This window comes from Pseudomonas sp. L7 (assembly GCF_046605565.1).
GTDB lineage: Bacteria > Pseudomonadota > Gammaproteobacteria > Pseudomonadales > Pseudomonadaceae > Aquipseudomonas > Aquipseudomonas wayambapalatensis.
In genome coordinates this window covers 1799618-2030303 of sequence record NZ_CP176784.1, presented here as the reverse complement: position 1 = coordinate 2030303, position 230686 = coordinate 1799618, and the positions used below count along the sequence as shown (strand labels likewise).

Here is a 230686-nt window from a genome sequence, read left to right as displayed (position 1 = left end):
AGGCGCTCGCGGTGCTGCGCCGTCAGGTGGCCGACGGCGCCAGCGACTGGTCACAACGCTGGGACCCGCTGGTCTGAGCGCTGCGTTGCCGCGTTGAGCAGATGACGTTTCAGGCCGGCGATGAGGTCGGTCTGGGTGATCACTCCTACCAGTTGCTCACCGTCCAGCACCGGCAAGCAATGCAACCCGTGCTCGCTGAGCAGCGGCAGCAGTCGCTCCAATGGATGTTCGCTACCTACACTGACCACTTGGCGGCTCATGACCTGTGCCATGCGTGTCGACGGGCGATGGAACAGGGCTCGCCAACTGAAGCGCCCCTGTGCCATCGCCGGGCCGACCAGGTCGCTGAGGCTGACGATACCGACCAGACGCCCGTGCTCCAGCACCGGAAGCGTCTTCAGGTGATGGCTGGCGAGCATCTTCCAGGCCTGTTCCAGGGTCGTGTCCGGCGAGGCGAACTGTACGTCGCGGGACATCACCGCAGCCGCCGTGATCCCGCCCAGGCTGCGCTGCAGGGCGTGCTGCTCGGTGGCCAGGATGATACGTTCGAGCTCATCGCGGGTGACGTCGACGAACTCGCCCAGCTCCTCCAGTGCCAGATCCAGGTCTTCTCCACTGATGCCGACGCGTGCACTGGGCAGTGGATCATGGGTGTGATGCGGGTCTTTGCGCGGTACTGCGCCCTTGGGGTAACGCACGCCGGTCAGGCGATTGTAGAGCACCGCCACCGCCACCAGGATCAACGCGTTGAGCAGCACCGGCTCGAGCAAATGGTCGCCCATTGCTACCAGCCCAGGGTCAGCCAGCACCACGCTGGCCGCCACGCCGCCGCCCGGAGGATGCAGGCAACGCAACCAGCACATCAACAGCAGCGAGCCCCCCAGGGCCGCTGCGGCTACCCAGAGCTCGCTGCCCAGGCCCTGGCGCATCGCCAGCCCGAGGATCCCGGCCAGGGCATAGCTGCCGAGTACCGGCCAGGGCTGCGCCAGTGGGCCGGAATGCACGGCGAACACCAGTACCGCCGAGGCGGCCAGCGGGCCAAGCAGGTGCAAGGCGATGGAGGGGCCGTAGGCCATGCTGCACAGCCATCCGGCGAGGAACAGGCCCAGCAGCGCGCCGACAGCGGCACGCAGCCATTCCCGTAGAGAAGTATTCAAAGGCGCCGGCAACAGGCGCTGCAGACGGTTTTCAGGACGCGAGGCAGGCATCGAATCAGGTGCAATCGTACTGGGTGATTTAAAAAGAAAGCCCAGCCGAGAGGGTCTGGGCCCTGCATTACCAAGGCAATGACAATTGGCTCCGTCCGTGGAGAGATGGAAACCGGAGGGTTCCGTGGTGGGGATTGTGCCGAGCGCACCGTTTTGGTGCCAATTCAAAAAAATGCGTCTGGACTGCAATTTTTTTGCAGGATCTGCTCCTTGATCGATCACTCAAGGGCCGCGAAACCTGTCAGCGCCCCTTGCGTGGTAACTCGATGCTGACGCGCAGCCCGCCCAGCGGGCTCTCGAGCAAGGTGATCCGCCCCTCCCAGGCCTCGACGATATCCCGCACGATCCCCAACCCCAGGCCATGCCCGTCCACCTGCTCGTCGAGCCGCAACCCGCGCTCCAGTACCTGCTCCCGTGCCTCACCGGGAATCCCTGGCCCGTCGTCGTCGACCCATAGCCGGTAACCCTCGGCAGTTGCCTCGATACCCAGGCGCACTTCGCTGTCAGCCCATTTGCAGGCGTTGTCCAGCAGGTTGCCCAGCAGCTCCAGCAAGTCCTCGCGATCCCAGGGCAGCAGCAACCCCGGTGGTACATCACGCGCCAGCAGCAGCCCCTCGCCATGGATCATGCCAAGTGTGCAGAGCAGCCCGGGGAGCTCCGCGTCGCAGTCGAACTGCGCGCCCGGCAAGGCATCACCCGCCAGCCGCGCACGGTTCAATTCGCGGGCCAGGCGCTGCTGGATCTGCTTCAGTTGCTCGCGCAGTTGCGCCTGCACCTCGGGCAGATCGCGCAGGCGTTCGCTCGACGCCAGGCTCAGCAGCACCGCCAGCGGCGTCTTCAGGGCGTGGCCGAGGTTACCCAGCGCATTGCGTGAACGACGCAGGCTGTCTTCAGTGTGCACCAGCAGGTGGTTGACCTGATCCACCAGCGGTTGCAGTTCGCTGGGCACTTGGGCATCGAGCTGGGAGCGCTGCCCCTGTTGCAACTGGGCGATCTGCTGGCGAGCGCGCTCCAGCGGCCGCAGAGAGCGGGTCACGGTGATGCGCTGCAGGATCAGGATCAACAGCAGCGCCAGCACACCCATGCCCAGACCGATCTGCTGCAAGCGCCTGAAACCCTCGCGCACGGGCGAGTAATCCTGAGCGACGCTGATCGAGATATCCTGGCCAAGGCGCCGGTAATCACCCCGATAGGCCAACAGTTGCTGGCCTTCCGGGCCCAGCTCATGGCCATCTTCAAGCCCCGGGCGCGCGAGCTTGGGCATGTCCAGGTCCCACAGCGAGCGGGAGCGCCAGGTGCCCTGGTCGAAATCGATGCGAAAGTAATACCCTGAAAACGGCCGTTGATAGGCCGCCGAGATACGCCGCTCGTCCAGTTGCAGACCGCTGGGGCCCCGGACCAGCGCCACCAGCAGGTTCTCGCTCTCCTTGCGCAACCCGGCTTCGAGATAGCGCTGCAACCCGGCCTCGAACAACCACAGGGTCACCTGCGCCACCGCCACGCCGACCACCACCAGCACGGCCACCAGGCCGAGGCTCAGGCGTGCCTGGATCGACTTCACCCGTTGCTGCTCCCGGCGTAGACATAGCCCTGGCCGCGACGGGTCTCGATCACGCTGCGCCCCAGCTTGCGCCGCAGGTGATTGACGTGCACCTCGAGCACGTTGGAGTCACGCTCGGTTTCCCCGTCGTAAAGATGCTCGGCCAGGTGGCTCTTGGACAGGACCTGCTGCGGGTGCAGCATGAAATAGCGCAGCAGGCGAAACTCGGCGGCGGTCAGCTGCACATCCACCCCCTCGCGCACGACGCACTGGCGCCCTTCGTCCAGGTGCAGGCCCGCCGCCTCCAGGCGCGGCTGATTGGCCAGGCCACGGGCACGGCGCAGCAGGGCCTGGATGCGCAGTTGCAGTTCTTCGGGGTGGAAGGGTTTGGTGAGATAGTCGTCGGCTCCGGCCTTCAGTCCTTCGATGCGTTCGGCCCAGGAACCGCGAGCGGTGAGGATGAGCACGGGGATGGCCAACGCAGCGGCACGCCACTGCGTCAGTACCTCCAACCCCGGCAGACCGGGCAGACCGAGGTCGAGGATGATCAGGTCATAGGGCTCACTCTGCCCCTGGTAGACAGCATCACGACCGTCGGTCAGCCAGTCCACGGCATAGCCCTGGCGTTGCAGGCTGGCGATCAATTCGTCGGCCAGAGGCACATTGTCCTCGACAAGCAACAGGCGCATTCAGTCGTCTTCCTCGTCCTTGATCAAAACGCCGCTACGGGCGTCGTACTTGATTTCACGCACCACACCGGCCGGGGTCAGCAGCTCGACCTCGTACTCGTAACGGCCGTGCTTCTCTTCCAGCTCGGCCTCCAGCAGGCGCGCCCCGGGGTAACGCCCCAGGGCTGCCTCGAGCAGTTGCTCAAGCGGGAGGATGATGCCCTGCTGGCGCAGTTCCAGGGCTTCGTCCTGGTCCAAATCGCGGGCGGTCGCCGGCGAGCAGGCGACCCATAATGCCAGTGCCAGGCAGGGCACCGCTCGCGGCAGCGTGTTCATCAGTTGTCTCGTTCGTCCTTCAGCACTTCACCGGTCTTGGCATCCAGGGCCACGTCCCATTCGACGTTCTGCGCATCGCGCAGTTCGACCTTGTAGATGTAGCGGCCGTATTCGTCTTCAAGCTCCGAGTCGGTGACGGTCGAGCCGGGATGCTTGGCCACGGCGGCGGCCTTGAGTTCATCCAGCGACTTGATGGTCTTGGCATTCACCAGTTTGACCACTTCGTCGGGCTGCACGTCCTTGGCGAAGGCGGCAGTGGCACCGAAGGTCAGGGCGGCGGCGGTGAACAGGGCAGTCAACGTTTTCATAGTGTCTCTCCATCGAGGTGCGTATGTTGTCTACGGGGTTAAGATTAACCACCGGTCCTTAACTCAACCTGAAAACAGCTGGCGACATGATAGCGCCGTTCGCAGCCTCCGAGCGCCTGTCGAACCCCATTTGCCTATAATGCGCACCTGCCCTTCAAGAGACAGCCATGAGCGCCATCCACATCAAGTACCCCGCCCTGACCTTCAAGGCCGGCCGACGCGCCCTGGCACAGATCCGCGAGCGCGGCCTGCGGGCTGTCGATGTCGGGGTACTGCCGGGCGCGGCCGGCGGCCCCAAGCCGCTGGGTATACAGGGCCTGGACCTGGCATTGTTCGGCCAGTTGCTGCCGTCGGCACCGCGGCAGCGCTCGCTGATCGGCGCCTCGATCGGCTCCTGGCGCTTTGCCAGCGCCTGCCTGGACGACCCCGTGGCCGGTCTGCGGCGCCTGGGCGAACTGTACACCGAGCAGGATTTCGCCAAGGGCGTGACCCCTGCGCAGATCAGCCAGAGCTGCCAGCGCATGCTCGACGATCTGCTGCAGGGCCGTGACGACCAGATCCTGGCCAATGCGCACTATCGCCTGAATATCCTGGTGGTGAAGAGCCATGGCCAGCTTGCCCATGATCACCCCGCGCGGCTGGGCATGGGCCTGTCCTCGGTGATTGCCAGCAATCTGCTCGGGCGCTCGCGGCTGGGCCGCCACTTCGAACGCATCATCCTGCATGACAGCCGTAGCGCACCACCGCTGGACGCACTGACCGACTTTCCCTCGCGCTGCCTGCCCCTGGACCTGGGCAACCTGCGCCAGGCGCTGCTCGCGTCGGGCTCGATCCCGATGGTGATGGAGGGCGTGCGCGATATTCCCGGCGCTGGCAACGGCACCTACCGTGACGGCGGCCTGCTGGACTACCACCTCGACCTGCCCTATCAGGGCGACGACCTGGTGCTCTATCCGCACTTCACAGACAAGGTCGTGCCCGGCTGGTTCGACAAAGCCCTGCCCTGGCGTCGCGGCGATGCCACACGCCTGCACAATGTGCTGCTGATGACCCCATCGCCGCATTACCTGGCCGCCCTGCCCTATGGCAAGCTGCCGGACCGCAACGACTTCAAGCGTTTCATGGGGGATGCGCCGACACGCAAGCGCTATTGGTACAAGGCCATCGCCGAAAGCCAGCGCCTGGGCGACGAACTGCTGGAACTGGTCGCCACCGGGCGGCTGCATGAACGGTTGCAAGCCTTGTAGCAAGCATGCTGGTAGACCGCGCGCATTCTTGATTCACACAGAGTTCTGCCAGCGTGGAAATTTTCAAAGATTCCAAGATGGGCTCCCGCCAAAAACCGACAAGTCACGACAGCAGTTAGGCGCCCGCATGGCGCAACTGAGCACAAAACGTGTTATGACCTGGCTGTGCGTGCTGGCATGAACACCTGGCCGCCTCGCCGACGCCGTTCTGCTGATCCAGCTGGGTATCGCCGTCGGCACCTGGGCCGCCACCAGCCACTTCCGGCCGCTGGTCGATGCTCAGCAGGACCAGGTCACCCAGCGCACTACACCTCGCCGGGGTTGTGCGCCCCTCGCCCAGAGATGGTTCCGGCATGCCTCGTCCGATCGCGCCCTTCGCACTGCAACCCGCCGACGTTGTTACGCTTCAAGGTTGGCTGCGAATGAATACGCTGGCGCAGAGCCTTGCGCAGCGGGCTGCAGATGTTGCTTTTGCTCAATGTTGGGGGACGTCCATTGCCATCTGGGGGCAGTTGCAGATCACGACACCGACCGTGTTCAGTGGCCAAAGCGCTATCTGGAGACGGGCACGGAGAGCCAGAGCGACCTGCCGCGCAGCGGCCAGCCTTTGAAGCTGGGCGCTGAGAAGGTGATTGATGTGGACGGGCTCTACCTGAGCCCTCCGGACAACGCCATGGTGCTGTGTGTTGACGAAAAAACTTAGTTCCAAGCACTGGATTCTACCCAGCCAATGCTGCAACTTCGGGCTGGGCAGGCCGAGCGACGACCCCATGATTACAAGCGCCATGGCACGGCGAGCCTGCCGAGTTGGATCTCCATGTGATCCAGGACAACAGTTCAACCCACAAAACCGCAGCGAACAGGGCCTGGCTGGAAAAACATCCACGTTTCAAGCTGCACTTCACGCCGACCAGTGCGTCCTGGCTGAACGCGGTGGAAGGCTGGTTTTCACGGCTGGAGAGACGCGCGCTGTATCGAGGTGTCTTCACCAGTGCACTGATCTGAAAGTCGCGATCCGCCAGTTCATCACTGCTCATAACAAACATTCAGCCAAGTCGTTCAAATGGACAAAAACCGCAGCGGCCACCATCAGCTCGGTACATATGCCAAAGCTGAGCGTGATCAAAAATAAGCTAATGAATTAAGCGCTCAGGACGCTAGCGCGAGAGATGCGGAAACAATCTTTGCGCACATACCCTCCTCCAGAAATCGGCGAGGCTAGGGTCTGTATGAAAAGCCTTGAGACGAAGGTCAGGCAAGGCGAAAACTGCCGAGGAACGGTCCTATTCGCGCTCGACTTTACGGGTTGAAAAGAGCATTCCGACCGGGCTGGCACACCAGGCTGTTTTCAACGCAGCATCACCGAGTATCACGGTTTTCTTACTGCGCCTAGCAACTGCTTGTCCCCCCATAAACCCTGGAGCGACATCCAAAAACCTCCACATTTAAGATGCGTCTTATAGCGCCCGGCCCGCCCTCAGCCTATGACTTAACGGGCACACGTTCTCCGCCCTCCACTAGCGACGATCGATTCCCTTCCTTGAAAAGGCACCTTTATGAGTGGCACGCACACTAAATCACAACATGCGTTTATCGTTAAAACACTTCACGATGCTGAGCAAGAATTAATCAAGCGCGTCATGACATCAATCCATGACGCTGAGTCAGCCGCCAATGCCAAATTCAAAGCCGAGAATATACGATTCGATCATCACTCGCCCGCCAATGCCGAATACTTGATGCTCGTTATTTTCGCATTCCTCTTTGATCGTCTTCATGGCGGCGATCGCGCCGCTGGAAAACTCATATTGAAAATGGAGGCCAATCGCCTGGGAGTAAGCACCGATCTCTCCCAGGACACGATCCAGGAGTAAAACCCCATGACCGCGACAACGTGAGGTAGCCAGGGCCGCTGCGCTGCACTCTGCGGCCGGCGCTGCCCCCCATGGCACAAGTTCCTCGCCAACATTCGCGAGAACGACGCCATCGCCCACGTAGTGCGCTGCTTCGAAGACGAGAACATGATCCACGCCTCCAACAACGTCGATCCCAAGCACGACGCTCAGGAGCCTCCGCTGGCAACGCCTTACGCCGCCATGCTCAGCGTATTCAGGACTGCCCTGATTAGCCTTTCGCCACTCCCGTCACCTGCTTCATACGCTCGCTGGCCGGTGCCGGGCGCCCACAGAAGTACCCCTGCACATGCGAACACCCTTCGGCCACCAGCCTTTCCAGTTGCTCTGCAGACTCTACCCCCTCGGCAGTGATATTGATCATCAGGCTTCTGGCAAGCTCGGTGATCGCGCGGATGATCGACAGGGCCTCGGCACTTTCACACATATCGTTAACGAACGACTTGTCAATCTTGATCCGGTCGAACGGGAAAGCACGCAGGTAACCCAGCGACGAGTAGCCAGTGCCAAAATCGTCGAGGGCAATCCCTACCCCAAGGTCTTTCAGCTCGCGCAGAACCCGCGCATTTTCGTCAGTCTGGCCCAGCAGTACCGACTCGGTAATTTCCAGTTCCAGCCGCTGCGGGGCCAGCCCGGAGTCCGACAGTGCCAGAGCTACAGTGCGTATAAGCCCGGCATTCTTGAATTGCACAGGGGACAAGTTAACCGAGACACTCTCCTGCCCCTCCCAGGTAACAGCCTCCTGACAGGCAAGGTTCAAGGCCCGGGCACCAAGCTCGTGGATGAGCCCGGTCTCCTCGGCTACCGGAATGAAATCCATTGGCATGATCATGCCGCGGCTCGGGTGTTCCCAGCGCATCAGCGCCTCATAGCCAGAAATTGTGTTGCTCTGCAGATCCATGATCGGTTGGTAGTGCAACTGCAACTGCCCCTGGTGCAACGCCTTACGCAGGTCGGTTTCGACCAGGCGGCGCTTGTGCGCGGCGTCATAAAGTCCAACGTTGAAGCATTCATAGCGGTTACGGCCATTTCGTTTGGCTTCGTAGAGGGCCATGTCAGCGTAACTGAGCAGCTGCTCAGCGCTACCATGATCCTCAGGCGCGCAAGCAATACCAATGCTCATGCCGACAGAGAACTGATGACCTTCGATATGGAAAGGCGGCTCGATCACTTCGATCAGACGCTGTGCCGCAGCGCGGGCTGACTCTGAGGAATCCAGTTCCGCAAGGACCACCGCAAACTCATCTCCGCCCAGCCGGGCTAGCGTGTCCGCATCGCGCAGCTCATCGCGCAAGCGCTTGCCCAAGGCTCGCAGCAGCTTGTCGCCGAAGCCATGACCAAACGAGTCGTTGATATTCTTGAAGTTATCGAGGTCCAGGCACAGTATCGCTGTGAGCCTGCCGCTCCCTGCCCCCTGAGCGAGCGCCTTCTCGAGGCGCTCGTTGAACAATGTGCGGTTGGGCAGTCCAGTGAGCGCATCATGGTGAGCCATGTGGTGTATCTGCGCGTGCGCGGCAAGCTCGTCGGTTGCATCCTCGGCAATGAAAAGGACGTAGTCTGCCTGCTTGCCCATGTTCTGACTCAGGAGCGCGCGGCTTCTCAATGTGCGCCAACCGATGGCCGTCTGTACGCGGGTCTCGGCGGCGTAGCCCTTGACCGTGCAGGCCCCCCGCGTCAATTGCTCTTCTAGAAACTCAGCCGCGCCCGGCAATGCACACTCCTGTGGCAACCGCCCCACAAGTTGCGCATTTACCCCGCTGAAAAGCCGATCTGCATGCTTGTTGGCCAACAGCACACGTCGGCTAGCGAGGTCCTGGACGATGACGCAGGCGGGGATATTAGCGATCACAGAGTCGAGAAACTGCGAGAGGTTGCCCATTTCTTGACTGTACTGCTCGGCTAACTGCTTGGCCTGCAGCACTTCCAACTCACTACGATAGCGCTCGGAGATATCCCGGGTGATCTTCGCAAACCCCACCAGTACCCCATCATCGTCCCGTACTGCTTCGATCACGACATGTGCGCGCAGAAAGCTGCCATCTTTGCGTAAACGCCAGCAATTATCCTCGAATCTGCCAAAAAGACGGGCATGTTCAAGATTGGCTGCCGGCACGCCATCAGTGCGATCCGCCTCGGTGAAGAACATCGAATAATGCTTTCCTACCACCTCACTGGCTTCATAACCCTTTGCACGCTGCGCGCCGGGGTTCCAGTTAGCGACCACTCCGTTGGGCAAGAGCAAATAGATCGCGTAGTCCACCACACTTTGCACCAGCAGCCGATACATCACATCAGAACTAGCATCCAGCAACATACAGTACCCCCAGCACAGCGAGAACATTTCCAAAAGCTGGCTTCATAATGGTGTGTGAAAAGGCTTTTAGAGGGCGCTCGCGCGCCCTCCCTGTGACCATCCATGACGAAGTCACGCCGTTCTGGCTTGTCGAACACGACTGTCCGCCCACGGCCCGCACATCGCTGCCGCCGGATGACTGGCTGGGCTTTCTTTGCGCGCGACACCTGTGCGCTTCTGGATGGGTACTGCTGAAGGTTCTCGCAGCATGTCGAGCGTCGGCAGATCCACTTTGAGCAGGCGCGCAGCGGTACTGCCGGCGATCGTCGCGTTGCTCTGGGTGGGTGAAGCGTATGCGAGTTGGCCCGCCAGGTTCATCACCAGACAGTCGCGAGCGTATACGCCCCCCCACAAATGATAAGTTGCAGCAACCAGCCCCCGCAGTCGAAAAGGCAGGCGCCAGCGAGCGCGCAAGGCCGAGCCGAATGGCGCGCCATAACGGTTTAGCGACACCTGCACCATGTCGGCGTCCAGTTCGCCACCCAGTGTGCGCCATTGCTGCAAGCTTCGAATCACCGCAAGATCACCCAAGCAATGCAGCAGACCTGCGTAATAGCAACGCGCTTGGTCTACGTTCAACATGCCCGCCAGGGTGTGGGCGAACTCGGCAACCTGCAGCGACAGGTTCAGAAAATGCTCAGCGTGCCGCGCCAACAGCGGATCGCTCAGGCGCGCGCTACGTTTCAGTTCCAGCCCCATGATCAGGCTCAGACTCTGGGCACTGCCCAGTCTGTTCAATGCCTGCGGCAAGGTCTGCACAGAGCCATCACAGTGTGCTTCCGCACTGTTGGCGGCGGCGATGAGCACTGCGGTTAGCTGCGGGTCCTGGCACAACTGCTGCTCGAGCCTGCCCAAGTCCAGCTCCTGGGCATCTGACGTATTGAGCACGAGCCTACTCACATCGGCAAACAGCGGACCACCATCGGTACTTGCGCGGCGCTGGTCCAGAAAGGCCGATAGGCTGACGCCGGGCTGCACCGCAGGTGTCGAGCAGCCAATCTGCCGGCCGACTTCAAGCAAAAGCCCCTCGAGGCGTATGCGCAAGCTGTCCAGGTTAAGGGGTTTACCCAGGTAAGCGGTGGGACTGTACGGCAGCGCTTCGCGCACGCTGGCAACATCAACATGCTCGCTCATGAGAATGAACGGCAACTGCGGTTTGTCACTATTACCGCGCACATTCCGCAGCAGATCCAGGCCGCTGATACCCGCCAGCTCTCGCCCTGCGATGATCACATCTGGATCCGTCGAAAATGCCGCAAGGGCTTGAGCGCCATCCTCACAAATCTCCAGATGAGCATCGCCGCGAATGCTAAGCAGCATTTGCCGCAGCATATCTCGCACCGAAGGATCGCCTTCTGCGATAAGAATTCGTGGAGCGAGGTCATCTTTAGCGTTCATTGGTAACTCTCAAGTGTCCGAGCACGTCATCCAGTAGTTCAAGACATCCATCAGAAAGTCGCGATGCCTGTTGTCCTGAGTGGAAACCTGCCCTGCACCGAGGGAAGCAGGACCATGCTTGTGCGGGGTAAGCGGCAAGGAAAGCGTGACTGACGCTTTACCTGGCTGGAGGCCTGAAAATGAGGAGCGCGCGGCAAAACTGAATGGCTAGTGGATAGCCTAAGCAAGATGGCCCTTAGGCAACATAAGAAGGATCTTAAACTCCAAAAAAACGAGAATTCCACGAGATAGCGCTGTCAATCACGCGAAGAAACGTTTAAGCATCGTAAGACAGCAGCTTTGCGCACCGGTTCTGCGACGGCGTCCAGATCATGCTTTGAGCCAAGAGCAGCAGCTGAAGAGCGTCGCGGGCTGCGCGACAAATGTGCCTGGATGCCAGGCATGAATCTGAACAGTATGGGTTTAAAGCTTCACGATGCAGGCTACCGCAAGCAGGTGGCGCCAAGATCCTGCCCCTGATGTACATGGTCTACCTGATCTGTTAGGCACCTAGGTGAGCCGATTCACTGCCGTGATGCACGGATGGCACGTTGAGAGTAAAGGCTTCGATGCCCCTGAGCTAACCGCCAGCGCTGCCCAGGGCGCGATGACGAAGCATGTCTGCTTGCATGTCTGATATTCAGACCACGACCGAACCGGTGGTCAGGCAGCGCTACGCCTGCTGCGGATGCCGTGGGCATATCGACCCTGCGCAGCGCTACCAACTGGCGGCTGGCGGCTGGCGGGTCGAAGCTGAGTACCAGGCATATGGAAAAGCCAAAAAGGCCCGGCTCATGGCTCGCACCGAAGAAGCTAGGTCCGGCACCATTTTTTGGCCTGAGGAGGCTCAAATGGCACACACAGAAGGAATTGACCGCCTGCTTCGCCTGCCGGACGTGCTCCGGATCACTGGCATGGGTCGCAACACGGTGTACACACGAATAAAGGAAGGCACCTTCCCAAAACAGGTTAAGATAGGGCCGAAATCCGTTGCTTGGCGCCAGTCTGAATCAACGAATGGATGGCCTCGCTGAACCCCAGCAGCGACCAATCAGTACACTGATCAGTACACCCAGACGCAAGATCAAGCTCAAGCCCTTACCCCACAAGCTTTACAGGTCCACTAGTGGAAATTTTCAAAGAGTTCACCTTCGAGTCCGCTCACCGCCTGCCCAACGTCCCCGAGGGACACAAATGCGGTCGCCTGCACGGCCATTCGTTCAAGGTCGCCCTGCACCTGACTGGCCCGCTCGACCCGCACACCGGCTGGATCCGTGACTTTGCCGAGGTCAAGGCGATCTTCAAGCCGATCTACGAGCGGCTCGACCACAACTACCTGAACGACATTCCCGGCCTGGAAAACCCCACCAGCGAAGTCATCGCCAAGTGGATCTGGGAACAGGTCAAGCCGCTGCTGCCGGAGCTGTCGAAAGTGCGTATCCACGAGACCTGCACCAGCGGTTGCGAATACACCGGCGACTGAACCTGCCAGCGTCTGCACGTGCGAGAGCAGCCTTGTGCTGCTCCCGCACAGGTGCTAACCGATGGCATCGCGTAGAAAGTTCGGGGCGATGTAGCGCTGGTAGTGCGCCTCCGACAACAGGAAGAACTCCCGGTCGATGGCATCGCGCAACTGCGGCAGCTCCCAATCGCGGAACTCCGGCAGCAGGGCCATGCCGTAGGCTTCCAGGTCACGGATCATACGGGCACCGCGGGCGATCAACTGGTAGGCCCAGCAGTATTCGGACTGGTGTGCAAGAAAGCGGATCGAGCGCTGTTCGAGCTGCTCGCGCAAACGGTCTTTGTCGAACACTTCAAGCTTGGCCATCATCACCTGCACCAGCAACTGCTCCAGGCGCAGCCAGACTGCACGCTTCTGCTCCTCGTCATAACCGTTCCAATTGATCACTTCATGGTGAAAGCGCTTGCAGCCACGGCAGACGGTGTCTCCGTAGACAGTTGAGCAAAGGCCGACGCAAGGGGTCTTGATGGACTGATTGGACATGGAAAAACAACGGCTTGGCGGTGGAACACGGCTTCATGTTAGCCCTTTGTCTAACCGGGGTCACTCGTTAAAGTCATCGTCGGCAACTTACCTTCCGTGCTTTTTTGCCGTAGAATCACCCCGCCTTTTCAAGGCAACAATGTCCGTTGGAAGCTGTTTTCAAAGCGTCACGAGCACAGTTCATCCGGTAGAACGGTGTTGGCCCAGGTCATGCCCCCTCGCATGACCCGCGCCAACCCCTCATCAACGCTCCGTTCTACAGGCGTAAAACTTTGAAAGCAGCTTCTGTAAGGATTCTCTGCGACCCTGGCTGGACGGCTCAAAAAGCCGTGATCCGCGCATGGGTGCAGGGAATGCTGGATGAGCGTCCCGGACTCCCTTTAGGGACCACTGATGAGGGTAATAACTGTGCTTGAAGCCTACCGCAAACACATCGAAGAGCGTGCCGCCCTGGGTATCGTGCCCCAGCCGCTGAACGCCGAACAAACTGCAGGCCTGGTCGAGCTGCTGAAAAACCCGCCGGCCGGCGAAGAAGCCTTCCTCGTAGACCTGATCACCAACCGCGTTCCGCCAGGAGTCGACGAAGCTGCCTACGTCAAGGCCGCGTTCCTCTCCGCTGTCGCCAAGGGCGAAGCCAAGTCGCCACTGATCGACCGCAAGCACGCCGTTGAACTGCTGGGCACCATGCAGGGCGGCTACAACATCGAGACGCTGGTCGCGCTGCTGGACGACGCCGAACTGGGCGCCGTCGCGGGCGAACAGCTCAAGCACACCCTGCTGATGTTCGATGCCTTCCACGACGTGGCCGAAAAAGCCAAGGCCGGCAACGTACACGCCAAGGCCGTCCTGGAGTCCTGGGCTGCCGGCGAGTGGTTCACCTCGCGCCCAGCCATCGCCGACAAGTACACCCTGACCGTATTCAAGGTGCCAGGCGAAACTAACACCGATGACCTGTCCCCTGCCCCGGACGCCTGGTCGCGCCCTGACATCCCACTGCACGCCCTGGCCATGCTGAAGATGGCCCGCGACGGCATCGAGCCTTCGCAGCCAGGTTCGGTCGGCCCACTGGCCCAGATCGAAGCGGTCAAGGCCAAGGGCTTCCCGGTTGCCTACGTCGGTGACGTGGTCGGTACCGGCTCCTCGCGTAAATCCGCCACCAACTCGGTGCTGTGGTTCTTCGGCGACGACATCCCGTATGTGCCGAACAAGCGCGCCGGTGGTTTCTGCTTCGGCACCAAGATCGCCCCGATCTTCTACAACACCATGGAAGACGCCGGCGCCCTGCCGATCGAATTCGACTGCACCAACCTGGCCATGGGCGATGTCATCGACGTCTACCCGTTCAAAGGTGAAGTCAAGCGTCACGACAGCGGCGAGCTGGTCACCACCTTCGAACTGAAAACCGAAGTGCTGCTGGACGAAGTCCGCGCCGGCGGCCGTATCCCGCTGATCGTCGGCCGTGGCCTGACCGAAAAAGCCCGTGCCGAACTGGGCCTGGGTGCTTCGGACCTGTTCAAGAAGCCAGAACAGCCTGCCGACACCGGCAAAGGCTTCACCCTGGCACAGAAGATGGTCGGTCGCGCTTGCGGCCTGCCGGAAGGCCAAGGCGTACGCCCGGGTGCCTACTGCGAACCGAAGATGACCACCGTCGGTTCCCAGGACACCACCGGCCCGATGACCCGTGACGAGCTGAAGGACCTGGCATGCCTGGGCTTCTCCGCCGACCTGGTCATGCAGTCGTTCTGCCACACCGCGGCCTACCCGAAACCGATCGACGTCAACACCCACCACACCCTGCCGGATTTCATCCGCACCCGTGGCGGCGTGTCCCTGCGTCCAGGCGACGGCATCATCCACAGCTGGCTGAACCGCATGCTGCTGCCTGACACCGTCGGCACCGGTGGCGACTCGCACACCCGCTTCCCGATCGGCATCTCGTTCCCGGCCGGTTCCGGCCTGGTCGCCTTCGCCGCTGCAACCGGCGTCATGCCGCTGGACATGCCGGAGTCGGTACTGGTGCGCTTCAAGGGCAAGCTGCAACCGGGCATCACCCTGCGTGACCTGGTCCACGCCATCCCTTACTACGCCATCCAGAAGGGCCTGCTGACCGTCGAGAAGAAAGGCAAGAAGAACGCCTTCTCCGGCCGCATCCTGGAAATCGAAGGCCTGGACGAGCTGACCGTCGAGCAGGCGTTCGAGCTGTCCGACGCCTCGGCCGAGCGTTCGGCTGCCGGTTGCACCATCAAGCTGCCGGAAAAGGCCATCGCCGAGTACCTGCAGTCGAACATCACCCTGCTGCGCTGGATGATCAGCGAAGGCTACGGCGACGCTCGCACCATGGAGCGCCGTGCACAAGCGATGGAAGCCTGGCTGGCCAACCCTGAGCTGCTGTCGGCCGACGCCGATGCCGAATACGCCGAGATCATCGAAATCGACCTGGCCGACGTCAAGGAGCCTGTGCTCTGCGCGCCGAACGACCCGGACGACGCCCGCCTGCTGTCGCAGGTACAAGGCGAGAAGATCGACGAAGTGTTCATCGGTTCGTGCATGACCAACATCGGTCACTTCCGCGCTGCCGGCAAGCTGCTGGACAAGGTCAAGGGCGGTATCCCGACCCGTCTGTGGCTGGCGCCGCCAACCAAGATGGACGCCCACCAGCTGACCGAGGAAGGCTACTACGGCATCTACGGCAAGGCTGGCGCGCGCATGGAAATGCCAGGCTGCTCGCTGTGCATGGGTAACCAGGCACGTGTGCAGACCGGTTCGACCGTGGTCTCCACCTCGACCCGTAACTTCCCGAACCGTCTGGGCGATGCCACCAACGTCTACCTGGCGTCGGCGGAGCTGGCTGCAGTCGCATCGATCCTCGGCAAGCTGCCGACCGTCGAAGAGTACCTGCAGTACGCCAAGGATATCGACAGCATGGCTGCCGACGTCTACCGCTACCTGAGCTTCGACCAGATCGCCGAGTTCCGTGAAGCGGCGGCCAACGCCAAGATCCCGGTGGTTCAGGCGTAAGCCGAGCAGTCGGTTGTAAATGAAAAGCCCCGGTAGAAATACCGGGGCTTTTTTCGTGGCTGGGCGATTGTGGAGTGAGTGGAGGCCCTATCGCCAAACCCAGGGTTAGAAGGCGTCGCCAGGCACCCTCACCCACCCTTCCATCAACACCCGCGCACTGCGGCTCATGATGGCCTTGGTCACCGTCCACTGTCCGTCTATCTGCTGCGCCTCGGCGCCCACCCGCAGGGTGCCGGACGGGTGACCGAAACGCACCGCACTGCGTTCGCCGCCACCTGCAGCAAGATTGACCAACGTACCCGGAATCGCTGCAGCCGTGCCGATAGCCACCGCCGCCGTCCCCATCATGGCGTGATGCAGCTTGCCCATCGACAACGCCCGCACCACCAGGTCGATATCGCCAGCCGCCACGGCCTTGCCGCTGGAAGCGGTGTAAGACGTAGCGGGCGCGACGAAAGCGACCTTTGGCGTGTGCTGGCGGCCAGCGGCCTGATCGATGTGCTCGATCAGCCCCATGCGCACCGCACCATGGGCGCGAATGGTCTCGAAACGCGCCAGCGCGGCGGCATCGCCATTGATCGCATCCTGAAGCTCGGTACCGGTGTAACCGATGTCGGCGGCATTGACGAAGATGGTCGGGATGCCGGCATTGATCAGGGTCGCCTTGAACGTGCCGACACCCGGCACCTCGAGGTCGTCAACCAGGTTGCCGGTAGGGAACATCGCCCCACTGCCCTCGCCGTCTTCATCGGCTGCAGGGTCGAGGAACTCCAGTTGCACTTCCGCTGCCGGGAAGGTCACGCCATCGAGCTCGAAGTCGCCGGTTTCCTGCACCTCACCCTCGGTGATCGGCACGTGGGCAACGATGGTCTTGCCGATATTGGCCTGCCAGATGCGCACGGTCGCCATGCCGTTACGCGGAATGCGTGCCGGATCTACCAGGCCACTGGCGATGGCGAACGAACCGACGGCCGCCGACAGGTTGCCGCAGTTGCCGCTCCAGTCGACGAAGGCCTTGTCGATGGCGACCTGGCCGAACAGATAGTCGACATCGTGATCGGCCTTGATGCTTGGCGAAAGAATCACGGTCTTGCTGGTGCTGGAAGTCGCACCGCCCATGCCGTCGATCTGCTTGCCATAGGGGTCGGGGCTGCCGATCACCCGCAACAGCAGGGCATCGCGCGCAGGGCCTGGCACCTGGGCACGCTCGGGGAGGTCTTGCAGGCGGAAGAACACGCCCTTGCTGGTGCCACCACGGATGTAGGTGGCGGGGATTTTCACTTGCGCTACAGATGCCATGAGCACTCATCCTTCAAGGCCCCACACGTCCCCTATGGGAGCGGGCTTGCCCCGCGATGGCGTCAGAACAGACAGCGATATTGCTCCTGCTGACGCAATCGCGGGACAAGCCCGCTCCTACAGGGTAAAGGCGGGGTTCAGGTCATTAGGCCGTCGCTTCGAGGAAGTCCTGGGCAAAGCGCTGCAGCACCCCGCCCGCCTCGTAGATCGACACTTCTTCGGCGGTGTCCAGACGGCAGGTCACCGGCACTTCGACACGCTCGCCATCGCGGCGGGTCACCACCAGCGTCAGGGTTGCGCGCGGCGTGCGCGCACCGACCACATCGTAGGTCTCGCTGCCGTCCAGGCCCAGGGTCACGCGCGTGGTGCCCGGCTGAAACTCCAGCGGCAACACGCCCATGCCGATCAGGTTGGTGCGGTGGATGCGCTCGAAGCCTTCGGCGACGATCGCCTCGACGCCCGCCAAACGCACGCCCTTGGCCGCCCAGTCCCGCGACGAGCCCTGCCCGTAGTCGGCACCGGCGACGATGATCAGCGGCTGCTTACGCGCCATGTAGGTCTCGATCGCTTCCCACATGCGCGTCACCTTGCCTTCGGGCTCGATGCGCGCCAGCGACCCCTGCTTCACGCTGCCGTCTTCCTTGCGCACCATTTCGTTGAACAGCTTGGGGTTGGCGAAGGTCGCCCGCTGCGCGGTGAGGTGGTCGCCGCGGTGGGTGGCGTAGGAGTTGAAGTCCTCCTCCGGTAGGCCCATCTTCGCCAGGTACTCTCCAGCAGCGCTGTCGAGCATGATGGCGTTCGACGGCGACAGGTGGTCGGTGGTGATGTTGTCCGGCAATACCGCCAGCGGACGCATGCCGCGCAGGGTGCGCTCACCGGCCAGGGCGCCTTCCCAGTAAGGGGGGCGACGGATGTAGGTGCTCATCGGGCGCCATTCGTACAGCGGCGCAACCTTCGGCCCCTTGTCTTCCTCGATGGTGAACATCGGGATATACACCTGGCGGAACTGCTCGGGCTTGACCGAGGCACGCACCACTGCGTCGATCTCTTCATCGCTTGGCCAGATATCCTTCAGACGGATCTCCTTGCCGTCGACCACACCGAGCACATCCTTCTCGATATCGAAGCGGATGGTGCCGGCGATGGCGTAGGCCACCACCAGCGGCGGCGACGCCAGGAACGCCTGCTTGGCGTAGGGATGAATGCGCCCGTCGAAGTTACGGTTGCCCGAGAGCACTGCAGTGGCATAAAGATCACGGTCGATGATCTCCTGCTGGATCACCGGGTCCAGTGCGCCAGACATACCGTTGCAGGTGGTGCAGGCGAAGGCAACGATACCGAAGCCCAACTGCTCGAGCTCCTGCTCCAGGCCCGCCTCTTTCAGATACAGCTGCACAGCCTTGGAGCCCGGCGCCAGCGACGACTTGACCCAGGGCTTGCGCACCAGGCCGAGCCGGTTGGCGTTGCGCGCCAGCAGGCCGGCGGCGATGACGTTGCGCGGGTTGCTGGTGTTGGTGCAACTGGTGATGGCGGCGATGATCACTGCACCGTCAGGCATCTGTCCTGGCACTTCTTCCCAAGCCCCTGCAATGCCCTTTGCCGCCAGATCGCTGGTGGCCACGCGGGCGTGGGGGTTGGACGGGCCGGCCATGTTGCGCACTACACTCGACAGGTCGAAAGTCAGCGTGCGCTCGTACTCGGCCTTGGCCAGGCTGTCGGCCCAGAGGCCTGCGACCTTGGCGTAGGTCTCGACCAGTTGCACCTGCTGGTCGTCACGACCGGTCAGGCGCAGGTAGTCGATGGTCTGCTGGTCGATGGCGAACATCGCCGCGGTGGCGCCGTATTCAGGTGCCATGTTGGAAATGGTGGCGCGGTCGCCCAGGGTCAGCGCCCGGGCACCCTCGCCATGGAATTCGAGGTAGGCGCCAACCACTTTCTGCTTGCGCAGGAACTCGGTCAGGGCCAACACCAGGTCGGTGGCGGTGATGTTCGGTGCCAGTCGGCCGGTCAGCTCGACGCCAACGATTTCCGGCAGGCGCATCCACGAGGCGCGACCCAGCATGACGTTCTCGGCCTCAAGGCCACCCACGCCGATGGCGATCACGCCCAGGGCGTCCACATGCGGTGTGTGGCTGTCGGTGCCGACGCAGGTGTCCGGGTAGGCCACGCCGCGATCGCTGTGGATCACCGGCGACATCTTCTCCAGGTTGATCTGGTGCATGATGCCGTTGCCCGGCTGGATCACATCAACGTTCTTGAACGCCTGCTTGGTCCAGTTGATGAAGTGGAAACGGTCTTCGTTGCGTCGGTCTTCGATGGCGCGGTTCTTCTCGAATGCCTGCGGATCGAAGCCGCCGCACTCCACGGCCAGCGAGTGGTCGACGATCAATTGCACCGGCACCACCGGATTGACCTGGGCCGGATCGCCGCCCTTGTCGGCGATGGCATCGCGCAGGCCGGCCAGGTCGACCAGGGCGGTCTGGCCGAGAATGTCGTGACACACCACGCGCGCCGGGAACCAGGGGAAGTCGAGGTCGCGCTTGCGTTCGATCAATTGCCCGAGCGAGGCGTCGAGGGTGGCCGGATCGCAGCGGCGCACAAGGTTTTCGGCGAGCACGCGGGAAGTATAGGGAAGCCCGTCGTAGGCGCCGGGCTTGATCGCCTCGACCGCCGCGCGGGTGTCGAAATAGTCCAGGGTGGTGCCTGGCAGGTTCTTGCGGTATGCGGTGTTCATCATGGAATCAGGCTCGTTCACAGGATTCGGAAGGATTCACCGCCCCTGGGGGAGCGGGCTTGCCCGCGAATGCGTCAGCAGGTGCGAAGCGGTTGCCCGAACGGACGCATTCGCAGGCAAGCCCGCACCCACAGGGGAAACGGGTTGCCTCTCTATATCTATTCAGCGCTTGTCGATCGGCACGAACTGGCGCTGCTCGACGCCGGTGTACTCGGCGCTCGGGCGGATGATGCGGTTGTTGGCACGCTGTTCGAACACGTGCGCCGCCCAGCCGGTCAGGCGCGAGCAGACGAAGATCGGGGTGAACAGCTTGGTCGGGATGCCCATGAAGTGATACGCCGAGGCATGGTAGAAATCGGCGTTGGGGAACAAGCGCTTCTGCTCCCACATGGTCTTGTCGATGGCCTCGGACACCGGGTACAGCACCTTGTCGCCCACTTCGTCAGCCAACTGCTTCGACCAACCCTTGATCACCTCGTTGCGCGGGTCGGACTCTTTGTAGATGGCGTGGCCGAAGCCCATGATCTTGTCCTTGCGCTCAAGCATGCGCAGCAGTTCGGCAGCGGCCTCCTGCGGGCTCTGGAAGCGCTCGATCAGCTCCATCGCCGCCTCGTTGGCGCCGCCGTGCAGCGGGCCGCGCAGCGAGCCGATGGCTGCCGTGACGCAGGAGTAAAGGTCCGACAGGGTCGAGGCACAGACCCGTGCGGTGAAGGTCGAGGCGTTGAATTCGTGCTCGGCGTAGAGGATCAGCGAGACGTTCATCACCTTCACGTGCAGGTCGCTGGGCTTCTTGCCATGCAGCAGGTGCAGGAAGTGGCCACCGAGGGTGTCCTCGTCACTGCTGCAGTCGATACGCACACCGTGGTGGGTGAAGCGGTACCAGTAGCACATCACCGCCGGGAACAGCGCCAGCAGGCGATCGGTCTTGTCGCGCTGGGCGTCGAAGGTCAGCTCCGGCTCCAGGGTACCGAGCACCGAGCAACCGGTGCGCATCACATCCATTGGATGGGCGTCGCGCGGAATACGCTCGAGCACTTCCTTGAGCGCTTGCGGCAGGTCGCGCAGGCCCTTGAGCTTGTGCTTGTAGTCGGCCAGCTCGGACTTGCTCGGCAGTTCACCATAGAGCAGCAGGTAGGCGACTTCCTCGAACTCGGCGCCAGCGGCCAGGTCGCGCACATCGTAGCCACGATAGGTCAGGCCGGCACCGGCCTGGCCGACGGTCGACAGCGCGGTCTGCCCGGCCACCTGGCCACGCAGGCCGGCACCACTGAGTACTTTTGCTTCGGCCATGGTGTTTCTCCTTTCTTGAATTTGTTATGAAGTCGTTCTGGCTAATCTGCAGCGATCGTACCGGCCCTATCGCGGGACAAGCCCGCTCCTACAGAGGACTGCGTGATCCTTGTGGGAGCGGGCTTGCCCCGCGATGGGGCCGACACCGCCGGCATGGCTTACCCTTTCTTCTGCGCAAACAGCGCATCGAGGCTCTGCTCGAACGCGTGATAACCAATGGCATCGTAGAGCTCCATGCGAGTCTGCATGGTGTCGATCACATTCTTTTGAGTACCGTCGCGGCGCAGGGCGGCGTAGACGTTCTCGGCAGCCTTGTTCATGGCGCGGAACGCCGACAGTGGATACAGCACCAGCGATACACCGACCGACGCCAGCTCGTCGGTGGTGTACAGCGGCGTGGCACCGAACTCGGTGATATTGGCCAGGATCGGCGCCTTCACCCGGTCGGCGAAGGTCTTGTACATCTGCAGCTCGGTGATGGCTTCGGGGAAGATCATGTCGGCGCCGGCCTCGACGCACGCCTGGGCACGGTCCAATGCCGCATTCAAGCCTTCCACCGCCAGGGCGTCGGTACGCGCCATGATCACGAAGCTGTCGTCAGTACGCGCATCCACTGCCGCCTTGATACGGTCGACCATCTCCTGCTGCGAGACGATCTCTTTGTTCGGCCGATGACCACAGCGCTTGGCACCGACCTGATCCTCGATGTGAATGGCCGCAGCGCCGAACTTGCTCATCGAGCGCACCGTGCGGGCGACGTTGAACGCCGAGGCACCAAAGCCGGTGTCGACATCCACCAGCAGCGGCAGATCGCACACATCGGTGATCCGGCGGACATCGGTCAGCACGTCGTCCAGCCCACTGATGCCCAGGTCCGGCAGGCCCAGGGAGCCGGCAGCGACACCGCCACCGGACAGGTAGATGGCCTTGAACCCGGCGCGCTTGGCCAGCAGCGCATGGTTGGCGTTGATGGCTCCGACTACCTGCAGCGGATGCTCGGCGGCTACGGCGTCGCGAAAACGCTGACCGGGGGTGCTCTTCACAGTCATGACTCACCTCGTGGGCTGTTGTTGTGGGCGTCCTGGTAGTGACGCTCGATATTGCGCTTGGACGCACCGATATGGCGGCGCATCAGGAGTTCGGCCAGCTCGCCGTCACGGTCGGCGATGGCATCGAGTATGCGGTGGTGTTCGGCGAAGGCCTGGCGCGGACGGTTGGGGGTGGCCGAGAACTGGATGCGATACATGCGCACCAACTGGTACAGCTCGCCGCAGAGCATCTTGACCAGGGTCTGGTTGCCGCTGCCCTGGATGATTCGATAGTGGAAGTCGAAATCGCCTTCCTGCTGGTAGTAGCCAAGCCCAGCCTGGAATGCCGCATCGCGCTCGTGGGTGTCGAGCACCTGGCGCAGTTCGTCGATCTGGGCCACTGTCATGCGCTCAGCGGCCAGCCTGCAGGCCATGCCTTCGAGCGATTCGCGGATTTCGTACAGCTCTATCAGCTCGGCATGGTTGAGCGATACCACCCGCGCACCGACATGCGGCACACGCACCAGCAGGCGCTGACCCTCGAGGCGATGAATGGCCTCGCGCAGCGGGCCGCGGCTGATACCGTAGGTGCGGGCCAGCTCCGGCTCGGAAATCTTGCTGCCCGGGGCGATATCCCCCTTCACGATGGCCGCCTGGATGCGCCGAAAGACATTCTCTGAAAGCGTTTCGGACTCATCTGCAACCGGTGCGAGGGCCTGAGGGGCTTCAAGCATGATTGTCGACACCTTGCAAATTGATAGCGCCAAAACTAGCCAAATGAAGGCGCATAGTCAAAGACAAAAACAACATTGTCGACAATTGTCTAATAACGAACTTACCCCGCACTGTCGCGGTCTCATCGCAGCGCGCTGGCGTCAAGACGTCGGCGTGATAGAATGCCGCGCTTCCCAAGGATTACGGATAGTGTGCCTGTCATCATTTCATGCTGTTGACAGATGAACGAGGCGCTTGCGCCCTGCCCCGAACACAGACAGCACCGCGCCAGGACTATGAGACCCACGTTTTATTCACTGTTGTTCAGCCTCGCCTTGCTGCCGGCGCTTGGCCATGCGGCCGAAAAGACCGTGTACGGCCTGAACGAATACGCCCGCCTGGGCGATCTTGACCTTGAAGTGGCCGCCAAGCTCGACACCGGCGCCAAGACCGCCTCGCTCAGCGCACGCGACATCAAGCGCTTCAAGCGCGATGGCGAAAGCTGGGTGCGCTTCTACCTGGCCATCGACGCCGCCCACAAGCACCCCATCGAACGCCCACTGGCCCGCGTCAGCAAGATCAAGCGGCGTGCCGGTGACTACGACCCGGACGAAGGCAAGGCCTACACCGCCCGCCCGGTGATCGAACTGAACATCTGCATGGGCCAGGCCCTGCGCACCATCGAAGTCAACCTCACCGACCGCAGCGCCTTCCAGTTCCCGCTGCTGATTGGCTCCGAGGCACTCAAGCACTTCGACGCGCTGGTCGACCCCAGCCTCAAATACGCCGCCGGCAAACCTGCCTGTGCCACCGAAGCTCCCAAAGTAGAGTAATTCCGATGCGCTCTCTTACCCTGCACCTGAAAGTCCTGATCACCATCCTGGTGCTGCTGGGCGTGACGGTCACGTGCTACCAGATCTTCATCCTGGGCATCCCGGTGACCGAAGACGAGACCGACGATCTGTGGAACATCGACGCCAAGGTCGAGTTCGTCGCCAGTCCCAAGGACCCGGTGAAGATCCAGATGTTCGTGCCGCCGCTGAACCGCGACTACGTTAGCCTCAACGAGAGCTTCATCTCCAACAACTACGGGGTCAGCGTCAATCGCACCGACGGCAATCGCAAGGTCACCTGGTCGGCTCGCCGCGCCAGTGGCAACCAGACCCTGTACTACCGCCTGGTCCTGACCAAGCGCTACAGCACCGAGAAAGCCAAGATCAAGGGTCCGACCTTCCGTGACAGCCTGGCGGTCGAAGGCCCCGAAAAGATCGCCGCCGAAGCACTGATGGCACCGATTCGCCAACACTCTGCCGACGTCGAGACCTTCGTCAGCGAAACCATCAAGCGTGTCAACAACGCCAACGACGACAACGCCAAGCTGCTGCTGGCCGGCGACAACTCCCCCATGAAGAAAGCCCAGGTCATCGACCTGCTGCTGTCGATCGCCCACGTGCCGATGGAAAAGGTCCATACCATCCGCCTGGTTGCCGACACCCCGCAGAGCCCTGAGCTGTGGCTGCGCAGCTTCAACGGCAACGCCTGGCTGTACTTCAACCCGGAAACCGGCGAGCAAGGCCTGCCCAGTGACCGCCTGCTGTGGTGGACCGGCGATGAAAACCTGATCACCGTCGATGGCGGCAAGAAGGCCACCGTCACCTTCAGCATGAACAACAGCGAGATGAACGCCATCCGCCTGGCCAAGCTGACCGACGAGAACACCGACGCCGACTTCCTCGAATACTCCCTGTACGGCCTGCCGCTGCAAACCCAGCAGACCTTCATGATCATGGTGATGATCCCGATCGGCGTGCTGGTCATCCTCGTACTGCGCAACCTGATCGGCATTCAGACCCTTGGCACCTTCACCCCGGTGCTGATTGCCCTGGCCTTCCGCGAAACGCAGCTAGGCTTCGGCATCGTGCTGTTCACGGTGATCACCGCCCTGGGCCTTTCGCTGCGCTCCTATCTTGAACACCTGAAGCTGCAGATGCTGCCCCGCCTGTCGGTGGTGCTGACCTTCGTCGTGGTGCTGATCGCTGCGATCAGCCTGTTCAGCCACAAGCTGGGCCTGGAGCGCGGGCTGTCGGTGGCGCTGTTCCCGATGGTGATCCTGACCATGACCATCGAGCGCCTGTCGATCACCTGGGAAGAACGTGGCGGCGGCCATGCGATGAAAGTCGCCGTCGGCACCCTGTTCGCAGCCTCGCTGGCGCACCTGCTGATGACCGTGCCGGAAGCCGTGTACTTCGTCTTCACCTTCCCGGCCGTGCTGCTGATCCTGGTGGGCTTCATGCTGGCGATGGGTCGCTATCGCGGCTACCGCCTGACCGAGCTCGTTCGCTTCAAGGCATTCCTGAAGAAGGCTGACGCCTGATGTTCGGACTGATCAAGACGTGGAAAGCCCTGGAGGCCCGGGGCATCATGGGTATCAACCGGCGCAACGCGGACTATGTTCTGAAGTACAACAAACGCCACCTGTACCCGATCGTCGACGACAAGATCATCACCAAGGAGCGCGCACTGGCGGCCGGTATCCATGTGCCGGAGATGTACGGCATCATCGAAACCGAAAAAGAGATCGAAAAGCTCGACGAGATCATCGGCGGGCGTAGCGACTTCGTGATCAAGCCAGCGCAGGGCGCTGGCGGCGATGGCATCCTGGTAGTCGCCGACCGCTTTGAGGACCGTTATCGCACGGTCTCTGGCAAGATCATCAGCCATGAGGAAATCGAGCACCAGATCTCGAGCATTCTCACCGGGCTGTATTCGCTGGGTGGGCACCGCGACCGAGCCCTGATCGAGTACCGCGTCACCCCCGACCAGATCTTCAAGAGCATCAGCTACGAAGGCGTGCCTGACATCCGCATCATCGTGCTGATGGGCTACCCCGTGATGGCCATGCTGCGCCTGCCGACCCGCCAGTCCGGCGGCAAGGCCAACCTGCACCAGGGTGCGATCGGCGTCGGCGTGGACCTCGCCACTGGCGTCACCCTGCGCGGCACCTGGCTGAACCGGATCATCAGCAAACACCCGGACACCACCAACGCAGTGGACGGCGTGCAGCTGCCGAACTGGGACGGCTTCATGAAGCTGGCTGCCAGTTGCTACGAGCTGTGCGGGCTGGGCTACATCGGCGTGGACATGGTGCTAGACCAGGACAAGGGCCCGCTGATCCTGGAGCTCAACGCCCGCCCCGGCCTGAACATCCAGATCGCCAACGACTGCGGCCTGACCCAGCGCACCCACGCCATCGAGGCGCATATCGAGGCGCTGGCCAAGGACGGCATCAGCGAAGATGCCGAGACTCGCGTGCGGGTGGCACAGGGGCTGTTCGGCCACGTCGTCCAGCAATGACTCCAGCACAGGCCGTCCCTGCAGGGGCGGCCTGCTCCAACTGGTGCTAGGCACTTTTCCTACAGCGGCCTACAATCCCCCTCCTTGATTTTCATCGCCGTCCATTCCGATGCCGACCTGTACGCTGCACCCCCTGCCCTACCAGCCCGATCCTGCGCATTACTTCAGCCGCTTGCGCCTGGCCCCCGGCGCCATCCTGCTCGACAGCGCCCGTCCGGTCGCCGAGCGCGGGCGCTTCGACCTGTTCAGTGCCTGGCCGCTGCAACAACTGCAAGCACAGAATGGCGAAAGCGGCGAAAGCTATCTGCAGCGGTTGCGCCAGGCGCTGGCGGGGCTTGGCGAGGCTACGCTGCCCGAGGGCAGCAAACTGCCGTTCGCCGGCGGACTGATCGGCTACCTGAGCTATGACTTCGGCCGGCGCCTGGAGCATCTACCGCACCTGGCGACAGACGACCTCGGCCTGCCCGATGCGCAACTGGGCCTGTACGCCTGGGCTGCCATCACCGACCACCAGCTGCGCACCAGCCAACTGGTGTTCCATCCCGCCTTGCCCAGCAGCGAACGCGAGCGCCTGATCCGCCTGTTCGAGGGCGATGACAGGTCACCCAACGGAACCTTCAAGCTGCTCGCGCCCATGCAGGGCGACCTTCGTGCCGAGCAGTACCACGCGGCCTTCGATCAGGTACAACGCTACATCCACGCCGGAGACTGCTACCAGATCAACCTCACGCAGCGCTTTCGCGCCCCCTGCCAGGGCGATCCGTGGCAGGCGTACCAAGCGCTGCGCAGCGCCTGCCCGACGCCCTTCTCCGGCTTCCAGCAGTTGAGCCCAGACAGCGCACTGCTGAGTTTTTCGCCAGAGCGCTTCATCCGAGTCAATCAGGGCGACGTCGAGACTCGCCCAATCAAAGGCACCCGCCCACGCTCGCCAGACCCGGAGCAAGACCTGCGCAACGCTCGCGAGTTGCAAGCCAGCACCAAGGATCGCTCGGAGAACCTGATGATCGTCGACCTGCTGCGCAACGACATCGGCCGTACCTGCGAGATCGGTTCGGTGAAGGTGCCGGAATTGTTCAGCCTGGAGAGCTACCCCAACGTCCACCACCTGGTCAGCAGCGTCACCGGACGCCTGGCCGTCGGCAAGGATGCATTGGACCTGATCGCCGGCAGTTTCCCCGGCGGCTCGATCACCGGGGCTCCGAAGATCCGCGCCATGCAGATCATCGATGAACTGGAGCCGACACGCCGGGCACTGTACTGCGGGTCGCTGCTATACGTTGACGTGCGCGGCGAGATGGACAGCTCGATCGCCATCCGCAGCCTGCTGATCAAGGATGGCCAGGTCAGTTGCTGGGGCGGTGGCGCCGTGGTGGCTGATTCGGCGTGGGAGGCCGAATACGAGGAGTCGATCGCCAAGGTGCGGGTGTTGATGGAGACCTTGCAGGGCCTATAGCCGATGATTCGCCTGTAGGAGCGGCGGTTCGGCGCCCCGACTTGCCCGCGAAGCAGGCACCCTCTATTCGAGCCCGTCTACCCCGCCATTTTTTGTTACCATCGCCCCATTACGAGCGCACAGCGCCATACACACGATGGAAACCGCCTGATGAGCCAACCCTTCGACGTCGCCGCCCTGGCCGCGACCTATGCCAGCAAGTCCCCGCAGGACATTCTCAAGCTCGCCTTCGAACACTTCGGCGACGACCTGTGGATCTCATTCAGCGGTGCCGAGGACGTGGTGCTGGTAGACATGGCCTGGAAGCTGAACAAGCAAGTCAAGGTGTTCAGCCTCGACACCGGTCGCCTGCACCCGGAAACCTATCGCTTCATCGACCAGGTTCGCGAGCAGTACAACCTGCCAATCGAAATCCTCAGCCCGGATCGCGCCAAGCTCGATCCTTTCGTCAAGGAAAAGGGCCTGTTCAGTTTCTACAAGGATGGCCATGGCGAATGCTGTGGCATCCGCAAGATCGAGCCGCTGCGTCGCAAGCTGGCCACCGTCAGCGCCTGGGCCACCGGCCAGCGCCGCGATCAGAGCCCTGGCACCCGCAGCCAGGTCGCGGCACTGGAGATCGATTCGGCGTTCTCCACGCCCGAACGCACCCTGTACAAGTTCAACCCCCTGGCGCAGATGAGCAGCGCGGAAGTCTGGGGTTATATCCGCATGCTCGAGCTGCCGTACAACAGCCTGCACGAACGCGGCTTCATCAGCATCGGCTGCGAACCCTGCACCCGCCCGGTGCTGCCGAACCAGCACGAGCGTGAAGGACGCTGGTGGTGGGAAGAGTCGACTCAAAAGGAATGCGGGCTGCACGCCGGCAACCTGATCAGCAAGGCCTGAAAACAAACGGGGCAAGCCCGCACCTACACAAAACCTGTAGGAGCGGGCCTGCCCCGCGATAGGCCGCGACGCGGCCCCTGCCTCATGCCAACTCAGTGCACGGGCAGCTCAACCCCTTCGAACAGTTCTTCCAGCTCCTGCTTGTTGTGGCACTGGATCGCCTTGGCCATCACTTCGCGGGTCAGGTGCGGCGCGAACTTCTCGATGAAATCGCACATGAAGCCACGCAGGAAAGTGCCACGGCGGAAGCCGATCTTGGTGATACTGGCTTCGAACAGCTCGCTCGCATCCAGGCACACCAGGTCGCTGTCGAGCTTCGGATCGACCGCCATCTTCGCGACGATGCCCACACCCAGGCCCAGGCGTACATAAGTCTTGATCACATCGGCGTCTGCGGCGGTGAACACCACCTTCGGGGTCAGGCCGCGATGGTTGAACGCTTCGTCGAGCTTGGAACGGCCCGTGAAACCGAACACGTAGGTGACGATGGGGTACTCGGCCACCGCTTCGAGGGTCAGCTTCGGCAGCTTGGTCAGAGGGTGCCCCTGGGGCACCACCACGCAACGATTCCATTTGTAGCACGGCATCATGATCAGGTCGCCGAACAGCTCCAGCGCCTCGGTGGCGATGGCGAAATCGACAGTGCCGTCAGCGGCCATCTCGGCGATCTGCATCGGCGAGCCCTGGTGCATGTGCAGGGATACTTCAGGGTACTGCTTGATGAAGTTGCTGATCACAGGAGGCAAAGCATAGCGGGCCTGGGTGTGGGTGGTCGCGATGGACAGCGTGCCCTTCTTCTCGTTGGAGAACTCCTGGGCGATCTGCTTGATGCTTTCGACCTTGCGCAGGATCTCGCCAGCGGTGGTGATGATGCGCTCGCCCGCCGGGGTGACGCGGGTCAGGTGCTTGCCGCTGCGGGCGAAGACTTCGACGCCCAGTTCGTCCTCGAGGAGACGGATCTGCTTGCTGATCCCGGGCTGAGAGGTGTACAGGCTCTGCGCGGTCGCGGAGACGTTGAGGTCATGGTGCGCTACTTCCCAGATATAGCGCAGTTGTTGAAGCTTCATAGATTCCCCTCGAATCAGCGGTAGGTCACCGGCTGCTGGCAGCGACGATTTATAACTATATTAGTGGTAAGAGAAATAAATCTAGAACTATTTTGTTACACCCCAAGGAAAAGACCTACCGCCAGCTTCAGACTTTCCTACGCCCCAAATGCTGTGCCAACGGCACCATGTACACCGGCACCGGTGACAGTTGCAGCAGCCGTACCGCTGTGCGGCCAATCGGCACATCGACACCCGCGCCCTCGGCATGGCTGCCGAAGATCAACAGGTCGACCGCCAGGCGCTGGGCCTGCTCCAGAATCACCTGCGCAGGATCCCCCTGGCGCACCCGCACGGCCTTGATCACCGCCAGATCGGCCGCCTCGCCCAATTCCTCGCGAAAATTTTCCAGCACCCGCTGCTCGATGTTGGCCATCACCGTGTTGACCCCCTGGGAGTGCAGGCGGTCGAGGGTCTGCTCATCGAGATAACTTTGCAGTAACGACTCGGCGAACTGGCCCATGGGTTCGACGGCGTGGATCACGTACAACTCTGCGTTGAAGGTCCGCGCCAGGGCCAAGGCGTGCTGCATGACGAAGGGCGCGTAGACGCCGAGATCGGTGGCGTACAGCATGGAACGGATCATTCGGCCTCCTCCACTGCCACGGGGGCAGAGCAAGCTACAGCTTAGCAGTGCCGTGGAGAGCCGCTTCGCCGTCCGGCGCAGCGGCCAGCCATACGCTTCAGCCCGCGCAGTTGCGCCGGTCGATGAACGCCAGCGCCTGGTACAGCGCTTCCATCTTCGGCAAGTGGCAACCGGCCTCGCGGGCACGGGCCAGGGGTTCGCCGTAGATCACCTGCAACTCCAGCGGCCGCTGCTGAGCATGATCGTGGTACATGCTCGGCCAGTAGTCAGGCATCTGCTCGGTGACCCGGAACAGGTGCTCGGCATAGCCTTCCGGCAGTGGATGCCCGCAGGCCCGTGCGCCCTCGACCACTTCGGCCATCAGCCCACGAATCAGCGCGCGGCTGTCGGGGTCGCCCATCAGAGGCGTCGTGCTGGCCTGCAGCAACACCGACAGGCCGTTGTACGGCACGTTCCACACCAGCTTCTGCCAGCGCGCCTGAACGAGGTTGTCCATCGGCTGCGAGTCGACCCCCGCAGCGCGGAACAATTCGGCGCCCTCGGCGACAATGGCTGCACCGCGGTCGTCGCTGGGGCCGCTGTGGTAACCCAGGTTGACCGCGCCCAGTGCCTGGTGGCGGATCACCCCGGGCGCTTCGCGGTTCACACAGATAAAGCACAGCCCCCCGAGCAGGTGCATGTCGTCGCGCAACGCGCCACGCAACTGCTCCTCGACGCCCAGGCCATTCTGCAGCAACACCACCTTGGCACCGGGCGCTCCCGCCTGGACGATCAGCGGCGCCAACTCGGCGTTACTGGTGGCCTTGGTGCCGATCAGCAACCAGTCGCACTGCGGCATGTCACTGGCCGAGGCATAGGCCTGGACCTTCATCTGCAGCTCTCCGTGCACGGCGCTGTTCAGGGTCAGCCCCTGCTCATGCACCACGCCATATTCGCTGCGCAGCAGAAAGTGCACGTCAAAACCGCCACGCGCCAGCATCAGCCCATAGAAGCCACCGATGGCACCGCTACCGATGATGCCGATGCGTTTGTTACGAGGATCCATACCGCTCTCCTGTCGAAGCGATGACTGTCTGTCCGATTTTCTTACAGTGAATCAGCCGGTTTGCAATCCTTCACTATACTCAGGCCATGAAGGTCAAATAATCGACACGGAGTCGACGATGTGTGGATTTCTGCCTCACCCTGACGGGATTCCGGTCGAGCTGAATCTTCGCCCGTCTCCCAGCCTGTTCCGTCGGCACCTGCATACCCTGGGGCTTGGCGGCATCGCTTGCAACCATCCGCGTGCCTACCGTCGCGGCACTGCAGTGGAAGTGGTCATTCCTTCATTGGGCGCACAGGCACGCTATGCCGGTTATGTTGCCTGGTGCCAGCGGCTGGATGCTGGCTACCGCGTGGGCATCGCCTTCACCGACGACCAGGCGCTGTTCGGCGCACGCATGGGTGAGCAGGTTTGCCATATTCATCATTACTGCCAACTGCACCAGCAACATGACCTGCAGGGCGAACAGGCGCAGGCGTTGGCACAGCAGTGGATCGCCCAGCACGGCGCCGAATTCTCCGAAGCAGCGCTGCTGGGCGAACACCCCCTGATGTCGCCGCCCTCGGCGAGCCCACTGCGCGATCCTTGTATCGCGATCGGCCTGCAAGGCAGCTCGCGCACGGGCAAGTCACCTTTTCAGCGCTGACAGCCCCCTGCCCATTGTCGCGCCCGATGTAACGCGCTAAGGTTCGGCTCCCCGCTGCGAACAATCTGCTGCTGGGCCGCACGGGGTTTGCTGGCGGCCGGCACCCGTGACCTGACGAGTAACACGATGGCTGATTTACCGATCGATGACCTCAACGTTGCCTCCAACGAGACCCTGATCACCCCCGATCAGCTGAAGAAAGAGATTCCCCTCAGCGCCAAGGCCCTGCAGACCGTGACTGCCGGCCGTGAAGTGGTGCGCAACATCCTCGACGGCAAGGACCATCGCCTGTTCGTCGTGATCGGCCCCTGCTCGATCCACGACATCAAGGCTGCCCACGAGTACGCCGACCGTCTCAAGGTACTGGCCGAAGAAGTCTCCGACACTCTCTATCTGGTCATGCGCGTGTATTTCGAGAAGCCTCGTACCACCGTAGGCTGGAAAGGCTTGATCAACGACCCCTACCTGGATGACTCGTTCAAGATCCAGGACGGCCTGCACATTGGTCGCCAATTGCTGCTGGACCTGGCCGAGAAGGGCCTGCCGACCGCGACCGAAGCCCTCGACCCGATCTCCCCGCAATACCTGCAGGACCTGATCAGCTGGTCGGCCATCGGTGCCCGTACCACCGAATCCCAAACCCACCGTGAAATGGCCTCGGGCCTGTCTTCGGCGGTCGGCTTCAAGAACGGCACCGACGGCGGCCTGACCGTGGCGATCAACGCCCTGCAGTCGGTGTCCAAGCCCCACCGCTTCCTGGGTATCAACCAGGAAGGCGGCGTGTCGATCGTCACCACCAAAGGCAACGCCTACGGCCACGTGGTGCTGCGTGGCGGCAACGGCAAACCCAACTACGATTCGGTCAGCGTTGCCCTGTGCGAACAGGACCTGGCCAAGGCCAAGATCAAGGCCAACATCATGGTCGACTGCAGCCACGCCAACTCCAACAAGGACCCGGCGTTGCAGCCGCTGGTGATGGAGAACGTCGCCAACCAGATTCTGGAAGGCAACCAGTCGATCATCGGCCTGATGGTCGAAAGCCACCTGAACTGGGGCTGCCAGGCCATTCCGAAAAACCTTGAAGACCTGCAATACGGTGTTTCGGTGACCGACGCCTGCATCGATTGGGCCGCTACCGAGAAGAGCCTGCGCAGCATGCACGCCAAGCTCAAGGATGTGCTGCCCAAGCGCCAGCGCGGCTGATACGCACGCAAACGAAAACGCCGGGCAATTGCCCGGCGTTTTCGTTGGTGCGGTGTCGATTCAGGCCTTGGTCGAGTGGCGCTGCTGGCGCTCCATGTAACGCTCGACGTAAGAGCATGATGGAATCACGGTGTAGCCCATTTGTTCGGCGTACTCCAGGGCCTTTTCAGTCAAGGCGGCGGCGATGCCACGACCACGCAGGGCGTTGGGGACGAAGGTGCGATAGATGTCCAGCGTCTGCTTGCCCAGATCCATGTACGTCAGGTAGGCACGATGACCGTCCACGTTGGTCTCGAACTGATGACCGGCCTGGTCATGGTGGATGGTCAGCGCGTCACTCATCACTACTCCTCGCAGGTCTTTTGGCAGACCTTTGCCTTGACCGATGGTTTATCCGGCGGAGGAACCTCAACGCCACTCATGCCCCTTGGACCGTGGTCCATCAGCAATCGTTCGACGCCCGGGACACCCAAATAGTAGGCGTGCAACGCGGGATTGCTCAAGGTGCACATGGCTAAAAATTCCATGCAAGCGGGTTGGGCCGCCGGTGCCGGTCGACACCAAACAGCCCGCCGGATGTTCTACGGGGTAAGACGTTTGAGGACCGTGAAAGTCACCCTTAGTTCAACAAAAAGTTTCCTTGGTACAACCGCTTGCGTCCGATTTGCGGGGTCTTCACACTTTCTTTACAAACCCCGTCACACGCGGCCCGTGGCAACATTTTTTTTGCAGTTCTTGCGCTCTGTCAGTTTACTTACTACAAGTAATGGGTACTATGTACGCCGGCCAGTTTCTCTTTTCCGAGAGATGGCTATTTAATAGAAAGTCCTTGAAGGGGAACACGATGAACAACGTTCTGAAATTCTCTGCTCTGGCTCTGGCCGCAGTTCTGGCTACCGGTTGCAGCAGCGTATCCAAAGAAACCGAAGCTCGTCTGACTGCGACTGAAGACGCAGCAGCTCGCGCTCAAGCCCGTGCCGACGAAGCCTACCGTAAGGCTGACGACGCTCTGGCAGCCGCTCAGAAGGCTCAGCAGACCGCTGACGAAGCCAACGAGCGCGCCCTGCGTATGCTGGACAAAGCCAGCCGCAAGTAATAATCCTCACGGATTGTTATGGAGCCGGCCCACTTGTGGGCCGGTTTTTTTATTGCCCGAAAAAAGACCTCTCTCACCTCGCCTCCCGCCTCCCAAAAAACGAAAAAGCCTGCACGATGGCAGGCCTTTCGGTTCAAGCAGGCAAGGGCTTACTGCAGCTCTGGCGGGATGCTCGACACCATCGGCGCAGCGCCTTGCCCATTGACCGGCACGGCGATCTCGACCGGCATGCCGTCCTCGGCGGCCACCACGTCACGAACCATGTCCCAGTTCATACGCAGGTTGTTGGTCAAGTCTTCACGCTTGAGCAGTGCATTGATGACGGCCGTGTGCTTGTCGACCACCGACGGGTTGCCATGGTCGTCCAACGGCGTGTGTGCCTCGAGATAGACCTTGCCACCACTCACGCCGAACTTGTAAGGCTCGTTGATGATCCGCACCGGGGTGCCCACCGGTACCATCTTGGAGAGCGCCACCACGTTGTTGTTGAGCATGCGGAAGCAGCCGTGGCTGGTGCGCATGCCGATGCCGAACTTCTTGTTCGAACCGTGGATCAGGTAGCCCGGCAGGCCCAGGGTGAACTTGAACGGACCCAGCGGGTTGTCCGGGCCGGCCGGCACGACAGCAGGCAGGATATCGCCATCAGCGGCGTGTTCAGCGCGAATCGAGGCCGGCGGCGTCCAGGTCGGGTTCGGTGTCTTGGCGGTGATCTTGGTGATCGCGATCGGTGAGCCCCAGCCTTCACGGCCGATCCCCAGCGGGAAGGTGTGCACCACGTTCTCGCCTTTCGGGTAGTAGTACAGGCGGTACTCGGCCAGGTTGATGACGATCCCCTCGCGCGGCCCGGGTGGCAGGACGTAACGGGTCGGCAGGATGATCTCGGTGCCAGCCCCCGGCAACCAGGGATCGACGCCCGGGTTCGCGGCGATCATCTCCAGGTAGCCCAGGTCGTTGGCCGTACCGATGTCGGCGAAGGTGTCTTCGTACTTGGCCTTGATCGTCCGGACCTGGCCGACGACGTCTTCGCCGGGCGGTGGCAATGGCAGCTCCAGCGCGACGGCAGGACCGGTCAGCAGCAAGGCGGCCAGGGACAGGCAACGGGTGACGGCGGGAAAGCGCGGCAACATCCGGTAAATCCTTCGAAAGAGGGTTCAAGACATTCGATTGTACACCCGCCCGGATTCAAGCGGGAGGCATCGGCAGGCGTTGCAAGGGTTACAAATGATGAAAGGTGAGCTCAGAGCTCCGGCCACACCGGGCGTGTACCCCGGCGCTGGGCATCGAGGATGGCCCGGCACAGCGGGCACAGGCGTTCGTCGCGATAGACCACGCGCTCGACCGACGACCAGCGCGGCTGCGCCGGCAGCAAGCCGCCACACAAGGTGCGGTCGACCGGAGCACCCAGTTCGAGCTGGCGGGCGGCGAGATGGACACGGACTTCCTGGCAGGCGAACAGGTCGAGCTGCTCGTCGGGCTCGATCAGTTGATAGGCATACAGGGACCAGGCGGGGCGTGGCATCGGTGGCACTCGAAACGGGGGGCGCAACATTAGCCGAAAGCGGCCCCCGATAAAAGCGTCAGAGCAAGGGTTTTATCGTCGGCCAGGCATTCTCCAGCAGGCGCTGCTGGGCGCCTTGGGCCGGATGGATGCCGTCGGCCTGCATCATCTCCGCTACCCCACCTATGCCCTCCAGAAAGAACGGCACCAAGGCCACCTTCTTTTCGTTCGCCAACTGCTCATAGACCTGGGCGAACGCGGTGGTATAGCGCGCGCCATAATTCGGCGGCAGCCGCATCCCGAGCAACACCACCTTGGCGCCGGCCTCACGGGAGCGATCGATCATCGAGGCAAGATTTTGTTGCAATTGTTGTGGAGGTTGCCCACGCAGCCCGTCGTTCCCGCCCAGCTCCAGCACCACCAGATCAGGCTTGTGCGCTGCAAGCAGCGCCGGCAGCCGCGCCTGGCCACCTGCGCTGGTGTCGCCACTGATCGAGGCATTGACCACGCGGTCGGTAAAACCCTCGTCCTTCAGGCGCTTTTCCAGGAGCGTGACCCATCCCTGGCGGGTATCCAGGCCAAAACCGGCGCTGATACTATCGCCGACAACCAGCACCGTTCCCGCCGCCGCGCCCTGGGCCAGGCAACACAGGGCCAGACCGGCACTCAACCACCACATTCGCATCGGATTCTCCATGGGCCCCAGCATTCTCGTTGCGCAGAACCTTAGCAAAGTGGTCCCCAGCGCGGAAGGCGACCTCACCATCCTTCACCCGCTTTCCCTCGACCTTGACCAAGGCGACAGCCTGGCCATCGTCGGTGCATCCGGCTCCGGCAAGTCGACCCTGCTCGGTTTGCTCGCAGGCCTTGACCGCCCCAGCGATGGCAGTGTCGTGCTCGCCGGTCACGACCTCGGCCCCCTCGACGAAGACCAGCGGGCACGGGTGCGTGCCGAACACGTCGGTTTCGTGTTCCAGTCGTTCCAGTTGCTCGACAGCCTCAATGCCCTGGAAAACGTCATGTTGCCCCTGGAGCTGGACGGTCGCCGCGACGCCCGCGAACAGGCCCGCACCCTGCTCGAACGGGTCGGCCTGGGCCAGCGCCTGAGCCACACCCCACGCCAACTGTCCGGCGGCGAGCAGCAACGGGTGGCGATCGCCCGCGCCTTCGCGGCGCACCCGGCAGTGCTGTTCGCCGACGAACCCACCGGCAATCTCGACAGCCATACCGGCGAGCGCATCAGCGACCTGCTGTTCGAGCTCAACAAGGAACGCGGCACTACCTTGGTGCTGGTGACCCATGACGAACGGCTGGCCAAGCGCTGCCGTCGCCTGATCCGCCTGGACGCCGGACGCCTGGTGGCGCCCCTGGAGCCATGATGACCCGCCTGCCGTTCATGCGCCTGTGCGCCCTGGCCATGCGCCAACTGCTGCGTGACGCTCGCGCCAGTGAAGTACGGGTACTGTTCTTCGCGCTCCTGGTGGCCGTCGCCGCCAGCACCGCCATCGGTTACTTCGGCGCCCGCCTCAACGGTGCCATGCAATTGCGGGCCAGCGAATTCCTCGCTGCCGACCTGGTACTGCAGGGTTCCTCCGCTGCCCAGGCGGCGCAGATCGACGCCGGCACTTCGCGCGGCCTGACCCACGCTCGCGTAGTGGAGTTCACCAGCGTGGTAGCCGCCGATGCTGGCATCCAGTTGTCGAGCATCAAGGCCATCGACCCGTCCTACCCGCTGCGCGGCCAACTGCGCAGCGCCGCCACGCCCTATGGCAGCGAAACGCCCGGCGGCGGGCCGGCGCCCGGCGAAGCCTGGGTCGAGGCACGCCTGCTGGCGGCACTGGGGCTGTCACTGGGCGACAGCATCGACGTGGGCATGAAGACCCTGCGCATGACCCGGGTGCTGACCTACGAACCGGATCGCGCCGGCAACTTCTACAGCCTCACCCCGCGAGTGCTGATGAACATCGCCGACCTGGACGCCACCGGCGTGATCCAGCCAGGAAGCCGGGTCACCTATCGCGACCTGTGGCGCGGCGAGCCGGACATCCTCGTGCAGTATCGCCAGGCGGTGGAGAAGGATCTTGCTGCCAACCAGCGGCTGCTCGACACCCGTGATGGCAACCGCCAGATTGGCGGCGCGCTGGGTCGCGCCGAACGCTACCTGAACATGGCCAGCCTGGTGGCGGTACTGCTGGCCGGCGTGGCCGTGGCGCTTTCGGCCAGCCGCTACGCCGCCCGCCGCCTGGACGCCAGCGCCCTGCTGCGCTGCCTGGGGCTGTCACGACACCAGGCGTTGGGCCTGTACTCGCTGCAACTGGCAATGCTGGGGCTGGTGGCGGCACTGGCCGGCGCCCTGCTTGGCTGGCTCGCGCAACTGGGGCTGTTCGCCCTCCTGCAGGGGCTGCTGCCCAGCACCGTGCCACCGGGCGGCATCGCCCCGGCACTGGCCGGCATCGGCACCGGCCTGGTGGCGCTGGCCGGCTTCGCCCTGCCACCGCTCGCCGCACTGGGCCGAGTGCCGCCCCTGCGTGTGCTGCGCCGCGACCTGCTGCCAGTTCCGCCCAGCAGTTGGCTGGTCTATGGCGCCGCATTGTTCGCCCTGGGCCTGATCATGTGGCGCCTGAGCCTCGACCTGCTGCTGACCTTCGCCCTGCTCGGCGGCGGCATGATCGCCGCGCTGCTGCTCGGCGGCCTGCTACTGCTCGGCTTGCGCAGCCTGCGCCGGTTGCTGGTCGGTTCGCCGCTGCCCTGGCGCCTGGGGCTGGGCCAGTTGCTGCGCCATCCGCTGGCAGCCGCCGGCCAGGCGCTGGCCTTCGGCCTGATCCTGCTGGCCATGGCCCTGGTCGCGCTATTGCGCGCCGAGTTGCTGGACAACTGGCAGGCGCAGCTACCCAAGGATGCCCCCAACCACTTCGCCCTGAACATCCTGCCAGACGAGCGCGAACCCTTTGCCCAGCGCCTGCGCGAGGTCAATGCCACCTCGGCGCCGCTGTACCCGGTGATCCCCGGCCGTCTCACCCATATCAACGATCAGCCGGTACAACAGTTGGTGAGCAAGGAGTCCACCGGCGACCGTGCCGTGCAGCGTGACCTGAGCCTGACCTGGGCTGCCGAACTGCCCCAGGGTAATGCCTTGAGCGAAGGCGACTGGTGGCAGACACCACCGCCGGCCGACGGACCACCCGCGGTATCGGTCGAGGCGGAGCTGGCCGCAAGCCTCAAGCTCAAGCTGGGCGATCTGCTGACCTTCGACATTGGCGGCGAGCACCGCCAGGCACGGGTCAGCAGCCTGCGTACGGTGCACTGGGACAGCTTCCAGCCGAACTTCTACATGATCTTCCAGCCCGGCACCTTGCAAGGCCTGCCCGCCACCTACCTGACCAGCTTCTACCTCGCACCGGGGCACGATACCGACGTGGTCGCCCTGTCGCGGGCGTTTCCGGCGGTGACCATCCTCCAGGTCGATGCGCTGCTGGGGCAACTGCGCAGCATCCTCGCCCAGGTCACGTTGGCGGTGGAGTACGTACTGCTGTTCGTGCTCGCGGCAGGCCTTGCGGTGTTGTTCGCCGGCCTGCAGGCCACCCTGGACGAGCGTATCCGCCAAGGCGCGCTACTGCGCGCCCTGGGCGCCGGTCGTGCACTACTGGTCAAGGCCCGGCGCATCGAGTTCGGCCTGCTTGGCGCCGCCAGCGGCCTGCTCGCAGCCCTGGGCTGCGAACTGATCACCTGGGCCCTGTATCGTTACGCCTTCGACCTGCACTGGGCGCCCCACCCCTGGCTGTTGGTGCTGCCACTGTTGGGCGCGATCCTGGTAGGCGGTGCCGGTGTGTTCGGCACCCGCCGCGCACTCAATGCGACACCACTGAGCGTACTGCGCGAGACTTGAGCCGATGGCGCCAGCTCGCCGTGCCCACCAGCACGGTGAGCAGCACCATTGGCGTCCCCACCAGCAAGGCCAGTTGCCTCACGTCCAGATCCGGCCAGTGGCTGGCAACCAGCCCATAGGCCGCACCGCTGGCCATCTGCAGGAAAAAGAACTGCCCGGTGGACAGCCCGATGTCCTGCTGCACACAGCGCAGCAACCCAGCCTGGGTGGCCGGGATCACCATGCCAGTACTCAGCAGGATCGCCATCATCGGCACGACGAAGGCGCCCGCCGTCGGCCCGATCCAATGGACTGCCAGCCACAGGCCGCCCCAGCCGACAGTGCCGATGCCGGCCCCCACAGCCAGGATCTGCGTCAGGTCATGCCTGCGACTCAGGCGCCGGGCCAGGAAACTGCCGGTGACATAACCCAGTGCACAGATCGCAATGAGGGCGCCGTACTCGAACGCACTGAACCCCAGCAATCTCTGGAAGGCGTAGGATGACGAGGACAGGAACGCAAAGTAGCTCATCCAGACCAGGCTGATACAACTCGCGAGAAAGACGAACGCTCCCGTGCCCAGATTGCGCCTGTACACGCGCAGGATCGTGCCCACCGCAACACCCTGCCCCGTGCCCGGCAGGCGAGGCACAAGGCGCCAGAACACGAGCAGCACCAGCAGGTTGAACACCCCCACTAGCCCCAGTATACCGCGCCACCCCACTTGCGGCAGCAGCGCCCCGCCCAGCAGCGGCGCAAGGCACGGCGTGATAGCGATGGCCGAAGCCAGCGTAGTGAGAATGCCCATGCGCTCGTGCTCGGCGAACACCTCGCGCACCACCATGCGTGTCGTTACCGTGCCGACGCAGCCGCCCAGGGCCTGCAGCAGACGGCCAATCATGAACGGAACGAAAGACGTCGCACTGGCCGCAAGCCCTGTGCCGAGCACAGCCAGCAACAGCCCGCCCAACTGCACTGCGCGCGGCCCGTAGCGATCGCTCAAAAGCCCAGCCAGCATCATCGACAGCGCATAGCCGACCATATACATCACCAAGGTGCTCTGTACCTGACCAAGGCCAGACTGCAGCTGCTCGGCCAGTTGTACCGAGGCTGGCACCATGATGCCGAGACCGACCTGCGGTACCACCACCGCACTCAGCAAGGCCACTGACAATCCGGGCCGGTTCATGGCCGCACCCGCAACGCAAAAGACAATCGGACGGGCGAACGCAGCCCCACCGCTCTACACATGGTTCAATGTTCCTTGAATGAAGGTTCGGGACGCCTGAAGGGCACGACGCAAAGGCTCTGCGTCAGGCGATTGAGGTTAGGGGCGGCGCTGCATAAGATGAAGGCCCATTAGGCCTTCCCGGGTATGGACCACTATGGCCAGAGGCAAGCAAGCCATTGCCCTCGACCTCGCCCTGCCGTTCGAACTGTCTGCCGGCAGCGCCACCGGCAAGCACCGGCTGCTGCATGGCTTTCTCCAGGAACTGGTGGTCAGCGGCCATCTGCCACCCGGCACCCTGCTGCCCTCAACACGCACGTTGGCACAGCGCTGGGGCGTAGCGCGCGGCACGCTGGAGGCGGTGTTCGAGCAACTCAAGCTGGAAGGCTTCATCGAGCGTCGCCAGGGCGCGGGCTCGCAGGTCACCCTGCAACTGCCCGATGCCCTGATCGCATCCGGCAACCCGACCGGCCACGCGCCACCAGCGCGGCCGATGCCCGATCCACAGTTGTTGCAAGCGCAGGTCCAAGCGCGCGTCCCCTTCGTCGCGCGCCTGCCCGACCCGAACTTGCTGGAGCAGAATCTTTTCCCGGCACGCCTGGAGGCCCCCGGCCTGCTTGAACGCTTGCCTGCGCAAGGTGACCCACGCCTGCGCCAGGCCATTGCAGCCCATCTGAGACTCTATCGAGGTATCGACTGCGAGGCGGATGACATACTGGTCACCCACGGTATTCGCCACACCCTCGACCTGTTCAGCCGCGTGCTGCCCAGGCACCGGGCGCTCGCCCTCGAGGACCCAGGCTATGCCTGGGCCAGGCGGATTTTCGAACGCTCAGGGCACAGGCTGTTCAGCACGCCACTCGACGAACAGGGCCTGCGCGTCGATACCCTTGCCGACCATGAAACGCTCGGGGCGGTGCACGTGACGCCCGCCCATCAAGCGCCATTGGGCATCTGCATGAGCGTCGAACGCCGCCAGGCCTTGCTCGACTGGGCGCAGGCACAGGACGCGATAGTCATCGAGGACGATTACGACAGCGAGTACAACTATGCGAGTGCACCGCTGCCGGCGATCAAGGCGATCGACCACCATGACCGAGTGCTGTTCTGCGGCAGTTTCAACAAGACCTTGTTCAGCAACCTGCGCCTGGGCTTCGCCGTGGTGCCCCGCCGCCTGCACGCCGAAATGCTGGACACGCTGACGATCTCCGGGCAAGCGCCTGGCGCCCTCGGCCAGCGAGCCCTGGAGCAGATGCTCGGCAACGGCCAGTACGCGCGCCACCTGCGCATTGCCCGGCAGACCTACCAGCAACGCCGCGACCTGCTCATCGACAGGCTGCGCCGGCACACTGACGTGCGAATTGCCGGCGAGCAGTCAGGGCTGCATTTCATCCTCTGGTTGCCCGAAGGCTGCAACGAACAGCAATTCTGCCAACAGGCCCGCGAGCAGGGCCTGATGCTTCAGCCGCTCGGACTGTTCACCCGTGAACATGCCTGGCCTCCAGGCGTACTGGTGGGCTACGCCTCGTTGACCGAGGCGCAGATTGCGCTGGCGGGGGACTCGCTGGGGCGGCTGTACCGGGATGCGCTCACTGGGCGCCGTAGTGGATGCGATTGATGTACCAGGTCGCTTCGCCCGTGGGCGTATGCACCAGCACTTCGTCGCCCTCTTCTTTCTTCAGCAACGCGCGGGCCATGGGTGAGTCGATGGAGATGTAGTCGTTGCGACCGTAGATTTCGTCGTAACCGACGATGCGAAACGTCAGGGTTTCGCCGTCGTCGTTCTCGATCTCGACCCACGCACCGAAGAACACCTTGCCCTCCTGCTCCGGGGAATAGGCGACGACTTTCACATCCTCGAGGCGCTTGCGCAGGTAGCGGACCCGCCGATCGATCTCGCGCAGCAATTTCTTGTTGTACTGGTAATCGGCGTTCTCGCTGCGATCCCCCAGCGACGCGGCCCAGGTCACCTTCTGGGTGATCTCGGGGCGGTAGACGCGCCACAGGTGGTCCAGCTCCTTCTTGAGGGCGTCATGACCTTCGGTGGTGATGATGTTGGTACTCAAACCGCTTGCTCTCCTCGGCACAGCCACAGCAGGCGCCTTGGGCCTGCCGGGTTACCGAGCTTAACCAAAAACAGAAGCCGCCACACCCCGCTCAGCGACGGGTGATCAGGCCCTGGCGCGCGATGCGGGTCAACTGGCCGATGATCTCGCCGGCATCCTCGCCGATCGGGGCCTGGATTACGGCCAGGTCAAAGCGATCGTTGGCGTAATGGGCAAGGTTGCAAGCCGCTTCGGCGAACTGGATGAGGAAGGCGCGGGCCTGGCCCTTGCGGCGCGAGAAGCCGTCGAGGTTACGCAGGAGCGTGGGTTGATGCTGGCCACCGAGCAGGATGCGCGGAGTGCGGGAGGCCTGGTCAACAGGCAGTGGGGTCAGGCAGACACTGGTACGTGGGCAACTCATGGTGGTATCTCTTCGCCTCGCAAATCCCGCTGGGCAGCGGTGGGAGGCGTCACCGAACCAGCGCTTTAGCGGTATTTCGGATCGCCCGGGGGCCTCTCCTGCGCCCCGCAAGTAGCTGTTTAAATCGGCGCAAGCGGTATCGTAGAGCGTCGGACGGCAAGCTGCAAGAGGGCATTCACTTGCAGCTTGCCGCAGGGTGGTTGCAACGAGATGTCAGCGGGCGATCAGACGATCCAGAGACAGGCGCCCCGCCCCTTCGACCAGCACCGCCAGCGTGCCGCCCAACAGTGCCAGGGCGAACTCGTAGCCGTTGTTGGACATGAACAGACCATTGCCGATGTGCACCGAGAAGATCGCCACCACCAGCGTCACGCTCAGCGCCAGCGCCGCCGGGCGGGCCAGCAGGCCGAGCAGCAGTGCCAGGCCGCCGAAGAACTCCGCGCTGCCCGAGAGCAGGGCCATCAGATAGCCAGGGGCCAGGCCAATGCTTTCCATCCATTGACCGGTGCCTTCCAGGCCATGGCCACCGAACAGGCCGAACAGCTTCTGTGAGCCATGCGCCATGAAGATGATGCCGACCAGGATGCGGATGATGCTGAGGCCGAAACCGGCGCGGGTGACGAACAGGGCGTTGAGGGACGGATTCATCGGGTGAGCTTCCTTGAAATGTCAGGTTGGAATGGCCGCCATCTTAATCAAACCAACGAATAAGAAAACCGCAAAAAACCCAACAAACAAATCGAAAAAGTCGATTTATCAGCGTTTCGCAACCCGCTCCAAGGCGCTGCGCTCACGGTTGAATGCCAGGAAGTACTTGTTGACGCTGTTGACGAAGTTCACCGGCCCCATCCCCACCTGCTCCATGGCGATGCGCTCGGTCTGGAAAAACCACTGGTTGCCGTTGAGGCCGCGGCGACGGGCCTCGGCGCGCATGGCCTGGACACGCTCCGGACCGAGGTTGTAGGCGGCGAGAATGAAGGCCATGCGCTCACGCTCATTGAGCTGCGGGCTGGAAAAGAACTTGCGCCGGATCAACGCGAGGTAGCGCGCGCTGGCCTGAACATTGCCATCGACCGTGGCGGTATTGCTCACGCCCACCCGTTGCGCGGCGGCCGGGGTGATCTGCATCAGCCCATGGGCGCCCCCTGTGCCGCGAGCCTTGGGATCGAACGTCGACTCCTTGAACGCCAAGGCCGCCAGATTGAGCCAGTCGATCTGCTGGTCGGCGCCGTGCTTCTGCAACACCGCGCGCAGCGACTCCAGGCGCTGGCGGTCCTGGCGAGCCAACGGATTGTGCACGCGGTACTGGCGTCGATAGATGCGCTCGAAGGCTGCATCCTGGTTGTCCGGCGCACGGTAAACGGCGAGGAAGCGGTCCACGCTGGCCAGCAACTGCTCGGCATCCCTGCGCACATACCAGCGCATGGCCTGAGGCTGGCTCAGGCGCAACTGGGTGTCCAGGCGCAGCTTGGGCATCACCCGCGCCCAGCGTTGGGCGATGGGGCGCTCCACCACGGTCAGGTGATAGATGCCGGCCTGGACCATCTCCAGTACATCCTCGACGGCCAGGGTGGGGTCGACCCACTCGATCTTCACCAGCGGGCGCTTGCGCAGGGCCAGCTGCTGGTTGATCTGCTCGATCACCGCGCCGGCAGCGCTGGCGGTAGTCAGCGCGATGGTGCGCCCGGACAGTTGCTCGACCCGGCTGAAGGCCCGTTCGCCCTTGCGCCCGACCAGCAGCAACGGCACCTGGTCAAGCACCGGTGCACTGACACCGACACCCTGCACCAGCCCCGCATCAAGCAATTCGCCGGGCGCGGCAAGGTCGCCTTCACCGCGCTGCAGGGCACCTATCAGTTGTTCCTTGGCGCGCGGGATGATCTGCAGCGTGATTTCCTGACCATCCGCGACCCGCGCATTGAGAAAATGCTCCAGCGCGCGCAGGCGATAGTATTCGATACCTACCGGTTCGCCCTTGACCTCGCCTGAGCTGTTGCGACTCTGGTTGACCAGCACCCGCAACACCTTGCTCGCACGAATCTGCGCAAGGTCACGACTCTGGCTGGTCGGCACATGCTGCAATGGGCCGGCTTCGCGGGCGATGGCAGGCTCAGCGGCGATCAGCCCGAGCAACAGCAAGGTCGTCAGCAGGGTTCGCAGCATGAAAAGGGTCCAGGAGCGGTTGGCGGAAACCATGCGCCGAGCGCTGCGCATGACAAATGACGGCAAGAGACCATGGCAAACGTTTGAAGTTCTTGGATTTTTTGCGAACTTGCAGATTTTGCTATGCTGGCCGCCCCGCGGCACGAGGTAGCACCATGCAACTGATCGATATCGGCGTCAACCTGACCAACAGCAGCTTTCACGACCAGCAGGCGGCGATCGTCGAACGCGCCCTGGCCGCCGGCGTGGCGCAGATGGTGGTGACCGGCACCAGCCTAGCCGTCAGCGAAGAGGCCCTGGCGCTGTGCCAGCGCCTGGATGAGGCCGGCAAACACCTGTTCAGCACAGCCGGTGTCCACCCTCACGATGCCAGCCATTGGGAAAGTGCCAGCGAATGCACACTGCGCGATCTGCTGGCCCAGCCGCGGGTGCTCGCCGTAGGTGAATGCGGGCTGGACTTCAACCGAGACTTCTCCCCGCGCCCACAGCAGGAACAAGCCCTGGAGGCGCAACTGGCCCTGGCTGTCGAACTGCAGTTGCCGGTCTTCCTGCATGAGCGCGATGCCAGCGAGCGGCTATTGGCAATCCTCAAGCACTACCGCGACCAGTTGCCAGCGGCCGTGGTGCACTGCTTCACCGGCGAGCGCCAGGCGCTGTTCGCCTACCTCGACCTGGACCTGCACATCGGCATCACCGGCTGGATCTGCGACGAGCGACGTGGGACGCACCTGCATCCGCTGGTAGGCAATATTCCCGAAGGCCGGCTGATGCTCGAAAGCGATGCGCCCTACCTGCTGCCGCGCAGCCTGCGGCCAAAACCGAAGAGCGGACGCAACGAACCGGCGTTCCTGCCTGAAGTACTGCGTGAAGTCGCCTTGCATCGGGGCGAAAGCCTCGAACACTGTGCCCGGCACACCACGGCGACAGCCAAGGATTTCTTCAAGCTCCCTTGACGCATGTCATGAAGGCTTCGCGCGCGAGCGGACACAATGATGGCACCTTGCCAATAATGTTTCCGCTCAACTCAGAGAAGACCTACATGGGTGCCTGGCTTAGCAATATTTCCCTGAAGTACAAGTTCTGGGCCGTCAATGCAGTGGCCTTCGTAACCACCTTGCTGCTGGTGCTCTACGCGGTGTACCTGGAGCAGCAGGCTCGCGCCGAGTCGGCCCAGGCGCAAGCCGTCGCCCAGGCCGAACTGCTGGCCGCCTGGCCAGTTGCACAACCCCTTCCCCAACTGCCACAAATGATCCGTTGGCAGGATGGCCAGACCCCGAGCTTTGCCGGCGAGCCCCTCGAGGCCCTGCGTGACGGCCAAGGCTGGGTCGCGTTGCCCGCCGCGTGGCTGCTTGGCGACAATCCGTTGCGCGGTGCCCAGGTGCTGCGCCAGGGCAGTCAGCACATTGCCGTGCTGGCAGCATCGCCAAGCCTGCGTCAGGTATTCATCGACCGCTTCAGCAACTACGCGGTGTGCGTGCTGATTCTCATGCTGGCGATGCTTTGCGCTTCGCAGTTGCTGATCCGTTTCCTGCTCAGCCAGCTCAACACCCTCAAGGATGTGATGCTGCACGTGGAAAGAACCGGCGACCTGTCGGCTCGCGTGCCGCTGGCCTGCGGCGACGAAGTGGGCCAGATGGCCGGGGCCTTCAACGCCATGCAGACGACCTACCACCGCGTGGTCAGCACCGTGGCCGACACTGCTGCCCAACTGGACTCGGGCGCGGCGCGCCTGGCGGCGAGCATGGATGATGTGCGCCACGGCATGATCGGCCAGCAGAGCGAAACCGACCAGGCGGCGACGGCGATCAACGAAATGTCCGCCACCGTGCACCATATCGCCCAGCATGCCGGCGCTACCCGCGACCTGTCGCAAAGCGCCGACAGCCTCGCCGGCAGTGGCCAGGAGGTGGTCAGCCGGGTACAGGACTCGATCGCCGGGCTGTCCAGCGGCGTGCAGCAGACGGCCGAAATGATTCGCCAACTGGCGGACGACAGCCAGAAGATCAACAGCGTGGTCAGCGTGATCCACAGCATCGCCGAACAGACCAACCTGCTGGCCCTCAATGCCGCCATCGAGGCGGCACGCGCCGGCGACCTGGGCCGCGGCTTCGCGGTGGTGGCCGACGAAGTACGCAACCTGGCCAAGCGCGTGCAGAACTCCACCAACGAGATTACCACCATGGTGTCCGCACTTCAGGCAGGCACCCGTGATGCCGTGGAGTACATGCAGGAGAGCTCCTATAAAGCCGACGATTGCGTCAAACAGGCCCGCGAAGCCGGGGACGCACTGGCCGAGATCACCCGCGCGGTGGCGCAGATGCGCGAGAGCAATACACAGATCGCCGTGGCCGCCGAGCAGCAGAGCCAGGTCGCCGAGGAGATGAATCGGGCAGTGGTGAGCATCCGCGACGTTACCGAAGAAACCGTACAGCAGACCGTCGGATCGGCCACTACCAGCAACGCGCTGGCGACCCTCGCCGGCGAGCTGAACAAAGCCATTGGCCAGCTCAAGCTATAGTCCCGATAAACAGCCTCGATTGGCCCCCTGCGGGGGGCCGCACTAAGCTTTGGACATGACCAAGGGGAATCGTCCATGAGCAAACGTCTGCCGAATCTGCCCGCCTGGCAATGGCGCGGCTACCACCATAATCACCGGCACCCGACCAACCTGGTGCTGCACCTGATTGCCGTACCGCTGTTCATCCTTGGTGCCTTGCTGGTGCTTTCGGGCCTGTTCTCGCTTGACATCACCCAGCTTGCCGTAGGCGTGATCGCCCTGATCGCAGGGCTTGGCATGCAGCGCCAGGGCCATCGCCTGGAGGCCGAGCAACCCGAGCCGTTCAGCGATCGGCAGGACGCCTTGAAACGTCTGCTAACCGAACAGTTCATCACATTCCCACGTTTCGTCCTGAGCGGTGGCTGGTGGCGTGCCTGGCGCGAACGCCACAAGCATCGGCCCTGAACACGCGACAGGGCTCAGGCGAACACCGTCACCGTCTGCCGGCTCAAGGCCAACAAGCGGCCGTCCGCCGACCACAAGCGGGCTGCGGCATGCCCATATCCATCACGGGCGTGCTCGGTCTCTACACAGTACTGGTACCAGTCCTGTGTGGTCAGCTCAGGCAATGGCTGGACGAACTCGATGGTCCAGGTCAGGGTGCTGCCTGCGGCAGGCTGCTTTAGATAAGGCATCAGGCTCGGCGGCCAGGCATCGACCAGCGCCAGCAGGTGCGACACTTCGAGCGGCGCCTTCGGCAGGTCGCGCAGGCGCACCCAGCCACCCATCTGGCGCGATGCGTTGCCGGAGAACGGTAGCCCCCCGATCGCCCAGCGCAGTGCTACCTTGCGCATGAACTCAGGCATGACGCCCTTGATGTAGGGCAGCTCCGGCGCCGAGTCCTCCAGAGCCTTGAACGGTGGCGCTGGCTCAGCCGGCACCTCTACCACCGACGAGCGCCCAGCACCGAAGTTGCCCTGCACCAGCGTCACCACCTGCCCATCCTGAATCGCGCGCCCCAGCAGCGTGCTCACTGCCTTGCCCTCACGCAGCACCTCGGCTTCGAAACGAATCGGCACGTCCGGTGCCGCCGGGCCGACGAAACTGATGGCCAACGAACGCACCGGACGTCCGTCGCTGATCTTCTGGCACATCGCCTCATAGACCAGCGCCGCCATCAACCCGCCAAACGAAGCGCGGCCCTGGGCCCAGTCTGCAGGGATACTGACCGCCGCAGGATTGCGGCGCACAGCCTTTAGCAGTTCATCGAAATTCATGGAAGTCCTTGGCCTCTATCGACAACGGGGGTCAAGGCGCATGGTAACCAGCGGGCTGGCGCAGGGCAGCCCGCATATCGGTCATTTACTGGGGTTATCGACGCGACAGAGCCTTGCGCAACGACTCCAAGGTGGCATCGCAGGTGCGCTCGACCTCCTGCAACTCAGTTTCCCAGGCCGCCTTGCACGGCGCCAGGTCGGGATGCTCGCGCAACTGCAGCAACCATTGAACACGATCATGCCAATCGCCCAGGTCCCCTTGCGCCTGCTTGAGCAGCTTCTGAAGCTTCTTCGCCGCGTGGCGCAACTGCGGGTAGGCTTCATCGCCGTAGCGCACCCGCTTGATCAACAGACGCAAGCGATGCCGGTCGTGGGCCGGATCGTCGATGGCCGCTTCCAGCTTGCGCCATTGCTTGCGCAGGCGTTTGTCGATGCGCGTGCCCAAGTCATTCGCAAGGCCTTCGCGTTGCGAAGCACGCAGGAACAGCGGGAACGAATCCAGTATCGCCAGCAGCCGGGTCAACTGCGGGCTGGCAGCCACACTGGCGAACGTCGCCGCCCTGCCCTGCAGGCGCCGCTGCCCGGCCTGCGCATACCCCGCAGAGATCAACTGCGCGGCCAGCACCTCGCGGTCGCGCAAGGGCGTGGTGAGCGTGCCCAGCGATTTCGCGGCATCCTCCAACTGCTCGACACCCGGCAGCTCGCGCAAGGGTCGCAGCAGGCTGCGCAGGCGCCTGACGCTAGTGCGCAGGTCGTGCAAGGCTTCGCTGTCGGTATCGGCGGCCAGGCGTTCCCGGCAGGCCAACAGACGCACCTGCAGGGCCAGGATCTGAACGACTACATGGTCGAGCATGGCGGGCATGTCAGCCTCCTCCGTCAACGGCCTGCACGGGACTCACGGATATAGAACCGCGCTCGCTCGGCTTTGCTGCTGCACCCCTCGAACGCCTCGAACTGCTGCTGGGTCTTGGCGCCGGTCAGCAGCGACAACGCCTTGGAGTAGCTCACGGTACCCGCAAACCCTTCGGCCTTGGCGAGGTCGAGCTCCTTCCAGGCGGCATCCAACTGGGTCGCGCAACTGTCGCGATAGGCCGTCTTGCCCGCACAGCCAGCAAGGGCCAGGGCAATCAGGGGAAGGCAGATCCAGGCTTTCATCAAGTATTACCTCAGGAAGGACAAAACAGTCGCTGTTCGACGGCCGGCAACGTGAAAAGTGCCATGCTCAGCGTAGCCCAGCGCGCAACGACATTGAAGCACGGGCAGCAATGGGTGCATTGTGGGAACACGCGCGAAATGCCTTGGGGGAAAAAGTATGAGCAAGCGTGTCGCACTGGTGCTCGGTTCGGGCGGTGCCCGGGGATATGCGCACATCGGCGTGATCGAGGAGATCGAGCGTCGCGGCTACGAAATCGCCTGCATCGCTGGCTGCTCGATGGGTGCTGTGATTGGTGGCATCTATGCCGCCGGCAAGCTCGACGAGTATCGCCGCTGGATCGAAAGCCTGGATTATCTCGACGTGCTGCGCCTGGTGGATGTGAGCTTTCGCCTGGGCGCCATCCGCGGCGACAAGGTATTTGGGCAAATTCGCAAGATCGTCGGCGAGATCAACATCGAACAATTGCGAATCCCCTATACCGCCGTTGCCACCGACCTGACCAACCAGCAGGAGATCTGGTTCCAGGAAGGCTGCCTGCACCAGGCCATGCGCGCCTCGGCGGCGATCCCCAGCCTGTTCACGCCCGTCATGCAGGGCAACCGCATGCTGGTCGATGGCGGCATTCTCAATCCACTGCCGATCGTCCCAGTGGTGTCCAGCCACTGCGACCTGATCATCGCGGTCAACCTCAACGCCACCAATCAGAAACAGTACCAGTTGCCGGTGATCGAACGCCCGGCGGCGTTCAGGATGCGTTTCGAATCGGTGATCAGTTCGCTGGGGGCACGCATGCCGTTTCGCCGCAAGCCGGCCGAGCAACTGATGCGTATCGAACAGGAAATCGTCGCCGAACGCATGAGCCAGACAAACCCGTGGCTGAGTGAATCCGCCGACCCGGAAAGCCAGCAACCGGCAGCGGCACCGGAGCGCGAAGGCGCCCCGAAGTCGGCGACCGGTTCGTTCATCATCGATAACGTCGGGCCTGCCTCGCTACTCGACCTGATCAACCAAAGCTTCGAGGTGATGCAGACTTCGCTGGCACAGTACAAGATCGCAGGGTATCCACCGGATGTACTGATCAATGTACCGAAACGGGTGTGCCGGTTCTTCGAGTTCTACAAGGCGCCGGAGCTGATTGCCCTGGGACGGGAGATTGCCCGGGATACGCTGGACAGTCATGAGGGGGAGCGGCGATAGCGCTCCTGTAGGCGGTAATCTTTTCGCGGGCAAGTCGGGGCGCCGAACTGCCGCTGCGACTTGCCCGCGAAAAAGACACCGCGCTGCCTGGCACGGGCTACGCCCGTGTTCGCGGGCAAGCCCGCTCCCACAGGGGGTGGGCTGGCCTCTAGATTTTGAACAAGACAGTTGCTCCTGCAGAGTAGATGCCGAAAACGAAACAGGCCGCATAAGCGGCCTGTTTCGTTACGACGACAGCACTCAGTAACGGGTGATGTCGGCGCTGGCTTCAAGTTGCTTGCGGAAGGCTGCAAAGTCCTGCTGGCCGGCGCGCGAAGCGAGGTAGCGACGAATCTGCACCTTCTCCTCGTCAGAGGCGGCAGCACCTTCGTTGACACCCTTGAGCTGCAGTACGACCAGGCTGCCGTCACCCAGGACGACGCTGCCGTAGACCGGCTTGTCCTTGGACTCAGGCTTGGCCATGCGGAACGCGGCCTGCAGTTCGGCCGGGTCGATGCCTTCCTGGCTGCGGGTCACCGCCTCCTGCACCTTCCACTTCTGCCCTTCGTAGTCGGCGCCCTTGGCGATCGACCCATCACGCAGGCCGGCAATCAGCTTGTCCGCCTTGGCCTTGAGCTCGGCGGTCGCCTTCTCCTTGGCCAAGTGTTCGCTGATGTTCTTCGACACGGCTTCCAGCGCCAGTTGCTCCGGCTTGCGGTGCTCTTTCACACGCAGTACCACCACGGTTTCAGGGTCCAGCTCCAGGGCAGCGCTGTTGGCGCCTTCGTCCATCACCTCTTCACTGAACGCCGCCTGGATCACCGAACGGTTGGCGGTGATGCCCTCGCCGCCTTCACGGCCGAACGGTGCCGAAGTCTGTACCTTCAAGCCCAGCTCCTGCGCAGGTTGCGCCAGGTCGGAGGCTTCGAAGGCCGAGTCTTCCAGTTGCTTGGTGACTTCGACGAACTTCTGCTCGACCTGCTGGGTTTTCAGCTCGTGGGTCAGCTTGTCCTTCAGGCTGGCGAAGGTCGGCACTTCAGGTGCCTCGACACCCAGCAGCTTGATCAGGTGGTAGCCGTACTCGGTGCGAACCGGTGCCGACACCTGGTCCTTGTTCAACTTGTACAGGGCATCCTCGAAGGCCGGGTCATAGACACCCGGACCTGCAAAGCCGAGGTCACCGCCATTGGCCGCCGAGCCCGGGTCCTGGGAGAACTCCTTGGCCAACTTGGCGAAGTCCTCGCCCTTGGACAGGCGCTGCTGAATTTCTTCGATGCGGGCCTTGGCCTGGGCGTCGTCGGTCTTGCCGTTGACTTCGATCAGGATGTGCGCAGCGCGGCGCTGCTCCGCGAGGTTGGCGATTTCCTTTTCGTACAGCGCCTTGAGCTCGTCTTCGTTGACCGAAACCTGGTCGAAGAACGCAGCCTTCTTCAGCTCGATGTAATCGATGACCACCTGATCAGGGGTCATGAATTCCTTGGCGTGCTGGTCGTAATGGGCCTTGACCTCTTCATCGCTCACCTTGACCGCAGCCGGGTTGGCCTTGAAGGTCAGCGAAGCGAAATCGCGGGTCTGGTTCTCCAGACGGGCGAAGGCGTCGACTTGCTTGTCGGTAACGAAGCTGCTGCCTGCCAGGCCGGTACGCAGCTGGCCGATGAGCATTTCCTGGGCGAGCATTTCACGGAACTGCATGCGACCGTAGCCCATCTGGCGGATGACGGCGTCAAAGCGCTCGGCGCTGAACTTGCCATCGACCTGGAACTCAGGCGTCTGCAGGATCAACTGATCCAGTGCAGCCTCGGAGAAAGCGAACTTGGCGTCTTCGGCGCCCTGCAACAGCAGCTTGCGATCGATCAGCCCCTTGAGCGCGGCTTCACGCAGCATCTTCTCGTCCAGCATCGCCGGATCGAAATCCTTGCCCAACTGTTGCATCAGCTGGCGGCGCTGCATGTCGACGGCCTGGCTCAGCTCGTTCTGGCTGATGGTCTGGCCATTGACCTTGGCGGCATCCTGGCTGTGGCTGGCGGCCTGGAAGATGGCCTCGAACCCGGTCAGTGCCATCAGCACGACGATGAGGCCAATGATGGTCTTGGCAATCCAACCCTGTGAATTGTCCCTGATATTCTGCAGCATGCGTCCCCCAGAAACGGTCGTACCACTGCATCGACAACCGCGGAGAGTGGGTAGAATCCTGATAAAAGAAAGGCGCATCCGAGGATGCGCCTTTTCTTAGCAAACGTGGCAGGCGGGAACGTTTGCGGCCCCCGCCGCTACGTGCTCGGACCTGGCCAGGCCGGGTCCGGCTGAAAGAGACGACTTAGTTGACGGCGTCTTTCAGGCCTTTGCCAGCTTTGAAGCCTGGAACCTTGGCAGCAGCGATCTTGATCGCCTTGCCGGTTTGTGGGTTACGGCCGGTGCGCTCAGCGCGCTCCTTGACGGAGAAGGTACCAAAGCCAACCAGAACGACGTCGTCGCCTGCTTTCAGGGCACCGGTTACGGAGTCAATTACTGCGTCCAGCGCGCGGCCGGCTACAGCTTTCGGGATGTCAGCAGAAGCGGCGATAGCGTCAATCAGTTCCGACTTGTTCACTCTAAGTCCCCTTATTTCTCTATTGAGTTTGTTTCTAAGTATGTAATGAAAAGCTTATGAAACGATCATTGGGTGGCCTGTTGACACTGGCGTGCCGCTTTATAGCAAGGCCCCGAAAAAGCTGTCAACCAAAGGCCCCAATGAGATACGAACTAGTGCGTGCTAATTCTTTCCTTAGCATCGCTGTCGCGCTTCTCTTCTTTCGCGACAATCTCCGGAGCCACATCTGGCAAGGGCTCCGGGGCGTATTGCAGCGCAATTTGCAGGACCTCGTCAATCCATTTAACCGGTTTGATTTGCAGATCCTGTTTTATATTTTCAGGAATCTCCTTCAGGTCACGCACATTTTCCTCGGGAATGATGACTGTCTTGATCCCGCCGCGGTGCGCCGCAAGCAGTTTTTCCTTCAGCCCACCGATGGCAAGCACCTGGCCGCGCAGGGTGATTTCACCGGTCATCGCCACGTCGGCACGCACCGGAATCTGGGTCAGCGCCGAGACCAGTGCAGTGCACATGCCGATACCGGCACTCGGGCCATCCTTGGGCGTAGCGCCCTCAGGCATGTGGATGTGCACGTCGTGCTTCTCGTGGAAATCGGCAGCGATGCCCAGGCTGCGGGCGCGGCTGCGTACCACGGTCTGCGCGGCGGTGATCGATTCGACCATGACATCGCCGAGCGAGCCGGTCTTGATCAACTGCCCCTTGCCCGGAATCACCACCGCCTCGATGGTCAGCAGTTCACCGCCGACCTGGGTCCAGGCAAGGCCTGTGACCTGGCCGATCTGGTCCTGGGTTTCGGCCAGACCATAACGGAACTTGCGCACACCCAGCAGGTGTTCGAGCTGCTCGCCGGTGACCTTGACCTTCACCTGCTTGTTGCCGGCATGCTCCTTGACCACCTTGCGGCAGACCTTGGCAATCTGGCGCTCCAGGCCACGCACACCGGCCTCTCGAGTGTAGTAGCGGATGATGTCGCGGATCGCGGCGACATCGACTTCCAGCTCTTCCTTCTTGAGGCCGTTGGCCTTGACCTGCTTGGGCACCAGGTACTTGACCGCAATGTTGACCTTCTCGTCCTCGGTGTAGCCCGGCAGACGAATGATCTCCATCCGGTCCAGCAACGCTGGCGGGATGTTCATCGAGTTGGAGGTGCACAGGAACATCACGTCCGAGAGGTCGTAGTCGACTTCCAGGTAGTGATCGTTGAAGTTGTGGTTCTGCTCGGGGTCGAGCACTTCCAGCAGTGCCGAGGCGGGATCGCCGCGCATGTCACTGCCCATCTTGTCGATTTCGTCGAGCAGGAACAGCGGGTTGCGCACCCCGACCTTGGTCATCTTCTGGATCAGGCGCCCCGGCATCGAGCCGATGTAGGTACGGCGGTGGCCACGGATCTCGGCCTCGTCACGCACACCGCCCAATGCCATGCGCACGAACTTGCGGTTGGTGGCGGAGGCGATCGACTCGGCCAGCGACGTCTTGCCCACGCCGGGCGGACCGACCAGGCACAGCACGGGGCCGCGGATCTTCTTCACGCGCTTCTGGACTGCGAGGTACTCGAGGATACGCTCCTTCACCTCTTCCAGGCCGTAGTGGTCGGAATCGAGGATCTCCTCGGCCTTGGCCAGGTCCAGACGCACCTTGCTCTGGGCTTTCCAGGGCACCTGCACCAGCCAGTCGAGGTAAGAGCGTACCACCGTGGCCTCGGCGGACATCGGCGACATCTGCTTGAGCTTGTTCAGCTCGGCCTGGGCCTTGGTCAGGGCATCCTTGGGCAGGCCAGCGGCATCGATACGCTTTTTCAGCTCTTCGACTTCGTTGTGGCCTTCATCACCATCACCGAGCTCCTTCTGAATGGCCTTCATCTGCTCATTCAGGTAGTACTCGCGCTGGCTGCGCTCCATCTGCTTCTTGACCCGGCCACGGATGCGTTTCTCGACCTGCAGCAGGTCGATTTCGGCGTCCAGCAGCGCCAGCACGTGCTCGACACGGGCCGGCAGGTCGATGATCTCGAGGATTTCCTGCTTCTGTTCGATCTTCAGCGCCATGTGCGCAGCCATGGTATCGACCAGGCGCCCCGGCTCTTCGATGCTGTTGAGCGAGGACAGCACTTCGGCAGGCACTTTCTTGCCCAGCTGAACGTACTGTTCGAATTGCGACAGCAGGCTGCGCACGAACACTTCGGACTCGCGCTCAGCCGCCTCGACCTCGTCGATCAGGCTGACTTCGGCGCGAACGTGGCCTTCGACCTCGGTGAAGCGCTCGACCGCACCGCGCTGCTCGCCTTCGACCAGCACCTTGACGGTGCCATCAGGCAGCTTGAGCAGTTGCAGGACGGTAGCAATGGTGCCGACGCGATACAGGGCATCTTCGCCCGGATCGTCGTCGGCCGGGTTCTTCTGGGCCAGCAGGAGGATCTGCTTTTCGCCCGTCATCGCGGCCTCTAGGGCTTCGATGGACTTCTCGCGTCCCACGAACAGCGGGATAACCATGTGCGGATAAACGACGACATCGCGCAATGGCAAAAGAGGCAAGTCGAGGGTGGTCTTCATGATTTCGCCTCTACAGCGGCCTTGGGGCCGGAAACCGGTGGAAATAGTGCTTGGAGCTAATGTGGGGGCAGGTCCGCAAAAATACAAGCCGCTGGCGCCAGAAAAGCAGAAAGGGGCCCATGGGCCCCTTTCTGTTTCAACGTGTCAGGCGTGCGACTCAGGCGTCAGGCACGGCCTTGGCTTGCGGCTCGCTGTTCTCGTAGATCAGCAGCGGCTGCGAAGTACCGTCGATAACGCTCTCGTCGATCACCACCTTGCTGACATCCTTCTGCGAAGGAATCTCGTACATGGTGTCGAGCAGCACGCCTTCGAGGATCGAACGCAGGCCACGGGCGCCGGTCTTGCGCTCCAGAGCCTTGCGAGCAACGGCCTTGAGGGCGTCGCTGCGGAACTCGAGGTCCACGCTTTCCATCTCGAACAGCTTGGCGTATTGCTTGGTCAGGGCGTTCTTCGGCTCGGTGAGAATCTGCATCAAGGCAGCTTCGTCCAGCTCGTCGAGCGTGGCCAGAACCGGCAAGCGACCGACGAATTCCGGAATCAGGCCAAACTTGACCAGATCGTCCGGCTCGACTTCGCGCAGCGACTCACCCACCTTCTTGCCTTCCTGCTTGCTGCGCACTTGCGCGCCGAATCCGATACCACCTTTGGTGGAGCGGTTCTGGATGACCTTCTCGAGACCCGAGAATGCGCCACCGCAGATGAACAGGATGTTACGCGTGTCGACCTGCAGGAACTCCTGCTGCGGGTGCTTGCGGCCACCCTGGGGCGGCACGGAGGCCACGGTGCCCTCGATCAGCTTCAGCAATGCCTGCTGCACGCCTTCGCCCGAAACGTCACGGGTGATGGACGGGTTGTCCGACTTGCGCGAGATCTTGTCGATCTCGTCGATGTAGACGATGCCCATCTGGGCCTTTTCCACATCGTAGTCGCACTTCTGCAACAGCTTCTGAATGATGTTCTCGACGTCCTCACCCACATAACCGGCTTCGGTCAGGGTGGTGGCGTCGGCAATGGTGAACGGCACGTTCAACAGGCGCGCAAGGGTTTCGGCGAGCAGGGTCTTGCCCGAGCCGGTAGGCCCGATCAGGAGGATGTTGCTCTTGCCGAGTTCGACCTCGTCGCCCTTCTTGTCACGCTGGTTCAGGCGCTTGTAGTGGTTGTACACCGCTACGGCAAGCACCTTCTTGGCGCGCTCCTGACCAATGACGTACTGGTCCAGGATGCCGCTGATTTCTTTCGGCGAAGGTAGTTTGTGCGCGTTGCTCTCGGCCTGGGCTTCCTGCACCTCCTCTCGGATGATGTCGTTGCACAGGTCGACGCACTCGTCGCAGATAAATACCGAGGGCCCGGCAATCAATTTGCGCACTTCGTGCTGGCTTTTGCCGCAGAAGGAGCAATAGAGCAATTTGCCGTTGTCCTCGCCGTTACGGGTGTCAGTCATTCGATCGATCCAATCCGGTAGGCTTGCAACACAAGATGAAGGCAATTGCGGGCTTTTTCAAGTCCGCAGGCGGGCCCTTTCGGCGCCCGCCCGCTCTGGCGCCTAGGCTCAGGATACCAGTTGCCGCTTGTCGTAGACCGAGTCGACCAGGCCGTACTCGGCCGCGCGCGAGGCGCTCATGAAGTTGTCACGCTCGGTGTCGCGCTTGATGGTCTCGAGGTCCTGGCCGGTGTGGAAGGCCAGCAGCTCGTTCAGGCGCGCCTTGATGCTGAGGATTTCCTGGGCGTGGATCTCGATGTCGGTCGCCTGGCCCTGGAAGCCGCCCAGCGGCTGGTGAATCATCACGCGCGAGTTCGGCAGGCAGTGACGCTTGCCTGCCGCACCAGCGGCCAGCAGGAAGGCGCCCATGCTGCAGGCCTGGCCGATGCAGATCGTGGAGACGTCCGGCTTGATGAACTGCATGGTGTCGTAGATCGACATGCCTGCGGTGACCGAGCCACCCGGCGAGTTGATGTACAGATGGATATCCTTGTCCGGGTTTTCCGCTTCAAGGAACAGCAGCTGCGCCACAACCAGGTTGGCCATGTAGTCCTCTACAGGACCCACCAGGAAGATCACACGCTCCTTCAACAGGCGCGAGTAGATGTCGTAGGCACGTTCGCCACGGGCGGACTGCTCGATAACCATCGGGACCAGACCGCCTGCGGCCTGGATGTCAGAGCTCTGCTGAATATAAGAATTGCGGGACATGTCCTGCACTCACTCCCAAATAGTCATGGCTTTAATAACGCACAAGCCAGCCCGAAGGCTGGCTTGTGGGGTTTCCTACGAGAGTAGCAAATCACTCAGCTTCGGCAGGAGCCTGTGCTGGCTTGACAGCCTCTTCGTACGAGACCGACTTGTCGGTCACAGTCGCTTTCTGCAGGACAGTATCTACAACTTGCTCTTCCAGCACAACCGAACGGACTTCGTTCAGTTGCTGGTCGTTCTTGTAGTACCAGTTGATGACCTGCTCAGGCTCCTGGTAAGCGGAAGCCATTTCCTCGATCATCTCGCGAACCTTGGCGTCGTCCGGCTTCAGTTCGAACTGCTTGACCACCTCGGCGACGATCAGGCCCAGAACCACGCGGCGCTTGGCTTGCTCTTCGAACAGCTCGGCCGGCAGTTGCTCAGGCTTGATGTTGCCACCGAACTGCTGGACAGCCTGCACGCGCAGACGGTTGACTTCGTTTTCCAGCAGGGCTTTCGGCACGTCGACCGGGTTGGCGGCCAGCAGACCGTCCATGACCTGGTTCTTGACCTTGGCCTTGATGGCCTGGCGCAGTTCACGCTCCATGTTCTTGCGAACTTCGGTGCGGAAGCCTTCCAGGGTGGTTTCCTTGATGCCGAACTGGGCGAAGAAGGCTTCGTTCAGCTCTGGCAGCACAGGTGCGGAAACGCTGTTGACGGTGATGGTGAACTCGGCGGCCTTGTTGGCCAGGTCCAGGTTCTGGTAGTCCTCGGGGAAGGTCACGTTGACAACGCGCTCTTCGCCGGCCTTGGCGCCAACCAGGCCATCTTCGAAGCCTGGGATCATGCGGCCGGAACCCAGCACCAGCTGGGTGCCCTTGGCCGAACCACCGGCGAAGGCCTCACCGTCGATCTTGCCGACGAAGTCGATGTTGACCTGGTCGTCTTTCTCGGCGGCACGCTCGACGGCTTCGAAACGCACGTTCTGCTTGCGCAGCACTTCCAGCATGTTGTCCAGGTCGGCGTCAGCGACGTCGGCGCTCAGGCGCTCGACGTTGATCGACTCGAAGCCGGCAACGGTGAATTCAGGGAAGACTTCGAAGATGGCGACGAACTCGAGGTCCTTGCCTTTCTCGAACGACTTGGGCTCCACAGCCGGGGCGCCAGCCGGGTTCAGCTTCTGCTCGACCACAGCTTCATAGAAGGAGGCCTGGACCAGGTCACCGAAGGCTTCCTGGCGGGCAGCGTCTTCGTAACGCTGACGAATAACGCTCATTGGCACCTTGCCTGGACGGAAGCCCGGGACCTTGGCGCGACGGGCAGTCTGTTGCAGACGCTTGTTGACTTCGTTCTCGACGCGCTCGGCCGGAACGGCGATGGTCATGCGGCGCTCGAGAGCGGAAGTGTTTTCAACAGAAACTTGCATGGATATTCCTCGTTGCACAGACGTTAGCCGGCGATAGCCCGACTCCAGAATCAAGGGCGAATATTCTAGTGACTCACGCACCAGAAGTCACCCCACTCGGGACGACGGACAACCACGCCGGTCGATTTCGTTTACAGGCCGGCGCAAAAATGCGTCAGGCCTCGTTACTCAAGGGCTGCGCACCACTTTGGAGGGCGCACGCCGAAAAAACTTGTCAAACAGTTACAGCTGCAGAGCCGGCCCGTTACTGCGGGTCGATTTCATTGAACTGGCAATACTCTTCCCACGACATGCCCAGCGCCTCGGCCACCTCGCGGTGAGTCCCCAGGCGCATGGCCTGCAATTGCTCCGGGCTTTCGGCGATCAACTGCAGAGCCAGTTCCCAGGGCTCGACACCCTGCTCTTGCGCCGCATCCTCGAACGCCCACTCGACTTGCTGAGCCTGCTCGCGCGCGTCAAGCTCGTGGATCTCCTCGAGCAATTGCGGGTTGGCCTCGCGAAATCGCTGCAGCGCCAACGCCTGGCGCGCTTCTTTGGCAATCATCGGTATTTCCCCTGCCGGTCACCGACCGGTGTTTCAACCGGCTGAAATCTATCAGCTTTTATAGCGTTGCCACCAGAGGGCAAGCCCCTCAATCCTTCAGGCCGACAGGCGCACACGCCAGCGGCCGCTGCCGCCAGCTCGACCAGGCCTGCTGCCAGCCCTGCTCATGGGTCACGCCTAGCATGGAAACCAGCTCAAGACAACGTGCCACTCCCAATTGCCGCGCATAAAACGCTGCAACGCCAGCAGGCACCTGACGATCCTCTGCACCCAGCAGATGGCGCTGGGGAATACGCGCCAGACGCTCCCGATACTGCAAAGGTTCGAGCGACCCTTCCAGCGGCGTCAGCTCACGCATTCGCACCCATTCAGCCGGACTCAGATTGCCGGCCAGAGTCTGGACCTGCCACACATCCTCACGCCGCCCCGCCAGCAACAAGGCAAGCGCGCCACCACCGGAGTAGCCCACCAACTCGAAGCCTTGATTGCCATAACGTGCCCTCAGTTGGTCGAGCGCCTGACCAAGACTGTCCAGCACTTCGGGGGAAAACCGCCGCCCCACCCACAGCGTCGGCGTGCAACCGGACGCCTGAACGAACTGGCAAGGCCGCGCTATATATAAGGAAGGTGTCGGATCCTGCATGGCCAGGTCGACCACCAGAGTCTGCCGCGGCGTAGGGTCCAGACTCGGCTGCGAGGGCGTGACCCAGGCATGGCCGTCACCCTCCAGATAAACCCGTAGCACGTTGGCTGCGGGCATCCGCGCGGGCGCCACGACCAGCAGTGGAAAGCTTTCCAGCGCCAGCACCTGTACCTCACGACCGTACTCGGCAGCCCTGTGCTCCAGCGCTTCGCGCGGCGACTGGCATGCTGCGAGCACAAGAGCACCCACAACAGCCAGTACACCCCTTCCCCACATCGAAATCAGACGAAGCTGAGGTTGTGACGCTGGGCACCATATACCACGCGCGCGGCGGTAATCAGCTGGTGAGGGATCTCGACGTAAGGGACGTCGGAGTTGCTCAGCGCCATGTCGAACAATTGCACCAGCACGGAATTGCGGCGCACCAGGATCACATCAGACCAATCGGTGTTGGTCATGGCCACCGGAATGAAGTCCGAACGCTTCATGAAGCTGCCCAACGCCTCCAGCACGCCCAGGTTCTGCTTGGTGCCATTGGCACTGAAGCAGCAGTCGTTGAGCATCATGATGCCGTCCGGGCCGAGCAGCTCCTGGTAGTACATCATGTCGCGCAGGACGTACTCGTACTGGTGGTTGGCATCCACGTAGACGAAATCGAACTGCTCGATGCCGGTCTGCTCGCGGATCTTGTCGATCGCACCGATGGTTTCGGAGCGAATCACCGTGACCTCGGGCATGTCGACGAACTTTGATACACACTCCTGGTACAAGCGGTCCCAGGTCGCATCGTCGTGCAGCGAGCCACCATAGTAGTACTCGTAGTCGTCCACCGGAGAGACCCAAGGCGGCAACTGATCGAATGGACTGTAAGCCTTGTTCGCCTCCTTGCTCCAACTGTCGGCCAGCACCATGCGCTCTGGCGTCAGTGCTGCGCGCAGCTTGAGGGCGTTCTCGCCACGCAGCACACCGAGCTCGGCAACCACCGGGCGTTTTTCCAGCGCATTGAAAACCGCGCCAACCACGTAATACAGACTATCCCTATGCGTGCTGCAGACTTTCATGTTCGTTCCTTTTATTCGCGGAATCGCATCAACGCCAAACGCCAAGCAAGAATCCGACCAGCCGCCAACACCGAGGCCCAACCCGCATTAACACTGGACTGGGAGGTGATGCCGAATGATGAACACAAAAAATCCCGCCAGCGAAATGACACGGATGCGCCAGAATTCCGCTGCCCTGGGAATTTGCTGCAGACATGAAAAATGCCGCACAAGGCGGCATTTTCAGGAGATTTTCATGCGTTTGACCGACTGACGCGCAGCCTCGGCGTGACCATGAAAGGTCGTCGCATCGCCATTCGAGTGCGGCCATGACCAACTACCAGAAAGCCATCACCCTCGACCTCAGCCAGATCGGCGAGTCGGCTCAGGCCAAGATCAAGCACAAGCTGGCCTTCAAGGCGCCGACCAAGCGCGGCGACCGCAGCGAGAACACCAGCCTTGACACGCCGATGCACGTCAACGCCGATGGCAAGCTCTCCCTGTTCCCCGAAAAGCACGCCAACTCTTTACTTGCGATGAAGCGCCGGTGCACCCGCGCTCCTGATCCCCTATCCCACCCCGCAACCCCAGCGATCGACAAGGAAAGAACGCATGACCATCAGCAAAGAAGCCCTGCAGTACATCGGTGACCTGGCCCTGGCTGGCGCTGGCAAGAGCCTCGCAACCAATACCCCGGTCGCCCTGGCACCGGACAGTTCCACCCTCATCGACCTGGAGAAGTACCAAGCCGGTCGCAGCCGCTTCCGTGGCACCTACACCACCCGCTCCCTGGCCGACTTCGGCGCCTATGTTGTCGAGCGCGCAGCGCCGGACGCCCGCGGCTTCATCGAGCAAGACGCCATGCGCTGCGTTGTGCTGTTCAACATCGGCACACCGGCAACCCCTGGCCATGCCGACGACCGCGCGGTACTCGCTCTGAAGGCGACCGCAGCCTACAGAGCGCTCCAGATGGTGACCGACACCAACCTCAGCCAGGAGCAGCTCAGCAACTGGATCGAGGACTGGAGCCAACACCTGGCCGCAGTGAGCGATGAAGGCGAAAACATGTCGCTGGCCAAGGCCATCGCAGCGGTGCGCACCATCACCGTCAAGGCGCGCTCGGAAAGCGATCACTCGGCCTCAGAGACCAGCGCCAGCCGCAGCGCCTTCGACGCGATCGAGGCCAGCAGCAAGGAAACCCTGCCGGCCTGGCTGCTGGTTCAGCTCACCCCGTATGAAGGCCTGAGCACCCACGAAATCAAGCTGCGCGTCTCGGTGATCACCGGCGGGTCGGCACCGGTGCTGAAACTGCGCTGGGTCGGCGAGGAAACACAGCGAGAGGCGATCGCCCAGGAGTTCAAGGACTACCTGGCAAAGAGCATCCAGGCCTCGGCCAAGCTGGCTCTGGGCACCTTCGACGCGAAGTAATGCAATCAGAGGCCCTGCTCAGCGGGGCCTCGATCCATCCCGCCCCCCCCTAATTCTCAGAATCATGCCGCCCAGGCGAGGACCGCCCGTGTCTGCGTTTCAGAAAAAGAACCCGCTCCACTTCAAAACCCAGTACGGCCTTGGCTTCGATCCGCAAGACGACCAAATCGTGGTCGACTTCTTCTGCGGTGGCGGCGGCGCCGGCACCCGTTACCAGGCCGCTCGCCAGTTCGAAATCCTGGCCACCATTCAACTGCATAACCGGGAAGCGGCGTACTGATGCTCATGCAGGTGCGGATGGTTCAGTCCTTGCCTAGCCGGGACTTGATCTCCTTTAGCGCGGTGGCAACGTCATCAACTGCAAAGCGGATGTCTTCGCCTCGTATCCAAACACCATCAATTTTTCCACCGTCCGGCGGGGATCGAAGATGTCATCAGCCCTTTGAAAATTGCCTTTGAAGTTGCCGAGCCAATCTGAGCATGAGCACCTACAAGCTCGTATGCCCCCACTGCGGTGGCAAGATGCGCATCCGCACCAGCGAAGGCACCCACGTTTTCCTGCGCATTGCCTACCTGCAGCGCGTGAACGAGGCCTGCGGCTGGTCTGTACGGGCCGAACTCACAATGACGCACGAGATGAGTCCCAGCGGCATGCCGAACCCCGCAGTGCAACTACCCGTCGCGCCTGTAGCCATGCGCCGCCAGGCCATGAAGTGCGACACCGATCAACCCGATCTGCTCGACCAACTGGATGAGGCCGTCACCGCATGAACGTCACAGCCCTGCACAGCAACCCCGAAACTGACTATCGCGCGGCGATGCAGCAAGCGGCGGTGGCCTTCCTGTTGCGCCACCGCGGCGAACATCTGACCGGTGATGACCAGGTGCTCAACAACTGCACCCGTTACCTGCCCCAGTCGCTGGAGGTACCGTCCAGCTCGTGCCGCGCATTGCTGAACTGGCGGTCGCTGAATTCGAAGGGCTGACCACCAAGCGGCTGGCCATTCTCGGCGTCCATCCCGGCAGTGGCCTGTTCCGGCCAGTGCTCTGGATGCTCGACACGCACCAACGAAAAAAGGCAGCCTGAATGGCTGCCTTTTTTGTGCCGCTGTTCCCAGTTTGTTCCCAGCGCGCTCCCGAAAAGAGGGCGCGACATGGTGAAACCCTTTAAAAACAGTAGCTTAGATGGTGCGGACGAAGAGACTCGAACTCTTACAGCTTGCGCCGCTGGAACCTAAATCCAGTGTGTCTACCAATTTCACCACGTCCGCGTGATGCACTTAAAACAAAGGCGCCTGATTATACAATCAAGGCGCCTTTGAAGAATATGGGGTGGACGATGGGAATCGAACCCACGACAACTGGAATCACAATCCAGCGCTCTACCAACTGAGCTACGCCCACCATATTGCGGTGTTACGTTACCTACTTGCTTGCCTAAGCTGCCTTATGGCGCACCCGGCAGGACTCGAACCTGCGACCATCCGCTTAGAAGGCGGATGCTCTATCCAGCTGAGCTACGGGCGCATATTCAATCTGCTTTTCGTTACGATTGCAAATCAATTTTCAGCCTTACCGAACGAGCTAGCAAATCCACTCATTCTGCCTGACTTTGCTAACCAGTGCTAGGTTGTGCCCGACAAGTGCGACGAATGTTATAGACGAGCCGAAAGGTCGTCAACACTTTTTTCAAAAAAATTTAAATTATTTAAGGGGTTAGGGGATTTGCCCGACCACGCGCCTTTGCCCTCGGCCCGGCTCGTGCGAGAATGCGCCCTCTTTATTGTTCCCTTCTCGATGGTTAATCACGCGTCTATGACTGCACACCTTATAGATGGCAAGGCGATCGCCGCCAACCTGCGCAAGCAGATCGCCCAACGTGTCGCCGAGCGCCGCCAGCAAGGCCTGCGCACGCCAGGCCTGGCGGTGATCCTGGTCGGCACCGACCCGGCCTCCCAAGTCTACGTTTCGCACAAGCGCAAGGACTGTGAGGAAGTCGGCTTCATCTCCCAGGCGTTCGACCTGCCCAGCGACACCACGCAGCAAGCCCTGACCGATCTGATCGACCGTCTCAACGACGACCCGGCCGTCGATGGCATCCTGCTGCAATTGCCGCTGCCAGCGCATCTGGACGCTTCGCTGCTGCTCGAGCGCATTCGTCCGGACAAGGACGTCGATGGTTTCCACCCCTACAACATCGGTCGCCTGGCCCAGCGTATCCCGCTGCTGCGCCCATGCACCCCGAAGGGCATCGTCACCCTGCTGGAAAGCACCGGGCAAGACCTGTACGGCATGAACGCCGTTATCGTCGGCGCCTCCAACATCGTCGGTCGCCCGATGGCCATGGAACTGCTGCTGGCCGGCTGTACCGTCACCGTCTGCCATCGCTTCACCAAGGACCTGGCCGGCCACGTTGGTCGCGCCGACCTGCTGGTGGTAGCGGCCGGCAAGCCGGGGCTGGTCAAGGGCGAGTGGGTCAAGGAAGGCGCCATCGTCATCGACGTGGGCATCAACCGCCAGGACGACGGCAAGCTGGTGGGCGATGTGGTCTACGAGACCGCCCTGCCCCGCGCCGGCTGGATCACGCCGGTTCCAGGTGGCGTCGGGCCCATGACCCGAGCGTGCCTGCTGGAGAACACCTTGTACGCGGCTGAAGAGCTGCACAAGTAAGCATTCTCGGCGCGCAGCAATGAAAACGGCACCCCAAGGGTGCCGTTTTCATTAAGCGGTTCGGCAACTGATCACTTGCGCGCCTCCTCCCACGACTTGAGCAGCTCGTTGTAGCTGACCGTCTCGCCCTTCGGCTTCTCGTTGGCCAGCTTGGGTTTCGGCGCGCCCGGCTGGTCGAACCAGTACTGCGCATCACGCTCTGGGTTGAGCTTGGGTGCACAGGTGGCCTGGGCGTTGGAACGCTGCAACCGCTCCATCATGCGGTCCTGGTCACGGGCCAGGCCGTCGAGGGCTTCCTGCGGGGTCTTCTCGCCACTTGCCACCTCGGCGATATGACTCCACCACAGCTGCGCCAGGCGCGGGTAGTCAGGCACGTTGGTGCCGGTCGGGGTCCACTGCACCCGGGCCGGGCTGCGATAGAACTCCACCAGCCCACCCAGCTTGGGCGCCATCTCGGTCATGGCCTGGGAGTTGATGTCCGACTCGCGGATCGGCGTAAGACCGACAATGGTCTTCTTCAACGACACGGTTTTCGAGGTCACGAACTGTGCGTACAGCCATGCCGCGAGGCGTTGCTTTTCGGGGGTGGACTTGAAGAAGGTCCAGGAACCGGTGTCCTGGTAACCCAGTTTCATGCCCTCTTCCCAATACGGCCCTTTCGGCGACGGCGCCATGCGCCACTTCGGCGTGCCATCGGCGTTGACCACTGGCAGCCCGGGCTTGACCATATCGGCGGTGAAGGCGGTGTACCAGAAGATCTGCTGAGCGATATTGCCCTGGGCCGGCACCGGGCCGGACTCGGAGAAGGTCATGCCCTGCGCTTCCTTCGGCGCATAGGCGCGCAGCCAGTCCACGTACTTCTGAGTCGCGAACACCGCTGCCGGGCCGTTGGTGTCGCCACCACGGGTGACGCTGGAGCCAACCGGGTGGCAGTCCTCAACGCGAATGCCCCACTCGTCCACCGGCAAGCCATTGGGCAGGCCTTTGTCGCCGCCACCTGCCATGGAGAACCAGGCATCGGTGAAACGCCAGCCGAGCGAAGGGTCTTTCTTGCCATAGTCCATATGGCCGTAGACACGCTTGCCATCGATCTCCTTGACGTCTTCGGTGAAGAACTTGGCAATGTCTTCATAGGCCGACCAGTTCACTGGCACACCCAGCTCGTAGCCGTACTTTTCCTTGAACTTGGCCTTCAGATCAGGGCGCTCGAACCAGTCGGCGCGGAACCAATAAAGGTTGGCGAACTGCTGGTCAGGCAACTGGTAGACCTTGCCGTCTGGCGCGGTGGTGAAGGAAATACCGATAAAGTCTTTCAGGTCGAGCGTAGGCGAGGTGTAGTCCTTGCCTTCGTTGGCCATCAGGTCAGTGATCGACTGCACCTTGCCATAGCGAAAGTGCGTGCCGATCAGGTCGGAATCGTTGACCCAGCCGTCGTAGATGTTCTTGTCCGACTGCATCTGCGTCTGCAGCTTCTCCACCACATCGCCTTCCTGCAACAGGTCGTGGGTGAGCTGGATGCCTGTGATCTCGCTGAATGCCTTGGCCAGTACCTTGGACTCATACTCATGAGTGGTGAGGGTTTCCGACACCACGTTGATCTTCATCCCACGAAACGGCTCGGCGGCCTTGATGAACCACTTGAGTTCCGCTATCTGCTGCTCGGCACTCAGGGTGGAAGGCTTGAACTCGCTGCCGATCCATTTTTTCGCCGCGTCCTCGTACTGATCGGCGCACGCCGTGCCCTGCAGGCCGCCAAGCAGCAGCGCCGCGGCCAGAGTCAAATGTCGCCGCTTGTTGTCGTTATCGAACATTGTAATCTCCCGATTGAAATGATACGCCGCCCCGGGCTAACCCCAGCGCAGCACCACCACGAGCCAGGCCAGCGACAGCAGCGAGGCCACCCACAGCGGCCAGTCGCTGGCGCCGATCACCGCAAGGTGCAGGTAGGCACTGGCCAGCAGGCCGATGAACAACCGGTCGCCACGACTGGTGACGAGCGGCAGAAAACCGCGCCGCTCCACACAGGGGCGACGCAGCTCGAACACAGTCATGCACGACAGCAGCACGCCGACGGCGACAAAGAACAGCGCCGTGGGCAAGGTCCAGGCCATCCACTCCATCCTTGCGCCCTCCTATACCCGGCCCAGGGCAAAGCCCTTGGCCACATGGTTGCGGACAAACCAGATCACCAGCATGCCAGGCAGGATGGTCAGCACCCCGGCGGCCGCCAGCACTCCCCAGTCGATACCCGAGGCCGACACGGTGCGGGTCATCACCGCCGCAATCGGCTTGGCGCTCACCGAGGTCAAGGTTCGCGCCAGCAGCAGCTCGACCCACGAGAACATGAAGCAGAAGAAGGCTGTCACGCCGATCCCGGAGCCGATCAGCGGCACGAAGATCTTCACGAAGAAACGCGGGAAGCTGTAACCATCGATGTAGGCGGTTTCGTCGATCTCTTTTGGCACCCCCGACATGAACCCCTCCAGGATCCACACCGCCAGCGGCACGTTGAACAAGCAGTGGGCCAGGGCCACGGCAATGTGCGTGTCGAACAGGCCGATGGACGAATACAGTTGGAAGAACGGCAGCAGGAACACCGCCGGTGGCGCCATGCGGTTGGTCAGCAGCCAGAAGAACAGGTGGCGATCACCGAGAAAACGATAACGCGAGAACGCATACGCCGCCGGCAAGGCCACCGCCAGAGAGATCACCGTGTTCAGGCACACGTAGTACAACGAGTTGAGGTAGCCGCTGTACCAGCTCGGGTCGGTGAAAATGACCCGATAGTTGTCGAAGGTGAACGCCTGCGGCCACAGGGTCAGCCCGCCAAGGATCTCGGTATTGCTCTTGAACGACATGTTCAACAGCCAGTAGATCGGCACCAGCAGGAAGAAGAAGTACAGCAGCAAAGGCACCGCTTTGCGCAAGGTCATGGCCTACTCCTTGTCGGCGTGGGTCATGGCGGTATAGAACAGCCACGACACCAGCAGGATGATCAGGAAGTACACCAGCGAGAACGCCGCCGCCGGCCCCAGGTCGAACTGCCCGACCGCCATGCGCGTGAGGGTCTGGCTGAGGAACGTGGTGGCATTGCCCGGCCCGCCGCCCGTGAGCACGAAAGGCTCGGTATAGATCATGAAGCTGTCCATGAAGCGCAGCATCACCGCGATCAGCAGCACGCTCTTGAGCTTCGGCAGCTGGATATGGCGAAACACCGCCCAACCCGAGGCGCGGTCGATGCGCGCAGCCTGGTAGTACACGTCGGGAATGGCGCGCAACCCCGAGTAGCACAGCAGCGCTACCAGCGAGGTCCAGTGCCAGACATCCATCACCAGCACCGTGACCCAGGCATCCAGCGGATCGCCCGCATAGTTGTAGCTGACCCCAAGCTTGGCCAAGGTAGCCCCAAGCAGCCCGATATCGGCGCGGCCGAAGATCTGCCAGATGGTGCCGACCACGTTCCACGGGATCAGCAGTGGAATGGCCATGATGATCAGGCACACCGAGGCCATGCGCCCCTTGGTCGGCATGGTCAGGGCGATGGCGATGCCCAGCGGGATCTCGATCAGCAGCACGCAGCCCGAATAGATGAACTGACGCAACAGCGCATCGTGCAATGCGGGGTCTCGCAACACCTGGCGGTACCAGTCGGCACCGACGAAGTAGCGGTTGGAGGCGTCGAAGATGTCCTGCACCGAATAGTTGACCACCGTCATCATCGGCACCACGGCGCTGAAGGCCACCAGCAGGAACACCGGCAGCACCAGCCACCATGCCTTGTTGTTCGGCACCTTGTTCATGGCGCGGCCTCCAGCAGCAGGTCATCGACGTAGAGCATCAGCCACTGCGCCGGCAGGCTGACCCATGCGCGCCCTTCAGGCAGGGGACGGTCCTCACCCATGCGAGCCTTGAGGGTGACGCCCGCCAACTCCAGGGTGAGGATGCGGTAGGTGCCCAGGTCTTCTACATCCAGGACCTGGGCCTCGAAGGCATCATCGATCGGGCGGTCCCAGACCTGCACGAACTCTGGACGAATCCCCACCTGCAAGCGCTCGCCCGCTTGCTCGGCCAGGCGCTCGCGCAGGCCATCCGGCAACGGCAGGTGCAGACCGCCGAAACTCACGCCATCGGCTTCGGCACGCACCTCGATCAGATTCATCCCGGGACTGCCGATGAAGTAGCCCACGAAGGTGTGGCGCGGGCGCTCGAACAATTCGCGCGGGGTGCCGAACTGGACAATGCGCCCACCGTGCATCACCGCGATCTTGTCGGCGAAGGTCGAGGCCTCCAGCTGATCGTGGGTGACATAGATCATGGTGATGTTGAACTGCTCGTGAATCTGCTTGAGCTTGCGCCGCAGCTTCCATTTCAAGTGCGGATCGATCACCGTCAGCGGCTCGTCGAAAAGGATCGCCGACACATCGTCGCGCACCAGGCCGCGGCCCATCGAGACCTTCTGCTTTTCGTCAGCGCTCAGGTTGCGCGCCTTTTTCTTCAGCACCGGCCCCAGGTCGAGCACCTCGGCGATCTCTTCGACGCGCGCCTTCACCCGCCGCTCGTCCAGGCCCTGGTTACGCAGGGGGAAGGCCAGGTTGTCGAACACGCTCATGGTGTCGTACACCACCGGGAACTGGAACACCTGGGCAATGTTGCGCTGCTGCGGCGACAGCGCATTGACCGGCTGACCGTCGAACTGCACCTCTCCCTGGGACGGACTGAGCAGGCCGGAAATGATGTTGAGCAAGGTCGACTTGCCGCAGCCGGAAGGCCCGAGCAAGGCGTAGGCCCCGCCCTGCTCCCAGACGTGCTCGAGCTCGTGCAAGGCATAGTCGGCAGCGCTGGCGGGCTGGCGGCTGTAACTGTGGGCCAGGCGATGCAAGCAGATCTCGGCCATCAGCGGCGCCTCCCCTGGCGCAGGCCAGGGGCCTGTACCAATTGACCGGTGCTGTCGAAGACGAACAGCTTGTGGGTGGGGATGAACACCGGAACCTGGGTGTCCACCTGATATTCGTGCACACCCGGCAGGTGCAGGATCATCCGCCAGTGCTCGTTGCGCACATGCAGGAAGGTCTCCGAGCCGCTGATTTCAGCCAGCTCGACCAGCACGGTCAGCTCGAGGTCGTCGTCATGGGACGGCACCAGGGTGATGTGGCTGGGGCGTACACCGAAGCGGTAGTCGCCATCGGCCAGGGCGCGCAGATCGTCGGTACGGGCGAAGTGCACCGCACCGGCCAGGCTCACCTCGTTGCCCGCGACCCGCCCGCTGACCAGGTTGATCGGCGGCTCCGAGAACAACTCGGCGGCCAGCACGTTGCAGGGTTTGTGATAGACCTCGGCGGTGGGGCCGCTTTGAAGGAGCCGCCCTTCATGAAGGATGGTGGTGGTGCCACCCAGGGCCAAGGCTTCGTTCGGCTCGGTGGTGGCATACACAGCGATGCAGTTGCGCTCGGCGAACAGCGCGCGCAGCTCCTGGCGCAGCCCTTCACGCAGCTTGTAGTCGAGGTTTACCAGCGGCTCGTCGAAGAGGATCAGCGAAGCGTCCTTGACCAACGCACGGGCCATCGCCGTGCGCTGCTGCTGCCCCCCGGAAAGCTCCAGCGGCAGGCGCTGCAGGTAGGCTTCGATGCGCAGCATCTCGGCCGTCTGGTGCACCCGCTGGCGGATCTGCGCCTCCGGCAGGCGCGCCTGGCGCAGCGGTGAGGCGATGTTCTCGAACACGCTGAGGGTGGGGTAATTGATGAACTGCTGGTAGACCATCGACACATTGCGTTCACGCACCGGGCGCCCGGTGACGTCCTCGCCATCCATCAGCACCCGCCCGCTGTCCGGGCGATCCAGGCCGGCCATCAGACGCATCAGGCTGGTCTTGCCAGACAGGGTACGGCCAAGCAGCACGTTGAACGAGCCCGGCTCGAAACGCAGACTGGCCTCGGCGATCCAGGCCTGGTTATCGACGTGGCGGCTGACCTGCTCCAGCACCAGGGTCATGGCGTAGCCTTCTTGTGATTGTTGTCCGCCGAACGGAGCCAGAACCGTGCCAGAAACCGCCGAACGCTCTGGCACCGGCTCTACGCAGCAGCACCCTGTTCGCCTGCGAACACAAATGAACAGTTTCGCTGGACAGTTGAACAATCACGGCATTGACAATGAACAGTTGTGAACGACACTCAAGGGCGGTCGCCGACAACAACAATCACACAGGGACAGGCCCATGGCCGCTGACACCCCGACCCACGCCCACCTGATCCAGGCCTCCTGGGCCCGCTGCCGCGAATACGGCCTGCAACCGCACAGCGCGCCGGATTTCGACTGCCTGACCGGCGCACAACTGAACGAACTGCTCGAGCATCGTCAGGCCCTGCTGCAACTGACCCGCGACGCAGTACTGCCGCAGTACACACACCTGCTGGGCAACTCCAGCTACCTGGTGATGCTCGCCGATGCCGGCGGCTGCCTGCTCGATGCCTGGGGGACGCGGCGCTTCGTCGAGCCGCGCCAGCAGCACGGTTTCACCCCAGGCGCGCACTGGCAGGAACGCGGCGTGGGCACCAATGCGCTGGGCACGGCATTGGCCTGCGGTGAGGCCATCCACGTCGGCCAGGACGAGCATTTCCTGCGCCAGAACCGCTACATGGCCAGCGCCGCCGCGCCCTTGTTCGATGCCGAGCGTCGGCTGGTGGGCGTACTGGATGTCTCAAGCGATGGCTACCTGCCCGTCGCCCAGACCCTCGGCCTGGTGCGCATGATGGGCCAGAGCCTGGAGAATCGCCTGATTCTCGCCGCCCACAGCGACCGGCACGGGCAACTGCTGTTCAATACCGCACCCGACAACCTCGACAGCCCCTGGGCCGGCTTGCTGCTGTTCGACGAGCATGGGCGAGTGCTGGCCGCCAATCATCGCGCCGACAGCCTGCTGGGCCAGGATCCGCGGCAGTGCACGCTCGAACAGCTGTTCCAGACCTCGCTGAAACAGATTCTCGCCCACCCTCAGGAAAGCGCCTTCGCCCTGCAGGTCGCCGGTCGCCACCGTTTCCACTGCCAGTGGCGCGCACCGCATCAACCTGTGCGCAGCACACCCCCGAGCAGCGACCCTCGCGTGAGCAAGGCGCTGGCCCAGGCCGGCCTGCTGCTGGAAAAGGATATTCCAGTGCTGATCCAGGGCGAGACAGGCGTTGGCAAGGAAGTCTTCGTCAATGCCCTGCACCAGGCCAGCAGCCGCGCCGACCAGCCACTGATCGCGGTGAACTGCGCGGCGATCCCGGCAGAACTGGTGGAGTCGGAATTGTTCGGCTACGAGAAAGGCGCCTTCACCGGTGCCCACCACAAAGGCAACACCGGGCTGATCCGCAAGGCTGACGGCGGCATTCTGTTTCTCGACGAAATTGGCGACATGCCCCTGCCAACCCAAGCCCGCCTGTTGCGCGTACTGCAGTCGCGCTGCATCCAGCCGCTGGGCAGCGGTGAGCCGGTGGCGGTGGACATTCGCGTGGTCTCGGCGAGCAACCTGGACCTGGCTGCCGAAGTCCGGGCCGGGCGTTTTCGCCAAGACCTCTACTACCGCATCGCCGGGCTGGCACTGGCACTGCCCCCGCTACGCGAGCGCAGCGATCGGCGGGCGCTGATCGAGCAGGTGCATGCGCGTTACCGCGAACCCGGGCAGGTACAACGCTTGTCGCCGCGGATACTGGCGCTGCTCGAACAGCATCCCTGGCCGGGAAACCTGCGCGAGCTGGTGACCGTGATGCAGGTTGCCCTGGCGTTGGCCGGGCCTGATGCCATCGGCGAGGAGCACCTGCCAGCGGCGTTCCTGGCGGAAGCTGCGACGCTCCTGCCCACACCTGAACCGCCCGACACCGGGCAAGACCTCAACGCCCTGCTGCACGAAGCCAACGGTAATCTTTCATCGGTGGCCCGGGCGCTGGGGATCAGCCGCACGACGCTGTACAAGCGGCTGCGCTCGACGGCCGCAGGCTGAGCGGGCCTGAGCTAGGGCTCCACAGCCGATTCCGCTGCCACATCCACCATTTCAGCTGGAGCCGCTGCCGACTACCTGCCGTTCAGCAGGCTTTTCCCACTGCCGCACCGGAAAATGGACACACAGCCCACCTGTGGATGCGTGCCCAATGCAAACAACAAATACCGTCCTCATGATTCGCCCGGCGCGGTTCGCCTTCAACCCCGACACCGCCCTGAACAACCGTTTCCAGAATGCCCCCCTGGACCCTGACGCGGCCAGCAGCAAAGCCCTCGAAGAGTTCGACGGCTACGTGCAGACCTTGCGCCAGCACGGCGTCGAGGTGCTGGTGGTGCAGGACACGCCCGAACCGCACACCCCAGACTCGATCTTCCCCAACAACTGGTGGAGCAGCCATGCCGATGGCAGCCTGGTGCTCTACCCGATGGAAGGTCACAACCGTCGCCTGGAGCGTGAGAAGGGTGTGCTGCAGGTGATCGAAGAGCGTTTCGCCATCGAGCGCACCATCGACCTGAGCCCACTGGAGCAGCAGAATCTGTTCCTCGAAGGCACCGGCAGCATGGTGCTGGATCGCGAACACCGTATCAGCTACGCCTGCCATTCCGGTCGCACCCACGAACAGGCGCTGCGCCAGTTCGCCGAACGCCTCGGCTACCGCCTGTGCCTGTTCCACGCCCTCGATCGCCAGCAGGCACCGATCTATCACAGCAACGTGATGATGAACGTCGGTCGCACCCTGGCCGTCGCCTGCTTAGACGCCCTGCCCCACGCCGACGAACGCCGCACCCTCGAACATTCCCTGCGCGACACCGGCAAGGAGGTGCTGGCACTAGGTTTCGACCAGTTGGAGGGCTTCGCCGGCAACATGCTCGAAGTGCACGACCGCAGCGGCCGCTCGCTGCTGGTGATGTCGCGCAACGCCTGGCGCTCGCTGGACGCCGGCCAACGCCGCCAGGTCGAGCGCCACAGTCATCCGCTGGTGGTCGACATCGACCACATCGAACGCATTGGCGGTGGCAGCGCACGCTGCATGCTCGCCGAAGTCCACCTTCCCTCGCGCCACTGAGCCCCAAAGGAGCACTCCATGACCCGCTATATCGACGTGCAAGACCTCGCCCGCCTGGTCAACCGCAAGGGCCTGCCCACCTGCCTGGCCGAGATGGCCGAATACATTCGTGGCGACTACCTGCGCTGGCACGATTTCGAGAAGTGCCCGCGCCTGGCCAACCACTCGCCCGATGGCGTGATCGAGCTGATGCCGGTGTCCGACGCCAGCCTGTACGCCTTCAAGTACGTCAACGGCCACCCCAAGAACACTCACAATGGCTTGCTCACCGTGATGGCGTTCGGCGCGCTGGGTGATGTCGACACCGGCGCCCCGGTGCTGCTCAGCGAAATGACCCTGACCACCGCTATTCGCACCGCCGCCACCTCGGCCCTGGCCGCAGGCTACCTGGCACGCAAGGACAGCCGCAGCATGGCGCTGATCGGCAACGGTTCGCAAAGCGAGTTCCAGGCCATCGCCTTCCACACCCTGCTCGGCATCGAAGAGATTCGCCTGTTCGACATCGACCGCGCCGCCTCGCAGAAACTCGCGGCCAACCTGGCCGGCTATCCGACGCTCAAGCTGATCATCGCAGCGTCCGTGGCCGATGCGGTACGCGGTGCAGACATCGTCACCACGGTCACCGCCGACAAGGCCTATGCCACCATTCTCACCCCCGAAATGATCGAGCCGGGCATGCATCTCAACGCCGTGGGCGGCGACTGCCCAGGCAAGACCGAACTGCACCGCGAGATCGTCGAGCGCGCACGGGTGATCGTCGAGTACGAACCGCAGAGCCGCATCGAAGGTGAAATCCAGCAGATGCCGGCGGATTCGCCGACCACCGAATTCTGGCAAGTGGTCGAAGGGATAGCTGCCGGTCGCGAGAACGCCGCGCAGGTGACCCTGTTCGACTCGGTAGGCTTTGCCCTGGAGGATTATTCGGCGCTGCGCTATGTGCTGGATGTGGCCAAGGCGCTGGATATCGGCCAGGACATTGCGCTGGTCCCCGAGCTTGAGAACCCGAAGGACCTGTTCGCTCTGCTGCAACCACAAACCGCGGCGCGCAAGGCCAGCGCAGCATGAGCACTGCGGGGGCTGTGGTGCACAGCCCCCGCAGGCTTCGATCAGTCGCTTGCCACTGCCGCCTGGACGGCACGGGCGAAGCGGTCAGCCACTTCATCGACCTGTTCGGCGCTGATGATCAGTGGCGGCAGGAAACGCACCACCGCGCCATGCCGGCCACCCAGCTCGAGAATCAGGCCGCGCTTGAGGCACTCGCGCTGAACCTTCGGTGCCAGGGTGCGTGACGCGGCTGGGTGACCGAGGGCATCCAGCGCACCGTCCGGATCGATCAACTCGACCCCCAGCATCAAGCCTCGGCCGCGAATATCACCCAAGTGCGGATAGTCACGCTGCAGGTGTTGCAGGTGGCCGCGCAGGCGCTGGCCCATGGTGGCGGCGTGTTCGTCCAGGCGATGCTCCACCAGGTAATTGATCACCGCGGACCCGGCGGCCATGGCCATCTGGTTGCCACGGAAGGTCCCGGCGTGAGCGCCAGGCGCCCAAGTGTCGAGCCAGTCGCGGTAGACCACTACCGCCAGCGGCAGGCTGCCACCAATGGCTTTGGACAGGGTCACCACGTCCGGCACGATACCCGCGTGCTCGAAGGCGAACATCCGCCCGGTGCGGGCGAAGCCGCTCTGGATCTCGTCGACGATCAGCGCTACCCCGGCCTGCTCGGTAATACGGCGCACGCCGCGCAGCCACTCGATATCGGCCGGAATCACACCGCCCTCGCCCTGGACCACCTCAAGAATCACTGCCGCTGGCAGCTGTACCCCGGCCTCCGGGTCGAGCAGCAGGTTTTCCAGGTAATGCAGGTTGGCACGCACCCCCGCCTCGCCGCCCAGGCCGAACGGGCAGCGGTAGTCGTAGGGATAGGGCATGAACTGCACGCCGCTGTTGAGCAACGCACCCAAGGGCTGTTTCGGCCCCAGGCTGCCCATCAGGCTCAGCGCACCCTGAGTCATGCCGTGGTAGGCCCCCTGGAAGGCCAGCACCGTGCTGCGTCCGGTGGCGGTACGCACCAGCTTCAATGCGGCTTCCACCGCGTCGGTGCCGGTTGGCCCACAGAACTGGATCTTCGCCTCGCGACGCAGCGCCTCGGGCAGCACCGCGAACAGGTCCTGAACGAATCGATCCTTGACCGGCGTGGTCAGGTCGAGGGTGTGCAGCGGCAGCTCATCGGCCAGTACACGCTGGATCGCTTCTACCACAACCGGGTGGTTGTGCCCCAGCGCCAGGGTGCCGGCACCGGCGAGGCAGTCGATGAACTGGCGGCCTTCGACGTCCTCGACATGGATACCACGGGCACGCTTGAGCGCCAGCGGAATGCGACGCGGGTAGCTGCGGGCATTGGATTCCTGTTGCTGCTGACGCAACAGCAAGGCTGAATCCTCGAAGTGGTACAGAGATTCCGGCGCAACGGCCGGCAGTGCCTGGGCAAGGCTGGAAGCGGTAGACATCGGCGAACCCTCGCAAGCAAGTAGGAATGCCCGCCACGTCCCTGTAACCGGATGTGTGTCGGGAAGTCATCGCTTGGGAGACGCTTGAGTGGGGTGTGGATTTAGCAGATTCGGGGGCCAATGTGGCATTTCACAGGCGCACCCGCGAAATGCCACATTGGCCGATGATCAGGCCCGAGCCTCCCGCGTCGGCACCTGCAGCCAGACCCGCAGCCCGTCACTGCGGCTGTCGAAACGCAAGCTGCCCGCGCAGCGCTGGACGATCGCCTGGACAATCGCCAAGCCCAGCCCGCTGCCGACACTCTTGCTGTTGCGCCAGAAACGCTCGGTCAGGTGCTTGAGGTCCTCGTCGGCGATACCCGGGCCATGATCGCGAACCAGGAAGCCCACCTGCCCATCGGCCATCTGCACCTCCAGCTCCACCGCCTCGTTGCCGCCATGGCGCAGGGCGTTGTCCAGCAGGTTGCGCAGCGCCGCCACCGCCAAGGGTGCGGGCATACCCAGATAGATGCGGGTGGCCTCTTCAGGCAGACGCACGACGATTCGCCGGTTGTCACCGCCACCGGCATCCTGCACCGCCTGGCGCGCGACTTGTTCGGCACTGCACAGCACGCCATCTTCGAACGACAGGCTGCCCTCGACCCTCGCCAGCATCAGCAACTGCTCCAAGGTCCGGTGCATGCGGTCGGCGCCCTGCTCGGCGTGCTCCAGGGCCTGCTCGCGCACACTACCGTCGGTCATGCGCGCCACTTGCAGGTGGGTCTTGATGGCCGTCAGCGGACTGCGCAGTTCGTGAGCGGCATCATCGGTCAGGCGTCGCTCGCGCTCGATGGTCTGGGCGATACGCAGGAACAGCTGGTTCTGGGTTTCCAGCAAGGGTTGCAGTTCGCTGGGCATGCCCGCCACCTGCAAGGGTTCGACGCTGTCGGCGCGACGCTTGCGCAGGGCGTCACGCATGCGGTTGAGCGGCTCCAGCCCTTTGCCCAGACCAATCCACAGCAGCCCCAGGCTGCCGAGCAAGGCCATCAGCACCGGTGCCGAAGCGGCCAGCAGGATCGACTGGTTGAGCGCCTCGCGTTCCTGATGGCGATCGGCCGTGGTGATCCGCACATCGCCATGGTTGTAGGTGAAGGTGCGCCATGAACTGCCGTCGATCGTCTGGTCACGGAAGCCGCTGCGCTGATCGTCCATGCTGCCATCATGCTTGTGGTTGCTGGCGAGGATCTCGCCGCGCAGGGAGCTGACCTGGCAGGCCATACCGTCCGGCACGCTGAACTGGTCGGCGGCGAAGTGCGCGTCCCGGCCCTTGGCCCCCAGCGGCTGCGGCAACTGGTCGACCAGGCCCGCGACCATCCGCGCCGAGGCCACCAGGCGCTGGTCGAGGGAGAACATCATCTGCTGGCGCAGGTCGCGCAACATCCAGGCCGCCGCCAGGATCCAGATCAGGATGAAGGCACTGCCCAGGATCAGCGACAGACGAACCCGCAGGCTCATGGTGCGGTCTCCTGCGGGGCCTGCGCCGCACCCAGGCGATAACCCAGCCCGCGCACCGTCTCGACGATACTGTTGCCAAGCTTGCGCCGCAGGTGGTGGATATGAACGTTGAGGGCATTGCTCTCGACTTCATCGCTGAAGCCATACACGCAATCCTTGAGCTGTTCGCTGGACAGCACGCGCCCGGGGTTCTGCAGCAAGGCCTGGAGCAATGCCTGTTCGCGCCGGGACAGATCGACCGGACGACCGGCCAGGGTCGCCTCGCAACTGCTGGGGTTATAGACCAAGGGGCCGTGCTCGATGACATTCACCGCGCGCCCGGCCACCCGGCGCAGGAGGGTGTGCAGGCGCGCCGCCAGCTCACGCAGGTCAAAAGGTTTTAGCAGGTAGTCGTCGGCGCCGGCCTGCAGGCCATCGACCCGGTCGGTGACCGCATCACGGGCCGTGAGCACCAGCACGGGCAGCACCTCGCCCTGCTGGCGCAGGCGACGCAGCAGCTTGAGGCCGTCTTCGTCGGGCAACCCCAGGTCGAGGATCATCACATCGAACTGGGCTGCCTGGAGCAGTGCACGTGCCGCCGAGGCGCTGGCGACCCGATCGACTGTCAGGCCCTGGGCCGTGAGGCCGGCGCAGATGCCGCTGGCGATCAGGTCGTCGTCCTCGCAGAGCAGTACGTGCATGGGAAATCTCCGGGTAAGTGGATGCGCAGTGCAACAAAACGGGATTAAGCGCCGATTATGAACCTCACCCCGCGTTTCGTCGCCTGCGCCAGCCGTCGGTTACTCGAGTACCTCGACCGGCATGCCGACTTCAAGTCGCCCGCTGCCATCGACCGCCAGGTTCTGCCCGAACAGCACATCCCCTTCCCGCTCGCGGAAGGTCTTGAGGGTGGTCAACGGCTCCCGGTCGCCACTGCGCTCACCCGTCTGCGGATCGAGGGTGGTGAGGATGCAGCGTACGCTGGGCTTGAGCACCCGCAGGGTCATGTCGCCAATACGGATGCGCTTCCAGCCATCTTCGGCAAACGCCTCGGCACCCTCGACCACCAGGTTGGGGCGAAAACGCAGCATCTGCATTGGCCGGCCGATGCGCCGATTGAGCTCATCGAGCGAGCCCTGGCCGATCAGCAATAAAGGAAAGCCGTCGGGGAAGGCCGCGCGGTCACTGTTGAGCCCATAGCCGCTGGGCAGATAGCGTGCCCGCTGCTGCGGGCAGTGCACCAGGCGTACCGCCTTGCCGAGCATCTGGCTGAGCCACGCCGCGGCCTCGTCGCCGGCGTCGGGCACGCGCAAGGTGTCGCGCCAGATGGTCACGCCGCGCAGGTCGTCATCGGCACCCGGCACCTTGACCCTCAGCGGCGCCTGCCCGGGGGTTTCCAGCAGCAGGCTCTCCCCATCGCCGCAGGTGGCCGTGAGCCGCCCCAATTGCGGCCAGGCGCGCTGGGTAAGGAAGCGCCCGGTATCCTGCTCGACCACCATCCAGCGCCGGTCGCCCGACAGCCCCATGGCATCCACCTTCGACTCGCCCAGGCTCTGCGCCTGACAAGACTTCACCGGATACCGATACAACGCACTCAGAAACATCCCCGCCCGCCTCGTGCCAGTCGAAAAGCCAAGCTTATACCCACCACGCGGCGTGTGCAGGTATCAGACTGCCACGTGATCGAGCGACAGGCGCTCGCGCACCACATCCACCAGGCGGTCCGGCTGGAACTTGGAGAGGAAGTTGTCGCAGCCGACCTTCTTCACCATCGACTCGTTGAAGCTGCCCGACAGCGACGTGTGCAGCACTACGTACAGCCCGCGCAGACGTGGGTCATTGCGGATCTCGGTGGTCAGGCGGTAACCATCCATCTCTGGCATTTCGGCATCGGTGAAGATCATCAGCAGCTTTTCGCAGATGTCTTCGCCGGCATCGGCCCAGCCCTTGAGCATGCGCAGCGCCTTCAGGCCATCACTGGCGATGTGCAGCTTCACACCCAGCTGCGACAAGGTGTCACGCAGCTGGGCCAGGGCCACGCTGGAGTCGTCCACCAGCAGCACTTCACGACCGCGGGCACGGGCCAGTACCGGGTCTTCGAGCTTGTCGCGGGAGACCTTGGCGCTGTAGGGCACGATCTCGGCCAGCACCTTCTCCACGTCGATGATCTCCACCAGTTTCTCGTCGACCTTGGTTATTGCGGTCAGGTAATGCTGGCGGCCGGCGCTGGTGGGCGGCGGCATGATAGCTTCCCAGTTCATGTTGACGATGCGATCGACCCCCCCGACCAGGAAAGCCTGTACCGAGCGATTGTACTCGGTGACGATGATGGTGCTGTCCGGCCCTGGCTGCAGCGGCCGCATGCCGATCGCCTGGGACAGGTCAATCACCGGCAGGGTCTGGCCGCGCAGGTTGACCACGCCACAGACGAAGGTGTGGCGCTGCGGCATCAGGGTCAGCTTGGGCAGTTGCAGCACCTCCTGCACCTTGAACACGTTGATCGCGAACAGCTGTCGCCCCGCCAGGCGGAACATGAGGATTTCCAGGCGGTTCTCGCCTACCAATTGCGTGCGTTGATCTACCGTGTCGAGAATGCCAGCCATTGCGCAACCCCCTGGCTCTGAGCCGGAAAAAGTGGATACATCCGCCCTGTATCGGCACAATCTGCCGGAGCTTGACCCCTGCAGAAAAATGCCCGGGCGGCGATTGATATCACTTTACCATCATGCTTTACTGCTGCCACATCCCTCCCCATCCGCCGCGCTGCGGACGTATCACCGCCACTGAGACCTCATCAGGGAAACCCCTAGGAGCAATCGGGAGCAACCTGATATTCGCAATATCCATTAGCCATTAATGTGACGCCATTCTCACTGCATGAACGGAGTCAGGCTCTTGTCAGCGAACATCTCGGTGTGGCCAACCCCTGCTCCAACCCAGCGTGTTGGAGTTTCATGATGGAACGGGCGCTCTTGAATACCGCGATCCTTCAGGATTTCCTGCTGGATGCGCAGGTCCTGCTGAACGAGTCACAGGAGTGCCTGCAACACCTGGAGCTGATCAGCAACGACGCTGACGCCTGCCATTGCCTGAGCGAAGCCCTCGGCACCCTCGCCCGTCGAGCCGACGCCTCGGGCGTGCTCGAGATCGCCCATTACGCCTCAACCCTGCACCGCTTGCTGGCGCCTGGCTGCACCAGTCGCAACCTGCCGCTGGGCGCGCTACCGGCACTGGCCGACTGCCTGACACTGCTGGCCTGGCAACTGGAACTGGTCGACGCCCGCACCGGACACCTGAACCTGGACAGCAGCGAGCAGCACCTGCTGCTGGTCACCCTGGCCGACGTGCTGGGTCAACCACTCCCCCACGCCTGTGCCCTGTGCGAGGAGAACGAGCGCCACTGCGCGCATGCCCAACTGCTCAACATTCACATCGAGCCCAAGCACACCTACGCCACATCAACTCGTAAAGATTAGCGATGTGGCTCTGCGTAACTCGTCTAACTGGCCAGCCTCAAACACACAACTAGCTGGCAAGTTGTACAAGTTCTGTCTAGTTCCTGCAGCCTCGCCCCGTTAGTTGAATTTGGAAGTTCCTGCCTTTTCAAACGATAATGGCTTATTGCCACTTACCGAGCGCTGCTCCCCACTGTCATGCCTCGGAATTACCTTGATTCCAGGCAACTAACCAGCCGGGACCAAACCAACTCGAAGTGATACCATGCGCGCAAATGAACGAACGCCCAACGGCTCTTCAACGATTACAACAGGGCTCGTTTTTGGTTGAAAGGCAGGACACTCACGATTCTCCAGAGAGATTGGCGACCTGCGCCGGCAATAATTCAGTGGCTTTCCTATCTATGCTCCCACGCTTGAAGATTTCCCTGCGTTGTCGCTCTCGCACCGCCTTGCTGCGTGGGGCGACCGCCGTGCTGTGCGTGGCATCGCTGGTCACCAACCTGGTGCTCTACAGCAACGGGCAACCTTTGTCGGCCGGTGCCCTGGCGCTGCAGCTGGCCGCCCTGCTCGGGGCCGGCTGGCACCTGCGCCGTCGCGCCAGGTCGATCAACCTGCTGCCGGCAGAGCTGGCCGACCGCATGCTCAAGGTCCAGGAAAGCGAGCGTCAGCACCTGAGCCGCGAGCTGCACGATGACATCGGCCAATTGCTCACCGCCGCCAAGCTTCAGCTCGACTGGTTGCAACGTCGGGTGCCTGCACCGCTGCAGGCGCAGTGCGATACCCTGCGCAAGACCCTCGACGACACCCTGGGCAACGTGCGTGACGTCTCGGCGTTGCTCAACCCACGGCAGCTCGCCAGCCTGGGCCTGGAAGCCAGCCTGCGCGCGCACCTGCTGCGCGCCCTCGAGAACAGCGAGGTGCACTGGAGCCTGGAGTGCAACCAGCGCCTGGGCGGCATCTCCGACGAAGTGACCATGGCTGCCTTTCGCATCACCCAAGAAGCGGTCACTAACGTGCTGCGCCATGCCCAGGCGCGCAATTTGCTGATCAGCCTGCAACGCACCCCAGCCGGGTTGCTGCTGTCGATCATCGACGACGGCCAAGGCTTCGTGCCGAACAGCAAACCGGGCGAGGCCGGGCAACGCGGCATGGCCGGCATGCAGGAACGGGCCACCGCCCTGCAAGGCACCCTGAGCGTGACCAGCCAGCCCGGTGCCGGCACCCGGATAGAAGCACTGTTCCCCTGGCCTGCACGCAGCCAGGAACGTGCCAGGACACCCGCCACCGATGATTAGACTGCTGCTGATCGACGACCATTCGCTGATTCGTGCCGGCGTCCGCGCGCTGGTGTCGGATATTCCCGGCTACACCGTGGTCGGTGAAGCCGATGACGGCCAGCACCTGCTGGAGATGGTCCAGCGCCTGGCCCCCGACATCGTCCTGCTGGACATCTCGATGCGCTCGACCAACGGCCTCGACGCCCTGACGCAGTTGCGCGCAAACGGTTGCACCTGCAAGGTGCTGATCCTGTCGATGCACACCGACCCCGACCTGATCATGCGAGCCCTCGAAAGCGGCGCCCACGGCTACCTGCTCAAGGACACCACCGCCAACGAGCTGGAGCACGCCCTGGCCGCCTTGCGCAACGGCGAGCGCTACCTCAGCCCGGCCATCGCCCACACGGTGATCAACCAGGCCCTGCTGCGCGCTCAGGCGAACAAACAGCCAAGCAGCGATCGCCACAACCTCACCGCCCGGCAACTGGAAATCCTGCGCCTGATCGTGCGTGGCAAATCCACCCGCGAGATCGCCGCAGGCTTGGGGCTGTCGATCAAGACCGTTGAAACCCATCGCTCGCAGATCATGAAGCGCCTGCAGATCTACGATGTCGCAGGCCTGGTGCTGTTCGCCGTACGCGAGAAGATCATCAGCCTGGACGACTGAGCAGCGGCGAGTCTGCGGGCAGGTGCACGCGCAGGGCACCCGGCGCCGCCTCGAAACGCAGGCTACCGGCCTGCAACGGCTCTCCGTCCAGGTTGATATCCAAGCCCTCGGCCTGGCCGATCTCGACCCACGGCAGGCGCGCCCGCACGAACAGTTCTTCGCCCGTCAGCAAGTCGCGCAATGCGCCCACCATCGCCTCGGGTGCAGGCAGAATCGCGACCTCCAGCAAGCCGTCATCGGCCAGCGCCTCGGGGCACAGCACGTGGCCGCCGCCCGCCTGGCGACCGTTGCCGATGGCCAACGCCAGCAACTGCCCCTGCCAGTGGAAATCCGGCCCGTGCAGGGCCGCCGATGCGGCCTGCAACTCACTGAAGCGCGACAGCCCGGTGAACAGGTAGGCCGCCCCACCCAGTACCTTCTTCAAGTCTTCGGACGTATGGGCCGTCACCTGGCTGCCAAAGCCACCGGTGGCCATGTTGAGGAACATCTGCTCACCTACCCGCCCCAGGTCGATGGGCCGGGCCGGCACATCCAGCAAGGCCAAGGCGGCGGCCGGCTCCAATGGCACCCCGGCGGCGCGGGCAAAATCGTTGGCAGTGCCCAGCGGCAACAGGGCCAGGCTGGCGTTGGCCTGCGCCTGGGCCATGGCCTCGGCGATATCGCGCAGGGTGCCGTCGCCACCGCCGGCCACCACCTGCGTGTAACCGGCCGCCAGGGCTTCTTCGACCAGGCGCCGGGCATCACCTGCTTCCCAGGTCAGACGCACATCCAGTACCTGCCCACGCTCGCGTCGCACGCCCACGGCGCTGCGCACCTCTTCGTTCATGGCCTGCTTGCCATGCAGGATCAACATCGCCTTGTGCCCGCGCATCCGAGATTCTCCGTATAAGACGCCAACTCCAATCTCGACCACAGGCAACCGGCAATTGCTGCACGGCGGCGCAAAATTCAACCCAGGCCATCATTCGACAAATACTTGGCTACGCTTAAGAGAGCCCCGCCACACAGTCAGATTATTGACCCTTGTGCAGCCCTCACCTGACAGGAGCGGCCATGCGTATTCTCTGGACATTGCCCTATCTGCCCTGGCCCACTACCAGCGGCAGCAAGACCCGCCAGTACCACCTGCTGCGCGAACTGGCACATCACGGCCATCGCATCACCTTGCTGGTGCAGTCCAAGGTGCCACTGTCCGATCCTGCGCGACAGGCCCTCGAACCACTGCTCGAACGCCTGATCGTGTTGCCCCGGCGCCCCGTGCAGAGCCCGCTCAACCTGCTCGCCTCGCCCATCATCGACTACCCCATGCGCGCCATCATCAATGGCCTGGCGCCCTGCCTTCGGCACCGCTTCGAGCAATTGCTGGACGAGCCGTGGGATGTCATCCAGATCGAACACAGCTATGCCTTTCAGCCCTTCGAGAAGGCCCTGCAACGGCGCGGCTTGCCCTACCTGCTCAGCGAACACACCCTCGAGTCAGTGATGGGCGCAGCCTGCCACGATCGCCTGCCCTTGTGGTTGCGCCCGCTCAACGCGTTCGATCGCTGGCGCTACCGGCGCTGGGAGCAGCGCGTGCTGCGCCAGCCCAACGAAGTCGTGGCGGTCAGCCCGCACGACGCCGAGCTGATCGGGCAGATCAGCGGGCGGGCGGTGAACGTGGTGGTCAACGGCGTCGATTGCGATCACTACCAGCATGTGCAACCGGCCCTGCACAGTCAGCGCCTGTTGTTCGTGGGCAATTTCGAATACGGCGCGAACCTGGAAGCCATCGAGTGGGCACTGGAAGACATCCTGCCCCAGGTCTGGCAGAGCAATCCTGCAGTGCGCCTGGCCATCGCCGGGCATGCCCTGCCCGCGCACTGGAAACTGCACTGGAACGACCCACGCATCGAATGGCTTGGCTACCGCCCCGACCTTCGCGAAGTGCAACGGCGCTCGGCACTGTTCTTCGCGCCGCTGCGCTATGCCGGAGGGTCGAAGGTGAAGATTCTCGAAGCGATGGCCGCCGGGCTGCCGGTGATCACCACCAGCAAAGGCGCTTCGGGCCTGGCGGTGAACAATGGCGAACACTACCTGGGCAGTGACGACGGCAGCCAGCTGGCGCTGCTGCTGACCCAATTGCTCAACCAGCCGTGGCGCATGACCCAACTGGGGGAAGCCGGGCGACAGTTCGCCCGGCAGCGCCATGACTGGAGCGTTGCCGCCCAGCAACTGGAGAACGTGCACATGCGCCTGACTCAACTGGCCCCGGCGCAGACCACGCCGCTCGGCGGGATGCTAGCCAAGTAGCTCGCTGAACGGGATGAATGCCACGCTATCGCCCGAGCTCACCGTACTGCCCTCGCGCACCTCGACCAGCCCGTCTGCCCAGGCTGCGCTGCGCAGTACGCCCGAGCTCTGGTTCGAGTAGATGCGTACCTGCCCACCCTCGATCCGCGCGCGCAGGTACTCGCGGCGATTGCCTGGCTTGGGCCAGTCGAAACCAGCCGGCACATCGAAGCGCAGCGGCGTGACCTGCTGGACACCCAGGCGACGCAGCAAGTAGGGACGTGTCAGCAAGGCAAAGGTGACCAAGGTGGACGCCGGGTTACCCGGCAGGCCGATCACCGGCACGCCGCGGAAGTGGCCGAAGGTCAGCGGCTTGCCCGGCTTGATCGCCAGCTTCCACAGTGCCAGCTCGCCAGCTTCGCGCAGAGCCATCCCCAGATAGTCGGCTTCCCCCACCGACACACCGCCAGTAGACAGGATCAGGTCGACATCGCCCAGGTTGGCCAGGCACTGGCGGGTCAACACCAGGTCATCGGCGAGGATGCCCGCATCGATGACTTCGCAGCCCATACGCTGCAGCCAACTGACCAGCAGTCGGCGGTTGCTGTTGTAGATCTGCCCGGGGCCCAGCGGCAACCCCGGCTCGACCAACTCGTCACCGGTCGACAACACCGCGACCCGCACCCGGCGCCGCACCTGAAGCTGGCCGTGGCCCAAGGTGGCGGCAAGGCCCAGTTCGATCGGGCCCAACAACGTGCCGGCAGCCATCACCTGCTCGCCAGCGCGGGTTTCCTGGCCCTTGGGGCGCACGTTCTGTTGCGGCGCCAGCGCCTCGAGAAAACGTACGCGGCCATCGTCCAGCACTTCGGCGTTTTCCTGCATTTCGACACAGTCGGCGCCTTCGGGCAGGGGGGCGCCGGTAAAGATGCGTGCACAGGTGCCTGGCTGCAACCGCTGCGGCGCATGCCCTGCGAAGATGCGCTGGCTGACAGCCAGGGGCTCGCCCTGCCAGTCAGCCAGGCGCAGGGCGTAGCCGTCCATGGCACTGTTGGGCCAAGGCGGCAGGTCGAGCGTGGCGAACAGATCGTTGGCCAGCACCCGCCCTTCGGCATCGGCCAGCGCGACCACCTCGACTTCGTCGATGGGCGCCGCCTCGGCCAGTGCCAACAGGCGCTCGAGGGCCTCTTCCACCGGCATCAACGGCCGGCTCGGCGCCGCCTCAGCCACGGCTGTCACAGGCCTGCGACTGCTTCAGGTGCGCGACGAAATTGCAGGGGCGATGGCGGGCATCGAGCTGCTCGGCGAGGATGCCGTCCCAGCCAGTGCGCACCGCATTGGTCGAGCCGGGCAGGCAGCACACCAGGGTGCCGTTGGCCAGGCCCGCAAGGGCACGCGACTGCACGGTGGAGGTGCCGATGTCCGGCACCGAGATCTGCCGGAACAGCTCGCCGAAGCCATCGACTTGCTTGTCCAACAGGCAAGCGACGGCCTCGGGGGTGCTGTCGCGGCCAGTGAAGCCAGTGCCGCCGGTGATCAGCACCACCTGTACCAGGTCGTCGGCGATCCAGGTGGCGACCTGGGCGCGGATCTTGTAGAGGTCATCCTTGAGCAGCACCCGTTCGGCCAGGCGGTGGCCTGCGGCGCTGAGGCGATCGACGAACATCTGCCCGGAGGTGTCGGTGTCGAAGGTACGGGTGTCGCTGACCGTCAGCACGGCAATGTTCAACGGCACGAAGGGGGTATCTGCCTTGGCTTTCATGGGGGTCCGTCGCAGGGGGAAAGAATGCGCCAGTTATATCACAAGGCAGCCTTGTTCTTGGTCAATGCCCGCTGATTGCCGCTATGCTCGACTATGCGAGGAACTTTGCAAGGACGCCTCGCGTCATAACGTCATCAAGCACCATCGCACTGGAGAAACACGATGATCCAACGGACAATTCCCGCCTTCCTGCTCGCCCTGGGCCTGGCCACCCTCGCCGGTTGCGCTTCGCCAACCGTCATCACCTTGAACGACGGCCGCGAGATTCAGGCCGTGGACAAACCTTCCTACGACGAAGACTCCGGCTTCTACGAATTCGAACAACTCGATGGCAAGCGTACACGCATCAACAAGGATCAGATTCGCACCGTCAAGGAGCTCTGATCTGCACCTCGTTTTGAGCTAACGGCCTTTTAACAACAAGGGCTTGCGTTCAAAAATACGATGCAGTAGGATTTTCGAAATCGGAGTGTAGCGCAGCCAGGTAGCGCGTCTCGTTCGGGACGAGAAGGCCGCAGGTTCGAATCCTGTCTCTCCGACCAGATCCTTCGAAAAGCCCGCCTCAGTGCGGGCTTTTTCGTGTCTGCCTGATCGCGATTCAGGCGCTGCCTGCAGCGAACTGCAGCGCCGCCAACCTGGCATAGAGCGGGTTCTCCTCGACCAGCTGGCGATGACTGCCGACAGCAACCACCTTGCCCTTGTCGATCACCGCAATGCGATCGGCATGCTGCACGGTCGCCAACCTGTGGGCGATCACCAAGGTGGTACGCCCGGCCATCAACTGCGGCAAGGCCTGCTGGATCAGGTGCTCGCTCTGCGCGTCGAGCGCGCTGGTGGCCTCGTCGAGCAACAGCACCGGTGCATCCACCAGCAGCGCCCGGGCAATCGCCAGGCGCTGGCGCTGCCCACCCGACAGACCGATGCCACCCTCGCCCAGCAGCGTCTGGTAGCCCTGGGGCAATTGCTGGATGAATTCGTGAGCATGGGCACTGCGCGCCGCGGCCTCGACCTGGGCGGCACTCGCCTGCGGCCTTCCGTAGCGGATATTCGCCTCGACCGTGCCGCGAAACAGCGCAGGATTCTGCGCCACAAGGGCGAACTGACGACGCAGGTCGTCGGGGTCGAGCGCTGCAATCGGCTGTCCGTCGAGCAGAATACTGCCCGCCTGCGGGTCGTGAAAACGCAGTAGCAGGTCGAACAGCGTCGACTTGCCCGCCCCAGACGGCCCCACCAACGCCACTGTCTGCCCAGGTGCGATGACCAGGCTCAGGCCATCGATGGCCGCCACCGACGGACGTGATGGATAGGCGAAGTGCACATCGCGCAACTCGATCTGCCCGTTGGCCCGCGCGCCCGGCAGTGTCGAAGGCTGCGACGGCGGTACGATCGCGCTGCTTGCCGCGAGCAATTCGGCAATACGCTCGGCGGCCCCGGCAGCCCGCTGCAACTCGCCAATCACTTCGCTCAAGGTGCCCACGGCACTGCCGACGATCAGGCTGTAGAACACGAACGCGGCCAGCTCGCCCCCGGAGATGCGCCCGGCAATCACATCCATGCCGCCCACCCAGAGCATCACTGCCACGGCGCCCAGGACCAGAACGATCACCACGGTGATCAACCAGGCCCGCTGGGCAATGCGCTGGCGCGCCACATCGAAAGCCGCCTCGACGGTGTCGGTGAACAACTGGCGATCGTGAGCCTGATGGTTGTAGGCCTGCACCGTCTTGATCTGCCCCAGTGTTTCGGCGACGTAGCTGCCGACGTCAGCGACCCTGTCCTGGCTCTGGCGTGACAGGCTGCGCACCCGCCGGCCGAACAGCAGGATCGGCGACAGCACCAGCGGCAAGGCCAGCACCACGATACTGGTCAACTTGGGATTGGTGACGAACAGCAACACCACCCCGCCCAGCACCATCAGCGCATTACGCAGGAACATCGACAGCGACGAGCCGATCACCGATTGCAGCAACGTCGTGTCGGCGGTCAGGCGCGACTGGATCTCCGAGCTGCGGTTATCCTCGAAAAACCCCGGATGCAGCCCGATCAAGTGATCGAACACGGCACGGCGAATGTCGGCGACGCAGCGCTCGCCAATCCACGACACCAGGTAGAAGCGGCTGAAGGTTCCAACCGCCAGGGCCAGCACCAGCACCATGAACAGCGCAATCGTCTGGTTGAGCTGGTGCGCAGAACCGGTCATGAACCCCTGGTCCACCAGCAGGCGAATGCCCTGGCCCATGGACAGGGTGATGGCTGCCGTGACGATCAGTGCAAGCAACGCAAGCATGGCCTGCCGGCGGTAGGGACGCACGAATTGCCAGGCCAGGCCCAAGGCGCGGCGCTGGCGGGAGGAAAGCGGATCGGACATGGCACGGACCGGTGAGCGGGAAACCTGCAGACTACCATTCATCTGCCTGGGTGGAACGCCTGCAGCTGCCGAGGGGTCGCAGTTCGGTAGGGCCAGTGGCTATAGCTTATCGGTCTAACCTGTCACTGGAGCTTTACCGCACTTTCTGTTGCACTGTGCCTGTCGTGATGCCGAAGGAGCTGTCACAGGTCAGTCACGGCGAGTGGTTACCCTGAGCTTGCAACCTGATGAGGAGACAGGAAATGAGCTTGCAACATAGCAGCGACACCGTAAAAAGCGCCCAGCCCCCGAAGCCCCAGGTGTGTGGCTCGATCATCGATGCCCAGGGCCGTGAGGTCCCGATCACCGAGCAGATGATCCAGAAGGCCTGCAAGGAGCTCGAGGAGAGCCGGGTGGAGAAAGTCCGCAAGGCTTGAAAGCCAATGAATCCCTTACAACCCGGCGCTTGCGCCGGGTTTTTCGTTTCTGCGCCTTGGGCCGCCTCGCAGAACCAGAACAATCATTTATTTTTTTGTACACGAACTATGCACTAAAGATTTTCCCGTGACGCGCCGAAACAGGATAAATAGCAGATAGCCACTACGCATGCGAAATGGCCCTCCTGCTTTTCACTCCCACGAATGGTTCGTCCCGATGAAGATAAAAAACAAGCTGGTGCTTGCGTTCGTATTGGTGGCTTTCATCCCGGTAGCCCTGGTCGGCGTGATTTCTGTGGTTAACATCCGCGCCGAGGCGGTGGATCAGTTCCTCGACGGCAGCACCCGTGAAATTCGCCAGATCGACGGCAACATGCGTCAGTTCTTCGATGGCACGCTACAAAACGTAGAACAAATGGCGACAGATCCTGTATACACATCAGTGAGTACACTCAAGGATTACACCTCCGCCGACGCTGCCAGCCACCCCCTGCCTGCAGCCACCCAGCAGGTCATCGACGCCTTTGCCCGCTATGGCGCTACCCATCCGGCGGCAGCCATCATCTCCATCGGCCTTGAGGACGGCACCTACGCCAAGTGGCCGGATGACCCGAAGCTGGCCAGCTACGATCCACGCGCGCGTCCTTGGTACAAGGCCGCCATGGCTACTCCGGGCAAGACCGTGCGCACCGCCGCCTACTACTACGACAAGGACGACGTCGCCCTGGTCGGCACCGCGCGCACGCTCAACGATGCCAGCGGCAAGCCCAAGGGCGTGTTCGTGGTCAGCGTGTCGCTGAAGAACCTCACCGAACTGGTCAAGAGCATCAAGCTGGGCAAGAGCGGATATGTGATGCTGATCGAGAACGGCACCGTGCTGGTTGATCCACGCGATGCCAGCCATGGCTTCAAGCAACTGAAGGACCTTGGCGAGCCGTATGCACAACTGGCAGCCACCGAACAAGGATCCACCGAGGTGGTGATCGAGGGGGTGCGCTACATGGCCAATGTCTGGACCTCGCCTGACCTGGGCTGGCGCTTCGTCGGCCTGATCGAGTACAGCGAAGTGATGGGCGCCGCCACCCACATGACCTACCTCACCGCCATCATCGTACTGGTGCTGGCACTGGTCTTCGCCCTGGTTGCAGCCGCGTTCTCGCGGGTCATCGTCAAGCCCATCGGCCAAGTCAGCGCCGGCTTGCAGCAGATCGCCCAGGGCGAAGGCGACCTGCGCCAGGACCTGGTGATCCAGGGCAAGGATGAAACCGCCGAGCTGGCCGGCTGGTTCAACAAGTTCCTCGCGGCGATCCGCCAACTCATCCAGCGCATCGGTGCCGCTTCGGGCAACCTGCACGAAGCATCGCGGGCCAACAGCGAACTGGCCGGCAACATGAACGAAGCCGCAGGGCGCCAGCGTGAAGCCGTGGAACTGGTGTCCACTGCCTTCAACGAGATGGTCGCCACCGCCAACGAAGTCGCACGCTCCTGCAGCAGCGCGGCCGACGCCGCAGAAAACGGCCATCACCGCGTCGCCGAGGGCAAGCAGCAGATCGAGCTGACCACCGACAACGTCAATCGCCTGGGTAGCCGCCTGAGCGAGTCGTCGCAGGCGATGGTCGAGCTCGAGGAAGGCAGCCGCAACATCAACCAGATCCTCGGCACCATCCGCGCCATCGCCGAGCAGACCAACCTGCTGGCACTGAACGCAGCGATCGAGGCCGCCCGCGCGGGCGATCAAGGCCGCGGTTTCGCCGTGGTCGCCGACGAAGTACGGGCCCTGGCCAAGCGTACCGCCGATTCCACCGGCGAGATCGACCAACTGCTCAACACCCTGGGCAACAAGACCCAGGAGGTGTCGCAGAAGATGGAAAGCTGTCTGGACCTGTCGCGGGCCAGCGTGTCTTCGATCGCACGCGCGCGGGACAGCTTCGAGGGCATCCAGCTGTCGGTGAACGAGATCCGCGATCAGAACCTGCAGATCTCGGCAGCCGCCGAAGAGCAGCACAGCGTGGCCGAGGAGATCAACCGGCACATCCAGCAGATCTACGACGAGGCAAGGCTGGTGGAAGGCCTGGCCAGCTCGGCGCAATCGGATTCGGGGAGGTTGTCGCAGTTGTCGGAAGAGCTGAACGGGCTGGTCGGACGCTTCAAGTCCTGACCGTCCTTGTGGGGCGGCGGCCAGGCAGCGCGGTGTCTTTTTCGCGGGTCAACCCGCTCCTGCACACTCAGCAACCGACCGCTCGCTCCTCGGCACACAGGGGCGTGGTCTGGGCGTAGAAGACGCTGGTCAAGGCCCCGACCACGCCCATGATCAGGCAGAACCCCACGCACACCCAGGGGCTCCACGGCATCAGGGCAATCAGCGCCAGGGGCGTTGTACTGGCCCACAGCGCATAGGCCAGGTTGTAAGTGAAGGAGATGCCTGACACGCGGATCTGTGCCGGGAACAGCCCGACCATCACCGAAGGCACCACCCCCACCACGCCACAGGACAACCCGGCCAGCGCATAGGCCGCCCAGGTCAAGCCCCACTGCCCCACCAGGCTGGCGTACAACACGCCGATCCCCAGCGGCAGCAACAGGCTGTAGATCATCACCGCACGCCAGGCACCGATGCGGTCGACCAGCAGCCCCGCCAGTACACAGCCGATATTGAGAAAGACGATGCCTACGCTGCTGAGCGCAAAGGTATGCCCGGCATCGATCCCGAAACGCTGCTGCATGACCGTCGGGGTGATCACCACCAGCACCACCACTGCAGAGGTCAGCACGCACGTCAACAGCGCAGCCGGGATCAGCGAAGCGCGGTGGCCAGTGAGAACAGTGCGCAGCGGAAATGCCACGGGCGGCGTCTGACGCTCACGCAGGGCAAGAAACACCGGCGTCTCGCTCAGCCAACGGCGCAGCCAGACACCGAACACGCCGAACACCCCACCCAGCAGGAAGGGATAACGCCAGGCGAAGTCGAGAATTTCCTGCGGGGTGTAGAGCCGCGCCAGCAAGGTGGCGACCAGCGCTCCAAGCAGGTAACCGAAGGTCAGCCCCGCCTGCAGGAAGCCCAGGGCGTAGCCGCGACGCCCCGGAGGCGCGTGCTCGGCAACGAAGGTCCAGGCGCTGGGCACCTCACCGCCGACCGCGGCGCCCTGAAGGATGCGCAGGGCCAGCAGCAGCAGAGGCGCGGCGTAGCCGATGTCGGCGTAGGTCGGCATCACCCCGATCAACAGGCACGGCAGGGCCATCATCAGGATGCTCAGGCTGAATACGCGCTTGCGCCCGAGATGGTCGGCGAAGTGCGCCATGAGGATGCCGCCCAGAGGGCGTGCCAGGTAACCGGTGACGAAGATCCCGAAGCTCTGCAGCAGGCGCAGCCATTCCGGCATCTGTGGCGGGAAGAACAGCTGGCTCAGGGTCAGGGCGAAGAACACGAAGATGATGAAATCGTAGATCTCCAGCGCGCCGCCAAGGGCCGCAAGGCCCAGGGTACGGTGATCGCCGCGGCTGAAACGAGGCGCGCGGGCGGTATCGATGGCAGTCATTTCTGGGTTCCGCAGATCGGCAAAAGGCAAGAGGATAGCAAATGCCGATGCGTCTCAGCTGGAACGGCTGAAAGCGTTGTGCGAGAAGTTCATCCGCCGCCAGGAATAGCCCGCGCCGCCGGCAAGCCCGGACGGCAGTGCAACCTGCCCCAGCACCTGCGGGGTGTCGATGATCGCCATGAACGATTCCAGTGCCTCGCTATCGGGCACCTTGGGCAGGCTGACACTGACCGCCCGGCGTTCGCTCTGCGCGATGCTCGGCACTTTCAGATGCTGGGAGTGGTACAGCAGCACATGCTGGATCTGCGGGCTGACGCGGCAGAAACGGGCCAGGTCGACGCCTGCATGGCTGCCCAGCTCGATGTTGCCCACCAATAGCTGGAACGGGTGCAATGCACTCTGCACCAGGCGCTGCAGGTCTTCGAAGCTTTCCACCGGGGCGATCCGGTAGTAGCCCAGGCCATTGAGCATGCGCTCCAGTTGCAAGCGCTGGCCGGGATGCTCGTCGGCGATGAGGATGCGCATGGACTTGTTCGGCATGGTCCGGACCCTGGCGGCAAGGTGGTCAGAGACACTGCCAGGCCTTGCTGCGCCTGTGCGGGCAATGACGGGTCTCTGTCTTGATAGTTGTCGGGAACCGACGATAAATCAAGGCGCTGCACAGGGATTTTTCACCCCTGTTCCACGGGCTTTTCACTGCTCCCACTGACGCATGCGCAAGCGACAGTGCTTCATGGCATTGACGATGTGCTTTTCCACCACGCTCTGCGAAACCCCGAGGCGCTCGGCGATCTGCGGATGCGACAGGCCCTCGAGCTTGCGCAGCAGGAAACTCTCGCGGCACGGTGCGCTCAACTCGTCCAGTGCACGCTGAACCAGCTCCAGGCGCTCATCGAGGTGCAGCAGATGGGGCGGTGCCGGGCTATGCCAGCGCTCGTCGTTGTCCAGCACTTCCAGCGGCTCGGACTGGCGCACCGTCTGACGCCGGTGCCGGTCGATCACCAGGTTAAGCGCCGTGCGGTAGAGGAAGGAACGGGGTCGCTCGATCGGCGGGTGACCGCCGCGCTCGAGCAGGCGCAGGCAGGCGTCATGGGCGACATCCTCTGCCGCGTGCCGGCTGCCCAGACGCGAGGAGAGGAAACTCACCAGTTCGCGATAGTAATGTTCCACCACGGCCCTTGCCTCTCCCGTTGGGCAACGTCAATGCGATTGAAAATACGCATCAGTGATATCAGCGTGTCATCTTACAAATTACAACCATTCTCAGCAACACACCCCTCGCCTGCGGCTAAATCCATTTCCCCAGCGTTCGTCTAACTGTGACCTCCGTGCGTGCCCTGAAAGGCGCGACACGCTCCTCATCCCTGGCTGGAAGTCTGCATGAGACGTACATCCACACTCCGTCGCCGCCTCGTTCTCGGCGGCCTGGGCCTGATCGCGCTGGGCAGCCTGCTGGCCTGGAAAGCCCTGCCCTTAGGCACTCTGCCAGTCAGCACCGTACAGGTCACCCGCGGCGACATCGAAAGCAGCGTCACCGCCCTTGGCACCCTGCAACCCCGTCGCTACGTGGATGTCGGCGCCCAGGCGTCCGGGCAGATCCGCAAACTGCACGTGGAAGTTGGCGATGAAGTGCGCAAGGGCCAACTGCTGGTGGAGATCGACCCCTCCACTCAACAGGCACGCCTGGACGCCGGGCGCTACTCGATCGAGAACCTCAAGGCCCAGCTTGCCGAACAGCGCGCCCAATACCTGCTCGCCCAGCAGCAGTTTCAGCGCCAGCACGAGCTGGCCAGTGCAGGCGCCACGCGTCAGGAGGATGTCCAGCAGGCCCAGGCGCAGCTCAAGGTGACCCAGGCACGCATCGACATGTACCAGGCGCAGATCCGCCAGGCCCAGGCCAGCCTGCGCAGCGACGAGGCTGAACTGGGCTACACACGGATCTACGCACCGATGGACGGCACCGTGGTGGCGGTGGACGCACGCGAGGGCCAGACCCTCAACGCCCAGCAGCAGACCCCGCTGATCCTGCGCATTGCCCGGCTGTCGCCGATGACCGTCTGGGCCCAGGTTTCGGAGGCCGACATCGGCCAGGTCAAGCCTGGCATGACGGCCTACTTCACGACACTGGCCGGTGGCAAGCGCCGCTGGACCAGCACCGTGCGCCAGATCCTGCCGATCCCGCCCAAGCCGCTCGACCAGACCAGCCAGGGCGGCGGCAGCCCGGCCAGCGCCAGCAGTGGCACCACCGGCAGCAAGGTGGTGCAGTACACCGTACTGCTGGACGTGGACAACCCTGACGGCGCCCTGATGGCCGAGATGACCACCCAGGTGTTCTTCGTCGCAGGCCAGGCCAGCCAGGTGCTCACCGCACCGTTGGCGGCGCTGGACGACGCGCCCACCGAGGGCATGCGCCTGGCACAGGTCCTGACCCGTAACGGCAAGGTCGTACAGCGCCAGGTACGCACCGGCTTGAGCGATCGCCTGCGGGTGCAGATCCTCGACGGCCTCAGTGAAGGCGAGCAACTGGTCATCGGCGCACCACGCGCCAGCGGAGGCTGAATGAACGCACCGCTGATCGAGCTCGATGACATCCACAAGGTCTACGGCGGCATCGACTCGCCCGAGGTCCAGGTGCTGCGTGGCATCAGCCTGAGCATCCAGCCGGGCGAGTTCGTCGCCATCGTGGGTGCCTCCGGCTCCGGCAAATCCACCCTGATGAATATCCTGGGCTGCCTCGACCGCCCCTCCCGTGGCAGCTATCGCTTCGCTGGCCGTGACGTCGCCGAACTCGACAGCGACGAACTGGCCTGGCTGCGCCGCGAGGCCTTCGGCTTCGTGTTCCAGGGCTATCACCTGATACCCTCAGGCTCGGCCCAGGAGAACGTCGAGATGCCGGCGATCTACGCCGGTACACCTGCAACCGAACGCCATGCCCGCGCCGCCGCGCTGCTCGAACGCCTGGGCCTGGCCAGCCGCACCGGCAACCGCCCCCACCAGCTGTCCGGAGGCCAGCAACAACGGGTGTCGATCGCCCGCGCCCTGATGAATGGCGGCCACATCATTCTCGCCGACGAGCCCACCGGCGCCCTCGACAGCCACAGCGGCGCCGAGGTCATGACCCTGCTGGACGAACTGGCCAGCCAAGGTCATGTGATCATCCTCATCACCCACGACCGTGAGGTGGCGGCGCGGGCGCGGCGGATCATCGAGATCCGCGACGGTGCGATCATCAGCGACTCGGCCGCCAAACGCCCGCCCGCTGCGCCCACTCCCGGCTTGCAGGCCGATGATCTGCGCCAGCGCCTGGACCGCGGCGCCAGCCTGCGCGGCGCCTGGAAAGGCGAGCTGGTCGAATCGCTGCAGGCGGCCTGGCGGGTCATGTGGATCAACCGCTTCCGCACCGCCCTGACCCTGCTCGGCATCGTCATCGGCGTGGCCTCGGTGGTGGTGATGCTCGCCGTCGGCGAAGGCAGCAAGCGCCAGGTGATGGCGCAGATGGCCGCCTTCGGCTCCAACATCCTCTATCTGAGCGGCAAGCACGCCACCTCCCGCGAAGCGGCGGGCCTTGTTTCCCTCGACGACGTCGCCGCCATCGCCGGCCTGCCCCAGGTGCAGCGCATCATGCCGGTGATCGGCGGCGAGCTGATGGTTCGCCACGGCAACAACAACCAGTCGTTCTACGTGGGGGGCAACAACACCGAATTCCCGCACATCCTCAACTGGCCGGTGGTCGAAGGCAGCCTGTTCACCGACGCCGACGAGCGCAGCGGTGCCGCCGTGGCGGTGATTGGCCAGAAGGTCAAGGAAAAGCTCCTGCCTCCCGGCAGCAACCCGCTGGGCCAGTACCTGCTGATCGAGAACGTGCCCTTCCAGATCGTCGGCGTGCTCGCCGCCAAAGGCGCAAGCTCCGGCAACCAGGACAGCGACGAGCGCATCGTGGTGCCCTACTCGGCAGCCTCCATGCGCCTGTTCGGCAAGCACGATCCCGAATACGTGATCATCACCGCCGCCGACTCAAGCCGGGTGTCGGAGACCGAAGCGGCCATCGCCCACCTGATGCGCAAGCGTCACCAGGGCAAGCAGGATTTCGACCTGACCAACGACGCAGCGCTGATCCAGGCCGAGGCGCGCACGCAGAACAGCCTGTCGCTGATGCTCGGCGCGATTGCCGCCATCTCGCTGCTGGTCGGCGGTATCGGGGTGATGAACATCATGCTCATGACCGTGCGTGAACGTACCCGCGAGATCGGTATCCGCATGGCCACGGGTGCTCGTCAGCGCGACATCCTGCGCCAGTTCCTCACCGAGGCGGTGATGCTGTCGATGGTCGGCGGCGTGACCGGTATCGCCCTGGCCCTGACCATCGGAGGCGCCCTGCTGCTGGCCGATATCGCCGTGGCCTTCGCCCTGCCTGCCATCCTCGGCGCCTTTGCCTGCGCCGTGATCACCGGTGTCGTGTTCGGCTTCATGCCGGCGCGCAAAGCCGCCCGACTCGACCCGGTCAAAGCCCTTACCAGCGTGTAGCCCATGACATTGCCAAGCCGCATCAGCCTGCTGACCCTGAGCCTCTGCCTCGCCGCCTGCAACAGCACACCAGCGCCGCAGGCCGACATCACGCCACCGCCCACATGGCAAGGCGCCACCGACTCCCACCAGGCGCTGCCGGACAGCACATGGTGGCAGGCGTTCTCCAGCCGCGAACTGGATCGCCTGATCGAACGCGCCCGCAGCAACAGCCACGACCTGGCTGGCGCCGCCGCGCGGGTGCGCCAGGCCCAGGCCCGCGCCGTGATCGCCGGGGCGCCATTGCTACCCGAACTGCAACTGGGTGTGGATGGCAGCCGCCAGCGCCTGCTGCGCGGCGACGGCAACGACCAGCTCGACGCCACCAGCAGCGAGCGCACCAGCACCGCCTTCGCCACGCGCCTGAGCGCCAGCTACGAAATCGATTTCTGGGGCGGCCGGCGCGCTGCCCGTGACAGTGCATTGCGCAAACTCGACGCCAGCCGCTTCGACCGCCAGACGGTCGAGCTCACGCTGTTCAGCGCCGTTGCCGACAGCTATCTGCAAGGGCTGACACTGGAGGAACAACTGCGTATCGCCCGGCTCAACCTCGATAACGCGCACGATGTCCTGCGCCTGGTCGAAGCCCGCGAACGCTCGGGCTCGGCGACCCGCCTGGAGCTGGCCCAGCAACGCAGCCTGGTCGCCGCCCAGGAGCGCCAGGTGCCGTTGCTGGAGCAACAGTGGCAGGACAATCGCGTCACCCTTGCCACCTTGCTCGGTGATCCGGTGCAGAGCCTGAATACCGGCCAGGAGTCGATCAGCGCCTTGAACTGGCCAGGCATCGGCAGCGGCGTCCCCAGTGCACTGCTCAGTCGCCGCCCGGACATCGCCGCCGCCGAGGCACGCCTGGCGGCAGCCAGCGCCGACGTGCAGGTAGCCAGGGCCGCCATGCTGCCACGAGTGGTGCTCGGTGCCGACCTGGGCAGTGGCGCCAGGACCTTCGCCAACGTGCTCGACAGCCCCTTCTACACCCTCACCACCGCCCTCACCGCCCCCATCTTCGACCGCGGCCGACGCAGCGCCGAGCGTGACCAGGCCAAGGCGCGCCAGGAAGAGTTGCTGGAGGATTACCGCGCGCAGATCATCGCGGGCTTCGCCGACGTGGAAAAGGCGCTCAATGCGATCAACGGCGTCGACCGGCAACGCCAGTGGCAGGATCAGGAAGTGGAACAGGCGCGCATCGCCTTCAGCCTGGCCGAACAGCGCTATGCATCAGGGGCAGAGACGCTGCTGACGGTACTGGAAACGCAGCGCACCCTGTATTTGGCCGAAGACCAGCAGGCGCAGTTGCGCCTGGCCAGGTTGCAGGGGAGCGTGGCGCTGTACAAGGCGCTGGGCGGGGGATGGAGGCTCTGAGGGGAGTCCGTCAGCGCGGGGGGTCTTCTTCGCGGGCAAGTCGCAGCGGCGAACCGCCGCTGCGACTTGCCCGCGAAAAGCACGACTCGGCGTTAATCACGAAAGAATGTTCTTCATCGACAGGTTACGCGCGTACCAAGGCCGACGCGGCACCCGCCGCAGCAGGTCGGCGATGCCGTCCTCTTCGCCGAAGGTGATACGCAGCGCAAGCTTCATCACCTCCACATCCATCTCCACTGTCTTGCCCGGACGAATACCCGGTGTGGTACTGCACCCATGAGTGTCCGGCCCCAGCCAGGGGTCGCCGACTTCCACCCAAGGACCCGGCGCGAACCACTTCACGCCATTGACCTCCAGGCGCCGCACCTGGCCGGGGTGATAGCGTTCATGGGCGCGATACCAGTCTTCGATCCGGTCGTCGATCCAACCATGGAACCCCCAGAACACCGGGTGTACATGGGAAGAAAACGGATCGCCCAGGAAGTCGTTCTCACGGCCGAACCAGCGCCCGGCGAAATCCGACGGGTCGCGCGCAAAGGGCACCGGCGCACTGTTGGACGGGTCCCGGGGCACCGAGGCCCAGCACATGTGCAGCCAGTCGTGCAGGTTCATCTCCACTTCCGAACCAAAGGTGCCCAGGCTCAGCTTCGACAGGTACTGCGGATCCTGGTATTGCGACTCCCAGACCTGGAAGTTGCTGCAGAACGTCTCCCCGGCCTTGATCGCCGACACCCACTGGCCATAGTCGTCGTCGCCCGGCGCTTGCCAGGGCGGCGGCACGCAGCAGCCGTCGTGGTTGTCGTAATAGCGGGCAAAACCCTGCCGGTCGAACTCGACATTGGGCTGTGGCAGCGGAAAGCGCTGCCAGGAGGGCAGGTCCTGCAGGGCGCGTGCGGCAGCGAGCATGTGCCGGTGCATGAACAGAAAGTCCACGCCCGAACCATTGCGGTGCTTGCGCGGCCCACGGGCGTCGCGCTCGTGGTCGCGCGGCCCTGGCTGCCAGCCCAGGCCGCGCAACGCATTACGCTTGTCTTCGGGAATCTTGTGCCACTGATCGCGGGTCGCATGCCAGAGCTGGTGGAACAAACGATGCTCGGGGCTGATGACCCAGGCCTGCATGGCCGGGGTATAGGGCAGGCGCTCACGCGCCTCTGGGAACAGGCGCTTGACGGCAACGAAGCGGCTGTCCGCCACCGGCAAGGTAAGGGGCCGATCAAGGCGCTGCAAGCGGCCGCTGAGGGTGCCGCTGCCGGCGTTGGCGAACTCGCCCCACACCTCGTCGAGGCTGGCTACGCACTCATAGCTCGGCCCACCGTCCTGACTGAGCAGGCGCCAGCGCACCTGGGCAGACGAGGCTCCGACCAGATCGCCCAGCACCCGGTAGGCGGCCGGACCATCAGCTCGCAGGCGCTCGCCGGTATCAACGAAACCACGCAGCCCACGGCCTTTGGTGGCGACGTCGAAGAACACCTCGACGCCCTCGCGCGGCAAGCCCTCGAGGCCGCCATCGGCGCCATCGAAACGGATATCCCAGACACCCCGCAAGTGATCGGCCAGCAGTTGCCCGGCAAGGTCGGCAAGCTCGACGCTGGCCTCACCCGGGGTGACGATGTCGTCTTCAGGGTCGTGGGTCAGCTCCTTGTGCGCATAGTAGGCGGCGGTACCCGCGGCCCCCGCCACTGCCAGGCCTGCGATGAATCCTCGTCGGGAAATGGTCATTGCGCCTCTATCCGTTCCAGCCATGCTGCGGCTTCTATCCAAGCTAGAACGTACGCTGGCGGGCAAAATTTACCGGGGCTAATTCACCACGGCTGGCACTCGTTCCTTCAGAAGACTCCTTGCCAGCAGAGGCTGCCGATGACCTCCTTCCTCTCGCGCCTGATTCGCCCGAACCGGGCCAGCGCTTACCGGATCTTCGATGTCGAGCTCAAGACCATCGTGCCCCTGAGCCCTTCGCTGTGTCGTTTCGTCTTCACCGGCGAAGACATCGGGCAAATGACCACCCTGGCGCCGGACCAGCGCATCAAGCTGTTCTTCCCCTCCCCCGACGGCCAGCCACCACGACTCCCCCAGCACGAGAAATGGCAGCAGGCACGGCGCGACCTCCCGGCGGCGCAGACGCCCCCCATGCGCACCTACACGTTGCGCGCCCTGCGGCGCGCGCAGCATGAGGTGGAGGTGGATTTCGTCCTGCATGGGGTCAATGGCCCCGCCTCGGCCTGGGCGACCCATGCGCGCCCCGGTGATCGGCTGCAGATGGTTGCACCGAACCTTGCCTATGACGGCGACCCCGGCGGTTATGAGTGGAAGCCCCCACGCGAGGCACGGCAGATTCTGCTGGTGGGCGACGAGACTGCACTGCCGGCGATTGCCGGGGCGCTCGAACAGTTGGCCGACACCCGCCCGCACCTGGCGGTCGAAGCCTTCATCGAGGTTCCCCTGGAGCTGGACTGCCTTGACCTGCGCCACGGCCCGGCCACCCGGGTGCACTGGCTGCCCCGCGACGTGCTGGCCTGCGATCACGGCCAAGGCATGCTGCACGCGGTGCGCGAACTGGCCACGCTGCCGAACCCGACAGCGACCCGCAACGCCGAACTCGAGGAGGTCGACATCGACCAGCGCATCCTCTGGGAACTGGCCAGCGACAAGGCCGCGGCCTTTCATGCCTGGATCGCCGGGGAGTCGGCGACGGTGATGGAGATCCGTCGCTACCTGATCAAGGAGCGTGGCCTGGCGCGCGACAGCCTGACGCTGATGGGCTATTGGCGGGCCGGACGCACCCTGGAGTAGCGTCGACCGCTATCGCACCCGCTGTATTCCCGGGCTCACACACCAAAAACGCTGTCGCACATCTGTAAATCGATGTCATGACAGCCGATTCCGCCGTCACCCCGCCGTTAACGACCGAATCCGGTCCCCTGCACCTGTACAAACGACACAAAAAAACCCTCTGCCTCGCGCATCCTGAGCCCGACTCCCGAGTCACGGACAGACCTACGCACTACACCGCCCTACAACCAATAACAACACCCAGGGACTACACCTATGCTCTCCATGCGAAAACGCTTCGGCGTCCTGCTGTTCTCGCTGTGTGCCACTGCCGTCCAGGCCAAGGAATGGACCGAAATCCGCTTCGGCGTCTTCCCCGAATACCCCCCCTTCGAATCCGTCGCCGCCGATGGCAGCCTGCAAGGCTTCGACATCGAGCTGGGCAACGCCATCTGCGCCAAGCTGCAGGTCAAGTGCACCTGGGTGCATAACGAATTCGACGGCATGATCCCGGCGCTACGTGCGCGCAAATTCGACGCCATCATGTCGTCGATGGCCGTCACCCCAGCGCGCCTGAAGCAGATCGACTTCACCGACCGCCTGTTCCTCAGCCCCACCTCGGTGGTGGTGCGCGCGTCCGCCGACTTCGGTGATACCCCCGAATCGCTCAAGGGCAAGCAGGTCGGCGTACTGCAGGGCTCGCTGCAGGAAGCCTATGCCCGCGCCGTGCTGACCCCGCTGGGCGTGCAGGTCAGGGCCTACCAGTCCCAGGACCAGAACTATGCCGACCTGCAGAACGGCCGCCTCGACGCCACCGTGACCGACCGCCTCGAGGCGCAACTGAACTTCCTCTCCAAACCCGAAGGCGCCGACTTCAAGAGCGGCCCGGCGATCAAGGACCCAAGCCTGCCACTGGACATTGCCATGGGCCTGCGCAAGACCGACCCGGAGCTCAAGGCGCTGCTCGACAAGGGCATCGCGGCGATCCACGCCGATGGCACCTATGCCGAAATCCAGAAGAAGTACGTGGGCGACCTGGACATCTACAACGAGTGATCGTCGCTGCCGGCGCTGGCCCCGACCTGCCCGCGACGCAGCCAGCTGCCGACATCGTCGATCCCCAAGCCATCCCGTCGCACGAGACCCTCTCATGAACGACTTGCTTTCTCTGCAAGGCTTCGGCCCGTTGCTGGCCCAAGGCACCTGGATGACCCTGAAGCTGGCATTCCTGTCGTTGCTGCTCAGCCTGCTGCTCGGCCTGGTCGGCGCCAGCGCTAAGCTGTCGCACTCCAAGCTGCTGCGTATCCCGGCCACCCTCTACACCACACTGATCCGCAGCGTCCCGGACCTGGTGCTGATCCTGCTGTTGTTCTACAGCATGCAGATCTGGCTCAACGACCTCACCGAAGCACTGGGTTGGGACTACGTTGAAATCGACCCCTTCGCCGCCGGCGTGCTGACCCTGGGCTTCATCTACGGCGCCTACTTCACCGAGAACTTCCGCGGCGCCATCCTCAGCGTGCCCGTCGGCCAACTGGAGGCAGCCACCGCCTACGGCCTGAGCCGTACCCAGCGCTTTCGCCTGGTGCTGTTCCCGCAACTGATGCGTTTCGCCCTGCCAGGGCTTGGCAACAACTGGCTGGTGTTGCTCAAGTCCACCGCACTGGTGTCGATCATCGGCCTGGCCGACCTGGTCAAGGCCGCGCAGAACGCCGGCAAGACCACCAACGACATGCTGTTCTTCCTGTGCCTGGCCGGGTTGGTCTACCTGCTGATCACCACCCTTTCCAACCGCCTGTTCAAGCACCTTGAGCGGCGCTACAACACCGGCGTGCGGGGACTGGCACGATGATCGAACTCCTTCAGCAATACGGCATCGCCTATCTGTACAACGATGGCAGTGGTCTGTCGGGCCTGGCCATGACGCTGTGGTTGTTCCTGGCAAGCATGGTCCTGGGTTTCGTCCTTTCGCTACCCCTGGCGCTGGCGCGGGTATCGCGCCACAGCTGGCTGCGCGTGCCGGTGCAGGTGTACACCTTCGTGTTCCGCGGCACACCGCTCTATATCCAGTTGCTGATCTGCTACACAGGCCTCTACAGCCTGGAGGTGGTGCGCGAACACGCGCTGCTCGACCAGTTCTTGCGCAACGCACTCAACTGCACCCTGCTGGCGTTCGTGCTCAACACCTGCGCCTACACCGTGGAGATCTTCGCCGGGGCGATTCGCAACCTGCCTGCCGGCGAACTGGAGGCGGCCCAGGCCTATGGCCTGCGCGGCTGGAAGCTGAACCTGTTCCTGGTACTGCCGGCGGCCCTGCGCCGCTCGCTGCCGGCCTACAGCAACGAGCTGATCCTCATGCTGCATGCCACCTCGCTGGCCTTCACTGCCACCGTCGCCGACATCCTCAAGGTGGCGCGCGATGCCAACGCTGCGACCTTCCTGACCTTCCAGGCCTTCGGTGTGGCGGCGCTGCTGTACATGTTGCTGTCCTTCGCCCTGGTCGGCCTGTTCCGACTCGCCGAGCGCCGCTGGATGCGCTTCCTTGATCCCGTACGAGGCTGATCCCATGACCGCCACCGCACTGCCTTTGAACTTCGAACACGCGCCCTCCACCCAGGCCCATACGAGCGCGATCAAGCTCAGCGTCGACGCCCTGCACAAGCACTACGGCGAGCACCAGGTGCTCAAGGGCGTATCGCTGCAGGCCCGCAAGGGCGACGTGATCAGCCTGATCGGCGCCAGTGGCTCGGGCAAGAGCACCTTCCTGCGCTGCATCAACTTCCTCGAACAGCCCGATGCCGGCAGCATCACCCTCGACGGCCAGACCCTGCAGATCCGCCCCGGCACCCGCACGCCGCCACCTGCGCAACTGCAGAACCTGCGCACGCGCCTGGCGATGGTGTTCCAGCATTTCAACCTGTGGAGCCACCTGACCGTGCTGGAAAACATTTGCCTGGCACCGCGCAAGGTGCTGGGCATCAGTGCCGCCGAAGCCCAGGCACGGGCACGCACCTACCTGGACAAGGTCGGCCTGCCCGCGCGCGCCGCCGAGCAGTACCCTGCCTTCCTCTCCGGCGGCCAGCAGCAGCGGGTGGCGATCGCCCGCGCACTGGCCATGGAACCGGAGATCATCCTGTTCGACGAACCGACCTCGGCGCTCGACCCCGAGCTGGTCGGCGAGGTGCTCAAGGTCATACAGACGCTCGCCGAGGAAGGACGTACCATGCTCATGGTCACCCACGAGATGGGCTTTGCCCGTCAGGTGTCCAGCCAGGTGCTGTTCCTGCACCAGGGACTGGTGGAGGAACACGGCAGTGCCGACATCCTCGACCACCCGCAGAGCCCACGCCTGCAACAGTTTCTCTCAAACCGTTTGAAGTGAAGTCACGCCGTATGGATAGCAAGGCCACCCGTTCCCCTGCCAACCCGCCGCTGGACCGCATCGATGAAGCGATCATCGATGTGCTGCGCCACCACGGCAGGATCACCTACGAGAAGCTCTCGACCCTCGTGCACCTGACGCCCAGGCCTTGCCTTGAGCGGGTGCGCAAGCTGGAGCGACGAGGTGTGATCCGCGGCTACGGTGCGATCATCGACCTGCAGCAGGTGTCGCCCGGCCTGTCGCTGTTGGTGCTGGTGGCCTTGTCCAACCAGAGCGGGCGTTCCGCCCAGCGTGCCTTCGAGGCCACCGTGCGGGCCTGCCCGCAGGTCTTTGAATGCCAGCTGATCAGCGGCCATTTCGACTACAGCCTGCGCATGCGCTGCCGCGACATGGAGCACTACCGGGTGCTGACCGAGGCCTGGATGAACGACGACGAACTGCACATCGACAAGCTGGTCGCCCACCCGGAGCTGGCGGCGGTCAAGAGCCTCGCACCACAGGCCTGAAACATCCTTGGGGGCCGCCTGGCGCCCCCTTCGCCTCACCCACCTGCGCTTCACACCCCTTCCCTGCGCTAACCGGCACACCAGAGGCTCCGAGTTCGACTGATCGCCAACTGGTCAGACCGGTAAGTCCAAAAAGCCTTGCCAAGCGCTGAAATTCGCGCTTACATTTACCCCGCACTGGACAAACCGGTAAGACCACAATAATTAAGTCCTGCGCTCTTTCGCCCGCCAGCCCCTGGCGTGCATCGAAGCAGGGACACCGAATCAGAGATCCCTCCCATGCTCAAATGGTGCTCGCGTTCGATCTTCCTCCAAGTTGTCCTGGGCCTTGCCCTGGGCGTTATCTGCGGTCTCAGCTTTCCTGAAGTATCCCTGCAGCTCAAACCCCTCGGTGACGGCTTCATCAAGCTGATCAAGATGCTCATCGGCATCATCGTGTTCTGCGTAGTGGTCAGTGGCATCTCCGGCGCGGGCGACCTGAAGAAGGTCGGGCGCATTGGCCTGAAGTCGGTGATCTACTTCGAAATCCTCACCACCATCGCCCTGGTCATCGGCCTGGTGCTGGCCTTCTCTACCGGCATCGGCCAAGGTGCCAACATCCACCTCGACCAACTCTCCAGCGCCGACGCCGGTGCCCTGGCCGATCGCGGTGCGCACATCCACGGCGCCACGGCGTTCTTCATGGATCTGATCCCGACCTCGGTGATCGGTGCCTTCGCCGACAACAACATCCTCCAGGTCCTGCTGTTCGCCGTGCTGTTCGGCAGTGCGCTGAACCTGGTCGGCGAGTCGGCATCGGGCATCTCGCGCCTGATCAACGAACTGAGCCATGTGATCTTCCGCATCATGGGCATGATCGTGCGCCTGGCGCCGATCGGCGTGTTCGGCGCCATCGCCTTCACCACCAGCAAGTACGGCCTGGAGTCGCTGCAGCACCTGGGCGGACTGGTGGCGCTGTTCTACATCACCTGTGCAGGCTTCGTGCTGCTGATCCTGGGCACGGTGATGCGGGTGTCGGGGCTGAAGTTGATCCCGTTCATCAAGTACCTGCGCGAGGAACTGACCATCGTCCTCGGCACCGCCTCCTCCGACGCCGTACTGCCGCAGGTGATGCGCAAGCTCGAACACCTGGGGATCGGCAGTTCCACCGTGGGGCTGGTGATTCCGACCGGCTATTCGTTCAACCTGGACGGTTTCTCGATCTACCTCACCCTGGCCATCGTGTTCATCGCCAACGCCACCGGCACGCCACTGGCCATGACCGACCTGCTGACCATCCTGCTGGTGTCGCTGGTCACCTCCAAGGGCGCCCATGGCATCCCGGGCTCGGCGCTGGTGATCCTGGCCGCCACCCTGACCGCGGTTCCGGCGATCCCGGTGGTCGGCCTGGTGCTGGTGCTGGCCGTGGACTGGTTCATGGGCATCGGCCGGGCACTGACCAACCTGATCGGCAACTGTGTCGCCACCGTGGCCATCGCCCGCTGGGAGAAGGATATCGACATGCAGCGCGCCAACAACGTGCTGGCCGGCAAGCCTGGCTTCGAACCGATAGCGCGCAAGCAGGGCCAGGCCCATCAGCAGGAATTCTGACCGTGCCAGGGCCGACGTTCAGCGCCGGCCCACAGGCGACAAGACTCAGGTTTCAATCAGGGAGCGAACCGTGATCAGCTCATCGACCGTCGTCAACTCCGTGGTGGAAAAGCTGCGCAAGGCCCTGGCCCGCGGTCAGTGGCGCAGCGGCGAAATGCTGCCCGGCCAGCGCGAGCTGGCCGAACAACTGGGCATCAGCCGCCCCAGCCTGCGCGAAGCGGTGACCGTTCTGGAAACCCTCGGGCTGGTACGCTCGATGCCCGGCAAAGGTGTGCTGGTGCTGGAGGCCGACGCCGCCCTGACACCAGGCACCGAGGGTGTCGGCGCCGCCAGCCTGGCCGATGTGCTGGAGCTGCGCTACACCCTCGAGCCCTTCATCGCCGGGCTGGTCGCGCAATCGGCGGGCAACCAGGACATCGGCCAGTTGCGCCTGACCCTGATGGACCTGCGCGAAGCCGTTGACGCCAGCGACAGCGAGGCAGGCGTGGCCGCCTACATCGCCTTCCACGAAGCGCTGTTCGCGCTGACCACCAACCCGATCTTCCAGAGCGTGGTGCAGCAGACCAGCAACGCGCTCAAGCAGAGCGCGGCGATGCTGCGCGACTCCCCCGAACACCTGGCCGCACGGCTCGAAGAGAACGAGGCCGTGGTGCGCGCCATCCGTGCACGCAACAGCGCCCAGGCCAGCGCCCAGATGCGCAGGCACATCCTCGCCGAAGGCCAGCGCATGGGCATCGAACTGAACATCCCGGACGACCAACCGGACCCGCATCTTTGACGTCAGGAGAGCGACCATGACCGCCTTCGCCCACGCCGACCCGCGCCTGCCCCAGCTGATCAAGACCGGCGAAGGCCGCCTGGGCGCCGAACAGATCTACCCACGCCTGTTCGACGCCATCCTCGAACAGCGCCTGCCCCCTGGCAGCGCCCTGCCCGAGCAGGCGCTGGGCAATGCTTTCGGCGTCAGCCGCACCGTGATCCGCCGGGTGCTCGGGCGTCTGGCCGACCAGCAGGTGGTGGTGCAGCGCCCCAGCCACACCGCACACCTGGCCGCACCCGATCCACAGCAGGCGCGCCAGGTGCTCAGTGCCCGGCGCCTGGCCGAAACCACGCTGATCGGCCTGGCCACCCAGCGCGCGCGCCCGGGGCAGATCCGTCAACTGCGCCAATTGGTGGAGCGCGAACGCCTGCACTACGAGCGTGGCGAGCGCTGCACGGCCATCCGCCTGGGCGGCGAATTCCACCTCAAGCTTGCGCAGATGGCCAACAACGCGCCGCTGGCGCGCTTTCTCAACGGCCTGGTGCCGATGACCTCGCTGATCATCGCCCGCTACGAGTCGCCCTGCTGCGAGCATTGCGCCTGGGAAGAGCACGCGGCAATCATCGACGCGGTGGAAGATGGCGACAGCACCGCGGCGCTTGAGCTGATGCACCAGCACCTGGACCGCCTCGAAGCCAAGCTCGACCTCGATCAGAGCGTGCGCGCGTAACGTTTGCGGTAGTCCGCCGGGGTAACTCCGACATGCCGCACGAAAGCGCGGCGCAGGGTGTCGACATTGGCGAAGCCACACAAGGCCGCCACCTGCTTGGGCGGCTCGCGTCCGCCCTCGAGGCGTTCGCGCGCGGCATTGACCCGTGCCAGTTCCACCCAGGCCGCAGGGGTCATGCCGACATCGGCCTGGAACAGCCGGGCGAAGTGCCGCGGGCTGAGGCCCGCCCGCTGCGCCAGGCTGGCGATGCTGTGATCCTCGGCCGGATTGGCCGCCACATAGCGCTGCAACCCCTGAAGCACCGAGCGACCGACCGGCGAAGAGCCACCCTGGCGGCTGAACTGCAATTGCCCACCCGGACGCTTGAAGTACATCACCAACTGCCCTGCCACCTGCTTGGCGAGTTCTCGCCCCAGGTCTTCCTCCACCAGGCTCAACGCCAGGTCCAGCCCGGACGTCACACCCGCCGCAGTGCGCACCTTGCCGTCATGGACCTGGATCGCATCGGCCTCCACCTGCACCTCGGGATAGCGCTCGGCCAAGACCTCGGCGACCGCCCAGTGCGTGGTGATGCGTCGGCCATCGAGCAGGCCGGCAGCAGCCAGGGCGAAGGCCCCGGTGCAGACCGATCCGTAGCGCCGGCAACTGGCGGCACGCCCACGCAACCAGTCGAGGATACCGCTGCGCAGATGCTGGCTGGCCGCCTGTGGCGTACCGGCGATCAGCAGGGTGTCGATGGGCTCAATGGTGTCGCCGATCCAGCCATCGGGCAGCAGGCGCGCGCCGGACGAACTGACCAGCGGGCCGGGCTCGCAGGCCAGCAGGCGCAGGCGATAGACCTCGCGACCGGCCTGGCGGTTGGCCTCGGCGAAGACATCGAGCGGGCCGCTGGCGTCGAGCAACTGGACACCGGGCATGGCCAGGATGGCGAGGGTCAGTGAGGGCATCTGGAGATCCTGTAGGAGCGCGAAAAGGCTGACAGCGACAGCATAAGACCCCAGCCTGCCCATCGCGCAGGCCATGTCCGTCGCAAACCGACAATGGCAGGATCTGGCGCGTAACGTCAATTGAGGACATACCCCCTCACCGCCACACTGACTCCACCACCAACCACCCCAAGGAGTCACCCATGTCCACCTCCATCGCCGGTATCCAGGTACCCAACAGCGCCATGGCCCGCGAGATCACCGAACTGGTCCGCGACACCGCCTCGCCATTGCTGTTCCACCATTCCAGCCGGGTGTTCTACTTCGCCGCCCTGGCCGGCAAGCGCCTGGGCCTGAAGTTCGACAGCGAACTGCTGTACTGCGGCTGCATGTTCCACGACATGGGCCTGACCCATCAGCACAGCAGCGACTGCTGCCGCTTCGAGGTCGACGGCGCCAACGCCGCCCGCGACTTCCTCAAGGGCCACGGCATCGCCGAACGCGACATCGAGCGGGTCTGGACCGCCATCGCCCTGCACACCACACCGGGTATTCCCGAGTTCATGCACCCGCTGATCGCGCTGGTTACCGCCGGCGTCGAAACCGACGTCCTTGGCCTGCACCATGAAGGGCTGAGCACCGCCGAGCGCGACGCCGTAGTCCAGGCCCATCCCCGTGGCGAGCAGTTCAAGGAAGCGATCATCCAGGCCTTCTACGATGGCATCCGCCACAAGCCGCAGACCACCTTCGGCAACGTCAAGGGCGATGTCATCGCCGACAAGGAACCGGGCTTTCATCCCGGCAACTTCTGCAGCGTGATCCGCCAGTCCTGCTGGCCAAGCTGAGGCCTTGCTGGCCAAGGCTTGCCGGGCGCCTTACCATGCGCCCGGCAAATCACACGCCAGGAGGCCTTATGCAACACACCATCGCCCCAGTCGGCGCAGAACAGTTCGAGCGCCTGACCGAACTGTGGGAAGCGTCGGTGCGGGCGACGCACGATTTTCTTCCCGAAGGCTACATCGAACGCTTGCGCCCGCTGGTACGCGACCAGTACCTGGGCTTCGTCCAACTGCGCGCCGAGTACGATCAACAGGGCCGGATCCGTGGCTTTGCCGGGGTACACGAGGGCAAGTTAGAGATGCTTTTCGTCGACCCGACCTACCGCGGCCAGGGCATCGGCAAGGCCCTGTTGGCCCAGGTCGTCGCCGAAATGGGCGTGCGCGAGGTCGATGTCAACGAACAGAACCCGCAGGCCGTGGGCTTCTACCTCAACCAGGGCTTCGTCCAGACCGGACGCAGCGAAGTCGATGGGCAGGGCGATCCGTATCCGCTGCTGCATCTGAGACGCGAGGGCTGAACATGGCTTTCGAACTGCAAAAGGGGGCCGCTCTGCGGCCCTCCCCGCTTCTATAATCAGAAGACCTCATCCAGCCTCTACCCAGGGAGGCTACCAGCGTGAACCCGCGCATCCCCCTGTTGCTGCTGTGCCTGCTGCTGACCCTGGCTGGCTGCGCCGGCAAACGCTCCCCACCAGCCCCGCCCCCGGCCACGCTCACCCCCGCCCTCTGGCAACAGATCGACCAGGACCTGATTGGCGCCTCGGTTGCCGCCACCGGCTCGGCCAGCGACTATGCCCGTCGCTCGATGAGGGTCTGGCGCGAACAGGTGCAGCAACGTACCGAAAGCGACTTCATCCCCTGGTTCACCGGCTACTGGACCCAGCAATGGCTGACCCTCAAGGTTGCCTGGTTCAAGATGAACAGCGGCAACGGCAGCGACCCGCCCGAAAAACGTTTGGCGCTCTACTTGCAGGAGCAGTACCACGAGCGGGTGATCGAACCGGTCGCCGAGCAGATCAACCCCGAAGGCATCCGCGACCGTGCCAGCGAGCTGTACCTGCAACTGTTCGCCCAGCAGTTGCCGACGATCATCCAGCGCTACAACGCCCCGCCTGATCAGGTCAGCCAACGCCTGAATCACCTTGCAGCCATCGCCCTGGGCCCACCTGCGGCCAGGGACGCGACGCTCTACCAACTGCTGCGCGCCCAGTCACTGGACCAGCAGCCCGCCTGGCAGGCGCTGCGCCAGCACCTGCACGACCAGGCCGCCAAGGCACCCGGGCAAACCGAGGTGGGGCTGTCGTCGGTGGCCACCCGGGCCAGCGAAAAACTCGGCGCCACCCTCGCCCCGCGCGGCATCGCCAGCGCGGTGGCGGCGGCAGTAGGCAAGGCCGCCGGGGCGATGATCTCGGTGGCGGTGGCCGGTTTCGGCATGATGACCCACGACCGCGATCATCCACAGATGGTCGAGCAACTGCGAGTGATCCTCAACGTGGCGCTGAACGAGGAATGGCGCGAGCTCATGGAGAACCGCCAGAGTGGCGCCCTCTCGGGGGTGTACTACCTGTCGGGGCAGGTCGAGGATGGCCTGCTTTCGGGCGCAGGCCGGCCCTGACGCCTCAGGCCACGGCCATGGCCGAGGTCGGCAGGCCGAAGATGCGGTCGAACGCCCAGTTGTAGACGAAGGTGTAGACCGGCACCAGCACGATGAACGCCAGGTCCACCACGAACGCCTCGACCAGGCTCATGTCCAGCCACCAGGCAATCAGCGGAATCAGGTACAGCACCAGCGTCAGTTGGAAGCCCACCGCGTGCGCCACACGCCGCGCCACGCTGCGACCGCGCTTGGCCTGGCGGCTTTCCCAGCGCTCGAACAGGCTGTTGTAGACCAGGTTCCAGAGCATGGCGATGGTGGTGATCATCACCGCCAGTGGCCCGGTGTGCGAGGCCGGGGTTTCGGACAGGTAGGCCAGGCCCAGCGTGGACATGCACAAGCCAATGAGTTCATAGAAGGTCACGTAGACCAGTTTGCGTTTGACGCCTTGCACCGTGACGACCTCGGGATACAGTGAATGAAGGCGCGGAGAATGAATCAATAATCTTGACAGAAAAAGTCAGCACCTTTCAGATTTACTGAAAGGAGACTTGCATGAACTTTTCCAGCGACAACATCCAACTGTTCCTCGCCGTGCTCGACCGCGGCTCGTTCTCTGCCGCCGCACGGGTACTGGGGCGGGTGCCGTCGGCGGTCAGCATGGCAATCGGCAATCTGGAGGCCGAACTGGGCTACGCCCTGTTCGAGCGCGGTGCCCGCGAGGTGCGCGCCACCGACCGCGCCCGCGCCCTGGAGCCGCACGCGCGGCTGATCGCCGAGCAACTGGGGTTGCTGCAAGTGCATGCGCTCGAACTGTCGCGAGGGCTGGAAAGCAGCCTGGCCATCGCCGTGGTGCCGGACATCGACCCCCGTCCACTGCTGACAGCCATCGCCCGGCTGGGCGAGCGCTACCCGCTGCTCGACATCGAACTGCTCAGTGCCCCGCAGGAGGACGCCCTGCAACTGCTCGACAGCGGCCGCGTCGGGTTGTGCCTGGCCTTTGCCGGGTTGCAGGTCGATCCGCGCCGCAGTTTCCAGCACCTGGGCACCGAGTCGCTGGTGGCCACCTTGTCGCCTCACCATCCAGCCCTGCGCCAAGGGCGTATCCGCGACCTGGAAGACCTGGTGAACATCCGCCAGATCCTGGTGCATAGCCGTGACCTGCCACTGCGCGACACCCGCTCACTGATCGGCACCGCGCACTGGCGCACCGACAGCGTCGACCTGGCCCTGCAGATGGTCGAAGCAGGGCTGGGTTGGGGCGACCTGCCTGCGGCCAGGGTCATGCCACGGGTAGAGGCCGGCCGGCTGGTGCGCCTGGCGTTTCGCAACACCCGCAACGAGCTGCAGCTACCCGTGCATGTGCTGTGGCTCAAGGAGCAGCCACTGGGGCAGGCTGCTCGGGCGCTGGTGGAGTTGCTGGCTGCCGGCTGATCCGTCCATGACCACCCGTCGGCCAGAACGACGTCTAACTCAACCATTTGGCCCGCAGGCCGATACCGATTCCGACAGGCACCGCCACGCGCCACGAGTGCACGGCGGCCTCCCCAGCATCGGCTCAAGGTCTCGAAACATGAACCTGAAGTTCCGCCACAAGATTCTCCTCAGCGCCTGCGGTGTCGTGGTATTGGCATTCGCATTGTTCACCCTCTACAACGACTACCTGCAACGCAACACCATCCGCCAGAACATCGAATCCTCCGTGCAGCAGGCCGGCGCACTGACGGCCAGCAGCGTGCAGAATTGGATGAGCGGACGCATCCTGATCCTGGAGAACCTCGCCCAGGATATCGCCCAGCAAGGCACCGGCAGTCAGGTCGCCGGGCTGGTCGACCAACCCTCCTACACCAGCAACTTCCAGTTCACCTACTTCGGCCAGAACACTGGGCTCTTCACCCAGCGCCCCGACGCACAGATGCCCGAAGGCTACGACCCGCGCAAACGCCCTTGGTACACCGCCGCCGCGAGCGCCAACCAGACCCTGCTGACACCGCCCTACCAGGCATCGGTCGGCGGGCTGGTGGTGACCATCGCCATCCCGGTCAAGGCCCGCAGCAATGGCGAGCTGCTCGGAGTGGTCGGGGGTGACCTGAGCCTGGACAGCCTGGTCGACATCATCAACGCCGTGGATTTCGGCGGTATCGGCCACGCCTTCCTGGTCGACCGCGAAGGCCAGGTGATCGTCAGCCCCGACAAGGACCAGCTGATGAAGAACCTCAAGGACATCTATCCCGGCAGCTCCCTGCGGGTCGAGCCGGGCATGCAGGACGTGACCCTCGGCGGCGAAGAGCGGATCGTCTCCTTCACTCAGGTCAAGGGGCTGCCTTCGGCGCAGTGGTACATCGGCCTGTCCATCGACAAGGACAAAGCCTACGCCGCCCTCGGCCAGTTCCGCAGTTCGGCCATCATTGCCATGATCATCGCGGTGGCCGCCATCGCAGCCGTGCTCGGCCTGCTGATCCCACTGCTGATGCGCCCGCTGACCACCATGGGCCGCGCCATGCACGATATCGCCGAAGGCGAAGGCGACCTCACCCGTCGCCTGCAGGTGCAGCACAAGGACGAGTTCGGCGAACTGGCCGCAGCCTTCAACCGCTTCGTCGAGCGTATCCACGCCTCGATCAGCGAAGTGGCCTCGGCCACCCGACAGGTGCACGACCTGTCCGAACAGGTGATGAGCGCTTCCAACGCCTCGATCAACGGGTCCGAGGAACAGAGCCTGCGCACCAACAGCGTGGCAGCGGCGATCAATCAGCTCGGCGCCGCCACCCAGGAGATTGCGCGCAACGCCGCCGATGCCTCGCAGCACGCCAGCGGCGCCAGCGATCAAGCCAACGACGGGCGCCAGGTAGTGGAGGATGCGATCAGCGCCATGACCGCGCTGTCGCACAAGATCAGCGAATCGTGCGAGCAGATCGAAACCCTCAACGCCAGCACCGACGAGATCGGCAAGATCCTCGACGTGATCAAGGGCATCTCCCAGCAGACCAACCTGCTGGCGCTCAACGCCGCCATCGAAGCCGCTCGCGCCGGGGAAGCCGGGCGAGGCTTTGCCGTGGTCGCCGATGAGGTGCGCAACCTGGCACACCGCACCCAGGAGTCGGCCGAAGAGATCCACCGCATGATCACCAGCCTGCAGGTTGGCTCGCGCGAGGCGGTGCACACCATGAACGCCAGCCAGGTCTCCAGCGAGCAGACCGTGCAGGTGGCCAACCAGGCAGGTGAGCGACTGGCCAGCGTGACCCTGCGCATCGGCGAGATCGATGGCATGAACCAGTCGGTGGCCACGGCGACCGAGGAACAAAGCGCAGTGGTCGAGAGCCTGAACCTGGATATCACCCAGATCAACGCCCTCAACCAGCAAGGGGTGCAGAATCTCAACGAAACCCTGCGCCACTGCGATGCCCTGAGCCAGCAGGCGGGACGCTTGAAGCAGTTGGTGGGCAGTTTCAGGATCTGAAACGGCTTCACTGTTCCCCCTGTAGGAGCGGGCTTGCCCGCGAAAAAGACAGCGCGGTGCCTGGCACGGGCTACGCCCGTGTTCGCGGGCAAGCCCGCTCCTACAGGGGAACAGTGAAGCTGCCGCGTTATAACCTAATAACGAACAATTCTATTTGGCTATAAAGAACAATCTATATCCTGCTCCCATCCGACAACGGGCTAGCGGGCAGATTGAGTAACGTATGGATGTAGGTTCTTTCGGTTTCACCATTGCCGGGCTGGTCGTGGGTTTCATCGTCGGCATGACCGGCGTCGGCGGCGGCTCGCTGATGACCCCGATCCTGCTGTGGTTCGGTATCAACCCTGCCACCGCCGTGGGCACCGACCTGCTTTACGCGGCAATCACCAAGGCCAGTGGCGTCTGGGTGCATGCGCGCAACAAGAACATCGACTGGAAGATCACCGGCTGGCTGAGCCTGGGCAGCGTGCCCGCGGCAGCGCTGACCCTGTGGTTCCTCAGCACCCTGCATGCCGACACCTCGGCACTCAACGCCATCATCAAGCAGGGCCTGGCGGTGGTGCTGATCCTTACCGCCCTGGCGATCCTGTTCAAGTCGCGCCTGCAGGCCTTCGCCAGCAAGCATGCAGGCGATCACTACCACCTCAGCGACCGCAGCCTGAACCTCCTCACCGTGATCACCGGTGTGGTGCTCGGGGTCATGGTCACCCTGACCTCGATCGGTGCCGGCGCCCTGGGCACCGTGGCGCTGTTCCTGCTCTACCCCTTCCTGGTGACCCGGCGCCTGGTCGGTACCGAGATCGCCCATGCCGTCCCCCTGACCCTGGTCGCAGGCCTGGGCCACGCGGGTATGGGCAACATGGACTGGTCGCTGCTCGGCTACCTGCTGCTCGGCTCGCTGCCGGGCATCTACCTCGGCAGCCACCTCACCGGGCGCATCTCCGATCGTGTGTTGCGTCCCTGCCTGGCGGGCATGCTGCTGTTGATCGGCTACAAGCTGGCCTTCTGATCCCCCGGCGCCTCAGGCCGGCGCAAGACGCAGGCGCCAGATCTGGGTGCGGCTGAGTTCGAGCCGTGAGCACGGCGGGACGTCGATACACTGGTAGGCCCTGAGCGAACTGCCGAGCACTTCGACCATCGCGGCACGCATCACCATCGGATGCGTGACGGCCCACCAGTCACCGGGCGTGTCGAACGCCTCCAGCCAGTGCGCCACGCGCTTGTGCAGCGCGGCGAAGGACTCTCCACCATGGGGCGCCGCGTCCACATCGACCTGCCACCACGCCAGGGCTTCGCGCTGCTCGCGCTGCAACTGCTTGAGCGCAACGCCCTGCCAATGCCCCATGTCACAGTCGGCCAGCGCCGTCTCGATACGCACTTCGGGGGCGAGCCAGGCGGCGGTTTCACGGGCGCGCAGTTCGGGCGCGCTGAGCACCTGCACGCCCTCGGGCACAGCGTTCAACAACGGGGCGTCACCCAGCACGGGATCGTCGCTCAACGGAAATCGCCCGGTTTTCTGGGCGCGGGTCAGGGCATGGCTGATCAGGGTCAGTCGGACGGCTTTCACCTTGGAGCTCTCTGGCAATGAGGATTAGGGCATTGAGGAACGCTGCGCTAGGATCGCCAGTCTAACCCAGGCAATTAGCCATCAGAGTCGATTCGATGACCATCACCTCCCGCCCTCCTCCCGGTCCTGTCCTGCTCGCGCTGCGTGAAGGTACGCAGGCCTGCCACAAGACACTGGAGGCACGCCTGCCATTTTTCAGCGAAGGTTTCGACCACGATGCCTATCGCCGCCTGATCGAGGCGTACTACGGCTTTCACGCACCGCTCGAAGCATTGTTGGCGACGCACCAGGACAGTGGGCGCAACAAGGCGCCGGCACTGTGCCGCGACCTGCAGGCACTCAAGCTGAGTGCCGAGCAGATCGACACGCTGCCGCTGTGCCGGCACTTGCCCGCCATCACCGATGAGGCCAGCGCGCTGGGTGTGATGTACGTACTGGAGGGCTCCACCCTCGGTGGCCAGGTGCTCAAGCGTGCCATGGCGCAGCGCCTGGGTATCGACGCCGACAGCGGCGGTGGTTTTCTCGATGTGTATGGCAGCGCCACCGCCAGCCAGTGGCGCGGCTTTCTCGAACGCCTGGATCGGCACCCCCTGCCACCCGAAAACCAGGCCCGCACCGTGGCTGCGGCAGTCGCTACCTTCACCTGCTTCGAGCGCTGGCTGGAGCAGCGCGCGGTGTTGTTGCAGGCAATTGAATGCTAAGCGCCACCGTTGATCGACCTGAAAAACGTCACATACCCTGTAGGAGCGGGCTCGTCCCGCGATCGGGCGCGAAGCGGCCGTAGATCAGGCAACCGGGGTATTCCTGAAACACCTCGAAGCCCGGCTTTACGGCCGCTACGAGCCCGCTCCTACACATATCAGAACGAAATATTCAACGCCGCAAACAGCGCCCTGCCCGGCTGGTTGTAGGTGTTGGCACCTGCGCTGCTGGCATTGCCGCCGCGCAGGATCTGCTTGTCGAACAGGTTGTTCACCCCCACCCGTACATCGTAGTTGGCGTTGAACCTGTACCCGGCACTGACATCCACCAGCCCATAGGCCTCGACGTCCTTCTGCGCCGCATCGTCATAGCGCTCCTGGGTGCGATAGTTCCAGGTCGGCGACTTCTGCTTGCCGAACCAGGTGCCCGCCAGCTGCAGCGACAGCTTGTCGGTCGCGCGCCAGTCCAGGGTGGTGTTGACTGTGTACTCGGGGATCACCGACAGCGGCTCGCCGGTCTCACGGTTGTCGTTGTCGAGCATCCAGGTCAGGTTGGTGTTCCAGTCCAGGCTCGGGGTCAGCTCGATGAACAGGTTGCCCTCGAGACCTTCCACCCGCGCCTTGCCGGCGTTCTCCCACTGGGTCACACGGCTGCCGCCATTGATCGCGTAGACCACATCGGTGCCGCCGATGATCTTGTTCTGGTAGTCGTTGCGGAAATAGGTCGCGCTGGTGCGCCAGGTGCCGCGGTCATACAGCAGGCCGATCTCCTTGTTGACGCTGATCTCAGGCTTGAGGTCGGCGTTGCCCTGCAGGTAACAGCCGCCGGAGTTGGTCTGCCGCACGCTGCAGCCATTGCCGCGGCTGTAGAGCAGGTAGCTGGGGTTGGACTGGTACAGGTTCGGCGTCTTGTAGGCACGGGCGATGCCGCCCTTGAAGGTCAGTTCGTCGGTGATCTTGTGCGACAGGTTCAAGCTGGGGCTGAAGTTGTCGCCGAACGTCTCGTGGTGATCGAAACGCAGGCCAGGAGTGACGGTGGTTGCGCCGATGATGATGTTGTCCTCGACGAACAAGGCATGGCTGCGTGCCTGCATCTTCGAATCGCTGCGGTCGAAACCTGCGATCACGTTGTTGCCAACGCCTGTCGGGTCGGAGCTTTGCGGACGGAGCGAGCCCTGGTCATTGAGGGTTTCATAGAGGTACTCGCCGCCGACGGTCAGCACGTGCTCCGTGGCACCCATTGCGAACGGCAGGTTGACCTCGCTCGACAGGCGCGTGTTGCGCAAGCGCGAGAATGCCGCATCGTTGCCGTTGATCGCCCCTTCGGTACGCCCGGCCATGCCCTCATTCAAGCGCCAGTTGCGCACGTATTCATAGGCCAGCACGGTCTTGCTGGTGCCCCAGGTGAAATCGCCCAGGTGGGTCAGGTCGTAGGTGTTGCGCTGCATCACGTTGGTCTCGTGGCCATACAGGCTGGAGATCAGTTCCGGGTTGCCACCGCCGTTGCTGTTCATGGTGTCGCCAGCGTAGATATTGCCCTGGCGGCTGTAGCCTGCGCTCATTTCCAGGCGATGCTCGTCGTTGAGCTTCCAGCTCAGCAGGCCGTTGATATCCTTGTTGCGCACACCCTCGCGCCCCGCCACGGTCGAGCTGCCGGCGTGTGCGGCGTTGATGTCCAGATCGTCGGCGTCGGTCTTGGCCAGGCCGCCGTAGAGACGAAAACCAAGCGTGTCGGTCAGGCCGCCACCGAGGTTGAAGTTGGCCCGGCGGCTGGCGCCCTCGGCGCTGTCCTCCGGCATCAGGGTGTACAGGCTGACATTGCCCTTGAGTGCTTCGCTGGGGCGCTTGGTGATGATGTTGACCACCCCGCCCATCGCACCCGAGCCATAGCGCGCCGCCGCAGGGCCACGCAAGATCTCGATGCGCTCGACCGCTTCGGCTGGCACCCAGTTGGTTTCGCCGCGGGTATCGCGGTCGCCGTTCCAGCCATAGCGCACCGCGTTGCGTGCACTCGATGGCTTGCCATCGATCAGGATCAGGGTGTTTTCCGGGCCCATGCCGCGCAGGTCGATCTGCCGGTTGTTGCCACGGGCGCCACTGGCACTGTTACCGGTGAGGTTGACCCCCGGTTCGCGGCGGATGATGTCGGACAGGTCATTGGCCGGCGGGCGGCGCTTGATGTCCTCTTCGGTGATGACCGACGATCCCAGCGCCTGGCGCGCTTCGCGCTCGGCGGTCACCAGCGTATCCTCGATTACCAGCGCCTGCTCGGCGAATGCTGAAGTCGCTGCCACAGGCGCGGCCAGGGCGACGATGGCCAGGGCCAGGCGGTGCGGGGAAGATCGGGTGTGCATCGGTACATCTCCTGAAATCGTGTGCGAGAAGCAAGCCACGCCCCGGTCGGCGGGCCCCTCGCCCACCGGCCCGGCAAAAGGCGGGTCCGTCAGGGATGGTGAATATAACGATTCTCAAATAGGTTTAAATCTTATTTACGAAATTTACAGATTGCCCGTAAACCCGCCTGGCAGACACCCGTACCCGAGGCGGGCTAGACCAGCACCGCGCCCAAAGCATTGATGGCCTGCACCAGCTGTGGCGCGTCACCCTGTACCCGTACCGCCAGCCCTTCGATCTCGCGACGGACCGGATACTGCTTGCGCAGCAGGTCGAATGCCGCACGTTGCTCGGTGGGATCCTCGCTCAGGCTGCGACGAAAATCCGCATCGTCGCGACGCGGGTCGTAGACCGCACGGCACAGGGTTGCCAGCGCCCAGGCCGGGTCGGCGCTGGCATCGAAGTCCAGGCGTGCCAGAGCTGGCGACGGCAGCAGGTCGGCCAGTTGCACCTGCTCCGGCAAACCTTGCGAACGGCAGAAAGCCTGGTAGATCTGCGCGGTCCCGCGCTGCTTGCCATCGAGGCTGTAGCCAGCGATATGCGGCGTGGCCAGGGTGCACAGGTCGGCCAGCGCCAGGTCGACCTGCGGCTCGCCCTCCCAAACATCCAGCACCGCGTGGACATCCTCGCGGTGCAGCAGCAGCTCGCGCAGGGCGTCGTTGTCCACCACCGGCCCGCGGCTGGCATTGATCAGCCAGGCCCCTGGGCGCAGGCGGGCCAGTTGCTGCGCACCGAGCAGATGCCAGGTCGGATGTTCGCCGCCGCGTTGCAGCGGGGTATGCAGGCTGATGGTGTCACACTGCTCAAGCAACGTGTCCAGGCTGACGAAATCGCCCTCTTCGCTGGCTGCGCGCAGGGGATCGCACACCAGCACCCGCCAGCCCAGGCCCCGCAGTACACGGACCAGACGCCCGCCCACCTCACCGGCTCCGACCACGCCATACACCCGCTTGGGCAGCTCCACGCCATCGAGCTCGGCCAGGGTCAGCAAGCTGCCCAGCACGTAGTCCACCACGCCGCGGGCGTTGCAGCCAGGCGCGCTGCTCCAGTGGATACCGGCCAGGGCGAAGTAGTCGAGATCGAGGTGGTCGGTGCCGATGGTGCAAGTGCCGACGAAGCGCACCTTGCTGCCTTCGAGCAGTTGCCGGTCGACGCGGGTGACCGAGCGCACCAGCAGCAGATCGGCATCCCTGACGCAGGCGGCATCGATGGCCCGGCCGGGGTAACGGCGGATTTCGCCGAATCCAGCGAAGAAGGCATCGAGCAGCGGGATATTTTCGTCGGCAACGATCAGCATGGGTGCTCTCCTGTCAGGGGAGCGCAGTGTAGGCGCTGTGGCCGACGCGATCCAGCTCAGTCGGCCTTCTTGCGTATCCAGTACAGGTAGGTGCCGGCGTCTTCCTGCTGTTGCACCAGTTCATGGCCGAGGAAGGTGCAGAACTTGGGGATGTCGCGGCGGGTCGAGGGGTCGGTGGCGATGACCTTGAGCAGGCCGCCGGCAGCGAGGTTGCGCACGTGCTGATGCAGCATCATCACCGGCTCCGGACAGTTCAGGCCGGTGGCGTCGAGGGTCGCGTCTGGGGTGAAGTCGGTCATGGTGGGCTCCGCAAATTGAGGGGTATTGTCGCGCAAACCGCGTGCAGGTCAAACAGGGGCCGCAGCACGGCCCCGATCGCTTCAGCGCGGCTTGAGGTCGAGCCGGCGAAGGTGGCAAGTGACCTCTTCACGGTCGTGGTACAGCTGCTTGCAGGCGATCGACACCTTGACCTTGCGCGCCTTGAACGACGCCTCGATGCGATCGAGCAACTTGCGCACTTCGGCGTGACGCTGCTTCATTGGCAGTTTGAGGTTGACCACGGCCTCGCGGCACAACCCCTCGCCCAGCCAGGTTTCGATCAGCGAGGCCGTGCGTGCGGGCTTCTCGACGATGTCGCAGACCATCCAGTCAACGGTCTGCTTGGGCTTCCAGGTAAAGCCGTCGGCCATCAGGTGCTGCACCAGCCCGGTGTCCATCAGGCTTTCGGCCATCGGACCGTTGTCGATGGCGGTGACCAGCATGCCGCGCTTGACCAGCTGGTAGGTCCAACCACCCGGCGAGGCACCCAGGTCGACGCCGGTCATGTCGTCGTTCAGGCGTTGGTCCCATTGATCGCGCGGAATGAACTGATGCCAGGCTTCTTCAAGCTTGAGGGTCGAGCGGCTCGGCGCCTCGCGCGGGAACTTCAGGCGTGGGATGCCCATCGGCCAAAGCGCCGAATTGCCGGCCTCGGCCAAGCCGAGAAACACCCGCCGACCGCTGATGAAGGTCAGCAGCAGACGTGGTTTGCTGGCGTCATCGACCAGGCGCCCGGCTTTCTCCAGCGCCTTGCGCAGCGGCACTTCGAACTTGCGGCAGAAGGTCGACAGCTCCTTGCCATCGTTGCTGTCGAGCACCTCCAGCCACAGGCTGCCACACACCGGCAGGCCCGCCAGGTGTTCGAGCAGCACGCTGATCCGGTCGGTTTCCGGCAGCTCGACGAAGTCGCCGCGCGCCCATTGGCGCGGAAAGATCAGCCGGTCGAAGCGCAGCTCACGCATCAGACGTTCGGCGCCGCCCTCGTCGAGGCAAACGAACTCGGCGCTGGCGCTCTGCGGCTTGCCCTTGGCATAGCCGGCCACACCCAGGTGCGCGGCGTGTTCGCTGATTTCGGCGCAGACCTCGCCCTCGAAGCCGGGCCGGCAATGCATGAACAGGGTATTCATCTCTTACTCCACATCTCTGGCGCAGACAGCGTCAGGGCGGCGAATGATAAAGGAAGTTCGGAACCTGCGACACGCCCCGCAGGTCCAGAACAACGTCAGGCCCGCCAAAGCGGTCTAACCTGATTGTTCAGCCTGGCCCGTGCCGTGCGGGCCGATACAGAGCGGTGACACCGGCAACCACGACTGCCGGGCACCGGAGCACAAGGAGTTGGCAATGCCCTCGCTCGATAGCCTGAAAACCCTCAAGACCCTCCAGGTGGCCGACCGCGCCTACCACTATTTCAGCCTCACCGAGGCCGCCAGCCAGTTGGGCGACCTGCAACGCCTGCCCATGTCGCTCAAGGTCCTGCTGGAAAACCTGCTGCGCTGGGAAGACGGTAAAACCGTCACCGGCGACGACTTGCGAGCGCTGGCCGGCTGGCTGAAAGAGCGGCGCTCCGACCGCGAGATCCAGTATCGCCCCGCGCGGGTACTGATGCAGGACTTCACCGGCGTGCCCGCCGTGGTCGACCTGGCCGCCATGCGTGCGGCCATGGCCAAGGCTGGCGGCGATCCGCAGCGGATCAACCCGCTGTCGCCGGTGGACCTGGTGATCGACCACTCGGTGATGGTCGACCGCTACGCCACCGCCGAAGCCTTCGAACAGAACGTCGACATCGAGATGCAGCGCAACGGCGAACGCTACGCCTTCCTGCGCTGGGGCCAAAGTGCCTTCGATAACTTCCGCGTGGTGCCGCCGGGCACGGGTATCTGCCATCAGGTCAACCTGGAGTACCTCGGCCGCACCGTGTGGACCCGCGAGGAAGACGGGCGCATCTACGCCTTCCCCGACACCCTGGTCGGCACCGACTCGCACACCACCATGATCAACGGCCTGGGCGTGCTCGGCTGGGGTGTCGGCGGCATCGAGGCGGAGGCGGCGATGCTCGGCCAGCCGGTGTCGATGCTGATACCCGAGGTGATCGGTTTCAAGCTCACCGGCAAACTGCGCGAAGGCATCACCGCCACCGACCTGGTGCTGACGGTCACGCAGATGCTGCGCAAGAAGGGGGTGGTCGGCAAGTTCGTCGAATTCTATGGCGACGGCCTGGCCGACCTGCCCCTGGCCGACCGCGCCACCATCGCCAACATGGCGCCGGAATACGGCGCCACCTGCGGCTTCTTCCCGGTCGATGACGTCACCCTCGACTACCTGCGCCTGTCCGGTCGCCCTGACGAGACCGTGCAACTGGTCGAAGCCTACTGCAAAGCCCAGGGCCTGTGGCGCCAGCCGGGCCAGGAACCGCTGTTCAGCGACAGCCTGGCGCTGGACATGCACGAGGTCGAAGCCAGCCTCGCCGGGCCCAAGCGCCCGCAGGACCGAGTGGCGCTGTCCAAGGTCAGCCAGGCCTTCGACGGCTTCATCGAACTGCAACCCAAACCCCTGGCCAAAGAGGTCGGACGCCTGGAAAGCGAAGGAGGTGGCGGTGTTGCCGTGGGCAATGCCGACCAAGCCGGCGAGATCGACTACACGCACAATGGCCAGACCCACAAACTGCGCGACGGCGCGGTGGTAATCGCGGCCATCACCTCCTGTACCAACACCTCCAACCCCAGCGTGATGATGGCCGCCGGGCTGGTCGCCAAGAAAGCCATCGAGAAAGGCCTGGCACGCAAACCCTGGGTCAAGAGTTCGCTGGCGCCAGGCTCGAAAGTGGTCACCGACTACTTCAAGGCGGCCGGCCTTACCCCCTACCTGGACCAGTTGGGCTTCGACCTGGTCGGCTATGGCTGCACCACCTGCATCGGCAACTCCGGCCCACTGGACGACGCCATCGAGAAAGCCATCGGCAGCGCTGACCTGACCGTGGCCTCGGTGCTGTCGGGCAACCGTAACTTCGAAGGCCGGGTGCACCCACTGGTCAAGACCAACTGGCTGGCCTCGCCACCGCTGGTGGTCGCCTATGCCCTGGCCGGCAGCGTGCGCGTGGATCTCACCCAGGATGCCCTGGGCACTGGCAAGGACGGCCAGCCGGTGTACCTGCGCGATATCTGGCCCAGCCAGCAGGAAATTGCCGACGCGGTGGCCAAGGTCGATACCGCCATGTTCCACAAGGAGTATGCCGAGGTGTTCGCCGGTGACGCCCAGTGGCAGGCCATCGAAGTGCCCCAGGCCGCCACCTACGTCTGGCAGGACGACTCCACCTACATCCAGCACCCGCCCTTCTTCGACGATATCGGCGGCCCGCTGCCGGACATCGGCGACGTGCACGGGGCGCGCATCCTCGCGCTGCTCGGCGATTCGGTGACCACCGACCATATTTCCCCGGCAGGCAACATCAAGGCCGACAGCCCGGCCGGCCGCTACCTGCGCGACAAGGGCGTAGAGCCGCATGACTTCAACTCCTACGGCTCACGTCGCGGCAACCACGAAGTGATGATGCGCGGCACCTTTGCCAACATCCGCATCCGCAACGAAATGCTCGGCGGCGAGGAAGGCGGCAATACACTGCATGTGCCCAGCGGCGAAAAACTGTCGATCTACGATGCAGCCATGCGCTACCAGGCAGAAGGCACGCCGCTGGTGGTGATCGCCGGGCAGGAATACGGCACCGGCTCCAGCCGCGACTGGGCTGCCAAGGGCACTAACCTGCTGGGGGTCAAGGCTGTGCTGGCCGAAAGCTTCGAGCGCATCCACCGCTCCAACCTGGTGGGCATGGGTGTACTGCCCCTGCAGTTCAAGGCCGGGGATGATCGCAAGCGCCTGGGCCTGACCGGCAAGGAGCGCATCGACGTACTAGGGCTGACCGGCGCGCAGATCCGCCCGGGCATGACCCTGCAGTTGCGCATCCTGCGCGAGGATGGCCAGCCGCAGGAGATCGAGGTGCTGTGCCGGATCGACACGCTCAATGAAGTCGAGTACTTCAAGTCGGGCGGAATTCTGCACTACGTGCTGCGGCAACTGATCGCCGGTTGAAGGGAAGGCATCGCGGGTTCGCCCGCGATGCCTCTGCGACGTGTCCTGGCGTCCTCGGGGTGAGTCAAAGCATCATATCGATTTGCCGCCAACCGGATTACAGATGTCGCCTGCCCACTGGATCGCCCTCGCCCTGCTTGGTCTCGGTTATGCCGTGGCCCTGCTCCATGGTCATTTGGGCCTTGCCGCCCTGCCCGCCTTGCTCGCCCTGTGTTGCACCGCACTGCTGGTGCGACAGCGCTCGGGCTGGCAGCGGGCCCTTGGGCACACCTTGTTCATCATTCTGGTCGGCGCCCTGGCGTCGCACTGGTTGCCCGGTTTCGCAAGTGCGAAGGTCATCGACAGGGTGGTATTCAGCGAAGGCGCGCTACCGTTTTCCATGTACCTGAACCTGGACAAGCCACTGATCGGCTTCTGGCTTCTGCTGGCCTGCCCATGGGTCCTGACCCTGCGCGGACGCGGCGTGCTTTCCAGTGTCGGGCTGGTACTGCCGCTGACCCTGATGGCCTGCCTGGGTGGCGCCTGGTCGCTTGGAATGGTGGGGTGGGCGCCGAAATGGCCGGAACAAACATGGATATGGGCCCTGAACAACCTGTTGCTGGTCAGCCTGACCGAAGAGCTGCTGTTCCGCGGCTATATCCAGGGTGGGCTGCAACGCCTGTTCAGGCATCAGGGGCTTGCACTGATCGCGGCCGCACTGTTGTTCGGCCTGGCGCATCTGGCCAGCGGCTGGCAGTGGTTCTACCTGGCAAGCCTTGCGGGCGTCGGCTACGGCCTGGCGTATCGACTCGGCGGCTTGCCCGCTGCGGTGCTGTGCCATTTCGCCGTCAACCTGACCCACTTCGCACTGTTTACCTATCCGATGCTGGCCCCGGCCTGAGCAATGGGTCATGATCGGACCATAACGTCATAAATCGTTAAAAATGCTGACATCTTGGGTGCAACTGCAAGCAACACGCTGACTCCCTAGCTGATGGCTCGTAGCCACCCACTGTCCCAGGTCAAGTAAGTTAAATAATCATTCAATAAAACCATGGGCTTGCCGATACCTGTGGAAAGCCTTGCGGATTGAACAGCCAATGCGTAACAACCAGCCGATTACCCAGAGAGAACGGACTTTCCCTGCCCAGCAGCGGTTGATTTCCACCACCAACGCCAAAGGCGTGATCACCTACTGCAACGATGCCTTCATCGAAATCAGCGGTTTCTCACGCGAAGAACTCACGGGTGCGCCACACAATCTGGTACGCCACCCTGACGTGCCCTCGGCGGTGTTCGCCCACATGTGGCAGACCCTCAAGCAGGGCCTGCCGTGGATGGGGATCGTCAAGAACCGCTGCAAGTCAGGCGACCATTACTGGGTCAACGCCTACGTCACACCGATCTTCGAGAACAACCAGGTGGTCGGCTTCGAATCCGTTCGGATCAAGCCGACCGCCGAGCAGATCCGCCGTGCCGAAGCACTGTACCAACGCCTGAACCAAGGCAAGTCGGCGGTGCCGCGCCGTGACAAGTGGTTGCCGGTGCTGCAGGACTGGCTGCCGTTCATTCTCATCAGCCAGATCGGCTTCCTCATCGGCAACTGGCTCGGCCACTCCTGGGGCTTTGCCTTGGCCGCGGCCGTTTCCGTCCCTCTCGGCCTGCTTGGCCTGACCTGGCAGCAGCGCGGCCTCAAGCGCCTGTTGCGCCTGGCCGAACAGACCACCTCCGACCCGCTGATCGCGCAGATGTTCACCGACAGCCGTGGCGTGCAGGCGCGCCTGGAAATGGCCATGCTCAGCCAGGAGTCGCGCCTCAAGACCTGCCTCACCCGCCTGCAGGACAGCGCCGAGCACCTGAGCGACCAGGCGCGCCAATCCGATGTGCTGGCGCACAAGAGTTCGTCGGGGCTGGAGCGCCAGCGTGTGGAGACCGAGCAGGTCGCCGCTGCCGTCAACCAGATGGCCGCCACGACGCAAGAAGTGGCCAACCACGTGCAGCGCACCGCCGATGCCACCCAGGAAGCCAATCGGCTGACCAGCCAGGGGCGCCAGATCGCCGGGGAAACCCGCGAAGCCATCGAACGCCTCTCGGCAGCAGTGGGTGAAACCGGCCAGACCGTCACCCAGCTGGCCAAGGACAGCGACGAGATCGGTGGTGTGGTCGATGTGATCAAGGGCATCGCCGACCAGACCAACCTGCTGGCGCTCAATGCCGCCATCGAAGCGGCTCGCGCGGGTGAAATGGGCCGGGGCTTCGCCGTGGTTGCCGACGAAGTGCGCCAGTTGGCGCAACGTACCGCCGAATCCACCGGCCAGATCCACGGTCTGATCGCCAAGCTCCAGCAGACAGCCAGCAACGCTGTGCAAACCATGGAGACCGGCCACCGTCAGGCCGAGGAAGGCGTGGAGCGGGTGATGCAGGCCGACCAGGCGCTGGTGGGGATCAGCGAAGCGGTGGCCAACATCACCGACATGGCGACCCAGATCGCTGCTGCCACCGAGGAGCAGACCGCAGTGGCGGACGAGATCAGCCGCAACATCAGCACCATTGCCGACCTGGCCGACCAGACCGCAGAGCAGGCGCAGCATTCGGCACTGCTCAGTGAAGAGCTGACCAGTACGGCGGGAACGCAATACTCGCTGGTGGAGCGGTTCAACCGCTAAGCGACAAAAAAAGGGCTGCCTCGGGCAGCCCTTTTTTTACCAGTCCAGGCTCAATCGGCTCTGGAAATACCGCATTTCACCCGTCAGCGGGTCCTCGAAGCGCAGACTTTGCGCCAGCAGCTTCAACGGCCGCTCGTAATCGTCCTCACCCTCGAGCAATGTCGGGTAGAACGGGTCGTTGCTGATCCCGGCCCCCAGCGCCGCCATGTGCACCCTCAACTGATGGGTCTTGCCGGTCACGGGCGAGAGTCCGTAGCGCCACAGGTTACCGTTCTTCTCCAGGACCTCGGCCAGGGTCTCGCTGTTGGCCATCCCTTCGACCTCACGCATGCGAAAGAACGGCTCACCATGCTCCAGCCGACTACGGTGAACCAACGGAAATGCCTGCGTCGGCAGCGGTGCAGCGATGGCCTGGTAGCGTTTGTCGATGCGCCGCTCGGGAAACAGCCGCTGATAGGCGCTGCGCGACTGCGGGTTGGACGAGAACAGCACCAGCCCCGCTGTATGGCGGTCGATGCGGTGCAACGGCACCAGGTGGGGATTGTCCAGACGACGGATCAGGCGCCGCAGCAGGGTATGCTCGACATATTCGCCCGTGGGCGTGACCGGCAGGAAATGCGGTTTGTCCGCCACCACCAGGTGCTCATCGCAATGCAGGATCGTTTCCTGGAACGGAATGGGCTTTTCATTGGGGACTTCACGAAAGTAGTGCAGACGCATGCCACGCCGATACGGCAGATCGGCCGCCACTGCCCTGCCCTCGGCGTCGAGCACTCGCCCTCGACTGAAGCGATCGAGCCATTGGTCACGGCCAATGCCCTTGAAGTGATCGCACAGGCAATCGAGTACCGTGGTCCAATGGCCAGGTGGCAGACAAACGGTACTGGCTTGCTGGTGAGCAGGGTCGAACGGCGTGGACATGGCAGGCTCGGTAATCAATGAGCGGGCATTATCGCCAATGCCCGCTCACTCAACCAGCCTCGCCAACTTGCTCACAGCGTGACTTGAGCCAACGCAACACCTGTACCGCCTCCCAGCGTCCGGCATCATAGAGGGCGTAGACCACCCCCTCATAACCGACGACATCCAGCGGGCGATGAAAACCTGCTCGCTGGAACAGCGCCTCGATCTCGGCAAAGCAGGTATTGAAATGGACCTTGCCGAACGGGGTACGGTCGTCGGTCACCAAGCCCTCCATGCGCAGCTCGAGCACCGCATCGCACACCGCTTCCGGGGGCATGCGGTTGACGCTGTACTTCAGTTGCTCGACATTGTGCATCGCCTCACCCCATTTACTGTATCTTTATACAGCATACGAATGTGATATCCCTGCCGTCAATGCGCAACGACTCATTGCAAGCCCGGCAAGTAGCCGGTTCCCTTGCGAACGGTCATTACCTGGCGCCTTGGGTTGTCGAGTGAAATGGCCAGGTGAACCCAGCTGTCGAACTCCAGGATCAGTTGATCGAACGCAATGGAGCTGTCGCGGATGCATTCGGCCAGTTGCCGGGCGGTCATCGCTTTCGCACAGATGTCGGCAGCAAGGCCCGTGCGGTGCGCACTGTTATGCACGCCGCCCACAAGCTGGTTCACGGCTTCATTGCGAAAGGCGCTGGTGATCAGGATCGGGGAGCCTACCAAGGCCCGCACTTGTTCAAGCACCTCGCACAACAAGCGCAGATTGGCCAAGGCCTCGGGATCGGGATCGTTGGGTACGGCGTTGCGGACAGCGGCCTGCGAAAACGTCATCTCTTTGAGCGTGAAGTGCGGCGTAAGGAACATGATGCCTCCCTGGTGCTCGGCTTTGTCGAGCCGACATCATCGACCAGGGCCACAGGAACGGGATGAAGGAAGCACTCCCCTGCGCACTGTCACTTGAGGAAGGCCACCACCTGCTGCGCATCGAACGGCCAGGGCAGTTCAGTGCCACTGTCGCAGCGACGCAAGACAGGAATGATCAAACCGTAACGCTCGACCGTGGCTTCGTCGTCGGCGATATCCACCAGTTCGACCAACAAACCGTGCTCGACGAACGGCATCAGCACGGCTTCCGCTACTTCACACAAATGACACCCCAAGGTGCCGAACAGTTGGCATTCAGGCAGCATGGTCAGTTCCCGGGTCCACTGAAGAAACGCTCATTCTAGGCTCGCCGGGAACAGCCTGCATCTGCCGCTCAATCCTGGCTGGTGGCGCCGATACGGTGCACAGACAGGTCCGCGCCCTGGAACTCCTGCTCATGGCTCAAGCGCAACCCGTGAACCGCCCTGACCAAGCCGTACACGGCAAAGCCACCGGCCAAGGCCACCAGCAAGCCGGCCAGGCTGCCGAGCAACTGGCTCAGCAGGCTGATACCGCCCAGCCCCCCGAGCGTCGTCTGCCCGAAGATGCCGCACGCCAGACCGCCCCATACGCCACACACACCGTGCAACGGCCACACGCCCAGCACATCGTCGACTTTCCAGCGATTCTGCGAGGCAGTGAAGCACCACACGAACAGCGCTCCCGCCACCAGCCCGGTCATCAGCGCGCCAACCGGGTGCATGAGATCGGAACCGGCACACACCGCCACCAATCCGGCCAGCGGGCCATTGTGCAGGAAGCCTGGGTCATTGCGCCCGACCAGCAAGGCCGACAGCGTGCCGCCCACCATCGCCATCAGCGAATTGATCGCCACCAGCCCGCTGACACCCTCCAGGGTCTGTGCGCTCATGACGTTGAAGCCGAACCAGCCGATGATCAGGATCCAAGAGCCCAACGCCAGGAACGGGATACTGGAAGGTGCGAAAGCCACCAGCCGTCCATCACGGTACCGCCCGCGACGGGCACCGAGCAGGATGACGGCCGCCAGCGCCAGCCAGCCGCCCATGGCATGCACCACCACCGAACCGGCAAAGTCATGGAAGGGTGCGCCGAACCGAGCTTGTAACCAGGCCTGGATGCCCAGGTTGCCGTTCCACACAATCCCTTCGAAAAACGGGTAGACGAACGCCACGATCAGCGCGGTGGCGCACAACTGCGGGGCAAAGCGCGCGCGCTCGGCGATACCCCCGGAGATGATTGCCGGGATCGCCGCGGCAAAGGTCAGCAGGAAGAAGCACTTGACCAAGGCATAGCCATGATCGCTGGCCAGCTCCGCCGCCGGCTGGAAGAAGCTGACGCCGTAGGCGATCCAGTAGCCGATGAAGAAATACACCAGCGCCGAGACAGCGAAGTCGCTGAGAATCTTGCACAGGGCATTGACTTGGTTCTTGTGCCGCACGGTTCCGACCTCGAGAAAGGCGAAACCGGCGTGCATGGCCAGGACCAGAATGGCCCCCATGAGGATGAACAGGGTGTTGGAGCCATGGACGAGGGAGTCCATCGCGCTATGCATGTTTTCCATGGAGTGGGCAGACCTGCTGAAAAATGCACCAGGACAGTTCATAAACCTTGCTCGCGCACCTGATCGGTGCCTGCCGTGCGCCCCATTTTGGGAGGCCGACTACGCAGGGCGTGGTTTTTTCTTGGGTTTGTCGTGGATTGGGTTAAGGTTTATCGGTGTCCGCCAGGGTCTCGCATGCATTCGGGGCAGCGCCTGGCATCGACGCCCCGTGACACGGCAGAACAAAGCAAACGCCGTACCAGCGACAAGCGGTGAACCTTCCGCCACACTCATTACTCGAAATAGCCACACACATCGACAGGGAGAGACTCCATGGCCAGCAAATCGGCAAAGACTGCACAAGAGATCTTGATGGCTGACTTCCAGGCACTGGTACGCGACACCGAGAAACTGCTCGCCGACACCGCCAATCTGGCGGGCGATCAGGCCGACGAACTGCGTGGCCAGATCCACGACCGCCTGCAGCAAGCCCGCGAAAGCCTGCAACTGACCCAGGAGTCGGTACGCGAGCGTGGCCAGGCTGCGCTGGGCAGTGCCGAAGAATACGTCCAGGAAAACCCATGGCAGGCCATCGGCATCGCAGCCGGTGTCGGGCTACTGGTCGGCCTGCTCGCCAGCCGCCGCTGAGGAGGACGCATGGACAACGACGCCATCGGCGCCGGCGCTTCCGGCAAACGCCTCGGCGCGGCCATCCTGGGGCTGCTGCACAGTCACATCGAGCTGTTCGGCATCGAATTGCAGGAGCAGAAAGGCCGTACCCTGCGCCTGCTGCTATTCGCAGGGTTGGCACTGGTTTTTGCCCTGCTCCTGTTGACCGCGCTGTCCGGGTTGATCCTGGTGTTGCTGTGGGACAGCTACCGATTGGCCGGCATCGTCGGCCTTTGCGTGTTCTACAGCGTCGCCGCACTCTTTTGCGGCCTGCGCCTGAAGGCCGCCGTGTTCGATGAATCCTCACCGTTCAGCAGTACCCTCGAAGAACTCGCCAAGGACCGGGAGCGCCTGTTGCCATGAGCCTGCCTGAACTGCCTAATACCCGTAACCCCCGCGAGCTGCGCAAGGCACTGCTGCGCCTGCGCCTGGAAATGCATCGCCAGGAAATTCGCCACGAGTCCGGTCAACTGCTCCAGCCGGTTCAGCGCCTGCGCGGCATGGGTGCATCGGTCCAGGACGGCCTTGGCATCAAGCACGCTCCGCTGTGGGGCCTGGGCGTCGTGGTCGCCCTGGGTTTCCTGACCGGCAAGGGGGTGCGCAGCGGCAACCTGGCGCGCCTGCTGCGCCTGGGTGGCAGCCTGGCGCCCCTGGTGCGCCTGTTCCTGCAGAATGGCCGTCATCGCTGAAACGAAGCGCCCGCGACTTGCGCGGGTGCCCATGACACGGGAAGCTATGGCCATCATCTGACGGAGATCGAGCCTTGGACTGGCATACCCTGCTAAACCGCGAACGCCTCGGCAAAGCCTTGTACAGCCCTGAAGAACTGGGGCGCAGCCCCTTCCACAAGGACCATGACCGCATCATCTTCTCCGGCGCCTTCCGCCGCCTGGGGCGCAAGACCCAGGTCCATCCGGTTTCGAGCAACGACCACATCCATACCCGCCTCACCCACTCCCTCGAAGTCAGTTGCGTGGGCCGCTCGCTGGGCATGAGGGTTGGCGAGACCCTGCGCGCCAGCCTGCCCGACTGGTGTGCACCAAGCGACCTGGGCATGATCGTGCAGTCGGCCTGCCTGGCCCACGACATCGGCAACCCGCCGTTCGGCCACTCCGGCGAAGACGCCATCCGCCACTGGTTTCAGCAGGCAGCGGGACGCGGTTGGCTCGACGACATGAACGACGACCAACGTGCCGACTTCCTCAACTTCGAAGGTAACGCCCAGGGTTTTCGCGTGCTCACCCAGCTGGAATACCACCAGTTCGACGGCGGCACCCGCCTGACCTACGCCACCCTCGGCACCTATCTCAAGTACCCATGGAGCGCCCGTCATGCCGACGCGCTGGGGTACAAGAAACACAAGTTCGGCTGCTACCAGAGCGAGCTGCCACTGCTGCAGCAGATCGCCCACAAACTGGGCCTGCCGCAGCTCGAGGAACAACGTTGGGCTCGTCACCCGCTGGTGTACCTGATGGAGGCCGCGGACGACATCTGCTACGCGCTGATCGACCTGGAGGACGGACTGGAGATGGAGCTGCTGCAGTATGCCGAGGTCGAGGCGCTGCTGCTGGACCTGGTCGGTGACGACCTGCCCGACACCTATCGACAACTGGGTCCGTCGGACTCTCGTCGGCGCAAGCTGGCCATTCTGCGCGGCAAGGCCATCGAGCATCTGACCAACGCCGCCGCCCAGGCCTTCGTCGAGCAGCAACAGGCGCTGCTGGCCGGGCATCTGGCAGGCGACCTGGTCGAACACATGCATGGCCCAGCCCAGCATTGTGTGCTGCAGGCCAAGGATATCGCGCGCAAGAAGATCTTCCAGGACAAGCGCAAGACGCTGCATGAAATCGGCGCCTATACCACGCTGGAGATTCTTCTCAACGCGTTCTGCGGGGCAGCGCTGGAACAACACGGTGGGCGCACACCATCCTTCAAGAGTCGGCGTGTGCTGGACCTGATCGGCAACCACGCCCCCGATCCACACGGCTCCCTGCACAACGCTTTCCTGCGCATGATCGACTTCATCGCTGGCATGACCGACAGCTACGCCAGTGAAATGGCGGGAGAAATGACAGGACGCTCCAGCCCTCACTGACAGACAACGAGGGACGGTCAGCCGCAGCTTGCCGTCCCTCTTGAGAGAAACTTCCTACATGCTCACAGAAACATTAAATACCCAGAAAAAATAATTCTGGAATTAGCACACCCTCGTCTTGACTCCTTACAGAGCCTACACAAACCCAGGGCACACGTAGTACTTGGATGTAGGTCTTTTCCCATATATGGCATTACGTCTAACCTCTCATGCCCGAAGACGGTCAACTGCGATAAGGTTTTGTTTGCATCTGACACTCGCCGACTGGGAAGTTGATATGAGCTCCATATTTATTGTTGATGACCACCCTGTGATTCGCCTGGCCATTCGCATGTTGCTGGAAAATCAAAATTACAAGGTCATTGGCGAGTCTGACAATGGCGTCGATGCCATGCAGATGATCCGTGAAACCCCTCCCGACCTGGTCATCCTCGACATCAGCATCCCCAAGCTCGATGGCCTGGAGGTCCTGGCGCGCTTCCAGACCATGGGACTGCCCCTGAAAGTGCTGGTGCTGACGGCACAGTCGCCAACGCTGTTCGCGATCCGCTGCATGCACTCGGGCGCTGCGGGTTTTGTGTGCAAGCAGGAAGACCTGAGCGAGTTGCTCAGCGCAGTCAAGGCAGTACTTTCCGGTTACAACTACTTCCCCAGCCAGGCAATAAACCCCAATCAAGAAATATCCGATCAGGACATAGAGCTTTTCCGACAAGTTAACGACAGAGAGTTGATGGTCCTTCAACTCTTCGCACAGGGGCGCAGCAACAAGGAAATCGCCAAAGGCATGTTCCTCAGCAACAAGACTGTCAGCACCTACAAAAAGCGCCTGATGCAAAAGCTAAGGGTCGATACCTTGGTCGACCTGATCGAAGTGGCCAAGCGCAACGCGCTGGTCTGAGGTGAATCATGCCGAGGTACATCGTCTGCGTGCTGCTGACCCTGCTCAGTCTGGGTTGCCATGCTCAAACGAAGCAGGAGGTCGCCCCCCAGAAGCTGGAACTGCTGGTCCGCTCCACCGCCGAAGCAACCGTGCCAGCCTTCTCGGCCGCTCAGCGGCAGTGGCTGCACGACCGTACCAGCCTGACACTGGGAACCTCCGCGCCCAACAACCCCCCCTTCGACGTCACCAGTGGCAACGAGTACCAAGGCCTGACAGCAGAGTATGCCGCCCTGATCGGCAGCGCACTGGGGCTCGAAATAAAAGTCCTGCGATTTACTCATCGCCAGGACGCGGTGGAGGCACTCAAGGCCGGACGCATCGATCTACTTGGCAGTGCAAACAGCTATGAAGCCGCGGTCGAGGGCTTGGCACTGTCAAGACCCTACGCGGTAGACCGCCCCGTTCTGGTCACCCGCGAGGACGAGACACGCCCCCTCGACGTGGGGCTCGCCGACCTGCGCCTGAGCACGCTCTACCATTACCTGCCAATCGAGGATGTGCATACGCTTTACCCGCAAGCTCAGCTGAAAACCTTCAGTTCCACCTCCGAAGCGTTGAACGCTGTCGCGTTTGGCCAAGCCGACGTATTTCTTGGCGATACCATTTCGACTCACTTCCAGCTTACCCGCGGTCATCTGCCGCGCCTGCGCATGGCCAATTTTGGCAAGCACGAAGCCGTGGGCTTCAGCTTCGCTGTGCGCGCCCAGGATCACTTGTTGATGAGCCTGATCAACACCATCCTCGACAGTCAGCCAGCCAACGTGTCGAGTGCGATCTTCAAGCGCTGGAGTGCAGGCAGCGACCTGCTGCTCACCGATCGCCGCCTGCAACTGACCTCGCGCGAACAGCAATGGTTGCGCGAGCATCCCAGCATGCGCGTGGTGGTGAGCGATACCTCCGCCCCCCTGTCATTCTTCGACGGCAACGGCCATTTCCGCGGCATCACCGCCGACCTGCTGGAACTGATCCGCTTGCGCACCGGCTTGCAGTTCGAAATCCAACGCGCCAACGGGATCGAAGAGATGATCCAGTCGATCGCGCAGGGCAGTGCCGACCTGATTGCCGCGCTGAGCGTCGCAGCACCCGCCCAGGCAGCCCTGCAACTCAGTCGCCCCTACCTCGAAAGCCCCTATGTACTGGTTACCCGCAGCGGCCGCCCCTTCACGTCACTGGAGCAACTGAATGGCCGTCGAGTCGCCATCACACGGCACACCCCGCCTGCGATGCTGCTGGCGACTACGCACCCGCAGATCCGTCTGATCGAGACCGAAAGCACCTTCTACTCCATGGCCCTGCTCAGCAGCGGTGCGGTGGATGCGACCATCACCACGCTGCTGGACGCCAACCATGCCACCGCCGCCAACAACGATCTGGTGATCCGCACCACGATCGGCAACGACCCGGCCTCCTTCTCCATGGCCAGCGCCAAGGATGCCAGCCTCCTGGCTTCGATTCTCGACAAGGCCTTGCTGAGCATCACGCCAGAAGAGCTGGGAGTCATAAACAGTCGCTGGCGCGGCTATGCGTTGCACGATGGTGGCCAATGGCGCGAGTACCAGCGCCTGGTGCTGCAGGTCGTCTTGGGGATCGGCGTTCTGCTGTTGCTGGCGCTGGCCTGGAACGCCTACCTGCGACGCCAGATACGGCACCGTCGCCAGGCAGAACGCGCCCTGAACGATCAGCTCGAATTCATGCGCGCCCTGCTCAACGGGACCCCTCACCCGATGTACGTACGCGACCGCGAAGGACGGCTGCAAAGTTGTAACGACAGCTATCTGGAGGCTGTCGATGCAAGTGCCGATGCCGTCATGGGCAAACTGCTCCAGGAAAGTCTGTTCAGCAACTGCGATTACACCCGGCAGATCCACACCGACTATCTGCAGGTGATGGAAGCAGGCACACCGCTGATCATCGACCGCCCGCTGCGCCTGAAAGACCGCGAGTTGACCATCTACCACTGGATCCTTCCCTACCGCGACTCGCTGGGCGAAGTACAGGGCATCATCGGTGGCTGGATCGACATCAGTGATCGCCGCAAGCTAATCCAGGACCTACGCCTCGCCAAACAGCAGGCCGACGATGCCAACCGGGCCAAGAGCACCTTCCTGGCGACCATCAGCCATGAGATCCGCACACCGATGAACGCGGTGATAGGCATGCTCGAACTCGCTGTCAGGCGCGCCGATCAGGGGCAGTTGGACAACGCGTCGATCGAGGTCGCCTATCATTCGGCCAGGGACCTGCTCGGACTGATCGGCGATATTCTCGACATCGTCAGAATAGAGTCCGGGCATTTGTCCCTGACCCCTGAGCCGATCGATCTGGCGGCCCTGATCGAATCGGTGCGACGGGTGTTCGAAGGCCAGGCCCGGGAAAAAGGCCTACTGCTGGAGGTGCTCATAGAACCCTCGGCGCGCTGCTACGCTCTGCTCGATCCACTGCGTTTCAAGCAGGTGCTCTCCAACCTGGTCAGCAACTCGATCAAATTCACCGACGAGGGCCATGTACGCATCAAAGCCTCGGTACAGGGCAGCGAACGCGACATGCTCGAACTGGAAGTGCGCGACAGCGGAATCGGCATTCACGATGACGACCTGCGACGGTTGTTCAACCCCTTCGTACAGATCAATCCACAGAGTGAAAGCGCCCGCGCCGGTACCGGCCTGGGCCTGGCGATCTGTCGTACCCTGTGCGAGATGATGGGTGGCCAACTGGCGCTCAAGAGCCTGCAGGGCGTGGGCACCCAGGTGCGCCTGCTGATGCCGCTGCAGCGCGTGGCACCACCCCCGGACAGCGTCGTGCAGCCGCCACACATAGAGGCACCCGACACGCGACTCAGGGTTCTGGTGATCGACGACCATCCCGCCAACCTGCTATTGATGGCCCAGCAGCTGACGTATCTGGGGCTCTGGCACGACAGTGCCCGCGACGGTCAGGAAGGGCTGGAAAAATGGCGGCACGGAGACTTCGACGTACTGATCCTCGACTGCAACATGCCACGCATGAATGGCTACCAACTGGCAGAAGTCCTGCGCAGCGAAGAACGCCAACGGGGCAAGGCAGCTTGCACCATCCTCGGCTACACCGCCAACGCCCAACCGGAAGTACGCCAGCGCTGCCTGAACGCCGGCATGGACGACTGCCTGCTCAAACCCATCAGCCTGCAAACCCTCGGATTACATCTGGCCAGTGTGAGCCCCTCGTGTCGGCGGCGCTCACAAGGGCCCTTCGACCTCGACGGGCTGACGAACATCATCGGTGACCGCCGTGAAGACCACGCACGAATGCTGACCACGCTGCAACTGAGCCTGGAACAGGACCTGACCCTGCTGATGACCCTGGACCCCGAGCAGGACGCACAAGCCATCGCCGAGCAGGCGCACAAGATTCTTGGCGTGGCGCGCATGCTGGATGCAAAGGGATTGATGGAGGCTTGTCAGGCGCTGGAAACAGAGGGGATGTCGTCGACGCAACTGAAATTGCGCCGCCAGGCGCTGGCGCGGCAGATGCGCCGCGTAGAGAAGGCCTTGGCCGGTCAGCGTTGCCAACCAGCCAAGACACAGTGACGCGGGATCAGGAAGCCGAGTTGATCGGCTTGTCCGGATACCAGGCATCCAGCAGCGGGCTGACCTCGATCTTGGTGAGCTCGCTGCGGCCCTTGAGCCACGCTTCGACAGTGGCGCGCTGCTCTTCGCTGACCGAACCACGCTTGGCCAGGCAGACCAGGCCGAAGTCATCACCACCGACATAGTCCAGGCCGTTGGCGTCCATGGCCTCTGCCAGGAAGGCGTCGAGGAAGGCATCGATGGCTTCGTCGGACAGGTCTTCCTTGAAGTCCAGGTTCAGTTCGAAACCCAATTCCTGGAATTCATCCACGCACAGCTTCTTGCGCAGACGACGGGAACGGTTGGTAGCCATTGAAACAATCCTCTTGAGTAATTACGCGCGGCACTTTACCAGTTTCCGCGCCAGAGCGGCGCTTTTGTGTCGAACCTGCCCACAAACAGCACGCTTGGGGCATAATGCGCACTATATTTCGCCAAGGGGCCATCATCTCTTACAGCCCCATCGTCCTTTTCCCTCGCCCGCAGGGTTACAGCACTCATGATCAAGACGCTTCGCCCACTGCTTTTCGCCGGCCTGCTCCTTCCCATCGCCTTGCCCAGCCAGGCTGCCGCCGTCAACACCAGCCTGCCACCAAAGGTGCAGCAGGCCCTCAAGACCAACAAGCTGCAGGACAACGCCCTGTCGCTGGTGATGCTGCCACTCGATGGACCAGGCACGCCGACGATCTTCAATGCCGACGTCTCGGTCAACCCGGCCTCGACCATGAAGCTGGTGACCACCTACGCCGCCCTCGAATTGCTTGGCCCGACCTTTCAGTGGAAGACCGAGTTCTACACCGATGGCACCCTGAACAACGGCGTGCTCAACGGCAACCTCTACCTCAAAGGTGGCGGTGATCCGAAACTGAACATGGAAAAGCTCTGGTTGCTGATGCGTGATCTACGTGCCAACGGTGTGCGCACCGTCACCGGCGACCTGGTGCTGGACCGCAGTCATTTCGTTCAACCCACCCTGCCACATTTCGACGATGATGGCGGCGATGTCAACAAGCCCTTCCTGGTCAAGCCGGACTCGCTGCTGGTCAACCTCAAAGCCCTTCGTTTCGTCGCCCGCAACGATGGTGGCAAAGTCGTGGTTTCGGTCGAGCCGCCCATCGCCAGCATCCGCATCGACAATCAGGTCAAGGCCGTGGCCTCGAAGCAATGCACCGGCGATGTGCGCTACAACCCCGTGGTGCAACCCGATGGCGTGAGCGTCACGGTCAGTGGCCAGCTCGGCGACGGCTGCAACTCGCAAACCTATCTGGCCCTGCTCGACCACCCCGCCTATGCGGCCGGTGCGGTCAGGGCGATCTGGAACGAGCTCGGCGGCAGCATCCAGGGCCGTGACCGCATCGAAAACGTACCCAAAAGCGCGCGCCTGTTGGCCCGGGCCTTCTCGCCCGACCTGGTCGAGGTGATTCGCGATATCAACAAATACAGCAACAACACCATGGCCCAGCAACTGTTCCTCAGCCTGGGCGCGCAATTTCGCACCGATGCCGACGGTGACGATGCCCGCGCGGCACAGCGTGTAGTGCGCCAGTGGCTGGCCAAGAAAGGTATCACCGCACCGCACCTGGTGATGGAGAACGGCTCTGGCCTGTCACGCGCCGAGCGTGTCAGCACACGTGAAATGGCGGCCTTGCTGCAAGCCGCCTGGAAGAGCCCCTATGCGGCCGAGTTCATCAGTTCGATGCCATTGGTGGGCATGGATGGCACCATGCGCAAGCGCCTGAAGCGCACCGCCATGACCGGCGAGGCGCACATCAAGACCGGTACCCTCAACACCGTGCGCGCGATCGCAGGCTTCAGTCGCGACAGCAACGGCCATACCTGGGCCGTGTCGGCGATTCTCAATGATCCGAAACCTTGGGGCGCCTCCCAGGTGCTGGATCAGGTGTTGCTGGAGCTCTACCGCCAACCCAAGGTCGGCACCGGGACTGTCGGCGTGGTGCCCTGACAGAAACGGACAAACCGGGGCTGTGACGCAGCCCCGGCCACCTCAGGGCAACTCTGCCTCCACGCGATCGCGCCCGGCCTGCTTGGCCACATAGACCCCCGCATCCGCTCGCAACAACAAGGCATCGGCCCCTTCACCGACACGCCATCCCGCCACGCCGAAACTGGCCGTCACCCTGCCTACCCCCTCGACCGGCACGCCGCGCACGCCCTGCCACAACTCCAGCGCAAGCTTGTGGGCCTGCTCGGCATTGCTGCCCGGGCACAGCACCATGAACTCCTCGCCTCCCAGCCGACAGAACACATCGGTACGCCGCAGCCGATGACCAATGCGCTGGCAGAGGCTACGCAACACGTGATCGCCAACGGCATGGCCAAACTGATCGTTGATGCACTTGAAGTGGTCGATATCGAGCATGATCACCGCCAGGTCCAGTTCATCTCGCTGGGCCCGCTCCAGTTCGACCTTGAGCCGCTCCTGGAAGTAACGCCGGTTGTGGATGCCGGTAAGGACATCGGTGACCGACAGCGCACGCAACTCCTCCTCTACCCGCTTGAGATCGGAGATGTCCGTCAGATAGCCATGCCAAAGGGTGCAGCCCTCCTCCCCGATTTCCGGCGTTGCCTCCCCACGCACCCAGCGCAGGCCGGCGCGGGGCAGGCAGACGCGATACTCCTCGCGCCAGGGCGTCATGCGCTCGGCCGACTCGCGCACCGAGCGACGCACTCGCTCGAGGTCGTCCGGATGAATGCGCTCGAACACCGTCGATGCGTCATGGCGCAGCAACTGCAGGTCCACTTCATAGATATCCAGCAGACCGGCGCTGGCGTAGGGAAAACACGAATGGCCGTCGGCATCCAGACGATACTGGTAGATGCCGCCCGGGACCTCGGCACTGAGCTTCTCCAGCAGCCGGTCACGGGCGGCCAACGCTTCGTGAACACGACGACGCTCGGTGACATCGATGCAGATGGCCAGGTAACCCACCCACAAGCCTTGCTCGTCGAGCACCGCAGTGACCAGCATGTTGGCCAGCAAATGGCTGCCGTCCTTGCGCACCAACGTCCACTCTCCGGGCTCCCCTGTGCCCTCCTGCACCGTCTCGGCAAACATCGCCTGGCCTGCCGTGATCTCCCGCCCATAGCGCAGGCTCAAGGCATGGGCACGCTGGCGCAGTTCGTCGGGTTGGACCAGATTCTCCAGCGCCAGGTGCCCCAGCGCTTCGTCGGCCGAATACCCAAGCATGCGCTGCGCCCCCGCATTGAAGGTGCTGATCACGCCCCGCAGGCTGGTGGCAATGATCGCCACCTGGGTCGCGGCATCCAGCACGCTGCGTAGCTGGTTGTGAGTTTCCCGCAGCGACTGCTCGCTCACGCGCAATGCCGCCGTGCGCTGCTCGACCAGGATCAGGGCGCGCTGACGCTGGCTGAACAGGCTGTAGAGCAAGGCGCTGAGCAAAAGGCTCAACAGGCCACCGAGCAAGGTCACGGTGAACACCGCTGACGAGCGGTTGGCCCGGAGGAAGGCTTCGCTGGGGCGGATATCGAGCTGATAGTGATGGTCGGCCAGGTGCAGCAGTTGACTGCTGGTCAACGGCAACGGCGCGCTGTGGTTGCCCGAATCGTACAACGTCTCATGGCCCTGGCTGCCCGACAGATCGAGGATGCGCACCACCAGATTGTCGTCCGTGGCGGTCGGCAGCCCCTCGCTGATCAACTGGCGCATGCTCAACAAGGCCATGACATAGCCAGCAGGCGGCCCGCTCGGCGCCGACTCGGCGAACACCGGTGCGACGATCAACAGGCCGCGGGTGTAGGCCGGATCGACGTTGATCATGTCCAGTGGAGAGGAAACCGCCAGGCTGCCGGGCGTGGTAGCGCGGTCCAGCGCATCCTGGCGCTGAGGCTGGCTACGCAGGTCGAGCCCGTAAGGTTGGTCGTGCTGGTGGGTGGCCTGGGTGTACAGCACCGGGTAGTAGAACGCCCGTGGCGGCGATGGGTGCCAGAGGCCTTGGGCATCGTGATCACGGATCTGGTAGGGGCGCCCCAGCCAGGCACTGGCGCGGCGCTCGAAGACATCGCGCTCACCGGCCTCGACCCGCGGAGCCCAGGAGTATGCCTGGGTACGGTGCAACAAGGGGCGGGCGTATCCGTCGAACTCCTCGGGAAGAATTTCACTGGAGTAGCTGAAGAAGCGCCTCAGACCATCCAGGCGCTGTTCCTGATCCTCGAAACGTTCGGCGATACGGCTGTAGCGCTCACTGGCCAGTAGTTCGAAGCGCTGACGCAACTGCTGCTTGTAGAAGGCGTGGGCGGCGAAGGCCAGTGCAGCAGTGAGCAACCCGCCGGCCACCAGCGCGAACAGCGCGACAGCCCAGGCCGAAAGCGCCTCGCTGATCAGGCCGAACATCTTCGCACGCACCCTCGACATAGAGCATTCTCATCACGTCAGCGTCCTGCGAATTGTTCGGCCCTGAGCTGATTTATAGCCATTAGCCATCATCACTGCAATGCACTTCGTCTCTTCAGCGTAGCTGCAGGCGCCAGGCCCGGTGGATACGGTTGTTGCGGGCGAAATCCGGATCCAGGGTCTGTGCGCTGATCTCTTCCACCGCATAGCGCTCGACCAGATGCTCGTCGAGCTGGAACTTGCGGAAGTTGTTGGAGAAGTACAGCACGCCCCCCGGTGCCAGACGCGCCATGGCCAGATCGAGAAGACGCACATGGTCACGCTGCACGTCGAACACCCCCTCCATGCGTTTGGAGTTGGAGAAAGTCGGTGGGTCGATGAAGATCAGGTCGTAGCTGTCCTGGGCATTTTCCAGCCAGGCCATCACATCGCTCTGCTCCAGGCGGTTGCGCTCGGAGAAGCCATTGAGCGACAGGTTGCGCCGCGCCCAGTCCAGGTAGGTTTTCGACAGGTCGACGCTGGTGGTACTGCGCGCGCCGCCCTTGGCCGCATGCACGGTGGCGGTTGCGGTGTAGCAGAACAGGTTGAGGAAGCGCTTGCCGGCCGCTTCGCGCTGGATACGCAGGCGAATCGGGCGGTGATCGAGGAACAGGCCGGTGTCCAGGTAGTCAGTCAGGTTGACCAGCAGCTTGACGCCACCTTCGCTGACTTCCTGGAAGCGCCCTTCCGTGGCCTGACGCTCATACTGGCGCGTACCGCCCTGGCGCTCGCGGCGCTTGAGCACCACGCGCTGAGGATCGACACCCAGGGCCTGGGGAATCGCCGCCAGAGCGTCGAGCAGGCGGGCCTGGGCCTTGTCCGGATCGACCGAACGCGGCGCCGCATACTCCTGGACATGTACCCAATCCTGATAGAGGTCGACCGCCAGGGCATACTCGGGCATGTCGGCATCATACAGACGGTAGCAGTCAATCTGCTCGCGGCGAGCCCACTTGCCCAGTTGCTTGAGGTTCTTCTGCAGGCGGTTGGCGAACATCTGCGCGCCTTCGGAAAGACGTGCCGGTTCATGGGCCACGGCCGGTGCCGCACGCGAGTCGCCGGCTTGATCATCGGCCGGGCGACGCTCGCCGGTCACGAACTGGTCGGGCTGGACCTTGAACAGCAACAGCTTGCACGGCAGCGCGCCGTTCCAGAACGCATACTGCTTGTGGCTGCGGATGCCCATGCGCTTGCCCAGCTCGGGTGCGCCGGTGAACACCGCCGCTTCCCAGCCCATGCAGGCCTGGCGCAGGCGTTCGCCGAGGTTCTGGTAGAGGTACAGCAGGCTCGCCTCGTCTCCCAGGCGCTCGCCATAGGGCGGGTTGCTGATGACCAGGCCTTTCTGGTTCTGGTCCGGGCGCGGCTCGAAGCTGGCGACTTCGCCCTGGTAGATCTTCACCCAGTCCCCCAGGCCTGCGCGCTCGACGTTGTTGCGTCCGGGCTGAATCAACCGCGGGTCGGCCTCATAGCCGCGAATCCACAACGGCGGCTTGGCCAGGCCCGCCTGAGCACGGGCCTGGGCCTCGTCGTGCACCTTGCGCCACAGCGCCGGGACATGGCCCTGCCAGGCACTGAAGCCCCAACGCTCGCGCTTGAGATTCGGTGCAATATCGGCGGCAATCATTGCAGCTTCGACGAGGAAGGTCCCGACACCGCACATAGGGTCTGCCAACGCGCCGCCCTCGGCGGCAATACGCGGCCAACCGGCGCGAATCAGCACCGCAGCAGCCAGGTTTTCCTTGAGCGGCGCAGCACCTTGCTGCAGGCGATAGCCGCGCTGGTGCAGGCTGTGGCCGGAGAGGTCGATAGACAGGATGGCCTCGCCGCGGTCCAGGCGCAGGTGCACACGCAGGTCGGGGTCGATCTTGTCCACCGACGGGCGCTGGCCTTCACGGTTGCGCAGCTTGTCGACAATCGCGTCCTTGACCTTGAGCGCGCCGAAGTGAGTGTTGTCGATGCCCGATCCATGGCCACTGAACTCGACCGCCAGGGTGCCGTCGGCGGCCAGGTGGTCCTGCCAGTCGACACCGTGCACGCCATCATAGAGGTCGTCGGCGTTCTTCATGGCAAAGCGCTTGACCACCAACAGCACGCGGTTGGCCAGGCGTGACCAGAGACACAGCCGGTAGGCGGTTTCCATGTCGGCCGCGCCGCGGATTGCCGAGGTATGCTCGCGCACATCGGCCAGGCCCAGGCCGCGGGCTTCTTCCGCCAGCAGCCCTTCCAGGCCTTTGGGGCAGGTGAGATAGAGTTCGAATGAGTCCGACATGTAGATTCCAGAGCCTCTGGGCTGTGTGCTGGCAACGCGACGCATCGCTGTTGCCTGAGTTTGCCGGATACCCTTCCAGCAGGTATCCGGGTGGCGTGCCGATCATTCGGCAAACCCGGCCACCCGATCGACAACCGACGCCGGGTGGCGCAAAAGGGTTTGATCGTCGGGCAGTGTGAAAATTTCGTCTAACGAAGGCATCGGTGTGACCCTTCGTCGCATTACCAGATGTTGCGTCAGTTCGATGGCGCCAATGGCCAAATGATTTCAACCACCAGCAAACCCTCATCATAGCGGGACAAAACCTAAACAAGGTTGAGTCGCATTTATTTACTTATCCCCTCACCCCTGGAAAGGTTACGTCCTTATGACAAATTGATCATTCACACTGTGACTCGCATTGGTTAGAACTGACCTCAGGCCGCCTCGCAACGGGGCGGCACTTTCAGCTCGCCACGCCGGCAGCGAGCGCAAACCGGCAGAAAGATTCTGCCCGGCCTCGGAGAGGCCGACGGGACATTACAGTCAACAAGTGAGGGCAACACCCTATGAGAAGACTTAAGCGTGATCCGTTGGAAAGAGCATATTCACGTGGCTACCAATACGGGGTAACCGGCAAATCCCGCGAACTTTGCCCCTTCAATCTGCCATCCGTTCGCCAGGCATGGATCAACGGTTGGCGTGAAGGTCGCGGCGACAACTGGGACGGCATGACCGGCACCGCTGGCATCCAGAGACTCAACGAAAATCACGCCGTTGGCTGAACGAGGACACTGAATTCGAGTCACCATGCACGCCCCATCCGGGCGGCGGGCTAAGGCCCAGGGGCCCCTTCAAGGGGCCCTTTTTATTGGGGCGCGTCTTTGTTAGCGGGGCAGCGCGGCAATCGCATCGACTGCCTCGCGGATCAGTGCCGGACCTTTGTAGATGAAGCCCGAATAGATCTGCACCAGGCTCGCACCGGCTGCGATCTTCTCCGCAGCATGGCGCCCTTCGGTGATCCCGCCCGCCGCGATGATCGGCAACTTGCCGCCCAGTTCAGCAGCCAGCACCTTGACGATGTGAGTGCTCTTCTCCAGCACCGGCGCCCCGGAAAGCCCACCCGCCTCGCCCCCGAACGGCAGCCCTTCGACCCCTTCGCGCCCCAAAGTGGTATTGGTCGCGATTACCGCATCCATGCCCGACTCGACCAGGGCTGCTGCCACCAGCGCGGTTTCCTCATCGCTCATGTCCGGTGCAATCTTGATCGCCAGCGGCACGCGTTTGCCGTGCTCGCTCGCCAGCTGTTCGCGACGCTCGGCCAGCGCGTCGAGCAGTTGCTTGAGCGAATCACCAAATTGCAGGCTGCGCAGGCCGGGAGTGTTGGGCGAGCTGACGTTGACCGTGATGTAGCTGGCCTGGGTGTAGACTTTTTCGAGGCAGATCAGGTAGTCGTCCTGGGCACGCTCGACCGGCGTGTCGAAATTCTTGCCGATGTTGATGCCCAGCACACCGTCATAACGCGCCGCGCGCACCCGTTCCAGCAGGTGATCCACACCCAGGTTGTTGAAGCCCATGCGGTTGATGATCGCAGTCGCTTCCGGCAGGCGGAACAACCGTGGCTTCGGATTGCCAGGCTGTGGTCGCGGGGTGACAGTGCCGATCTCGACGAAGCCGAAGCCCAGCTGGGCGAAGCCATCGATGGCCGCGCCGTTCTTGTCCAGGCCTGCGGCAAGGCCCACGGGGTTGGCGAAGTTCAAGCCCATGACGGTCACCGGCACCGAGGCCGGACGCTTGCACAGCAGGCCATTGAGACCAAGGCGGCCACCGGCGCCGATGAGGTCGAGCGACAGGTCGTGGGAGGTTTCCGGGGAGAGCTTGAACAGCAGCTGGCGGGCCAGGGTATACATGGGCAGGCAGGACTCGGGGGTGAGTGAGGGATGCGATTATAGCCAGCGCGCCGTCCGCGCGACAGGGCCTTGGCACATGGGTTGCTTCGAAGCGCTGGCAACCCGATCGGTACGGGTGAGGATATTTCGTGAACACAGCCCCTCCGACAACACCCTTGGCCTGGGTCAACGGCAGCGATGCACCCGAGAAACCCAGCCTGAACATCGGTTTCATGGCCCTGACCGACTGCGCCTCGGTGGTGGTCGCGGCCACGCAGGGCTTCGCACAACTCCAGGGCCTGACCCTCAATCTGCAGCGTCAGGCTTCCTGGGCCGGCACCCGAGACAAACTCGCCAGCGGCGAACTGGATGCTGCCCACTGCCTGTATGGGCTGGTCTACGCCATGCACCTGGGCATGGGCGGTGTCGCGGCCAACGATATGGCGGTGCTCATGGGCCTGAACCAGAATGCCCAGGCGATCAACCTTTCCCCCGCGTTGCAGCGCAAGGGCGTGACCAGCCCTGAAGCACTGGCGCGACTGGTGCACCAGCATGGCGCACGCCTGACCTTCGCCCAGACGTTTCCCACTGGCACCCATGCCATGTGGCTGTACTACTGGCTGGCCAGCCAGGGCATCCACCCGCTGCACGATGTCGACAGCGTGGTGGTGCCACCGGCACAGATGGTCGCGCACCTGCAGGCCGGGCGCATTGACGGCTTCTGTGCTGGCGAACCCTGGTCGGCAGACGCCGTGGCACAGGACCAGGGCTTCACCCTGGCCACCAGTCAATCGATCTGGCCGGACCATCCGGAAAAGGTCCTGGCCAGCACCCGCGCCTTCGTCGAGCACTACCCCAACAGCGCCCGCGCGCTGGTCAAGGCGATACTCGCCGCCAGCCGCTTCATCGAGCAAAGCCCGGAAAATCGCCGGGGCACGGCGCAACTGCTCAGCGGCAGGGCCTACCTGGATACGCCAGCCAGCAACATCGAGCCGCGCCTGCTCGGCGACTACCACGACGGGCTGGGCAATCGATGGCAGGATCGTCACGCCCTGCGCGTGCATGACCAAGGTCGGGCGAACCTGCCCTATCTGTCCGACGGCATGTGGTTCATGACCCAATTCCGCCGCTGGGGCCTGCTGCGCGAGGACCCGGACTACCTGGCAGTGGCCTCTCGCGTACAGCAACTGACGCTGTACCGCGAAGCAGCCCAGGCCGTGGGCGTGTCCTGCGCCGACGCACCGATGCGCAGCAGCCTGCTGATCGACGGCATCCGCTGGGACGGCAGCGATCCCCATGCCTATGCCCGCAGTTTCCGCCTGCACGCTCTGGATGATGCCCCGCACGTGCGGGTTGGTTCGTGAAGGTGGCCACCATGCTGCGTGTTCTGCTGATCGATGATACCGAGAAGAAGGTTGGCCGCCTCAAGGCTGCCTTGATCGAATCTGGCTTCGATGTGATCGAGGCGCCGGGGCTGACCATCGACCTGCCCAGCTGCGTCGAAACGGTGCGTCCGGATGTTGTGCTGATCGATACCGAGTCACCGGGTCGCGATGTGATGGAGCAGGTGGTGCTGGTCAGCCGGGATCAGCCACGGCCAATCGTACTGTTTACCGACGAGCATGATCCGGGGGTGATGCGCCAGGCGATCCAGGCCGGCGTCAGCGCCTACATCGTCGAAGGCATCCATGCGGCGCGCCTGCAGCCGATTCTCGACGTGGCCATGGCTCGCTTCGAGAGCGACCAGGCGCTCAAGGCGCAACTGCTGGCTCGCGACCAGCAACTGGCCGAACGCAAGCGCATCGAACAGGCCAAGGGCCTGCTGATGAAGATGAAAGACTGCAATGAAGAGCAGGCCTACACCCTGATGCGTCGCCAGGCCATGAGCCGCCAGCAGAAGTTGATTCAGGTGGCCGAGCAGATCATCGCCATGTCCGAAATGCTTGGCTGAGTCGATGTTGGCCCGGCTCTTGCTCAGCCAATACCACAGGTAGCCAACGGCGGTTGCCACATCATCCCGACAAAGACGTCGCTCTCCCCTCCACCCTGGTGGATCGGGTAGCGACGTCTTTTTCGTTTCCGCCCTGCGCAGGCAGGGCATGACAACCGTTGCAAGCTGCGCGAGGTGTTCAATGAATACGAGCTTCTGGAAATCCGGGCATGTGCCTACGCTGTTTGCCGCCTTCCTCTACTTCGACCTGAGCTTCATGGTCTGGTACCTGCTGGGTCCCTTGGCGGTGCAGATCTCCGCCGACCTGCAACTGAGTGCGCAGCAACGGGGCCTGATGGTCGCAACGCCCATTCTGGCCGGTGCCGTATTGCGCTTTATCATGGGCATGCTGGTCGACCGCCTGTCACCCAAGACTGCCGGCCTGATTGGGCAGGTGGTCGTGATCGTCGCCCTGGCCTGTGCCTGGTTCATGGGCGTTCACAGTTACGAACAAGCGTTGCTGCTGGGCGTGTTCCTCGGCGTCGCAGGCGCCTCGTTCGCCGTGTCGCTGCCGTTGGCGTCGCAGTGGTACCCGCCCCAGCACCAAGGCAAGGCCATGGGCATCGCCGGTGCGGGCAACTCCGGGACGGTGTTCGCCGCCCTGCTCGCCCCGGTGCTGGCCGCAAGCTTTGGCTGGAACAACGTGTTCGGTTTCGCCGTCATCCCGCTGGTGATCACCCTCGTGGCCTTTGCACTGCTGGCACGCAATGCCCCGCAGCGCCCCAAGCCCAAGGCCATGGCCGACTATTTCAAGGCCTTGGGCGACCGTGACAGCTGGTGGTTCATGTTTTTCTACAGTGTCACCTTCGGTGGATTCATCGGCCTGGCCAGCGCCCTGCCGGGCTACTTCAGCGACCAGTATGGCCTGAGCCCGATCACCGCAGGCTACTACACGGCAGCCTGCGTGTTCGCCGGCAGCCTCATGCGTCCGCTGGGTGGTGCCCTCGCCGACCGTTTCGGTGGCATCCGCACCTTGCTCGGGATGTACAGTGTGGCAGCGGTGTGCATCGCTGCAGTCGGCTTCAACCTGCCCAGCGCCGCAGCAGCCCTGGCCCTGTTCGTCAGCGCCATGCTTGGCCTGGGCGCTGGCAATGGCGCGGTGTTCCAGTTGGTGCCGCAACGCTTCCGCCAGGAAATCGGTGTCATGACCGGCCTGATCGGCATGGCCGGTGGCATCGGCGGCTTCCTGCTGGCGGCAGGCCTGGGTGCAATCAAGCAGCACACCGGCGACTATCAACTTGGCCTGTGGCTGTTCGCCAGCCTGGGGTTGCTGGCCTGGTTCGGCCTGTATGGGGTCAAGCGTCGCTGGCGCACCACCTGGGGTTCGGCTGCCGTGACGGCCGCGCGGGTCTGACCCCATGAGCTTGCAACTGGCGTTCGCCCAGGCCAGCGCCACCGGCCCGCGCCCGGAAAACCAGGACGCTCTGCGCCTGGTCACCCCGGCTGCAGAGCTGGCCGCCAGCAAGGGCTACCTGTTCGCCCTCGCCGACGGCGTCAGCCAGTGCGCCGATGGTGGCCTGGCGGCCAGGGCCAGCCTGCAGGCCTTGGCACTGGACTACTATTCCACTCCCGCCACCTGGGGTGTGGCCCAGGCCCTGGATCGCCTGCTGCTGGCGCAGAACCGCTGGCTGCGCGCCCAGGGCAACGGCCAGCCGCTGATGACCACGCTGACCGCCCTGGTGCTGCGCGGCAAGCGGTTCACCCTCGCCCATGTCGGCGACTGCCGCGCCTACCGCTGGCACGACGGTCGCCTGTCGTGCCTGAGCGATGACCATGTCTGGGACCAGCCAGGAATGCATCATGTGCTCAAGCGCGCCTTGGGTCTGGACCAGCACCTGTTGGTCGATTACCGGGAAGGCGAACTGCAGCCGGGCGAGTGCTTCGTGCTGCTCAGCGATGGTGTCTGGTCGAGCCTGAGCGATCAGCAGATCCAGTCGATCCTGCGCGAGCAGCCTGACCTGCAGGTGGCCGCCGATACTCTGGTCGCCAGCGCGCACCTTTGCGGCAGCCAGGACAACGCCAGCGCGTTGCTGGTCAGGGTCGAACAGCCGGGCTCGGCGAATCTGGGCGATACCCTTGCGCAGTTGCAGGAATGGCCGATACCGAACGCCCTGCGTACGGGCCAGCGCATCGATGGCTGGTGTGTCGAAGGGCTGCTCGCCCAGAGCCGGCAATCACTGCTCTACCGGGTCAAGGATACCCAGGGCCAGGCATGGCTGCTCAAGACCCTTCCACCGGCGCGCGAAACCGATCAGGGCGCTGCTCAGCGGCTGCTGCTCGAAGAGTGGTTTCTGCGCCGGGTCGCTGGCCGACACTTCCCTGAGGTGCATGCCGCCAGCCAGCGCCAGCACCTGTACTACCTCATGCGCCAGTATCCGGGCCAGACGCTTGCCAGCCTGTTCGCCGAACATGGGCCCTTGCCACTGCCCCAATGGCTGGAGCTGACACGCCAACTGCTGCAGGCAGTGGGCGTGCTGCACCGGCGCAACCTGCTGCACCGCGACATCAAGCCGGAAAACCTGCATCTAGGGGCGGATGGCCAACTACGCGTGCTGGATTTCGGCCTGGCGTACTGCCCGGGCCTGTCAGAGGATCAGCCACACGATCTGCCCGGCACCCCCTCGTTCATTGCCCCGGAAGCCTTCGATGGCGAGCCGCCGACAGCCCGCCAGGATCTCTACGCCGCTGGCGTGACGTTGTACTACCTGCTGACCGGGCACTACCCCTACGGTGAAATCGAGGCGTTCCAGCGCCCACGCTTCAGTACGCCGGTCAATGCTGCGCGCTATCGCCCCGACCTGCCTGAATGGTTGCAGCGTAGCCTGGAAAAGGCTGTCTCGGTGGACCCTGCACAACGTTTCGAGACCGCCGAACAATGGTTGCTGCTGCTCGAACGCGGTGACCGCCAGGAGTTGGCCATGCGCCCTCGCCCCCTGCTGGAGCGCGAGCCGCTGAAAGTCTGGCGAACCTTGGCGCTGCTGTCGATGGTGTTGAACCTGGTGCTGCTGTACATCGTGCTTAAAGGGTAAGCCTGGGCGGGATTCTTCGCGGGCAAGCCCGCTCCTACAAATGCAGGGCACCGAGATGCAGGCCCGTTTGGCATACCCAAATTCCAGGCAAAGAAAAACCCGGCCGAGGCCGGGTTTTTCGTGAAGCATCAAACCAATTACTTGGCCTGGGCTTCTACCTGAGCTTCTACGCGACGGTTAACGGCGCGGCCAGCTTCGGTGGCGTTGTCAGCAACTGGACGGGTCTCACCGTAGCCAACCGAGTCAACACGGTTGGATTCGATGCCGTACTGCTGGGTCAGAACCTGCTTGACAGCATTGGCACGACGCTCGGACAGCTTCTGGTTGTAAGCGTCTGGACCTACGGAGTCAGTGTGACCTTCAACCACGGTGGTGGTTTGTGGGTACTGCTTCATGAAGTCAGCCAGGTTCTTGATGTCGCCGTAGCTGTTAGGCTTGACGACCGACTTGTCGAAGTCGAACTTCACGTCCAGCTCAACGCGGACGTTTTCAGCGGCAGCCGGGCAGCCGTCGGCGTCAACGGTGACGTTGGCCGGGGTGTCAGGGCACTTGTCGACGTTGTCGCAGACGCCGTCGTTGTCGCTGTCGGTGCAGACTTCGGCAACCGGAGCAGGAGCAGGAGCTGCGGACTGCTTCGGGCTACCGCCGAAGTTCAGGCCAACGCCGACGCTCGGTGCCCACTCGGTGTCACCTTTGTCGATGTTGTACTGGGCTTCAACGCCGGCACGGGCGTAGAACATGTCGGTGATGTACCACTTGGCGCCAGCGCCAACGTTGGCGAAGGTGGAGTGGTCACGACCGCCACGGCCGGTCTGGCCCAGCGACTGGTGGGAGAAACCAGCCGAAACGTACGGACGGATAGCGTCGTATGGGTTGTTGAAGTGGTAAACGGCATCCAGGGCAGTGTTCGAGCCCTTGATGTTCTTGCCGTCGTCGCCACGAGCGTTGTGAACTTCGTCGTAGCCCAGACGCAGTTCAACGTCGTCGGTCAGGAAGTAACCGATCGAGCCGCCGAACAGGTTGCCGTCGTTCTTGAAGTCGCGCTGGCTGTCGAAGAACTCCTTCTTGTAGAAGATCTCGGTTTCGACGGCGCCTTGGCCTTGTGCCATAGCGCCAATCGAGGTGGCGGCTACGAGCGAACCAATGGCCAAGCCCAAGGTGTTTTTCAATTTCATCCGTTAAATCCCCATCTGGTGATAGTTAAGCCGCCCCACCAAAAACCGGGGGACAACTCGACGGCAAGTCTAGCAGACCTTGCCGATTCGTTTGAGCCATTTGCGTAGGACTAAGTTTCAGCCGAGTCCGCAAATTTCTCACGAAGCTTGTCGAGCGCACGCTTGTAACGCATTTTCGTGGCGCTCAGGCCCATGTGCATGATGTCGGCGATCTCCTGAAACTCCAGCTCTGCGACAAAACGTAGCACCAGAATTTCCCGGTCGATCGGATTCACATACACCAGCCATTTATCCAGCCCGCCTTTTTCTTCCGGTTTCGGAGCCTTGTCCTCGGACGCCTCTTCGACGGGGTCCAGGCTCAGGGCATCCATCAACCTTCTCTTGCGACGCTCCTTGCGGTACTGGGTGATACATTCGTTGTAGGTGATGCTGTAGAGCCAGGTCTTGAACTTCGATTTGCCCTCGAAATTCTTCAGGCCGTACAACACTTTCAGCATGACCTCCTGACAGACATCGTCAGCATCCCGATCGTTCCCCAGATAACGTGCACAGACGTTGAACAGGGTCCGTTGGTAGCGCCGCATGAGCTCCTCATAGGCGCGGGTAACATGAAACAGCTCCTCATGCGAACGCGCCACCAACTCCTCGTCGGTGAGCTCGCGGGGGTCGTAACGCATGGGCGGCGAATAGACTTTATTCAAAACGGATCTGGCCGACAGTCAGGTCAATGTCGCCGCTCAGCCCCTGGGGCCGATTTTTGCGGCGGCATACATTAACAGCTTTTGTGCGGTTAGCGGCTATTGACACGCTGCTCAAGCAGCACTCGATTAGACAGCGACACTAGTTCGCCGTCATCGGTCAGCAGCGTCGTCTTGACCGTTCCGATCTCTTCGATATGCCCTTCGACCTCTCCAATCCGCACCTGCTGGCCGACCTGATACAACTCGCGCACGTAGATCCCGGCAAGGATCTGCCCGGCGATTTCCCGGCTGCCCAGGCCCATTGCCAGGGCCACGGCCAGACCAACGGTAATCAGCCCGATGACGATCACATGGTTGAGCAGGTCGGTCTTGACCTCGAGCTGGCTGATCGCCACCGAGATCGCGATGATGATGACCAGCCCCTGGGCGATGCGCCCGACGCCCGCTGCGTACTCCAGGCCGATGCCTTCGGCAGCGCCGCGCACCAGGCCGTTGACCAGCTGTGCCAGCAATACGCCGGCCAGCAGTACCAGCGCCGCGCCAAACACCTTGGGCAGGTACAGGGCAAGCATGTCGAGGGTGGCGGAGACCCGCTCCAGGCCCAGCGATTCTGCGGCCGAAACCAGGAAGATCAGCAGGATGAACCAGTAGACGATCTTGCCGATCAGCGTCGAGATCGGTACCTGGATACCGACCCGGCCGAGCATCTTGGTCAGCCCGGTCCCGCTCATCAGGCGGTCGAGGCCGAACTTGGCGAGCAGCTTGGACAGCAGTGTGTCGAGCAGCTTGGCCACCACGAAACCGAGCAGCACCACGACCAGCGCGCCGAACAGGTTGGGGATGAAGTTCGCCACCTTGGTCCAAAGGGCAGTCATGGCGGTGACCAGGCTCTGGGTCCAGAGATCGAGTTCCATATTCAATCGGCCTTATCAGCTTTCTGTCTGCCTGCGGCAGGGGTACGGCGCACCGGCGCGACATGCGCCGAGCCATTGTTGACAGCGATCAGCAGCGCCTGGCTCCAGCGGCCCAGCAGGCTGAACAGATCGCCCGCGCCAACCTGACGGTTGGCGGTTTTGAGCACGCGCCCCAGGCAGGCGTCGTCGTCTCGGTCATGGCCGGACGGTGACGCCTTGAGCAGGTCGCGCAGGGATTCTTCAAACGGATCGTGCATGGGCACCTCGCGTGATGTCAGTCAAAGACGAGGGCTCTGGCCGACGGGTCACACAGGGATATGGGACGAATGTTTCAAAATACATACGTGCTCGACGCTCAGACCCAGCGCAACTTGCGCAACAACCACCATTGCCCTGCGGCCAGGCCCAACACCACCAGGCAGGCGAACAGGAAGCCATAGGGGTTCTCGGCCCCCGGAATACCACCGACATTGATGCCGAGCAGGCCGGTGATGAAGCTCATCGGCAGGAAGATGCAGGTGATGATGCCGAAGCGGTACATGGTCCGGTTCATCCGCTCGCTGCGCCGCCGGTCCTCGCCTTCCAGCACCAGCGCAGCGCGCTCTCGCGCCAGTTCCAGCTCCTCGAGATAACGGATCAGGCTGTTGTTCAGCTCGTTCCAGTAATCGGCGTCGGCGTCGGCGAACCAGCTCCACTTGTTGCGCGAAAGCTGGGCATAGATATCACGCTGTGGCGCCAGGAAGCGACGCAGCCCGGCGGCACGACGGCGGATCTGCTGCAGATTGCCCTGGGCCGGACTATACCGTTCGTCGGATTCCACCTTCTCTTCCTCGAGATCGACGGCTTCGGACAGGTCGCTGACCAGTGCCTGGACCTTTTCGGTCAACAGTTCACCCATCAGCAACAGCAATTCGGAGGCCGATTTCGGCCCCCTGCCCTCATCCAGTTGCTGCAGGATCTCGTCGCTCGCGCGCAAAGGCCTCAGGCGCAGCGAAATGACGCGACGCGCTTCGGCGAAGATGCGCACCGAAACCATGTCTTCCGGCTCTGCGCCAGGGTTGAGGTTGACCCCGCGCAAAAACAGCAGCAACTGCTCGTTGGCCAGCGGCAGCAGGCGTGGGCGAGTGTTCTCCTCGAGCAGCAGATCGCAGGCGAACTCGCTCAGGCCGCTGTCGTGCAGCAGCCAGGTGCGGGTTTGCGGATGACTGCGATCCCAGTGCAGCCAGAGACTCTCTTGCGCCTGCAATTGCAGGTTGTCCAACTCGGTACGGGCAATGGCGCGCGCGCCGCCCTTGCCGTCGAGCACCAGGGCATGGACCAGCCCCCACTGCGCGTTGTCTTCCTCGAACATCAATGCTCCATCAGCGCGCGCGGCGCATCACTCCGGCATCTTCAGGGGGCTTGGCGAGACGATCACGCCATTGTTGTCGGCGTAGATGTATTCGCCGGGACGGAAAGTGACGCCGGCAAAGCTGACCACCACATCGAGGTCGCCAATGCCGCGCTTGTCGGTCTTCATCGGATGACTGGCCAGAGCCTGCACGCCGACGTCGGTCTGCACCAGCACATCCACGTCACGCACACAGCCGTAGATCACCAGACCTTCCCAGCCATTCTTCGCTGCTTTCTCGGCGAGCATGTCGCCCAGCAGCGCACGGCGCAGCGATCCGCCGCCATCGACCACCAGGACCTTGCCCTTGCCGTCGAGCTCGACCTGCTCCTTGACCAGGGAATTGTCTTCGAAGCACTTGATGGTGACGATCTGGCCGCCGAAAGAGTCGCGGCCGCCGAAATTGCTGAACATCGGCTCCAGCACCTGGACCAGGTCCGGGTAGGCGTCGCACAGGTCGGGCGTTACGTAATGCTGCATGGGAAGCTCCTGTCAGTCACAACGAAAGCGGGTATCGGGCAAGGCTACACCCTGAAGGCCATTGCAGTCATCCGCGAGTTCGGTGGTGCGGCATTCGCGGGCAAGCCCGCTCCTACAGGCCTCCCACAACCCTGGAGAACCGGCCACTGACAGCATGTGGGAGCGGGCTTGCCCGCGAATGGTCGCTCATTCAACCTTCTTGGACGGGCGCCTGGGGATCGCTCAACCAGCGCGCCACCAGCGGCCAGACCTGCGCCTGCGCGGCCTTGCTCACCAGCATGTCGACATGCCCAAAGGCCTCGAAGCCTTCTTCACGGCCCAGGCGCAGGAACTGCTTGCACTCGCCGCCCCACTGTTCGAACAGTTTGCGACAGGCCCATACCGGATCCTGGAAATCTGCCGCGCCAGCCACTGCCAGCAGCGGCGCCTCGACCTGCGACAGCCCAGCCCACCAATCCTGGCCCTTGACCCCGAAACGCCCGAACAGCCCATGCCAGCGCAGGCTTTCCAGCGCCAGCCCGATCGGTTCGTCTTCCGGCCCACGCTTGAGGCGCGGCCCGGAGAGCTGTGCGAAGCGCTTGACCAGCAGACGTGCGCCCCAGGCAACCGGTGGCACTTTCAGCGGCCAGTACACACGGCTGACCTGAGTGCCGAACAAGGCCACGCTGGCCACGCAGGCGCTGTTCAGGTAGCCGCCGCCGAGCGCCGCCACCAGTGTGGTGCCACCCAGTGAATGGCCAATCCAGTGCGGTGCCTGCCCTGCCATTTCCTGGACAAAGGCCCCGATCACCGGCAGATCGAAACGCGCATAGTCCGCCACGGTGTTCTGCCGCCACTGGCGGTTGCGCGGCGACAGCCCGTGGCCACGCATTTCCGGGATCCACACATCGAAACCGGCACGCGCCAGGAACGCCCCCAGGCCAATGCCCTTGGGCGAATACCAGAAGCGGCGGTTGGAGAAACTGCCATGCAGGAGGATCACCGGCACGCCTGGAGTGGAAGGCTGATCGGCCAGCCCGAGGCGGGTCAGCGCCAGCTCGACACTGGCGTCGGGGCTGTTGCCGGCCTTGATTCGGTAGACATCTTCACTGAGGTCGCCACGGCGCTCGGCACTGAGCAGGGCCACGGGAAAAAGGGTGCTGCTGCTTTGCATGGATTCACAGAATGAAAAGGGGAAACAGGATGGGGAAACTGCGACGCTGAATTTGGGGCTTCAGCGCATTCGCGGGCAAACCCGCTGCCACCGGGTTCGGTGGCAGCGGGTTTGCCCGCGAAGAGGCAGATGCACGGAGCGCGTCAGGACGCGCCCCGCGCGTGATGCATCAGGCTGCGCCCTGACCTTCGGCCAGGAAGAACCAGGTTTCGAGTACCGAGTCCGGGTTCAGCGACACGCTCTCGATGCCCTGCTCCATCAACCACTTGGCGAGGTCAGGGTGGTCCGAAGGGCCCTGGCCGCAGATGCCGATGTACTTGCCCGCCTTGTTGCACGCGGCGATGGCATTGGCCAGCAGCTTCTTGACCGCAGGATTTCGCTCGTCGAACAGGTGGGCGATGATCCCCGAGTCGCGGTCCAGGCCCAGGGTGAGCTGGGTCAGGTCGTTGGAGCCGATCGAGAAGCCATCGAAGTACTCCAGGAACTCTTCGGCGAGGATGGCGTTGGACGGCAGTTCGCACATCATGATCACGCGAAGGCCATTGTCGCCACGGGCCAGGCCGTTCTCGGCGAGCAGGTCGACGACCTGGCTGGCTTCGCCCAGGGTGCGCACGAACGGCACCATGATCTCGACGTTGGTCAGGCCCATCTCGTTGCGCACGCGCTTGAGGGCGCGGCACTCGAGCTCGAAGCAGTCACGGAACGACTCGCTGATGTAGCGCGAGGCACCGCGGAAGCCCAGCATCGGGTTTTCTTCTTCCGGCTCGTAGAGCTTGCCACCGATCAGGTTGGCGTACTCGTTGGACTTGAAGTCCGACAGGCGCACGATCACCTTTTTCGGGTAGAAGGCTGCGGCCAGGGTGCTGATGCCCTCGACCAGCTTCTCGACATAGAAGCCCACCGGGTCGCTGTAGCCAGCGATGCGCTTGTCGACGCTCTCTTTCAGCTCAGGCGGCAGGCCCGCGTAGTTGAGCAGTGCCTTGGGGTGCACGCCGATCATGCGGTTGATGATGAACTCAAGGCGCGCCAGGCCCACACCCGCGTTGGGCAGTTGGGCGAAGTCGAAGGCGCGGTCGGGGTTGCCGACGTTCATCATGATCTTGAACGGCAGCTCCGGCATGGCATCCACCGAGTTCTGCTTGACGTCGAAGCCCAGCTCGCCCTCGAAGATGAAGCCGGTGTCGCCTTCGGCACAGGAAACAGTCACGCCCTGGCCATCCTTGAGCACTTGCGTCGCGTTGCCGCAACCGACCACGGCCGGGATACCCAGCTCACGGGCGATGATCGCGGCGTGGCAGGTACGGCCACCGCGGTTGGTGACGATGGCGCTGGCGCGCTTCATGACCGGTTCCCAGTCCGGGTCGGTCATGTCGGAAACCAGTACGTCGCCTGGCTGCACCTTGTCCATTTCGGACACATCGTGGATCACGCGGACCTTGCCAGCGCCGATACGCTGGCCAATGGCGCGACCTTCGACCAGTACCGTGCCCTTCTCTTTGAGCAGGTAGCGTTCCATGACATTGGCGCTGGCGCGGCTCTTCACGGTCTCGGGGCGAGCCTGCACGATGTACAGCTTGCCGTCGTCACCGTCCTTGGCCCATTCGATGTCCATCGGGCGCTGATAGTGCTGCTCGATGATCATCGCCTGCTTGGCCAGCTCGTTGACCTCGGCGTCGCTCAGGCAGAAGCGCGCACGCTCGGCACGGTCGACCTCGACGGTCTTGACCGAACGACCGGCCTTGGCTTCGTCGCCGTAGACCATCTTGATCGCCTTGCTGCCCAGGTTGCGGCGCAGGATGGCCGGGCGGCCTGCCTGCAGGGTGTTCTTGTGCACGTAGAATTCGTCAGGGTTGACCGCACCCTGCACGACGGTTTCGCCCAGGCCGTAGGCGCCGGTGATGAACACCACGTCGCGGAAGCCCGACTCGGTGTCGAGGGTGAACATGACGCCAGCGGTGCCGGTTTCCGAACGCACCATGCGCTGCACGCCGGCCGACAGGGCGACCAGCTTGTGGTCGAAGCCCTGGTGCACGCGGTAGGAAATGGCGCGGTCGTTGAACAGCGAGGCGAACACTTCCTTGGCCGCGCGGATCACGTTGTCGACGCCACGGATATTGAGGAAAGTTTCCTGCTGGCCGGCGAACGAGGCATCCGGCAAGTCTTCGGCGGTCGCCGAAGAACGCACGGCCACGGCCATGTTGTCGTTGCCGGCAGCCATTTCGGCGAAGGCGGTGCGGATTTCGGCGTCCAGGCGCGCCGGGAAATCGGCCTCCATCACCCACTGGCGAATCTGTGCGCCGGTCTTGGCCAGGGCGTTGACGTCATCGACGTCCAGCGCATCGAGCGCGGCGTGGATGCGGTCGTTCAAACCACTTTGTTCGAGAAAGTCGCGATACGCCTGAGCCGTAGTGGCAAAGCCGCCCGGCACCGATACGCCGGCACCGGCAAGATTACTGATCATCTCGCCCAGGGATGCGTTCTTGCCCCCCACATGCTCCACATCATGGACGCCGAGCTTATCGAGGGAAACTACGTACTCTACCAAGGTGATCTCTCCACTAACTGTATTGGAAAAGCTCAAGGGCGCCCGCCTGTCGACTCTGCGGCTGGGCCGGGACGCTTGTGGCCTGGACCTGGAAAATAAGTGAGAATGCCGAACGACCGCGTTCGGCAAACCGAACCTATCATATCCAGAAACATTCGGCAGCTTAAGGCCTCAGGTGCAAATGAAACGATCCGCGTTCTTCATCTCCGACGGTACCGGCATCACGGCCGAAACACTGGGCCAAAGCCTGCTGGCGCAGTTCGAAAGCATTCCCTTCGCCAAATTCACCCGCCCCTACATCGATACGCTCGACAAGGCGCGTGCCATGGTCCAGCAGATCAATGCCGCGGCCGAGCGCGACGGTGTGCGCCCCATTATCTTCGATACCATCGTCAACCAGGACATCCGCGAGGTCATGGCCACGTCCAATGGCTTCATGATCGACATCTTTTCGACGTTTTTATCCCCACTCGAGCAGGAATTGACTGCCCATTCGTCGTATTCCGTGGGCAAATCGCACTCGATCGGCGGCAACTCCAACTACATGGAGCGCATCGAGGCGGTCAATTTCGCCCTGGACAACGACGATGGTGCGCGCACCCATTACTACGACAAGGCCGACCTGATCCTGGTGGGCGTGTCGCGCTGCGGCAAGACGCCGACCTGCCTGTACATGGCCATGCAGTTCGGTATCCGCGCCGCCAACTACCCGCTGACCGAAGACGACATGGAGCGCCTGCAGTTGCCGGCCGTGCTGAAAAAGCACCATAACAAGCTGTTCGGTCTGACCATCGACCCCGACCGCCTGACCGCCATTCGCCACGAACGCAAACCCAACAGCCGCTATTCGAGCTTTGCCCAGTGCGAGTTCGAGGTGCGCGAGGTGGAGAACCTGTTCCGCCGGGAGAACATTCCCAACATCAACTCCACGCATTTTTCGGTGGAGGAGATTTCGGCGAAGATCCTCGTGGAGAAAGGCGTGGAGCGGCGGTTCAAGTAGGGCCGCTGAAGACGAACAAAAAACCCCCGGCATCACTGCCGGGGGTTTTTCATTTCAGTGCCAAGGTCAGGACGGAATCACTACCGACTGCCCACTCAGCGCCAGGTCGACCAGCTCGCGGTTGGCCACCGCGTACATCGCATAGTCGGTGCCCGTGGCGTTGCGCAGGTCGTCGAGCATGGCGCGCCAGCGCTCGACCATTACCCGGTGCTGCTCGGCCCACAGGGCCACACGGGCATCCATGTCGTCCGGTGCATCAGCCATCTGCAACACGGAAATGGTGATCGCGCGCTGCTGCAGGTCGATATCGTCGCGGAACGCCTCGCGGGCCAGGGCCTGCCAGTTGTTCTCCACCGGCAGGTTGCTGATTTCCTGCAGGTACCAGGTCAGGTCCAGCGCGCTGCCCACGGCAAAGAACGCCTTGGCCACCTGCGCCGGATCGTGGCCGGTCACATCCGAGGCCTCGATGATCGGCAACAGGGTGTACAGGTGAGTGGTGCCTGCCACCATGCGTGCCAGCAACTCCGGCACCCCGGCTTCGACGAAGCCCTGGTAGCGCACCTGCCAGCGTTCGCGGGTCGGCCCTTCCAGCAGTTCGTCGAGCTTGAGCCCCAGTTGCGCGATCTTCGGCCCGAAATGAGCGGTGTCACGACCAGCATCCTGCTCGTTGCGACGGCTGCGCAGGAACCAGCGGGTGGCACGCCGCCCAAGGCGCATCAGCTCGTCCATCAGGGTCAACTGGATCTCGGCCGGCACCTGGTAGTCCAGGGCCTCGATCTGGCGGAACCAATGCGGCAGGTGGAAGATGTCGCGCACGATCACGTAGGCACCGGCAACGTTGGCCGGGCTCATGCCGGTGGACTCCTTCAGGCGCTGCACGAAGGTGATGCCCATGTTGTTGACCAGGTCGTTGGCGATCTGGTTGCTGACGATCTCGCGCTTGAGGCGGTGACGGCGCATGGCCTCGGCGAACTTGCTGACCAGCGACGGCGGGAACGCCGTCTCCATGTCACGGGTCAGGTAGTCGTCGTCCGGCACCAGCGACTTGAGCAGTTGCTCCTTGAGATCGATCTTGCTGTACGAGATCAGCACCGACAGCTCGGCACGGGTCAGGCCCTGGCCGGCGGCAAGACGTTCGGCCAGTTGCTCTTCGGTCGGCAGGAACTCGATGGCGCGGTCCAGCTTGCCCCGCGACTCAAGGTCGGCCATCAGGCGCTTGTACTCGGCGATCCGCTCGCGGGCGCGACGGGCCGCCAGCGACAGGGCCTGGGTCTGCTTGTAGTTGTTACCCAGCACCAGCGAGGAGACTTCCTCGGTCATGCTGCCCAGCAGCTGGTTGCGCTGCTTCTCGGTCATGTCACCAGCCTGCACCACTTCGTTGAGCAGGATCTTGATGTTGACCTCGTGGTCGGAGCAGTCCACGCCACCGGCGTTGTCGATGAAGTCGGTGTTGGTGGCGCCGCCATGCAGGCCGAACTCGACGCGACCGAGCTGGGTCATGCCCAGGTTGCCGCCCTCGCCCACCACCTTGCAGCGCAGCTCGTTGCCGTTGACGCGCAGGGCGTCGTTGGCCTTGTCGCCGACGTCGGCATGGCTCTCGCTGCTGGCCTTGACGTAGGTGCCGATACCGCCATTCCACAGCAGGTCGACCGGCGCCTGCAGCAGTGCGTGCAGCAGTTCGGTCGGGGTCAGGCGATCAGCTTCGATGGCGAAGCGTTCCTTCATCTGCGGGCTGATGGCGATGCTCTTGGCGCTACGCGGGAAAATCCCGCCGCCTTCGGACATGATCGCGCTGTTGTAGTCGGTCCAGGCCGAGCGCGGCAGCTCGAACAGGCGCTTGCGCTCGGCGAAGCTGGTTGCCGGGTCCGGATTCGGATCGACGAAGATGTGCAGGTGGTTGAACGCCGCCACCAGTTGCAGCTTGTCGGACATCAGCAGACCGTTGCCGAACACGTCGCCGGCCATGTCGCCGATGCCAACCACGGTGATCGGGTCTTCCTGCACGTTGATGCCGCGCTCACGGAAGTGGCGCTGCACACCCACCCAGGCGCCGCGGGCAGTGATGCCCATGCCTTTGTGGTCGTAGCCAGCCGAGCCACCGGAGGCGAAGGCATCGCCGAGCCAGAAGCCGTAGTCGTTGGCGATGCCGTTGGCGATGTCGGAGAAGGTCGCGGTGCCTTTGTCTGCGGCCACCACCAGGTAGGGGTCGTCGTCGTCATGACGCACCACGTTGGCCGGCGGCACCACGCCGCCGTCCTTGAGGTTGTCGGTGATGTCGAGCAGGCCACTGATGAAGATGCGGTAGCAGGCGATACCCTCGGCGGCGATCTCGTCGCGGCCGCCACCCAGCGGCAGGCGACGCGGCAGGAAGCCGCCCTTGGCGCCGACCGGCACGATTACCGAGTTCTTCACCTGCTGCGCCTTGACCAGGCCCAGCACCTCGGTACGGAAGTCTTCCTCGCGGTCCGACCAGCGCAGGCCGCCACGGGCGACGTTGCCGAAGCGCAGGTGCACGCCCTCGACCCGTGGCGAATAGACGAAGATCTCGAATTTCGGTACGGGCTTGGGCAGCTCGGGAATCAGGCGCGGGTTGAACTTGAAGCTGAAGTACGACTTGTTCTGGCCAGCGGCGTCGGGCTGGTAGAAGTTGGTACGCAGCGTCGCCTTGATCAGGTCCAGGTAACGACGCAGGATACGGTCCTCGTTGAGCACCTGAACATCGTCCAGGGCGGTGAGGATTGCCTGCTCCAGGCGCTGCTGCTTGTCGTCCAGGTCATCCTGGCCGAGCTTGCGCGCGAGGTAGAAGCGGGTCTTGAACAACCGGGTCAGCTCGCGGGCGATGTCGGTGTGGTTGTTCAGGGTGCTGGCGATATAGCCCAGATCGAAGCCCAGGCGGATCTGCTTCATGTAGCGGGCGTAGGCGCGCAGCAACGCCACATCGCGCCATGGCAGGCCGGCGGTGAGCACCAGGCGGTTGAAGGCGTCGTTCTCGGCGTCGCCCTTGACGATGTGGATGAAGGCGTCCTGCAGCGTGTCGTTGAGCTGCTGCAGGTCCAGGCTCAGGCCTTCGCTGTAGGTGAAGGCGAAGTCGTGAATCCAGAACTCGCGGCCGTTGGCATGGCGCAGGCGGTAGGGGAATTCACCCAGCACACGCAGACCGAGGTTCTCCAGGATAGGCAGCACGTCGGACAGCGCCAGCGGCGTGTCGGCGTGATACAGCTTGCAGTGCAGCTGGCGCTCGCCCAGTTGGGTGAGTGGCTGGTAGAAGCTCATGGCCAGCGGCTTGGCTTCGGACAACGCCAGCACGTGCTGCATGTCCACCACTGCCGAATGCGCGGCGAAGCGCTCGCGGTAACCAGCCGGGAAGCCCTTGGGGAAGTCGGCGAGGATGTTGGTGCCCTGGGCTTCGCCGAAGTTCTCCACCACCAGCGCGGAGAAGTCGTCCTGCCACGAACGGCAGGCCTGGATCACTTCGTTTTCCAGCTGCTGCGGGTCGATGTCGATGCGGTTCTTCGGGTCGACCCGCAGGATCAACTGCACACGTGCCAGCACCGACTCGGAGAAGAAGGTCCAGAACTCACAGTCGGTAGCCTTCAGGCGCTCCATCAAGACCTGCTGGATCTTCTGGCGCACTTCGGTGGAGTAGATTTCACGCGGCACGTAGGCCAGGCAGTAGCAGAAGCGGCCGTACGGGTCCTTGCGCAGGAACACACGGATCTTGTTGCGTTCCTGGATCTGCACGATCGACATGGCGGTGTTGAACAGCTCGTCGATCGGGGTCTGGAACAGGTCGTCGCGCGGCAGCACTTCGAGCACCTGCGTGAGTTCCTTGCCCAGGTGCGCCTTGGGGTCGAAGTGCGAGCGGCGCTCGATCTCGGCGACTTTCCCGCGGATGTACGGGATGGTGTACACGCTTTCGCCGTACACCGTCGAGGTGTACAGGCCCATGAAGCGGCATTCCTTGATGACCTTGCCATCGGCATCGATCTGGCGGATCGACACGTAGTCCGGGTAGGCCGGACGGTGCACGCGGCTTGGTTGCGAAGCCTTGGCGAACGACAGCAGGCGCGGCTCGCGCAGGTAGCTGACGGCGTAGTCCTCGATGCGCAGGTCTTCATTGCTCAGGCCGCTGCGCAGCACGCGCGGCAGGCCGAGGAAGGACGATTCGTCGTAGACCAGGCTGCCACCGGCAGCGTCGGACTCGACCACGAACTCTTCGTAGCCGAGGAAGGTGAAGTGGTTGTCCAGCAGCCAGGTGAGGAAGCTCTGCACCTCGGTCTTGTCGTTCTGCGCTGGGCCGAAGGCGTTTTCGCCAACCAGCGCCAGCAGGTCGCGGACCTTGGCCTTCATCGGGTCGAAGTCGGCAACGACGACGCGCACATCGGCCAGTACCAGCTCCAGCTCGCAGGTCAGGCTGGTCAGCTCGGCGGCATTGGCGCAGCGGTCGATCTCCAGGTACATCAGCGACTCGTGGCTGACGCCTTCACCCTGGGTGCCCTTGGGCAGCAATTCGAGCAACTCGCCCTTCGGCCCGCGGCGGGCGCTGAGCACGGTGGTCTGCAGGGTGTGGATGCTGTAGCCGCGGCGGTTGAGTTCAGTGCGTACCGAGTCGACCAGGAACGGCAGGTCATGGTGCAGGACTTCGACCACGGTGTGCGTGGACTGCCAGCCGTGGCGTTCGTAGTCAGGGTTGTAGACCCGCACCTGCGCAGTGCTCGGGTCGAAGCGCTCGATGGTGCGCCAGGCAGAGAGGGTGCAGCCGGCCAGGTCGGACAGCCGACGCTGGGTGAGTTCGTCCAGAGAGATGATGCCGAAGAACTGTTCGGCGAACAGCGCCACTTGTGGCAGGGACTGCTCGCTGATGTGCTGCGCCAGGGCCGCCTGCAGTTGATGCTGGAAGTCGGCTTTGCTGGCTGCGGTGAAAAACGCCATCTGTGGTACTCCGCTTGGGCTTTGTTATAGGTGAAGCGTCGTGTACGTGCGCCATGTACGGATCAACGATAGCCAACCCGTAGCAGGAAGACGGTAAAACCAAGGCGTAGGACGCTTCCTTCGCGTCCATGTTCCAGGGATGGGCAGCTGCAAAGACGACTGCCGGTGGCTGTGTCTTTACGGTTGTCCATCAACTGGGCAGCTTAACGACTGAGCGGTCATCCCGGCTTGCAGCGCTGCGACATATTCGGTCAAAGGGCGGTAACATTGCGTTTATGCGCAAGGCCCAGACTGGCACAATCGCATTTCATTTCCTTGAACCGAGCTGCCCATGCAACTGAAAACCGCCCTGCTCTTCGCCACCCCCTGCGATGACGAGGAAGACAACATGGCGACCCTGTGCTGCCACAGCGACAAGGGCCAGATGTTCCTGCTCACCCGCTATCCGGACGAAGACACCGTCGACCTGACGCTCGATGACGAACCGTCGACGCTGGACGGGCTGAAAGTGACCTTGAGTGCCGAGCGCCTGCTGATCGAGGTCTCCCCGGGGGATCGGGATGCACTCAGGGGTGATGAATCGTTGGAGATCCTGCTCACGTCGGCCGGTAGCGATCTGGAGGAAGTGGCGCTGACGTTGCGCAATATTCTTGAGGGAACGGGGACGTTCGTTTCCGAGATCTGAGACGGCGCTCCCGTTGCGGGTTAGCCCGCACAGGGGCGAGGAAGCATCGACAGCGCATACAACAAAGGCGACCCAAGGGTCGCCTTTGTGTACTTGCCGATCAGCGCATGGATCGACAGCGCTTACTTGCTTTCCTTCGCGAGGGTGCCCAGCGATGCATCCTTGACCAGGTAGCGGCCTTCAAGGTCGCTCAGCACTTTGAGGCTGTTGCGCGCCATCAGCACGCCGACTTCGACTTCCTGCTTGAGGTAGATGACCTCACCGGCCTTCGCATTCACGGTCATCTCGGCCCAGTTCTCGGCCTTGGAGCTGATCACGTGGGTGCCCGGGGTCACGTAGAAGTAGATGTATTGATTGCCACGGTTGTAGCCCATTTCCGACTCGGCTTCCTTGTTATCGAGGAAGACGTTGAAACGCACCATCATCCCGGCGTTGCTCGGGCGAACGACGTAGACCAGGGCCTTGTCGGCTACTGCAGCCTTGGGCAGCGAGTAGTTGGCGACCTCCGCCTGCATCTTGTCCGCCGAGGGGGTGGAGGCGCAGCCGTAAAGCAGCGCAATGGAGAGTACGGCGGTGGCTTTGAGGAGGGTCTTGATCACAACGGCTTCCTTGCTAACGAAAGGGTGGTAGGGGCGGAATAGCGGCGGCGATATTAATTCGCCATCATCTTGACGTCAACCTGCTGCCGTGGCGGCTGACCCGCTACACTTTGAAAACGCTAATTCTTAATGCGCGTTTTTTCTCTACTACCAAGTGCTTCCATGTAAGCAGCCTTCAACGCAAGACTTACCACATGCAATGCTTCAGCCTTCAGATAAGCTAAATCCTGAGCAACCATCGCCTGGCCTGAGCCTTTCAATTTCACACGAGACTCTCCAACATATTTGGCACCCTCGACATAGACCGAGACACTGGCTTCGCACGCATAATAATCCGGACTATTCCAAGTCTTGACAAAAATGCGATTGATCTCAACGCGAGTTTTTATTTTCGCATCATCATCAGAGCCGATAGCTCGCTTGGTAAAATCGATCCAGTCAGTGACTGGAACACTGGCAAAACCTTAATACAAACCCCCATTGTAGTTCGCAGCATGCCACACTACCTTGCTGCTCTCAGAACACTGAGAGCAGCGCTCAACGCTGGAAACTCCGATTATCGATGAATTAATTTTTTTGTTTTTTATTGCAACCAATTCAGAATCGGCCGTATAAGGGGAAAAATGCAGTTGATTTGTGACGCAGCCACTCAAAAGAAAAAACAACCCCAGAAATATACCAACTCTCACCAACAACACCCCTTTCAGCCACTCAAAAAATCACCACCTCTCGTTCGGGCACTATTTCGACACTTACTTCCCACCACCCCATTTGAAATATGAAGCAAGGCATATCCCAAACCAGACAGGTACCGCATAGGCCAGAAAGCCAGGAAACACACCGGAAATATCAGACCAACCGAAAAACCACGTGTCATATTTGAAATATAAGGCTATAGCCCCTAAAAAATTTGATCCGACCCCTCCGAAGAAAAACAAAATAATCAAATAAATTAAAAGCAGCACATAAGCTTGAAACCTCGACTTGGGCTTCATTACTTGTTATCTCCTATTGACCCTATCTTGCCACCCGTAGCTTCGGAAGTCTGAGGACCCATAGCGAGTTAGGTCATTGCTGAATTCTTGGCCGATGTTGCTAAGGAAACTCTACATTAACCGAGACACGATGACTGTCCCCATTCGCCTACAGAGAGCTTTCGGCAGATTTAGCTAAAGCACGCACGAGACATACCTCTAACTTTTTTCCTCTTTATCTCCGGGAGCTTTACGTTCTTTATATGACTTTAGCCGAGACAGCCCCCATATCCCTACCGTAGCAAACACTGTGTAGATTAAAGCCCCAGGAATTAGCCGTAGAATCTCAGAGCATTCAAGCACCCAACGGCCCATCTTAAAGAAATTTATTGTCGCCCCTAAAATCACCCCACTAACACTAACCAACATAAACATTAAAAAACAATAGAAAAACAGCAACAGAAAAGCTTGCAAACTTGACTTCGGCCTAATCATTCACCAACTCCTAAAGGCTCCACTTCCCCTCCAGTGACGTCGAAGCAACAGATCCAGACAAATCATTTCCCACATCAACTGAGGTCCCGAAATATAGCTACCTAGACGCTACCTGCCCAGTTCTGAAACCCACTACCCCGACCAGAACCGAGCCCAGAAGTGAATACGTTGGATCCTCGCCCTTGATCAAGCCTCCAAGCAAGACCCGCCCGCGCCAATTCGATTGAACTATCCAGATCACAAAATTTCATAATCAGCCGTCATAAAAATCAACGCCCGCGACCACCCCTCATATATGACAAAACACAAATGCCAACCCCAACCGGAACTGCATATGCAATCGCACCGGGAAGCACGCCAGGAACATCAGACCAACCAAAACTCCACACGCCAAAATTGTAAAAATTAATTGAAGAACCTAAAAACCTTGAAGCAACACCCACTAAAAAAAACGCGACTATTAGATATACAAATAGCAAAATGAACGCTTGCAGCCTTGACCGAGGCTTAATCACTTTCCACCTCCTAACGACCCTATCTCAAAACTTACATTTTCAGACACGCAGGCACCGACGATTCTCTCAGCCACGGCTCTTCATACTTGGGCGACGAAAATCCTTTTCCAGTAAGGCCTCGACACCGCCTGTGGCTTTAGCTTCTCTGTAACGATAGAAGGTGTCTCGCCACACACAAATCAACAAGAAACATTCAAACCGCAAGCAGAGATAAATTCACGTATCGGCATATCAAGAAAGCTACTCTCCCCAACGGAAAGAACATCTTGCAAGGTGACGACCCCTTTTTCAAAATCCAAATACACGTCAAAGCAATTAAACTCAAACTCCCTGAACAGAACGTTCTTTGAGCAAACCCTCTCATTAAAGGCATCGTTCAAAATAGAACAAACGCTACCATTCAACTCTTGGGCGACAAATCGCTCCATTAGTATGCCACCACTATCCATAACCATTCCTACTAGTGCCGGAATGCAGTCTGAGCCACACCTTCCCGAACATTTATTTTGATTGGCGACTGGCCCAATAGTACTCCGAGGTATGGAACACCATATCCGCTCGCGCAGCGGTTCAATTCTGTAAAAATCAATGACACTGACCTCAGTGATCTGTTTAGTTCATTTTCTTCTCAAAACTGTTTGGTGTTCACAACCAAATACCCCGTACCAGCACCTCGAGTGTTCTCACACATCAGGGATCTCGATGTGAAATGACCTCGCAAAAATACTCCAAGACATCCAGCCAGGCCTCGGCTCAACCTCCAGGTAGGTCTGCTCGTCGACGCTACGGTCCTGGGTCCAGGCCAGGTTTTCAACCAATCCCATTTGGCTGTGCTGAGCATCTGCCCACGCGAGCTTTTCCTGGCTGCTACCTGCCTAGGGATGGCCATAACCCAAGGTCTGCTCACAACTGAGCAAACTGGCGACACTTGCCTGGACGGTTGCCAGGCTGTGGCTGATACCCAAGCCATTTGGAGCATCCAGTTTCCTGACAGCATCCAGTCTCTCAAAGGCATAAGCCTAAAGGTATGCCGCGAGCCCGACCTTCTCATCCTGGCTAAGCAATGAGGGATCGCGCTTGTAGAGTTGCAACAGCTTGTCGCTACGCTGATCCGCGCCTTCGAGGTTGACCAGATCACGCGCGGCGTCCATTCCGCCGTCTTTGGTCGGGAGGGCCTGCTGGAGCGTCGGCGCGGCCACCGACGTCATTGCCGGGTGGCTGGTGTCGCGCGCAACGATGGTCTCGGTGTAGGGCTGGGCAAGCGTGATCGGCGTGCTAGGCCCAGGCTGTGCAGTGGACCAGTGCAACCCGTCAGCGGCCCCTCCTACCGGGCTCGACGTGCCTTGGCGGGCGGCCACTTCGCCGCTGCGGCTGGGCAGTTTACCCGGCCTTTGGGCCTGATCGATGGCGGCCACGCGCACGCGCGACACCCGAAGCAACCGATGGAACTCTGCGAGCGAAACCAATCTTTGAATTTATTAAGCCCAATTGAATCAACGGCAATAACTTTCATCTCACTTTTTCGGCATGACACATTCGAAGTCTTTAGCTTTCCAAACCCTTGAATTACATCGCCACGCTCTATTCTTGCGTCTATAAGCGAACTAATTCGACCAAACACACAATTGGTATCTTAGATAAATTTAGAACCTTCAATCATAAATTCCGCCTCTCTAAAACCCAGACTAACCTAACACAACCACAAATTAAAAATCAGTCGCAGCGCTTTTTTCTAACCTCTGCCACCTTTGACTCCACCCATATCCCTAAAGCGACTGGAACCCCACAAGACAAGCCAACAAGAATAGACTTATGAATCTCCTTCCAACCAAATGCCCAATAATCAAATTTATAATAACCAATAATCGACCCTACAAGGTGCCCCAACACCCCAACTCCAAGAAAAAACAATACAGAATACACCAACAACACAACCGTCAACAAAAATCCAACTCTTTCCAGCTTCACTTTTTCTCTCACAGGATCGATATAGGGAGGCATGCTTCACTCAAGCTTGGACCCTTTTTGGTTCAAGCAATCCGTGCTCGAGAATCATTTCGACATTTACTTTCCATCACCCCACTTAAAACATGAAGCAACACATATCCCAAACCACACAGGTACGACATAAGTTAAGAACCCAGGAAATAATCCGGAAATATCAGGCCAACCAAAATTTTACGCACCATACTCATAATTGATAATTATGACCCCTAAAAATTTCGCCATAACACCTGTAAAAGAAAAACAAATCACCTAAATATATAAAAAGTAGTACATAAGATGAAACCTAGATGTGGGCTTGAGCACTTATCATCTCCCACTGCACAAGCTTACCGCCTACGACCTCGGACGCCTGAGAAGTTCACGCAGCACGAGGGCTGGGGAAATTATTTTTAGCGGTATTTCTGAGACACTAAACTAGCTAGCACGCCATCATTCACCTTAGCGTTATAAGCCTAAAGGGCCGAACGAATTACCAGTAAAATACCTAGTATTCACATCTACAGCTGGCTCTAAACCACCATAAAATTGCGAAAATTCAAACCTATTCGACAAGTCATCCGAGTAATCTCGCATGGCACGCATTACGCAATCAGCATTCAAAAAGGGCACTTCATTAAAAGACAACTCCACATCTACTCCTTCCGAATATTTAACAACCCTCAGAAGAACACATGGCAAACTTATCGTCGGCGACACCAGAAACTCATAGAGCCGACCTGCCAGACATACATCTCCCTTATAGGCAATAACTTCTTCAATCAAAGCCTTATTAATATCTCCACCACCCACATTGATAAAACTTTCCGAAGAAACCAACCCCATAAGTTCCCGAGAGCTTGCTTCCAGGAACCCCAGCAGCCCTAACAAATCGCGTACAGCCACCTGCTGCAGCACCACTTCGTATGATTCAGCCATGGAATACTAGTCAATAAACCCTTTAAAAGTCCCATCCATATTCAGTCGAATACCGCGGCCATCAGGAAGGCGCTTCTCCATAAAGTTAAGCCCTTTATCGGTAACTACTGCCTTGAACTCACCTGGAGCTTTGGTAATTTCACGCAAATGCTTCATTGCCTGATCGTTCCACGTGCTCATTGAACCGGTTATCTTACCCCAAATATCTGGATTTCTACCGGCATGTTTAGATAATGCATGACCAATGATGGTACTGCCTTTGTAGGGAGCTTGCGCCGATACTAGGACCGTCTTGATCTCGCCAAAGCTGGCAGCCCCCTTAACCAAGTCCGGCCCAAACTTCGCCTCAAGCGCTGCCAGCGCTTCCTTCGAAATCTTCGGGGCTACTCGCTGAACCGCTGCCGCCTTACCTGACGGAGAAGGGAACAGTAGATCAATCGCAAAACCTACGTAGCGTTCCCAGTCCTCGGGTTCGAACAACGTCTCCCTCATGCTAGCAGGTGAGAACTCGGCTCCGAGGAATTTTGCAACCTTGGGATCAAGATCAGCAACCTTTGTCGCCTCGCCATCTGCGATCCTGCGCAAATCGCTCAGCACTACCTCTACATCAAGATCAAGATACTTCCCTTGGGCGCGAAGCTCCTTCAAGCCCCGCTCCAACCGCTCCTTGGCCTGGCGGTGAACCTGTTGATTATAGGCTGTCGCGTATTTGGCAATCTCAGCCCCTTTAGCGAAGTCACCGTCTATTGCCGCTACGGCGAGCAGCCCAGTGATCTGAGCTGCCATCAACTCTAGATTTTCATCGCCACCCACCATGCTCGAAAGCGCCTTGCTCAACGCTTCATTAGCACCCGCTGCGACGGCACCGCTTGCGAAATCACTTCCGGTCGCTTTCGCTACCAAGCCGCCTAACAATGCATGCGCCATTACCTTCTGAGGACTGCCGTCCGGGTATTTCCCGAGCGCCCAGTCTCCAATGAGGTTGAAACCGACGGCCATGCCAAAATTACCAGCTTGCGCGACGAGGTTGCCTTTCAGGTTCTCGCCAAAGCTGCCGCCTCTGACTACTGTTTCCGCACCTGCCAGTAGCACCCCTTGTGTGGTGGAATACAGGCCGAACTGCGTAATACCCGAAATACTTCCTAAATCGAACCCTTTGGTGATCTTGTTGATATTGTCAGTGGAGACACCAAAAGCTTTGTCAAGCTGAGGTGTAATGACATAAGCCGCTGCAGCGGCTATCGCATAGCTTTTAAGGTTGTCCTTGTTCAGTGCAAATTTGACGCCTTGGCCGATATCGCCGCCGTTGTTGATAGTGCCCACAGCAAGATTGCTGGCCAATGCTCCTGTCAGTGGTCCCAGATAGGCTGCAGCTACGATAGCGATCACCAACGATGGCGCGGCACCTAATCCAGACTGGCTGTACTTGAACGAGTCATGAATTTCCTTCACTTGCCGCCAATCGACATCGCCTCGCTTCTGAGCCTCCTTCAGCCACGCCAACTGCGGATCAGCCGCCACCATGGCATCGATGCTCTGGCTGATGGTGGCCTGATCGATATGCTTGACGTCGACCTTCAAGCCATCAACCGCCTTGATCAGCACGTCACCGTTGGCCGTCAATTGGCTCTGACGCACGGTCTCGTCGGTGTTGCCCTTGCCCTTCATGCTGGTCCAGGCCAGATCACCCTTGCTCTTCTCGTGACTCTCCTGATGCAGGTCCTTGACCGCCTCGAACGTCACCGCGCCGCCACTATCAATGGTCAGGTCAGCACCCGAGGCGAGCTTCGCCCCCTGGTACAACTGATCGCCGCCGCTCTTGAGCGTCAGATCACCACCGCTGCTGACTTCGCTGCCCACCGCCTTGACGTCGGTGACTTCGTCGCGCTGGGTCTGCTTGCTGCCCCAGCCGCCTTTCTTGCTCATGTCGTACAGCGAGTACTGGCTGTCGTTGGCCGCCAGCAGTTCCAGCTTGTCGCCCGCCACCAGGTAGGCTTCCTCGCCAGCGCTGACTTTGCTCGCCACCAGGCGCAGGTCACGCCCGGCGTCGATGGCTAGGTCGCCGCCGGCCTTCACCACGGCAGACTGCTGCTCGACGTCATCCTCCTGCCGCTCGTACTTGGTCTTGCCCTTCTTGCCCTTGGCGTAGCTGTGTTCCTCGTTCGCCGCAGCAGCCAGGGTCACGTCGCGGCCGGCCTGCAGGGCCAGGTCGCGGCGTGCCTCGACTTCGCTGGCGACGATGCTCAGGTCCTGGCCTGCCGTGGCGGTGAGGTTGCCGCCTGCACTGATCTCGCTGCCGTACTGGGTGATGCTGGTGTCGTGGCCGCTGACACGGCGGCGTTGATACTCGTGGCTGTCGACGCCTTCCTGGCTGACGATGGACAGGTCGCGACCGGCATCCAGCCTGATATCGCCACCCGCCTTGAGCACCCCGCCCACGTTGCCGATATCGCGCCCGGCGGTGATGGTCAGGTCGTTCGCCGCCTCGATGCGCGCAGCGCTGTCGACCAGGTCCTTGGTCACATGCTCGCCACCGGCCCGGCCTTCCAGGCGGGTGACGCTGCGTTCGTTGATCACATCGCCGGTCAGCGCGGTCAGGCTCACTTCACGACCGGCGATGATCCCGCCCTGGGCGTTGCGGATCGAGTCGGTGGCGAGCATGTCCAGGCGCCCGCCTGCTTCGATCAGCCCGCTGTTGCTGATGTTGGTGGCGCTGGCGGCGAGGTTGTTGGTGGCACGCAGGGTGCCGACGTTGACCAGGTCGCCGCCGCTGATCAGGTTGACGTCACGGCCCTGGATCAGCGCGCCGTTGGGGGCGACGCGGCCGTTGGCGTGGGCCAGGTACAGCACCGGCGCCAGCACCTTCTCGCCGTTGACCTCGACCTGCTCCATCCAGACGATGTCGTGGGTCAGGGCGGCGACCTGCTCGGCGCTGAGCGACACGCCCACGCTCAGCGACAGCTTGTCCTTGCTGGCGATGGCGTTGTCCATCAGGTAGCGGAACAGCGTCTCGTCGCTGGTCATGCCATCGATGTAGCGCTGGCCGGTGCGGGCCACCACGGCTTCGCGGATCAGGCGTTGTTCGTAGAGGCCGTCGCCCAGGCGCTTGATGGCCTGGTCTGGATTGACGTTGAGCTGGCCAAGCAGGTAGTCGGAGCTCAGGAACTGCTTGAGGTCGGTCAGGGCCGGGTTGGTCTCCACCAGGTACTTGTGCGAGGTACTCGGCACGCTGCGCTCAGGGACGCCCTGGACCAGTCGAACACCTGCTGCCAGGCCATCCAGTGCCACACCGGCGCCGCTGACGGCGCCTTGTGCCGCAGCCGAGCCTTGGGCGGACAGCGTCTGCGCCGCACGGTTGTCGGCATTGGTGGTGCTGGCCAACGGCGAGATGAAGGTGTCACTGCCTGCTTGGGTACGGTCGGCGGTGGCGCCCAGGGCATCGCCGCTGATCGCGGCCTGGCCGGTCTGGGTGCTGATGCGGAACAGGCCGTTGCTGCCTTGCGGCAGGCTGAAGCTGGGCAGCGTGACCGGGTTGACCTGGCGCTGGGCGAGGTCAGGCGGCAACTGCGGGTTGAGCGCGCGCACCTGGGTCTGGACCTGGCGCGGATCAGCCGTGGCATCGCCACGGGCCCCGATGGCACCGGCTCCAGCCTGATTGACGCGCACCACGCTGTTGTCGATGCGCTGGGTGGCGTTGATGGTCACGGCACCAGCCGACTGCACGACCGCCGGGGCAACCACGGCGCCAGCGATCGGCGTCCTGTTGTCGATGACGTCGTAGATGCTGTACTGCGGATACCCCGCAGCGGCCATGACCTGGTCGAGGGTCAGCGAGCCAGGGTTCTGGTTGAACTGGTTCTTGGCCTGGATGAACGCGTTGTACTGGCCGCGATCACGGGTATACATGCTCGCGGTGAGGTTGCGCTGCTCGCCTCCACCGGCGCCCTTGTTCTCGAACACCGCTGTGTTGATGGCGATGTCACCCGCCGCCGAAACGCTGCTGTAGTGGTTGCGGAATGCGTCACCGGCGAAGGTCAGCTTGCTGCCGGTGGTGATGAAGGCGGTGGGGGTATCGCGGTCTATGACGTCTTCCCAGCTTTCGGTTGCCGAGAAGTACAGCTCGCAGCCCTTGCCCTTGCAGCGGTCGTCGGAATAGACGTTGACGTTGCCGGCGACCAGTTTCTTGGTCGAGCTCAGGAATTCCTTGCGGTTGAGCAGCGTGTCCACCGCCAGGGTCATGTTGCCGGCGCTTTCCACGCTGCCGGAGATATTGTCCAACAGCACCGCGCGGGCAGCGGCGTTGCCGGCAAGGTCGAGGCCACCAAGGCTGTAGATATCGCCGTAGTAGTTGCTCAGGCTGCCGACGCGCAAGGTCATGTCGTTGCCGCTGAACACCAGGCCGCGCTGGTTGCTCAGGCTGTTGGCGGCCAGCTTCACCGCCGCAGCGCCACCCAGGGTGCCGCGGTTTTCGAGGCTGGCGGCCGTCACCGTCAGGCCGCCCAGGGCGGTCAGGCGACCGTCGTTGCTCAGCAGGTTGCGCGCGGTCACCACGGTGTCGGCGCCACCGGCCAGGCTGGCGGTACTGGACAGGCGGATATCGTTGGCGCCCAGCGTCAGTGCGCCAAGGCTGCTCAGGCGGCCATTGCCGTCATAGTTGCCGGTCAGATCCAGTTGCAGGCTGCCATCGCTGGCCAGCAGGCCATGGTTGGTCCAGTCGCCGCCTCGACCCTTGAGGCTCTCGACGGCCAGTAGCTTGCCGCTGGCGGTCTGGACGAAGCGACCGATGTCCAGCTCCAGGCGCCGGGCTTGCAGCACGCTGCTGTTGGTCCAGCTGGCAGCGGCGATGCTCAGCAGGCCATCGGTATGCAGCACGCCGCCAGCCTGGGTGACCTTGTCGGAGGCCAGGCCGAAGCTACCCTGGCCGGTGTGCAGCAGTTGCCCGCCGCTGTTGCTCAGGCCACCGATCTGCAGGTCGAGGTCCTGGTTGGCGGTGGCCAGCACGCCGTTGTCGTTGAGCAGGTTGCCCGCCACGATCAATCGACTGGTGCCGGTCTTGCCCAGGGCGCGCAGGTTGCCGCTGCGGTTGTCGAGTTCGCTGGCACGCAGTTGCAGCTCGCTCTCGCTTTCCAACTGGCCGAGGCTGTTGTAAAGCGCGCCGCTCAGGCCAAAGTCGATGCGTCCGGCGCCGATCTTGCCGCTCTGGTTGAACAGTTGCTGGCCCTGCACCTGCAGCAATCCGGCGGCGTACAGCCCGCCGTCGCGGTTGTCGAGATCGGCGGTGACGATCTTGCCATCACCGCCCAGCGCCGAAAGGTAGCCGCCCTGGTTGTTCACCTTGGCATCGGCTGCGATGTCCACGGACTGCGCCTGGGTGGTACCGCCAGCGTTGTCGAACAGGTCGCTGAAGACGCCCTTGAACAGGCCTTTGGCCGCGCTGAGCATGCCATTGCCGCTGTTGTCGAGGCTCGCCGCGTGCAGTTCGAGGTTGCCTGCCTGGCTCTCCAGGCGACCGCCGCGGTTGTCCAGGCGCTTGTCCAGGCGCACGTCGATATCGCCCTGGCTCTTGAGCGTGCCGGCCTGGTTGTCGAGGGCTACGGCATGGATATCGAGCTTGCCGTGCTCACTGAACAGCAGGCCATCGTTGCCGTTGAGCAGATCGCCGCTCAGGCGCAGCACCAGGTTCTGCTGGCTGGCGAGGTTGCCGCCGTGGCTGTTGTCCAGCGTGCCCGAATCGACATGCAGCAACCCCTGACTGATCAGCTTGCCGCCTTGGTTGTCGACACGCGCGGCCTTAAGCAGCAGGTCGGCGCCACTGACCAGGCGCGCGCCGTCGGTATTGAGCAGTGCATCGGCCAAGGTCAGGTCGAGCGCCGCGCGGCTGATGAGCTGGCCCTTGGCGTTTTCCAGACGCTTGCCGGCGACGCTGATCGCCTGGCCGTTGATCTGCCCGCCCTGGTTGTCGATGACGGTGCTGTCCTGGTCGAGCGTCAGGTCACCTGTGGCGGAAATGAGGCCGCCGCTGTTGTCGAGCCGGTCGCTGACACTGAGGGTGATCGCCTGCTCCGAGGAGACGATGCCCTTGCGGTTGTCCAGGCTGGCCGCCGTGATCTGCTGGCGGCCCTTGCTGACCAAAGCACCCTGGTCACGGTTGTCGAGGGCGCCGGTCAGGGTCACGGCAAGATCGCCGTCCTTGCTCGACAACGTGCCTTCGCCGCTGTTGTTCAGGTCGCTGCCGGTGACCTGCAGGCCTTGAACGCCGGACATCAGGCCTTTGGTGCTGTTGTCCAGCTGTGCCGCCTCTACGGTCAGCCGGCCGTCGCTGAGGATGCGGCCCTGCTGGTTGTCGATGCGCTTGGCCAGCAGGCTGAAGGATTGCTGGCTGGTGATTTCGCCAGCGCTGTTGTCGAGCGTGCCCAGGCGCTGGATGATCAGCGGGCCATTGGCACTGATCAGGCCGCCCTGGTTGGTCAGGTCGCCGCCGTTGAGGTCGAGGTCGAGTTTCTGTTCACCGATCAGACGCCCCTGGCGCTGGATCAACGCACTCACCCGCAGCAGCAGATCGCCCTTGGCGGAGATCTCGCCACCCTCGCTGGAATCGACCTGCCCGGCCACCAGCGTCAACTCGGCATCGCTGTGGATGCGACCGCCGCGCTGAAGGGCATCGGCGCCGTTGCGCACGTCGCCCGTGGTCAGGGTCATGGCCTGCTTGCTGCTCAAGGCGCCGCCCCGGTTGTCGAGGCCGTCGCTGGTGACGGTCAGCGCCGCCTGGCTGATGAGCTGGCCGCCCTGGTGGTTGTCCAGTTGTCCGGTCGTGACGGTCAGGCCGGTGTTGCCCGACATCACGCCACGCTCGCTGTTGAGCACGCCTGCACTGGTGACGGTCAGCGCTGCGGCGGCAGAAAGGATGCCCTGGTCGTGGTTGTCGAGTTGGCCGTCGATCACGGCCTTGAGGGCCTTGCCGCTGGCCAGGGTGCCGCCACTGAAGTTATCGAGGCTGGCGGCCTCGATGTCGAGATCGTGGCTAGCCGACAACACGCCCTTGATGCTGTTGTCCAGAATACCGGCGATGCGCAGGGTCAGGTCCTGGGCGCTGATCAGGCGTCCGCCACGGTTGTCGAGGCGTTCAGCGACCAGGCTGAAGCCGTGGTCGCTGGAAATCTCTGCGCCGTTGCGGTTGTCCACCGCGCCGATCTGGCGCAACAGCAGGCTGCCTGGCGAGCGCAGCAAGCCACCGTCGCGGTTCACCAACTGGCCGTGCTGCAGGTCGAGGTCGATGCCGGTCCCGCTGACCAGTTGCCCGTGGTCATGCTGGTCGAGGCCGGTCAGCGTCGCATCGATCTGGCCGGAGGCACTGATACGGCCACGGGCGCTGTTGTCGAGCTGGGTGGCGACCAGCAGCAGGCTGCCGGCACCGATGTTGCCCTTGGCGCTGTTGTCGATGGCGCCGCTGCGCAACTGGGCATGGCCAGCTGCACTGATGGCGCCGCCCTGGCTGTTGTCCAGGCGGGCGGCGTCAAGCACCAGCCCGGCATCGGTCACCAGAATGCCGCCCTGGTTATCCAGCAGCCCTTGGCTGGTCAGGCCCATGGCAGCGATGGCCGAGACCTTGCCGCCCTGGCGGTTATGCAACGTGCCGGCGTTCAGCGTGAGGGTGCCGTCACTGACGATGAGGCCGGCGTCGCTGTTGTCCAACTGGCCGTCCAGGGCCAGCTCGATATGCGTGTGGCTGCTCAACCGGCCGCCGTTGTTGAGCAGTTCGGTGCCTTTCAGGCTCAGGCTGTCGTAGCCGCTGAGCAGGCCCTTGTTCTGGTTCAGCAGGCGCTGGACGGTCAGGGTCAGGCCACGGTCGCCAATGACCTTGCCAGCCTGGTTGTCCAGCAGTGCGCTGGCGTCGAGCACGACCTTGCCTGCGCTGGAGATCTCACCCTGCTGGTTGAGCACGCGCGCCGCGCGGATGTCGACCAGGCTGGTCGCGCCGATCCCGCCGCCGTTCTGGTTGTCGATGGTATTGGCGGTGAGCAGCAAGCTACCCAGACTGGTCAGCCTGCCGCCCTGCTGGTTCAAGGTGCCCAGGTGGGCTTCGAGGTCACCTTTGGCGGTGATGTTGCCCAGGCGTTGATTGTCGACCTTACCGGCGATCAGCTCGAGGCGGCCATCGCTCTGCAGGTGACCGGCATCGCTGTTGGCGAGGCTGGCAACTTCGATGTGGGCCTTGCCCTTGGTGGTGGCTACGCCCTTGTCGCGGTTGTCGAAGTCCCCGCCGGTGACGGTCAGCGAGCGGTCGGCAAGCACCAGACCGCCACGGTTGTCGAGGCGTTCGCCGTGCAAGGCGAGGTCGCCGACGCTCGACAGCATGCCGTTGTCGCGGTTGTTCAGGGTGGCCACTTTGACGGCCAGGGTGCCGTCGCTGAGCAGGTTGCCCTTGCCGCTGTTGTCCAGGCCCACGGCTTTGAGATCGAGCAGACGCTTGGCCGAGATCAGCCCGAGGCGGTTGTCAATGTCGGCGCTGGCGACGATCAGCACGTCGCCGCCCAGCAACTGCCCGCCGCTGTTGAGCAGCCCGGCGGTGGTGATGTCGAGGCGATCGGCCTTGAGCTTGCCGCCGTCCTGGTTGTCCAGCAGCGCGCGAGTGGTCAGCCTGGCCTGCTTGTCACTGCCGATCAGACCGTTGCCGCGGTTGTCCACCTGGGCGGCGCTGACCTGCAGATCCCCCTGGCCGACCACGCGGCCGCCACGGTTGTCGAGGTTGCCGGTGATATCCACCACGGCCTGGCCCTTGCCTTGCAGCAGGCCTTGCTCACGGTTGTCGATCGCACCGCCCTTGGCTTTCAGGGTGTCGTCGGCCAGCACCTGGCCTTTGCGGTTGTCCAGCAGGCCTGCGGTCAGCGTGGTGGTGCGGCCCTTGAGGCTGCCACCCTGGTTGTCGAGCGTGGCGCTGCTGTCGATCTCGAGGTTGCGGTTGGCGACCACGCTACCGCGGTTGTGCAGGGTCTGGCCCTTGAGGGTCACGTCGCCTTGGGCGTTGCGGCTGTTGTCGGGCTCCACGCCGGCTTCGATGATGCCCTGGTTGTCGATCCGCGCGCCCTGCACGCTGATGCTGCCCTTGGCGGCGAGGCTCTGGCCGACGCTCACATCGTCGCGCACACGTACGGTGGCGCTGCCGGCGGTGTAGGTCTTGCCGGTCAGCTCGGCGCTTTGTGCGGCAATCTTCAGGTCACCGGCGCTGGAGGTCTGCGCAAGCGTCACCTTGCCGTTGGCATCCACCTGGATATCGCCGGTGGTGGCGGCCATGTTGCCGGCCAGCTTGACACCCACGCCCTGCTCGGTGCCGACCAGGCGGATGGTGTTGGCGTACATGCCGCCCAGCGCCGAGCTGTCGATGGCCAGCAGGGGCTTTTCGCTGCCGTCGTCGGCACGCGGGGTGGCTTGCAGGGTGTCGGCCTGGACGTCGTTGCGCCCGGTGACGATGTTCAGTTGCTTGGCATGCAGCTCGGTATTGAGCTTGGCACTGCGGGTGATCAGGTCGAACTGGTCGAGATTGGTGGCGTTGAGGGCATCGCCCTCGATGGCGATGTCGCCGCCATCGACCTGGAAGCGGTCCAGGCGCTCGCCGTCCATGATCGGCTTGCCGGTGGTGAGGGTCGCCCGTGGCGTGTTGATGAAGCCGCAGCCATTGCAGGTGATGCCGTGGGGGTTGGCGACGATGACCCGTGCCGACTGCCCGGCCACCTCGGTGTAGCCCTGCAGGTTACTGCGGTTGCCGCCAGTGACCTGGTTGAGGATCACCTGGGCCGCCTGCCCCCTGAGGTTGGGGTTGCCGACGATGATGCCGCCCAGTTGAGTCGACTGGGTCTTGCCGGTGGCGTTGTTGAGGATCAACCCGTTGCTGCCGACGTTGTAGTCGCGGAAGGTGTTGCTCGACAGGCCGCTGCCGTTGGGGGTGGCGATATTGACGATCGGCACCCCGTTGCCGGCCTGGTTGATGCTGGTGTTGGCATTGGCCGCTGCATCGACGGTCAGCTGTGCAGCCGTGCTGACGATGGGGTTGAGGAACATCACGCCAGCGACGATCAGGGCGATGCACTGGTTCAGTGGGGTGCGGATATCCATGTCGAACAAACTCCAGTCGCAGCTCAGGCCAGTTGCCGGCCTGCCCCGCAAGGGGCAGCGATGTCACGGGTAATGGGTAGGGCCGACGCTCAGAAGAAGGCGTCGACGCGGAAATAGATCGGGTGCTCGCGGCGGGTCACCGCATCGGGCCGCTCCAGCGAACGGGCAAAGGTTGCGCTGGCAGCGAAGTACTGGCCGCGGACGTTGAATTCCAGGGCATTGCCACTCAGGCGCCCATGGTCCTTGCCGTTGCCATGCTGGCCCTTGATCACACCGGCATCGTAGGCGAACGCCATGCCGTATTCGCGCAACCAGGGCTGCAGGGCTGCCCAGGTGACCGGCCGACGCCAGCGCAACTGGTTGCGCCAGTAGCCGCCGCTGTCGCCGGTGAGAGTCTGATCCTTGAAGCCACGCACCGAGGTCAGCCCGCCGACACTGATGCGCTGCGCACTGTAGAGCGCGTCCTCGCTGCGCTGGCCGGTGGCCAGGCTGTCGAAGCTGAACTGTTCGCCCCACAGCTGGAACGGCTGCAGGTAGCTCAGGGTCAGGGTGTACTTGTTGTAGCGCGACACCGGTTCGTTGCCGTGGGGGTCGCCTGCGCCCTGGGCGTCGAGCGCGCCGATGCCCTGCTGCCAGCCGGCATCGAGGTTGACGAAGGCGTTGCCGATGCGTCGGCCGTGGTTGACGCCAAGCTGACGCTCGGTGATGCGGGTGCTGGAGACATCGATCAGGGTGTCGTCAAGGTAGTTGCGCGCGCGCAGGTGGCTCACGCCGATGTTCACCGCCGTCTTGCTCAGGCTGTCGCGGTGGATCACACGTTCGCCCTGGAACTGGTGCACGCTGTTGTCGCCGTCGAGCTTGAAGGGAAAGCCGCTGGAAGTGTCGCGGGTGCGGTAGTAGTTGTGGTTGTAGCTGTAGTTGAAGGTCCACCAGCCCCACGGCAGGCTGTAGTTCAGGCCATGGCTGTCGGAATGGCGCCAGTGGTCGCTGACCACATCACGCCCGCCCCTGAGGCTCAGCTGATCGGCCAGGCCCAACGGGCTGTCCCACTCCAGGCCCAGGTTCATCTGTTGCTCGCCGCTGCTGGCATCACCATTGTTGTGGCGGCTGGCCGAGATCCGCCAGGGCTTGTCACGCTGGCCCTTGAGCTGCACGCGGCTACCGCCGACTTCCTGGCCTGGCACCAGCTCGACTTCGACCTGACGCGACGGCAAGCGACCAAGCTGGTCGACCATCTGCTCCATGTCGCGCAGGTTGAGCACTTCGGAGACCTGGCCGGGGAAGGTCATGGCCATTTCCCGTGGGCTGGCGAGCGCCGAGCTGTCCAGGCCTTCCAGGCGCCCTTCGACGATGATGATCTGCAGGATGCCCGAACCCAGGTCCTGCTGCGGCAGGTAGGCACGGGTGGTCAGGTAGCCGCGGTCGATGTAGTGGTCGGTGATGCGCTTGAGCAGGCCGTTGAGCTCGCCGACCTGCAGGCACTTGCCTTCATAGCCCTCGACCAGTGCCTGGCGCTGCCGCTCGCTGAGCAGGGTCGCACCTTGCAGCTCGACGCTGCGGATCTGGAAGCAGCGCCCTTGCTCCGAGGGCGCCATAGGAGCCTGAGGGGCCTGCTTGCCGGGCAATTGCTGCAGTTCCTCAAGGCGCTTGCGCTGCTCTTGCAGAAGGTTTTCCTGACGGTCACGAATCAGGTCGCGGTCGCCGGGGGACTGGAAGGGCGCGGCACTGGCCAACAGCGGCAGGAGCGCAAAGCCGGTAGCCAGCGCACGTAGGAAGCGGGGCATGCAAGTAATCCGTCACTTGAGAACTGATCGCATCACTGCGAAAGGGAGCGAAGGATACAAGAGCAGAACCGCGCCATCAATGCGCCACTTAGTGCTTTGCGACGAACGCTGATACGTTTCCGTGCTCGGATAGCTGAAGGACGCGGGACAGGGGGTTTGGACGGGATTTCGGGCAATTGCCACAAAATGAAAAAAGCCCGCCAGTGTGATAGCGGGCAAGGACCTACGAAGATTCTTCTAGCGACCAACTAGCTCCCGCGATAGGTCGAATAACTGTACGGCGAGATCAGCAGCGGCACGTGGTAGTGCTCCTGCCCTTCATCGATGCCGAAGCGCAGCACCACGACATCGAGAAACGCCTGGTCAGGCAGTGCAACACCCTTGGCCCGGTAGTAGTCCCCGGCACCGAACTGCAACTGGTAGACACCGGTACGGTAGTCATCGCCCTGCAACAAAGGCGCATCGACGCGGCCATCGCTGTTGGTCAGTGCACTGTTCACCAGCTCCAGTTGCTGGCCTTCGACACGGTACAGCTCGACCTTGATCGAGCTGCCCGGGCAGCCGTGAGCGGCATCCAGTACGTGTGTGGTCAAACGTCCCATTTGCTTGTCGCCTCTTGTCGTTTGCATGGGCAGAAAATACACGGCATGCACCAACACGAGGCTGACGAAATGCCGGAATGGGCTCATTAAGACACTTTCGATTCAGATTGTACACAATTTTTTGAACTTCCCTGCGCACCGCTCATGGCAGGCCTTCCGAGCATGGACATCAGTCGCAAATACAGGGCCTGTGCAGCAGGCCGAGATATTATCTGACCGATCAGGCAGGTTTCTTGCAGTGCTTTTCCAGCCTGGGTTCGAGGCGACAAGTGGGAAGAAATGCGGAAAAACGGGCTTACAAATGGACAAATAAGTTGTATACAATCACCTCATCCGGTGCGTGCGACAACCCGCCGCGGTCCGCCCACCACCCGCACCTACGAACATAAGGAAGACTGCAGTGAGCGCTGACTACCCTCGCGACCTGATCGGTTACGGCAACAACCCACCTCACCCGCAATGGCCGGGCAACGCCCGCATTGCCCTGTCTTTCGTGCTCAACTACGAAGAAGGTGGCGAGCGCAACATCCTGCACGGTGACAAGGAGTCCGAAGCCTTCCTCTCTGAAATGGTGGCTGCCCAGCCGCTGCAGGGCGTGCGCAACATGAGCATGGAGTCGCTCTACGAATACGGCAGCCGCGCCGGGGTGTGGCGCCTGCTCAAGCTGTTCAAGGACACTGGCGTACCGCTGACCATCTTTGCCGTGGCCATGGCCGCCCAGCGCCACCCGGACGTGATCCGCGCCATGGTCGAGGCCGGCCATGAGATCTGCAGCCACGGCTACCGCTGGATCGACTACCAGTACATGGACGAAGCGCAGGAGCGCGAGCACATGCTCGAAGCCATCCGCATCCTCACCGAGCTGACCGGCGAGCGCCCGCTGGGCTGGTACACCGGCCGCACCGGCCCGAACACCCGGCGCCTGGTGATGGAGGAAGGTGGCTTCCTCTATGACAGCGACACCTACGACGACGACCTGCCCTACTGGGAAGCAAACAACCCCACCGACAAGCCGCACTTGGTGATCCCCTACACCCTGGACACCAATGACATGCGCTTCACCCAGGTGCAGGGTTTCAACTGCGGCGAGCAGTTCTTCCAGTACCTCAAGGACGCCTTCGACGTGCTCTACGAAGAAGGCGCAGAAGCGCCGAAGATGCTCTCCATCGGCCTGCACTGCCGCCTGGTCGGTCGCCCCGCGCGCCTGGCCGCACTCAAGCGCTTCGTCGAATACGCCAAGAGCCACGAGCAGGTCTGGTTCGCCCGTCGCGTGGATATCGCCCGCCATTGGCACGCCACCCATCCGTACAAGAAAGAGAACGCCTGATGACCGCTTTCAATACCCTCAAGCCCTCGGCCCTTGACCGCGACGCCTTCGTCGCGGCCTTCGCCGACATCTACGAGCACTCGCCGTGGGTCGCCGAAAAAGCCTACGCACTGGGCAACCTGAGCGAGCTGGACGAGATCGAGGTGCTGCACCAGCGCATGAGCGACATCCTGCTCAGCGCCAGCCACGCCGAGCAACTGGCGCTGATCAACGCTCACCCGGACCTGGCCGGCAAGGCGGCGGTGCAGGGCGAACTGACCGAATCGAGCACCAACGAACAGGCCGGCGCCGGCATTCACCAGTGCACTGCCGAAGAGTTCGCACGTTTCACCGAGCTCAACGACGCCTACAAGGCAAAATTCCAGTTTCCGTTCATCATGGCGGTCAAGGGCAGCAACCGGCACCAGATCCTGGCCTCCTTCGAAAAGCGCATCCACAACGACATCGATGCCGAGTTCAAGGAAGCCCTGGCGCAGATCAACCTGATCGCCCTGTTCCGCCTGCTGCAGCTTTGAGGACCAACCCCGGGACTGGCCCGAGTGCGTGACGCGACCGCACCCAGGGCCTGCCCGAACGAGGTCCGCCCTACATACCGATAACGAATACAGAAGAGATAACCGCATGCGTACCCTGATGATCGAGCCCCTGACCAAAGAAGCCTTCGCCCCGTTCGGTGACGTGATCGAAACCGATGGCAGCGACCACTTCATGATCAACAACGGCTCGACCATGCGCTTCCACAAGCTCGCCACGGTCGAGACCGCCGAGCCGGAAGACAAGGCGATCATCAGCATCTTCCGCGCCGACGCGCTGGAGATGCCGCTGACCGTACGCATGCTGGAGCGCCATCCGCTGGGCAGCCAGGCTTTCATCCCGCTGCTCGGCAACCCCTTTCTGATCGTGGTCGCGCCAGTTGGCGATGCACCTGTATCAGGTTTGGTCCGAGCCTTCCGCAGCAACGGCAGGCAGGGCGTTAATTACCATCGCGGCGTCTGGCACCACCCGGTGCTGACGATCGAAAAGCGGGATGACTTCCTGGTGGTTGATCGCAGTGGTTCCGGCAACAACTGCGACGAGCATTACTTCACCGAGGAACAGATGTTGATCCTCAATCCCCACCAATAAGAAAAGGTCGGTCATCCCGGGTCTCGGCCCGTCGGTGATCGGCAGAGGTACATACTGTGGAAGCACACCTTCACGAATGGCTGAACCTGAGCATTCGCTGGGTTCACATGATCACCGGCGTGGCCTGGATCGGTGCATCGTTCTACTTCGTCTGGCTGGAGAACCACCTGAATCGAAGCAACCCGCGCGATGGGTTGTCAGGTGACCTCTGGGCCATCCATGGCGGTGGTATCTACCACCTGGAGAAATACAAGCTCGCACCACCGAAAATGCCCGAGAACCTGCACTGGTTCAAATGGGAAGCCTACTTCACCTGGATGTCCGGGATCGCCTTGCTGTGCGTGGTGTTCTACTGGAACCCAACCCTGTACCTGCTGGCACCGGGCAGCACCCTGAGCGGCGCAGAAGGCGTGGCCATCGGCATCGGTTCGCTGATCGTCGGCTGGTTCGTCTACGACTTCCTCTGCGACTCACCGCTGGGCAAGCGCCCTGCCCTGCTTGGCGCCGTGCTGTTCGTGCTGATCATCGCCGCGTGCTGGGGCTTCAGCCTGGTGTTCAGCGGTCGTGGCGCGTACCTGCACACCGGCGCGATCATCGGCACCATCATGGTCGGCAACGTGTTCCGCATCATCATGCCGGCCCAGCGCCAGCTGGTGGCGGCGATCGAGAACAACCAGACCCCTGATCCGGTACTGCCGGCCAAGGGCCTGCTGCGCTCGCGACACAACAACTACTTCACCCTGCCGGTGCTGTTCATCATGATCAGCAACCACTTCCCGAGCACCTACGGCAGCCAGTACAACTGGCTGATCCTGGCCGGGATCGCAGTGGCTGCGGTACTGATCCGTCACTATTTCAACACCCGCCACGACAGCAACAAGTACGCCTGGACCCTGCCCGTGGGTGCCCTGGCGATGATCTGCCTGGCCTATGTGACCGGTCCCAAGCCGCTGCCGACCTCGCCCGAGCAGGCTGCCGCGAAGATCGAGTACCAGCCGTTGCCAGCCACCGCGGTCGGCGGCAAGACCGCTGCCGAGCTGCGTGCCGAGGAAGCGGCCAAGGCTGCCCAGGCACCTGCCGAAGCTCCGGCCCAGGCCACCGCCCAGGCTGCGCCCGGCAACTTCGAGAAGATCCACAACGTCATCCAGGAACGCTGCACCGTGTGCCACTCGTCGAAACCGACCAGCCCATTGTTCAGCACCGCCCCGGGCGGCGTGATGTTCGACACCCCGCAGCAGATCCAGGCCCAGGCCGCGCGCATCCAGGCGCAGGCCGTGGCCAGCCAGATCATGCCGCTGGGCAACATCACCCAGATGACCGTCGAGGAACGCAAGCTGGTCGGTGACTGGATCGCCAAGGGCGCCCCGGTCAACTGACACCCCACTTCCTGTTTGTGGGAGCGGGCTTGCCCGCGAAGAGGCCGGTCCTGCCGGCCTCGCTTCCAATGAAACACCGTAACAAGCAAGCATCGAGCGTGCGGCTCCATCCGGGAACCCCAGGTCCTTCAACCGAAGCACCTGCCGCCTGGAGCTGCCCGCTTGGATCCGAGAATAAAAACAAAACTCGAGGTGCTGCATGTCCGAGTCACCCAAGGCGTACATCCCCGTTGCGCCGCCACGACAGCCCCTGCCCCTGTTCCAACTGATCCTGGTGGGCCTGCAACATGTCCTGCTGATGTACGGCGGCGCCATCGCCGTGCCGCTGATCATCGGCCAGGCCGCCGGGCTGTCCCGTGAAGAAGTCGCTTTCCTGATCAACGCTGACCTGCTCGTGGCCGGCGTCGCCACCATCATCCAGTCGTTCGGCATCGGCCCGGTGGGCATCCGCATGCCGGTGATGATGGGCGCAAGCTTCGCCGCCGTCGGCAGCATGGTGGCCATGGCCGGCATGCCCGGCGTGGGCTTGCAGGGGATCTTCGGCGCGACCATCGCTGCCGGGTTCTTCGGCATGCTGATCGCGCCGTTCATGTCCAAGGTGGTGCGCTTCTTCCCGCCATTGGTCACAGGCACCGTGATCACCTCCATCGGTCTGTCGCTGTTCCCGGTCGCGGTCAACTGGGCTGGCGGAGGGCAGCAGGCGGAAACCTTCGGCTCGCCGATCTACCTGATGGTCGCAGGCCTGGTGCTGGCCGTGATCCTGCTGATCAATCGCTTCATGCGTGGCTTCTGGGTCAACGTGTCGGTGCTGGTGGGCATGGGCCTGGGGTATGTACTGGCCGGTTCCATCGGCATGGTCGACCTGTCGGGCCTGAACGAAGCGCCGTGGCTGCAGGTGGTCACACCGCTGCACTTCGGCATGCCGACCTTCAGCCTCGCGCCGATCCTGTCGATGTGCCTGGTGGTGGTGATCATCTTCGTCGAGTCCACCGGCATGTTCCTGGCCCTGGGCAAGGTGACCGACCGCGAAGTGACACCCGGCATGCTGCGTCGCGGCCTGCTGTGCGATGCCGGCGCCTCGTTCGTGGCCGGTTTCTTCAATACCTTCACCCACTCCTCCTTCGCCCAGAACATCGGCCTGGTGCAGATGACCGGCGTGCGCTGCCGCTATGTCACGGTGGTTGCAGGCGCACTGTTGATCCTGCTCAGCCTGCTGCCCAAGGCGGCCTTCCTGATCGCCTCGATCCCGCCTGCGGTACTGGGCGGCGCCTCCATTGCCATGTTCGGCATGGTCACCGCCACCGGCATCAAGATCCTCCAGGAGGCCGACATCAGTGACCGGCGCAATCAGTTGCTGGTCGCGGTCAGCGTGGGCTTCGGGCTGATCCCGGTGGTGCGTCCGGAGTTTTTCGCGCAGATGCCCCAGTGGATGGAGCCCATCACCCACAGCGGCATCGCCATGGCCACGCTCAGCGCCCTGGTGCTGAACGTGCTGTTCAACATCCTCGGGGGCGCCGAACGCGCGGCCCACAACGAGGCCTGTCACCCGCACTGAGTCAGCGGGCGGCGCCCTGGTCGCCCGTCTCATCCAAGCAGTGAAACGCAGTACCGGCGGCCCACGGGAGCGGGCCGTCCGGGGCGCCTGCGCGCCGAAGACACCTCGAACAACAACAAGAACACGGGAATTCGCACATGAAGCGCACCACCTCGTCCCTGCTGCTGGGCAGCAGCCTGCTGGCCACCCTCCCCGCGTTCGCGGGCGACTGGCTGCAATGGCACGGCGAAAGCCTGACCTACCTCTACGGCAAGGATTTCAAGGTCAACCCGGACATCCAGCAGACCATCACCTTCGAGCACGCCAACAAGTGGAAGTACGGTGACACCTTCCTGTTCATCGACAAGATCTTCTACAACGGCAAGACCGACGCCAGCAAAGGTGTAAACACCTACTACGGTGAATTCAGCCCGCGCCTGTCGTTCGGCAAGATCCTCGACCGCAAGCTGGCCTTCGGCCCGGTCAAGGACGTGCTGCTGGCCATGACCTACGAGCGTGGCGAAGGGTTGAACGCGGCCTACCTGATCGGCCCAGGGTTCGACCTGGACATCCCCGGCTTCAACTATTTCTACCTCAACATCTACCTGCGCAACACCGAGGGCAGTCGCCCCGGCGACAACGTCTGGCAGTTCACCCCCGGCTGGTCGTACACCATTCCCCTGGGCCGCTCCGACCTTCTGATCGACGGCTACATGGACTGGGTGACCGACAACGACCAGACCCGCCGCGGCACCTACCACGCCAACCTGCACTTCAACCCACAGGTCAAGTACGACCTGGGCAAGGCCCTCAACCTGGGCGCCAAGCAGTTGTATGTGGGCTTCGAGTACAGCTATTGGAAGGACAAGTACGGCATCGACAGCCGCGGCAATCTACAGAGCAACCAGAGCGTGGCCAGTGCGCTGGTCAAGGTGCATTTCTAAGAACCTGACCGAACGCCCAATTTTGTATCACCGCGCTCCAGGACGGAGCACTTGAGGACCGGCGCGCAAGCCAGTAATCTGCGCGCCCCCTCGCTCAGGGCAGGCCGGATCCTGCCCGCGTTTACTGACCGCTCAGTCAATGAATTCGGGCGGTTGGTCGATGTTTTGCCAGCCAGAAACACCCTTTTCATCCGTTCAGAACGACGTCGAGCAGGATGGTTGTGACCAACCCGGAAAGTTGGCGCAGCACTTGCCAGAGAGCTGTGGCCAACCCGAAAAAACTGACCCGAAAGACAAGAAAGGCGCCGACACGAGCGCTGACAGCAATATCCAATCAAGGGAGCGACACACGCAATGCGCATCATCAACAGCCTGATCCTCGCCGGCGGCCTGCTCGCCTGCGGCACCAGCTTCGCCGAAGACCTGCTGCAGTGGCAGACCAACAGCCTGACCTACCTCTGGGGCAAGAACTTCAAGGTCAACCCCGAGACCCAGCAGACCGTCACCTTCGAGCACGCTGATGCCTGGAAGTACGGCGATAACTTCATCTTCGTCGACAAGATCTTCTACCAGGGCAAGAAGGACGCCAACAACGGCCCGAACACCTACTACGGCGAGATCAGCCCACGCCTGTCGTTCGGCAAGATCTTCGACCAGAAGCTGGAGTTCGGCCCGGTCAAGGATGTGCTGCTGGCCATGACCTACGAGTTCGGCGAGGGTGATACCGAGGCGTACCTGATCGGCCCTGGCTTCGACCTGGCGATTCCCGGCTTCGACTATTTCCAGCTGAACTTCTACCACCGCACCACCGATGGCAGCCGTCCGGGTGATCATGTCTGGCAGATCACTCCGGTGTGGTCCTACACCATTCCCGTGGGCTCATCGGATGTGCTGATCGACGGTTTCATGGACTGGGTGGTGGACAACGACGAGAACAGCCGTGGCAGCTACCACGCCAACCTGCACTTCAACCCGCAGGTCAAATATGACCTGGGCAAGGCCTTGCACCTGGGCGAGAAGCAACTGTACGTCGGTATCGAGTATGACTACTGGAGCGACAAGTACGGGATCAAGGACAGCGATGCCTTCACCACCGACCAGAACACCATGAGCTTCCTGGTCAAGGTGCACTTCTGATCTGAGCGGTGGGTCTGCTTCGCGGGTAAAACCGCGAAGCAGACCCACCGACGATCACGCTGCTGGCCGCACCACCCGCCACAACTTGCCAACCACGCTCACCACCGCCAGCACCACTGCCCCGGCCACTACCCCCAGCACGCCATTGATCAACGTTCCGGTCAGTGCCCCGCCACGGCCGTCGGCAAAGGCCTCGATGGCGTGGTGCAACGGCGCGATGCCGTGCACGAGAATGCCGCCACCGACCAGGAACATGGCCGCAGTGCCGATCACCGACAGGCCCTTCATCATGTAGGGGGCCGCACGCAGGATGCCATTACCGACCGCTTGCGCCAGGCTCGAGCCCTTGCGAGTCAGCCACAGCCCCAGGTCATCGAGCTTGACGATTCCGGCCACCAGCCCGTACACACCCAGCGTCATGACCACGGCGATGCCTGATAGCACGATGATCTGCTGGCTCAGCGGCGCATCGGCCACTGTACCGAGGGTGATGGCGATGATTTCGGCGGAGAGGATGAAGTCAGTGCGCACCGCGCCCTTGATCTTGTCCTTTTCGAAGGCCACCAGGTCGACATTCACATCGGCCACGGCCTCCTTGCGCGCCATGTGCTGCGCCTGATCCTCCTCCTGGCTGTGCAGGAACTTGTGCGCCAGCTTCTCGAAGCCCTCGAAGCACAGGTAGGCACCCCCGAGCATCAGCAGCGGCGTGACCGCCCAGGGGATGAAAGCGCTGATGAGCAGGGCCGCCGGCACCAGGATCGCCTTGTTCAGCAGCGAACCCTTGGCCACCGCCCAGACCACCGGAATCTCCCGTTCGGCCCGTACCCCGGTGACCTGCTGGGCGTTGAGCGCCAGGTCATCGCCCAGCACACCTGCGGTCTTCTTCGCCGCGACCTTGGTCATCAGCGAAACATCGTCCAGCACCGTGGCGATGTCGTCGATCAACACCAGTAAGCTGCTTCCTGCCATGTCGTTGTGTTTCCAATGATTGCAAAGAACCGATTCTAGCCCAATGCCGTCGCCTTGAGCCGCTCTCCGGGCCGGTGCTACCATGCCCGATCGCTATTAGAGGCGGCCAGTCACAGGAAGATTCAGACACCATGAGCACGATTCGCGAGCGCAACAAGGAACTGATCCTGCGCGCGGCCAGCGAGGAATTCGCCGACAAAGGCTTCGCCGCCACCAAGACCAGCGATATCGCTGCCAAGGCCGGGCTGCCCAAGCCGAACGTCTACTACTACTTCAAGTCGAAGGAAAACCTCTACCGCGAGGTGCTCGAGAGCATCATCGCGCCGATCATGCAGGCGTCCACGCCGTTCAACGCCGACGGCGATCCCAAAGAGGTGCTCAGCGGCTACATCCGCTCGAAGATCCGCATCTCCCGCGACCTGCCACATGCCTCCAAGGTGTTCGCCAGCGAGATCATGCACGGCGCCCCGCACCTGTCGCCTGGGCAGGTCGAGCAGCTCAACGAGCAGGCACGACACAACATCGAGTGCATCCAGCGCTGGATCGAGCGCGGCCAGATCGCCCCGGTCGATCCGCATCACCTGATGTTCAGCATCTGGGCGGCCACGCAAACCTACGCCGACTTCGATTGGCAGATTGCCGTGGTGACCGGCAAGGCAAAGCTCGCCGACAGTGATTACGACGCCGCCGCCGAAACCATCATCCGCCTGGTGCTCAAGGGGTGTGAGCCCGAGGCGGCCTGACGGTCGGCGTACACCGCTCCCACCCGTGGCCGACTGGCCCTGGCGGGAGCGCAGGCCAACGCTGTATCAGACAGCCACGCCAGCATCAGCCGTAAGCCCCAGCGCCTCGATGGCAGTGATTGCGCACTGCTCGTCGATGTCCGACGTGTCCCCGCTGACCCCCACCGCACCCAGCACTTTTCCCGCCTGATCCCGGATCAGCACCCCACCTGGCGCGGGTACCACCGACCGCTCGCCCAAGCCGTTCAACGCCGCGAAAAACGCCGGTCGCTGCTGCGCATCCAGCGCCAGCAGGCGTGACCCCTTGCCCAGGGCCACAGCCCCCCAGGCCTTGCCCATGGCCACCTGCGGACGTAACAGACTGGCGCCGTCCTCGCGTTGCAAGGCCAGCAGATGGCCGCCGGCATCCAGCACCGCCACCGTCAGCGGTGCGGCGTCGATCTTGCGCCCGGCGGCAAGGGCAGCGGCGACCAAGGTGTTGGCGACGTTGAGCGTCATTGCGTTCATGGAAAGGTCCTCTTCTTGTTGTGAGAAGCCCTGAGGGGCAGTTGAAAACCGGTAAGCAAATAGAACACAACAGAAAGATTTTTTGTATACAATATTTTTGAACGATCGTACTCAATAAGATAGAGCGCCTTTTCTGTGGGGTTTCCAGCGAAAGCCAATCTACCCGATGAAAATACATTGACCTGAAGCTCAGAGCGTGAATACACTTTGGCGCAAAGTAAGTTGTATACAATTACAAAATCGATGAGGCACAAATCATGAGCAAAATGAGAGCAATCGATGCAGCCGTTCTGGTCATGCGCCGTGAAGGCGTAGAGACGGCATTCGGCATTCCCGGGGCTGCCATCAACCCGCTGTACTCGGCCCTGAAGAAAGTCGGCGGCATCGATCACGTCCTCGCTCGCCACGTCGAAGGTGCCTCGCACATGGCCGAGGGCTACACCCGCGCCAACCCGGGCAACATCGGTGTGTGCATCGGCACCTCCGGGCCAGCCGGCACCGACATGGTCACCGGCCTGTACAGCGCCTCGGCCGACTCCATCCCGATCCTGTGCATCACCGGCCAGGCCCCCCGCGCCCGTCTGCACAAGGAAGACTTCCAGGCCGTCGACATCACCAGCATCGTCAAGCCGGTGACCAAGTGGGCCACCACCGTGCTGGAGCCGGGCCAGGTGCCCTATGCCTTCCAGAAAGCCTTCTACGAAATGCGCACCGGCCGCCCAGGCCCGGTGCTGATCGACCTGCCGTTCGACGTGCAGATGGCCGAGATCGAATTCGACATCGACGCCTACGCGCCACTGCCGGTACACAAGCCTTCGGCCACGCGCATCCAGGCCGAGAAAGCCCTGGCCCTGCTCAATGACGCCGAACGTCCGCTGCTGGTCGCAGGTGGCGGCATCATCAACGCCGACGCCAGCGACAAGCTGGTCGAGTTCGCTGAACTGACCGGCGTGCCAGTGATCCCGACCCTGATGGGCTGGGGCACCATCCCTGACGACCACGAACTGATGGTCGGCATGGTCGGCCTGCAGACTTCGCACCGCTATGGCAACGCCACGCTGCTCAAGTCCGACCTGGTGTTCGGCATCGGCAACCGCTGGGCCAACCGTCACACCGGCTCGGTCGATGTCTACACCGAAGGCCGCAAGTTCGTACACGTCGACATCGAACCGACCCAGATCGGTCGTGTGTTCACCCCGGACCTGGGCATCGTCTCCGACGCCGGTGCCGCGCTGGACGCCTTCCTGGAAGTGGCCCGCGAATGGAAAGCCGCCGGCAAGCTCAAGTGCCGCAAGGCCTGGCTGGAAGACTGCCAGGAGCGCAAGTCGAGCCTGCAGCGCAAGACCCACTTCGACAACGTGCCGGTCAAGCCGCAGCGCGTGTACGAAGAGATGAACCAGGTGTTCGGCAAGGACACCTGCTACGTCAGCACCATCGGCCTGTCGCAGATTGCCGGCGCGCAGTTCCTGCACGTGTACAAGCCGCGCCACTGGATCAACTGTGGCCAGGCCGGCCCGCTGGGTTGGACCATCCCGGCAGCGCTGGGCGTGGTCAAGGCCGACCCGAAACGCAAGGTGGTCGCGCTGTCGGGTGACTACGACTTCCAGTTCATGATCGAGGAACTGGCGGTCGGTGCGCAGTTCAACCTGCCCTACGTCCATGTGCTGGTGAACAACGCCTACCTCGGCCTGATCCGCCAGGCCCAGCGTGGCTTCGACATGGATTACTGTGTACAACTGGCGTTCGAGAACATCAACTCCAGCGAAGCCGGCAGCTACGGCGTGGATCACGTCGCCGTGGTCGAAGGCCTGGGCTGCAAGGCGCTGCGCGTGTTCGAGCCGGGCGAGATCGCCCCTGCCCTGCTCAAGGCGCAGAAAATGGCCGAAGAGTTCCGCGTGCCAGTGGTGGTCGAGGTGATTCTCGAGCGCGTCACCAACATTTCCATGGGTACCGAGATCAACGCGGTCAACGAGTTCGAAGACCTCGCACTGGTCGGCAACGACGCGCCGACCGCCATCTCGCTGCTCGACTGATTGCCGACGCCCCCGCGCAGGCTGCCGGGGGCTTTCATCTGCAAGGAGACAACCATGCCTCGCTTCGCTGCCAACCTGTCCATGCTGTTCACCGAACAGGATTTCCTGGCCCGCTTCAAGGCCGCCGCCGACGCGGGCTTCAGCGGTGTCGAATACCTCTTCCCGTACGATTTCAGCGCCAGCGAGATCAAACAGCAGCTCGATGCCCACGGCCTCACCCAGGTGCTGTTCAATCTGCCTGCAGGCGACTGGGCCAAAGGTGAACGCGGCATCACCTGCCACCCCGACCGCGTCGAAGAGTTCCGCGCCGGCGTCGACAAGGCCATCGAATACGCCAAGGTGCTGGGCAACAAACAGGTCAATGCCCTGGCCGGTATCCGTCCGCAAGGCCTGCAGTGCGCCGATGTGCGCAAGACCTTCGTCGACAATCTCAAGTACGCCGCCGACAAGCTCGAAGCCGCCGGGATCCGCCTGGTCATGGAAATGATCAACACCCGCGACATCCCCGGTTTCTACCTGAACACCACCGCCCAGGCCCTGGAGATCCAGGCCGAGGTGGGCAGTGCCAACCTGTTCCTGCAGTACGACATCTATCACATGCAGATCATGGAAGGTGACCTGGCCCGGACCATGGAAACCCACCTCAAGCAGATCAACCACATCCAGCTCGCCGACAACCCTGGTCGTCACGAGCCGGGCACTGGCGAGATCAACTACCGCTTCCTGTTCGAGCACCTGGACCGCATTGGCTACCAGGGCTGGGTGGGTGCGGAGTACAAGCCCAAGACCACCACCGAGGCCGGGCTCGCCTGGCTGAAAACCCATAACGCGATCTAACGAACACAGTCGCTCCCTGGGGGAGTAGGGCTTGTCCCGCGGTGGCGGCGGTGAGCCCACCACCGCCATCGCGGGACAAGCCCGCTCCCACAGGATCCGCGCGTCCTATAACAAGAGAGGCACATTCTCATGGCTAAAATCGGTTTCATCGGCACCGGCATCATGGGCAAGCCCATGGCCCAGAACCTGCAAAAGGCAGGTCACAGCCTGTTCGTTTCCACCCACCACGATGCCGCCCCGGCCGACCTGGTCGCCGCAGGCGCCGTGGCCCTGGCCAACCCTAAAGAGGTGGCGCAGGAAGCCGAGTTCATCATCGTGATGGTGCCCGACACCCCGCAGGTCGAGAGCGTGCTGTTCGGTGAGAATGGCGTCGGTGAAGGTGTCGGCCCGAACAAGGTGGTGATCGACATGAGCTCGATCTCCCCCACCGCCACCAAGGCCTTCGCCGAGAAAATCAAGGCCACCGGCGCCGCCTACCTGGACGCCCCGGTGTCCGGCGGTGAAGTCGGCGCCAAGGCCGCAACCCTGAGCATCATGGTCGGCGGCTGCCCGAAAGCCTTCGAGCGCGCCCTGCCGCTGTTCGAAGCCATGGGCAAGAACATCACGCGCGTCGGCGGCAATGGCGATGGCCAGACCGCCAAGGTGGCCAACCAGATCATCGTCGCCCTGAACATCCAGGCCGTCAGCGAAGCGCTGCTGTTCGCCGCCAAGAACGGCGCAGACCCGGCCAAGGTGCGTGAGGCGCTGATGGGCGGTTTCGCCTCCTCGAAGATCCTCGAAGTGCACGCCGAGCGCATGATCAAGGGCACCTTCGACCCGGGCTTCCGTATCAGCCTGCACCAGAAAGACCTCAACCTGGCCCTGCAGGGCGCCAAGGAGCTGGGTATCAACCTGCCCAACACCTCCAACGCGCAGCAGGTGTTCAACACCTGTGCAGCACTGGGTGGCAGCAACTGGGACCACTCGGCACTGATCAAGGGGCTGGAGCACATGGCCAACTTCTCGATTCGTGACGATCAGTAATTTGTAAGCCTTACCGGCCTCTTCGCGGGCAAGCCCGCTCCTACGAGCGAAGAAGCCAACACCGCTGAACCTGCGACCACAGGCCCAGCGGTGAGACAGAGCAACACCCGCCCCTGGTTCGGCCTGCACGGAGGCAGTTCCAGGGGCGTTTTCGATTTCGCAGAACAACAAGAATTTTGGGAGCCTGCCATGTCGGTCGATCCACAGAAACTCCTGCGCGAGCTGTTCGACACAGCCATCGCCGCCGCCCACCCCCGTCAGGTCCTCGAACCTCACCTGCCCGCCGACCGCAGCGGCCGGGTCATCGTCATCGGTGCCGGCAAGGCCGCCGCCGCCATGGCTGAAGTGGTCGAGAAGAGCTGGCAGGGCGAAGTCTCCGGCCTGGTCGTGACCCGCTATGGCCATGGCGCCAATTGCCAGAAGATCGAGGTGGTCGAAGCCGCTCACCCGGTCCCCGACGCCGCCGGCCTTGCGGTCGCCAAGCGCGTGCTGCAACTGGTCAGCAACCTCGATGAAGACGACCGCGTCATCTTCCTGCTCTCCGGCGGCGGCTCGGCCCTGCTGGCACTGCCCGCCGACGGCCTCACGCTGGCCGACAAGCAGCAGATCAACAAGGCGCTGCTCAAGTCCGGCGCCACCATCGGCGAGATGAACTGCGTGCGCAAGCACCTCTCGGCGATCAAGGGCGGACGCCTGGCCAAGGCCTGCTGGCCCGCCACCGTCTATACCTACGCCATTTCCGACGTACCGGGCGATCTGGCCACCGTCATCGCCTCCGGCCCCACCGTGGCCGACCCGGGCACCTCGGCCGATGCCCTGGCGATCCTCAAGCGCTACGACATCGAGGCGCCCAAAGCGGTCATCGACTGGCTGAACAACCCGGCATCGGAAACCGTCAAGGCCGATGACCCAGCCCTGGCGCGCAGCCACTTCACACTGATCGCCAAACCCCAGCAATCACTCGAGGCTGCCGCAGTGAAAGCCCGCCAGGCCGGTTTCAGCCCACTGATCCTGGGGGATCTGGAAGGTGAATCGCGCGAAGTGGCCAAGGTGCACGCCGGTATCACCCGGCAGATCGTCCTGCATGGCCAGCCGCTGAAGGCCCCCTGCGTGATCCTGTCCGGCGGCGAGACCACCGTCACCGTGCGCGGCAATGGCCGTGGCGGGCGCAACGCCGAATTCCTGCTCAGCCTCACCGAAAGCCTCAAGGGCCTGCCTGGCGTGTACGCACTGGCCGGCGACACCGACGGCATCGACGGCTCCGAAGAAAACGCCGGCGCCCTGATGACCCCGGACAGCTTCGGCAACGCACAGGCCCTGGGCCTGTCGGCCAGCGATGAGCTGGACAACAACAACGGCTATGGCTACTTCGCTGCGCTCGATGCGTTGATCGTCACCGAGCCGACCCGCACCAACGTCAACGACTTCCGCGCCATCCTGATCCTCGAGACCTCGCAATCATGACGCCCGATAAAAAAGTGAAAATCCTCGCCACCCTGGGGCCGGCGATCAACGGCATCGATGACATCCGCCAACTGGTCGAGGCCGGGGTGAATATCTTCCGCCTCAACTTCAGCCACGGCGAACACGCCGACCACGCCCTGCGCTACCAGTGGATCCGCGAGGTCGAGCAGCAACTGAACTACCCGCTGGGCATCCTCATGGACCTGCAGGGGCCGAAACTGCGTGTCGGCCGCTTCGCCGAAGGCAAGGTGCAGTTGCAGCGTGGCCAGGCCCTGCGCCTGGACCTGGACAAGGCCCCGGGCGACAGCCGCCGGGTCAATCTGCCCCACCCGGAAATCATCGCCGCGCTGGAGCCCGGCATGGACCTGCTGCTCGACGATGGCAAGCTACGCATGCGGGTCACCGCCAAGCACGCCGACGCCATCGACACCGAAGTGCTTGCTGGCGGCGAGCTGTCCGACCGCAAGGGCGTCAACGTCCCCCAGGCGGTGCTGGACCTCTCGCCGCTCACCGAGAAGGACCGCCGCGACCTGGCCTTCGGCCTGGAACTGGGCGTGGACTGGGTGGCGCTGTCGTTCGTCCAGCGCCCCGAAGACATCGTCGAGGCGCGCCAGTTGATCGGCGAACGTGCCTACCTGATGGCCAAGGTCGAGAAGCCCTCGGCGGTCGAGCAACTGCAGGCCATCGCCGAGCTGTCCGATGCGATCATGGTCGCCCGGGGCGACCTGGGCGTGGAAGTGCCGGCCGAGAGCGTGCCGCAGATCCAGAAGCGCATCATCAATACCTGCCGCCAACTGGGCAAGCCGGTGGTGGTAGCGACGCAGATGCTCGAATCGATGCGTTTCTCGCCTGCACCGACCCGCGCCGAGGTCACCGACGTGGCCAATGCCGTGGCCGAAGGCGCCGACGCGGTGATGCTGTCGGCCGAAACCGCCTCCGGCGACTATCCACTGGAAGCGGTGCAGATGATGAGCAAGATCATCCGCCAGGTGGAGAACGGCCCGGACTACCAGGCGCAGCTCGACGTCGGCCGCCCCAAGGCCGAGGCCACGGTTTCGGATGCCATCAGCTGCGCGATTCGGCGCATCAGCGGCATCCTGCCGGTGGCGGTGCTGGTCAACTACAGCGAGTCAGGGGCCTCGACCCTGCGCGCCGCCCGCGAGCGACCGCGTGCGCCCATCCTCAACCTGACGCCGAACCTCAAGACCGCGCGCCGACTCAGCGTCACCTGGGGTGTGCATTCGGTGGTCAACGACCGTCTGCGCCAGGTCGATGAGATCTGCTCGACTGCACTGGAGATCGCCCAGGCGCAAGGTATGGCCAGCCGCGGCGACACCCTGCTGATTACCGCTGGGGTGCCATTCGGCCAGCCGGGGAGCACCAATACCCTGCGGATCGAGACTTTGATCTGAAGACCGGCTCTGCACTTTTGTAGGAGCGGCGGTTCGCCGCTGCGACTTGCCCGCGAAAAGGGCACAGCGGTGAATGGCACGGGCTGCGCCCGTGTTCGCGGGCGAGCCCGCTCCTACAAAAAACAATCCGATGGCGCACAACCGAGGCCCGAAGAGGCCCAGCGCCTTTCACTCACCTTGCCGACTGCCCATGTACACCAAGAATTTCGTCAACCCGTGCCCAGACTGGGCCACGGCACTGCTCAATGGCTTCAGCCAGGTGCTGCTGCTGCGCAGTCCCTTGTGCGGCCTGTGCTGCCTGCTGGCCATCCTCCTCACTGCGCCCGACCTGGTCGGCGGCGCGCTGCTCGGCGCACTGGCCGGCCTGCTGACCGCGCAACGGCGCGGCTATGAACGCGCCGACCGCCAGGCCGGATTGTATTGCTACAACGGCGTGCTGATCGGCGTGCTGATCTGCGCGGTGCTGCCCTGGTCAGCGATCCTGCCGCCACTGATCCTCGCCGCCGGTGGCCTGTCGAGCATCCTCACCCACCAGTGGCGCAAGCGCGGCGGCACCTTGCTGGTCGCCTACACCGCGCCCTTCGTGCTGCTCGGCTGGATCATCCTGCTGGCGGCCGAACCCTTGGCCAGCCCGCAGGCCGCGCCCGACCCGTTGCACGGCGTATTGCGCGGCCTGGGCCAGATATTCCTGCTGGACGAGCCCCTGGCAGGCCTGCTGATCGTGTTAGGGATGCTGGTCGCCAACCCCTATGCGGCGCTCTGGGCCCTGCTCGGCTCGACCATCGGCGGCGGTGCGGCATTGCTGGCCGACCAACCTGCGGTGGCCTGGATGGGGCTGTATGGCTTCAATGCGGCGCTGGCCGCCCTGGCGTTCAGCCGCCAGGGCGAGCGCCCCTGGATCCCCCTGCTGGCCATCGCCTTGGCGCTGTTGCTGCAAGCGTTGTCCAGCCTGTGGCCGCTGCCGGCGCTCACCGCCCCGTTCGTCATCGCCTGCTGGCTGATGCACCTGGGCAGCCACCTTGTGCAACAGGGGCGGCGGCGCAGCGCGCAGCGCTTGCACGGCTGAGAAGCAGGCCCTAGGCTCACCCGCAACGCATAACGGAACGAGCCCATGAACACCCCTGCGAGCCTGCGTGAGCGGCTCTATGTGATCGTCTTCCAGACCGACACCGTCGCTGGAAGACGCTTCGACAAGATCCTTCTGCTGATCATCCTGGCCAGCCTGGTCACCGTCATCCTCGACAGCATCGACGATGTGCACCGCAATTATTCCGGCCTGCTGGCCGGCATCGAGTGGGGCTTCACGGCGATCTTCCTCGCCGAGTACCTCACCCGCCTGTACTGCTCGCCCAAGCCGCTGCGCTACGCGTTCAGCTTCTACGGCCTGGTCGACCTGCTGGCCATCGTGCCGGGGATCATCGCCCTGTACTACAGCGACGCCCAGTACCTGCTGATCATCCGGGTGATCCGCATGCTGCGGATCTTCCGCGTGCTCAAGCTCAGCCCCTACCTCAAGCAGGCGCACTATCTGCTAGAGGCATTGCGCGGCAGCAAACAGAAGATCATCGTGTTCCTGGTCAGCGTTTCGACCCTGGTGACCGTGTTCGGCACGCTGATGTACGTGATCGAAGGGCCCGAGCACGGCTTTACCAGCATTCCCAAGGGCATCTACTGGGCCATCGTCACCCTGACCACGGTCGGCTTCGGCGACATCGTGCCCAAGACGCCGCTGGGCCAGGTACTGTCCTCGCTGGTGATGATCATCGGCTACTCGATCATCGCAGTGCCCACCGGGATCTTCACCGCCGAGCTGGCCAACGCCATGCGCGGCGAACAGCTGCGCCACGATTGCCCGACCTGTGCCAAGAAAACCCATGAGCCGACGGCGGCATTCTGTTCGCGCTGTGGCAATGCGTTGTTCCCCAAGACAGTGACCGAGCAGGCATAAGCAAAGTCTGTTTTGATCTTTAATGGCTCAAGAACCAAAGGTTATAGTTGCTGGCACATTGCCAAACTTTCACTCACAACAAGGAACGCCCCTGTGAAAAAACTCTTCAGCGCCTCGCTGCTCGCCGCAGGCCTGGCTCTCGGCAACCTGGCCCAGGCCGCGCCGACCCTGCTGAACGTCTCCTACGACGTGATGCGCGACTTCTACAAGGACTACAACCCGGCGTTCCAGAAGCACTGGGAAGAAGAGCACAAGGAGAAGGTCAATGTGCAGATGTCCTTCGGCGGTTCGAGCAAACAGGCGCGGGCGGTGATCGACGGCCTGCCGGCCGATGTCATCACCATGAACATGGCCACTGACATCAATGCCCTGGTCGACAACGGCAAGCTGGTGCCGGACAACTGGGTTACCCGCCTGCCGAACAACAGCGCCCCGTTCACCTCGGCCACCGTGTTCATCGTGCGCAAGGGCAACCCGAAGGCGCTGAAAGACTGGCCGGACCTGCTCAAGGATGGCGTACAGGTGATCGTGCCCAACCCCAAGACCTCGGGTAACGGCCGCTACACCTACCTCTCGGCCTGGGGCTACGTCCTCAAGCAAGGCGGCGACGAAGCCAAGGCCCGCGATTTCGTCGGCAAGCTGTTCAAGCAGGCACCGGTGCTCGACACTGGCGGCCGCGCTGCCACAACGACCTTCATGACCAACCAGATAGGCGACGTGCTGGTCACCTTCGAGAACGAAGCCGAGATGATCGCCCGCGAGTTCGGTCGTGATCAGTTCGAGGTGGTCTACCCAAGCGTGTCGGCGGAAGCCGAACCGCCGGTGAGCGTGGTCGACAAGGTCGTCGAGAAGAAGCAGACCCGCGCGGTGGCCGAGGAATACCTCAAGTACCTGTGGTCGCCGGCAGCCCAGGAAATCGCCGCACAGAACTATCTGCGCCCGCGTGATGCCACGGTCCTGGCCAAATACACCGACCGCTTCCCGAAAGTCGACTTCCTCTCGGTGGAGAAGACCTTTGGTGACTGGCGCACCGTACAGAAGACCCACTTCAACGACGGTGGCGTGTTCGACCAGATCTACACCAACAAGTAACTGGCTTGGGGCGCGCTGCGCCCCAACACTTACAGCGAGATAGGACGGCGCCCGGCAAAGGCATGCGCAAGCGTGCCACCGTCCACCAGCTCCAGCTCTCCGCCCAGCGGCACGCCATGGGCGATCCGCGAGGCAGTCAGGCCCTTCTCGGCCAGCAACTGGGCGATGTAATGCGCCGTCGCCTCGCCTTCCACCGTGGGGTTGGTCGCCAGGATCACCTCGCTGAAGGTGCCCTGCTCCTCGATCCGCGCCATCAGTTGCGGAATTCCAATCGCCTCCGGGCCCAGGCCGTCGAGCGGCGATAGGTGCCCCTTGAGCACGAAGTAACGACCACGGTAGCCGGTCTGCTCTACCGCATACACATCCATCGGCCCCTCAACCACGCACAGCTGGGTGTCATCGCGGCGAGGATCGGCGCACTGCGGGCACAATTCCTGCTCGGTCAGGGTGCGGCACTGGCGGCAATGGCCAACACCCTCCATGGCCTGGCTCAGGGCCTGGGCCAGGCGCGTGCCGCCGCTGCGGTCGCGCTCGAGCAACTGCAGGGCCATGCGCTGGGCGGTTTTCTGGCCGACACCCGGGAGCACACGCAGGGCATCGATCAGTTGGCGGATCAGGGGGCTGAAGCTCATGTAGGCAGGCCTGTCAGTGGTACAGAATGAAGAAGGGAGCAGCGATCAGCCGATCGTGCTCCCCATGTGCTGCAAACCGTCGATCAGAACGGCATCTTGAACCCAGGCGGCAGTTGCATGCCGGCGGTCATGCTGCCCATCTTGTCCTGGCTGTTCTGCTCGACCTTGCGCACGGCGTCGTTGAGTGCGGCGGCGATCAGGTCCTCGAGGACTTCCTTGTCGTCCGGATCGGTGGTCATCAGGCTGGCGTCGATGTTGACGCGCTTGACGTCGTGACGACCGGTCATCACCACGCTGACCAGACCTGCACCGGACTGGCCGGTGACTTCTGCGTTGGCCAGCTCTTCCTGCATCTTGGCCATTTTTTCCTGCATCTGCTGAGCCTGCTTCATCAGGCCGGCCATGCCACCTTTCATCATGGGAGAATCCTCGATTGGGTCGTATGTGCGGCCGGCACGAGGCCGGGCGCAAGGGGTTCGCTTCACTGCCCGGGGTTTGCCAGGGCCGCGTCTACAGGTTCGATTGTATCGTGCCGCACCCGGGCGCCGAACTGCTTGATCATCTGCTGGATGAGCGGGTCCTGCTCGATCGACAGCTCCGCATCGTGCTGGCGCTCGGCGCGCTTGCGCGCGGCGGCCTGGGCCGGGGTTTCCTGCTCGGGGCGAACCAGCTCGATCTGCAGGCGCAGCGTACGCCCCAGATGCTGGTTGAGCGCCTCGTTGAGCCGGCGTTGCTGGGTGCTGTTGAACAACGCACCCTGGCCTGGGTCCAGGTGCAGCAGCCAGTCATCGCCATCGGCGCTGATCAGCGTACAGTTCGCGGCGATGTTGCCTGTCATACCGGAGACAGGCAACTGTGGGAATAATTCCAGCCATTGCAAGGCCAGGCCCGTGGCCGGTTGCGCCGCGGGCAGAGGCTCGGGCGCCGCCGCAGGGGCGTCTTCCTGGATATGCTCGGCGAGCTCGTCCAGATAGCTGAAACCTGCCGGATCGGCTTGCGGTGCGTAATAGTCGTCATCCGGGCCGTCGTCGTCGCGCTCCATGCCAACCGACGCATAGGCCGACGGATCGAAGGGCGGCTCGTCGTAGTCCGGTTCCTCGCCAGCAGGCTGCGCGACAACGGCCGGGGTGACCGGCGCCGGGGCTGCGACGGGCGGGGAAGGTTCTTCCCATGGCAGGTCGACCACTGCCTCTGGCGGCGCAACGGCTGGCTCGGGCTCGGGTTCAGGTTCCATCGCAGGGGCCGGCTCCGGCGCCACAGCGGGCGCAACAGCAGCGACCGGCTCGGCGGCGGGCGCTTCGTCGACCACTGGTGCGGGCGGCGCAACAGGCTCAGGCGCAGCGGCAACCACGGAAGGCTCGGCAACCACGGTCGCAGTTGCCACCGGCTTGGCTGGATCAGCTGTGGCCTGGCTGATCCCCACCGGCTTTAGCGCAGGTTTCGGCGCGTCATCGGTATCGGCCGGACGGAACGCGAGCATACGCAGCAAGACCATCTCGAAGCCACCGCGCGGATCCGGCGCCAGCGGCAGGTCGCGCCGACCGATCAGGCCCATCTGGTAGTAGAACTGCACATCCTCGGCCGGCAACGCGCCCGCCAGGGCCAGCACCTTGTCGCGATCGCCCTGGCCGTTGTCCACCGCTTCGGGCAACGCCTGGGCGATGGCGACCCGGTGCAGCACGTTGAGCATCTCGGACAGCACGCCGTTCCAGTCAGGCCCCTGCTCGGCCAAGGCGCGCACCGCCTCGAGCAGCGCCCGGGCATCACCTTCGAGCAAGGCCTGCAGCACGCCGTACACCTGGCCATGATCGAGCGTGCCGAGCATCGCCCGCACATCGGCGGCCAGTACCTTGCCCTCGCCGAAGGCGATGGCCTGGTCGGTCAGGCTCATGGCATCACGCATCGAGCCGTCGGCGGCGCGGCCAAGCAGCCACAGGGCATCTTCCTCGAATGGCACGTTCTCGGCACCGAGCACGTGCGTGAGGTGCTCGACTACCCGCTCCGGGCTCATGTTCTTCAGCGAGAACTGCAGGCAGCGCGAAAGAATGGTGGCCGGCAACTTCTGCGGATCGGTGGTGGCGAGGATGAATTTGACGTACGGTGGCGGCTCTTCCAGCGTCTTGAGCAAGGCGTTGAAGGAGTGGGTGGAAAGCATGTGCACTTCGTCGATCAGGTAGACCTTGAAGCGTCCGCGGCTGGGCGCGTACTGCACGTTGTCGAGCAGTTCACGGGTGTCCTCGACCTTGGTGCGGCTGGCGGCGTCGATCTCGATCAGGTCGACGAAGCGGCCTTCGTCGATTTCCCGGCATACCGAACAGGTGCCGCAAGGTGTGGAGGTGATACCGGTCTCGCAGTTCAGGCACTTGGCGATGATCCGCGCGATGGTGGTCTTGCCGACCCCGCGGGTGCCGGTGAACAGGTAGGCGTGATGCAGCCGCTGGTTGTCCAGGGCGTTGATCAATGCCTTGAGCACATGGGTCTGGCCTACCATCTCGCGGAACGAGCGCGGGCGCCATTTACGTGCAAGAACCTGATAACTCATCAAAAAACCATCGCAGCCTGATCGAGCGGAAGATCGCTAATGCTAGCGGAGCGGGGGCAAAATTGCACCCTGCCAGGCTCGTCTAGACTTTGGACGCTGCCGGTGAACATAGAAAGTCCAAGGAGGATAGACGTGCGGCGACTTCTCGCCATCCTGTTGCTATGGTGCTCCACCGGCCTTGCCGAGCAGCCTGTGCTGCGCTTCTCCGTCGCGGAGAGCTGGAGCATGCCGTTGATGCGCACCGAGGGCGATGTGCCGGTGGAAGGCATTCTCTTCGACCTGATCCAGGCCCTGGCCCGTGAAGCCGGGGTGCGCCCGCAGTACCACGTAATGGCACGCCTGCGCCTGGAGCAGGCCATGGCCGATGGCGACATCGACGTGCGCTGCTACGTGGCCAGCAACTGGCTCAACGAACGGCCCGGTGAGTTCATCTGGAGCGTACCGCTGATCCATCAACGCGACCTGCTGGTCGGGCGTGCCGGCGACAGCCTGCCCGGCGGCCTGGCGCAACTGCCCGCACAAGCCATCGGTACGGTGCTGGGCTACACCTACCCGGCCCTGGACCCGCTGTTCGCGCAGCGTCTACTGAAGCGCGAAGACAGCCGCAACCAGGACCTGGCCCTGCAGAAACTGCAAGCCAGCCGTTATCGTTATGCGGTGAGCAACCAATTGTCGCTGCAATGGTTCAACCGCCAGCAACCCCGGGAGCAGCGCCTGCGCCCGCTGGCCTTGCTGGAAGCGCAGGACCTGGGCTGCATGGTGCGCAACGACCCGGCCATTCCGGCGCAGCAGGTGCTGCGCGCCTTGGTGCGCCTCAAGCAGTCCGGCGAGATCGAACGGATCATCGAACGCTACACCCGGGTGCAAGAGGCGCTGTCGGCCGATCAGTAGCCGTGCGACTCGCGGAATTTCTGGCCCTTGTGGTAGGCCACCCACTCGTCCACATCGTAGGGCAGATAGAGATGGCGCCGGGCACGTGACAGCGCGATATAGACCGCGCAGACCCGATTGTCGAAGGCGTAGGCATCCTTGAACGGATTCAGCGCCATCAGTTCCTGGGTCAGCAGCACGTGGTCGAACTCCTGCCCTCCGGCCTCCTGCGCCGGCATCAGCAACAGGCTGCCCGGCTGATTGGAGAAGCGTGCCGACAAGGCGTTGAGTTCGGCAATCCGAAAACCGTCCTGCAGCCGCGCCTCGACCCACAGGAATGACTCGTCGAAGCGATTGTCCTCATGCACTTGTCGCCAGTTCAGCGCGTGGGCGAAATATGCGTGCGTGTCTTGGCCATCGCTGCCCGCGCCATAAAGGTCGGCACGGAACAACTGCACGGCGCTGGACATGAAACGCTGCATCCCAACGTTATCGGAGAAGCCCACCCGGCACTGGTTGTCGGCCAGTTGCATGGCCCACTTCATCGAATCCCAGGGCGATGCGGTAAGCACCACACAGCCTTGCGGCGGCACGAAATCGAGGGGGTAGTACTCGATGCCGACATCCACGCTGCCGGCGCCTTCGAAGGCGAGCTTGGATTTTTGCGAATGCACACCGATCAGCGGGTTGATCAGCCGCTCCACTTTCGGCCCGCAACGCACCGAGAAGGCGATATCGCGCTGGCGCACCTGACGCGCGCGGCGCAGTCCGGGCCCGTCGGCACGCTGGTATTCGTCACCCAGCGTGATCAACACCTGGCGGCCCCGCTCGATGATCTGCAACAACGGGCCAGGCATGTCCTGGCTCTCGTCGACGATTACATGGCTGTAGCGGCTCGGCACACTGTGGCCAGCGAGGCTGGCGCGCTTGAGCAGCAGCAACGTGGGGAAGCCGGTCTGGCGATCCCAGGCAGGGTTGTCCTGCAGGTAGGTCCACAGGCGACTGGCGTATTCGAGCAGCACCTGGCTGTCCAGCCGCGAAAGCGCCTGAGCGAAGTGCGGCAGGTGGCCCGCGGCGAGGCTGTGATCGCGTGACTCGCAGTAGTTCTTCAGCAGCTCCAGGCAGATATCCAGGGTCTTCTCGCCGTCGTACTGGCGAAAGCCCAGGATGTTCAAGGTTTCGGCCACCGCACGCTTGCCCGGCAGGCGTGCCGATGCGCGTGCGGCAGGCCGCCCAGGCACGCTCAGCAGGGCTTGGGCAAACTCGGCGAACGTCTTGCCAGCCTTGGAGCCTTTTCCGATACGCCGCCGCAGGGCGTCGAGCTTGCCGGGCGTGCGCGCCAGTGCCAGCACCCGCCCCCTGGGCAGGCAATCGATAAGCGCTCCCAGCAGGTAGCTCTTGCCGATGCCCGCATAGCCCTGCACATGCAGGTCCTCGTCAGGGTTGGCGCGCAGCACTCGCAGCAACTTGTCTTGTTCGCGGGTCAGCCAGCGCTCTTTATCGAAGCCTGTGATGGCTTGCTGGCTGAACGGATTGTGGCGCGGGTGGCGAAGCGACCTGAAGCGCATGTCCCAGGTGCCGTCTTCCAACAAGTATTCGCGCTGCGCCACCTCCTCGGCCCCCAGCAGTTGCAAGCGCGAGCCCTTGATGACCTCCAGGCCGAAATACAGCTTGCGCGCATCGAACAGCCGCCGCGCCTCGGACCCCAGCCCAACGCCCGGCGAATGCGGACCCTGCACCGACCACTGCAGCAACTTGGCCAGCACCTTTTCCGCTGCCGCAGGGTCGAGCACCTGCTCGCGCGCCTGGGACAGGTTCTGGATCACCAGCACCGCCGCCAGCTCCGGATCGCTCAACCCATCAAGCCCGGAGGCGTCCTCGAGCAGGCCCTGGCACACCTCCAGGGCGACGGGAAGATACACGGTGTCGGCGAAGTCGTAATGTTCAGGTTGCATGCGCGCAGGTCATTCGCTGGTGTCGGGATTGGCTTCAAGTTCATAGGCGTAGGCACCCAGGGAGCCGGACATGCCGCCCGGATAGACACGCCGCGCGTCATTCTCGCAGCGGGCTTCGGCAGCCAGCGCGCTATCGAGTTCGTGCAGCGCCATTTCCAGCAGCTTGCGCAGGTCCTGGGCATTGCGCGCCGAAACGCTCAGGCGAAAATCCAGCCCCGGCGCCTGATCGACTGCTGCTATGGTGTCGGCTGCGGGCGTGGCTTCGCCAAGGATGCGCTCGTGTTCCTCTTCCATCTGGTCGAGTACTTTCGAAAGCTCAAGGGTGCGCTCGGGGTGCGAGGCCATCTGGTCCTTGATCTCCAGGCGGCGCGCTTGCCAGTCGCGGATGCGCTGGCGGGTCAGATCGTCAACCTGATCCATGCTGATGGCCTCTCTCAGAAATGGGTGGGCTGCGAGAGGCGCATCATAAGCCTGTTTGCCGATAAATGCAGGTACGGCGGGCTGGGCCCGTCACCCGCGCACAGCTTCAGCCCTTGGGTGCAACGAGTCGGCTGTACTGACTCTGACTGATCCAACCCGTGAACGAGCGGTCGTCCTGGTTGATGAACTCGACTTTGGCCCAGCCGTCCTTGAACGCCAGCACGCCCACTACATCGCCCTTGACGATATAGGGTCGTTTGCTCGCGCTGCTGCCCGCCTGCTTGCGCAGATAGGCCTTGTCGGCAGTGACCGTCAGCAGCGCGATCCAGGGCTTTTCCGCATAGCGGCTGAGCTCCAGCCCCGTGGCGATCTCCGGCATCAGCACACTGACGCAGCCGGGATGCTCGCGGCCGCGTGCCACGGTGAGGGTGACGCCATCGCCCGTGGCCGCCAGGCTGCCGGGGAAGGTCTGATCTTCCCAGGTGGCCAGCGCAACCGCCCCATCGCCGCTGATCTGCCCCTTGAGGTAGAAGGTGCAATGCCGGGTCACACCTTCGCCAAGGGTCTCGGAATAGTAGCCCTCCACCTGGCGATCCGGCGTGACCGCCAGCATCAGCGCATCGTATTGCCCAGGCTTCAGTACGGCGGCGCTTGCATGAACAGACGCGGACAACCCCAGCAATACGGTGGCCAGAACAGTCAGTCGGCGAGAGAAACTCTTTGCCATGTCACTTCTTCCCTTCAAGTGCTTCGTAGGCCTTCTTGATACGCACGTCATAGTCGCCGTAATCCTTGCCGTTGTAACTGGCGGCCATGCCGGCGTAATCCTTGTTCTTCGCCGCCTTGATAAACGACGGGTTCTTGCTGCAGAAACCGAGGAAGGCTTTGAGTTGCTGCCCGGCATTGAGTTTCATGGCCGCGACGAATTCGAACACATTGGCATGTCCGCAATCGGCGAAGTTGAAACCCATGATCTGGAACATACCCCAGGACGCCGACTTCAATGCCGCCTCCTGATCCAGCCCAAACGCCGTGGCCATGGTTTCCCAGGCCTTGGTCTGGTCTTTGTTATTGGCTTGCCACTGCGGGCCGGCTTTCTTCTTGTACTTGTACGAGAGCAGCGGATGAGTCTGGTCGTACTTGTGCTTGGTATAGCGCTGGAAGTGATGCCCCTCGAAGGCGATCACCGGCAGCTTGGCCGGCCCAAAACCCGAACGACCACCCGACTCCACCGTGGCAAATGCCTTGATCAGGTTGGCTGAAATCCCGTTGCCCAATTGAGTCGCGGCGTTCTGGAAGTCGCTGTCGCTGAGCGTCATGCCGCCATCGCACGTGACCTGCAGCACCATCTGCCGATTGCGCCGCTCGGCTTCGATTACCGCGCGCATCCGGTCCAGGTAATGATTGACCGTGGCCTGCACCTGGGCGTCGACATTATTGGCGAAGACATTGATGAAGGTTGGCAGGCGCAGTGCGGGAATCAACTTGACCGGTACTCGAACAGCCTCCTCGACCAGGCTGTTGAAGGTGCGCCCATTCGGATCGACGACCCCGTCTGGGTGCGCGTACTTGAGATGACGAAACTGGTACTGACTGATGCGCTGTACCAACTGCCCGTCGCAACGGCCATTCTCGGGCAACGGAAAACCGAGCCGCGGAATGAGTAGATTGAACAGGTACTGGATACATTGAACATCGGCGGGCAAGTTTCGGGCTTTACCGGGCGTGCCTACCGAAGCGCTGATAAGACTGGGCAAACCTTGCAGGCTTTTCATTCAATGCGTCCTTGCTCGTCATAAATTGATATCAAATCAATATCACTTAAGTGCCACTGTCATATTTTGAAATATATGGCGGACGCAAACTAACAAGGGTGTTTTCACTTGTCCAGAACCGGACTTCAAGGCTGTGAAGCAGTCTTCACCCGCAGCGAAGCCGCCCAGGGGTCAGCGGATGGTTGCATGATGCAACCAAACATGGTTGTATTGCGCAACCATTCCTGACGAGACCTCAACAATGATCGACCCTTCGGTCGTGGAGCAAATCCGCTGCGCCTCACGCACGATGGTCCGTGAATTGGGCTTCCTGCGCACGACGTTGGCAGGCACGGAGTACTCCCCTTCTGCCGTTCATACTCTGCTTGAGCTAGGCGAGCACGGGGAGCTGACTGCGGCTCAACTGGTGCAGACGCTCGGGCTTGAGAAGTCCAGCGTCAGCCGCATGGTTGCGAAGCTCGTTCAACTGGGTGAGCTGCAAGAGCATGAAAGCGAGCAGGATGGCCGCACGAAGCAACTGCGCCTGACTGAGCAAGGGAAACGCACTCTTGAAAACATTCATGCCTACGGGAAAATGCAGGTCAGCTCAACGCTGGCTCCACTGCCCCCGCAAGAACAGCAGGTCATCGCCCAAGGGCTGAATGCCTATGCCCAGGCGTTGAAGGCTTCCCGCCAACAGCCCACCGAAACAGCGGCCTCCAGGATTCAAATCACCCTCGGATACCGCCCCGGCCTGATCGGGCGCATGACGGAGATGCATGCAAGCTACTACTCGCGCCATGCCGGTTTCGGCCAGTTCTTCGAGAGCAGGGTTGCAACTAACATTGCCGAGTTCGCAGGACGACTGGGGAATCCGCGCAACGCGGTTTGGGTCGCTGAAAACGCTGGCCGAATTGTAGGGTCGGTGGCTATCGACGGCGAGGACCTCGGCAACAATGAAGCGCACCTGCGCTGGTTCCTGCTGGATGATGGCTGCCGTGGCGGCGGTATAGGCCGCCGCCTGCTCACCGAAGCGGTCGCTTTCTGTGACCGGCAGAACTTCTCGGCAATCCAGTTGCACACATTCAAAGGATTGGAAGCCGCCCGGCACCTCTACGAATCGCTAGGCTTCGAACTGGCTCATGAAGAGCAAGGCAGCCAATGGGGCTCGACGGTTACGGAACAGCAGTTCACGCGTAAACGTTGACAATGGGACCAAGTGGCGGGGTGAGCAAAAGCAGGGAGGGCTAAGCGTACGGTGCGTCACGCTTTGGATCACCAGGCGGTGAAGAGCGAAAGCCGTTCGAGAGCAGGACTTCGAGAGAAATGGAGGCAGCCCCACCAGCCACACCCCGGCACTCGATGTTCCCGCTATGGCTGCTCCCTTCCGGGCCTGACCAGGTTAACGGGTAATCAATGCGGGGGGACCGGTGGGGCCACCATAACGCAGCTCATCAGGTGACGAGCCGCGCCATTGTACCGTTACGGGGGGAAGTTACAACCTTTGACGGCAAAAAAACCATCATTTCTCAAGGACTTGTCCGCCAGGGATGAGGTTCTCGGGAATTTGTGCCGGCCTCATCGCGGGGCGAGCCCGCTCCCACAGGATAAATGTATAGGCGCACCTGTGGGAGCGGGCTCGTCCCGCGATGAGGCCAGGGCAGGCAACATCAGACCGTGATGCCCTGCCCCGCCAGGAAGGCGACGAAGGCCTCTTCGTCCAGCACCTTGACCCCCAGCTCACTGGCCTTGGCCAGCTTCGACCCTGCCCCCGGACCTGCCACCACGCAGTGGGTCTTGCCGGACACCGAGCCCGCCACCTTGGCGCCGAGGCTTTCCAGCTTGTCCTTGGCGATGTCGCGGCTCATGCGCTCCAGGGTGCCGGTCAGCACCCAGGTCTGACCGGCCAGGGGCAGGCCCTCGGTGGTTTTCTTCTCGCTGTGCCAGTGCATGCCGAACGCTTCGAGCTGGGCTTCGATGGCGCGGGCGAGTTGCTGGTTGGCCTCGACCTTGAAGAACTCGCGCACGGCATCGGCCTGCTTGGTGTTCAGGGCCTGGCGCAGGTCGATGCCGTCGGCGGCGATGATCTTGTCGAGGGTGCCGAGCTTGTCCACCAGCTTCTCGGCGCCGGTCGGGCCGACCGAGGGGATGTCGAGCTTGGCGATCATCCCGGCGAGGGTGGTGCTGGCGGCGAACTCCGCCGCCAACTCGCCTTGGTCCTGCAACTGCATGCCGCTGTCGAGCAGTTGCTGGATGACCTGGCGGTTGTGCGCATCCTCGAAGAAATTGTGGATCTCGTAGGCGACTTCAAGGCCGATGTCCGGCAGGTAGGTCAGCACCTGCGGCAGTGCCACCTGCACCCGCTCCAGGCTACCCAGGGAGCGAGCCAGCACCTTGGCGGTCTCCTCGCCCACATCGGGGATGCCCAGGGCGAAGATGAAGCGCGCGAGCGGCGGACGCTTGCTCGCCTCGATGGCTTCGAGCAGCTTGCGGCTGGAGACCTCGGCGAAGCCTTCCAGGTCGACGATCTGCTCGAACTGGAGCTTGTACAGGTCTGCCGGCGAACCGATCAGCCCCTCGTCGACCAACTGCTCGACGCTCTTCTCGCCAAGACCGTCGATATCCATCGCCCGGCGCGACACATAGTGAATGATCGCCTGCTTGAGCTGGGCACCGCAGGCCAGGCGGCCGACGCAGCGATACACCGCCCCTTCGCTGGTGGTCTCCTTGCCCTTGCTGCGCTTGACCAACTGGGTGCGCTCGACCTGCGAGCCGCACACCGGGCAGGCGCTCGGCACTTCGACCGGGCGGGCGTCATCGGGGCGACGCTCGAGCACTACCTGCATCACCTGCGGGATCACATCACCGGCACGGCGGATGATCACCGTGTCGCCGATGCGCAGGCCCAGGCGGGCGATTTCGTCCATGTTGTGCAGGGTGGCGTTGGATACGGTCACCCCGGCCACCTTGACCGGCTTGAGACGGGCGACCGGAGTCACCGCGCCGGTACGGCCGACCTGGAACTCGACGTCCAGCACCTCGGTGAGCTCTTCCATGGCCGGGAACTTGTGGGCGATGGCCCAGCGTGGCTCACGCGCACGGAAACCCAGCTCGCGCTGCGCCGCCAGGCTGTTGACCTTGAACACCACGCCGTCGATCTCGTAGGGCAGCGCGTTGCGGCGGGCGCCGATGTCCTGGTAGTAGGCCAGGCATTCTTCGATGCCGGCGGCGTGCTTGAGCTCAGGGCTGATCGGCATGCCCCAGACCTTGAGCTGCTCGAGGATGCCGATATGGCTGTCGCCGACGCTCGCTGAAGTCTGGCCGATACCGTAGCAGCAGAATTCCAGCGGGCGGCTGGCGGTGATCTTCGAGTCCAGTTGACGCAGACTGCCAGCGGCAGCGTTGCGCGGGTTGGCAAAGGTCTTGCCGCCGACTTCGGCCTGAGCGGCATTGAGGCGTTCGAAGCCCGCCTTGCTCATGTACACCTCGCCACGCACTTCGAGCACTTCGGGCCAGCCGCTGCCATGCAGCTTCAACGGGACGTTGCGGATGGTGCGCACGTTGGTGCTGATGTCTTCGCCGGTCGTGCCGTCGCCACGGGTGGCGCCTTGCACCAGCTGGCCGTTGCGGTACAACAGGCTCACCGCCAGGCCATCGAGCTTGGGCTCGCAGCTGTAGTCGACCGCCTCGGCCTGGTCGAGCCCTTCGACCACACGCCGTCCGAATTCGCGCAAGTCAGCCTCTTCGAAGGCGTTGCCCAGGCTAAGCATGGGGATCTCGTGGCGTACCTGGGTAAAGGCGGCCAGGGCTGCACCGCCGACACGCTGAGTAGGCGAGTCGGGGGTGATCAGGTGCGGATGCTCGGCTTCCAGCGCCTTGAGTTCGTTGAACAGCCGGTCGTATTCGGCGTCGGGCACACTGGGCTCGTCCAGCACGTAGTAGCGATAGTTGTGCTGGTCGAGTTCGGCGCGCAGTTCGTGGATTCGGTTTTCGGCGTTCATCTTTCAGGTCTCTTGCAAAGCAAAAGAGCAGCCTGGGTGATGCCGGCGCGGATCGGGATGCTGTTCAGCATGTACTGACCTCATCACCGGACAAGCCGGACGCCGCACCGCCGCTCCCAAAGACAATCGTGTATCTGTGGGAGCGGCGGTGCGGCGTCCGGCTTGTCCGGCAATGGGGCCGGCACAGGCAACGACATCTGCCGAACCGACCAGCAATCCCCATGGGCTGCTCTTGAGTCTGGATCTATCAGCGCTTCTGGGTCAGCGCACGGCGCTCGAACTCGACGATACGCTGGCGGTAGTGCTCGATGGTCTGCGCGGTCAGTACGCTGCGCTGGTCATCCTTGAGCTCACCGTCGAGCTCATGGGCCAGCTTGCGCGCGGCGGCAACCATCACGTCGAAGGCCTGCTTCGGATGACGCGGGCCGGGCAGGCCAAGGAAGAAGCTGACCGCACGGGTGCTGAAATGGTCGATGTCATCCAGGTCGAATATGCCTGGCTTGACCGCGTTGGCCATGGAGAACAGCACCTCGCCGTGACCGGCCATGCTTTCGTGGCGATGGAAGATGTCCATCTCGCCGAAACGCAGGCCGCTTTCCAGGATGTTCTGCAGCAACGCCGGGCCCTTGAAGCCACCTTCGTCACGGGAGATGACGCTGATCACCAGCACCTCTTCGACCGGAGGCAACTCCTTGGCGGCGTTGTTGCTCGTGGCGAAACCGCTGTTGCGGTTGTTGTCGGCACTGAAGTCGTCATCGCTGTCGGCGAACAGGTCCGGCTCGCGCGGTTCAGCGACCAGATTCAGGTCGCCCTGCTGCGACTCGGCAGCAGCACGCTTGCCACGCTTGGGCGCCTTGGCCGGCTTTGGCTCGCGCTCGCGTTCCCGGGCCGGTGCGCTCATCGACGGCAGGTCGGTTTCGTCCAGCTCCGGCTCTTTGTGCGTGTCCAGGACGCGCGCAGGGCCAAGCACCTCGGCACTGCCCTCGTCGTCCGGGAGGTTGGAATAGCTACGATCCAGACGGAACTTCAACTTGCCCTTGCCGCCGCGCATGCGGCGCCAGCCGTCGAAAAGAATACCGGCGATGACAATGATGCCGATGACGATCAGCCACTCGCGCAGACCGATTTCCATGTAATCCCGTGCCTCTATAAAAATATGCTTGAAAACAAAGGCTTCAAAGCCCTTTAACACGTGGCGCCAACTCTATGTTCTGACAGGCGTTTTACCCACGCAAAAAACGAGTGACATTAAGCTAGCACGACCAAAGACAACTTTACACCGTCTGTCGCACATGCAAGGCGCATTTGCCTACAGATATCGCCCAATCTTCGCGCATCAGGCGTCAACCATGGCCATGGCCTCCTCCACATCAACTGCAACAAGACGTGAACAACCGGGCTCATGCATGGTGACCCCCATCAATTGATCGGCCATTTCCATGGCAATCTTGTTATGCGTAATGTAGATGAACTGCACGGTCTCGCTCATTTCCTTCACCAACCGGGCGTAACGCCCGACGTTGGCATCGTCCAGCGGCGCATCGACTTCGTCGAGCATGCAGAACGGTGCCGGGTTCAGCTTGAAGATGGCGAACACCAGCGCCAATGCGGTCAGTGCCTTCTCGCCGCCGGACAGCAAATGGATGGTGCTGTTCTTCTTGCCCGGCGGGCGCGCCATGATCGTCACCCCTGTATCGAGTAGATCTTCGCCCGTCAGTTCCAGATAAGCGCTGCCGCCACCGAAAACTTTTGGGAAAAGTGCCTGCAATCCGGCATTTATCTGATCAAAGGTATCCTTGAAACGGTTACGGGTTTCCTTGTCGATCTTGCGGATGACGTTCTCGAGCGTCTCCAGCGCCTCGACCAGGTCAGCATTCTGAGCATCGAGATAGCGTTTGCGCTCGGACTGCTGCTCGTACTCCTCGATTGCCGCCAGGTTGATCGCACCCAGGCGCTGGATCCGCGCTTCGGTCTGCTCCAACTCCTGCTCGGTACCCTGCTCGCTGGCCTCGGGCTCGAGCGTGGCGAGCACACCCTGCAGGTCGTAACCGTCGGCGAGCAACTGCTCTTGCAGGGTCTTGCGCCGCACATCCAGGCCCTGGGACTCCAGGCGTGACTGCTCCAGTTGCCCGCGCAACAACTGGGCCTGCTGTTCAGCCTGGGCACGGCGCTTTTCGAAGTCGCGCAGCTCGCGATCGGCCTCGTCCATGTGCAGGCGCGCCTGGCGCATTTCCTCGTCGACACTCATGCGCCGCTCGAGCAGCTCTTCGAGCTTCAGGCGCAACTCTTCCAGCGGCGCCTCGCCCTCTTCGAGGTTGAGGCTCAACTGCTCCTGGCGCTCGCTCAGACGCGCGGCCTGCTGCTCAAGACGCTCCAGGGCCTGGCGCGTGGAGTCGTGCTGGGCACGCAGGGAACCCAGGCGCACTGCCAACTGGTGGGCGTGGTCCTTGTGCTGACGGGCCTCCTGGCGGACGCGGTCGAGGGTTTCGCGCAGGGTGTCGCGACGGGCCATCAACTGTTCGCGCTGCTCGGTGTCCTGGGCCATGAGGTCCAGGGCTTCCTGCAGCACCAGGCGTGCTTCGCCCAGTTGCTCATGCTCCAGGGCGCGCTGCTCCTGGAGTTCGGCCAGTTCTTCCTGCAGGCGACGGCGGCGCAACTCCAACTGCTCGGCACGAGCACGCCCGGCAGACAGGCTCGCCTTCAGTTCGCCAAGCTGGCGACTTTCGTCCTGGCTGCGGCGACGCAGTTGCTCGCGCTGTTCTTCCTGGTCGAGCTGTTGCTCGCGAAGGCTTTCCAGTTGCTGCGTGAGCTGTTCGAGCAACGCCTCGTGCTCGAGTTGCTCGTGGCCGAGGCGCTCGATCTCCTGCCCGCGCGCCAAAACACCGCCCTGGGACTCGCCACCACGGCTGACTCGCAGGAAATGCCGACCGACCCAGTAGCCATCGCGGCTGACCAGGCTGTGTCCCTCTCCAAGCGTGGCGCGCAGGGCCAGGGCCTGCTCCAGGGATTCGACCGGCTTGACCTGGCCGAGCCAGGGTGCCAGATCGATGCGTCCGTCGACCTTGTCCAGCAGGCTGCCGGGCAGGCGCGCACCCTCGCCGCTCGCCTGCAACAGGCGCAGGTCGCCCTGCTCCAGGGCGGCAAAATCAAGTGCAGCAAAATCGTCCACCAGCACCGCCTGCAGGTCGGCACCCAGTACGGTCTCCACCGCCAGCTCCCAGCCGGACTCCACACGCAGCCCTTCAGCCAGGCGCGGACGGCTGCCCAAGCCCTGCCCCTGCAGCCATTCAGCCGCGCCACTGCCGGGCTCGAGAGCCGCTTGCTGCAGGGCCTCCAGTGACGCCAGACGCCCGCCCAGGCGCTGCAATTCACCCTGCTGTTGCTGCTGGGCCTGGGTCGCCTGCTGCAGTTGCTCGCGCACAGCCTCAAGCCGCTCGACCACCTGCTGTTCCTGCAACTGCAACGCTTCGAGCTGCAACTCGCTGCCCGCCACCCGCTCCGACAGTTCGAGCATGGCGGCGTCCTGGGGATCGGCGCCCAGTTGCTGGTTCTCTTCACTCAGCTTGCGCTGGCGCTCGGCCAGACGCTCCAGGCTGCCCTCCAGTTGCTGCAGGCGTGCCTGCTGGACCTCGGCCTGACGCCGCGGCTCGGCGGAGCGGGTGTTGAAATCATCCCACTGGGCCTGCCAGCCATGCATGCCCAGCTCAGCCTCTTCAAGCGTCGCAGCGGACTCTTCGGCAGCGGCGAGGGTCATTTCCTGCTCGGGCTCGAGCATCGCCAGATCCTCGGCCAGGGTCGCCAGCAAGGTGCGGTCGTGGCCCAGGTGCGACTCTGTTTCCAGGCGCGTGCGCTCGGCTTCCTTGAGATCATCCTGCAACTGGCGCAGACGCTGCTGGCCGTGCTGGATGCTCTGCTCGACCCGGGCGATATCGCCCGCTACGGAATAGAAGCGCCCCTGCACCTGGTTGAAGCGTTCGGACAGCTCATGGTGCCCGTCGCGCAGGCGTTCGATGCTGGCATCGGCGTTGCGCTGCTCGGCCACCAGCGCCTCGAAGGCCACCTCCTGGTCACCGATGATGCTTTCGCGCTGACGCACGCGCTCATCCAGTGCACGCCAGCGCAGTGCCGACAAGCGCGCCTTGAGTTGGCGCTCCTGGGCCTTGTATTCGCGGTATTTCTCGGCGGCCTGGGCCTGGCGATGCAGGCGTTCGAGCTGGCGCTCCAGCTCTTCGCGCAGGTCGGTCAGGCGCGCCAGGTTCTCCTGGGTGCGGCGGATGCGGTTCTCGGTCTCGCGGCGCCGCTCCTTGTACTTGGAGATGCCCGCCGCTTCCTCGATGAAGTTGCGCAGCTCCTCGGGCTTGGCCTCGATCAGCTTGGAGATCATGCCCTGTTCGATGATCGAGTAACTGCGCGGGCCAAGGCCGGTGCCCAGGAAGATATCGGTGATATCACGGCGGCGGCACTTGGTGCCGTTGAGGTAGTAGGTGTTCTGCGCGTCGCGGGTCACCTTGCGACGGATGGAGATCTCGGCATAGGCGGCATACTCACCGACCAGGGTGCTGTCGCTGTTGTCGAACACCAGCTCGATGCTCGCCTGGCTCACCGGCTTGCGCCCGGAGGAGCCGTTGAAGATGACGTCGGTCATCGACTCGCCACGCAGGTTCTTCGCCGAGCTTTCGCCCATCACCCAGCGTACGGCATCGATGATGTTGGATTTGCCGCAGCCGTTGGGCCCGACCACCGCCGCCATGTTGCTGGGGAAATTGACCGTGGTGGGGTCGACGAACGACTTGAACCCGGCCAGGCGAATGCACTTGAGGCGCATCGGTCAGGCCCGCACCAGCGCGGCCAACACCAGCTCGCAGCTGCGTTGACAATAGGCGATCAGCACCTCGCGGATACGCGGCAGGTCGCGCAGCAGCACCGCCTCCAGCAGGCGGGCGAACAGGTCGAGGTAATCGTCCATGCTGGCCTGGCGCTGATCCAGTGCCAGGTAGTAGGCGCGGCTCATGGCCGGCTGCAGGTTCTCCACGGTCTCCTGCAGGTAAGGGTTGGCTGCGAAGGGGAAGGCGGCGCGCATGACGGCGAAACTTTCGGCGACGAACGCCTTGATGTCCAGGTTACTGCGGGCCTCGTGCAGGCGCTGCTGGATCTCCAGGAACGGCAGCAGGTCAGTCTCGCTGCGCCACTGCTGGGCGACGGCGTTGCCCAGCAGGATGTACAGCTCGCCCATGAGGCTGCACAGGCTGCGCACACTGTGCTCGTCGAGTTCGGTGACATGGGCACCACGGCGCGGCAGGATCGCCACCAGATGACGACGTTCAAGTATCAGCAGCGCCTCGCGTACCGAGCCGCGACTGACATTCAGGGCCTGGGTGACCTTCTGCTCCTGGATGCGCTCGCCGGGTGCGAGCTCGCCGCGGATGATCCGCTCGGCCAGGTAGTGGGCAATTTGCTCGGAGAGGCTGTCCGGCGCCTTGAACGTCATGATTTTCCTTCGGAATCGAAAACAGGGCACAAAGGCGCGATTGTAGCGCACTCGCCGGGCTTGCGCGCAGCGGCACACGAGGCTTTGTGCGACCTGTCGGTCAGTCGCAGTGCCCGGCGCGATCTATGCTTGTAAAAAGGCAGGGTTGGGTGGCCAGAACCCGGCGCGGGTAAAATCTTGACCTTTGAGTCAGAAAAATATTGACCTCAAGGTCAGCCCTTGCTTAGAGTCCGCCCAACAACAATAAAACCATTACGAGGCCTTCCCCGTGATCCAGTTTCTCGTCAACCAGGAGCTGCGCAACGAGCACGCCCTGGACCCGAACATGACGGTGCTGCAGTACCTGCGCGAGCACCTGGGCAAACCCGGCACCAAGGAAGGCTGCGCCAGCGGCGACTGCGGCGCCTGCACCGTGGTCGTGGGCGAACTGACCCAGGATGACCTGGGCCAGCCGGCCCTGCGTTATCGCAGCCTCAACTCTTGCCTGACGTTCGTTTCCTCCTTGCACGGCAAGCAACTGATCAGTGTCGAGGGCCTCAAGCACCAGGGCGAGCTGCACAGCGTGCAAAAGGCCATGGCCGACTGCCACGGCTCGCAATGCGGCTTCTGCACCCCTGGCTTCGTCATGTCGCTGTTCGCCCTGCAGAAGAACAGCAGCGGCCACGACCTGCACCAGGCCCAGGAAGCCCTGGCCGGCAACCTGTGCCGCTGCACCGGCTACCGGCCGATCCTCGATGCCGCCGAGCAGAGTTGCGCCCGCCCCTGCCAGGACCAGTTCGACGCGCAGCAGGCGCAGACCATCGCCCGCCTCAAGGCCATCGCCCCGCAGCAGACCGGCGAGCTCAACAGTGGTGACAAGCGCTGCCTGGTCCCGCTGACCGTCGCCGACCTGGCCGACCTGTACAGTTCGCACCCCGAAGCACGCCTGCTCGCCGGCGGCACCGACCTGGCACTGGAAGTCACCCAGTTCCACAAGACCCTGCCCGTGATGATCTATGTCGGCCATGTCGCCGAGCTCAAGCGCATCGACAAGACTAGCAGCCACCTGGAAATCGGCGCCGCCACCCCGCTCACCGACTGCTATGGCGCGCTGAACGAGGAATATCCCGACTTCGGTGCCCTGCTGCACCGCTTCGCCTCGCTGCAGATCCGCAACCAGGGCACCCTGGGCGGCAACATCGGCAACGCCTCGCCGATCGGCGACTCGCCGCCCCTGCTGATCGCCCTGAACGCACAGATCGTCCTGCGCCAGGGCGATCGCCAGCGCACCCTGGCGCTGGAAGACTATTTCATCGACTACCGCATCACGGCCCGCCAGGACAGCGAGTTCATCGAGAAGATCCTGGTGCCGCGCGCCAGCAACGAGTGGACGTTCCGCGCCTATAAGGTGTCCAAGCGCCTGGACGATGACATTTCTGCGGTCTGCGCAGCGTTCAACCTGAACATCGAGAACGGCGTGGTCGGTGGCGTGCGCATCGCCTTCGGCGGCATGGCAGCGATTCCCAAGCGTGCCCGTGCCTGCGAGGCGGCGCTGCTTGGCAAGCCCTGGAACCAGGCGAGCATCGAGCGCGCCTGCCAGGCACTGGCCGAAGACTTCAGCCCGCTGACGGATTTTCGCGCCAGCAAGGAATACCGCCTGCTGACCGCGCAGAACCTGCTGCGCAAGTACTTCATCGAACAGCAATCGCCATACATCGAGACCCGGGTGACCGCTTATGTCTAACCATCACGCCGTCAAGAGCCAGGCCGAGATGGCCGAACTGTTCAGCCAGGACCTGACCACCGGGGTCGGGCGCAGCGTAAAGCACGACAGCGCCGACAAGCACGTGTCGGGCGAGGCGGTGTACATCGACGACCGCCTGGAATTCCCCAACCAGTTGCACGTCTATGCGCGCACCGCCGACCGTGCGCACGCGCGCATCCTGCGCATCGACACGACCCCCTGCTACCAGTTCGAAGGCGTGCGCATCGCCATCACTCACGAGGACATTCCAGGGCTCAAGGATATCGGCCCGGTGGTCGCGGGCGATCCGCTGCTGGCCATCGACAAGGTCGAGTTCTTCGGCCAGCCGGTGCTCGCCGTCGCTGCCCGTGACCTGGACACCGCACGTCGCGCCGCCATGGCGGCCATCGTCGAATACGAGGACCTGGAACCGGTGCTCGATGTGGTCGAAGCCTTGCGCAAGAAGCATTTCGTGCTCGACAGCCATACCCACCAGCGCGGTGACTCGGCCAAGGCCCTGGCCAGTGCCCCGCATCGCCTGCAGGGCACCCTGCACATCGGCGGCCAGGAGCACTTCTACCTGGAAACTCAGATTTCCTCGGTGATGCCCACCGAAGACGGCGGCATGATCGTCTACTGCTCGACGCAAAACCCCACCGAGGTGCAGAAGCTGGTCGCCGAAGTGCTCGACGTACCGATGAACAAGGTGGTGCTGGACATGCGCCGCATGGGCGGCGGTTTTGGTGGCAAGGAAACCCAGGCGGCCAGCCCGGCATGCCTGTGCGCCGTGATCGCGCGCCTCACCGGGCAGCCGACCAAGATGCGCCTGCCACGGGTCGAGGACATGACCATGACCGGCAAGCGCCACCCGTTCTATGTCGAGTACGACGTCGGCTTCGACGACACAGGCCGCCTGCACGGCATCGAGTTCGACCTGGCCGGCAATTGCGGTTATTCGCCGGACCTGTCCGGCTCGATCGTCGACCGCGCCATGTTCCACTCCGACAACGCCTACTACCTGGGCGATGCCACGGTGAACGGCCACCGCTGCAAGACCAATACCGCGTCGAACACCGCATACCGCGGCTTCGGCGGCCCGCAGGGGATGGTCGCCATCGAGCAGGTGATGGACCACATCGCCCGCCACCTGGCGCTCGACCCACTGGCGGTGCGAAAAGCCAACTACTACGGCAAGACCGAACGCAACGTCACCCACTACTACCAGACCGTCGAGCACAACCTGCTCGAGGAAATGACCGCCGACCTGGAGGCCAGCAGCGACTATGCCGAGCGACGCAAGTCGATCCGCCACTTCAACGAACACAGCCCGGTACTGAAGAAAGGCCTGGCCCTGACCCCGGTGAAGTTCGGCATCTCGTTCACGGCCACCTTCCTCAACCAGGCAGGCGCCTTGATCCACATCTATACCGACGGCAGCATCCACCTCAACCACGGCGGCACCGAGATGGGCCAGGGCCTGAACACCAAGGTCGCCCAGGTGGTGGCGCAAGTGTTCCAGGTCGACTTCAACCGCATCCAGATCACCGCCACCAACACCGACAAGGTGCCCAACACCTCGCCGACAGCAGCGTCCAGCGGCGCCGACCTGAACGGCAAGGCGGCGCAGAATGCGGCCGAGATCCTCAAGAAACGCCTGACCGAGTTCGCCGCCCGGCACTATCAGGTCACCGAGGAAGATGTCGAGTTCCGCAACGGCCACGTGCGCGTGCGCGACCAGTTGCTGAGCTTCGAGCAACTGGTGCAGCAGGCCTACTTCGCACAGGTTTCGCTGTCGAGCACGGGCTTCTACCGCACGCCGAAGATCTTCTACGACCGCAGCCAGGCGCGCGGCCGACCGTTCTACTACTACGCCTTTGGCGCCGCCTGCGTCGAAGTGATCGTCGACACCCTGACCGGCGAGTACAAGATGCTGCGCGCCGACATCCTGCACGATGTGGGCGACTCGCTGAACCCGGCGATCGACATCGGCCAGGTGGAGGGCGGCTTCATCCAGGGCATGGGCTGGCTGACCACCGAGGAACTGGTGTGGAACGCCAAGGGCAAGCTGATGACCAACGGCCCGGCCAGCTACAAGATTCCGGCGGTGGCCGACATGCCCCTGGACCTGCGCGTGAAACTGGTGGAGAACCGCAAGAACCCCGAGGACACGGTGTTCCACTCCAAGGCCGTGGGCGAGCCGCCGTTCATGCTCGGCATCGCCGCCTGGTGCGCGATCAAGGATGCGGTGGCGAGCCTCGCCGACTATCGCGTGCAGCCGCACATCGACGCCCCGGCGACACCCGAGCGGGTGCTGTGGGGATGCGAGCAGATGCGCAAGGCAGTGGCGCAACAGCAGCCGAGCGAACAAGAACTGGAAACCGTCACCCACTGACAGCGAGGAATTCCGTGGGAGCGGGCTTGCCCGCGAATGTGAGGATGGCCTTACCGTCCTCTTCGCGGGCAAGCCCGCTCCTACAGGGTCCTCAGCATGGTTTAGAGAGGCTACATCATGCACCAATGGATCAATGCCCTCGCCGACCATCAGTCCCGCGGCGAACCCTGCATCCTGGTGACCATCATCGAGGAGCGCGGCTCCACGCCACGCAACGCGGGGTCGAAGATGGTGGTCAGCGCCAGTAGCCTGTTCGACACCATCGGTGGCGGACACCTGGAGTTCAAGGCCCTGCACATCGCCCGGCAGATGCTCGCCGAGCAGCGCAGCACACCGCATCTGGAGCGCTTCAGCCTGGGCGCGAGCCTGGGCCAGTGCTGCGGCGGCGTCACGGTGCTGTTGTTCGAACCCATGGCGCCGGTGCAGGCGCAGGTCGCGGTGTTCGGCGCGGGCCATGTCGGCCGGGCTCTGGTACCCTTGCTCGCTGCGCTGCCCTGCCGGGTGCGCTGGATCGATTCGCGCGAGCAGGAATTCCCGCCGCTTGTCCCCCACGGGGTGACCAAGGTGGTCAGCGAGGAACCGGTCGACGAAGTGGCCGAGCTGCCGCCAGGCAGCTACTGCATCGTCATGACCCACAATCACCAGCTCGACCTGGAGCTGACCGCCGCCATCCTCAAGCGCAACGACTTCACCTGGTTCGGCCTGATCGGCTCGAAGACCAAGCGGGTCAAGTTCGAACACCGCCTGCGCGAGCGCGGCTACGACGATGCCGTGCTGGCACGCATGCGCTGCCCCATGGGCCTGCCGGAGGTCAAGGGCAAGCTGCCCATCGAGATCGCGGTGTCCATTGCCGGCGAAATCATCGCCACCTACAACGCCTGCTTCGGCCAGCATGACGCTGGCGCCAATGCAGGCCCCATTGCCCAGTTGCTGCCGCCCTCCCGGCGCAGCCAAGCCATTTGACGAGCGCTTTATGACCGCAACCCGCAAAGCCTACCGAGCCGCCATCCTGCACAGCATTGCCGACCCTGCCGAGGTCGGCCTGGAGGCCTCCCACGAATACTACGAAGACGGCCTGCTGGTGGTCGACGAAGGCCGCATCAGCGCCCTG

196 protein-coding genes, 4 tRNA genes, 1 other RNA gene and 5 pseudogenes (2 of these 206 cut by a window edge) are annotated in these 230686 nt (G+C 63.1%); 98 read left to right on the top strand and 108 right to left on the bottom strand.

The window, feature by feature from the left end; genetic code table 11:
• Nucleotides 1-77: the final stretch of a LysR family transcriptional regulator gene (locus tag ACK3BK_RS09485; protein WP_186669522.1), read on the top strand. Its footprint begins 790 nt before the window's first position; only the last 77 of its 867 coding nucleotides appear in the window; its start codon lies beyond the left edge, outside the window; the stop codon is at nt 75-77.
• Here ACK3BK_RS09485 and ACK3BK_RS09480 read toward each other — a convergent pair.
• The 5 genes from ACK3BK_RS09480 to ACK3BK_RS09460 form a co-directional block, all read right to left on the bottom strand.
• Nucleotides 51-1208 (bottom strand): HPP family protein, encoded by a 1158-nt coding sequence (locus tag ACK3BK_RS09480; protein WP_411384166.1) that lies wholly within the window; start codon nt 1206-1208, stop codon nt 51-53. The two genes, ACK3BK_RS09485 and ACK3BK_RS09480, sit on opposite strands and share 27 nt — an antisense overlap.
• A 241-nt stretch (nt 1209-1449) precedes the next feature.
• Nucleotides 1450-2769, bottom strand: coding sequence for a sensor histidine kinase (locus ACK3BK_RS09475; protein ID WP_411384165.1), 1320 nt, complete (start codon nt 2767-2769; stop codon nt 1450-1452).
• Nucleotides 2766-3437 carry a response regulator transcription factor gene (locus ACK3BK_RS09470; RefSeq protein WP_186709246.1) on the bottom strand — a complete coding sequence of 224 codons (672 nt, stop codon included), beginning with the start codon at nt 3435-3437 and terminating at the stop codon, nt 2766-2768. The genes ACK3BK_RS09475 and ACK3BK_RS09470 overlap by 4 nt, the downstream gene beginning before the upstream one ends.
• The gene (locus ACK3BK_RS09465; RefSeq protein ID WP_186669530.1) at nt 3438-3752 is read right to left on the bottom strand and encodes a PepSY domain-containing protein; all 315 of its coding nucleotides are present in this window, start codon (nt 3750-3752) and stop codon (nt 3438-3440) included. It lies immediately after the preceding gene.
• Nucleotides 3752-4060 (bottom strand): PepSY domain-containing protein, encoded by a 309-nt coding sequence (locus ACK3BK_RS09460; protein WP_186709248.1) that lies wholly within the window; start codon nt 4058-4060, stop codon nt 3752-3754. Before ACK3BK_RS09460 ends, ACK3BK_RS09465 begins: the two co-directional genes overlap by 1 nt.
• A gap of 167 nt (nt 4061-4227) precedes the next feature.
• Here ACK3BK_RS09460 and ACK3BK_RS09455 point away from each other — a divergent pair, with 167 nt between their 5' ends.
• Nucleotides 4228-5307 carry a patatin-like phospholipase family protein gene (locus tag ACK3BK_RS09455; protein WP_411384164.1) on the top strand — a complete coding sequence of 360 codons (1080 nt, stop codon included), beginning with the start codon at nt 4228-4230 and terminating at the stop codon, nt 5305-5307.
• 115 nt (nt 5308-5422) lie between these two features.
• Here ACK3BK_RS09455 and ACK3BK_RS09450 read toward each other — a convergent pair whose 3' ends face one another.
• The gene (locus ACK3BK_RS09450) at nt 5423-5662 is read right to left on the bottom strand and encodes a hypothetical protein (protein WP_411384163.1); all 240 of its coding nucleotides are present in this window, start codon (nt 5660-5662) and stop codon (nt 5423-5425) included.
• On the opposite strand from ACK3BK_RS09450, the pseudogene ACK3BK_RS09445 reads away from it, so the two are divergent.
• Together ACK3BK_RS09445 and ychF are read left to right on the top strand one after the other, a co-directional pair.
• A pseudogene (locus ACK3BK_RS09445) lies at nt 5661-6452 on the top strand (transposase). The gene ACK3BK_RS09450 and the pseudogene ACK3BK_RS09445 overlap by 2 nt on opposite strands.
• Nucleotides 6453-7256: 804 nt before the next feature.
• Nucleotides 7257-7373: pseudogene (gene ychF / locus ACK3BK_RS09440) on the top strand (redox-regulated ATPase YchF); the annotation flags it as partial.
• A 58-nt stretch (nt 7374-7431) separates the two neighbouring features.
• On the opposite strand, the gene ACK3BK_RS09435 reads toward ychF, so the two are convergent.
• Nucleotides 7432-9534, bottom strand: a complete 2103-nt coding sequence (locus ACK3BK_RS09435; RefSeq protein ID WP_288375481.1) for a putative bifunctional diguanylate cyclase/phosphodiesterase — start codon at nt 9532-9534, stop codon at nt 7432-7434.
• A 111-nt stretch (nt 9535-9645) separates the two neighbouring features.
• Nucleotides 9646-10971 carry an HDOD domain-containing protein gene (locus ACK3BK_RS09430; RefSeq protein WP_411384162.1) on the bottom strand — a complete coding sequence of 442 codons (1326 nt, stop codon included), beginning with the start codon at nt 10969-10971 and terminating at the stop codon, nt 9646-9648.
• A gap of 668 nt (nt 10972-11639) precedes the next feature.
• Here ACK3BK_RS09430 and ACK3BK_RS09425 point away from each other — a divergent pair.
• Nucleotides 11640-12044, top strand: coding sequence for a helix-turn-helix transcriptional regulator (locus ACK3BK_RS09425; protein ID WP_411384161.1), 405 nt, complete (start codon nt 11640-11642; stop codon nt 12042-12044).
• A 92-nt stretch (nt 12045-12136) separates the two neighbouring features.
• Complete coding sequence (gene queD, locus ACK3BK_RS09420) at nt 12137-12493, top strand: 6-carboxytetrahydropterin synthase QueD (protein WP_186669540.1); 357 nt, start codon at nt 12137-12139, stop codon at nt 12491-12493.
• A 54-nt stretch (nt 12494-12547) separates the two neighbouring features.
• On the opposite strand, the gene ACK3BK_RS09415 is transcribed toward queD, so the two are convergent.
• The gene (locus ACK3BK_RS09415; RefSeq protein ID WP_288375485.1) at nt 12548-13015 is read right to left on the bottom strand and encodes a DUF1289 domain-containing protein; all 468 of its coding nucleotides are present in this window, start codon (nt 13013-13015) and stop codon (nt 12548-12550) included.
• A gap of 408 nt (nt 13016-13423) precedes the next feature.
• On the opposite strand from ACK3BK_RS09415, the gene acnB reads away from it, so the two are divergent.
• Nucleotides 13424-16033 carry a bifunctional aconitate hydratase 2/2-methylisocitrate dehydratase gene (gene acnB / locus ACK3BK_RS09410; RefSeq protein ID WP_186719815.1) on the top strand — a complete coding sequence of 870 codons (2610 nt, stop codon included), beginning with the start codon at nt 13424-13426 and terminating at the stop codon, nt 16031-16033.
• A 105-nt stretch (nt 16034-16138) separates the two neighbouring features.
• On the opposite strand, the gene prpF is transcribed toward acnB, so the two are convergent.
• The 5 genes from prpF to ACK3BK_RS09385 all read right to left on the bottom strand — a co-directional run bounded on the left by prpF (nt 16139) and on the right by ACK3BK_RS09385 (nt 23118).
• Entirely contained in the window at nt 16139-17332 is a 1194-nt protein-coding gene (gene prpF / locus ACK3BK_RS09405; protein ID WP_186669544.1) for a 2-methylaconitate cis-trans isomerase PrpF, read from the bottom strand.
• Nucleotides 17333-17477: 145 nt separating this feature from the next.
• On the bottom strand, nt 17478-20066 hold the full coding sequence (gene acnD / locus ACK3BK_RS09400; protein WP_288375581.1) for a Fe/S-dependent 2-methylisocitrate dehydratase AcnD: 2589 nt from the start codon (nt 20064-20066) through the stop codon (nt 17478-17480).
• A 162-nt stretch (nt 20067-20228) separates the two neighbouring features.
• Nucleotides 20229-21356 (bottom strand): 2-methylcitrate synthase, encoded by a 1128-nt coding sequence (gene prpC / locus ACK3BK_RS09395; protein WP_186709263.1) that lies wholly within the window; start codon nt 21354-21356, stop codon nt 20229-20231.
• A gap of 158 nt (nt 21357-21514) precedes the next feature.
• Nucleotides 21515-22405, bottom strand: coding sequence for a methylisocitrate lyase (gene prpB, locus ACK3BK_RS09390; RefSeq protein WP_411384160.1), 891 nt, complete (start codon nt 22403-22405; stop codon nt 21515-21517).
• On the bottom strand, nt 22402-23118 hold the full coding sequence (locus ACK3BK_RS09385; protein WP_186669550.1) for a GntR family transcriptional regulator: 717 nt from the start codon (nt 23116-23118) through the stop codon (nt 22402-22404). The genes prpB and ACK3BK_RS09385 overlap by 4 nt, the downstream gene beginning before the upstream one ends.
• 276 nt (nt 23119-23394) lie before the next feature.
• Here ACK3BK_RS09385 and ACK3BK_RS09380 point away from each other — a divergent pair, with 276 nt between their 5' ends.
• The 5 genes from ACK3BK_RS09380 to ACK3BK_RS09360 all read left to right on the top strand — a co-directional run bounded on the left by ACK3BK_RS09380 (nt 23395) and on the right by ACK3BK_RS09360 (nt 28790).
• Nucleotides 23395-23931 (top strand): ATP-dependent zinc protease, encoded by a 537-nt coding sequence (locus tag ACK3BK_RS09380; protein ID WP_186669553.1) that lies wholly within the window; start codon nt 23395-23397, stop codon nt 23929-23931.
• Nucleotides 23932-23936: 5 nt separating this feature from the next.
• Nucleotides 23937-25472, top strand: a complete 1536-nt coding sequence (locus ACK3BK_RS09375) for an inactive transglutaminase family protein (RefSeq protein ID WP_186669555.1) — start codon at nt 23937-23939, stop codon at nt 25470-25472.
• A complete protein-coding gene (locus tag ACK3BK_RS09370; RefSeq protein WP_063544141.1) occupies nt 25472-26452 on the top strand; it encodes an alpha-L-glutamate ligase-like protein in 981 nt (326 codons plus the stop codon). The genes ACK3BK_RS09375 and ACK3BK_RS09370 overlap by 1 nt, the downstream gene beginning before the upstream one ends.
• A gap of 109 nt (nt 26453-26561) precedes the next feature.
• On the top strand, nt 26562-27905 hold the full coding sequence (gene pabB / locus ACK3BK_RS09365; RefSeq protein WP_411384159.1) for an aminodeoxychorismate synthase component I: 1344 nt from the start codon (nt 26562-26564) through the stop codon (nt 27903-27905).
• A gap of 150 nt (nt 27906-28055) precedes the next feature.
• Nucleotides 28056-28790, top strand: a complete 735-nt coding sequence (locus tag ACK3BK_RS09360) for a phosphoadenylyl-sulfate reductase (protein ID WP_054895447.1) — start codon at nt 28056-28058, stop codon at nt 28788-28790.
• Between the two features lie 92 nt (nt 28791-28882).
• Here the strand turns inward: ACK3BK_RS09360 and cysB are convergent, their stop codons facing one another.
• From cysB to ACK3BK_RS09345, 3 genes are all read right to left on the bottom strand, one after another.
• Nucleotides 28883-29857: an HTH-type transcriptional regulator CysB gene (cysB, locus tag ACK3BK_RS09355; protein ID WP_054895446.1), complete on the bottom strand. Its 975-nt coding sequence runs from the start codon at nt 29855-29857 to the stop codon at nt 28883-28885.
• A 127-nt stretch (nt 29858-29984) separates the two neighbouring features.
• Complete coding sequence (locus tag ACK3BK_RS09350) at nt 29985-30482, bottom strand: universal stress protein (protein WP_151924055.1); 498 nt, start codon at nt 30480-30482, stop codon at nt 29985-29987.
• A gap of 97 nt (nt 30483-30579) precedes the next feature.
• Complete coding sequence (locus tag ACK3BK_RS09345) at nt 30580-31527, bottom strand: putative 2-dehydropantoate 2-reductase (protein ID WP_411384158.1); 948 nt, start codon at nt 31525-31527, stop codon at nt 30580-30582.
• Nucleotides 31528-31645: 118 nt separating this feature from the next.
• On the opposite strand from ACK3BK_RS09345, the pseudogene ACK3BK_RS09340 reads away from it, so the two are divergent.
• Together ACK3BK_RS09340 and ACK3BK_RS09335 are read left to right on the top strand one after the other, a co-directional pair.
• A pseudogene (locus tag ACK3BK_RS09340) lies at nt 31646-32056 on the top strand (PilZ domain-containing protein); the annotation flags it as partial.
• A gap of 243 nt (nt 32057-32299) precedes the next feature.
• Entirely contained in the window at nt 32300-33376 is a 1077-nt protein-coding gene (locus tag ACK3BK_RS09335) for a 3-deoxy-7-phosphoheptulonate synthase (protein ID WP_054895443.1), read from the top strand.
• A gap of 60 nt (nt 33377-33436) precedes the next feature.
• Here the strand turns inward: ACK3BK_RS09335 and ACK3BK_RS09330 are convergent, their stop codons facing one another.
• Complete coding sequence (locus ACK3BK_RS09330; protein WP_186669564.1) at nt 33437-33718, bottom strand: GNAT family N-acetyltransferase; 282 nt, start codon at nt 33716-33718, stop codon at nt 33437-33439.
• Between the two features lie 502 nt (nt 33719-34220).
• Here ACK3BK_RS09330 and oprI point away from each other — a divergent pair.
• The gene (oprI, locus tag ACK3BK_RS09325; protein ID WP_003259780.1) at nt 34221-34472 is read left to right on the top strand and encodes an outer membrane lipoprotei OprI; all 252 of its coding nucleotides are present in this window, start codon (nt 34221-34223) and stop codon (nt 34470-34472) included.
• Between the two features lie 149 nt (nt 34473-34621).
• Here the strand turns inward: oprI and ACK3BK_RS09320 are convergent, their stop codons facing one another.
• The 3 genes from ACK3BK_RS09320 to ACK3BK_RS09310 form a co-directional block, all read right to left on the bottom strand.
• On the bottom strand, nt 34622-35599 hold the full coding sequence (locus tag ACK3BK_RS09320; RefSeq protein ID WP_186669565.1) for a L,D-transpeptidase family protein: 978 nt from the start codon (nt 35597-35599) through the stop codon (nt 34622-34624).
• Nucleotides 35600-35709: 110 nt separating this feature from the next.
• Nucleotides 35710-35991 (bottom strand): hypothetical protein, encoded by a 282-nt coding sequence (locus ACK3BK_RS09315; RefSeq protein WP_186711412.1) that lies wholly within the window; start codon nt 35989-35991, stop codon nt 35710-35712.
• A gap of 58 nt (nt 35992-36049) precedes the next feature.
• Nucleotides 36050-36655 (bottom strand): arylesterase, encoded by a 606-nt coding sequence (locus ACK3BK_RS09310; RefSeq protein ID WP_186669567.1) that lies wholly within the window; start codon nt 36653-36655, stop codon nt 36050-36052.
• A 10-nt stretch (nt 36656-36665) separates the two neighbouring features.
• Here ACK3BK_RS09310 and ACK3BK_RS09305 point away from each other — a divergent pair, with 10 nt between their 5' ends.
• Both ACK3BK_RS09305 and ACK3BK_RS09300 read left to right on the top strand, forming a co-directional pair.
• A complete protein-coding gene (locus ACK3BK_RS09305; protein ID WP_063544135.1) occupies nt 36666-37349 on the top strand; it encodes an ABC transporter ATP-binding protein in 684 nt (227 codons plus the stop codon).
• The gene (locus ACK3BK_RS09300) at nt 37349-39856 is read left to right on the top strand and encodes an ABC transporter permease (RefSeq protein WP_411384157.1); all 2508 of its coding nucleotides are present in this window, start codon (nt 37349-37351) and stop codon (nt 39854-39856) included. The genes ACK3BK_RS09305 and ACK3BK_RS09300 overlap by 1 nt, the downstream gene beginning before the upstream one ends.
• On the opposite strand, the gene ACK3BK_RS09295 is transcribed toward ACK3BK_RS09300, so the two are convergent.
• Nucleotides 39819-41024: an MFS transporter gene (locus ACK3BK_RS09295; RefSeq protein WP_411384156.1), complete on the bottom strand. Its 1206-nt coding sequence runs from the start codon at nt 41022-41024 to the stop codon at nt 39819-39821. The two genes, ACK3BK_RS09300 and ACK3BK_RS09295, sit on opposite strands and share 38 nt — an antisense overlap.
• A 196-nt stretch (nt 41025-41220) precedes the next feature.
• Here ACK3BK_RS09295 and ACK3BK_RS09290 point away from each other — a divergent pair, with 196 nt between their 5' ends.
• Nucleotides 41221-42681, top strand: a complete 1461-nt coding sequence (locus ACK3BK_RS09290) for a PLP-dependent aminotransferase family protein (protein WP_411384155.1) — start codon at nt 41221-41223, stop codon at nt 42679-42681.
• Here the strand turns inward: ACK3BK_RS09290 and greB are convergent.
• The 4 genes from greB to ACK3BK_RS09270 all read right to left on the bottom strand — a co-directional run bounded on the left by greB (nt 42653) and on the right by ACK3BK_RS09270 (nt 45692).
• Nucleotides 42653-43129, bottom strand: a complete 477-nt coding sequence (gene greB / locus ACK3BK_RS09285) for a transcription elongation factor GreB (protein WP_186669574.1) — start codon at nt 43127-43129, stop codon at nt 42653-42655. The genes ACK3BK_RS09290 and greB overlap by 29 nt on opposite strands.
• 91 nt (nt 43130-43220) lie before the next feature.
• Nucleotides 43221-43529 carry a hypothetical protein gene (locus ACK3BK_RS09280; protein WP_186669575.1) on the bottom strand — a complete coding sequence of 103 codons (309 nt, stop codon included), beginning with the start codon at nt 43527-43529 and terminating at the stop codon, nt 43221-43223.
• Between the two features lie 213 nt (nt 43530-43742).
• A complete protein-coding gene (locus ACK3BK_RS09275; RefSeq protein WP_186669576.1) occupies nt 43743-44177 on the bottom strand; it encodes a DoxX family protein in 435 nt (144 codons plus the stop codon).
• A gap of 108 nt (nt 44178-44285) precedes the next feature.
• Complete coding sequence (locus ACK3BK_RS09270; protein ID WP_186669577.1) at nt 44286-45692, bottom strand: transglycosylase SLT domain-containing protein; 1407 nt, start codon at nt 45690-45692, stop codon at nt 44286-44288.
• Nucleotides 45693-45847: 155 nt separating this feature from the next.
• Between ACK3BK_RS09270 and ACK3BK_RS09265 the strand changes: the two genes are divergently transcribed.
• The 3 genes from ACK3BK_RS09265 (at nt 45848) to ACK3BK_RS09255 (ending at nt 48654) form a co-directional block, all read left to right on the top strand.
• Nucleotides 45848-46645, top strand: a complete 798-nt coding sequence (locus ACK3BK_RS09265) for a TatD family hydrolase (protein WP_411384154.1) — start codon at nt 45848-45850, stop codon at nt 46643-46645.
• Between the two features lie 86 nt (nt 46646-46731).
• Nucleotides 46732-48210: a methyl-accepting chemotaxis protein gene (locus tag ACK3BK_RS09260; protein ID WP_186711406.1), complete on the top strand. Its 1479-nt coding sequence runs from the start codon at nt 46732-46734 to the stop codon at nt 48208-48210.
• Nucleotides 48211-48285: 75 nt separating this feature from the next.
• A complete protein-coding gene (locus tag ACK3BK_RS09255) occupies nt 48286-48654 on the top strand; it encodes an Mpo1-like protein (RefSeq protein WP_186669581.1) in 369 nt (122 codons plus the stop codon).
• A 14-nt stretch (nt 48655-48668) separates the two neighbouring features.
• Here ACK3BK_RS09255 and ACK3BK_RS09250 read toward each other — a convergent pair whose 3' ends face one another.
• The 3 genes from ACK3BK_RS09250 to ACK3BK_RS09240 all read right to left on the bottom strand — a co-directional run bounded on the left by ACK3BK_RS09250 (nt 48669) and on the right by ACK3BK_RS09240 (nt 50621).
• Nucleotides 48669-49466 carry an acyl-CoA thioesterase gene (locus tag ACK3BK_RS09250; protein WP_411384153.1) on the bottom strand — a complete coding sequence of 266 codons (798 nt, stop codon included), beginning with the start codon at nt 49464-49466 and terminating at the stop codon, nt 48669-48671.
• A gap of 94 nt (nt 49467-49560) precedes the next feature.
• A complete protein-coding gene (locus tag ACK3BK_RS09245) occupies nt 49561-50328 on the bottom strand; it encodes a CHAD domain-containing protein (protein WP_411384152.1) in 768 nt (255 codons plus the stop codon).
• Nucleotides 50329-50342: 14 nt separating this feature from the next.
• Nucleotides 50343-50621 carry a hypothetical protein gene (locus ACK3BK_RS09240; RefSeq protein ID WP_054892384.1) on the bottom strand — a complete coding sequence of 93 codons (279 nt, stop codon included), beginning with the start codon at nt 50619-50621 and terminating at the stop codon, nt 50343-50345.
• Nucleotides 50622-50778: 157 nt separating this feature from the next.
• Here ACK3BK_RS09240 and ACK3BK_RS09235 point away from each other — a divergent pair, with 157 nt between their 5' ends.
• Complete coding sequence (locus ACK3BK_RS09235) at nt 50779-51819, top strand: patatin-like phospholipase family protein (protein WP_411384151.1); 1041 nt, start codon at nt 50779-50781, stop codon at nt 51817-51819.
• Between the two features lie 240 nt (nt 51820-52059).
• On the opposite strand, the gene ACK3BK_RS09230 is transcribed toward ACK3BK_RS09235, so the two are convergent.
• The 9 genes from ACK3BK_RS09230 to ACK3BK_RS09190 all read right to left on the bottom strand — a co-directional run bounded on the left by ACK3BK_RS09230 (nt 52060) and on the right by ACK3BK_RS09190 (nt 62781).
• On the bottom strand, nt 52060-53931 hold the full coding sequence (locus ACK3BK_RS09230; RefSeq protein ID WP_411384150.1) for a SurA N-terminal domain-containing protein: 1872 nt from the start codon (nt 53929-53931) through the stop codon (nt 52060-52062).
• 184 nt (nt 53932-54115) lie between these two features.
• On the bottom strand, nt 54116-54388 hold the full coding sequence (gene hupB, locus ACK3BK_RS09225) for a nucleoid-associated protein HU-beta (RefSeq protein ID WP_054892387.1): 273 nt from the start codon (nt 54386-54388) through the stop codon (nt 54116-54118).
• A 152-nt stretch (nt 54389-54540) separates the two neighbouring features.
• Nucleotides 54541-56937: an endopeptidase La gene (gene lon / locus ACK3BK_RS09220; RefSeq protein ID WP_411384149.1), complete on the bottom strand. Its 2397-nt coding sequence runs from the start codon at nt 56935-56937 to the stop codon at nt 54541-54543.
• A gap of 157 nt (nt 56938-57094) precedes the next feature.
• Nucleotides 57095-58378, bottom strand: coding sequence for an ATP-dependent Clp protease ATP-binding subunit ClpX (gene clpX, locus ACK3BK_RS09215; protein WP_186669587.1), 1284 nt, complete (start codon nt 58376-58378; stop codon nt 57095-57097).
• Nucleotides 58379-58486: 108 nt separating this feature from the next.
• The gene (gene clpP, locus ACK3BK_RS09210; protein WP_029613529.1) at nt 58487-59128 is read right to left on the bottom strand and encodes an ATP-dependent Clp endopeptidase proteolytic subunit ClpP; all 642 of its coding nucleotides are present in this window, start codon (nt 59126-59128) and stop codon (nt 58487-58489) included.
• 91 nt (nt 59129-59219) lie between these two features.
• A complete protein-coding gene (gene tig / locus ACK3BK_RS09205) occupies nt 59220-60533 on the bottom strand; it encodes a trigger factor (RefSeq protein WP_186669588.1) in 1314 nt (437 codons plus the stop codon).
• Nucleotides 60534-60777: 244 nt separating this feature from the next.
• Nucleotides 60778-61077, bottom strand: coding sequence for a DUF6388 family protein (locus ACK3BK_RS09200; protein ID WP_411384148.1), 300 nt, complete (start codon nt 61075-61077; stop codon nt 60778-60780).
• Nucleotides 61078-61165: 88 nt separating this feature from the next.
• Nucleotides 61166-61957 (bottom strand): alpha/beta hydrolase, encoded by a 792-nt coding sequence (locus tag ACK3BK_RS09195; RefSeq protein ID WP_411384147.1) that lies wholly within the window; start codon nt 61955-61957, stop codon nt 61166-61168.
• A 44-nt stretch (nt 61958-62001) separates the two neighbouring features.
• Nucleotides 62002-62781: a class I SAM-dependent methyltransferase gene (locus ACK3BK_RS09190; RefSeq protein ID WP_186669594.1), complete on the bottom strand. Its 780-nt coding sequence runs from the start codon at nt 62779-62781 to the stop codon at nt 62002-62004.
• Between the two features lie 329 nt (nt 62782-63110).
• Here ACK3BK_RS09190 and ACK3BK_RS09185 point away from each other — a divergent pair.
• The 5 genes and pseudogenes from ACK3BK_RS09185 to ACK3BK_RS09165 all read left to right on the top strand — a co-directional run.
• Nucleotides 63111-63325, top strand: a pseudogene (locus ACK3BK_RS09185) (hypothetical protein); the annotation flags it as partial.
• A gap of 47 nt (nt 63326-63372) precedes the next feature.
• Nucleotides 63373-64188, top strand: coding sequence for a DUF2303 family protein (locus ACK3BK_RS09180; RefSeq protein ID WP_411384146.1), 816 nt, complete (start codon nt 63373-63375; stop codon nt 64186-64188).
• An 88-nt stretch (nt 64189-64276) separates the two neighbouring features.
• A complete protein-coding gene (locus ACK3BK_RS09175) occupies nt 64277-64468 on the top strand; it encodes a hypothetical protein (protein WP_411384520.1) in 192 nt (63 codons plus the stop codon).
• A 200-nt stretch (nt 64469-64668) separates the two neighbouring features.
• Nucleotides 64669-64959: an ogr/Delta-like zinc finger family protein gene (locus ACK3BK_RS09170; protein ID WP_411384145.1), complete on the top strand. Its 291-nt coding sequence runs from the start codon at nt 64669-64671 to the stop codon at nt 64957-64959.
• Nucleotides 64956-65174 carry a hypothetical protein gene (locus ACK3BK_RS09165; RefSeq protein ID WP_411384144.1) on the top strand — a complete coding sequence of 73 codons (219 nt, stop codon included), beginning with the start codon at nt 64956-64958 and terminating at the stop codon, nt 65172-65174. The genes ACK3BK_RS09170 and ACK3BK_RS09165 overlap by 4 nt, the downstream gene beginning before the upstream one ends.
• A 200-nt stretch (nt 65175-65374) precedes the next feature.
• On the opposite strand, the gene ACK3BK_RS09160 is transcribed toward ACK3BK_RS09165, so the two are convergent.
• The 3 genes from ACK3BK_RS09160 to ACK3BK_RS09150 form a co-directional block, all read right to left on the bottom strand.
• Nucleotides 65375-65459 (bottom strand) — tRNA-Leu (locus tag ACK3BK_RS09160).
• 57 nt (nt 65460-65516) lie between these two features.
• Nucleotides 65517-65592 (bottom strand) — tRNA-His (locus tag ACK3BK_RS09155).
• Between the two features lie 46 nt (nt 65593-65638).
• Nucleotides 65639-65715, bottom strand: a tRNA-Arg gene (locus tag ACK3BK_RS09150).
• A 288-nt stretch (nt 65716-66003) separates the two neighbouring features.
• Here ACK3BK_RS09150 and folD point away from each other — a divergent pair.
• Nucleotides 66004-66858 (top strand): bifunctional methylenetetrahydrofolate dehydrogenase/methenyltetrahydrofolate cyclohydrolase FolD, encoded by an 855-nt coding sequence (gene folD / locus ACK3BK_RS09145; protein WP_186669596.1) that lies wholly within the window; start codon nt 66004-66006, stop codon nt 66856-66858.
• Nucleotides 66859-66929: 71 nt separating this feature from the next.
• Here the strand turns inward: folD and ACK3BK_RS09140 are convergent, their stop codons facing one another.
• Genes ACK3BK_RS09140 through ACK3BK_RS09115 form a run of 6 tightly spaced genes read right to left on the bottom strand, consistent with a single transcriptional unit; the run spans nt 66930 to nt 72846 of the window.
• On the bottom strand, nt 66930-68669 hold the full coding sequence (locus ACK3BK_RS09140; protein WP_411384143.1) for an ABC transporter substrate-binding protein: 1740 nt from the start codon (nt 68667-68669) through the stop codon (nt 66930-66932).
• Nucleotides 68670-68705: 36 nt separating this feature from the next.
• Nucleotides 68706-68978, bottom strand: coding sequence for a DUF2160 domain-containing protein (locus ACK3BK_RS09135; protein WP_054892396.1), 273 nt, complete (start codon nt 68976-68978; stop codon nt 68706-68708).
• Between the two features lie 12 nt (nt 68979-68990).
• Nucleotides 68991-69791 carry a carbohydrate ABC transporter permease gene (locus tag ACK3BK_RS09130; RefSeq protein WP_186710442.1) on the bottom strand — a complete coding sequence of 267 codons (801 nt, stop codon included), beginning with the start codon at nt 69789-69791 and terminating at the stop codon, nt 68991-68993.
• A gap of 3 nt (nt 69792-69794) precedes the next feature.
• The gene (locus tag ACK3BK_RS09125) at nt 69795-70658 is read right to left on the bottom strand and encodes a carbohydrate ABC transporter permease (protein WP_186669603.1); all 864 of its coding nucleotides are present in this window, start codon (nt 70656-70658) and stop codon (nt 69795-69797) included.
• A complete protein-coding gene (locus tag ACK3BK_RS09120) occupies nt 70655-71752 on the bottom strand; it encodes an ABC transporter ATP-binding protein (protein ID WP_411384142.1) in 1098 nt (365 codons plus the stop codon). The genes ACK3BK_RS09125 and ACK3BK_RS09120 overlap by 4 nt, the downstream gene beginning before the upstream one ends.
• On the bottom strand, nt 71752-72846 hold the full coding sequence (locus tag ACK3BK_RS09115) for an ABC transporter ATP-binding protein (RefSeq protein WP_186669607.1): 1095 nt from the start codon (nt 72844-72846) through the stop codon (nt 71752-71754). Before ACK3BK_RS09115 ends, ACK3BK_RS09120 begins: the two co-directional genes overlap by 1 nt.
• 223 nt (nt 72847-73069) lie before the next feature.
• Here ACK3BK_RS09115 and ACK3BK_RS09110 point away from each other — a divergent pair, with 223 nt between their 5' ends.
• The 3 genes from ACK3BK_RS09110 (at nt 73070) to ACK3BK_RS09100 (ending at nt 76964) form a co-directional block, all read left to right on the top strand.
• Complete coding sequence (locus tag ACK3BK_RS09110) at nt 73070-74833, top strand: sigma-54-dependent Fis family transcriptional regulator (RefSeq protein ID WP_411384141.1); 1764 nt, start codon at nt 73070-73072, stop codon at nt 74831-74833.
• A gap of 148 nt (nt 74834-74981) precedes the next feature.
• Nucleotides 74982-75899, top strand: a complete 918-nt coding sequence (gene ctlX, locus ACK3BK_RS09105) for a citrulline utilization hydrolase CtlX (protein WP_186669611.1) — start codon at nt 74982-74984, stop codon at nt 75897-75899.
• Nucleotides 75900-75917: 18 nt separating this feature from the next.
• Nucleotides 75918-76964, top strand: a complete 1047-nt coding sequence (locus ACK3BK_RS09100) for an ornithine cyclodeaminase (protein ID WP_411384140.1) — start codon at nt 75918-75920, stop codon at nt 76962-76964.
• Between the two features lie 41 nt (nt 76965-77005).
• On the opposite strand, the gene ACK3BK_RS09095 is transcribed toward ACK3BK_RS09100, so the two are convergent.
• The 5 genes from ACK3BK_RS09095 to ACK3BK_RS09075 all read right to left on the bottom strand — a co-directional run bounded on the left by ACK3BK_RS09095 (nt 77006) and on the right by ACK3BK_RS09075 (nt 82482).
• Nucleotides 77006-78406 carry an aspartate aminotransferase family protein gene (locus ACK3BK_RS09095; protein ID WP_411384139.1) on the bottom strand — a complete coding sequence of 467 codons (1401 nt, stop codon included), beginning with the start codon at nt 78404-78406 and terminating at the stop codon, nt 77006-77008.
• A 168-nt stretch (nt 78407-78574) separates the two neighbouring features.
• Nucleotides 78575-79900, bottom strand: coding sequence for an ATP-binding protein (locus tag ACK3BK_RS09090; protein WP_186669617.1), 1326 nt, complete (start codon nt 79898-79900; stop codon nt 78575-78577).
• Complete coding sequence (locus ACK3BK_RS09085; protein ID WP_186669619.1) at nt 79897-80580, bottom strand: response regulator transcription factor; 684 nt, start codon at nt 80578-80580, stop codon at nt 79897-79899. Before ACK3BK_RS09085 ends, ACK3BK_RS09090 begins: the two co-directional genes overlap by 4 nt.
• 99 nt (nt 80581-80679) lie before the next feature.
• The gene (locus ACK3BK_RS09080) at nt 80680-81483 is read right to left on the bottom strand and encodes an MOSC domain-containing protein (protein WP_186669621.1); all 804 of its coding nucleotides are present in this window, start codon (nt 81481-81483) and stop codon (nt 80680-80682) included.
• 63 nt (nt 81484-81546) lie between these two features.
• Nucleotides 81547-82482, bottom strand: a complete 936-nt coding sequence (locus tag ACK3BK_RS09075) for a chemotaxis protein CheV (protein WP_411384138.1) — start codon at nt 82480-82482, stop codon at nt 81547-81549.
• 369 nt (nt 82483-82851) lie between these two features.
• Here ACK3BK_RS09075 and ACK3BK_RS09070 point away from each other — a divergent pair, with 369 nt between their 5' ends.
• The 3 genes from ACK3BK_RS09070 to ACK3BK_RS09060 all read left to right on the top strand — a co-directional run bounded on the left by ACK3BK_RS09070 (nt 82852) and on the right by ACK3BK_RS09060 (nt 85281).
• Nucleotides 82852-83355 (top strand): histidine kinase, encoded by a 504-nt coding sequence (locus ACK3BK_RS09070; RefSeq protein ID WP_411384137.1) that lies wholly within the window; start codon nt 82852-82854, stop codon nt 83353-83355.
• A gap of 383 nt (nt 83356-83738) precedes the next feature.
• Nucleotides 83739-84632 carry a sensor histidine kinase gene (locus tag ACK3BK_RS09065; RefSeq protein ID WP_411384136.1) on the top strand — a complete coding sequence of 298 codons (894 nt, stop codon included), beginning with the start codon at nt 83739-83741 and terminating at the stop codon, nt 84630-84632.
• On the top strand, nt 84625-85281 hold the full coding sequence (locus ACK3BK_RS09060; protein ID WP_411384135.1) for a response regulator: 657 nt from the start codon (nt 84625-84627) through the stop codon (nt 85279-85281). The genes ACK3BK_RS09065 and ACK3BK_RS09060 overlap by 8 nt, the downstream gene beginning before the upstream one ends.
• Here ACK3BK_RS09060 and yegS read toward each other — a convergent pair.
• Nucleotides 85265-86152, bottom strand: a complete 888-nt coding sequence (yegS, locus tag ACK3BK_RS09055) for a lipid kinase YegS (RefSeq protein WP_288375526.1) — start codon at nt 86150-86152, stop codon at nt 85265-85267. The genes ACK3BK_RS09060 and yegS overlap by 17 nt on opposite strands.
• A 182-nt stretch (nt 86153-86334) precedes the next feature.
• On the opposite strand from yegS, the gene ACK3BK_RS09050 reads away from it, so the two are divergent.
• Nucleotides 86335-87570, top strand: a complete 1236-nt coding sequence (locus ACK3BK_RS09050) for a glycosyltransferase family 4 protein (RefSeq protein WP_186719703.1) — start codon at nt 86335-86337, stop codon at nt 87568-87570.
• On the opposite strand, the gene glp is transcribed toward ACK3BK_RS09050, so the two are convergent.
• Nucleotides 87559-88785, bottom strand: a complete 1227-nt coding sequence (gene glp / locus ACK3BK_RS09045) for a gephyrin-like molybdotransferase Glp (RefSeq protein ID WP_411384134.1) — start codon at nt 88783-88785, stop codon at nt 87559-87561. The genes ACK3BK_RS09050 and glp overlap by 12 nt on opposite strands.
• Entirely contained in the window at nt 88769-89308 is a 540-nt protein-coding gene (gene moaB, locus ACK3BK_RS09040; RefSeq protein ID WP_186669628.1) for a molybdenum cofactor biosynthesis protein B, read from the bottom strand. Before moaB ends, glp begins: the two co-directional genes overlap by 17 nt.
• A 162-nt stretch (nt 89309-89470) precedes the next feature.
• Here moaB and ACK3BK_RS09035 point away from each other — a divergent pair, with 162 nt between their 5' ends.
• Together ACK3BK_RS09035 and ACK3BK_RS09030 are read left to right on the top strand one after the other, a co-directional pair.
• Complete coding sequence (locus ACK3BK_RS09035) at nt 89471-89692, top strand: YgdI/YgdR family lipoprotein (RefSeq protein WP_186669630.1); 222 nt, start codon at nt 89471-89473, stop codon at nt 89690-89692.
• 81 nt (nt 89693-89773) lie between these two features.
• Nucleotides 89774-89850, top strand: a tRNA-Pro gene (locus tag ACK3BK_RS09030).
• A 56-nt stretch (nt 89851-89906) separates the two neighbouring features.
• Here the strand turns inward: ACK3BK_RS09030 and ACK3BK_RS09025 are convergent.
• Nucleotides 89907-91676: an ABC transporter transmembrane domain-containing protein gene (locus ACK3BK_RS09025; RefSeq protein ID WP_186710477.1), complete on the bottom strand. Its 1770-nt coding sequence runs from the start codon at nt 91674-91676 to the stop codon at nt 89907-89909.
• Nucleotides 91677-91918: 242 nt separating this feature from the next.
• Here ACK3BK_RS09025 and ACK3BK_RS09020 point away from each other — a divergent pair, with 242 nt between their 5' ends.
• Both ACK3BK_RS09020 and ACK3BK_RS09015 read left to right on the top strand, forming a co-directional pair.
• A complete protein-coding gene (locus tag ACK3BK_RS09020) occupies nt 91919-92092 on the top strand; it encodes a PA1571 family protein (protein WP_186669632.1) in 174 nt (57 codons plus the stop codon).
• 217 nt (nt 92093-92309) lie between these two features.
• Entirely contained in the window at nt 92310-94250 is a 1941-nt protein-coding gene (locus ACK3BK_RS09015; protein ID WP_411384133.1) for a methyl-accepting chemotaxis protein, read from the top strand.
• A gap of 67 nt (nt 94251-94317) precedes the next feature.
• Here the strand turns inward: ACK3BK_RS09015 and ACK3BK_RS09010 are convergent, their stop codons facing one another.
• From ACK3BK_RS09010 to ACK3BK_RS09000, 3 genes are all read right to left on the bottom strand, one after another.
• Nucleotides 94318-95628 carry an MFS transporter gene (locus ACK3BK_RS09010; RefSeq protein WP_186669634.1) on the bottom strand — a complete coding sequence of 437 codons (1311 nt, stop codon included), beginning with the start codon at nt 95626-95628 and terminating at the stop codon, nt 94318-94320.
• Between the two features lie 54 nt (nt 95629-95682).
• Nucleotides 95683-96168: a histidine kinase gene (locus ACK3BK_RS09005; protein ID WP_186669635.1), complete on the bottom strand. Its 486-nt coding sequence runs from the start codon at nt 96166-96168 to the stop codon at nt 95683-95685.
• A 153-nt stretch (nt 96169-96321) separates the two neighbouring features.
• Entirely contained in the window at nt 96322-96798 is a 477-nt protein-coding gene (locus ACK3BK_RS09000; protein ID WP_411384459.1) for a sigma-70 family RNA polymerase sigma factor, read from the bottom strand.
• Nucleotides 96799-97008: 210 nt separating this feature from the next.
• On the opposite strand from ACK3BK_RS09000, the gene ACK3BK_RS08995 reads away from it, so the two are divergent.
• The 3 genes from ACK3BK_RS08995 to ACK3BK_RS08985 are packed head-to-tail and all read left to right on the top strand — an operon-like array spanning nt 97009 to nt 101550.
• Nucleotides 97009-98187 carry an efflux RND transporter periplasmic adaptor subunit gene (locus ACK3BK_RS08995; protein ID WP_186669636.1) on the top strand — a complete coding sequence of 393 codons (1179 nt, stop codon included), beginning with the start codon at nt 97009-97011 and terminating at the stop codon, nt 98185-98187.
• A complete protein-coding gene (locus tag ACK3BK_RS08990; RefSeq protein ID WP_411384132.1) occupies nt 98188-100152 on the top strand; it encodes a MacB family efflux pump subunit in 1965 nt (654 codons plus the stop codon).
• 3 nt (nt 100153-100155) lie between these two features.
• Nucleotides 100156-101550: an efflux transporter outer membrane subunit gene (locus tag ACK3BK_RS08985; RefSeq protein WP_411384131.1), complete on the top strand. Its 1395-nt coding sequence runs from the start codon at nt 100156-100158 to the stop codon at nt 101548-101550.
• Nucleotides 101551-101646: 96 nt separating this feature from the next.
• Here the strand turns inward: ACK3BK_RS08985 and ACK3BK_RS08980 are convergent, their stop codons facing one another.
• A complete protein-coding gene (locus ACK3BK_RS08980) occupies nt 101647-103269 on the bottom strand; it encodes a twin-arginine translocation signal domain-containing protein (RefSeq protein WP_411384130.1) in 1623 nt (540 codons plus the stop codon).
• A gap of 138 nt (nt 103270-103407) precedes the next feature.
• Between ACK3BK_RS08980 and ACK3BK_RS08975 the strand changes: the two genes are divergently transcribed.
• The 9 genes from ACK3BK_RS08975 to ACK3BK_RS08935 all read left to right on the top strand — a co-directional run bounded on the left by ACK3BK_RS08975 (nt 103408) and on the right by ACK3BK_RS08935 (nt 111287).
• Entirely contained in the window at nt 103408-104340 is a 933-nt protein-coding gene (locus tag ACK3BK_RS08975) for a siderophore-interacting protein (protein ID WP_186719715.1), read from the top strand.
• A gap of 255 nt (nt 104341-104595) precedes the next feature.
• A complete protein-coding gene (locus ACK3BK_RS08970) occupies nt 104596-105375 on the top strand; it encodes an ABC transporter substrate-binding protein (RefSeq protein ID WP_186669642.1) in 780 nt (259 codons plus the stop codon).
• A gap of 94 nt (nt 105376-105469) precedes the next feature.
• Nucleotides 105470-106171 carry an ABC transporter permease gene (locus ACK3BK_RS08965; RefSeq protein WP_411384129.1) on the top strand — a complete coding sequence of 234 codons (702 nt, stop codon included), beginning with the start codon at nt 105470-105472 and terminating at the stop codon, nt 106169-106171.
• On the top strand, nt 106168-106881 hold the full coding sequence (locus tag ACK3BK_RS08960; protein WP_054892428.1) for an ABC transporter permease: 714 nt from the start codon (nt 106168-106170) through the stop codon (nt 106879-106881). The genes ACK3BK_RS08965 and ACK3BK_RS08960 overlap by 4 nt, the downstream gene beginning before the upstream one ends.
• Nucleotides 106882-106885: 4 nt before the next feature.
• Complete coding sequence (locus ACK3BK_RS08955) at nt 106886-107701, top strand: ABC transporter ATP-binding protein (protein ID WP_411384128.1); 816 nt, start codon at nt 106886-106888, stop codon at nt 107699-107701.
• An 11-nt stretch (nt 107702-107712) separates the two neighbouring features.
• Complete coding sequence (locus ACK3BK_RS08950; protein WP_186711661.1) at nt 107713-108207, top strand: Lrp/AsnC family transcriptional regulator; 495 nt, start codon at nt 107713-107715, stop codon at nt 108205-108207.
• A 279-nt stretch (nt 108208-108486) separates the two neighbouring features.
• Nucleotides 108487-109797 (top strand): C4-dicarboxylate transporter DctA, encoded by a 1311-nt coding sequence (locus tag ACK3BK_RS08945; protein WP_411384127.1) that lies wholly within the window; start codon nt 108487-108489, stop codon nt 109795-109797.
• A gap of 70 nt (nt 109798-109867) precedes the next feature.
• A complete protein-coding gene (locus tag ACK3BK_RS08940) occupies nt 109868-110575 on the top strand; it encodes a FadR/GntR family transcriptional regulator (protein ID WP_411384126.1) in 708 nt (235 codons plus the stop codon).
• Nucleotides 110576-110591: 16 nt separating this feature from the next.
• Nucleotides 110592-111287 carry a GntR family transcriptional regulator gene (locus tag ACK3BK_RS08935; RefSeq protein ID WP_186711658.1) on the top strand — a complete coding sequence of 232 codons (696 nt, stop codon included), beginning with the start codon at nt 110592-110594 and terminating at the stop codon, nt 111285-111287.
• Here ACK3BK_RS08935 and ACK3BK_RS08930 read toward each other — a convergent pair.
• Nucleotides 111269-112234, bottom strand: a complete 966-nt coding sequence (locus tag ACK3BK_RS08930) for a GlxA family transcriptional regulator (RefSeq protein ID WP_186669651.1) — start codon at nt 112232-112234, stop codon at nt 111269-111271. The two genes, ACK3BK_RS08935 and ACK3BK_RS08930, sit on opposite strands and share 19 nt — an antisense overlap.
• Before the next feature lie 182 nt (nt 112235-112416).
• Here ACK3BK_RS08930 and ACK3BK_RS08925 point away from each other — a divergent pair, with 182 nt between their 5' ends.
• From ACK3BK_RS08925 to ACK3BK_RS08915, 3 genes are all read left to right on the top strand, one after another.
• The gene (locus ACK3BK_RS08925) at nt 112417-113058 is read left to right on the top strand and encodes an HD domain-containing protein (protein ID WP_411384125.1); all 642 of its coding nucleotides are present in this window, start codon (nt 112417-112419) and stop codon (nt 113056-113058) included.
• A 68-nt stretch (nt 113059-113126) separates the two neighbouring features.
• Entirely contained in the window at nt 113127-113570 is a 444-nt protein-coding gene (locus ACK3BK_RS08920) for a GNAT family N-acetyltransferase (RefSeq protein ID WP_411384124.1), read from the top strand.
• 98 nt (nt 113571-113668) lie between these two features.
• Entirely contained in the window at nt 113669-114667 is a 999-nt protein-coding gene (locus ACK3BK_RS08915; RefSeq protein WP_411384123.1) for a hypothetical protein, read from the top strand.
• 4 nt (nt 114668-114671) lie between these two features.
• Here the strand turns inward: ACK3BK_RS08915 and ACK3BK_RS08910 are convergent, their stop codons facing one another.
• Complete coding sequence (locus tag ACK3BK_RS08910; RefSeq protein WP_186666685.1) at nt 114672-115100, bottom strand: PACE efflux transporter; 429 nt, start codon at nt 115098-115100, stop codon at nt 114672-114674.
• Nucleotides 115101-115201: 101 nt separating this feature from the next.
• Between ACK3BK_RS08910 and ACK3BK_RS08905 the strand changes: the two genes are divergently transcribed.
• From ACK3BK_RS08905 to ACK3BK_RS08890, 4 genes and pseudogenes are all read left to right on the top strand, one after another.
• Nucleotides 115202-116080 (top strand): LysR family transcriptional regulator, encoded by an 879-nt coding sequence (locus ACK3BK_RS08905; RefSeq protein WP_411384122.1) that lies wholly within the window; start codon nt 115202-115204, stop codon nt 116078-116080.
• Nucleotides 116007-117203, top strand: a pseudogene (locus ACK3BK_RS08900) (cache domain-containing protein); the annotation flags it as partial. The gene ACK3BK_RS08905 and the pseudogene ACK3BK_RS08900, both read left to right, overlap by 74 nt.
• A gap of 117 nt (nt 117204-117320) precedes the next feature.
• On the top strand, nt 117321-118106 hold the full coding sequence (locus tag ACK3BK_RS08895) for a methyl-accepting chemotaxis protein (protein WP_411384458.1): 786 nt from the start codon (nt 117321-117323) through the stop codon (nt 118104-118106).
• Between the two features lie 223 nt (nt 118107-118329).
• Nucleotides 118330-119115 (top strand): sulfite exporter TauE/SafE family protein, encoded by a 786-nt coding sequence (locus tag ACK3BK_RS08890; protein WP_054892440.1) that lies wholly within the window; start codon nt 118330-118332, stop codon nt 119113-119115.
• A gap of 12 nt (nt 119116-119127) precedes the next feature.
• Here ACK3BK_RS08890 and ACK3BK_RS08885 read toward each other — a convergent pair whose 3' ends face one another.
• On the bottom strand, nt 119128-119673 hold the full coding sequence (locus ACK3BK_RS08885; protein ID WP_411384121.1) for a histidine phosphatase family protein: 546 nt from the start codon (nt 119671-119673) through the stop codon (nt 119128-119130).
• A 95-nt stretch (nt 119674-119768) separates the two neighbouring features.
• On the opposite strand from ACK3BK_RS08885, the gene ACK3BK_RS08880 reads away from it, so the two are divergent.
• Complete coding sequence (locus ACK3BK_RS08880) at nt 119769-120374, top strand: biliverdin-producing heme oxygenase (protein ID WP_186719728.1); 606 nt, start codon at nt 119769-119771, stop codon at nt 120372-120374.
• A gap of 158 nt (nt 120375-120532) precedes the next feature.
• Here the strand turns inward: ACK3BK_RS08880 and ACK3BK_RS08875 are convergent, their stop codons facing one another.
• The 4 genes from ACK3BK_RS08875 to rlmM form a co-directional block, all read right to left on the bottom strand.
• On the bottom strand, nt 120533-122728 hold the full coding sequence (locus tag ACK3BK_RS08875; protein ID WP_411384120.1) for a TonB-dependent siderophore receptor: 2196 nt from the start codon (nt 122726-122728) through the stop codon (nt 120533-120535).
• A gap of 194 nt (nt 122729-122922) precedes the next feature.
• Entirely contained in the window at nt 122923-124065 is a 1143-nt protein-coding gene (gene pdxB / locus ACK3BK_RS08870) for a 4-phosphoerythronate dehydrogenase PdxB (RefSeq protein ID WP_186709941.1), read from the bottom strand.
• Between the two features lie 56 nt (nt 124066-124121).
• On the bottom strand, nt 124122-124364 hold the full coding sequence (gene tusA / locus ACK3BK_RS08865; protein ID WP_054892445.1) for a sulfurtransferase TusA: 243 nt from the start codon (nt 124362-124364) through the stop codon (nt 124122-124124).
• A gap of 81 nt (nt 124365-124445) precedes the next feature.
• Nucleotides 124446-125510: a 23S rRNA (cytidine(2498)-2'-O)-methyltransferase RlmM gene (gene rlmM / locus ACK3BK_RS08860; protein WP_186709939.1), complete on the bottom strand. Its 1065-nt coding sequence runs from the start codon at nt 125508-125510 to the stop codon at nt 124446-124448.
• A 214-nt stretch (nt 125511-125724) separates the two neighbouring features.
• Here rlmM and acnA point away from each other — a divergent pair, with 214 nt between their 5' ends.
• The 3 genes from acnA (at nt 125725) to ACK3BK_RS08845 (ending at nt 131111) form a co-directional block, all read left to right on the top strand.
• Nucleotides 125725-128466, top strand: a complete 2742-nt coding sequence (gene acnA / locus ACK3BK_RS08855) for an aconitate hydratase AcnA (RefSeq protein WP_186666693.1) — start codon at nt 125725-125727, stop codon at nt 128464-128466.
• Between the two features lie 103 nt (nt 128467-128569).
• The gene (locus ACK3BK_RS08850) at nt 128570-129346 is read left to right on the top strand and encodes a CPBP family intramembrane glutamic endopeptidase (protein ID WP_186709936.1); all 777 of its coding nucleotides are present in this window, start codon (nt 128570-128572) and stop codon (nt 129344-129346) included.
• Between the two features lie 199 nt (nt 129347-129545).
• A complete protein-coding gene (locus ACK3BK_RS08845; protein WP_186666695.1) occupies nt 129546-131111 on the top strand; it encodes a methyl-accepting chemotaxis protein in 1566 nt (521 codons plus the stop codon).
• Between the two features lie 36 nt (nt 131112-131147).
• Here the strand turns inward: ACK3BK_RS08845 and ACK3BK_RS08840 are convergent, their stop codons facing one another.
• The 5 genes from ACK3BK_RS08840 to ACK3BK_RS08820 all read right to left on the bottom strand — a co-directional run bounded on the left by ACK3BK_RS08840 (nt 131148) and on the right by ACK3BK_RS08820 (nt 134496).
• Nucleotides 131148-132032, bottom strand: a complete 885-nt coding sequence (locus ACK3BK_RS08840; protein ID WP_411384119.1) for a pseudouridine synthase — start codon at nt 132030-132032, stop codon at nt 131148-131150.
• Between the two features lie 49 nt (nt 132033-132081).
• Entirely contained in the window at nt 132082-132390 is a 309-nt protein-coding gene (locus ACK3BK_RS08835; RefSeq protein WP_054892451.1) for a hypothetical protein, read from the bottom strand.
• Between the two features lie 71 nt (nt 132391-132461).
• Nucleotides 132462-132893 (bottom strand): D-Ala-D-Ala carboxypeptidase family metallohydrolase, encoded by a 432-nt coding sequence (locus ACK3BK_RS08830; RefSeq protein ID WP_186666697.1) that lies wholly within the window; start codon nt 132891-132893, stop codon nt 132462-132464.
• 89 nt (nt 132894-132982) lie between these two features.
• Nucleotides 132983-133219, bottom strand: coding sequence for a glutaredoxin family protein (locus ACK3BK_RS08825; RefSeq protein WP_186666698.1), 237 nt, complete (start codon nt 133217-133219; stop codon nt 132983-132985).
• A 68-nt stretch (nt 133220-133287) separates the two neighbouring features.
• Nucleotides 133288-134496: an ammonium transporter gene (locus tag ACK3BK_RS08820; protein WP_186666699.1), complete on the bottom strand. Its 1209-nt coding sequence runs from the start codon at nt 134494-134496 to the stop codon at nt 133288-133290.
• A 312-nt stretch (nt 134497-134808) separates the two neighbouring features.
• Between ACK3BK_RS08820 and ACK3BK_RS08815 the strand changes: the two genes are divergently transcribed.
• From ACK3BK_RS08815 to ACK3BK_RS08790, 6 genes are all read left to right on the top strand, one after another.
• Complete coding sequence (locus ACK3BK_RS08815) at nt 134809-135123, top strand: YqjD family protein (protein ID WP_186666700.1); 315 nt, start codon at nt 134809-134811, stop codon at nt 135121-135123.
• A 9-nt stretch (nt 135124-135132) separates the two neighbouring features.
• Nucleotides 135133-135507, top strand: coding sequence for a phage holin family protein (locus tag ACK3BK_RS08810; RefSeq protein WP_186719739.1), 375 nt, complete (start codon nt 135133-135135; stop codon nt 135505-135507).
• The gene (locus tag ACK3BK_RS08805; protein ID WP_186666702.1) at nt 135504-135833 is read left to right on the top strand and encodes a hypothetical protein; all 330 of its coding nucleotides are present in this window, start codon (nt 135504-135506) and stop codon (nt 135831-135833) included. Before ACK3BK_RS08810 ends, ACK3BK_RS08805 begins: the two co-directional genes overlap by 4 nt.
• A gap of 74 nt (nt 135834-135907) precedes the next feature.
• Nucleotides 135908-137239, top strand: coding sequence for a deoxyguanosinetriphosphate triphosphohydrolase (locus ACK3BK_RS08800; protein WP_186666703.1), 1332 nt, complete (start codon nt 135908-135910; stop codon nt 137237-137239).
• 277 nt (nt 137240-137516) lie between these two features.
• Nucleotides 137517-138137, top strand: a complete 621-nt coding sequence (locus ACK3BK_RS08795) for a response regulator transcription factor (RefSeq protein ID WP_186666999.1) — start codon at nt 137517-137519, stop codon at nt 138135-138137.
• 8 nt (nt 138138-138145) lie between these two features.
• The gene (locus ACK3BK_RS08790; protein WP_186719742.1) at nt 138146-141745 is read left to right on the top strand and encodes a transporter substrate-binding domain-containing protein; all 3600 of its coding nucleotides are present in this window, start codon (nt 138146-138148) and stop codon (nt 141743-141745) included.
• Nucleotides 141746-141752: 7 nt separating this feature from the next.
• On the opposite strand, the gene ACK3BK_RS08785 is transcribed toward ACK3BK_RS08790, so the two are convergent.
• Complete coding sequence (locus ACK3BK_RS08785; RefSeq protein WP_054892459.1) at nt 141753-142097, bottom strand: YggL family protein; 345 nt, start codon at nt 142095-142097, stop codon at nt 141753-141755.
• Between the two features lie 186 nt (nt 142098-142283).
• On the opposite strand from ACK3BK_RS08785, the gene dacB reads away from it, so the two are divergent.
• Entirely contained in the window at nt 142284-143747 is a 1464-nt protein-coding gene (dacB, locus tag ACK3BK_RS08780; protein ID WP_054892460.1) for a D-alanyl-D-alanine carboxypeptidase/D-alanyl-D-alanine-endopeptidase, read from the top strand.
• A 42-nt stretch (nt 143748-143789) separates the two neighbouring features.
• On the opposite strand, the gene ACK3BK_RS08775 is transcribed toward dacB, so the two are convergent.
• Both ACK3BK_RS08775 and rlmKL read right to left on the bottom strand, forming a co-directional pair.
• Nucleotides 143790-146177 carry a diguanylate cyclase gene (locus tag ACK3BK_RS08775; RefSeq protein WP_411384118.1) on the bottom strand — a complete coding sequence of 796 codons (2388 nt, stop codon included), beginning with the start codon at nt 146175-146177 and terminating at the stop codon, nt 143790-143792.
• Between the two features lie 94 nt (nt 146178-146271).
• A complete protein-coding gene (gene rlmKL / locus ACK3BK_RS08770; protein ID WP_186666706.1) occupies nt 146272-148464 on the bottom strand; it encodes a bifunctional 23S rRNA (guanine(2069)-N(7))-methyltransferase RlmK/23S rRNA (guanine(2445)-N(2))-methyltransferase RlmL in 2193 nt (730 codons plus the stop codon).
• A 548-nt stretch (nt 148465-149012) separates the two neighbouring features.
• On the opposite strand from rlmKL, the gene rmf reads away from it, so the two are divergent.
• Nucleotides 149013-149228: a ribosome modulation factor gene (rmf, locus tag ACK3BK_RS08765; protein ID WP_080642046.1), complete on the top strand. Its 216-nt coding sequence runs from the start codon at nt 149013-149015 to the stop codon at nt 149226-149228.
• Nucleotides 149229-149330: 102 nt separating this feature from the next.
• On the opposite strand, the gene ACK3BK_RS08760 is transcribed toward rmf, so the two are convergent.
• Nucleotides 149331-150353, bottom strand: a complete 1023-nt coding sequence (locus ACK3BK_RS08760) for a quinone-dependent dihydroorotate dehydrogenase (protein ID WP_063543995.1) — start codon at nt 150351-150353, stop codon at nt 149331-149333.
• Between the two features lie 128 nt (nt 150354-150481).
• Here ACK3BK_RS08760 and ACK3BK_RS08755 point away from each other — a divergent pair, with 128 nt between their 5' ends.
• The 4 genes from ACK3BK_RS08755 to ACK3BK_RS08740 all read left to right on the top strand — a co-directional run bounded on the left by ACK3BK_RS08755 (nt 150482) and on the right by ACK3BK_RS08740 (nt 155351).
• Nucleotides 150482-151696: a CmpA/NrtA family ABC transporter substrate-binding protein gene (locus ACK3BK_RS08755; RefSeq protein ID WP_186666707.1), complete on the top strand. Its 1215-nt coding sequence runs from the start codon at nt 150482-150484 to the stop codon at nt 151694-151696.
• 11 nt (nt 151697-151707) lie between these two features.
• The gene (locus ACK3BK_RS08750; RefSeq protein WP_186666708.1) at nt 151708-152283 is read left to right on the top strand and encodes an ANTAR domain-containing response regulator; all 576 of its coding nucleotides are present in this window, start codon (nt 151708-151710) and stop codon (nt 152281-152283) included.
• Nucleotides 152284-152464: 181 nt separating this feature from the next.
• On the top strand, nt 152465-153676 hold the full coding sequence (locus tag ACK3BK_RS08745) for a nitrate/nitrite transporter (protein WP_186666709.1): 1212 nt from the start codon (nt 152465-152467) through the stop codon (nt 153674-153676).
• A gap of 4 nt (nt 153677-153680) precedes the next feature.
• Nucleotides 153681-155351 carry a protein kinase domain-containing protein gene (locus tag ACK3BK_RS08740; protein ID WP_411384117.1) on the top strand — a complete coding sequence of 557 codons (1671 nt, stop codon included), beginning with the start codon at nt 153681-153683 and terminating at the stop codon, nt 155349-155351.
• A 137-nt stretch (nt 155352-155488) separates the two neighbouring features.
• Here the strand turns inward: ACK3BK_RS08740 and ACK3BK_RS08735 are convergent, their stop codons facing one another.
• The 8 genes from ACK3BK_RS08735 to ppsA all read right to left on the bottom strand — a co-directional run bounded on the left by ACK3BK_RS08735 (nt 155489) and on the right by ppsA (nt 163709).
• Nucleotides 155489-156526, bottom strand: coding sequence for an OmpA family protein (locus tag ACK3BK_RS08735; RefSeq protein ID WP_186666711.1), 1038 nt, complete (start codon nt 156524-156526; stop codon nt 155489-155491).
• 110 nt (nt 156527-156636) lie between these two features.
• On the bottom strand, nt 156637-157203 hold the full coding sequence (gene sigX, locus ACK3BK_RS08730) for an RNA polymerase sigma factor SigX (RefSeq protein ID WP_054892468.1): 567 nt from the start codon (nt 157201-157203) through the stop codon (nt 156637-156639).
• A 113-nt stretch (nt 157204-157316) separates the two neighbouring features.
• On the bottom strand, nt 157317-158141 hold the full coding sequence (locus ACK3BK_RS08725; protein WP_054892469.1) for a mechanosensitive ion channel family protein: 825 nt from the start codon (nt 158139-158141) through the stop codon (nt 157317-157319).
• A 2-nt stretch (nt 158142-158143) separates the two neighbouring features.
• Entirely contained in the window at nt 158144-158398 is a 255-nt protein-coding gene (locus ACK3BK_RS08720) for a hypothetical protein (RefSeq protein ID WP_054892470.1), read from the bottom strand.
• Nucleotides 158399-158496: 98 nt separating this feature from the next.
• On the bottom strand, nt 158497-159492 hold the full coding sequence (locus ACK3BK_RS08715) for a zinc transporter ZntB (protein ID WP_186666713.1): 996 nt from the start codon (nt 159490-159492) through the stop codon (nt 158497-158499).
• Between the two features lie 27 nt (nt 159493-159519).
• Complete coding sequence (gene rraA, locus ACK3BK_RS08710) at nt 159520-160011, bottom strand: ribonuclease E activity regulator RraA (protein ID WP_054892472.1); 492 nt, start codon at nt 160009-160011, stop codon at nt 159520-159522.
• Between the two features lie 190 nt (nt 160012-160201).
• Nucleotides 160202-161164 carry an alpha/beta fold hydrolase gene (locus tag ACK3BK_RS08705; RefSeq protein WP_186666714.1) on the bottom strand — a complete coding sequence of 321 codons (963 nt, stop codon included), beginning with the start codon at nt 161162-161164 and terminating at the stop codon, nt 160202-160204.
• Between the two features lie 169 nt (nt 161165-161333).
• On the bottom strand, nt 161334-163709 hold the full coding sequence (gene ppsA / locus ACK3BK_RS08700; protein ID WP_054892474.1) for a phosphoenolpyruvate synthase: 2376 nt from the start codon (nt 163707-163709) through the stop codon (nt 161334-161336).
• Between the two features lie 181 nt (nt 163710-163890).
• On the opposite strand from ppsA, the gene ACK3BK_RS08695 reads away from it, so the two are divergent.
• A complete protein-coding gene (locus tag ACK3BK_RS08695) occupies nt 163891-164709 on the top strand; it encodes a pyruvate, water dikinase regulatory protein (RefSeq protein WP_054892475.1) in 819 nt (272 codons plus the stop codon).
• Nucleotides 164710-164775: 66 nt separating this feature from the next.
• Here ACK3BK_RS08695 and ACK3BK_RS08690 read toward each other — a convergent pair whose 3' ends face one another.
• Complete coding sequence (locus ACK3BK_RS08690) at nt 164776-169641, bottom strand: NAD-glutamate dehydrogenase (RefSeq protein ID WP_411384116.1); 4866 nt, start codon at nt 169639-169641, stop codon at nt 164776-164778.
• A 331-nt stretch (nt 169642-169972) separates the two neighbouring features.
• Between ACK3BK_RS08690 and ACK3BK_RS08685 the strand changes: the two genes are divergently transcribed.
• A complete protein-coding gene (locus ACK3BK_RS08685; protein ID WP_063543983.1) occupies nt 169973-170326 on the top strand; it encodes a hypothetical protein in 354 nt (117 codons plus the stop codon).
• 122 nt (nt 170327-170448) lie between these two features.
• Here the strand turns inward: ACK3BK_RS08685 and ACK3BK_RS08680 are convergent, their stop codons facing one another.
• The 9 genes from ACK3BK_RS08680 to uraH all read right to left on the bottom strand — a co-directional run bounded on the left by ACK3BK_RS08680 (nt 170449) and on the right by uraH (nt 188327).
• Complete coding sequence (locus tag ACK3BK_RS08680) at nt 170449-170841, bottom strand: DUF2846 domain-containing protein (protein WP_186667000.1); 393 nt, start codon at nt 170839-170841, stop codon at nt 170449-170451.
• A gap of 203 nt (nt 170842-171044) precedes the next feature.
• The gene (locus tag ACK3BK_RS08675; protein ID WP_411384115.1) at nt 171045-171191 is read right to left on the bottom strand and encodes a hypothetical protein; all 147 of its coding nucleotides are present in this window, start codon (nt 171189-171191) and stop codon (nt 171045-171047) included.
• A gap of 1897 nt (nt 171192-173088) precedes the next feature.
• Entirely contained in the window at nt 173089-173358 is a 270-nt protein-coding gene (locus ACK3BK_RS08670) for a hypothetical protein (RefSeq protein ID WP_186666717.1), read from the bottom strand.
• Between the two features lie 570 nt (nt 173359-173928).
• Nucleotides 173929-174330, bottom strand: a complete 402-nt coding sequence (locus ACK3BK_RS08665) for a hypothetical protein (RefSeq protein ID WP_151924118.1) — start codon at nt 174328-174330, stop codon at nt 173929-173931.
• A gap of 292 nt (nt 174331-174622) precedes the next feature.
• Nucleotides 174623-174910, bottom strand: a complete 288-nt coding sequence (locus ACK3BK_RS08660) for a hypothetical protein (protein ID WP_411384114.1) — start codon at nt 174908-174910, stop codon at nt 174623-174625.
• A gap of 450 nt (nt 174911-175360) precedes the next feature.
• Nucleotides 175361-175831 (bottom strand): hypothetical protein, encoded by a 471-nt coding sequence (locus ACK3BK_RS08655; protein WP_186666720.1) that lies wholly within the window; start codon nt 175829-175831, stop codon nt 175361-175363.
• 6 nt (nt 175832-175837) lie between these two features.
• On the bottom strand, nt 175838-185941 hold the full coding sequence (locus tag ACK3BK_RS08650) for a DUF637 domain-containing protein (protein ID WP_411384113.1): 10104 nt from the start codon (nt 185939-185941) through the stop codon (nt 175838-175840).
• Between the two features lie 89 nt (nt 185942-186030).
• Nucleotides 186031-187725: a ShlB/FhaC/HecB family hemolysin secretion/activation protein gene (locus ACK3BK_RS08645; protein ID WP_411384112.1), complete on the bottom strand. Its 1695-nt coding sequence runs from the start codon at nt 187723-187725 to the stop codon at nt 186031-186033.
• A 248-nt stretch (nt 187726-187973) separates the two neighbouring features.
• Nucleotides 187974-188327 carry a hydroxyisourate hydrolase gene (gene uraH, locus ACK3BK_RS08640; RefSeq protein WP_186666722.1) on the bottom strand — a complete coding sequence of 118 codons (354 nt, stop codon included), beginning with the start codon at nt 188325-188327 and terminating at the stop codon, nt 187974-187976.
• A gap of 400 nt (nt 188328-188727) precedes the next feature.
• Here uraH and puuE point away from each other — a divergent pair, with 400 nt between their 5' ends.
• The 7 genes from puuE (at nt 188728) to ACK3BK_RS08605 (ending at nt 195770) form a co-directional block, all read left to right on the top strand.
• A complete protein-coding gene (puuE, locus tag ACK3BK_RS08635) occupies nt 188728-189654 on the top strand; it encodes an allantoinase PuuE (protein WP_186666723.1) in 927 nt (308 codons plus the stop codon).
• Nucleotides 189654-190169 (top strand): 2-oxo-4-hydroxy-4-carboxy-5-ureidoimidazoline decarboxylase, encoded by a 516-nt coding sequence (gene uraD / locus ACK3BK_RS08630; protein ID WP_186709333.1) that lies wholly within the window; start codon nt 189654-189656, stop codon nt 190167-190169. Before puuE ends, uraD begins: the two co-directional genes overlap by 1 nt.
• 106 nt (nt 190170-190275) lie before the next feature.
• Nucleotides 190276-190779: an ureidoglycolate lyase gene (locus ACK3BK_RS08625; protein ID WP_133331566.1), complete on the top strand. Its 504-nt coding sequence runs from the start codon at nt 190276-190278 to the stop codon at nt 190777-190779.
• Between the two features lie 56 nt (nt 190780-190835).
• Nucleotides 190836-192155, top strand: coding sequence for a urate hydroxylase PuuD (locus ACK3BK_RS08620; RefSeq protein ID WP_186666725.1), 1320 nt, complete (start codon nt 190836-190838; stop codon nt 192153-192155).
• A 199-nt stretch (nt 192156-192354) separates the two neighbouring features.
• Nucleotides 192355-193710 carry a nucleobase:cation symporter-2 family protein gene (locus ACK3BK_RS08615; RefSeq protein ID WP_065861332.1) on the top strand — a complete coding sequence of 452 codons (1356 nt, stop codon included), beginning with the start codon at nt 192355-192357 and terminating at the stop codon, nt 193708-193710.
• Nucleotides 193711-193847: 137 nt separating this feature from the next.
• A complete protein-coding gene (locus ACK3BK_RS08610; protein WP_063543971.1) occupies nt 193848-194633 on the top strand; it encodes an outer membrane protein OmpK in 786 nt (261 codons plus the stop codon).
• Nucleotides 194634-194987: 354 nt separating this feature from the next.
• On the top strand, nt 194988-195770 hold the full coding sequence (locus ACK3BK_RS08605; protein WP_288375290.1) for an outer membrane protein OmpK: 783 nt from the start codon (nt 194988-194990) through the stop codon (nt 195768-195770).
• 54 nt (nt 195771-195824) lie between these two features.
• Here the strand turns inward: ACK3BK_RS08605 and ACK3BK_RS08600 are convergent, their stop codons facing one another.
• A complete protein-coding gene (locus tag ACK3BK_RS08600) occupies nt 195825-196739 on the bottom strand; it encodes a DUF808 domain-containing protein (RefSeq protein ID WP_411384111.1) in 915 nt (304 codons plus the stop codon).
• A 131-nt stretch (nt 196740-196870) separates the two neighbouring features.
• On the opposite strand from ACK3BK_RS08600, the gene ACK3BK_RS08595 reads away from it, so the two are divergent.
• Nucleotides 196871-197482, top strand: coding sequence for a TetR/AcrR family transcriptional regulator (locus ACK3BK_RS08595; protein ID WP_054893651.1), 612 nt, complete (start codon nt 196871-196873; stop codon nt 197480-197482).
• 66 nt (nt 197483-197548) lie between these two features.
• On the opposite strand, the gene ACK3BK_RS08590 is transcribed toward ACK3BK_RS08595, so the two are convergent.
• Nucleotides 197549-197989: a GlcG/HbpS family heme-binding protein gene (locus ACK3BK_RS08590; RefSeq protein ID WP_186666729.1), complete on the bottom strand. Its 441-nt coding sequence runs from the start codon at nt 197987-197989 to the stop codon at nt 197549-197551.
• Nucleotides 197990-198246: 257 nt separating this feature from the next.
• Between ACK3BK_RS08590 and gcl the strand changes: the two genes are divergently transcribed.
• From gcl to ACK3BK_RS08550, 8 genes are all read left to right on the top strand, one after another.
• Nucleotides 198247-200022 carry a glyoxylate carboligase gene (gene gcl, locus ACK3BK_RS08585; RefSeq protein ID WP_151924134.1) on the top strand — a complete coding sequence of 592 codons (1776 nt, stop codon included), beginning with the start codon at nt 198247-198249 and terminating at the stop codon, nt 200020-200022.
• Between the two features lie 54 nt (nt 200023-200076).
• Nucleotides 200077-200859: a hydroxypyruvate isomerase gene (gene hyi, locus ACK3BK_RS08580; protein ID WP_186709326.1), complete on the top strand. Its 783-nt coding sequence runs from the start codon at nt 200077-200079 to the stop codon at nt 200857-200859.
• 129 nt (nt 200860-200988) lie between these two features.
• Complete coding sequence (locus ACK3BK_RS08575; protein ID WP_411384110.1) at nt 200989-201882, top strand: 2-hydroxy-3-oxopropionate reductase; 894 nt, start codon at nt 200989-200991, stop codon at nt 201880-201882.
• Between the two features lie 189 nt (nt 201883-202071).
• Complete coding sequence (locus ACK3BK_RS08570; protein ID WP_411384109.1) at nt 202072-203346, top strand: glycerate kinase; 1275 nt, start codon at nt 202072-202074, stop codon at nt 203344-203346.
• A complete protein-coding gene (pyk, locus tag ACK3BK_RS08565; protein ID WP_411384108.1) occupies nt 203343-204758 on the top strand; it encodes a pyruvate kinase in 1416 nt (471 codons plus the stop codon). Before ACK3BK_RS08570 ends, pyk begins: the two co-directional genes overlap by 4 nt.
• A 190-nt stretch (nt 204759-204948) precedes the next feature.
• Nucleotides 204949-205824, top strand: a complete 876-nt coding sequence (locus tag ACK3BK_RS08560; RefSeq protein ID WP_186709324.1) for an urea transporter — start codon at nt 204949-204951, stop codon at nt 205822-205824.
• Between the two features lie 45 nt (nt 205825-205869).
• On the top strand, nt 205870-206706 hold the full coding sequence (locus ACK3BK_RS08555) for an ion transporter (protein ID WP_186666735.1): 837 nt from the start codon (nt 205870-205872) through the stop codon (nt 206704-206706).
• 93 nt (nt 206707-206799) lie between these two features.
• Entirely contained in the window at nt 206800-207798 is a 999-nt protein-coding gene (locus tag ACK3BK_RS08550) for a sulfate ABC transporter substrate-binding protein (RefSeq protein WP_054893642.1), read from the top strand.
• Between the two features lie 29 nt (nt 207799-207827).
• Here the strand turns inward: ACK3BK_RS08550 and recR are convergent, their stop codons facing one another.
• The 3 genes from recR to dnaX all read right to left on the bottom strand — a co-directional run bounded on the left by recR (nt 207828) and on the right by dnaX (nt 210972).
• Nucleotides 207828-208430, bottom strand: coding sequence for a recombination mediator RecR (gene recR, locus ACK3BK_RS08545; RefSeq protein ID WP_054893641.1), 603 nt, complete (start codon nt 208428-208430; stop codon nt 207828-207830).
• 83 nt (nt 208431-208513) lie between these two features.
• Nucleotides 208514-208849, bottom strand: coding sequence for a YbaB/EbfC family nucleoid-associated protein (locus ACK3BK_RS08540; RefSeq protein ID WP_186666736.1), 336 nt, complete (start codon nt 208847-208849; stop codon nt 208514-208516).
• 62 nt (nt 208850-208911) lie between these two features.
• Complete coding sequence (dnaX, locus tag ACK3BK_RS08535; protein ID WP_411384107.1) at nt 208912-210972, bottom strand: DNA polymerase III subunit gamma/tau; 2061 nt, start codon at nt 210970-210972, stop codon at nt 208912-208914.
• Nucleotides 210973-211104: 132 nt separating this feature from the next.
• On the opposite strand from dnaX, the gene ACK3BK_RS08530 reads away from it, so the two are divergent.
• A complete protein-coding gene (locus tag ACK3BK_RS08530; RefSeq protein WP_411384106.1) occupies nt 211105-211863 on the top strand; it encodes a substrate-binding periplasmic protein in 759 nt (252 codons plus the stop codon).
• Here ACK3BK_RS08530 and ACK3BK_RS08525 read toward each other — a convergent pair.
• The 4 genes from ACK3BK_RS08525 to ACK3BK_RS08510 form a co-directional block, all read right to left on the bottom strand.
• Complete coding sequence (locus ACK3BK_RS08525; RefSeq protein ID WP_186666739.1) at nt 211857-213797, bottom strand: hypothetical protein; 1941 nt, start codon at nt 213795-213797, stop codon at nt 211857-211859. The genes ACK3BK_RS08530 and ACK3BK_RS08525 overlap by 7 nt on opposite strands.
• Nucleotides 213798-213806: 9 nt before the next feature.
• Nucleotides 213807-214217 carry a hypothetical protein gene (locus ACK3BK_RS08520; protein ID WP_186666740.1) on the bottom strand — a complete coding sequence of 137 codons (411 nt, stop codon included), beginning with the start codon at nt 214215-214217 and terminating at the stop codon, nt 213807-213809.
• Nucleotides 214218-214323: 106 nt separating this feature from the next.
• Nucleotides 214324-214944, bottom strand: coding sequence for a hypothetical protein (locus ACK3BK_RS08515; protein ID WP_411384105.1), 621 nt, complete (start codon nt 214942-214944; stop codon nt 214324-214326).
• A gap of 1 nt (nt 214945) precedes the next feature.
• Nucleotides 214946-215992 carry an N-acetylmuramidase family protein gene (locus tag ACK3BK_RS08510; RefSeq protein WP_186709316.1) on the bottom strand — a complete coding sequence of 349 codons (1047 nt, stop codon included), beginning with the start codon at nt 215990-215992 and terminating at the stop codon, nt 214946-214948.
• A 241-nt stretch (nt 215993-216233) separates the two neighbouring features.
• Here ACK3BK_RS08510 and ACK3BK_RS08505 point away from each other — a divergent pair, with 241 nt between their 5' ends.
• The gene (locus tag ACK3BK_RS08505; RefSeq protein ID WP_411384104.1) at nt 216234-217178 is read left to right on the top strand and encodes a GNAT family N-acetyltransferase; all 945 of its coding nucleotides are present in this window, start codon (nt 216234-216236) and stop codon (nt 217176-217178) included.
• Between the two features lie 129 nt (nt 217179-217307).
• Here ACK3BK_RS08505 and ffs read toward each other — a convergent pair.
• The 5 genes from ffs to ACK3BK_RS08480 form a co-directional block, all read right to left on the bottom strand.
• An RNA gene (gene ffs, locus ACK3BK_RS08500) (signal recognition particle sRNA small type) lies at nt 217308-217404 on the bottom strand.
• A 237-nt stretch (nt 217405-217641) separates the two neighbouring features.
• Nucleotides 217642-219972 (bottom strand): NAD-dependent DNA ligase LigA, encoded by a 2331-nt coding sequence (gene ligA, locus ACK3BK_RS08495; RefSeq protein WP_186666742.1) that lies wholly within the window; start codon nt 219970-219972, stop codon nt 217642-217644.
• Between the two features lie 247 nt (nt 219973-220219).
• Nucleotides 220220-221104 carry a cell division protein ZipA gene (gene zipA / locus ACK3BK_RS08490; RefSeq protein WP_054893632.1) on the bottom strand — a complete coding sequence of 295 codons (885 nt, stop codon included), beginning with the start codon at nt 221102-221104 and terminating at the stop codon, nt 220220-220222.
• A gap of 204 nt (nt 221105-221308) precedes the next feature.
• Nucleotides 221309-224797 (bottom strand): chromosome segregation protein SMC, encoded by a 3489-nt coding sequence (gene smc / locus ACK3BK_RS08485; protein ID WP_411384103.1) that lies wholly within the window; start codon nt 224795-224797, stop codon nt 221309-221311.
• 3 nt (nt 224798-224800) lie between these two features.
• A complete protein-coding gene (locus ACK3BK_RS08480) occupies nt 224801-225460 on the bottom strand; it encodes a GntR family transcriptional regulator (RefSeq protein ID WP_186711743.1) in 660 nt (219 codons plus the stop codon).
• 268 nt (nt 225461-225728) lie between these two features.
• Between ACK3BK_RS08480 and xdhA the strand changes: the two genes are divergently transcribed.
• The 4 genes from xdhA to guaD all read left to right on the top strand — a co-directional run.
• Nucleotides 225729-227183 (top strand): xanthine dehydrogenase small subunit, encoded by a 1455-nt coding sequence (gene xdhA / locus ACK3BK_RS08475; RefSeq protein WP_186719791.1) that lies wholly within the window; start codon nt 225729-225731, stop codon nt 227181-227183.
• Nucleotides 227176-229575: a xanthine dehydrogenase molybdopterin binding subunit gene (gene xdhB, locus ACK3BK_RS08470; protein WP_186719792.1), complete on the top strand. Its 2400-nt coding sequence runs from the start codon at nt 227176-227178 to the stop codon at nt 229573-229575. The genes xdhA and xdhB overlap by 8 nt, the downstream gene beginning before the upstream one ends.
• 117 nt (nt 229576-229692) lie before the next feature.
• Nucleotides 229693-230538 (top strand): xanthine dehydrogenase accessory protein XdhC, encoded by an 846-nt coding sequence (gene xdhC, locus ACK3BK_RS08465; protein WP_288375310.1) that lies wholly within the window; start codon nt 229693-229695, stop codon nt 230536-230538.
• A gap of 10 nt (nt 230539-230548) precedes the next feature.
• On the top strand, nt 230549-230686 hold the start of the coding sequence (guaD, locus tag ACK3BK_RS08460) for a guanine deaminase (protein WP_411384102.1). 1167 nt of this gene lie beyond the right edge of the window; only the first 138 of its 1305 coding nucleotides appear in the window; its start codon is at nt 230549-230551; the stop codon falls past the right edge of the window.

Bases quoted from the DNA above. Each gene is read 5' to 3' on its own strand.
- ACK3BK_RS08945 (WP_411384127.1), top strand. From the start codon at position 108,487: ATGCTCAAATGGTGCTCGCGTTCGATCTTCCTCCAAGTTGTCCTGGGC.
- ACK3BK_RS09435 (WP_288375481.1), bottom strand. From the start codon at position 9,534: ATGTTGCTGGATGCTAGTTCTGATGTGATGTATCGGCTGCTGGTGCAA.
- ACK3BK_RS09010 (WP_186669634.1), bottom strand. From the start codon at position 95,628: ATGACTGCCATCGATACCGCCCGCGCGCCTCGTTTCAGCCGCGGCGAT.
- ACK3BK_RS09140 (WP_411384143.1), bottom strand. From the start codon at position 68,669: ATGTTCGATAACGACAACAAGCGGCGACATTTGACTCTGGCCGCGGCG.
- ACK3BK_RS09180 (WP_411384146.1), top strand. From the start codon at position 63,373: ATGACCATCAGCAAAGAAGCCCTGCAGTACATCGGTGACCTGGCCCTG.
- ACK3BK_RS09125 (WP_186669603.1), bottom strand. From the start codon at position 70,658: ATGAACAAGGTGCCGAACAACAAGGCATGGTGGCTGGTGCTGCCGGTG.
- prpB (WP_411384160.1), bottom strand. From the start codon at position 22,405: ATGACTGTGAAGAGCACCCCCGGTCAGCGTTTTCGCGACGCCGTAGCC.
- ACK3BK_RS09425 (WP_411384161.1), top strand. From the start codon at position 11,640: ATGTCTGATATTCAGACCACGACCGAACCGGTGGTCAGGCAGCGCTAC.
- tig (WP_186669588.1), bottom strand. From the start codon at position 60,533: ATGCAAGTTTCTGTTGAAAACACTTCCGCTCTCGAGCGCCGCATGACC.
- ACK3BK_RS08820 (WP_186666699.1), bottom strand. From the start codon at position 134,496: ATGGAAAACATGCATAGCGCGATGGACTCCCTCGTCCATGGCTCCAAC.
- ACK3BK_RS08660 (WP_411384114.1), bottom strand. From the start codon at position 174,910: ATGCCTCCCTATATCGATCCTGTGAGAGAAAAAGTGAAGCTGGAAAGA.
- ACK3BK_RS08740 (WP_411384117.1), top strand. From the start codon at position 153,681: ATGAGCTTGCAACTGGCGTTCGCCCAGGCCAGCGCCACCGGCCCGCGC.
- ACK3BK_RS09240 (WP_054892384.1), bottom strand. From the start codon at position 50,621: ATGAAAGCCTGGATCTGCCTTCCCCTGATTGCCCTGGCCCTTGCTGGC.
- ACK3BK_RS09380 (WP_186669553.1), top strand. From the start codon at position 23,395: ATGAGACCCACGTTTTATTCACTGTTGTTCAGCCTCGCCTTGCTGCCG.
- ligA (WP_186666742.1), bottom strand. From the start codon at position 219,972: ATGAACGCCGAAAACCGAATCCACGAACTGCGCGCCGAACTCGACCAG.
- ACK3BK_RS09065 (WP_411384136.1), top strand. From the start codon at position 83,739: ATGCTCCCACGCTTGAAGATTTCCCTGCGTTGTCGCTCTCGCACCGCC.
- ACK3BK_RS09280 (WP_186669575.1), bottom strand. From the start codon at position 43,529: ATGAGTTGCCCACGTACCAGTGTCTGCCTGACCCCACTGCCTGTTGAC.
- pyk (WP_411384108.1), top strand. From the start codon at position 203,343: ATGACGCCCGATAAAAAAGTGAAAATCCTCGCCACCCTGGGGCCGGCG.
- dnaX (WP_411384107.1), bottom strand. From the start codon at position 210,972: ATGAGTTATCAGGTTCTTGCACGTAAATGGCGCCCGCGCTCGTTCCGC.
- ACK3BK_RS08625 (WP_133331566.1), top strand. From the start codon at position 190,276: ATGCGTACCCTGATGATCGAGCCCCTGACCAAAGAAGCCTTCGCCCCG.
- rlmKL (WP_186666706.1), bottom strand. From the start codon at position 148,464: ATGTCGGACTCATTCGAACTCTATCTCACCTGCCCCAAAGGCCTGGAA.
- ACK3BK_RS08515 (WP_411384105.1), bottom strand. From the start codon at position 214,944: ATGGCAAAGAGTTTCTCTCGCCGACTGACTGTTCTGGCCACCGTATTG.
- oprI (WP_003259780.1), top strand. From the start codon at position 34,221: ATGAACAACGTTCTGAAATTCTCTGCTCTGGCTCTGGCCGCAGTTCTG.
- sigX (WP_054892468.1), bottom strand. From the start codon at position 157,203: ATGCGTTACGACCCCCGCGAGCTCACCGACGAGGAGTTGGTGGCGCGT.
- ACK3BK_RS08705 (WP_186666714.1), bottom strand. From the start codon at position 161,164: ATGCAAAGCAGCAGCACCCTTTTTCCCGTGGCCCTGCTCAGTGCCGAG.
- ACK3BK_RS08735 (WP_186666711.1), bottom strand. From the start codon at position 156,526: ATGAAATTGAAAAACACCTTGGGCTTGGCCATTGGTTCGCTCGTAGCC.
- ACK3BK_RS09300 (WP_411384157.1), top strand. From the start codon at position 37,349: ATGACCCGCCTGCCGTTCATGCGCCTGTGCGCCCTGGCCATGCGCCAA.
- ACK3BK_RS08610 (WP_063543971.1), top strand. From the start codon at position 193,848: ATGAAGCGCACCACCTCGTCCCTGCTGCTGGGCAGCAGCCTGCTGGCC.
- ACK3BK_RS08590 (WP_186666729.1), bottom strand. From the start codon at position 197,989: ATGAACGCAATGACGCTCAACGTCGCCAACACCTTGGTCGCCGCTGCC.
- ACK3BK_RS09110 (WP_411384141.1), top strand. From the start codon at position 73,070: ATGGCCGCTGACACCCCGACCCACGCCCACCTGATCCAGGCCTCCTGG.
- ACK3BK_RS09295 (WP_411384156.1), bottom strand. From the start codon at position 41,024: ATGAACCGGCCCGGATTGTCAGTGGCCTTGCTGAGTGCGGTGGTGGTA.
- ACK3BK_RS08955 (WP_411384128.1), top strand. From the start codon at position 106,886: ATGACCGCCACCGCACTGCCTTTGAACTTCGAACACGCGCCCTCCACC.
- ACK3BK_RS08725 (WP_054892469.1), bottom strand. From the start codon at position 158,141: ATGGAACTCGATCTCTGGACCCAGAGCCTGGTCACCGCCATGACTGCC.
- ACK3BK_RS09230 (WP_411384150.1), bottom strand. From the start codon at position 53,931: ATGCTGCAGAATATCAGGGACAATTCACAGGGTTGGATTGCCAAGACC.
- ACK3BK_RS09480 (WP_411384166.1), bottom strand. From the start codon at position 1,208: ATGCCTGCCTCGCGTCCTGAAAACCGTCTGCAGCGCCTGTTGCCGGCG.
- hyi (WP_186709326.1), top strand. From the start codon at position 200,077: ATGCCTCGCTTCGCTGCCAACCTGTCCATGCTGTTCACCGAACAGGAT.
- rmf (WP_080642046.1), top strand. From the start codon at position 149,013: ATGAGAAGACTTAAGCGTGATCCGTTGGAAAGAGCATATTCACGTGGC.
- cysB (WP_054895446.1), bottom strand. From the start codon at position 29,857: ATGAAGCTTCAACAACTGCGCTATATCTGGGAAGTAGCGCACCATGAC.
- acnD (WP_288375581.1), bottom strand. From the start codon at position 20,066: ATGAACACCGCATACCGCAAGAACCTGCCAGGCACCACCCTGGACTAT.
- ACK3BK_RS09095 (WP_411384139.1), bottom strand. From the start codon at position 78,406: ATGTCTACCGCTTCCAGCCTTGCCCAGGCACTGCCGGCCGTTGCGCCG.
- ACK3BK_RS08890 (WP_054892440.1), top strand. From the start codon at position 118,330: ATGGATGTAGGTTCTTTCGGTTTCACCATTGCCGGGCTGGTCGTGGGT.
- ACK3BK_RS09235 (WP_411384151.1), top strand. From the start codon at position 50,779: ATGAGCAAGCGTGTCGCACTGGTGCTCGGTTCGGGCGGTGCCCGGGGA.
- ACK3BK_RS09290 (WP_411384155.1), top strand. From the start codon at position 41,221: ATGGCCAGAGGCAAGCAAGCCATTGCCCTCGACCTCGCCCTGCCGTTC.
- ACK3BK_RS08975 (WP_186719715.1), top strand. From the start codon at position 103,408: ATGACCTCCTTCCTCTCGCGCCTGATTCGCCCGAACCGGGCCAGCGCT.
- ACK3BK_RS08615 (WP_065861332.1), top strand. From the start codon at position 192,355: ATGTCCGAGTCACCCAAGGCGTACATCCCCGTTGCGCCGCCACGACAG.
- ACK3BK_RS09245 (WP_411384152.1), bottom strand. From the start codon at position 50,328: ATGCCCGCCATGCTCGACCATGTAGTCGTTCAGATCCTGGCCCTGCAG.
- ACK3BK_RS08645 (WP_411384112.1), bottom strand. From the start codon at position 187,725: ATGCCCCGCTTCCTACGTGCGCTGGCTACCGGCTTTGCGCTCCTGCCG.
- ACK3BK_RS08575 (WP_411384110.1), top strand. From the start codon at position 200,989: ATGGCTAAAATCGGTTTCATCGGCACCGGCATCATGGGCAAGCCCATG.
- ACK3BK_RS08695 (WP_054892475.1), top strand. From the start codon at position 163,891: ATGAAACGATCCGCGTTCTTCATCTCCGACGGTACCGGCATCACGGCC.
- ACK3BK_RS09315 (WP_186711412.1), bottom strand. From the start codon at position 35,991: ATGCCACGCCCCGCCTGGTCCCTGTATGCCTATCAACTGATCGAGCCC.
- ACK3BK_RS09370 (WP_063544141.1), top strand. From the start codon at position 25,472: ATGTTCGGACTGATCAAGACGTGGAAAGCCCTGGAGGCCCGGGGCATC.
- xdhB (WP_186719792.1), top strand. From the start codon at position 227,176: ATGTCTAACCATCACGCCGTCAAGAGCCAGGCCGAGATGGCCGAACTG.
- ACK3BK_RS08570 (WP_411384109.1), top strand. From the start codon at position 202,072: ATGTCGGTCGATCCACAGAAACTCCTGCGCGAGCTGTTCGACACAGCC.
- ACK3BK_RS09165 (WP_411384144.1), top strand. From the start codon at position 64,956: ATGAACGTCACAGCCCTGCACAGCAACCCCGAAACTGACTATCGCGCG.
- moaB (WP_186669628.1), bottom strand. From the start codon at position 89,308: ATGAAAGCCAAGGCAGATACCCCCTTCGTGCCGTTGAACATTGCCGTG.
- ACK3BK_RS08480 (WP_186711743.1), bottom strand. From the start codon at position 225,460: ATGACGTTCAAGGCGCCGGACAGCCTCTCCGAGCAAATTGCCCACTAC.
- ACK3BK_RS09100 (WP_411384140.1), top strand. From the start codon at position 75,918: ATGACCCGCTATATCGACGTGCAAGACCTCGCCCGCCTGGTCAACCGC.
- ACK3BK_RS09350 (WP_151924055.1), bottom strand. From the start codon at position 30,482: ATGATCCGTTCCATGCTGTACGCCACCGATCTCGGCGTCTACGCGCCC.
- ACK3BK_RS09090 (WP_186669617.1), bottom strand. From the start codon at position 79,900: ATGAGCCTGCGGGTTCGTCTGTCGCTGATCCTGGGCAGTGCCTTCATC.
- folD (WP_186669596.1), top strand. From the start codon at position 66,004: ATGACTGCACACCTTATAGATGGCAAGGCGATCGCCGCCAACCTGCGC.
- prpC (WP_186709263.1), bottom strand. From the start codon at position 21,356: ATGGCCGAAGCAAAAGTACTCAGTGGTGCCGGCCTGCGTGGCCAGGTG.
- ACK3BK_RS09320 (WP_186669565.1), bottom strand. From the start codon at position 35,599: ATGTTGCCGCGCTTTCCCGCCGTCACCCGTTGCCTGTCCCTGGCCGCC.
- ACK3BK_RS08555 (WP_186666735.1), top strand. From the start codon at position 205,870: ATGAACACCCCTGCGAGCCTGCGTGAGCGGCTCTATGTGATCGTCTTC.
- ACK3BK_RS08760 (WP_063543995.1), bottom strand. From the start codon at position 150,353: ATGTATACCCTGGCCCGCCAGCTGCTGTTCAAGCTCTCCCCGGAAACC.
- ACK3BK_RS09360 (WP_054895447.1), top strand. From the start codon at position 28,056: ATGAGCCAACCCTTCGACGTCGCCGCCCTGGCCGCGACCTATGCCAGC.
- ACK3BK_RS08540 (WP_186666736.1), bottom strand. From the start codon at position 208,849: ATGATGAAAGGTGGCATGGCCGGCCTGATGAAGCAGGCTCAGCAGATG.
- ACK3BK_RS08930 (WP_186669651.1), bottom strand. From the start codon at position 112,234: ATGCCCTCACTGACCCTCGCCATCCTGGCCATGCCCGGTGTCCAGTTG.
- ACK3BK_RS09345 (WP_411384158.1), bottom strand. From the start codon at position 31,527: ATGGATCCTCGTAACAAACGCATCGGCATCATCGGTAGCGGTGCCATC.
- rlmM (WP_186709939.1), bottom strand. From the start codon at position 125,510: ATGAATACCCTGTTCATGCATTGCCGGCCCGGCTTCGAGGGCGAGGTC.
- lon (WP_411384149.1), bottom strand. From the start codon at position 56,937: ATGAAGACCACCCTCGACTTGCCTCTTTTGCCATTGCGCGATGTCGTC.
- ACK3BK_RS08785 (WP_054892459.1), bottom strand. From the start codon at position 142,097: ATGGCTACCAACCGTTCCCGTCGTCTGCGCAAGAAGCTGTGCGTGGAT.
- ACK3BK_RS09260 (WP_186711406.1), top strand. From the start codon at position 46,732: ATGGGTGCCTGGCTTAGCAATATTTCCCTGAAGTACAAGTTCTGGGCC.
- ACK3BK_RS09275 (WP_186669576.1), bottom strand. From the start codon at position 44,177: ATGAATCCGTCCCTCAACGCCCTGTTCGTCACCCGCGCCGGTTTCGGC.
- ACK3BK_RS08680 (WP_186667000.1), bottom strand. From the start codon at position 170,841: ATGCAGGCGGAGGTCGCCAACTACTCGCTGCCCAAGGCTGCAGTAGCC.
- ACK3BK_RS08980 (WP_411384130.1), bottom strand. From the start codon at position 103,269: ATGACCATTTCCCGACGAGGATTCATCGCAGGCCTGGCAGTGGCGGGG.
- ACK3BK_RS09020 (WP_186669632.1), top strand. From the start codon at position 91,919: ATGAGCTTGCAACATAGCAGCGACACCGTAAAAAGCGCCCAGCCCCCG.
- ACK3BK_RS09060 (WP_411384135.1), top strand. From the start codon at position 84,625: ATGATTAGACTGCTGCTGATCGACGACCATTCGCTGATTCGTGCCGGC.
- ACK3BK_RS08745 (WP_186666709.1), top strand. From the start codon at position 152,465: ATGAATACGAGCTTCTGGAAATCCGGGCATGTGCCTACGCTGTTTGCC.
- ACK3BK_RS09200 (WP_411384148.1), bottom strand. From the start codon at position 61,077: ATGATTGCCAAAGAAGCGCGCCAGGCGTTGGCGCTGCAGCGATTTCGC.
- ACK3BK_RS08750 (WP_186666708.1), top strand. From the start codon at position 151,708: ATGCTGCGTGTTCTGCTGATCGATGATACCGAGAAGAAGGTTGGCCGC.
- ACK3BK_RS08595 (WP_054893651.1), top strand. From the start codon at position 196,871: ATGAGCACGATTCGCGAGCGCAACAAGGAACTGATCCTGCGCGCGGCC.
- ACK3BK_RS09415 (WP_288375485.1), bottom strand. From the start codon at position 13,015: ATGTCCAATCAGTCCATCAAGACCCCTTGCGTCGGCCTTTGCTCAACT.
- ACK3BK_RS09170 (WP_411384145.1), top strand. From the start codon at position 64,669: ATGAGCACCTACAAGCTCGTATGCCCCCACTGCGGTGGCAAGATGCGC.
- ACK3BK_RS09375 (WP_186669555.1), top strand. From the start codon at position 23,937: ATGCGCTCTCTTACCCTGCACCTGAAAGTCCTGATCACCATCCTGGTG.
- ACK3BK_RS08790 (WP_186719742.1), top strand. From the start codon at position 138,146: ATGCCGAGGTACATCGTCTGCGTGCTGCTGACCCTGCTCAGTCTGGGT.
- ACK3BK_RS09265 (WP_411384154.1), top strand. From the start codon at position 45,848: ATGCAACTGATCGATATCGGCGTCAACCTGACCAACAGCAGCTTTCAC.
- pdxB (WP_186709941.1), bottom strand. From the start codon at position 124,065: ATGCTGATCGTTGCCGACGAAAATATCCCGCTGCTCGATGCCTTCTTC.
- gcl (WP_151924134.1), top strand. From the start codon at position 198,247: ATGAGCAAAATGAGAGCAATCGATGCAGCCGTTCTGGTCATGCGCCGT.
- ACK3BK_RS08925 (WP_411384125.1), top strand. From the start codon at position 112,417: ATGTCCACCTCCATCGCCGGTATCCAGGTACCCAACAGCGCCATGGCC.
- ACK3BK_RS09430 (WP_411384162.1), bottom strand. From the start codon at position 10,971: ATGAACGCTAAAGATGACCTCGCTCCACGAATTCTTATCGCAGAAGGC.
- clpP (WP_029613529.1), bottom strand. From the start codon at position 59,128: ATGTCCCGCAATTCTTATATTCAGCAGAGCTCTGACATCCAGGCCGCA.
- ACK3BK_RS08960 (WP_054892428.1), top strand. From the start codon at position 106,168: ATGATCGAACTCCTTCAGCAATACGGCATCGCCTATCTGTACAACGAT.
- ACK3BK_RS09085 (WP_186669619.1), bottom strand. From the start codon at position 80,580: ATGCACGTACTGCTCTGCGAGGACGACGACCTGATCGCCAGCGGCATC.
- ACK3BK_RS08600 (WP_411384111.1), bottom strand. From the start codon at position 196,739: ATGGCAGGAAGCAGCTTACTGGTGTTGATCGACGACATCGCCACGGTG.
- ACK3BK_RS08655 (WP_186666720.1), bottom strand. From the start codon at position 175,831: ATGGCTGAATCATACGAAGTGGTGCTGCAGCAGGTGGCTGTACGCGAT.
- ACK3BK_RS08920 (WP_411384124.1), top strand. From the start codon at position 113,127: ATGCAACACACCATCGCCCCAGTCGGCGCAGAACAGTTCGAGCGCCTG.
- ACK3BK_RS08510 (WP_186709316.1), bottom strand. From the start codon at position 215,992: ATGAAAAGCCTGCAAGGTTTGCCCAGTCTTATCAGCGCTTCGGTAGGC.
- ACK3BK_RS08835 (WP_054892451.1), bottom strand. From the start codon at position 132,390: ATGCACAATGTCGAGCAACTGAAGTACAGCGTCAACCGCATGCCCCCG.
- ACK3BK_RS09470 (WP_186709246.1), bottom strand. From the start codon at position 3,437: ATGCGCCTGTTGCTTGTCGAGGACAATGTGCCTCTGGCCGACGAATTG.
- ACK3BK_RS08825 (WP_186666698.1), bottom strand. From the start codon at position 133,219: ATGCTGCCTGAATGCCAACTGTTCGGCACCTTGGGGTGTCATTTGTGT.
- ACK3BK_RS08990 (WP_411384132.1), top strand. From the start codon at position 98,188: ATGAACGCACCGCTGATCGAGCTCGATGACATCCACAAGGTCTACGGC.
- ACK3BK_RS09035 (WP_186669630.1), top strand. From the start codon at position 89,471: ATGATCCAACGGACAATTCCCGCCTTCCTGCTCGCCCTGGGCCTGGCC.
- ACK3BK_RS08560 (WP_186709324.1), top strand. From the start codon at position 204,949: ATGTACACCAAGAATTTCGTCAACCCGTGCCCAGACTGGGCCACGGCA.
- ACK3BK_RS08520 (WP_186666740.1), bottom strand. From the start codon at position 214,217: ATGGATCAGGTTGACGATCTGACCCGCCAGCGCATCCGCGACTGGCAA.
- ACK3BK_RS08950 (WP_186711661.1), top strand. From the start codon at position 107,713: ATGGATAGCAAGGCCACCCGTTCCCCTGCCAACCCGCCGCTGGACCGC.
- uraH (WP_186666722.1), bottom strand. From the start codon at position 188,327: ATGGGACGTTTGACCACACACGTACTGGATGCCGCTCACGGCTGCCCG.
- ACK3BK_RS09305 (WP_063544135.1), top strand. From the start codon at position 36,666: ATGGGCCCCAGCATTCTCGTTGCGCAGAACCTTAGCAAAGTGGTCCCC.
- clpX (WP_186669587.1), bottom strand. From the start codon at position 58,378: ATGACTGACACCCGTAACGGCGAGGACAACGGCAAATTGCTCTATTGC.
- uraD (WP_186709333.1), top strand. From the start codon at position 189,654: ATGACCGCTTTCAATACCCTCAAGCCCTCGGCCCTTGACCGCGACGCC.
- pabB (WP_411384159.1), top strand. From the start codon at position 26,562: ATGCCGACCTGTACGCTGCACCCCCTGCCCTACCAGCCCGATCCTGCG.
- ACK3BK_RS09385 (WP_186669550.1), bottom strand. From the start codon at position 23,118: ATGCTTGAAGCCCCTCAGGCCCTCGCACCGGTTGCAGATGAGTCCGAA.
- ACK3BK_RS08880 (WP_186719728.1), top strand. From the start codon at position 119,769: ATGACCATCACCTCCCGCCCTCCTCCCGGTCCTGTCCTGCTCGCGCTG.
- ACK3BK_RS09130 (WP_186710442.1), bottom strand. From the start codon at position 69,791: ATGACCTTGCGCAAAGCGGTGCCTTTGCTGCTGTACTTCTTCTTCCTG.
- ACK3BK_RS08775 (WP_411384118.1), bottom strand. From the start codon at position 146,177: ATGTCGAGGGTGCGTGCGAAGATGTTCGGCCTGATCAGCGAGGCGCTT.
- ACK3BK_RS08715 (WP_186666713.1), bottom strand. From the start codon at position 159,492: ATGTTCGAGGAAGACAACGCGCAGTGGGGGCTGGTCCATGCCCTGGTG.
- ACK3BK_RS09050 (WP_186719703.1), top strand. From the start codon at position 86,335: ATGCGTATTCTCTGGACATTGCCCTATCTGCCCTGGCCCACTACCAGC.
- tusA (WP_054892445.1), bottom strand. From the start codon at position 124,364: ATGACCGACTTCACCCCAGACGCGACCCTCGACGCCACCGGCCTGAAC.
- ACK3BK_RS09015 (WP_411384133.1), top strand. From the start codon at position 92,310: ATGAAGATAAAAAACAAGCTGGTGCTTGCGTTCGTATTGGTGGCTTTC.
- ACK3BK_RS09120 (WP_411384142.1), bottom strand. From the start codon at position 71,752: ATGGCCGAGATCTGCTTGCATCGCCTGGCCCACAGTTACAGCCGCCAG.
- ACK3BK_RS08840 (WP_411384119.1), bottom strand. From the start codon at position 132,032: ATGTCCACGCCGTTCGACCCTGCTCACCAGCAAGCCAGTACCGTTTGT.
- ACK3BK_RS09080 (WP_186669621.1), bottom strand. From the start codon at position 81,483: ATGTTTCTGAGTGCGTTGTATCGGTATCCGGTGAAGTCTTGTCAGGCG.
- ACK3BK_RS08935 (WP_186711658.1), top strand. From the start codon at position 110,592: ATGACCGCCTTCGCCCACGCCGACCCGCGCCTGCCCCAGCTGATCAAG.
- ACK3BK_RS09335 (WP_054895443.1), top strand. From the start codon at position 32,300: ATGGCTGATTTACCGATCGATGACCTCAACGTTGCCTCCAACGAGACC.
- ACK3BK_RS08850 (WP_186709936.1), top strand. From the start codon at position 128,570: ATGTCGCCTGCCCACTGGATCGCCCTCGCCCTGCTTGGTCTCGGTTAT.
- ACK3BK_RS09250 (WP_411384153.1), bottom strand. From the start codon at position 49,466: ATGAATTTCGATGAACTGCTAAAGGCTGTGCGCCGCAATCCTGCGGCG.
- ACK3BK_RS08905 (WP_411384122.1), top strand. From the start codon at position 115,202: ATGAACTTTTCCAGCGACAACATCCAACTGTTCCTCGCCGTGCTCGAC.
- recR (WP_054893641.1), bottom strand. From the start codon at position 208,430: ATGAGCTTCAGCCCCCTGATCCGCCAACTGATCGATGCCCTGCGTGTG.
- acnA (WP_186666693.1), top strand. From the start codon at position 125,725: ATGCCCTCGCTCGATAGCCTGAAAACCCTCAAGACCCTCCAGGTGGCC.
- ACK3BK_RS08810 (WP_186719739.1), top strand. From the start codon at position 135,133: ATGGACAACGACGCCATCGGCGCCGGCGCTTCCGGCAAACGCCTCGGC.
- ACK3BK_RS08815 (WP_186666700.1), top strand. From the start codon at position 134,809: ATGGCCAGCAAATCGGCAAAGACTGCACAAGAGATCTTGATGGCTGAC.
- ACK3BK_RS09135 (WP_054892396.1), bottom strand. From the start codon at position 68,978: ATGGAGTGGATGGCCTGGACCTTGCCCACGGCGCTGTTCTTTGTCGCC.
- zipA (WP_054893632.1), bottom strand. From the start codon at position 221,104: ATGGAAATCGGTCTGCGCGAGTGGCTGATCGTCATCGGCATCATTGTC.
- ACK3BK_RS09455 (WP_411384164.1), top strand. From the start codon at position 4,228: ATGAGCGCCATCCACATCAAGTACCCCGCCCTGACCTTCAAGGCCGGC.
- ACK3BK_RS08685 (WP_063543983.1), top strand. From the start codon at position 169,973: ATGCAACTGAAAACCGCCCTGCTCTTCGCCACCCCCTGCGATGACGAG.
- yegS (WP_288375526.1), bottom strand. From the start codon at position 86,152: ATGCGCGGGCACAAGGCGATGTTGATCCTGCATGGCAAGCAGGCCATG.
- ACK3BK_RS09115 (WP_186669607.1), bottom strand. From the start codon at position 72,846: ATGACCCTGGTGCTGGAGCAGGTCAGCCGCCACGTCGATAACCAGGCC.
- ACK3BK_RS08995 (WP_186669636.1), top strand. From the start codon at position 97,009: ATGAGACGTACATCCACACTCCGTCGCCGCCTCGTTCTCGGCGGCCTG.
- ACK3BK_RS09190 (WP_186669594.1), bottom strand. From the start codon at position 62,781: ATGAAAGTCTGCAGCACGCATAGGGATAGTCTGTATTACGTGGTTGGC.
- ACK3BK_RS08505 (WP_411384104.1), top strand. From the start codon at position 216,234: ATGATCGACCCTTCGGTCGTGGAGCAAATCCGCTGCGCCTCACGCACG.
- ACK3BK_RS08985 (WP_411384131.1), top strand. From the start codon at position 100,156: ATGACATTGCCAAGCCGCATCAGCCTGCTGACCCTGAGCCTCTGCCTC.
- ACK3BK_RS08895 (WP_411384458.1), top strand. From the start codon at position 117,321: ATGAGCGCTTCCAACGCCTCGATCAACGGGTCCGAGGAACAGAGCCTG.
- ACK3BK_RS09075 (WP_411384138.1), bottom strand. From the start codon at position 82,482: ATGGCTGGCATTCTCGACACGGTAGATCAACGCACGCAATTGGTAGGC.
- ACK3BK_RS09310 (WP_186669567.1), bottom strand. From the start codon at position 36,655: ATGCGAATGTGGTGGTTGAGTGCCGGTCTGGCCCTGTGTTGCCTGGCC.
- ACK3BK_RS08795 (WP_186666999.1), top strand. From the start codon at position 137,517: ATGAGCTCCATATTTATTGTTGATGACCACCCTGTGATTCGCCTGGCC.
- ACK3BK_RS08805 (WP_186666702.1), top strand. From the start codon at position 135,504: ATGAGCCTGCCTGAACTGCCTAATACCCGTAACCCCCGCGAGCTGCGC.
- ACK3BK_RS09255 (WP_186669581.1), top strand. From the start codon at position 48,286: ATGAGCAAACGTCTGCCGAATCTGCCCGCCTGGCAATGGCGCGGCTAC.
- ACK3BK_RS08830 (WP_186666697.1), bottom strand. From the start codon at position 132,893: ATGTTCCTTACGCCGCACTTCACGCTCAAAGAGATGACGTTTTCGCAG.
- ACK3BK_RS08525 (WP_186666739.1), bottom strand. From the start codon at position 213,797: ATGCAACCTGAACATTACGACTTCGCCGACACCGTGTATCTTCCCGTC.
- ACK3BK_RS08670 (WP_186666717.1), bottom strand. From the start codon at position 173,358: ATGGATAGTGGTGGCATACTAATGGAGCGATTTGTCGCCCAAGAGTTG.
- ACK3BK_RS09460 (WP_186709248.1), bottom strand. From the start codon at position 4,060: ATGAAAACGTTGACTGCCCTGTTCACCGCCGCCGCCCTGACCTTCGGT.
- rraA (WP_054892472.1), bottom strand. From the start codon at position 160,011: ATGCAGCATTACGTAACGCCCGACCTGTGCGACGCCTACCCGGACCTG.
- ACK3BK_RS09465 (WP_186669530.1), bottom strand. From the start codon at position 3,752: ATGAACACGCTGCCGCGAGCGGTGCCCTGCCTGGCACTGGCATTATGG.
- ACK3BK_RS08845 (WP_186666695.1), top strand. From the start codon at position 129,546: ATGCGTAACAACCAGCCGATTACCCAGAGAGAACGGACTTTCCCTGCC.
- ACK3BK_RS09450 (WP_411384163.1), bottom strand. From the start codon at position 5,662: ATGCCGGAACCATCTCTGGGCGAGGGGCGCACAACCCCGGCGAGGTGT.
- ACK3BK_RS08720 (WP_054892470.1), bottom strand. From the start codon at position 158,398: ATGCACGATCCGTTTGAAGAATCCCTGCGCGACCTGCTCAAGGCGTCA.
- ACK3BK_RS08690 (WP_411384116.1), bottom strand. From the start codon at position 169,641: ATGGCGTTTTTCACCGCAGCCAGCAAAGCCGACTTCCAGCATCAACTG.
- ACK3BK_RS08605 (WP_288375290.1), top strand. From the start codon at position 194,988: ATGCGCATCATCAACAGCCTGATCCTCGCCGGCGGCCTGCTCGCCTGC.
- smc (WP_411384103.1), bottom strand. From the start codon at position 224,797: ATGCGCCTCAAGTGCATTCGCCTGGCCGGGTTCAAGTCGTTCGTCGAC.
- prpF (WP_186669544.1), bottom strand. From the start codon at position 17,332: ATGGCATCTGTAGCGCAAGTGAAAATCCCCGCCACCTACATCCGTGGT.
- dacB (WP_054892460.1), top strand. From the start codon at position 142,284: ATGATCAAGACGCTTCGCCCACTGCTTTTCGCCGGCCTGCTCCTTCCC.
- ACK3BK_RS08965 (WP_411384129.1), top strand. From the start codon at position 105,470: ATGAACGACTTGCTTTCTCTGCAAGGCTTCGGCCCGTTGCTGGCCCAA.
- ACK3BK_RS09005 (WP_186669635.1), bottom strand. From the start codon at position 96,168: ATGCCGAACAAGTCCATGCGCATCCTCATCGCCGACGAGCATCCCGGC.
- ACK3BK_RS09330 (WP_186669564.1), bottom strand. From the start codon at position 33,718: ATGAGTGACGCGCTGACCATCCACCATGACCAGGCCGGTCATCAGTTC.
- ACK3BK_RS08970 (WP_186669642.1), top strand. From the start codon at position 104,596: ATGCTCTCCATGCGAAAACGCTTCGGCGTCCTGCTGTTCTCGCTGTGT.
- ctlX (WP_186669611.1), top strand. From the start codon at position 74,982: ATGCAAACAACAAATACCGTCCTCATGATTCGCCCGGCGCGGTTCGCC.
- ACK3BK_RS08650 (WP_411384113.1), bottom strand. From the start codon at position 185,941: ATGGATATCCGCACCCCACTGAACCAGTGCATCGCCCTGATCGTCGCT.
- ACK3BK_RS09270 (WP_186669577.1), bottom strand. From the start codon at position 45,692: ATGCTGCGAACCCTGCTGACGACCTTGCTGTTGCTCGGGCTGATCGCC.
- ACK3BK_RS09025 (WP_186710477.1), bottom strand. From the start codon at position 91,676: ATGTCCGATCCGCTTTCCTCCCGCCAGCGCCGCGCCTTGGGCCTGGCC.
- ACK3BK_RS08875 (WP_411384120.1), bottom strand. From the start codon at position 122,728: ATGCACACCCGATCTTCCCCGCACCGCCTGGCCCTGGCCATCGTCGCC.
- xdhC (WP_288375310.1), top strand. From the start codon at position 229,693: ATGCACCAATGGATCAATGCCCTCGCCGACCATCAGTCCCGCGGCGAA.